At 66.9% G+C, this 227,401-nt stretch carries 227 protein-coding genes (2 of these 227 running past the window's edge); 85 read left to right on the top strand and 142 right to left on the bottom strand.

The genetic code is table 11. From position 1 onward, the window contains the following. On the top strand, positions 1 to 178 hold the 3' portion of the coding sequence (ald, locus tag P9A17_RS10460; protein WP_278038463.1) for an alanine dehydrogenase. Its footprint begins 938 nt before the window's first position; the window shows 178 of its 1,116 coding nt (coding positions 939-1,116); the start codon falls outside the window, past its left edge; its stop codon occupies positions 176 to 178. Between the two features lie 55 nt (positions 179 to 233). Here ald and P9A17_RS10455 read toward each other — a convergent pair whose 3' ends face one another. Continuing rightward, positions 234 to 608 carry a YchJ family metal-binding protein gene (locus P9A17_RS10455; RefSeq protein WP_278038462.1) on the bottom strand — a complete coding sequence of 125 codons (375 nt, stop codon included), beginning with the start codon at positions 606 to 608 and terminating at the stop codon, positions 234 to 236. A 53-nt stretch (positions 609 to 661) separates the two neighbouring features. Here P9A17_RS10455 and P9A17_RS10450 point away from each other — a divergent pair, with 53 nt between their 5' ends. Beyond that, positions 662 to 1,219, top strand: a complete 558-nt coding sequence (locus tag P9A17_RS10450) for a DUF4334 domain-containing protein (RefSeq protein WP_278038460.1) — start codon at positions 662 to 664, stop codon at positions 1,217 to 1,219. Here P9A17_RS10450 and bla read toward each other — a convergent pair. From bla to P9A17_RS10420, 6 genes are all read right to left on the bottom strand, one after another. Beyond that, entirely contained in the window at positions 1,216 to 2,115 is a 900-nt protein-coding gene (gene bla / locus P9A17_RS10445) for a class A beta-lactamase (RefSeq protein WP_278038459.1), read from the bottom strand. The two genes, P9A17_RS10450 and bla, sit on opposite strands and share 4 nt — an antisense overlap. 18 nt (positions 2,116 to 2,133) lie before the next feature. Beyond that, positions 2,134 to 3,492, bottom strand: coding sequence for a pitrilysin family protein (locus P9A17_RS10440; protein WP_278038458.1), 1,359 nt, complete (start codon positions 3,490 to 3,492; stop codon positions 2,134 to 2,136). Next, entirely contained in the window at positions 3,467 to 5,716 is a 2,250-nt protein-coding gene (locus tag P9A17_RS10435; protein WP_278038457.1) for a polyribonucleotide nucleotidyltransferase, read from the bottom strand. The genes P9A17_RS10440 and P9A17_RS10435 overlap by 26 nt, the downstream gene beginning before the upstream one ends. 306 nt (positions 5,717 to 6,022) lie before the next feature. Beyond that, positions 6,023 to 6,514: a hypothetical protein gene (locus P9A17_RS10430; RefSeq protein WP_278038456.1), complete on the bottom strand. Its 492-nt coding sequence runs from the start codon at positions 6,512 to 6,514 to the stop codon at positions 6,023 to 6,025. Positions 6,515 to 6,545: 31 nt separating this feature from the next. Continuing rightward, on the bottom strand, positions 6,546 to 6,815 hold the full coding sequence (rpsO, locus tag P9A17_RS10425) for a 30S ribosomal protein S15 (RefSeq protein WP_278038455.1): 270 nt from the start codon (positions 6,813 to 6,815) through the stop codon (positions 6,546 to 6,548). Between the two features lie 96 nt (positions 6,816 to 6,911). Continuing rightward, the gene (locus P9A17_RS10420; protein WP_278038454.1) at positions 6,912 to 7,886 is read right to left on the bottom strand and encodes a bifunctional riboflavin kinase/FAD synthetase; all 975 of its coding nucleotides are present in this window, start codon (positions 7,884 to 7,886) and stop codon (positions 6,912 to 6,914) included. A 92-nt stretch (positions 7,887 to 7,978) separates the two neighbouring features. On the opposite strand from P9A17_RS10420, the gene mntR reads away from it, so the two are divergent. From mntR to P9A17_RS10405, 3 genes are read left to right on the top strand one after another with little or no spacing between them, the layout of a single operon-like run. Further along, positions 7,979 to 8,686 carry a manganese-binding transcriptional regulator MntR gene (gene mntR / locus P9A17_RS10415; protein WP_278038453.1) on the top strand — a complete coding sequence of 236 codons (708 nt, stop codon included), beginning with the start codon at positions 7,979 to 7,981 and terminating at the stop codon, positions 8,684 to 8,686. A gap of 8 nt (positions 8,687 to 8,694) precedes the next feature. Beyond that, positions 8,695 to 9,129 carry an SRPBCC family protein gene (locus P9A17_RS10410; protein WP_278038452.1) on the top strand — a complete coding sequence of 145 codons (435 nt, stop codon included), beginning with the start codon at positions 8,695 to 8,697 and terminating at the stop codon, positions 9,127 to 9,129. 22 nt (positions 9,130 to 9,151) lie between these two features. Then, complete coding sequence (locus P9A17_RS10405) at positions 9,152 to 10,783, top strand: acetolactate synthase large subunit (RefSeq protein ID WP_278038688.1); 1,632 nt, start codon at positions 9,152 to 9,154, stop codon at positions 10,781 to 10,783. Positions 10,784 to 10,785: 2 nt separating this feature from the next. Here P9A17_RS10405 and P9A17_RS10400 read toward each other — a convergent pair whose 3' ends face one another. From P9A17_RS10400 to P9A17_RS10385, 4 genes are all read right to left on the bottom strand, one after another. Then, positions 10,786 to 10,980 carry a hypothetical protein gene (locus tag P9A17_RS10400; RefSeq protein WP_278038451.1) on the bottom strand — a complete coding sequence of 65 codons (195 nt, stop codon included), beginning with the start codon at positions 10,978 to 10,980 and terminating at the stop codon, positions 10,786 to 10,788. Between the two features lie 74 nt (positions 10,981 to 11,054). Continuing rightward, positions 11,055 to 11,936: a tRNA pseudouridine(55) synthase TruB gene (gene truB, locus P9A17_RS10395; protein ID WP_278038450.1), complete on the bottom strand. Its 882-nt coding sequence runs from the start codon at positions 11,934 to 11,936 to the stop codon at positions 11,055 to 11,057. Positions 11,937 to 11,966: 30 nt separating this feature from the next. Next, positions 11,967 to 12,644: a 4'-phosphopantetheinyl transferase gene (locus P9A17_RS10390; protein WP_278038449.1), complete on the bottom strand. Its 678-nt coding sequence runs from the start codon at positions 12,642 to 12,644 to the stop codon at positions 11,967 to 11,969. Continuing rightward, a complete protein-coding gene (locus P9A17_RS10385) occupies positions 12,641 to 13,588 on the bottom strand; it encodes a metallophosphoesterase (RefSeq protein WP_278038448.1) in 948 nt (315 codons plus the stop codon). Before P9A17_RS10385 ends, P9A17_RS10390 begins: the two co-directional genes overlap by 4 nt. A 152-nt stretch (positions 13,589 to 13,740) precedes the next feature. On the opposite strand from P9A17_RS10385, the gene P9A17_RS10380 reads away from it, so the two are divergent. Continuing rightward, positions 13,741 to 14,325 carry a DUF3558 domain-containing protein gene (locus P9A17_RS10380; RefSeq protein ID WP_278038447.1) on the top strand — a complete coding sequence of 195 codons (585 nt, stop codon included), beginning with the start codon at positions 13,741 to 13,743 and terminating at the stop codon, positions 14,323 to 14,325. Between the two features lie 17 nt (positions 14,326 to 14,342). Continuing rightward, the gene (locus tag P9A17_RS10375) at positions 14,343 to 15,959 is read left to right on the top strand and encodes a CocE/NonD family hydrolase (RefSeq protein ID WP_278038446.1); all 1,617 of its coding nucleotides are present in this window, start codon (positions 14,343 to 14,345) and stop codon (positions 15,957 to 15,959) included. Here the strand turns inward: P9A17_RS10375 and P9A17_RS10370 are convergent. Together P9A17_RS10370 and P9A17_RS10365 are read right to left on the bottom strand one after the other, a co-directional pair. Then, a complete protein-coding gene (locus tag P9A17_RS10370; protein ID WP_278038445.1) occupies positions 15,948 to 16,508 on the bottom strand; it encodes a DUF1802 family protein in 561 nt (186 codons plus the stop codon). The two genes, P9A17_RS10375 and P9A17_RS10370, sit on opposite strands and share 12 nt — an antisense overlap. Continuing rightward, positions 16,505 to 16,771, bottom strand: coding sequence for a DUF2277 domain-containing protein (locus P9A17_RS10365; RefSeq protein WP_278038444.1), 267 nt, complete (start codon positions 16,769 to 16,771; stop codon positions 16,505 to 16,507). Before P9A17_RS10365 ends, P9A17_RS10370 begins: the two co-directional genes overlap by 4 nt. Positions 16,772 to 16,815: 44 nt before the next feature. On the opposite strand from P9A17_RS10365, the gene P9A17_RS10360 reads away from it, so the two are divergent. Beyond that, complete coding sequence (locus tag P9A17_RS10360) at positions 16,816 to 17,580, top strand: enoyl-CoA hydratase (protein WP_278038443.1); 765 nt, start codon at positions 16,816 to 16,818, stop codon at positions 17,578 to 17,580. On the opposite strand, the gene P9A17_RS10355 is transcribed toward P9A17_RS10360, so the two are convergent. The 3 genes from P9A17_RS10355 to P9A17_RS10345 are packed head-to-tail and all read right to left on the bottom strand — an operon-like array spanning position 17,577 to position 20,745. Continuing rightward, the gene (locus tag P9A17_RS10355) at positions 17,577 to 18,398 is read right to left on the bottom strand and encodes a sugar phosphate isomerase/epimerase family protein (RefSeq protein WP_278038442.1); all 822 of its coding nucleotides are present in this window, start codon (positions 18,396 to 18,398) and stop codon (positions 17,577 to 17,579) included. The two genes, P9A17_RS10360 and P9A17_RS10355, sit on opposite strands and share 4 nt — an antisense overlap. After that, positions 18,398 to 19,567 carry a dihydrodipicolinate synthase family protein gene (locus P9A17_RS10350; RefSeq protein ID WP_347403837.1) on the bottom strand — a complete coding sequence of 390 codons (1,170 nt, stop codon included), beginning with the start codon at positions 19,565 to 19,567 and terminating at the stop codon, positions 18,398 to 18,400. Before P9A17_RS10350 ends, P9A17_RS10355 begins: the two co-directional genes overlap by 1 nt. 20 nt (positions 19,568 to 19,587) lie before the next feature. After that, positions 19,588 to 20,745, bottom strand: a complete 1,158-nt coding sequence (locus P9A17_RS10345; protein ID WP_278038440.1) for a Gfo/Idh/MocA family oxidoreductase — start codon at positions 20,743 to 20,745, stop codon at positions 19,588 to 19,590. 233 nt (positions 20,746 to 20,978) lie between these two features. Between P9A17_RS10345 and P9A17_RS10340 the strand changes: the two genes are divergently transcribed. The 5 genes from P9A17_RS10340 (at position 20,979) to P9A17_RS10320 (ending at position 25,595) form a co-directional block, all read left to right on the top strand. Then, positions 20,979 to 22,004, top strand: coding sequence for a LacI family DNA-binding transcriptional regulator (locus P9A17_RS10340; protein ID WP_278038439.1), 1,026 nt, complete (start codon positions 20,979 to 20,981; stop codon positions 22,002 to 22,004). Positions 22,005 to 22,140: 136 nt separating this feature from the next. After that, positions 22,141 to 23,022 (top strand): ABC transporter permease, encoded by an 882-nt coding sequence (locus tag P9A17_RS10335; RefSeq protein WP_278038438.1) that lies wholly within the window; start codon positions 22,141 to 22,143, stop codon positions 23,020 to 23,022. A gap of 25 nt (positions 23,023 to 23,047) precedes the next feature. Then, on the top strand, positions 23,048 to 24,085 hold the full coding sequence (locus tag P9A17_RS10330) for an ABC transporter substrate-binding protein (protein WP_278038437.1): 1,038 nt from the start codon (positions 23,048 to 23,050) through the stop codon (positions 24,083 to 24,085). A 12-nt stretch (positions 24,086 to 24,097) separates the two neighbouring features. Then, positions 24,098 to 24,919: an ABC transporter ATP-binding protein gene (locus tag P9A17_RS10325; protein WP_278038436.1), complete on the top strand. Its 822-nt coding sequence runs from the start codon at positions 24,098 to 24,100 to the stop codon at positions 24,917 to 24,919. Between the two features lie 112 nt (positions 24,920 to 25,031). Continuing rightward, a complete protein-coding gene (locus tag P9A17_RS10320) occupies positions 25,032 to 25,595 on the top strand; it encodes a class I SAM-dependent methyltransferase (protein ID WP_278038435.1) in 564 nt (187 codons plus the stop codon). Between the two features lies 1 nt (position 25,596). Here the strand turns inward: P9A17_RS10320 and P9A17_RS10315 are convergent, their stop codons facing one another. From P9A17_RS10315 to rimP, 7 genes are all read right to left on the bottom strand, one after another. Next, entirely contained in the window at positions 25,597 to 26,916 is a 1,320-nt protein-coding gene (locus P9A17_RS10315) for an MATE family efflux transporter (RefSeq protein WP_278038434.1), read from the bottom strand. Then, the gene (locus P9A17_RS10310; protein WP_278038433.1) at positions 26,909 to 27,889 is read right to left on the bottom strand and encodes a bifunctional oligoribonuclease/PAP phosphatase NrnA; all 981 of its coding nucleotides are present in this window, start codon (positions 27,887 to 27,889) and stop codon (positions 26,909 to 26,911) included. Before P9A17_RS10310 ends, P9A17_RS10315 begins: the two co-directional genes overlap by 8 nt. Next, entirely contained in the window at positions 27,882 to 28,379 is a 498-nt protein-coding gene (gene rbfA, locus P9A17_RS10305; protein ID WP_278038432.1) for a 30S ribosome-binding factor RbfA, read from the bottom strand. Before rbfA ends, P9A17_RS10310 begins: the two co-directional genes overlap by 8 nt. Before the next feature lie 2 nt (positions 28,380 to 28,381). Beyond that, complete coding sequence (gene infB / locus P9A17_RS10300; protein WP_278038431.1) at positions 28,382 to 31,174, bottom strand: translation initiation factor IF-2; 2,793 nt, start codon at positions 31,172 to 31,174, stop codon at positions 28,382 to 28,384. Positions 31,175 to 31,276: 102 nt separating this feature from the next. Further along, a complete protein-coding gene (locus P9A17_RS10295; protein WP_278038430.1) occupies positions 31,277 to 31,639 on the bottom strand; it encodes a YlxR family protein in 363 nt (120 codons plus the stop codon). A 66-nt stretch (positions 31,640 to 31,705) separates the two neighbouring features. After that, entirely contained in the window at positions 31,706 to 32,776 is a 1,071-nt protein-coding gene (gene nusA, locus P9A17_RS10290) for a transcription termination factor NusA (protein WP_278038429.1), read from the bottom strand. Further along, a complete protein-coding gene (rimP, locus tag P9A17_RS10285) occupies positions 32,773 to 33,303 on the bottom strand; it encodes a ribosome maturation factor RimP (protein WP_278038428.1) in 531 nt (176 codons plus the stop codon). The genes nusA and rimP overlap by 4 nt, the downstream gene beginning before the upstream one ends. Before the next feature lie 166 nt (positions 33,304 to 33,469). On the opposite strand from rimP, the gene P9A17_RS10280 reads away from it, so the two are divergent. Together P9A17_RS10280 and P9A17_RS10275 are read left to right on the top strand one after the other, a co-directional pair. Next, on the top strand, positions 33,470 to 33,994 hold the full coding sequence (locus tag P9A17_RS10280; RefSeq protein WP_278038427.1) for a hypothetical protein: 525 nt from the start codon (positions 33,470 to 33,472) through the stop codon (positions 33,992 to 33,994). Beyond that, a complete protein-coding gene (locus P9A17_RS10275) occupies positions 33,991 to 34,467 on the top strand; it encodes a ferritin-like domain-containing protein (protein ID WP_278038426.1) in 477 nt (158 codons plus the stop codon). Before P9A17_RS10280 ends, P9A17_RS10275 begins: the two co-directional genes overlap by 4 nt. 7 nt (positions 34,468 to 34,474) lie before the next feature. Here the strand turns inward: P9A17_RS10275 and P9A17_RS10270 are convergent, their stop codons facing one another. The 9 genes from P9A17_RS10270 to mqo all read right to left on the bottom strand — a co-directional run bounded on the left by P9A17_RS10270 (position 34,475) and on the right by mqo (position 46,591). Next, entirely contained in the window at positions 34,475 to 36,232 is a 1,758-nt protein-coding gene (locus P9A17_RS10270; RefSeq protein ID WP_278038425.1) for a proline--tRNA ligase, read from the bottom strand. 27 nt (positions 36,233 to 36,259) lie between these two features. Then, a complete protein-coding gene (locus P9A17_RS10265) occupies positions 36,260 to 37,750 on the bottom strand; it encodes an MFS transporter (protein ID WP_278038424.1) in 1,491 nt (496 codons plus the stop codon). Positions 37,751 to 37,832: 82 nt separating this feature from the next. Next, complete coding sequence (locus P9A17_RS10260; RefSeq protein ID WP_278038687.1) at positions 37,833 to 39,287, bottom strand: MFS transporter; 1,455 nt, start codon at positions 39,285 to 39,287, stop codon at positions 37,833 to 37,835. A 222-nt stretch (positions 39,288 to 39,509) separates the two neighbouring features. Continuing rightward, positions 39,510 to 40,718, bottom strand: coding sequence for a uroporphyrinogen-III C-methyltransferase (gene cobA, locus P9A17_RS10255; RefSeq protein WP_278038423.1), 1,209 nt, complete (start codon positions 40,716 to 40,718; stop codon positions 39,510 to 39,512). Further along, complete coding sequence (locus P9A17_RS10250; protein WP_278038422.1) at positions 40,715 to 42,076, bottom strand: cobyrinate a,c-diamide synthase; 1,362 nt, start codon at positions 42,074 to 42,076, stop codon at positions 40,715 to 40,717. The genes cobA and P9A17_RS10250 overlap by 4 nt, the downstream gene beginning before the upstream one ends. After that, complete coding sequence (gene cobO / locus P9A17_RS10245; RefSeq protein WP_278038421.1) at positions 42,073 to 42,687, bottom strand: cob(I)yrinic acid a,c-diamide adenosyltransferase; 615 nt, start codon at positions 42,685 to 42,687, stop codon at positions 42,073 to 42,075. Before cobO ends, P9A17_RS10250 begins: the two co-directional genes overlap by 4 nt. Before the next feature lie 12 nt (positions 42,688 to 42,699). After that, positions 42,700 to 44,550 (bottom strand): magnesium chelatase subunit D family protein, encoded by a 1,851-nt coding sequence (locus P9A17_RS10240; protein WP_278038686.1) that lies wholly within the window; start codon positions 44,548 to 44,550, stop codon positions 42,700 to 42,702. Positions 44,551 to 44,573: 23 nt separating this feature from the next. Next, positions 44,574 to 45,020, bottom strand: a complete 447-nt coding sequence (locus tag P9A17_RS10235; RefSeq protein WP_278038420.1) for a GNAT family N-acetyltransferase — start codon at positions 45,018 to 45,020, stop codon at positions 44,574 to 44,576. A gap of 14 nt (positions 45,021 to 45,034) precedes the next feature. Beyond that, positions 45,035 to 46,591 (bottom strand): malate dehydrogenase (quinone), encoded by a 1,557-nt coding sequence (mqo, locus tag P9A17_RS10230; RefSeq protein ID WP_278038419.1) that lies wholly within the window; start codon positions 46,589 to 46,591, stop codon positions 45,035 to 45,037. A 139-nt stretch (positions 46,592 to 46,730) separates the two neighbouring features. Here mqo and P9A17_RS10225 point away from each other — a divergent pair, with 139 nt between their 5' ends. The 4 genes from P9A17_RS10225 (at position 46,731) to P9A17_RS10210 (ending at position 49,878) form a co-directional block, all read left to right on the top strand. Then, complete coding sequence (locus P9A17_RS10225) at positions 46,731 to 47,741, top strand: alpha/beta hydrolase (RefSeq protein WP_278038418.1); 1,011 nt, start codon at positions 46,731 to 46,733, stop codon at positions 47,739 to 47,741. Next, the gene (gene mtr / locus P9A17_RS10220; protein WP_278038417.1) at positions 47,734 to 49,146 is read left to right on the top strand and encodes a mycothione reductase; all 1,413 of its coding nucleotides are present in this window, start codon (positions 47,734 to 47,736) and stop codon (positions 49,144 to 49,146) included. The genes P9A17_RS10225 and mtr overlap by 8 nt, the downstream gene beginning before the upstream one ends. Before the next feature lie 151 nt (positions 49,147 to 49,297). Further along, positions 49,298 to 49,699, top strand: a complete 402-nt coding sequence (locus tag P9A17_RS10215; RefSeq protein WP_278038416.1) for a metalloregulator ArsR/SmtB family transcription factor — start codon at positions 49,298 to 49,300, stop codon at positions 49,697 to 49,699. Further along, the gene (locus tag P9A17_RS10210; protein WP_278038415.1) at positions 49,696 to 49,878 is read left to right on the top strand and encodes a zinc transporter Slc39a7; all 183 of its coding nucleotides are present in this window, start codon (positions 49,696 to 49,698) and stop codon (positions 49,876 to 49,878) included. Before P9A17_RS10215 ends, P9A17_RS10210 begins: the two co-directional genes overlap by 4 nt. Positions 49,879 to 49,881: 3 nt before the next feature. Here P9A17_RS10210 and P9A17_RS10205 read toward each other — a convergent pair whose 3' ends face one another. Both P9A17_RS10205 and P9A17_RS10200 read right to left on the bottom strand, forming a co-directional pair. Next, on the bottom strand, positions 49,882 to 50,454 hold the full coding sequence (locus P9A17_RS10205; RefSeq protein ID WP_347403831.1) for a sigma-70 family RNA polymerase sigma factor: 573 nt from the start codon (positions 50,452 to 50,454) through the stop codon (positions 49,882 to 49,884). Between the two features lie 201 nt (positions 50,455 to 50,655). Continuing rightward, positions 50,656 to 51,051 carry a DoxX family protein gene (locus tag P9A17_RS10200; protein ID WP_278038413.1) on the bottom strand — a complete coding sequence of 132 codons (396 nt, stop codon included), beginning with the start codon at positions 51,049 to 51,051 and terminating at the stop codon, positions 50,656 to 50,658. A gap of 213 nt (positions 51,052 to 51,264) precedes the next feature. On the opposite strand from P9A17_RS10200, the gene P9A17_RS10195 reads away from it, so the two are divergent. Together P9A17_RS10195 and P9A17_RS10190 are read left to right on the top strand one after the other, a co-directional pair. Next, positions 51,265 to 52,032, top strand: coding sequence for a response regulator transcription factor (locus P9A17_RS10195; protein ID WP_278038412.1), 768 nt, complete (start codon positions 51,265 to 51,267; stop codon positions 52,030 to 52,032). A gap of 29 nt (positions 52,033 to 52,061) precedes the next feature. Next, positions 52,062 to 53,624 (top strand): HAMP domain-containing sensor histidine kinase, encoded by a 1,563-nt coding sequence (locus P9A17_RS10190; protein WP_278038685.1) that lies wholly within the window; start codon positions 52,062 to 52,064, stop codon positions 53,622 to 53,624. Here P9A17_RS10190 and P9A17_RS10185 read toward each other — a convergent pair. The 13 genes from P9A17_RS10185 to P9A17_RS10125 form a co-directional block, all read right to left on the bottom strand. After that, complete coding sequence (locus P9A17_RS10185; RefSeq protein ID WP_278038411.1) at positions 53,556 to 54,305, bottom strand: ABC transporter ATP-binding protein; 750 nt, start codon at positions 54,303 to 54,305, stop codon at positions 53,556 to 53,558. The genes P9A17_RS10190 and P9A17_RS10185 overlap by 69 nt on opposite strands. After that, positions 54,290 to 55,069, bottom strand: coding sequence for a cobalt ECF transporter T component CbiQ (cbiQ, locus tag P9A17_RS10180; protein WP_278038410.1), 780 nt, complete (start codon positions 55,067 to 55,069; stop codon positions 54,290 to 54,292). Before cbiQ ends, P9A17_RS10185 begins: the two co-directional genes overlap by 16 nt. Before the next feature lies 1 nt (position 55,070). Next, positions 55,071 to 55,430, bottom strand: coding sequence for a PDGLE domain-containing protein (locus P9A17_RS10175; RefSeq protein ID WP_278038684.1), 360 nt, complete (start codon positions 55,428 to 55,430; stop codon positions 55,071 to 55,073). 5 nt (positions 55,431 to 55,435) lie between these two features. Beyond that, positions 55,436 to 56,143, bottom strand: coding sequence for an energy-coupling factor ABC transporter permease (locus tag P9A17_RS10170; RefSeq protein ID WP_278038409.1), 708 nt, complete (start codon positions 56,141 to 56,143; stop codon positions 55,436 to 55,438). 78 nt (positions 56,144 to 56,221) lie between these two features. Further along, on the bottom strand, positions 56,222 to 58,684 hold the full coding sequence (locus tag P9A17_RS10165) for an FAD-dependent oxidoreductase (protein ID WP_278038408.1): 2,463 nt from the start codon (positions 58,682 to 58,684) through the stop codon (positions 56,222 to 56,224). Between the two features lie 27 nt (positions 58,685 to 58,711). After that, positions 58,712 to 59,635: a phosphotransferase gene (locus P9A17_RS10160; protein WP_278038407.1), complete on the bottom strand. Its 924-nt coding sequence runs from the start codon at positions 59,633 to 59,635 to the stop codon at positions 58,712 to 58,714. 78 nt (positions 59,636 to 59,713) lie between these two features. After that, positions 59,714 to 60,514, bottom strand: a complete 801-nt coding sequence (locus P9A17_RS10155) for a GntR family transcriptional regulator (RefSeq protein WP_278038406.1) — start codon at positions 60,512 to 60,514, stop codon at positions 59,714 to 59,716. A gap of 55 nt (positions 60,515 to 60,569) precedes the next feature. After that, positions 60,570 to 60,923, bottom strand: coding sequence for a metalloregulator ArsR/SmtB family transcription factor (locus P9A17_RS10150; protein ID WP_278038405.1), 354 nt, complete (start codon positions 60,921 to 60,923; stop codon positions 60,570 to 60,572). A gap of 62 nt (positions 60,924 to 60,985) precedes the next feature. Beyond that, positions 60,986 to 61,717 carry a GntR family transcriptional regulator gene (locus P9A17_RS10145; RefSeq protein WP_278038404.1) on the bottom strand — a complete coding sequence of 244 codons (732 nt, stop codon included), beginning with the start codon at positions 61,715 to 61,717 and terminating at the stop codon, positions 60,986 to 60,988. Positions 61,718 to 61,722: 5 nt separating this feature from the next. Further along, the gene (locus P9A17_RS10140; protein WP_278038403.1) at positions 61,723 to 62,496 is read right to left on the bottom strand and encodes a 3-oxoacyl-ACP reductase; all 774 of its coding nucleotides are present in this window, start codon (positions 62,494 to 62,496) and stop codon (positions 61,723 to 61,725) included. Beyond that, on the bottom strand, positions 62,497 to 63,864 hold the full coding sequence (locus P9A17_RS10135; RefSeq protein WP_278038402.1) for an aldehyde dehydrogenase family protein: 1,368 nt from the start codon (positions 63,862 to 63,864) through the stop codon (positions 62,497 to 62,499). Then, the gene (locus P9A17_RS10130; protein WP_278038683.1) at positions 63,861 to 64,619 is read right to left on the bottom strand and encodes a gamma-glutamyl-gamma-aminobutyrate hydrolase family protein; all 759 of its coding nucleotides are present in this window, start codon (positions 64,617 to 64,619) and stop codon (positions 63,861 to 63,863) included. Before P9A17_RS10130 ends, P9A17_RS10135 begins: the two co-directional genes overlap by 4 nt. Next, positions 64,606 to 65,970 (bottom strand): glutamine synthetase family protein, encoded by a 1,365-nt coding sequence (locus P9A17_RS10125; RefSeq protein ID WP_278038401.1) that lies wholly within the window; start codon positions 65,968 to 65,970, stop codon positions 64,606 to 64,608. Before P9A17_RS10125 ends, P9A17_RS10130 begins: the two co-directional genes overlap by 14 nt. Positions 65,971 to 66,162: 192 nt before the next feature. Here P9A17_RS10125 and P9A17_RS10120 point away from each other — a divergent pair, with 192 nt between their 5' ends. From P9A17_RS10120 to ngg, 3 genes are all read left to right on the top strand, one after another. Then, positions 66,163 to 67,731, top strand: a complete 1,569-nt coding sequence (locus P9A17_RS10120; protein ID WP_278038400.1) for an amino acid permease — start codon at positions 66,163 to 66,165, stop codon at positions 67,729 to 67,731. Between the two features lie 155 nt (positions 67,732 to 67,886). After that, positions 67,887 to 69,692 carry an N-acetylglutaminylglutamine amidotransferase gene (locus P9A17_RS10115; protein WP_278038399.1) on the top strand — a complete coding sequence of 602 codons (1,806 nt, stop codon included), beginning with the start codon at positions 67,887 to 67,889 and terminating at the stop codon, positions 69,690 to 69,692. After that, positions 69,689 to 71,458, top strand: coding sequence for an N-acetylglutaminylglutamine synthetase (gene ngg, locus P9A17_RS10110; RefSeq protein ID WP_278038398.1), 1,770 nt, complete (start codon positions 69,689 to 69,691; stop codon positions 71,456 to 71,458). Before P9A17_RS10115 ends, ngg begins: the two co-directional genes overlap by 4 nt. Positions 71,459 to 71,462: 4 nt before the next feature. Here ngg and P9A17_RS10105 read toward each other — a convergent pair whose 3' ends face one another. The 3 genes from P9A17_RS10105 to map form a co-directional block, all read right to left on the bottom strand. Beyond that, entirely contained in the window at positions 71,463 to 72,026 is a 564-nt protein-coding gene (locus tag P9A17_RS10105) for an alpha/beta hydrolase (protein ID WP_278038397.1), read from the bottom strand. A gap of 63 nt (positions 72,027 to 72,089) precedes the next feature. Beyond that, a complete protein-coding gene (locus P9A17_RS10100; protein ID WP_278038396.1) occupies positions 72,090 to 72,746 on the bottom strand; it encodes a hypothetical protein in 657 nt (218 codons plus the stop codon). A gap of 20 nt (positions 72,747 to 72,766) precedes the next feature. After that, complete coding sequence (gene map, locus P9A17_RS10095; protein ID WP_278038395.1) at positions 72,767 to 73,624, bottom strand: type I methionyl aminopeptidase; 858 nt, start codon at positions 73,622 to 73,624, stop codon at positions 72,767 to 72,769. A 22-nt stretch (positions 73,625 to 73,646) separates the two neighbouring features. Here map and P9A17_RS10090 point away from each other — a divergent pair, with 22 nt between their 5' ends. Further along, the gene (locus tag P9A17_RS10090) at positions 73,647 to 74,033 is read left to right on the top strand and encodes a PaaI family thioesterase (protein ID WP_278038394.1); all 387 of its coding nucleotides are present in this window, start codon (positions 73,647 to 73,649) and stop codon (positions 74,031 to 74,033) included. Positions 74,034 to 74,109: 76 nt separating this feature from the next. On the opposite strand, the gene P9A17_RS10085 is transcribed toward P9A17_RS10090, so the two are convergent. Continuing rightward, the gene (locus P9A17_RS10085; RefSeq protein WP_278038393.1) at positions 74,110 to 74,712 is read right to left on the bottom strand and encodes a TetR family transcriptional regulator; all 603 of its coding nucleotides are present in this window, start codon (positions 74,710 to 74,712) and stop codon (positions 74,110 to 74,112) included. A 9-nt stretch (positions 74,713 to 74,721) separates the two neighbouring features. On the opposite strand from P9A17_RS10085, the gene P9A17_RS10080 reads away from it, so the two are divergent. Next, on the top strand, positions 74,722 to 75,819 hold the full coding sequence (locus P9A17_RS10080) for a DUF1214 domain-containing protein (RefSeq protein WP_278038392.1): 1,098 nt from the start codon (positions 74,722 to 74,724) through the stop codon (positions 75,817 to 75,819). After that, a complete protein-coding gene (locus P9A17_RS10075) occupies positions 75,816 to 76,994 on the top strand; it encodes a sulfotransferase (RefSeq protein ID WP_278038391.1) in 1,179 nt (392 codons plus the stop codon). The genes P9A17_RS10080 and P9A17_RS10075 overlap by 4 nt, the downstream gene beginning before the upstream one ends. Before the next feature lie 3 nt (positions 76,995 to 76,997). On the opposite strand, the gene P9A17_RS10070 is transcribed toward P9A17_RS10075, so the two are convergent. Both P9A17_RS10070 and P9A17_RS10065 read right to left on the bottom strand, forming a co-directional pair. Continuing rightward, complete coding sequence (locus tag P9A17_RS10070) at positions 76,998 to 77,603, bottom strand: DUF1707 domain-containing protein (protein WP_278038390.1); 606 nt, start codon at positions 77,601 to 77,603, stop codon at positions 76,998 to 77,000. Between the two features lie 33 nt (positions 77,604 to 77,636). Further along, positions 77,637 to 79,010, bottom strand: a complete 1,374-nt coding sequence (locus tag P9A17_RS10065; RefSeq protein ID WP_278038389.1) for an EAL domain-containing protein — start codon at positions 79,008 to 79,010, stop codon at positions 77,637 to 77,639. Between the two features lie 378 nt (positions 79,011 to 79,388). Between P9A17_RS10065 and P9A17_RS10060 the strand changes: the two genes are divergently transcribed. Then, entirely contained in the window at positions 79,389 to 82,148 is a 2,760-nt protein-coding gene (locus P9A17_RS10060) for a LuxR C-terminal-related transcriptional regulator (RefSeq protein ID WP_278038388.1), read from the top strand. 4 nt (positions 82,149 to 82,152) lie between these two features. Here the strand turns inward: P9A17_RS10060 and P9A17_RS10055 are convergent, their stop codons facing one another. The 6 genes from P9A17_RS10055 to dxr form a co-directional block, all read right to left on the bottom strand. Then, positions 82,153 to 83,985 (bottom strand): penicillin-binding transpeptidase domain-containing protein, encoded by a 1,833-nt coding sequence (locus P9A17_RS10055; protein ID WP_278038387.1) that lies wholly within the window; start codon positions 83,983 to 83,985, stop codon positions 82,153 to 82,155. Between the two features lie 124 nt (positions 83,986 to 84,109). Next, positions 84,110 to 84,778, bottom strand: coding sequence for a GNAT family N-acetyltransferase (locus tag P9A17_RS10050; protein ID WP_278038386.1), 669 nt, complete (start codon positions 84,776 to 84,778; stop codon positions 84,110 to 84,112). A gap of 26 nt (positions 84,779 to 84,804) precedes the next feature. After that, positions 84,805 to 85,659 carry a GNAT family N-acetyltransferase gene (locus tag P9A17_RS10045; protein WP_278038385.1) on the bottom strand — a complete coding sequence of 285 codons (855 nt, stop codon included), beginning with the start codon at positions 85,657 to 85,659 and terminating at the stop codon, positions 84,805 to 84,807. A 52-nt stretch (positions 85,660 to 85,711) separates the two neighbouring features. Further along, positions 85,712 to 86,878: a flavodoxin-dependent (E)-4-hydroxy-3-methylbut-2-enyl-diphosphate synthase gene (gene ispG, locus P9A17_RS10040; protein ID WP_278038384.1), complete on the bottom strand. Its 1,167-nt coding sequence runs from the start codon at positions 86,876 to 86,878 to the stop codon at positions 85,712 to 85,714. A 46-nt stretch (positions 86,879 to 86,924) separates the two neighbouring features. Then, positions 86,925 to 88,163 (bottom strand): M50 family metallopeptidase, encoded by a 1,239-nt coding sequence (locus tag P9A17_RS10035; RefSeq protein WP_278038383.1) that lies wholly within the window; start codon positions 88,161 to 88,163, stop codon positions 86,925 to 86,927. A 13-nt stretch (positions 88,164 to 88,176) separates the two neighbouring features. Then, positions 88,177 to 89,379 carry a 1-deoxy-D-xylulose-5-phosphate reductoisomerase gene (gene dxr / locus P9A17_RS10030; protein ID WP_278038382.1) on the bottom strand — a complete coding sequence of 401 codons (1,203 nt, stop codon included), beginning with the start codon at positions 89,377 to 89,379 and terminating at the stop codon, positions 88,177 to 88,179. Between the two features lie 132 nt (positions 89,380 to 89,511). Here dxr and P9A17_RS10025 point away from each other — a divergent pair, with 132 nt between their 5' ends. From P9A17_RS10025 to P9A17_RS10005, 5 genes are all read left to right on the top strand, one after another. Then, complete coding sequence (locus tag P9A17_RS10025; RefSeq protein WP_278038381.1) at positions 89,512 to 90,198, top strand: fasciclin domain-containing protein; 687 nt, start codon at positions 89,512 to 89,514, stop codon at positions 90,196 to 90,198. A gap of 47 nt (positions 90,199 to 90,245) precedes the next feature. Further along, on the top strand, positions 90,246 to 90,827 hold the full coding sequence (locus P9A17_RS10020) for a fasciclin domain-containing protein (RefSeq protein WP_278038380.1): 582 nt from the start codon (positions 90,246 to 90,248) through the stop codon (positions 90,825 to 90,827). A 360-nt stretch (positions 90,828 to 91,187) separates the two neighbouring features. Then, positions 91,188 to 92,510, top strand: a complete 1,323-nt coding sequence (locus P9A17_RS10015) for a nucleotide sugar dehydrogenase (RefSeq protein WP_278038379.1) — start codon at positions 91,188 to 91,190, stop codon at positions 92,508 to 92,510. Between the two features lie 12 nt (positions 92,511 to 92,522). After that, positions 92,523 to 94,076, top strand: a complete 1,554-nt coding sequence (locus P9A17_RS10010; RefSeq protein WP_278038378.1) for a glycosyltransferase — start codon at positions 92,523 to 92,525, stop codon at positions 94,074 to 94,076. 100 nt (positions 94,077 to 94,176) lie between these two features. Beyond that, a complete protein-coding gene (locus tag P9A17_RS10005) occupies positions 94,177 to 95,802 on the top strand; it encodes a polysaccharide deacetylase family protein (protein ID WP_278038377.1) in 1,626 nt (541 codons plus the stop codon). 7 nt (positions 95,803 to 95,809) lie between these two features. On the opposite strand, the gene P9A17_RS10000 is transcribed toward P9A17_RS10005, so the two are convergent. From P9A17_RS10000 to P9A17_RS09990, 3 genes are read right to left on the bottom strand one after another with little or no spacing between them, the layout of a single operon-like run. Next, positions 95,810 to 96,538 (bottom strand): hypothetical protein, encoded by a 729-nt coding sequence (locus P9A17_RS10000; RefSeq protein ID WP_278038376.1) that lies wholly within the window; start codon positions 96,536 to 96,538, stop codon positions 95,810 to 95,812. A gap of 11 nt (positions 96,539 to 96,549) precedes the next feature. After that, positions 96,550 to 97,467 carry an allantoinase PuuE gene (puuE, locus tag P9A17_RS09995; protein WP_278038375.1) on the bottom strand — a complete coding sequence of 306 codons (918 nt, stop codon included), beginning with the start codon at positions 97,465 to 97,467 and terminating at the stop codon, positions 96,550 to 96,552. Between the two features lie 33 nt (positions 97,468 to 97,500). Continuing rightward, entirely contained in the window at positions 97,501 to 98,370 is an 870-nt protein-coding gene (locus P9A17_RS09990) for a TIGR03619 family F420-dependent LLM class oxidoreductase (RefSeq protein ID WP_278038374.1), read from the bottom strand. A 70-nt stretch (positions 98,371 to 98,440) separates the two neighbouring features. Between P9A17_RS09990 and P9A17_RS09985 the strand changes: the two genes are divergently transcribed. Next, entirely contained in the window at positions 98,441 to 99,778 is a 1,338-nt protein-coding gene (locus P9A17_RS09985; protein WP_278038373.1) for a deoxyribodipyrimidine photo-lyase, read from the top strand. Here the strand turns inward: P9A17_RS09985 and P9A17_RS09980 are convergent. Continuing rightward, a complete protein-coding gene (locus P9A17_RS09980; protein ID WP_278038372.1) occupies positions 99,771 to 100,610 on the bottom strand; it encodes a mycofactocin-coupled SDR family oxidoreductase in 840 nt (279 codons plus the stop codon). The genes P9A17_RS09985 and P9A17_RS09980 overlap by 8 nt on opposite strands. Before the next feature lie 130 nt (positions 100,611 to 100,740). Between P9A17_RS09980 and P9A17_RS09975 the strand changes: the two genes are divergently transcribed. After that, positions 100,741 to 100,995 carry a DUF2631 domain-containing protein gene (locus tag P9A17_RS09975; protein WP_278038371.1) on the top strand — a complete coding sequence of 85 codons (255 nt, stop codon included), beginning with the start codon at positions 100,741 to 100,743 and terminating at the stop codon, positions 100,993 to 100,995. An 8-nt stretch (positions 100,996 to 101,003) separates the two neighbouring features. Here P9A17_RS09975 and P9A17_RS09970 read toward each other — a convergent pair whose 3' ends face one another. The 3 genes from P9A17_RS09970 to P9A17_RS09960 form a co-directional block, all read right to left on the bottom strand. Beyond that, a complete protein-coding gene (locus tag P9A17_RS09970) occupies positions 101,004 to 101,555 on the bottom strand; it encodes a hypothetical protein (RefSeq protein ID WP_278038370.1) in 552 nt (183 codons plus the stop codon). Beyond that, positions 101,556 to 102,149, bottom strand: coding sequence for a hypothetical protein (locus P9A17_RS09965; RefSeq protein WP_278038369.1), 594 nt, complete (start codon positions 102,147 to 102,149; stop codon positions 101,556 to 101,558). It lies immediately after the preceding gene. A gap of 155 nt (positions 102,150 to 102,304) precedes the next feature. Beyond that, positions 102,305 to 103,735 (bottom strand): wax ester/triacylglycerol synthase family O-acyltransferase, encoded by a 1,431-nt coding sequence (locus P9A17_RS09960; protein WP_278038368.1) that lies wholly within the window; start codon positions 103,733 to 103,735, stop codon positions 102,305 to 102,307. Positions 103,736 to 104,007: 272 nt separating this feature from the next. On the opposite strand from P9A17_RS09960, the gene P9A17_RS09955 reads away from it, so the two are divergent. From P9A17_RS09955 to P9A17_RS09935, 5 genes are all read left to right on the top strand, one after another. Continuing rightward, positions 104,008 to 104,715, top strand: a complete 708-nt coding sequence (locus tag P9A17_RS09955) for a DUF427 domain-containing protein (protein WP_278038367.1) — start codon at positions 104,008 to 104,010, stop codon at positions 104,713 to 104,715. A 91-nt stretch (positions 104,716 to 104,806) separates the two neighbouring features. After that, positions 104,807 to 106,648 carry an acyl-CoA dehydrogenase gene (locus P9A17_RS09950; protein WP_278038366.1) on the top strand — a complete coding sequence of 614 codons (1,842 nt, stop codon included), beginning with the start codon at positions 104,807 to 104,809 and terminating at the stop codon, positions 106,646 to 106,648. A 15-nt stretch (positions 106,649 to 106,663) separates the two neighbouring features. After that, positions 106,664 to 107,152 (top strand): SRPBCC family protein, encoded by a 489-nt coding sequence (locus P9A17_RS09945; protein WP_278038365.1) that lies wholly within the window; start codon positions 106,664 to 106,666, stop codon positions 107,150 to 107,152. 12 nt (positions 107,153 to 107,164) lie between these two features. After that, positions 107,165 to 107,959 (top strand): acyl-CoA thioesterase domain-containing protein, encoded by a 795-nt coding sequence (locus P9A17_RS09940; protein ID WP_278038364.1) that lies wholly within the window; start codon positions 107,165 to 107,167, stop codon positions 107,957 to 107,959. Positions 107,960 to 108,003: 44 nt separating this feature from the next. Further along, positions 108,004 to 109,017 (top strand): NADP-dependent oxidoreductase, encoded by a 1,014-nt coding sequence (locus tag P9A17_RS09935; RefSeq protein ID WP_278038363.1) that lies wholly within the window; start codon positions 108,004 to 108,006, stop codon positions 109,015 to 109,017. Here P9A17_RS09935 and P9A17_RS09930 read toward each other — a convergent pair. Both P9A17_RS09930 and P9A17_RS09925 read right to left on the bottom strand, forming a co-directional pair. After that, a complete protein-coding gene (locus tag P9A17_RS09930) occupies positions 109,004 to 110,107 on the bottom strand; it encodes a hypothetical protein (protein WP_278038362.1) in 1,104 nt (367 codons plus the stop codon). The two genes, P9A17_RS09935 and P9A17_RS09930, sit on opposite strands and share 14 nt — an antisense overlap. Before the next feature lie 6 nt (positions 110,108 to 110,113). Further along, positions 110,114 to 111,025 carry a metal-dependent hydrolase gene (locus tag P9A17_RS09925; RefSeq protein ID WP_278038361.1) on the bottom strand — a complete coding sequence of 304 codons (912 nt, stop codon included), beginning with the start codon at positions 111,023 to 111,025 and terminating at the stop codon, positions 110,114 to 110,116. An 89-nt stretch (positions 111,026 to 111,114) separates the two neighbouring features. On the opposite strand from P9A17_RS09925, the gene P9A17_RS09920 reads away from it, so the two are divergent. Continuing rightward, positions 111,115 to 111,717 carry a TetR/AcrR family transcriptional regulator gene (locus tag P9A17_RS09920; protein WP_278038360.1) on the top strand — a complete coding sequence of 201 codons (603 nt, stop codon included), beginning with the start codon at positions 111,115 to 111,117 and terminating at the stop codon, positions 111,715 to 111,717. On the opposite strand, the gene P9A17_RS09915 is transcribed toward P9A17_RS09920, so the two are convergent. Continuing rightward, the gene (locus P9A17_RS09915) at positions 111,701 to 112,621 is read right to left on the bottom strand and encodes an LLM class F420-dependent oxidoreductase (RefSeq protein ID WP_278038359.1); all 921 of its coding nucleotides are present in this window, start codon (positions 112,619 to 112,621) and stop codon (positions 111,701 to 111,703) included. The two genes, P9A17_RS09920 and P9A17_RS09915, sit on opposite strands and share 17 nt — an antisense overlap. Positions 112,622 to 112,717: 96 nt before the next feature. Between P9A17_RS09915 and P9A17_RS09910 the strand changes: the two genes are divergently transcribed. Beyond that, the gene (locus tag P9A17_RS09910; protein WP_278038358.1) at positions 112,718 to 113,650 is read left to right on the top strand and encodes an LLM class flavin-dependent oxidoreductase; all 933 of its coding nucleotides are present in this window, start codon (positions 112,718 to 112,720) and stop codon (positions 113,648 to 113,650) included. Positions 113,651 to 113,711: 61 nt separating this feature from the next. Here the strand turns inward: P9A17_RS09910 and P9A17_RS09905 are convergent, their stop codons facing one another. After that, positions 113,712 to 114,845, bottom strand: a complete 1,134-nt coding sequence (locus P9A17_RS09905; protein ID WP_278038682.1) for an acyl-CoA dehydrogenase family protein — start codon at positions 114,843 to 114,845, stop codon at positions 113,712 to 113,714. Positions 114,846 to 114,932: 87 nt separating this feature from the next. Here P9A17_RS09905 and P9A17_RS09900 point away from each other — a divergent pair, with 87 nt between their 5' ends. Continuing rightward, a complete protein-coding gene (locus P9A17_RS09900; RefSeq protein ID WP_278038357.1) occupies positions 114,933 to 115,415 on the top strand; it encodes an SRPBCC family protein in 483 nt (160 codons plus the stop codon). Here the strand turns inward: P9A17_RS09900 and P9A17_RS09895 are convergent. Genes P9A17_RS09895 through P9A17_RS09865 form a run of 7 tightly spaced genes read right to left on the bottom strand, consistent with a single transcriptional unit; the run spans position 115,407 to position 122,209 of the window. Next, a complete protein-coding gene (locus P9A17_RS09895) occupies positions 115,407 to 116,348 on the bottom strand; it encodes an alpha/beta hydrolase (protein ID WP_278038356.1) in 942 nt (313 codons plus the stop codon). The genes P9A17_RS09900 and P9A17_RS09895 overlap by 9 nt on opposite strands. Then, a complete protein-coding gene (locus P9A17_RS09890; protein WP_278038355.1) occupies positions 116,345 to 117,850 on the bottom strand; it encodes an NAD(P)/FAD-dependent oxidoreductase in 1,506 nt (501 codons plus the stop codon). The genes P9A17_RS09895 and P9A17_RS09890 overlap by 4 nt, the downstream gene beginning before the upstream one ends. Positions 117,851 to 117,858: 8 nt before the next feature. Beyond that, positions 117,859 to 118,584, bottom strand: a complete 726-nt coding sequence (locus P9A17_RS09885; protein ID WP_278038354.1) for an SDR family oxidoreductase — start codon at positions 118,582 to 118,584, stop codon at positions 117,859 to 117,861. Further along, the gene (locus P9A17_RS09880; protein WP_278038353.1) at positions 118,584 to 119,339 is read right to left on the bottom strand and encodes an aldolase/citrate lyase family protein; all 756 of its coding nucleotides are present in this window, start codon (positions 119,337 to 119,339) and stop codon (positions 118,584 to 118,586) included. Before P9A17_RS09880 ends, P9A17_RS09885 begins: the two co-directional genes overlap by 1 nt. After that, entirely contained in the window at positions 119,336 to 120,304 is a 969-nt protein-coding gene (locus P9A17_RS09875) for a zinc-binding dehydrogenase (RefSeq protein ID WP_278038352.1), read from the bottom strand. The genes P9A17_RS09880 and P9A17_RS09875 overlap by 4 nt, the downstream gene beginning before the upstream one ends. A gap of 1 nt (position 120,305) precedes the next feature. Then, positions 120,306 to 121,505 carry a cytochrome P450 gene (locus tag P9A17_RS09870; protein WP_278038681.1) on the bottom strand — a complete coding sequence of 400 codons (1,200 nt, stop codon included), beginning with the start codon at positions 121,503 to 121,505 and terminating at the stop codon, positions 120,306 to 120,308. Beyond that, positions 121,505 to 122,209, bottom strand: coding sequence for an NIPSNAP family protein (locus tag P9A17_RS09865; RefSeq protein ID WP_278038680.1), 705 nt, complete (start codon positions 122,207 to 122,209; stop codon positions 121,505 to 121,507). The genes P9A17_RS09870 and P9A17_RS09865 overlap by 1 nt, the downstream gene beginning before the upstream one ends. Before the next feature lie 99 nt (positions 122,210 to 122,308). Between P9A17_RS09865 and P9A17_RS09860 the strand changes: the two genes are divergently transcribed. Together P9A17_RS09860 and P9A17_RS09855 are read left to right on the top strand one after the other, a co-directional pair. After that, complete coding sequence (locus P9A17_RS09860) at positions 122,309 to 123,151, top strand: SMP-30/gluconolactonase/LRE family protein (RefSeq protein ID WP_278038351.1); 843 nt, start codon at positions 122,309 to 122,311, stop codon at positions 123,149 to 123,151. Between the two features lie 15 nt (positions 123,152 to 123,166). Next, on the top strand, positions 123,167 to 123,991 hold the full coding sequence (locus P9A17_RS09855) for a thioesterase family protein (RefSeq protein ID WP_278038350.1): 825 nt from the start codon (positions 123,167 to 123,169) through the stop codon (positions 123,989 to 123,991). Between the two features lie 42 nt (positions 123,992 to 124,033). On the opposite strand, the gene P9A17_RS09850 is transcribed toward P9A17_RS09855, so the two are convergent. Continuing rightward, positions 124,034 to 124,228, bottom strand: a complete 195-nt coding sequence (locus P9A17_RS09850; protein ID WP_278038349.1) for a ferredoxin — start codon at positions 124,226 to 124,228, stop codon at positions 124,034 to 124,036. 13 nt (positions 124,229 to 124,241) lie between these two features. Further along, entirely contained in the window at positions 124,242 to 125,495 is a 1,254-nt protein-coding gene (locus P9A17_RS09845; protein ID WP_278038348.1) for a cytochrome P450, read from the bottom strand. Positions 125,496 to 125,539: 44 nt separating this feature from the next. On the opposite strand from P9A17_RS09845, the gene P9A17_RS09840 reads away from it, so the two are divergent. Beyond that, positions 125,540 to 126,094 (top strand): TetR/AcrR family transcriptional regulator, encoded by a 555-nt coding sequence (locus P9A17_RS09840; protein ID WP_278038347.1) that lies wholly within the window; start codon positions 125,540 to 125,542, stop codon positions 126,092 to 126,094. On the opposite strand, the gene P9A17_RS09835 is transcribed toward P9A17_RS09840, so the two are convergent. Together P9A17_RS09835 and P9A17_RS09830 are read right to left on the bottom strand one after the other, a co-directional pair. Further along, positions 126,071 to 126,565 carry a hypothetical protein gene (locus P9A17_RS09835; protein WP_278038346.1) on the bottom strand — a complete coding sequence of 165 codons (495 nt, stop codon included), beginning with the start codon at positions 126,563 to 126,565 and terminating at the stop codon, positions 126,071 to 126,073. The two genes, P9A17_RS09840 and P9A17_RS09835, sit on opposite strands and share 24 nt — an antisense overlap. Before the next feature lie 59 nt (positions 126,566 to 126,624). Further along, complete coding sequence (locus P9A17_RS09830) at positions 126,625 to 127,815, bottom strand: CoA transferase (protein WP_278038345.1); 1,191 nt, start codon at positions 127,813 to 127,815, stop codon at positions 126,625 to 126,627. 82 nt (positions 127,816 to 127,897) lie between these two features. Here P9A17_RS09830 and P9A17_RS09825 point away from each other — a divergent pair, with 82 nt between their 5' ends. The 5 genes from P9A17_RS09825 to P9A17_RS09805 all read left to right on the top strand — a co-directional run bounded on the left by P9A17_RS09825 (position 127,898) and on the right by P9A17_RS09805 (position 132,021). Further along, positions 127,898 to 129,037: a phosphotransferase gene (locus P9A17_RS09825; protein ID WP_278038344.1), complete on the top strand. Its 1,140-nt coding sequence runs from the start codon at positions 127,898 to 127,900 to the stop codon at positions 129,035 to 129,037. 93 nt (positions 129,038 to 129,130) lie between these two features. Further along, positions 129,131 to 129,673, top strand: coding sequence for a helix-turn-helix domain-containing protein (locus P9A17_RS09820; RefSeq protein ID WP_278038343.1), 543 nt, complete (start codon positions 129,131 to 129,133; stop codon positions 129,671 to 129,673). A 46-nt stretch (positions 129,674 to 129,719) separates the two neighbouring features. Then, entirely contained in the window at positions 129,720 to 131,207 is a 1,488-nt protein-coding gene (locus tag P9A17_RS09815) for an aldehyde dehydrogenase family protein (protein ID WP_278038342.1), read from the top strand. Then, a complete protein-coding gene (locus P9A17_RS09810; RefSeq protein ID WP_278038341.1) occupies positions 131,204 to 131,605 on the top strand; it encodes a nuclear transport factor 2 family protein in 402 nt (133 codons plus the stop codon). Before P9A17_RS09815 ends, P9A17_RS09810 begins: the two co-directional genes overlap by 4 nt. After that, on the top strand, positions 131,602 to 132,021 hold the full coding sequence (locus tag P9A17_RS09805) for a nuclear transport factor 2 family protein (RefSeq protein WP_278038340.1): 420 nt from the start codon (positions 131,602 to 131,604) through the stop codon (positions 132,019 to 132,021). Before P9A17_RS09810 ends, P9A17_RS09805 begins: the two co-directional genes overlap by 4 nt. Before the next feature lie 4 nt (positions 132,022 to 132,025). Here the strand turns inward: P9A17_RS09805 and rlmN are convergent, their stop codons facing one another. The 5 genes from rlmN to P9A17_RS09780 all read right to left on the bottom strand — a co-directional run bounded on the left by rlmN (position 132,026) and on the right by P9A17_RS09780 (position 136,180). Continuing rightward, positions 132,026 to 133,141, bottom strand: coding sequence for a 23S rRNA (adenine(2503)-C(2))-methyltransferase RlmN (gene rlmN, locus P9A17_RS09800; protein WP_278038339.1), 1,116 nt, complete (start codon positions 133,139 to 133,141; stop codon positions 132,026 to 132,028). Positions 133,142 to 133,175: 34 nt separating this feature from the next. After that, the gene (locus P9A17_RS09795; RefSeq protein WP_278038338.1) at positions 133,176 to 134,039 is read right to left on the bottom strand and encodes a phosphatidate cytidylyltransferase; all 864 of its coding nucleotides are present in this window, start codon (positions 134,037 to 134,039) and stop codon (positions 133,176 to 133,178) included. 2 nt (positions 134,040 to 134,041) lie between these two features. Next, the gene (gene frr / locus P9A17_RS09790) at positions 134,042 to 134,599 is read right to left on the bottom strand and encodes a ribosome recycling factor (RefSeq protein ID WP_278038337.1); all 558 of its coding nucleotides are present in this window, start codon (positions 134,597 to 134,599) and stop codon (positions 134,042 to 134,044) included. 38 nt (positions 134,600 to 134,637) lie between these two features. Further along, positions 134,638 to 135,381, bottom strand: coding sequence for a UMP kinase (gene pyrH / locus P9A17_RS09785; RefSeq protein WP_278038336.1), 744 nt, complete (start codon positions 135,379 to 135,381; stop codon positions 134,638 to 134,640). 115 nt (positions 135,382 to 135,496) lie between these two features. Further along, positions 135,497 to 136,180, bottom strand: a complete 684-nt coding sequence (locus P9A17_RS09780; protein ID WP_278038335.1) for a class I SAM-dependent methyltransferase — start codon at positions 136,178 to 136,180, stop codon at positions 135,497 to 135,499. 36 nt (positions 136,181 to 136,216) lie between these two features. Between P9A17_RS09780 and P9A17_RS09775 the strand changes: the two genes are divergently transcribed. The 3 genes from P9A17_RS09775 (at position 136,217) to P9A17_RS09765 (ending at position 137,664) form a co-directional block, all read left to right on the top strand. Beyond that, positions 136,217 to 136,642, top strand: a complete 426-nt coding sequence (locus P9A17_RS09775; protein WP_278038334.1) for a MarR family transcriptional regulator — start codon at positions 136,217 to 136,219, stop codon at positions 136,640 to 136,642. Between the two features lie 157 nt (positions 136,643 to 136,799). Continuing rightward, positions 136,800 to 137,243 carry a carboxymuconolactone decarboxylase family protein gene (locus P9A17_RS09770; RefSeq protein WP_278038333.1) on the top strand — a complete coding sequence of 148 codons (444 nt, stop codon included), beginning with the start codon at positions 136,800 to 136,802 and terminating at the stop codon, positions 137,241 to 137,243. A gap of 4 nt (positions 137,244 to 137,247) precedes the next feature. After that, on the top strand, positions 137,248 to 137,664 hold the full coding sequence (locus P9A17_RS09765; RefSeq protein WP_278038332.1) for a hypothetical protein: 417 nt from the start codon (positions 137,248 to 137,250) through the stop codon (positions 137,662 to 137,664). 94 nt (positions 137,665 to 137,758) lie between these two features. Here P9A17_RS09765 and P9A17_RS09760 read toward each other — a convergent pair whose 3' ends face one another. From P9A17_RS09760 to rpsB, 9 genes are all read right to left on the bottom strand, one after another. Beyond that, a complete protein-coding gene (locus tag P9A17_RS09760; RefSeq protein ID WP_278038331.1) occupies positions 137,759 to 139,780 on the bottom strand; it encodes a primary-amine oxidase in 2,022 nt (673 codons plus the stop codon). Next, positions 139,777 to 141,324: an APC family permease gene (locus P9A17_RS09755; protein WP_278038330.1), complete on the bottom strand. Its 1,548-nt coding sequence runs from the start codon at positions 141,322 to 141,324 to the stop codon at positions 139,777 to 139,779. Before P9A17_RS09755 ends, P9A17_RS09760 begins: the two co-directional genes overlap by 4 nt. A 56-nt stretch (positions 141,325 to 141,380) precedes the next feature. Continuing rightward, entirely contained in the window at positions 141,381 to 142,106 is a 726-nt protein-coding gene (locus tag P9A17_RS09750; RefSeq protein ID WP_278038329.1) for an ABC transporter ATP-binding protein, read from the bottom strand. Between the two features lie 2 nt (positions 142,107 to 142,108). After that, the gene (locus P9A17_RS09745; RefSeq protein WP_278038679.1) at positions 142,109 to 142,618 is read right to left on the bottom strand and encodes an FtsX-like permease family protein; all 510 of its coding nucleotides are present in this window, start codon (positions 142,616 to 142,618) and stop codon (positions 142,109 to 142,111) included. Positions 142,619 to 142,678: 60 nt separating this feature from the next. Then, positions 142,679 to 143,836 carry an ABC transporter permease gene (locus P9A17_RS09740; protein WP_278038328.1) on the bottom strand — a complete coding sequence of 386 codons (1,158 nt, stop codon included), beginning with the start codon at positions 143,834 to 143,836 and terminating at the stop codon, positions 142,679 to 142,681. Positions 143,837 to 143,977: 141 nt separating this feature from the next. Then, the gene (locus P9A17_RS09735; RefSeq protein WP_278038327.1) at positions 143,978 to 145,384 is read right to left on the bottom strand and encodes an amidase; all 1,407 of its coding nucleotides are present in this window, start codon (positions 145,382 to 145,384) and stop codon (positions 143,978 to 143,980) included. 30 nt (positions 145,385 to 145,414) lie between these two features. Further along, complete coding sequence (locus P9A17_RS09730; RefSeq protein WP_278038326.1) at positions 145,415 to 146,848, bottom strand: sugar transferase; 1,434 nt, start codon at positions 146,846 to 146,848, stop codon at positions 145,415 to 145,417. A gap of 388 nt (positions 146,849 to 147,236) precedes the next feature. After that, positions 147,237 to 148,052, bottom strand: a complete 816-nt coding sequence (gene tsf, locus P9A17_RS09725) for a translation elongation factor Ts (RefSeq protein WP_278038325.1) — start codon at positions 148,050 to 148,052, stop codon at positions 147,237 to 147,239. Positions 148,053 to 148,085: 33 nt separating this feature from the next. Beyond that, positions 148,086 to 148,916, bottom strand: a complete 831-nt coding sequence (gene rpsB / locus P9A17_RS09720; RefSeq protein ID WP_278038324.1) for a 30S ribosomal protein S2 — start codon at positions 148,914 to 148,916, stop codon at positions 148,086 to 148,088. Positions 148,917 to 149,209: 293 nt separating this feature from the next. On the opposite strand from rpsB, the gene P9A17_RS09715 reads away from it, so the two are divergent. Then, the gene (locus tag P9A17_RS09715; protein WP_278038323.1) at positions 149,210 to 149,698 is read left to right on the top strand and encodes a M23 family metallopeptidase; all 489 of its coding nucleotides are present in this window, start codon (positions 149,210 to 149,212) and stop codon (positions 149,696 to 149,698) included. Here the strand turns inward: P9A17_RS09715 and P9A17_RS09710 are convergent. The 10 genes from P9A17_RS09710 to P9A17_RS09665 all read right to left on the bottom strand — a co-directional run bounded on the left by P9A17_RS09710 (position 149,695) and on the right by P9A17_RS09665 (position 159,040). Then, positions 149,695 to 150,597: a tyrosine recombinase XerC gene (locus tag P9A17_RS09710; protein WP_278038322.1), complete on the bottom strand. Its 903-nt coding sequence runs from the start codon at positions 150,595 to 150,597 to the stop codon at positions 149,695 to 149,697. The two genes, P9A17_RS09715 and P9A17_RS09710, sit on opposite strands and share 4 nt — an antisense overlap. Positions 150,598 to 150,629: 32 nt before the next feature. Further along, complete coding sequence (locus P9A17_RS09705; protein WP_278038321.1) at positions 150,630 to 151,790, bottom strand: lactate 2-monooxygenase; 1,161 nt, start codon at positions 151,788 to 151,790, stop codon at positions 150,630 to 150,632. A gap of 36 nt (positions 151,791 to 151,826) precedes the next feature. Continuing rightward, a complete protein-coding gene (locus P9A17_RS09700; RefSeq protein ID WP_278038320.1) occupies positions 151,827 to 152,681 on the bottom strand; it encodes a siderophore-interacting protein in 855 nt (284 codons plus the stop codon). Positions 152,682 to 152,744: 63 nt separating this feature from the next. Continuing rightward, a complete protein-coding gene (gene dprA / locus P9A17_RS09695; protein ID WP_278038319.1) occupies positions 152,745 to 153,872 on the bottom strand; it encodes a DNA-processing protein DprA in 1,128 nt (375 codons plus the stop codon). Continuing rightward, positions 153,872 to 155,380 (bottom strand): YifB family Mg chelatase-like AAA ATPase, encoded by a 1,509-nt coding sequence (locus P9A17_RS09690; protein WP_278038318.1) that lies wholly within the window; start codon positions 155,378 to 155,380, stop codon positions 153,872 to 153,874. The genes dprA and P9A17_RS09690 overlap by 1 nt, the downstream gene beginning before the upstream one ends. Beyond that, positions 155,381 to 155,752, bottom strand: coding sequence for a YraN family protein (locus tag P9A17_RS09685; RefSeq protein WP_278038317.1), 372 nt, complete (start codon positions 155,750 to 155,752; stop codon positions 155,381 to 155,383). Between the two features lie 84 nt (positions 155,753 to 155,836). Beyond that, the gene (locus P9A17_RS09680) at positions 155,837 to 156,505 is read right to left on the bottom strand and encodes a GntR family transcriptional regulator (RefSeq protein ID WP_278038316.1); all 669 of its coding nucleotides are present in this window, start codon (positions 156,503 to 156,505) and stop codon (positions 155,837 to 155,839) included. Then, positions 156,493 to 157,443, bottom strand: coding sequence for a hydroxymethylglutaryl-CoA lyase (locus tag P9A17_RS09675; RefSeq protein WP_278038315.1), 951 nt, complete (start codon positions 157,441 to 157,443; stop codon positions 156,493 to 156,495). The genes P9A17_RS09680 and P9A17_RS09675 overlap by 13 nt, the downstream gene beginning before the upstream one ends. Next, positions 157,440 to 158,687 (bottom strand): CaiB/BaiF CoA-transferase family protein, encoded by a 1,248-nt coding sequence (locus P9A17_RS09670; protein WP_278038314.1) that lies wholly within the window; start codon positions 158,685 to 158,687, stop codon positions 157,440 to 157,442. The genes P9A17_RS09675 and P9A17_RS09670 overlap by 4 nt, the downstream gene beginning before the upstream one ends. Further along, on the bottom strand, positions 158,684 to 159,040 hold the full coding sequence (locus P9A17_RS09665) for an ABC transporter permease subunit (protein ID WP_278038313.1): 357 nt from the start codon (positions 159,038 to 159,040) through the stop codon (positions 158,684 to 158,686). The genes P9A17_RS09670 and P9A17_RS09665 overlap by 4 nt, the downstream gene beginning before the upstream one ends. A gap of 32 nt (positions 159,041 to 159,072) precedes the next feature. On the opposite strand from P9A17_RS09665, the gene P9A17_RS09660 reads away from it, so the two are divergent. Further along, positions 159,073 to 159,285, top strand: a complete 213-nt coding sequence (locus P9A17_RS09660) for a hypothetical protein (protein ID WP_278038312.1) — start codon at positions 159,073 to 159,075, stop codon at positions 159,283 to 159,285. Positions 159,286 to 159,499: 214 nt separating this feature from the next. Here the strand turns inward: P9A17_RS09660 and P9A17_RS09655 are convergent, their stop codons facing one another. The 3 genes from P9A17_RS09655 to P9A17_RS09645 are packed head-to-tail and all read right to left on the bottom strand — an operon-like array spanning position 159,500 to position 162,068. Beyond that, the gene (locus P9A17_RS09655) at positions 159,500 to 160,315 is read right to left on the bottom strand and encodes an ABC transporter permease subunit (RefSeq protein ID WP_278038311.1); all 816 of its coding nucleotides are present in this window, start codon (positions 160,313 to 160,315) and stop codon (positions 159,500 to 159,502) included. After that, positions 160,312 to 161,094 carry an ABC transporter ATP-binding protein gene (locus tag P9A17_RS09650; protein WP_278038310.1) on the bottom strand — a complete coding sequence of 261 codons (783 nt, stop codon included), beginning with the start codon at positions 161,092 to 161,094 and terminating at the stop codon, positions 160,312 to 160,314. The genes P9A17_RS09655 and P9A17_RS09650 overlap by 4 nt, the downstream gene beginning before the upstream one ends. Beyond that, positions 161,091 to 162,068 (bottom strand): ABC transporter substrate-binding protein, encoded by a 978-nt coding sequence (locus tag P9A17_RS09645; protein ID WP_278038309.1) that lies wholly within the window; start codon positions 162,066 to 162,068, stop codon positions 161,091 to 161,093. The genes P9A17_RS09650 and P9A17_RS09645 overlap by 4 nt, the downstream gene beginning before the upstream one ends. 228 nt (positions 162,069 to 162,296) lie before the next feature. Here P9A17_RS09645 and P9A17_RS09640 point away from each other — a divergent pair, with 228 nt between their 5' ends. Both P9A17_RS09640 and P9A17_RS09635 read left to right on the top strand, forming a co-directional pair. Beyond that, entirely contained in the window at positions 162,297 to 163,130 is an 834-nt protein-coding gene (locus tag P9A17_RS09640; RefSeq protein WP_278038308.1) for a DUF1206 domain-containing protein, read from the top strand. 40 nt (positions 163,131 to 163,170) lie between these two features. Continuing rightward, positions 163,171 to 165,681, top strand: coding sequence for an AMP-binding protein (locus P9A17_RS09635; protein WP_278038307.1), 2,511 nt, complete (start codon positions 163,171 to 163,173; stop codon positions 165,679 to 165,681). Here P9A17_RS09635 and P9A17_RS09630 read toward each other — a convergent pair. The 3 genes from P9A17_RS09630 to P9A17_RS09620 form a co-directional block, all read right to left on the bottom strand. Next, entirely contained in the window at positions 165,630 to 166,451 is an 822-nt protein-coding gene (locus tag P9A17_RS09630) for an acyl-CoA thioesterase domain-containing protein (RefSeq protein WP_278038306.1), read from the bottom strand. The two genes, P9A17_RS09635 and P9A17_RS09630, sit on opposite strands and share 52 nt — an antisense overlap. Then, the gene (locus P9A17_RS09625) at positions 166,448 to 167,656 is read right to left on the bottom strand and encodes a CoA transferase (protein ID WP_278038305.1); all 1,209 of its coding nucleotides are present in this window, start codon (positions 167,654 to 167,656) and stop codon (positions 166,448 to 166,450) included. Before P9A17_RS09625 ends, P9A17_RS09630 begins: the two co-directional genes overlap by 4 nt. 80 nt (positions 167,657 to 167,736) lie before the next feature. Continuing rightward, complete coding sequence (locus P9A17_RS09620; RefSeq protein ID WP_278038304.1) at positions 167,737 to 168,510, bottom strand: HAD-IIA family hydrolase; 774 nt, start codon at positions 168,508 to 168,510, stop codon at positions 167,737 to 167,739. A 47-nt stretch (positions 168,511 to 168,557) separates the two neighbouring features. On the opposite strand from P9A17_RS09620, the gene P9A17_RS09615 reads away from it, so the two are divergent. From P9A17_RS09615 to P9A17_RS09580, 8 genes are all read left to right on the top strand, one after another. After that, on the top strand, positions 168,558 to 169,307 hold the full coding sequence (locus P9A17_RS09615; RefSeq protein WP_278038303.1) for a GAF and ANTAR domain-containing protein: 750 nt from the start codon (positions 168,558 to 168,560) through the stop codon (positions 169,305 to 169,307). Between the two features lie 112 nt (positions 169,308 to 169,419). Beyond that, positions 169,420 to 171,525 (top strand): catalase, encoded by a 2,106-nt coding sequence (locus tag P9A17_RS09610; RefSeq protein WP_278038302.1) that lies wholly within the window; start codon positions 169,420 to 169,422, stop codon positions 171,523 to 171,525. Between the two features lie 48 nt (positions 171,526 to 171,573). Next, positions 171,574 to 172,908 (top strand): SAM-dependent methyltransferase, encoded by a 1,335-nt coding sequence (locus P9A17_RS09605; protein WP_278038301.1) that lies wholly within the window; start codon positions 171,574 to 171,576, stop codon positions 172,906 to 172,908. Beyond that, the gene (locus P9A17_RS09600) at positions 172,905 to 173,630 is read left to right on the top strand and encodes a glycosyltransferase (protein WP_278038300.1); all 726 of its coding nucleotides are present in this window, start codon (positions 172,905 to 172,907) and stop codon (positions 173,628 to 173,630) included. Before P9A17_RS09605 ends, P9A17_RS09600 begins: the two co-directional genes overlap by 4 nt. Continuing rightward, positions 173,621 to 174,697 carry a glycosyltransferase gene (locus P9A17_RS09595; protein ID WP_278038299.1) on the top strand — a complete coding sequence of 359 codons (1,077 nt, stop codon included), beginning with the start codon at positions 173,621 to 173,623 and terminating at the stop codon, positions 174,695 to 174,697. Before P9A17_RS09600 ends, P9A17_RS09595 begins: the two co-directional genes overlap by 10 nt. Further along, on the top strand, positions 174,690 to 175,685 hold the full coding sequence (locus P9A17_RS09590) for a glycosyltransferase (RefSeq protein WP_278038298.1): 996 nt from the start codon (positions 174,690 to 174,692) through the stop codon (positions 175,683 to 175,685). Before P9A17_RS09595 ends, P9A17_RS09590 begins: the two co-directional genes overlap by 8 nt. Next, positions 175,682 to 176,497 carry a galactosyltransferase-related protein gene (locus P9A17_RS09585; RefSeq protein WP_278038297.1) on the top strand — a complete coding sequence of 272 codons (816 nt, stop codon included), beginning with the start codon at positions 175,682 to 175,684 and terminating at the stop codon, positions 176,495 to 176,497. The genes P9A17_RS09590 and P9A17_RS09585 overlap by 4 nt, the downstream gene beginning before the upstream one ends. 162 nt (positions 176,498 to 176,659) lie before the next feature. After that, positions 176,660 to 177,109 (top strand): Hsp20/alpha crystallin family protein, encoded by a 450-nt coding sequence (locus P9A17_RS09580; protein ID WP_278038296.1) that lies wholly within the window; start codon positions 176,660 to 176,662, stop codon positions 177,107 to 177,109. Between the two features lie 99 nt (positions 177,110 to 177,208). Here the strand turns inward: P9A17_RS09580 and P9A17_RS09575 are convergent, their stop codons facing one another. Next, entirely contained in the window at positions 177,209 to 178,417 is a 1,209-nt protein-coding gene (locus P9A17_RS09575; protein ID WP_278038295.1) for a cytochrome P450, read from the bottom strand. Positions 178,418 to 178,424: 7 nt separating this feature from the next. Continuing rightward, entirely contained in the window at positions 178,425 to 179,234 is an 810-nt protein-coding gene (locus P9A17_RS09570; protein ID WP_278038294.1) for a spirocyclase AveC family protein, read from the bottom strand. Positions 179,235 to 179,391: 157 nt separating this feature from the next. Here P9A17_RS09570 and P9A17_RS09565 point away from each other — a divergent pair, with 157 nt between their 5' ends. Further along, positions 179,392 to 180,051: a TetR/AcrR family transcriptional regulator gene (locus tag P9A17_RS09565; protein ID WP_278038293.1), complete on the top strand. Its 660-nt coding sequence runs from the start codon at positions 179,392 to 179,394 to the stop codon at positions 180,049 to 180,051. A 6-nt stretch (positions 180,052 to 180,057) separates the two neighbouring features. On the opposite strand, the gene P9A17_RS09560 is transcribed toward P9A17_RS09565, so the two are convergent. From P9A17_RS09560 to P9A17_RS09515, 10 genes are all read right to left on the bottom strand, one after another. Then, positions 180,058 to 180,936, bottom strand: a complete 879-nt coding sequence (locus P9A17_RS09560) for a mycofactocin-coupled SDR family oxidoreductase (protein ID WP_278038292.1) — start codon at positions 180,934 to 180,936, stop codon at positions 180,058 to 180,060. A gap of 40 nt (positions 180,937 to 180,976) precedes the next feature. Beyond that, positions 180,977 to 182,272, bottom strand: coding sequence for an amidohydrolase family protein (locus P9A17_RS09555; protein ID WP_278038291.1), 1,296 nt, complete (start codon positions 182,270 to 182,272; stop codon positions 180,977 to 180,979). Between the two features lie 28 nt (positions 182,273 to 182,300). Further along, positions 182,301 to 183,575, bottom strand: coding sequence for a cytochrome P450 (locus P9A17_RS09550; protein ID WP_278038290.1), 1,275 nt, complete (start codon positions 183,573 to 183,575; stop codon positions 182,301 to 182,303). Beyond that, complete coding sequence (locus tag P9A17_RS09545; protein ID WP_278038289.1) at positions 183,572 to 184,795, bottom strand: cytochrome P450; 1,224 nt, start codon at positions 184,793 to 184,795, stop codon at positions 183,572 to 183,574. The genes P9A17_RS09550 and P9A17_RS09545 overlap by 4 nt, the downstream gene beginning before the upstream one ends. 26 nt (positions 184,796 to 184,821) lie before the next feature. Continuing rightward, complete coding sequence (locus P9A17_RS09540) at positions 184,822 to 186,270, bottom strand: aldehyde dehydrogenase family protein (protein ID WP_278038678.1); 1,449 nt, start codon at positions 186,268 to 186,270, stop codon at positions 184,822 to 184,824. Between the two features lie 22 nt (positions 186,271 to 186,292). Next, on the bottom strand, positions 186,293 to 187,282 hold the full coding sequence (locus tag P9A17_RS09535; RefSeq protein WP_278038288.1) for an SDR family oxidoreductase: 990 nt from the start codon (positions 187,280 to 187,282) through the stop codon (positions 186,293 to 186,295). Further along, positions 187,279 to 188,403 carry a spirocyclase AveC family protein gene (locus tag P9A17_RS09530; protein WP_278038287.1) on the bottom strand — a complete coding sequence of 375 codons (1,125 nt, stop codon included), beginning with the start codon at positions 188,401 to 188,403 and terminating at the stop codon, positions 187,279 to 187,281. Before P9A17_RS09530 ends, P9A17_RS09535 begins: the two co-directional genes overlap by 4 nt. A 1-nt stretch (position 188,404) precedes the next feature. Continuing rightward, on the bottom strand, positions 188,405 to 189,520 hold the full coding sequence (locus P9A17_RS09525) for an ABC transporter substrate-binding protein (RefSeq protein WP_278038286.1): 1,116 nt from the start codon (positions 189,518 to 189,520) through the stop codon (positions 188,405 to 188,407). 86 nt (positions 189,521 to 189,606) lie between these two features. Further along, entirely contained in the window at positions 189,607 to 190,470 is an 864-nt protein-coding gene (locus P9A17_RS09520; RefSeq protein WP_278038285.1) for a CbbQ/NirQ/NorQ/GpvN family protein, read from the bottom strand. A gap of 49 nt (positions 190,471 to 190,519) precedes the next feature. Beyond that, complete coding sequence (locus P9A17_RS09515; RefSeq protein ID WP_278038677.1) at positions 190,520 to 192,163, bottom strand: VWA domain-containing protein; 1,644 nt, start codon at positions 192,161 to 192,163, stop codon at positions 190,520 to 190,522. A 145-nt stretch (positions 192,164 to 192,308) separates the two neighbouring features. On the opposite strand from P9A17_RS09515, the gene P9A17_RS09510 reads away from it, so the two are divergent. From P9A17_RS09510 to P9A17_RS09490, 5 genes are all read left to right on the top strand, one after another. After that, a complete protein-coding gene (locus P9A17_RS09510) occupies positions 192,309 to 193,457 on the top strand; it encodes an acyl-CoA dehydrogenase family protein (protein WP_278038284.1) in 1,149 nt (382 codons plus the stop codon). Continuing rightward, positions 193,454 to 194,530 (top strand): acyl-CoA dehydrogenase family protein, encoded by a 1,077-nt coding sequence (locus P9A17_RS09505; RefSeq protein WP_278038283.1) that lies wholly within the window; start codon positions 193,454 to 193,456, stop codon positions 194,528 to 194,530. The genes P9A17_RS09510 and P9A17_RS09505 overlap by 4 nt, the downstream gene beginning before the upstream one ends. Next, positions 194,527 to 195,498 carry an SDR family NAD(P)-dependent oxidoreductase gene (locus P9A17_RS09500; RefSeq protein WP_278038282.1) on the top strand — a complete coding sequence of 324 codons (972 nt, stop codon included), beginning with the start codon at positions 194,527 to 194,529 and terminating at the stop codon, positions 195,496 to 195,498. The genes P9A17_RS09505 and P9A17_RS09500 overlap by 4 nt, the downstream gene beginning before the upstream one ends. Positions 195,499 to 195,580: 82 nt before the next feature. Continuing rightward, positions 195,581 to 196,918, top strand: coding sequence for a TetR/AcrR family transcriptional regulator (locus tag P9A17_RS09495; protein WP_278038281.1), 1,338 nt, complete (start codon positions 195,581 to 195,583; stop codon positions 196,916 to 196,918). Positions 196,919 to 197,057: 139 nt separating this feature from the next. After that, positions 197,058 to 198,314: a TetR/AcrR family transcriptional regulator gene (locus P9A17_RS09490; protein ID WP_278038676.1), complete on the top strand. Its 1,257-nt coding sequence runs from the start codon at positions 197,058 to 197,060 to the stop codon at positions 198,312 to 198,314. A 27-nt stretch (positions 198,315 to 198,341) separates the two neighbouring features. Here the strand turns inward: P9A17_RS09490 and P9A17_RS09485 are convergent, their stop codons facing one another. Then, the gene (locus tag P9A17_RS09485; protein WP_278038280.1) at positions 198,342 to 199,424 is read right to left on the bottom strand and encodes a dihydrodipicolinate reductase; all 1,083 of its coding nucleotides are present in this window, start codon (positions 199,422 to 199,424) and stop codon (positions 198,342 to 198,344) included. Between the two features lie 14 nt (positions 199,425 to 199,438). Further along, positions 199,439 to 200,404, bottom strand: a complete 966-nt coding sequence (locus P9A17_RS09480) for an LLM class flavin-dependent oxidoreductase (protein WP_278038279.1) — start codon at positions 200,402 to 200,404, stop codon at positions 199,439 to 199,441. Positions 200,405 to 200,628: 224 nt separating this feature from the next. Between P9A17_RS09480 and P9A17_RS09475 the strand changes: the two genes are divergently transcribed. The 8 genes from P9A17_RS09475 to P9A17_RS09440 are packed head-to-tail and all read left to right on the top strand — an operon-like array spanning position 200,629 to position 209,464. After that, complete coding sequence (locus tag P9A17_RS09475) at positions 200,629 to 201,738, top strand: dihydrodipicolinate reductase (protein WP_278038278.1); 1,110 nt, start codon at positions 200,629 to 200,631, stop codon at positions 201,736 to 201,738. Positions 201,739 to 201,742: 4 nt separating this feature from the next. Continuing rightward, positions 201,743 to 202,930 (top strand): MCE family protein, encoded by a 1,188-nt coding sequence (locus P9A17_RS09470; protein ID WP_278038277.1) that lies wholly within the window; start codon positions 201,743 to 201,745, stop codon positions 202,928 to 202,930. After that, positions 202,927 to 203,955: an MCE family protein gene (locus P9A17_RS09465; protein ID WP_278038276.1), complete on the top strand. Its 1,029-nt coding sequence runs from the start codon at positions 202,927 to 202,929 to the stop codon at positions 203,953 to 203,955. The genes P9A17_RS09470 and P9A17_RS09465 overlap by 4 nt, the downstream gene beginning before the upstream one ends. Continuing rightward, positions 203,955 to 205,058: an MCE family protein gene (locus P9A17_RS09460; protein WP_278038275.1), complete on the top strand. Its 1,104-nt coding sequence runs from the start codon at positions 203,955 to 203,957 to the stop codon at positions 205,056 to 205,058. The genes P9A17_RS09465 and P9A17_RS09460 overlap by 1 nt, the downstream gene beginning before the upstream one ends. Positions 205,059 to 205,078: 20 nt before the next feature. Further along, complete coding sequence (locus P9A17_RS09455) at positions 205,079 to 206,353, top strand: MCE family protein (RefSeq protein ID WP_278038274.1); 1,275 nt, start codon at positions 205,079 to 205,081, stop codon at positions 206,351 to 206,353. Beyond that, complete coding sequence (locus P9A17_RS09450; protein ID WP_278038273.1) at positions 206,350 to 207,519, top strand: MCE family protein; 1,170 nt, start codon at positions 206,350 to 206,352, stop codon at positions 207,517 to 207,519. Before P9A17_RS09455 ends, P9A17_RS09450 begins: the two co-directional genes overlap by 4 nt. Continuing rightward, entirely contained in the window at positions 207,519 to 208,979 is a 1,461-nt protein-coding gene (locus P9A17_RS09445) for an MlaD family protein (protein ID WP_278038272.1), read from the top strand. The genes P9A17_RS09450 and P9A17_RS09445 overlap by 1 nt, the downstream gene beginning before the upstream one ends. After that, the gene (locus P9A17_RS09440) at positions 208,976 to 209,464 is read left to right on the top strand and encodes a hypothetical protein (protein ID WP_278038271.1); all 489 of its coding nucleotides are present in this window, start codon (positions 208,976 to 208,978) and stop codon (positions 209,462 to 209,464) included. The genes P9A17_RS09445 and P9A17_RS09440 overlap by 4 nt, the downstream gene beginning before the upstream one ends. Positions 209,465 to 209,467: 3 nt before the next feature. On the opposite strand, the gene P9A17_RS09435 is transcribed toward P9A17_RS09440, so the two are convergent. The 4 genes from P9A17_RS09435 to rplS are packed head-to-tail and all read right to left on the bottom strand — an operon-like array spanning position 209,468 to position 211,765. After that, positions 209,468 to 209,773, bottom strand: coding sequence for a DUF2469 domain-containing protein (locus tag P9A17_RS09435; protein ID WP_003928621.1), 306 nt, complete (start codon positions 209,771 to 209,773; stop codon positions 209,468 to 209,470). Then, positions 209,770 to 210,507 (bottom strand): ribonuclease HII, encoded by a 738-nt coding sequence (locus tag P9A17_RS09430; RefSeq protein WP_278038270.1) that lies wholly within the window; start codon positions 210,505 to 210,507, stop codon positions 209,770 to 209,772. The genes P9A17_RS09435 and P9A17_RS09430 overlap by 4 nt, the downstream gene beginning before the upstream one ends. Positions 210,508 to 210,535: 28 nt before the next feature. Further along, entirely contained in the window at positions 210,536 to 211,375 is an 840-nt protein-coding gene (lepB, locus tag P9A17_RS09425; protein WP_278038269.1) for a signal peptidase I, read from the bottom strand. A gap of 48 nt (positions 211,376 to 211,423) precedes the next feature. Next, positions 211,424 to 211,765 carry a 50S ribosomal protein L19 gene (gene rplS / locus P9A17_RS09420; RefSeq protein ID WP_024447038.1) on the bottom strand — a complete coding sequence of 114 codons (342 nt, stop codon included), beginning with the start codon at positions 211,763 to 211,765 and terminating at the stop codon, positions 211,424 to 211,426. A gap of 334 nt (positions 211,766 to 212,099) precedes the next feature. On the opposite strand from rplS, the gene P9A17_RS09415 reads away from it, so the two are divergent. After that, positions 212,100 to 213,026, top strand: coding sequence for a hypothetical protein (locus P9A17_RS09415; protein WP_278038268.1), 927 nt, complete (start codon positions 212,100 to 212,102; stop codon positions 213,024 to 213,026). On the opposite strand, the gene trmD is transcribed toward P9A17_RS09415, so the two are convergent. The 5 genes from trmD to P9A17_RS09390 form a co-directional block, all read right to left on the bottom strand. Beyond that, entirely contained in the window at positions 213,023 to 213,709 is a 687-nt protein-coding gene (gene trmD, locus P9A17_RS09410; RefSeq protein ID WP_278038267.1) for a tRNA (guanosine(37)-N1)-methyltransferase TrmD, read from the bottom strand. The two genes, P9A17_RS09415 and trmD, sit on opposite strands and share 4 nt — an antisense overlap. Before the next feature lie 2 nt (positions 213,710 to 213,711). Then, the gene (gene rimM / locus P9A17_RS09405) at positions 213,712 to 214,233 is read right to left on the bottom strand and encodes a ribosome maturation factor RimM (RefSeq protein WP_278038266.1); all 522 of its coding nucleotides are present in this window, start codon (positions 214,231 to 214,233) and stop codon (positions 213,712 to 213,714) included. A 21-nt stretch (positions 214,234 to 214,254) separates the two neighbouring features. Beyond that, complete coding sequence (locus tag P9A17_RS09400) at positions 214,255 to 214,497, bottom strand: RNA-binding protein (protein ID WP_005148848.1); 243 nt, start codon at positions 214,495 to 214,497, stop codon at positions 214,255 to 214,257. Between the two features lie 8 nt (positions 214,498 to 214,505). Beyond that, positions 214,506 to 215,000: a 30S ribosomal protein S16 gene (gene rpsP / locus P9A17_RS09395; protein WP_278038265.1), complete on the bottom strand. Its 495-nt coding sequence runs from the start codon at positions 214,998 to 215,000 to the stop codon at positions 214,506 to 214,508. Positions 215,001 to 215,176: 176 nt separating this feature from the next. Continuing rightward, positions 215,177 to 215,596, bottom strand: coding sequence for a nuclear transport factor 2 family protein (locus tag P9A17_RS09390; protein ID WP_278038264.1), 420 nt, complete (start codon positions 215,594 to 215,596; stop codon positions 215,177 to 215,179). Positions 215,597 to 215,663: 67 nt separating this feature from the next. On the opposite strand from P9A17_RS09390, the gene P9A17_RS09385 reads away from it, so the two are divergent. Then, positions 215,664 to 216,557: a serine hydrolase gene (locus P9A17_RS09385; RefSeq protein WP_278038263.1), complete on the top strand. Its 894-nt coding sequence runs from the start codon at positions 215,664 to 215,666 to the stop codon at positions 216,555 to 216,557. A 69-nt stretch (positions 216,558 to 216,626) separates the two neighbouring features. Then, a complete protein-coding gene (locus tag P9A17_RS09380) occupies positions 216,627 to 217,460 on the top strand; it encodes a serine hydrolase (RefSeq protein ID WP_278038262.1) in 834 nt (277 codons plus the stop codon). Positions 217,461 to 217,464: 4 nt separating this feature from the next. Here the strand turns inward: P9A17_RS09380 and P9A17_RS09375 are convergent, their stop codons facing one another. Genes P9A17_RS09375 through P9A17_RS09345 form a run of 7 tightly spaced genes read right to left on the bottom strand, consistent with a single transcriptional unit; the run spans position 217,465 to position 224,619 of the window. Then, positions 217,465 to 218,124, bottom strand: coding sequence for a cyclase family protein (locus P9A17_RS09375; RefSeq protein ID WP_278038261.1), 660 nt, complete (start codon positions 218,122 to 218,124; stop codon positions 217,465 to 217,467). Beyond that, positions 218,125 to 219,192, bottom strand: coding sequence for an amidohydrolase family protein (locus P9A17_RS09370; protein ID WP_278038260.1), 1,068 nt, complete (start codon positions 219,190 to 219,192; stop codon positions 218,125 to 218,127). Positions 219,193 to 219,195: 3 nt separating this feature from the next. Then, a complete protein-coding gene (gene ffh, locus P9A17_RS09365) occupies positions 219,196 to 220,764 on the bottom strand; it encodes a signal recognition particle protein (protein WP_278038259.1) in 1,569 nt (522 codons plus the stop codon). 57 nt (positions 220,765 to 220,821) lie between these two features. After that, positions 220,822 to 221,718 carry a trypsin-like peptidase domain-containing protein gene (locus P9A17_RS09360; protein ID WP_278038258.1) on the bottom strand — a complete coding sequence of 299 codons (897 nt, stop codon included), beginning with the start codon at positions 221,716 to 221,718 and terminating at the stop codon, positions 220,822 to 220,824. Positions 221,719 to 221,729: 11 nt separating this feature from the next. After that, positions 221,730 to 222,683 carry a VWA domain-containing protein gene (locus tag P9A17_RS09355; protein WP_278038257.1) on the bottom strand — a complete coding sequence of 318 codons (954 nt, stop codon included), beginning with the start codon at positions 222,681 to 222,683 and terminating at the stop codon, positions 221,730 to 221,732. After that, the gene (locus P9A17_RS09350) at positions 222,680 to 223,609 is read right to left on the bottom strand and encodes a DUF58 domain-containing protein (RefSeq protein WP_278038256.1); all 930 of its coding nucleotides are present in this window, start codon (positions 223,607 to 223,609) and stop codon (positions 222,680 to 222,682) included. The genes P9A17_RS09355 and P9A17_RS09350 overlap by 4 nt, the downstream gene beginning before the upstream one ends. Then, entirely contained in the window at positions 223,606 to 224,619 is a 1,014-nt protein-coding gene (locus tag P9A17_RS09345) for a MoxR family ATPase (RefSeq protein ID WP_278038255.1), read from the bottom strand. The genes P9A17_RS09350 and P9A17_RS09345 overlap by 4 nt, the downstream gene beginning before the upstream one ends. A 105-nt stretch (positions 224,620 to 224,724) precedes the next feature. On the opposite strand from P9A17_RS09345, the gene P9A17_RS09340 reads away from it, so the two are divergent. After that, positions 224,725 to 225,441 carry a response regulator transcription factor gene (locus P9A17_RS09340; RefSeq protein ID WP_278038254.1) on the top strand — a complete coding sequence of 239 codons (717 nt, stop codon included), beginning with the start codon at positions 224,725 to 224,727 and terminating at the stop codon, positions 225,439 to 225,441. Further along, positions 225,441 to 226,649 (top strand): HAMP domain-containing sensor histidine kinase, encoded by a 1,209-nt coding sequence (locus P9A17_RS09335; RefSeq protein WP_278038253.1) that lies wholly within the window; start codon positions 225,441 to 225,443, stop codon positions 226,647 to 226,649. The genes P9A17_RS09340 and P9A17_RS09335 overlap by 1 nt, the downstream gene beginning before the upstream one ends. On the opposite strand, the gene P9A17_RS09330 is transcribed toward P9A17_RS09335, so the two are convergent. After that, positions 226,646 to 227,401: the final stretch of a [protein-PII] uridylyltransferase gene (locus tag P9A17_RS09330; protein WP_278038252.1), read on the bottom strand. The gene runs 1,716 nt beyond the window's last position; 756 of the gene's 2,472 nt are visible here — the last part of the coding sequence; its start codon lies beyond the right edge, outside the window — the gene reads right to left on this strand; it ends in the stop codon at positions 226,646 to 226,648. The genes P9A17_RS09335 and P9A17_RS09330 overlap by 4 nt on opposite strands.

The following is a 227,401-nucleotide window of genomic DNA, read 5'->3' as shown; positions in this document are numbered from 1 at the left end:
GACCAACGCGACGCTGCCGTACGTGCTCAAGCTGGCGGGCAAGGGCTGGCAGGACGCCTGCCGCGCTGATTCCGCGCTGGCCAAGGGCCTGTCCACCCACGAAGGCGCGCTGCTGTCCGAGCAGGTCGCCACCGACCTCGACCTGCCCTTCACCGACCCCGCAGATCTGCTGGCCTGACGACATCCCCTCTCGCCCGGTCGGTGCCCATGGCGCCGGCCGGGCGATGAAACGTCTAGTCGAAGATGTCGCCGTCGATGTAGACCCACCGGCCGCCGCGGACCGCGAACCGGGACCGCTCGTGAAGGACACCCGCCCGGTGGTAGGCCCGGAATTCGACCTCGCCTGCCTTGTCGCCGCATCCACCCCCAACGCAGTCGACGATCTCCAACCGCGTCCATGTCACGGTGAAGTCGGTGACCTCCGGCGGACGGGTCCGCGGATGCCACGTTCGCCAGATGTAGTCCCCGTCGCCGACCACATAAGCGCTGTAGCGCGACCGCATCAGTTGTTCCGCGGTCTGTGCCTGCCGCTCCGAAACGTGTATCGGCAGGCAGCACGTACCGAATCGATCTCCGGTGCCACAGGGGCAGAGCTCGTCGGAACGCATCCTCACAGTCTGCATTGTGGAAAAGTTGACAGGTGTCAAGTATATTCACAGGCATGCTTGCGCTCACCGACGTCATGCCCAACGTCCCGACCAGCACGGCCGACGCCCTTGAGCTGTTCGACTCCCTCGCGGCCGTCGAACCCGACTTCATGCTCGGCACCTGGCATGGCGCCGAACTGCCGACCAGCCACCCCCTCGACGGCCTGCTCGCCGCGAGCGGTTGGTGGGGCAAGCACTTCGGCGACAGCGAATCCGTCCATCCGCTGCTCTTCCCCACCGCCGACGGCACGGGTCTGTGGGCACTGAACCCGATGCTCGCCTTCGCCGGCCTCGGTGTCGCCACCCGGATTCCCGGCCTGAAGAACCAGAACTTCGCCGTACCGATCGCCACGCTGAAGCCCGCCCTCAGGGCGCGCGGACCGAAGGCCCGCCTGCGCACCACGCGCTACCGTGGCGTCGACACCGCGACGATGATCTACGACCAACTGCCGATCAACGACGTGTTCCGCCGACTCGACGACACCACCGTCCTCGGGGCGATGGATCTGCGCGGCATCAGGGCGCCGTATTTCTTTGTGCTGCACCGCGACAACTCGCTGCGCCTGGTCTAGGGCCCCTCGACCTCGGCCACCGCAAGCGTCGCCACCTCACCGATCAGTGGACGCAGGCTCGCCGCGTCCGGGTCGTCGAACGCCGACCGCGTCATGATCGCCAGCAGCAGTCGCTGCCCCGCCGGACCGTATGCGACACCGATGTCGTTCGTTGTGCCGTAGTCGCCGCTGCCCGTCTTGTCCGCGCTCGTGAACCCTGCCGGCAGTCCGGCGCGCATGCTCGAGGTCTGGTTGCCGAGCATCCAGTCGACCAGCTGTTGGCGGCCCGCCGCCTGCAACACCTCACCCGTGAGCAGCGCTCGGTAACCGCCGGCCAACGCGCGCGGTGTACTCGTGTCCCGCGGATCGCCGGGCACCGCCGAGTTCAGCTCCACCTCCCAGCGGTCCAGCCGCGTACGGTCGTCGCCGATGCTGCGGGCGAATTCGGTGATCGCCTGCGGCCCGCCCAGCACCCGCAACAGTCCGTTCGCGGCGGCGTTGTCGCTCTGCTGTAACGCGGCCTGACACAGCTCGGCCAGTGACATCGCCGTCCCGACCCGAGGCTCGGTCACCGGTGAATGCGGACGGATGTCGGCGGCCTCGATGGGCACCGTATCGGTGAGGCTCGCCCTCCCCTGCTGCACGCGCTGCAGGATCGCCCCGGCGGCGTACGCCTTGAACGTCGAGCACATCGCGAAGGTCTCGCCATCGCGGTAGGCGAGGGTCTTCTGCGTGTCCAGATTGACTGCGTACAGCCCGATTTGAGCGTTGTGACGCTGGGCGAGCGCATCGAAACGTTCGCCGGGAGGAGGCAGCGGCTGGGCAGGATCGGCAAGAACGGTCTGTGCGGAACACGCGGTCAGCGCGCACAGTGACAGCCCGCCGAGCAGTACGTGTCGCCGCGTTAGCTCCGTCATCGCCTGCCAGGCTACAGCTCAGCCCGCGATCGTCTGAAGCGCCCTCGGCAGCGAGCGCTTGGTGCGCACCGGACCGAGCACTGCGGCACCGAACGGGCGGGTCAGCAACTGCCGCGCCACGGCGTTCACCTCGTCGAGCGTCACGTGCTCGATCTTGGACAGCGTGTGCGCGATGGTGCGGTGCTGGCCGTAGTTCAGCTCACTGCGTCCGATGCGGTTCATTCGCGAACCCGAGTCCTCCAGGCCCAGAACCAGTCCGCCGCGCAACGATCCCTTGGCGATCCGACATTCGTCGGCGGTGATGCCGTCGCGGGCCACCTCGGCCAGCACGTCGGTCGTCACGCGGACCACCTCGTCGAACCGCTCCGGCAGGCAGCCGGCGTAGATCGACAGTGCCCCACTGTCGGCGAACGTGTCGACAGTGGAGTACACCGAGTACGCCAGTCCCCTGGTCTCTCGAATCTGTTGGAACAGACGCGAACTCAGTCCGCCGCCCAACGCGGTGTTCAGCACCGACAGCGCCCACCGGTGATCCCAGTGCCGTCCTGGTGTGCGGACCCCCAGCGAAAGGTGGGTCTGCTCACCGTCCCGGTTGACCAGTTGGAGGGTGGGTCGGCCGGTCACCCGGCTGGTGCCCTTACGTGGCGCCACCGGCGACCGTCCGCGTACCAGCCGAGCGCCGAAATGCTCGCGGACGAGCGCCACGACCTCGTCGTGCTCGATGTTTCCCGCGACGGCCACGACCATCCGGTCCGGGGTGTAGCGACGCACATGGAACGAATGCAGTTGCGCGCGAGTCATTCCCGAAATCGACTCGACGCTGCCGATGACGGGACGGCCCACCGGGTGATCGCCGAACATCGCCGAGAGGAAGACGTCGCCGAGGGTGTCCTCGGGGTCGTCGTCGCGCATGGCGATCTCTTCGAGCACGACATCGCGCTCGACCTCGACATCGTCGACATGACACCGGCCGCGCAGGACCACATCGGCGACCAGATCGATCGCCAGCTCCAGATCCGAATCGAGGACGTGCGCGTAATAGCAGGTGTGCTCACGAGAGGTGAACGCATTCAGCTCGCCGCCGACGGCGTCGACGGCCTGGGCGATCTGGACCGCGGTGCGCGTCGGCGTCGACTTGAACAGCAGGTGCTCCAGGAAGTGCGCCGCGCCGGCCACGCTACGACCTTCGTCGCGGGAGCCGACGTTCACCCACACCCCGACCGATGCCGAATGCACCGACGGGACGTGCTCGGTGACCACGCGCAGGCCACCGGGCAACTGGGTGCGGCGCACCGCCGTCGATTTACCGGTCGCGTCTCCGCCGCGCTTCCCCTGGCGGAGCGCCCCCGTGTTAGCTGCTGACGGTCGCTGCTGCATCAACCGGTGCGTCAGCGGGTGCGGTTGCCTCGGCTGCTGCCGACTCCTCGTCGACGAGGACCAGCGAGATCTTGCCGCGGTTGTCGATGTCGGCGATCTCCACGCGCAGCTTGTCGCCGACCTTGACGACATCCTCGACCTTGTTGATCCGCTTGCCGCGGCCCAACTTCGAGATGTGCACCAGACCGTCGCGACCCGGCAGCAGCGAGACGAAAGCTCCGAAATCGGTGGTCTTGACCACGGTTCCGAGGAACCGCTCGCCGACCTTGGGCAGCTGCGGGTTCGCGATCGCGTTGATCTTGTCGATCGCCGCCTGCGCCGCTTCGCCGTTGGAGGCGCCGACGAACACGGTGCCGTCGTCCTCGATCGAGATCGACGCCCCGGTCTCCTCGGTGATCGAGTTGATCATCTTGCCCTTGGGCCCGATGACCTCACCGATCTTGTCGACCGGAACCTTGATCGTCGTGATGCGCGGCGCGTACGGGCTCATCTCGTCGGGTGCGTCGATGGCCTCGGCCATCACCTCGAGGATCGTGATGCGAGCGTCCTTGGCCTGCGACAGCGCTGCGGCCAGCACCTGCGACGGGATGCCGTCGAGCTTCGTGTCGAGCTGCAGGGCGGTGACGAAGTCCTTCGTGCCTGCGCACTTGAAGTCCATGTCGCCGAACGCATCTTCGGCACCCAGGATGTCGGTCAGGGTGACGTAGCGGGTCTCACCATCGACCTCGTCGGACACCAGACCCATCGCGATACCCGCAACCGGCGCCTTCAGCGGCACACCGGCGTTCAGCAGCGACAGCGTCGACGCACACACCGAGCCCATCGACGTCGAACCGTTGGAGCCCAACGCTTCCGACACCTGGCGGATCGCGTACGGGAACTCCTCGACGCTCGGCAGCACCGGCACCAGAGCACGCTCGGCGAGCGCGCCGTGGCCGATCTCGCGGCGCTTCGGCGAACCGACGCGGCCGGTCTCACCCGTCGAGAAGGGCGGGAAGTTGTAGTGGTGCATGTAGCGCTTGCTGGTCTCGGGGCCGAGCGAGTCGATCTGCTGGGCCATCTTGACCATGTCGAGGGTGGTGACGCCCATGATCTGGGTCTCGCCCCGCTCGAACAGTGCGCTGCCGTGCGCGCGCGGAATGACCGCAACTTCGGCCGACAGGGCGCGGATGTCGGTGACACCGCGGCCGTCGATGCGGAAGTGGTCGGTCAGGATGCGCTGGCGCACAAGCTTTTTCGTCAGTGAACGGTAGGCAGCGCCGATTTCCTTCTCACGCCCGGCGTACTGCTCGGCCAGCCGCTCGGCGACCTCGGCCTTGATCTCGTTGGTGCGATCGTCGCGCTCCTGCTTGCCTGCGATCGTCAGCGCCTCCGACAGCGCGTCGGTGGCAACCGAGGCGACCGAGTAGTAGACGTCCTCGGCGTAGTCGGGGAACACCGGGTAGTCGGCGGTCTCCTTGCCTGCGGCACCGGCCAGCTCGGCCTGCGCGTCGCACAGCGCGGCGATGAACGGCTTGGCGGCTTCGAGGCCCTCGGCGACGACGGTCTCGGTCGGTGCGCCCGCACCGCCGGCGACGAGATCGATGACGTTCTCGGTGGCCTCGGCCTCGACCATCATGATCGCGACGTCATTGTCGACCTTGCGACCCGCGACGACCATGTCGAACACGGCCGTCTCCAGCTGCTCGACAGTCGGGAACGCAACCCACTGACCGTCGATGAGGGCGACGCGGACGCCGCCGACCGGACCGGAGAACGGCAGGCCCGAGATCTGGGTGGACGCCGACGCGGCGTTGATCGCCAGGACGTCGTAGAGGTCCTTCGGATCGAGCGACAGCACCGTGACGACGACCTGGATCTCGTTGCGCAGGCCGGACACGAACGACGGGCGCAGCGGCCGGTCGATCAGACGGCAGGTCAGGATCGCGTCGGTGGACGGGCGGCCTTCGCGGCGGAAGAACGACCCGGGGATGCGCCCGGCGGCGTACATCCGCTCCTCGACGTCGATCGTGAGGGGGAAGAAGTCGAAGTGGTCTTTGGGCTGCTTGCTGGCCGTGGTGGCGGACAGCAGCATGGTCTCGTCGTCGAGGTAGGCGACGACGGAGCCGGCGGCCTGCTGGGCCAGCCGACCGGTCTCGAAGCGGATGGTGCGGGTGCCGAAGCTCCCGTTGTCGATCACGGCGGTGGCTTCGTACACGCCGTCTTCAATTTCAACTACAGACATGGATGTCCGTACGGCCTCTCTAAATCATCTTCGGTTTCGCGTGATCACGCGCGATGCAGACACCCCGGGGATGCCCGGGAAGTCGCGCCCGGATGCGTCGACGGCCGTCGATCGAAGCGGCCGGAAAGACTCCGACAGCCACTACCGAAGACCGCGCGATCAGGCGGTTCGTGTCGTGTCACGCGGGAACGGTGCACGCGGGTCTGCGCGGACCGCACCCAAGTGTGTTCGCGCCCAGTGGGCAGCCGAACGCACCTATGCTACATCCCGGTACCTGCAAAACCCCTAATCGCCGCCCCGCGGCAATCAGTGGACGTCTTCGACGCAGACGGTGAAGTTCCGCTCGTCGTACGGGTAGCCGGTGCCGGTGTCGCACTCGTCGACGTCGGCGACGCCCTGAAGGATCTCGGTGGGCCGCTGCCGTCCCGGCATCGTGGCATCGTCGCACCGCACCCGCACCGGATCGCGGCCGTTCTCCGGGTCGATGCTCATGCAGCTGCCGATCACCCAGTCGATGTCCATGCACATCACGGTGCTGGTGTCGGAGAACGCGCTGAGCGTCGAGTAGTAGGAGTCGACGTCCGTCGGGCATTCGTCGGTTTCCGCGACGCTGGCGACGACTGTGAAGTTCGACTCAGGCGTTCCGCAGACAGCCTTGAGTGCCTCGGGCCGGTCCGGGGTGCCGCCCATCTTGAGGCAGTCCCCGACCGCGATGTCGGCGGCAGCCGCCGAGGAACATGCTGTCAGGCAACCCAACGTCGTGGCCGCGAACACGGCGACCACGGACCGGGCCTGCACGGCCCTGTACCGGGTGGAAGTGCCGCCGGTGTCAGCGACGCAGGCCGAGGCGCTCGATCAGCGAGCGGTAACGCGCGACGTCGACCTGGGCGACGTACTTGAGGAGGCGGCGGCGGCGGCCGACGAGCAGCAGCAGACCACGACGCGAGTGGTGGTCGTGCTTGTGCTGCTTGAGGTGTTCGGTCAGATCCGAGATCCGCTTGGTGAGCAGTGCGACCTGCGCCTCCGGCGAACCGGTGTCGGTGTCGTGCAGGCCGTACTCGCCCAGGATCGACTTCTTCTGTTCGGCTGTGAGCGCCACGAAACAACTCCATCTATTTCAGTCCGCGGGAAATCTGTGAGCGCGGCCGCCGCGAACTGCAGCACACGCTTGGTCGCCGCAGAGTCTAACAGCGACCTAGTCCGCGGAAAGAATCGTGCGGGCCCGGTCGGTGTCGGCCCCCATCGCGGTCACCAGGTCGTCGACCGACGCGAACTTTTCCTGACCGCGCAGGCGCGCGACGAAATCGACGGCGACGTGCTGGCCGTACAGGTCGGCGCTGGTGTCGAGGACGAACGCCTCCACGGTGCGCGTGCGCCCAGAGAAGGTCGGGTTGGTGCCGACGGACACCGCCGCCTGATAGCGCTCGCCGGGAGTGACGGTGCCCATGACGGGTCCGTGCCCGAGGACGGTGAACCAGGCGGCGTAGACGCCGTCGGCCGGGATCGCGGAGTACATCGGCGGGGCGACGTTGGCCGTCGGGAAGCCGAGGTCCCTGCCGCGGCCGTCGCCGCGCACGACCACACCTTCGACGCGGTGCGGCCGGCCCAGCGCCTCGGCGGCGGCGACCATGTCCCCGGCGTCGACGCAGGACCGGATGTAGGTCGACGAGAACGTCACGGTCTCGTCCTGGTGGTGTTCGGCGACCAGAGACAGGGAGTCGACCGCGAACCCGAACCGGTCGCCGGCCTTGCGGAGCAGGCCGACGTTGCCCGCGGCTTTCTTCCCGAACGTGAAGTTGTCGCCGACGACGACCTCGACCACGTGCAGTCGCTCGACCAGCAGTTCATGGACGTAGCGCTCGGGGGTCAGCTTCATGAAGTCGGCGGTGAACGGCATGACGAGGAAGACGTCGATGCCCATTTCCTCGACCAGTTCGGCCCGCCGGGTCAGCGTGGTCAGCTGTGCCGGGTGACTGCCCGGGAACACGACTTCCATCGGGTGCGGGTCGAACGTCATGAGAACGGTGGGAACGCCCCGTGACCGGCCCGCCTTCACGGCACGGCCGATCAGCTCCTGGTGTCCCCGATGGACACCGTCGAACACGCCGATCGTCACGACGCACCGACCCCAGTCTGTGGGGATTTCATCCTGCCCCCGCCAGCGCTGCACGCCGCTAGCCTACGACCCGCCCGCAACCCGGGACCAAACAGAGGCCGAGCAGCGTCAACGGATCAGGTGATGATTGCCTAAACTCCAGTGTCGTGAGTCCTAGCGACAGCACAGCCAACCCGGCCGACCCCACCGATCTGTCGACGGTCGCCCAGGACTACCTCAAGGTCATCTGGACCGCGCAGGAGTGGTCGCACGAAAAAGTGAGCACCAAACTGCTGGCCGAACGGATCGGCGTCTCGGCGAGCACCGCTTCGGAGTCGATCCGCAAACTCGCCGATCAAGGCCTTGTCGACCACGAGAAGTACGGGGCCGTGACGTTGACCGAAGCGGGCCGGCGGGCCGCCTTGGCGATGGTGCGGCGCCACCGGCTCATGGAGACGTTCCTCGTCAACGAACTCGGCTACGGCTGGGACGAGGTCCACGACGAGGCCGAGATCCTCGAGCACGCGGTGTCCGACCGGATGCTCGACCGCATCGACGCCAAGCTCGGCTACCCGACCCGCGACCCCCACGGCGACCCGATTCCTGCCGCCGACGGCAGGGTGCCCACCCCGCCGGCACGTCAGCTCTCGGCGTGCCAGGACGGTGAGGCGGGCACGGTCGCGCGCATCTCGGACGCGGACCCCGAGATGCTCAGGTACTTCGACTCCGTGGGAATAAGCTTGGACTCCCGACTGCGGGTGGTCGCCCGGCGCGACTTCGCGGGCATGATCTCGGTGGCCATAGAAAGCCCAGGGACTGAGACCACTGTCGATTTGGGAAGCCCTGCCGCACAGGCAATCTGGGTCGTCGCATAGGAGTATTCGTGGCCAAATTGGAGCTTTCACGCACGCTGGCGCTGCCCCCCGAGGACGCTTGGGCGCACGCGTCGGACCTGTCGTCGCTGGGCGACTGGATGACCATGCACCAGGGCTGGCGCTCCGACGTTCCCGACGAGATCGAGGTCGGCACGACCATCGTCGGCGTTGCCGGCGCCAAGGGCATGCGCAACCGCGTCACGTGGACGGTCAAGGAATTCGATCCGCCGTCCGCGCTGGCGGTCAGCGGCGAGGGTGTCGGCGGGACGCGCTACAAGCTGTCGATGAAGGTGGCGCCCGCCGGCGACGGATGCACGTTCACGGTGCGGATGGACCTCGGCGGCGCTCCCCTGTTCGGGCCGATCGGCGCGGCGGCGGTGCGTGCGGTCAAGGGCGACATCGACAAGTCGATCAAGGAATTCGAGCGGCTCTACTGTGCCTGAAAGCGGCCGGACCACTGCGGACCTGATCGTCGAATGCCTGGAGAACGAAGGCGTCACACACGTGTTCGGCATTCCCGGTGAAGAGAACATCCGGTTGGTGGACGCACTGTCGAGGTCGTCGATCGACTACGTTCTCACCCGCCATGAGCAGGGCGCGTCGTTCATGGCCGAGGTGTACGGCCGGTTGACCGGTAAGGCCGGCGTGTGTTCGGCGACCCTGGGCCCCGGTGCGATCAACCTCCTGCTCGGCGTCGCCGATGCCACCACGAATTCGACTCCGGTGCTGGCACTCTCAGCGCAGGTCGGCATGCAGCGCAGCTACAAGGAGTCGCATCAGAGCGTCGATCTCGTGGCGATGTTCGAACCGGTGACGAAGTGGTCTGCGCTGGTTGCGACGCCGGGTGCGGTTCCCGAGATGGTGCGCAAGGCCTTCAAGCTCGCGCAGACCGAGCGACCCGGAGCGGTCTATCTCGCGGTACCCGAAGACGTCGAGGAAGCTACCGCACCAGCGGGCATCGCCCCACTGAACATCAACGTCCCCCGATCCGATGATCCGTCGGCGGCGCAGATTGCGCGGGCCGCCGAGATTCTGCAGTCGGCGCGCAACCCGATCCTGCTCGCGGGCCACGGGGTTGCGCGCAGCGACGCGTCGTCGGCGGTGCGGCGGTTCGCCGAGACACTCGGGATGCCGGTCGCCACAACGTTTCACGGCAAAGGCATCATGCCCGACGATCATCCGCTGGCCCTCGGCGCGGTCGGGTTCATGCGCCACGACTACGTGAACTTCGGATTCGACCACGCCGATGTCATCGTCGCAGCAGGGTACGAACTGCAGGAGTTCGATCCCGTTCGCATCAACCCGCGGGGTGACACCAAGATCATCCACATCCACCGGTTCCCGGCGGAGGTCGACGTGCACTACGACGTGGCGGTCGGTCTCCATGCCGATATCGGTAGGAGCCTCGATGCGTTGGCGGCCGCTGTGCGCCGCGACGAGCCGTATTCGTCAGGGCAGGACAGGATTCGGGCGCTACTCGCCGATGAACTCGACCGGGGTCGCGCCGACGACAGCTTCCCGCTGACTCCGGCGCGCATCGTCGCCGACACCCGCTCGGCCCTGGCCCGCGACGACATCGCGCTCGTCGACACCGGCGCGCTGAAGATGTGGATGGCCCGGCTGTACCCGACGTATGAGCCGAACACCTGCCTGATCTCCAACGGGCTCTCGACGATGGGCTGGACGGTTCCCGGTGCGATCGCGGCCAAGATCGCCCGGCCTGCCGCCAAGATTCTGGTCGCCACCGGGGACGGCTCGTTCCTGATGAACTCGCAGGAGATCGAGACGGCCCTGCGCGTCGGCACACCGATGGTGATCCTCGTGTGGGTCGATGACGCCTATGGCCTGATCAGCTGGAAGATGGACCTGGAGATCGGCCACAACGTCGACACCGCGTTCGGCAACCCCGACTTCGTGGCGTACGCAGAGAGCTTCGGCGCCAAGGGATATCGCATCTCGTCGGCCGACATGCTGTTGCCGGTGCTGCAGGAGGCGCTCGCGGCAGACACCGTCAGCGTCATTGCCTGTCCCGTCGACTACAGCGCCAACAGCGCCCTGATCGCCTCGCTGGGCGAACTGGACGAATCCTGGTCATGAGCTCAGGCTGGCGCGGTCAGGTCCTGAACCACGGCGCGTAGCTCCGAGAACTCCCACGAACCGCCGCCGCGCACCTTCCAGATGTCGTAGGCACGATCGAGAGCTTCCTGCGCCGGTACACCGTTGTTCATCTGGAGTGCCGTCATCGCCAGCAGCAGCGCGCTCGTCTCGGGCGAGTAGCGGATGTCGTCCTTCATGTCGCGCGAATGTACACATTCTGACGAGAAGATCGAGACGGGACGTCAGAAAGCGTGCGCTCGGCGCTGCAGTTCTAGAGCGTCGCCGGGCGGATCACGACCACGGATTTCGTCCGCGAGCCGGAGTCCTGCAGCAGTGCCATGACGCGGCCGTCCGGCGCTGTCGCCGCATAGGTACCGTCGATGCCTGCCGGTGACAGCGGACGACCATGGCTCGCGTCGACAATCTCGCTTTCGGTGAGGCCGCGTCGCGGAAAGGCTTGCAGGCACGCCTCGTCCAGCGAGTAGCTCAGCTGCGCGTCATCGGCGAGCTCGTCGAGAGTGCGCGCCTGGTCGAGACCGAACCCGCCTACCCGGGTGCGCCGCAGCGCCGTGAGATGACCCCCGACGCCGAGCGCGGCACCGACATCGCGCGCCAGTGCCCGGATGTAGGTACCGCTCGAACAGTCGACGACCACATCGACATCGACGACGTCGCCCTCGCGCCGGACATCCAGCACCTCGAATCGGTCGATCTGCACCGGGCGCGCCGGGATCTCCACGGTCTCGCCGTCCCTGACCATCTGATAGGCCCGCTTGCCCGCGATCTTGATCGCGCTGACCGCCGAGGGGATCTGCTCGATGTCACCCCGCAGCGGCGCGATGGCCGCCTCGATCTGCCCGTCCTCCACGTGCGACGCCGAAACAGCCTGCATCAGTTCACCTTCGGCGTCCTCGGTGGAGGTCGTCTCACCCAAGCGGATCGTCGCCTCGTACGACTTGTCCGTCGCGGTGAGCAGACCGAGGATCTTGGTAGCCCGTTCGATGCCGACCACCAGCACCCCCGTCGCCATCGGGTCCAGCGTGCCTGCGTGGCCGACCTTGCGGGTACCGAACAAGCGGCGACACCGGCCTACGACGTCATGACTCGTCATGCCGCCAAGTTTGTCGACGACGACGATCCCGGGATCAGTCACAAGACGCAATCATTCACAAGACGCAATCATTCACAAGACGATGCCGGTGAGGATGATCCCGTCTCGCACCGACCACCTACCCGAGAACGACGTCAGCGGCGGCCCGGACTCCGCTGCCGGGTCGATCAGGATCTGCGACGTGAACGAACCGGCAGCACCCGAGCCGTCGACATCGAACGTGATGTGGGCGTCCTCGAACCCCAGCCACCGGTGCGTCAGCGGGTACCACGCCTTGTACGTTGCCTCTTTGGCGCAGAACAACACTCGATCCCAGTGCACCCCGCCCGGCATCCCGCCCAGCTCGTGGCGCTCGATCGGCAGGCTGATCGCGTCGAGCACGCCATTCGGCAGCACGTCGTGCGGCTCGGCATCGATCCCGAGCGAGCGCACCTCGGCGCGCAAGCCGACCGCCGCGCCGCGGAAACCCTCGCAATGGGTGAGGCTGCCGACGACACCGTCGGGCCAGCGCGGTTCACCCTTGTCGCCCTTCAAGATCGGCACCGGCTCCATGCCGAGGTCCACCAGAGCCTGACGCGCGCAATACCGCACGGTGATGAACTCGTTGCGCCGCTTGGCCACCGACTTCGCGATCAATGGCTCCTCTTCGGGCAGCGGCGCGAGTTCCTTCGGGTCCGTATACAACTCGGCCGCAGCCAGAGCGGCGTGTTCACCGGGGAGCACACCGGCGAGCAGGGTCGCTGCGATCACGCGCGATCCTTGATCCGCTGCTGCATCTTCTTGGCGTTCTCGCGCATCTCGTCGGTGATCTGGAAATGACCGCCGAACTCGTTGAGATAGCCGGGCGCGTACTTGGGGTCCGGCAGGATCTGGCGCAGCCAGCGATACGGCCTGCGGCGACGCCACTCTCGCGGGTAGCCGACCGACACCTCTTCGAAGCGCACGCCGTCGTACCACGTGGTGCGCGGAATGTGCAGATGTCCGTAGACCGAGCAGATGGCGTTGTAGCGGGTGTGCCAGTCCTTCGTCGCGGTGGTGCCGCACCACAGCGAGAACTCGGGGTAGAACATCGCGTCGCAGGGTTCGCGGACCATCGGGAAGTGGTTCACCTGGACGGTCGGCATCATCCAGTCCAGATCCTCGAGCCGCTTACGGGTGTAGTTCACCCGCTCGCGACACCAGGCGTCGCGCGTCGAATACGGCTCGGCCGACAGCAGGTACTCGTCGGTGCCCACGATGTTCTTCTCGCGCGCGATCGCCAGGCCTTCGGCCTTCGTCCCCGCCCCCTGCGGCAGGAACGAATAGTCGTAGAGCAGGAACATCGGGACGATGGTCGCGGGGCCACCCTCCTCGTTCCAGACCGGGTAGGGATGCTCGGGGGTGATGACGCCCATCTCGTCACACATGTTGACGAGATAGTCGTAGCGCGCTTTGCCGAAGATCTGCATCGGGTCGCGCTGGGTGGTCCACAGTTCGTGGTTCCCCGGCACCCAGATGACTTTGGCGAAACGCTTGCGCAGCAGGTCCAGTGCCCACCGGATCTCGTCGGTCCGTTCCCCGACGTCGCCGGCGACGATCAGCCAGTCGTCGGGCGAGGCGGGATACAGCGACTCGGTGACCGGTTTGTTGCCGGTGTGTCCGGTATGCAGGTCACTGACCGCCCACAAAGTCGGGCGTCGTTCGTCAGTGGTCACAACCCGTCAGCCTACTGGTGGACACGGGGCGGCCACCCGGTGGCAACTAGAACAGGTTCTAAGTTTCCGCCCAGCGGCTGATCGCCGCCCGCTACACTCCCGGGATACGTTGTGTGACAGGCCACGACATCCGGCACCCAAGGGGGTTCACGATGGTCGCCAAGCTGCGACTGTTCTCAGCGCTGTGTGCGCTGGTCGCAGCGGTGGTGGTGGTCGTGCAGGCCAACCCGGTCGGGCCCACCGCGACGGGACGCGTCGACTTGCGTTCGACGTTCGCGCCGCTGCCGAACGCAACGACGACGATCAAGTCGCCGGTGATCGAGCTCACCGACCCCGACCCGTTCGACCCGTGTCGCGACATTCCCCTCGATGTCGTGCAACGCATCGGCCTGGCCTATACGCCACCGACGGCAGAGGACAGCCTGCGCTGCAAGTACGACGCCGGCAATTACCAGATGGCCGTCGAGGCGTTCGTGTGGCGCACCTACGAGCAGACGCTGCCGCCCGATGCGGTCGAACTCGACATCAACGGCCACCGCGCCGCCCAGTACTGGATCATGAAACCGACGGACTGGAACAACCGCTGGTGGATCACCTGCATGATCGCGTTCAAGACCAGTTACGGCGTGATCCAGCAGTCGCTGTTCTACTCACCGATCTACTCCGAGCCCGACCCCGACTGCCTGCAGACCAACCTGCAGCGCGCCCACGAGCTCAGCCCCTCCTACATCTACTGAGTTTGTAACCTCGTGGCGTGACTCTCCAGCAGGCCGCCACGGCGAAGCTCAGCAGCGTGCTGCGGCTGCCGCCGTCCACGACCGGATTCGCCGTCGAGCGCCACGTGCGGGTGCCGATGCGTGACGGCGTCGAGTTGATCGCCAACCACTACGCGCCCCGCACCGACAAGCCTGCCGGCACCCTGCTCGTGCGGGCCCCCTACGGGAGAGGTTGGCCGTTCTCCGCGCTGTTCGGCGCCGTGTACGCCGCCCGCGGCTACCACGTGCTGTTTCAGAGCGTCCGCGGCACGTTCGGCTCCGGGGGCGAGTTCGACCCGATGGTCAACGAGATCGACGACGGTGCCGACACCGTCGCCTGGCTGCGCGAGCAATCCTGGTTCACCGGCTCGTTCGCCACCGTCGGGCTGTCGTACCTCGGCTTCACCCAGTGGGCGCTGCTGCACGATCCCCCGCCGGAGATGAAGGCGGCAGTCATCACGGTGGGACTGCACGACGCCAGCGGACCTCGTTGGGGCATGGGATCGTTCGGCCTCAACGATTTCCTCGGCTGGAGCGATATGGTCTCGCGCCAGGAGGACCCGAACCGGCTCCGCCTTCTCGCCCGTCAGGCCCGGTCGCAGCAGCGGGTGACGCGGGCCTCCCTGGGTTCTCCGCTCGGAACGTCGACCCGCGCCCTGCTCGGGGCCGGGGCACCGTGGTTCGAGTCGTGGCTCGACCACCCCGATGCCGACGATCCCTTCTGGTCCCGGATTCATCTTCGGGATGCATTGCAGCGCGCCGAGATTCCCGTCCTGCTGCTGACGGGCTGGCAGGACCTGTTCCTGGAGCAGACCCTGGAGCAGTACCGCGCGCTGACCGCTCGCGATGTGCCCGTCGGCCTGACGGTGGGCCCGTGGACGCACGGCCAGATGATGACCAAGGCTGCGCCGACGGTGCTCCGCGAGACGCTGGACTGGCTGGGCACCCACCTCGGTGGCGCGCCGTCGACGCGGACCGCGCCCGTCCGGATCCATGTCAAGGGTGAGGGCTGGCGAGACCTGCCGAGTTGGCCGCCGGTGACCAAGGAGCAGGTTCTCCATCTTCACCCAGGCGGTGGTCTCGACACTGCCGCACCTGATTCCGGTGGATCGGAAGCGTTCGTCTACAACCCTGCCGACCCGACGCCGACGGTCGGCGGCCGTCTCCTGTCCACCGTCGGCGGCTACCGCGACGACACGTCGCTGGCGCGGCGTGCCGACACCGTGACATTCACGGGGGCGCCGTTACCCGCGGACCTGCGCGTCATCGGGACACCGGTGTTCGAGGTGTCCCACGAGTGCACGAATCCGCACAACGATCTGTTCGTGCGGATCAGTCAGGTCGACCCGCATGGCCGTTCCCGCAACGTCAGCGACGGCTATCTGGCGTCCGCACCGACGTCGGGGGTGGCTCGCATCGAGATGGATGCGGTCGCGTGGACCTTCCCCGCCGGGTCCCGGATCCGTGTGCTCGTCGCGGGTGGCTCGCATCCGCGGTTCCTGCGCAACCGCGGCACCGGCGAACTCTCGTCCAGCGGAACGGCTTTCGCGACGGCCCGGCATACGATCACTCTCGGCGACGAGACACGCCTCGTGCTGCCGGTCTCAACCGACTGAGTCGCGGACGCGGCGCGCGAGGTCGTCGAGCGTCGCGTCGTCGTGGACCGGCAGTCCCCAGACCGGATTGAGCGGCAGCTGCACCCAGCTGTTGCATCCCCGGTAGTCGGGCGTGCGGGTCAGACGCACCGGTTCGGCCAGCGGCGTCGCCGCGATGACGAGCACCGTCAACCGATGCCTCGGCCTGAAATCCAGCCGGTCGGCCTGCACAGACTCTTCGGTCCAGATATGCAGCGGCGCAATCTCTTTCAAACCTTCGGGCCGCTCGACCGCGATGGCGGCAACCACCCGGGCGCCGGCACGGATGACGACGGCGTCCTCGGTGCTGTCGGCGGCGGCACAGTCGAGGAGCTCACGGTGTTCGGGACGGACCCGTTCGGCGTGGCTGTGCGCGACGGTCGGGAAGAACAGGAACCGGGATGCGGCGACCTCGAACCGCTTCTCGTGGATGCCGCCCTTGCGCAGCAGCACTGTCTGCCTGCCGTCGAGCGTCGCGTGCACCACCGCTCCCCACTCCTTGAGCGCGGGCTGGGTCAGCGTCGCGGTCATCCCAGACCGAGACGCGCCCGCACTTCTGGGCGGCGCAGCGGCGGAACGGTTTTCGGTGGCTGCCTGCGCGGTGCCAGGTTGTCGAGCAACCGGTGCGTCACCGCTGTGACGTCGGCGACCGCCGCCTCGAACGCTTCGGCGTTGGCGCCGGAGGGGCGGGTGATGCCACTGACCTTACGCACGTACTGGCGCGCAGCAGCCTCGATCTCTTCTCCGGTCGCGGCCGGTTCCAGGCCGCGCAACTCCGTGATGTTTCGGCACATGACCTCCACGATAGGCGCTTGACACGTGTCGATACGGTGAGCGGATGAGCACCCCCGCTGAGGACGTCCTGCTGATCGACACCCGCGACCGCATTCGCACCCTGACGTTGAACCGGCCCGGCTCCCGTAATGCACTGTCGTCCGCTCTGCGCACAAGCCTGTTCGCGGCGTTGCGCGATGCCCAGGCCGCCGATGACGTCGACGTCGTCATCCTCACAGGCGCTGATCCGGTGTTCTGCGCGGGCCTCGATCTCAAGGAACTCGGCGACACCACCGACCTGCCCGACATCTCCCCCAAATGGCCGCCGATGACCAAGCCGGTGATCGGCGCCATCAACGGTGCCGCCGTGACCGGCGGGCTGGAGATCGCGCTGTACTGCGACATCCTGATCGCCTCCGATCAAGCGCGTTTCGCCGACACGCACGCCCGCGTCGGTCTGCTGCCGACGTGGGGGCTGTCGGTGCGTCTGCCGCAGAAGGTCGGCGTCGGCATGGCCCGGCGGATGAGCATGACGGGCGACTATCTGTCGGCCGAGGAGGCGCTGCGCTGCGGCCTGGTCACCCAGGTGGTGCCGCACGCCGAACTCCTCGACACTGCGCGCCGCATCGCAACGTCGATCGTCGGCAACAACCAGAAGGCCGTCCGTTCACTGCTGGCGTCCTACCACGACATCGACGATGCGCAGAACGCCGGTCCTCTGTGGCAGGAGGCCGCGGCGGCACGCGAGTGGATGAAGACCGCCAGCGGTGACGATATCGCCGAGAGCCGCAGCGCGGTGATGGAAAGGGGCCGGTCCCAGGTGCGCTAGAGCGCGGGGAGGACCAGCTCCCGGTAGCGCTGCTTCATCGTCTCCAGAACCGTGGCTCCGTCTGTCGCCCAGACGGATTCGTTGAAGATCTCCACCTCGATGTCACCGGTGTAGCCGGTATCGCGCACCAGCGCGGTGATCGAGGTGAAGTCGATGACGCCGTCGCCCATCATGCCGCGCGACACCAGCGGATCGGCGGCCATCGGCACCAGCCAGTCACAGATCTGGTAGCTGCTGATCCGGCCCTCGGCGCCGGCGCGGCCAACCGATTCGGCCAGGGTCGGGTCCCACCACACGTGGTAGGTGTCGACGACGACGCCGACGGTTCGCGCGGGATGCGGGGCTGCAAGGTCGAGCGCCTGGGCCAGCGTGCTGATGACCGCACGATCGGCACAGAACACCGGATGCAGTGGTTCCAGCGCCAACCGCACATCCCGGTCGGCGGCGTAGGGCACGAGTTCAGCGAGGCGCTCGGCGAGCCGTACCCGTGCTCCGACCAGGTCGCGATCGGGTACCCCGCCGACGACCATCACAAGCTCTGGGGTACCGAGTTGTGCCGCTTCGTCGATGGCCCGCCGGTTGTCATCGAGAGCCGCGGTACCGTCCCCGATGCCGGTGAGAAATCCGCCGCGACACAGGCTCGATACGCGTAAACCGTTGTCCAGCACGATCTTTGCGGCGTCATCGACGCCTGTCTCGGCAACCCGGTCACGCCACAGACCTATCGCGGGAAGGCCCGCGGCGGCGGTGGCCTCCACGGCTTCGCGCAGGGTCCAACTCTTGGTGGTCATCGTGTTGAGCGACAGACGGTCGAACATCAGCTCACCCCGTTCACGGAAAGGAACGTGCGCATCCGATCCGCGGCCAGCTCCGGATCGGCGAGCAGTCCTGCACGATCGGCCAGCACGAACAACCGGCTCAGATGCGTGACCGAGCGGCCGCTCGCGAGCCCGCCGACCAGCGCGAAATTGCGCTGGTGACCGTTGAGCCAAGCCAGGAATGCGATTCCGGTCTTGTAGTAATAGGTCGGCGCCGCGAAGATGTGCCGGCCCAGCTCCTGCGTGGAATCGAGGATGCGCCGAGCGCCGGCGGCATCACCTGCATCCAACTGCTGCAGCGCTGTCGAGGCGGCGGGGTAGATCGCGGCGAAGATCCCGAGCAGTGCGTCGGAGTGGTGTAGTCCGTCCCCGGCGATCAATTCCGGATAGTTGAAGTCGTCGCCGGTGTAGAGCCGTACGCCGGCCGGCAGTGTGCGGCGCAGCGCGACCTCGTGGGAGGCATCGAGCAGCGACACCTTGACCCCGTCCACCTTGTCCGCATGCTGGCGCACCAGGCTTTCGAATGTCGCAGTGGCGCTGAAGATGTCTGCGCTTCCCCAGTAGCCGTGCAAAGCCGGGTCGAACATGTCACCCAGCCAGTGCAGGATCACGGGCTCGTCGGCCTCGTCGAGCAGCGTGCCGTACACCGAGAGGTAGTCCTGGGGTGAGGTCGCCGTCTGAGCCAGCGCCCGGGACGCCATCAGGATGACGTCGGCACCCGCGCCACGCACGACATCGATCTGCTCCCGATAGGCATCGACGATCGCATCCAGCCCGCGACGACCGTCAGGGACGTCGGCGAGCGCAAGCTGGTCGGTGCCCGCCCCGCATGCCAGCAGACCACCGACGGCGGCCGCTTCGCGCCCGGACCGGACGATGAGCTCACGGGTGGCGGCCCAGTCCAGGCCCATTCCGCGCTGGGCGGTGTCCATCGCGTCGGCGACGCCCAGACCGTAGGACCACAGCTCATGGCGGTAGGCCATTGTGGTGTCCCAGTCGAGGTCCGCGAGCGCACCGGGGGTGTTGTCCGCGAGCACTTTCGGCACGACGTGTGCGGCCGCGTAGGCGATGCGGGACGTGATCGGGCGGGCCGGACGTCGCCAGTCCCCCGGCGCACCGAGATCGTGGCGGCGCAGTTCGCCGTCGACCGGTAGCAGCACCGACGCCACGGGGGCCTCCGTCGTGGCCGTCACAGCACGATCTCCGGAACCTCGAGGCGGCGACCTTCGGCCGAGCTCTTCAGGCCCAGTTCGGCCAACTGCACGCCACGGGCGGCCGAGAGCAGACCGAAACGGTGCGGCCGCTCGGCGAGCACGTCGCGCAAAAACTCCTCCCACTGCAACTTGAAGCCGTTATCGAGATCGGCATTGGCGGGCACCTCGAGCCACTGGTCGCGGAACTTCTCGGTGACCGGAAGATCGGGATTCCACACGGGTTTGGGCGTATGCGCGCGCTGCTGCGCGACGCAGTTGCGCAGACCGGCGACGGCTGAGCCGTGGGTGCCGTCGATCTGGAACTCGACGAGCTCGTCCCGGTAGACGCGCACCGCCCACGACGAGTTGATCTGCGCGATGACGCCACCGTCGAGTTCGAAGATGCCGTACGCGGCGTCATCTGCTGTGGCCGGATATTCCTGGCCCGCCTCGTCCCACCGTGTCGGGATGTGGGTGACCGCGCGGGCGGTCACGGCCTGCACCGCGCCGAGCAGTCCCTCCATCACGTAATTCCAGTGGCAGAACATGTCGACCGTGATGCCGCCGCCGTCCTCGGCACGGTAGTTCCAGCTGGGCCGCTGCGCCGGCTGACCGTCGCCCTCGAACACCCAGTAGCCGAACTCACCGCGCATCGACAGGATGCGGCCGAAGAAGCCCTCGTCGACCAGCCTGCGCAGTTTCACCAGACCGGGGAGGTAGAGCTTGTCGTGCACGACACCGGCCACGACCCCGGCGTTCTCCGCCATGCGTGCCAGTTCGATTGCCTCGGTGAGGGTTTCAGCGGTCGGCTTTTCGGTGTAGACGTGCTTGCCCGCCTTGATGGCAGCAGACAGCGCCTCGACGCGCCGTGATGTCACCTGTGCGTCGAAGTACACGTCGACGGTCGGGTCGGCGATCACCGAGGCCACGTCGGTGGTCCACTCGGTGACTCCGTGTGCAGCGGCGAGGTCGGCGATCTTGTCGGCGTTGCGGCCCACCAGGATCGGTTCCACCGCGACGCGCGAGCCGTCGTCGAGGAGCAGTCCGGTATCACGCAGAGGCAGGATGGAACGCAACAGGTGCTGGCGGTAGCCCATGCGGCCGGTCACGCCGTTCATGGCGATGCGCAGGGTTCTGGAGCTCGAAGAAGACATCGGGAAGGTCCTTGTCTGAAGAGCCGGGGCCGTCCTGAATGTCCGTGCCCGGGCGAGTGCTGTCGTCACGACCTGCACCGGCAATATCTCGTGACCGAGAGATCGCGGTGTCAGCACTTCGGAATGCGCTTTCCACGGTAAGCTGTCGGCGCGTTGCGGTCAACCCCGAGTCGTTCGCCGACTCGCCCGGCCGCATCTCACGACAACACCGACAACCGGCGGGAGCAGCGGAGATGGCGGCGGTAACCCTGCAGGACGTGGCATCGCGCGCAGGCGTGTCGCAAGCCACCGCCTCCCGTGTGCTCAACGGTTCCGCCAGAATCCCCGGCGAGGGCGTCGCCGACCGGGTCCGGGCCGCCGCGCGCGAGCTGGGGTACGTGCCGAACGCGCAGGCGCAAGCCCTCGCGCGGGCGTCGACCGGACTTCTCGGCCTCATCGTCCACGACATCGCGGACCCGTACTTCTCCTCGATCGTCCGCGGCGTCCAGGCCGCGGCCAGAACTGCGCGCAAGCAGGTGCTCCTGGCGAGCACCGATCGTGACTTCGACATCGAGCGGGAGTCGGTGAGCACGTTCATCGCCCATCGCGCCGACGCCATCGTGCTCGCCGGTTCCCGGCAGAGCGGTCACCTCGATCGTGAGATCGAAGGCGAGTTCGGGCGCTACCGCACCAACGGTGGACGCGTGGTGGTGATCGGCCAGCCGCTCGCGTTCGGAGGTGCCGTCGAACCCGAAAATCAGTTTGCCTCAGCAGAATTGGCCGAGGCACTGGTCGCGTCGGGTCACACACAGTTCGCCGTGATCGGCGGGCCCGCCAGCATCCGCACGTCGGTGGACCGGCGCAACGGGTTCGTCGAGGCCCTCGGCCGCTGCGGGCTGACACCGCTGGTCGAGGTGTCGGGAAGCTTCACCCGCGACGGCGGCTATGCAGCAGCCCAACGGCTGGCCGCCGCCCTGCAGCTGCAACCCGGAAGCGGAGCGGCGCCGGTGTGCGTCTTCGCCGTCACCGACGTGATGGCCATCGGTGCGATCGCCGCGTGGCGCGAGATGGGTCTGGCGGTCCCCCGCGATGTCTGCATCGCGGGCTTCGACGACATCCCGACGCTGCGCGATCACATGCCGAGCCTGTCGACGGTCGCCCTGCCCCTCGAAGAGATCGGCGCGCGGGCAGTGGACCTGGCGCTGCGGGACGGCGCCGACGATGTGCGTGAACGAGTGCCGGGCCGCGTCGTGCTGAGGGAGAGCACGCGCCTGCCCTGAGCTGCGCGAACAGTGCCTTCAGTCCGTCCTCGTTGACAGTGTGCGCTGGATCACGTTATGGTCGGAATCGCTTCGGAAAGCGCATTCCCAGATCGGGTTCCCGGAATTCGATCCACTGCGACCATTAGGACACTTCATGGCGGTAACCGCATCGGCCGGCGTGCGCCCCTCCTCGTCGGCGTCACCTCCAGCCCCTTCCGGCCCCAGACGCTCGTGGCGACCGTCGTTCTCCCCGCGCCGCACCGCGGCGGCCCTCTGGCGGCCCCTGGCCCTCGTCGCCGTACTGCTCGCCGCCTGGTGGGCCGTCACAGAGAACGAACTCGTCGCCCCCTACATCCTGCCCTCGCCCGCCGAGACCTGGCAGACCGCCCAGGCCAACGCCGCCTACCTGGCCCAGCACACCTGGGTCACCACGTGGGAGACGGTGATCGGTTTCGTCATCGCCGCCGTGTTCGGCGTCTTCGTGGCCGTCGTGATGATGTATTCGGCCAGCCTTGAGAAGACGGTCTACCCGCTGATCCTGTTCGCCCAGGTCATTCCCAAGATCGCGATCGCGCCGCTGTTCGTCGTCTGGCTCGGCTTCGGCCCGTCGCCCAAGATCCTGGTGGCGGTGCTGATGGCGTTCTTCCCCATCGTCATCTCCGGCCTCGCCGGCCTGCGCTCGGTCGATCCCGAAATCCTCGAGCTCACCTCCACCATGGGGGCGAGCCGCTTCAAGACCTTCATGAAGATCCGGTTCCCCGCATCGCTGCCCCAGCTGATGTCGGGCCTCAAGGTGGCTGCCACGCTGGCCGTCACCGGTGCGGTCGTCGGCGAATTCGTCGGCGCCAACGAAGGTTTGGGCTACGTGATCCTGCAGGCCAACGGAAACGTGGACACCGCAATGCTCTTCGCGGCGCTGATCATCATGTCGCTGCTGGGCATCGTGCTCTTCGCGATCATCGAAATCGCCGAGAAGCTCCTCATTCCGTGGCATTCCTCGCGCCGCATCACCAATTCCGCCAGCACCGCCGCCTGAACCCCGACCCGTAGGAGACGAAACAATGATGTTCACCCGACGCCGCGCCGCCGCTGTTGCGGCCGCCGCCACCGCCGCCATGCTCACGCTGTCCGCCTGTGGCGGAAGCGGCACCGACAACGCCCCTGCCGCAGACGGTTCCACGTCGCCGGCCACGCTGATGCTCAACTGGTACCCCTACGGCGAGCACGCCCCCTTCTACTACGGCGTGCAGGAAGGCATCTTCGCCAAGCACGGCATCGACCTCACCATCGATGCGGGCCAGGGCTCGACCAAGACCGTGCAAGCGGTGGGCTCCCAGCAGGTCGACTTCGGCTGGGCCGACACCCCCGCCGTCCTGAGCAACATCGACAAGGGCGTCAAGGTCAAGAGTGCGGGCGTGTTCCTCCAGACCACTCCGTCGGCGGTGCAGGTGTTCGCCGACTCGGGCATCGAGAACCCGCAGGACCTGGTGGGCCGCACCATCGCGGTGTCGGCAGGTGACGCGCCGACCACGACGTTCCCGATCTACCTGAACAAGGTCGGTGTGCCCGAGGATCAGGTCACCCAGCAGAGTCTCGACGCCGCGGGCAAGATGGCCGCGATGCTGTCCGGCAGGGTCGACGGACTCATCGGGTTCGCCCACGACCAGGGCCCGACGATCGCGAACAAGAGCGGTCGCGAGGTGCGCTACCTGCGCTACTCCGATGCAGGCCTGAACTTCTACAGCAACGGGCTGATCGCCAACACCTCCACGATCGCCGACAATTCGGAGTTGGTGCAGGCGATGGTCGACGCCACCAGCGAGGCGTATGCCGCGGCCGCCGACAATCCGGAAGCGGCCGTCGATGCCATGGCCGGCAAGGACCCGCAGATGCCGCCGCGCGAGGTGCTGCTGCAGCAGTGGCAGCAGACGATCCCCCTGCTGTCCACGCCGGCCACCGCCAACCAGGTCCCCGGCGCCAACGCCGAAGAGGACTGGAAGACCACCATCGCGACGCTGAGCGAGGCGGGCCTGCTGGAGAGCGCCAAAGACCCTGCCGAGTACTGGGATTCGTCGTTCGCTCCCGAAGGTCAGCAGTAGGAGACCATGAAAATGACCACTGCCACCATCACACCTCCGGAAACGAACATGACGTCCGTGGACTCCGCGGTTATCACGATCAGCGATCTGACCGTGCGGTTTTCCTCCAAACGAGCCGAGGTCACCGCACTCGACGACATCGACCTGCAGGTCGCCGACGGCGAGTTCATCTCCATCGCAGGCCCCTCGGGGTGCGGCAAGTCGACGTTGCTGAAAGTCATCGCCGGCTTGACGGACTCGACCTCGGGTGAAGTCCTGTTGCGGGGCAACCGTGTTCGCGGCCCTCAGCGCGAGATCGGTTACGTGTTCCAGCGCGCCGCACTTCTCGAATGGCGTTCGGTGCGCAAGAACATCCTGCTGCAGGCCGAGATGCGCGGAATGCCCCGGCAGACGGCACAACAGCGCTGTGATCAGTTGATCGAGATGACCGGGCTGGGCGGATTCGAGAACGCGCTCCCCCACGAGCTCTCCGGCGGTATGCAGCAACGTGTTTCGCTGTGCCGGGCACTGCTGCACCAACCCCGGGTGTTGCTGATGGACGAGCCGTTCGGCGCTCTCGATGCGTTGACCCGCGAGAAGATGAACGTCGAACTGCACCGGATCTGGCGGGAGACCGGCACCACCGTGGTGCTCGTGACCCACTCGGTCGCCGAAGCGGTCTACCTCGCCAACCGGGTCGTCGTGATGAGCCCCCGTCCAGGTCGCATCGTCGAGACGCTCGATGTCGAGTTGCCCGCCGAGCGCGACTACGCCGAGACGATGGAGCGGCCCGAGTTCATCCGGGTCGCCAATCGGGTACGTGACCTACTCGGAAGCTCTTCCGCCGCAGACTAACTCAGTCAGCACTGCGAGCGCGCGTGTCTGCACACACTCCGCGGGTGTGTCGTGTGCAGAGGCGCGCGCTCGCTTCTTTCGCACGTCGGCTTCACGGGCGTACGCTGCGATCGTGAACGAGGCGCATCAATTCTGCGGAAGCGACGAGTGGCGCCAGATGATCCGCGACGTCATCCTTCCGTGGGCCATCGGCGACGCACGACTGGGCGACGACGTCCTCGAAGTCGGTCCCGGCTACGGGGCCACCACCGATGTGCTCGGCGCGTCCGTCGCGCGACTCACCTCCGTCGAGATCGACGCGGACCTCGCGGCGATGCTCGTCGACAGATTCGCCGACATTCCATCGGTGCGCATCGTCAACGCCGATGCGACATCCCTAGAATTTCCGGACGGGCGATTCACCGGCGCAGCGTGTTTCACGATGCTTCACCATGTCGAGCCCGCCGACCGCCAGGATCAGTTGTTCGCCGAAATCGCGCGCGTGCTACGCCCGGGCGCGGTTCTGGTCGCCAGCGACAGCCTGGCCAGCGAACCGCTGCAGCAGATGCACGGCGGCGACACCTACAACCCTGTCGATCCCGCCGCTCTGCCCGCGCGGCTGACCGCGGCCGGGTTCACCGACGTCGAGGTGCAGACCAACGAGTTCGGTTGGTCTGCGGTGGCGCGCAAGCACTGACTCAGCGTGTGCCGGGGATCAACCAGCGCCCCGACAATGCGCGCCAGCCGACGAACACAAGGCGCAGCACCATGAACGTGCTCAGCCCGGCCCAGATGCCGAGCAGCCCCCAGCCGAAAGCCAGCGACAACCAGATCAAAGGCAAGAATCCGACCAGCGCGCTCGCCAGCGTCGCATTCCGCATGAACGTCGCGTCGCCGGCGCCGAGCAGCACGCCGTCGATGGCGAAGACGATGCCCGCGATGGGCAGCTGCGCCACCAAGAACCACCAAGGCACCCCGATCGCGTCGAGCACCGAACGGTCGGTCGTGAACACCGTCGGGAAGGCCGAGGACCCCAGCGCGAACACCGCAGCCAGGACCAGCCCGGCCACCGTCGAGAAGATCGTCACCCGCCACGCCACCGACTTGGCGTGCGCCAGCTGACCCGCCCCGAGCGCGGCACCCACCAGTGACTGCGCGGCGATGGCCAGCGAATCGAGCACCAGCGCAAGGAAACTCCACAACTGCAGTACCACCTGGTGCGCCGCCACCGACGCCGCTCCGAACCTGGCCGCGACCGCACCCGCGGAGATGAAGCACGCTTGGAACGCCATCGTCCGCAGGATCAGATCCCGACCCATCACCACCTGGGCGCGCAGCACCGCCGGACGCAGCCGCAGCGGCACCTTCTCGACGATCAGCGCCCAGCAGAACAGCGCGGCCGCCAGCCACTGGCCCACGACGTTGGCCACGGCCGAACCGGGCAGCCCCATTTCTGGAGCGCCGAGCCATCCGTACACCAGAACCGGACACAGCACCGCCGACAGCGCGAAGCCGACGACGACGTACCGCAGCGGGCGCATGGTGTCCTGGACGCCGCGCATCCACCCGTTACCCGCGGCCGCGATCAGGATCGCCGGCACCGCCAGGCTGGCGATGCGCACCCATGGCAGGGCGGCGTCGGCGATCTCGCCTCCGGCAGCCAACGCCGAAACGAGTGGGGCAGCGGTCAATTGGACCGTGACGACGATGGCGGTGCCGATCCCGAGCGCGAGCCAGGTGGCCTGCACGCCCTCCTCGACCGCGGCCCTGCGGTTGCCTGCGCCGTAGAAACGCGCCGCACGGGCCGTCGTCCCGTAGGACAGGAACGTCAGTTGCGAACTCAACACGCCCATGATCAGCGCGCCGATCGCCAGCCCGGCGAGGCTCAACGCACCGAGCCTGCCGATGACGGCGAGGTCGAACAGCAGGTAGATGGGTTCGGCGGCAAGAACTCCCAATGCCGGGAAGGCCAGCGCGGCGATACGCCGGCTGGTCGCCGGCGCGACGGCGTCAGCCAAGGGCCGCACGCAACGCCGCAACGACGTCAGCAGCGGAACCGGTGGCCGAGTAGCCTGCGGCCAGTCGATGGCCACCCCCGCCGAACGTCCCCGCAATGCGGGACACGTCGACGGATTTCGCGCGCATCGACACCGACCACCGTTGCGGCGCAATCTCTTTGAACACCGCAGCCACCTCCGCCTGCGCCGTGGTGCGGACGATGTCGACGACGCTCTCGATCTCCTCGGACCTGGCCTTCGCCAGCTCCTCGTGGTCGACCACGGCGTAGACGAACCCACGGCCGTCGACGGCGTCGGCCACCAGCTCGGCCGACCCGAGCACCCGCGACAGCATCGGCAGCCACTCGAACGGATGGGTGTCCAGCAGCGTCCGGCTCACCCCGGCGTTGTCGACACCGAGCTCCACCAACCGCGCCGCCAGCCGGTGCGCGCGAGCGCTGGCCCAGCGGAACGAACCCGTGTCGGTGGTGAGGCCGGCGTAGAGGCAGTGCGCCACTCCGAGGTCGATGGGTTTGTCCCACGCGTCGAGCAGCTCGGCGATCATCATCGTCGTCGAGTCGGCGGTGTCGTCGACGAAATTGGCGGTACCGAACAATGTGTTCGAGGCGTGGTGGTCGATGACGAGCACGCCGAGGCCTACGCCCGTCAGGTCGCCCAGGGCGCCGAGTCGGTTGACGCTGGGGATGTCGACGGTGACCAGGAGATCGGCGTCGCGCCGGAAGCGCTCAGGGGCGACGAGCAGATGCCCGCCCGGCAGAGACCGCAACGAATCGGGCAGTTCTGCCGGCTCGGCAAAGCTGACCTGTACATCCTTGCCGCAGCGCTCCAGCACCTGCGCGAGCGCCAGTCCGGCACCGATGGTGTCGGCGTCGGGGAAGACGTGGCACACGATGCTGACGCTGTCCGCATCCGACAGCAGGGCGGCGGCGCCGTGGGCATCGACGCGCGCGCCAACGGCCGTCGATTCAGTCATCGAGCGAGTCGGAACCACCCGTGTCCTTTGCGTCCGGTTCCCCGCTTGTGTCGTCCTCCACCCCGCTTACACGGTAAGGGTCGGCATCGCCTGCGTGCTTGGCACCCTGGCGAACTCTCGCCAAATCCTCATCCGCGGCCCGCGCACGGGCGAGCAACTCCTCCATGCGGTTGGCGGCGTCGGGCACCGTGTCCCGCGTGAAGGACAGCGTCGGGGTGAACCGGACGCCCAACGAGGCCCCGACCTTGGTGCGCAACACACCTTTGGCGCTTTCCAGCGCCGCGGCGGCGCCGCCGTAGTCGGGCTCCTCGTCGAGGGACTGGCCCAGGACCGTGTAGTAGAGCGTGGCGTCGTGGAGGTCGTTGGTGACCTTGGCGTCGGTGATGGTCACGCCGGCGAGCCGAGGATCTTTGATCTCGTACTCGATCGCCGACGCGACCAGCGTCGATATCCGCTTCGCGAGACGCTTCGCCCGTGAGGGGTCAGGCATCGTTAGACGCGCTCTTTCTCGACCAGCTCGTACGTCTCGATGACGTCGCCTTCCTTGATGTCCGAGTAGGTCAACGTCAAACCACACTCGTAACCATCGCGGACCTCGGTGACATCGTCCTTCTCGCGACGCAGCGACGAGACGGTGACAGTCTCGGCGATCACCACGTTGTCGCGCAGCAGCCGCGCCTTCGCGTTGCGCCGCATGATGCCGGAGGTGACCAGGCAGCCGGCGATGTTGCCGACCTTCGACGACCGGAAGATCGCGCGGATCTCGGCGCGGCCGAGCTCCTTCTCCTCGTAGATCGGCTTGAGCATGCCCTTGAGCGCGCTCTCGATCTCGTCGATGGCCTGGTAGATCACCGAGTAGTACCGGATCTCCACGCCTTCGCGGTTCGCCAGCTCGGTCGCCTTGCCCTCGGCACGGACGTTGAAGCCGATGATGATCGCGTCCGACGCCGACGCCAGGTTGACGTTGGTCTCGGTGACACCACCGACGCCGCGGTCGATGACGCGCAGCTCGACCTCATCGTCGACCTGGATACCCATCAGGGCCTCCTCCAGCGCCTCGACGGTGCCCGAGTTGTCGCCCTTGAGGATCAGGTTGAGCTGGCTGGTCTCCTTGAGCACCGAATCCAGGTCTTCCAGGCTGATCCGCTTGCGGCTGCGGGCGGCCAGCGCGTTGCGCTTGCGCGCGCTGCGCCGGTCGGCGATCTGCCGGGCGATGCGATCCTCGTCGACGACGAGCAGGTTGTCGCCTGCACCGGGCACCGACGTGAAGCCGATGACCTGGACGGGCCGCGACGGCAGCGCCTCTTCGACGTCCTCGCCGTGCTCGTCGACCATGCGGCGGACACGTCCGTAGGCGTCGCCCGCGACGATCGAGTCGCCGACCCGCAGCGTGCCGCGCTGGATGAGCACGGTGGCCACGGGACCACGACCGCGGTCCAGGTGCGCCTCGATGGCCACGCCCTGGGCTTCCATGTCGGGGTTGGCCCGCAGGTCCAGAGCCGCATCGGCGGTCAGGATCACGGCTTCGAGCAGCGCCTCGATGTTGGTGCCCTGCTTGGCCGAGATGTCGACGAACATCGTGTCGCCGCCGAAGTCCTCGGCGACCAGGCCGTACTCGGTGAGCTGGCCACGGATCTTCGCCGGATCCGCGCCTTCCTTGTCGATCTTGTTGACCGCCACGACGATCGGCACGTCGGCCGCCTGCGCGTGATTGATCGCCTCGACCGTCTGCGGCATGACGCCGTCGTCGGCCGCGACCACCAGGATCGCGATGTCGGTGGCCTTCGCACCGCGGGCACGCATGGCGGTGAACGCCTCGTGACCGGGGGTGTCAATGAAGGTGATCAGCCGCTCGTTGCCGTCGAGGTCGACTTCGACCTGGTAGGCGCCGATGTGCTGGGTGATACCGCCGGCCTCTTCCTCGCGGACGTTGGCCTGGCGGATCGAGTCCAGCAGTCGGGTCTTGCCGTGGTCGACGTGACCCATGACGGTGACGACCGGCGGACGGGACTGCAGATCCTCTTCGCCGCCCTCGTCCTCGCCATAGGTGAGGTCGAAGGACTCGAGCAGTTCGCGGTCCTCGTCCTCGGGGGACACGACCTGCACAACGTAGTTCATCTCGCCGCCGAGCAGCTCAAGCGTCGAGTCGTCGACGGACTGCGTGGCGGTCACCATCTCGCCGAGGTTGAACAGCGCCTGCACCAGCGAGGCCGGGTTGGCGTCGATCTTCTCTGCGAAATCGCTCAGCGACGCACCGCGAGCCAACCGGATCGTCTCGCCGTTGCCGTGCGGCAACCGCACGCCACCGACGACCGGGGCCTGCATGTTCTCGTATTCGGCCCTTTTCGCGCGCTTCGACTTGCGACCACGCTTGGGGGCACCACCGGGACGTCCGAAGGCACCTGCGGCGCCACCGCGCTGACCGGGGCGACCACCGCCGCCACCGGGGCGACCGCGGAAACCGCCGGCGGCCGCGCCACCTGCACCGCCACCACCACCGGGACCGCCGCCACGGTAGTTACCGCCGCCACCACCGGGACGACCGCCGCCACCGGGTGCCGGACGGGGACCGCCACCGGGACGCGGGCCACCGCCGGGACGGGGACCGCCACCTGGGCGGGGGCCGCCGCCGGGGCGGGGCGGCATGTTGCCGGGCGTCGCGCCGGGACGCGGGCCACCGCCGGGACGGGGACCACCAGCGCCGGGACCTGGGCGCGGGCCGCCGGGACCCGCAGGGGGCCGGGGCGCCGGACGCTCGACCGGCTGCTGCGACGAGAACGGGTTGTTGCCGACGCGCGGGGTGCGCGCCGCGGGCTTGGGCGCACCGGGGCGCGGACCGCCGGGGCCCGGACGGGGACCGGGCGTGGGACGCGAGGTCGGGGCCGACGGCGCCTGCGGAGCCGCGGAGGCCGCAGGTGCAACGGGGGCGGCGGGCGCCGGAGTCGGCGCGGGAGCTGCCGGGGCAGGCGTCGGGGCCTGGGCGGCCGGGGCGGCCGGTGCCGGCGGGGCCTTGGGCTGCTGAGCTGCCGGTGGACCGGGCCGAGGACCGGGACGCCGGTCCGACGGGGCCGGCTTCGCGGGCGCTCCGTTGGACGCGCCGGCTGGCTTTACGTTGTCGGGCTTGTTGCCGCCGAATGACTCACGCAACCGGCGGGCCACAGGGGCTTCCACCGTCGATGAGGCGGACTTGACGAATTCACCTTGCTCGCCGAGACGAGAGAGAACTTCCTTACTGGTGACACCGAGTTCCTTTGCCAACTCGTGCACGCGGGCCTTACCTGCCACTACATCTCCTGTCTAGGAGGCGACAGCGGTGGTAGGCGCCGCGCCTCGGGTTAGCTATGACGCATGGTCATCGGGACTTCACGGTGTGCTCATGTTCTTCGCTTACCTGTTCTCTTTCCCGGGCGCTTCGGGCGCCTCCCCGACGGGAAGACGCTCTGACACCGCGGTGATGTCCGGTGTTCCGGTGATCCGCAACGCTCGGCCGAACGCCCGCCGGCGAACCGCCGCTTGCAGGCAACCGGGATCGGGATGCAACCAGGCACCCCGCCCCGGGAGTGTTCTCGCTGAGTCAACGATCACGGTGCTGGAGCCATTCCCAGACCCGTGTCCGCTGTCGGCAGCGACTACCCGAAGCAGTTCGACGGCCAGCTCTCGTTTCCGGCATCCGATGCACGTCCGCACCGGGCCCCCGACGGGGGTGGAGGTGCTTTGGCGCGTCCGAGCCGATGTCTCGCGCTGGATCACAGCTGAGTCTACCGCCACCACTGCGCGGAGAAGAAAACCGGTGCTGATTGCGATCCGCCGCGCCGCTCAGCGGTCGTCGACTGCGCCGTGGGCGGCGTCGCGGCGTGCCGCGGGCCGATCGTGGCTTTGGTCTGTGGGGCCACCTTCTTTGGCGGCGTCGTCGCTGCGGATGTCGATTCGCCATCCGGTCAGCCGCGCCGCCAGCCGGGCGTTCTGCCCTTCCTTGCCGATCGCGAGCGACAGCTGGAAGTCCGGCACGATCACCCGCGCTGCGCGCGCCGCCTCGTCGATCACCGTCACCGACACCACTTTGGCCGGCGACAGCGCGTTGGCCACGAACCGGGCCGGGTCCTCGTCGTAGTCGATGATGTCGATCTTCTCGCCGGACAGTTCACTCATCACGTTGCGCACCCGCTGCCCCATCGGCCCGATGCAGGCGCCCTTGGCGTTGAGACCGGGCGCGCGCGACGCGACCGCGATCTTCGACCGGTGCCCGGCCTCCCTGGCCACCGCGACGATCTCGACCGAGCCGTCCGCGATCTCGGGGACCTCCAGGGAGAACAGCTTGCGCACCAGGTTGGGGTGGGTCCGGGACAGCGTGATGAGCGGTTCCCTGGCGCCGCGGGTGACGCCGACGACGTAGCAGCGCAGCCGGTCACCGTGCTCGTATTTCTCGCCGGGTACCTGTTCGGCGGTGGGGATCACACCCTCTGACCCCTTGGTCTCGCTGCCCATCCGGACGACGACGAGCCCGCGCGCGTTGGCTCGGGCATCGCGCTGGATGACGCCGGCGACGATGTCGCCTTCGCGGGCCGAGAACTCGCCGTAGTTCTTCTCGTTCTCGGCGTCGCGCAGCCGCTGCAGGATGACCTGACGGGCGGTGGTCGCCGCGATACGGCCGAAACCCTCTGGGGTGTCGTCCCATTCGTGCAGAACATTGCCGTCTTCGTCGGTCTGGCGGGCGACCACTTTGACGACGCCGGTCTTGCGGTCGATGTCGATGTAGGCGTCGGCCTCGTGGCCTTCGGTGTGCCTATATGCCGTCAGCAGAGCCGATTTGATGGTGTCGACGACGACGTCGACGGTAATTCCTTTGTCGGCTTCGATCGCGTGCAGAGCCGCCATGTCAATATTCACGTTGAGGCTTCCTTTCCGGAGACACCGGCCAGTTCCATCTCACGCGGACTTGGCTTTGAAAACTCCACCTGGACAACAGCTTTGACAATCGAATCGAGAGCGATATGACGAACTTCGAGATTCTTGCGGGCTTCGCGCACAACGACTCCGACCGTTCCGTCGTCCACCTGACCGATGCGTCCGGCCAGCGTTGAACCGTCAGCGAGCATCAACTCCGCGAGGCGCCCCTGCGCACGGCGGTAGTGCTTCTCGTTTGTCAGCGGGCGGTCCACCCCGGGGGACGTCACCTCGAGCACGTAGGCCGCCGAGTCCAATTCGTCGAGCAGTTCGGAGGCGGTCCTGGACAACTGTGCGATGGAGTCGAGGTCGAGCCCACCGTCCCCGTCGGCCACCACCGTGATGCGCGGCGGGCGGGCGGTGGCGTCGACGACCACGTCTTCGATGTCGAAACCCGCGCGCCCGAACTCTCCCTCGAGCAGTTCGACCACCTGTCGTTGCGACGGTAATCCCGTAGACCGCTCCGCCACGGCGAGCTCCTCGTCTTGAGTTGTCCGGACATCGGTCCGCAGGGAGGGCTCCTTGCGAATCCGACTCTCCACGATACGCCAGCAAGGCTTGGTCAAATACGAAAAGCCCGCACCGCCGACGCCTGGAGGAAGTCGGTTCCGGACGGCCCGATGCGCGGATGGCAGGATGTTGGCCGTGCCGAGACCGCCGACAGTCAGCCGTCGACACATCCTCGTCGGCGTCGCGGCGTTGGCGGCGCTCAGTGTCACCGCGGCAGGCTGCGGAACCCCGCCTCCTCCCCCTGACCTCGACGATCTCACCATTGCACTGGACCGGGCGCGTTCCGACGGCGAGCTGGCCACTGACGTCGCCGCCACAGCGAAAGGACGCCTGGCCGACATGCTCACCGACATCGCCGCCCAGCGCGCGGCGCATGCCGAGGCGCTCGCCGAGGAGATCGTCCGCCTGACGGGGCATGCCGCACCGACCACCAGCGCTGAACCTTCAGCGGCCGCAACGACGACGACCCCCGCATCGGTTCCGGCCCCTGACGCCGAGGACGTCGTCGGGGCGCTGCGCGCTTCCGCCGACAGTGCGACGCAGGCCGCCGGCGCGCTGTCCGGCTACCGGGCAGGTCTGCTCGCGTCGATTGCCGCGTCGTGCACTGTCGCCTACACCGTGGCGCTGGCCGGGGCGGGGGCCGCGCGATGACGTCACCCGAACCGGACACCACCCTGCCAACACGACCCGATGACCCGGCCGCCGGCGCACTGTTCGACGCGATCGCCACCGAGCACGCCACCATCTACGGGTACGGCGTCGTGTCGGGGCACTCGGAGCCCGACGTCAACTATCTGGTGTCGGCGGCGATGGCCGAGCATCGCGCCCGCCGCGAGGCCGCCATCGCGCTGGCCGAGGAGCAGGGCATTGCGGCCGCGGTCCCGGCGGCCGGCTATCAGATGCCAGTGGACGTCGAAACCCCCACCGAAGCAACGAATCTCGCGGTTCAGATGGAAGAGGACGCGGCCGTGGCGTGGCGGGCCGTCGTCGAACAGTCCACCGATCAGACGGTCCGTACGTTCGCGGTGACGGCACTGACGGAGTGCGCGGTCACCGCCGCGAAGTGGCGGGTCGTCCGCGGCGACACCGCGGTGACCGTCGCGTTCCCGGGCGGCAGCGAGTAAGTCGGCGTCAGCCGGTGATCGCGGCGCTGATCTCGCCGACGGCACCGTCGACGGGCACCTCGCGTTTGCCTCCGCTGAACCGGTCACGAAGTTCGACAACGCCTTCGGCCCAGCCGCGGCCGACGACGACGATCCACGGCACCCCGAGCAGCTCGGCGTCCTTGAACTTCACCCCCGGCGATGCCGTCCTGTCGTCGAGCAGCACGTCGATTCCGAGCCGGTCCAGATCGGCGGCCAGCTCGGTGGCGCCGGCACGGGCTTCGGCGTCCTTGTTGGCGATCACGACGTGCACGTCGAAGGGCGCCACGCTCGACGGCCACCGCAGGCCGATGTCGTCGTGGTGCTGTTCGGCGATGACCGCGACGAGCCGAGACACCCCGATCCCGTAGGACCCCATGGTGAGTCGCACCGGCTTGCCGTTCTCGCCGAGAACGTCGGCGTTGAACGCGTCGGCGTATTTGCGACCCAGCTGGAAGACGTGGCCGATCTCGATGCCGCGCGCCGCGACCAGCGGTCCGGCTCCGTCCGGCGACGGGTCGCCCTCGCGGACCTCGGCGGCCTCGATGGTGCCGTCGGGCGTGAAGTCACGTCCGGCGACCAGATCGACGACGTGCTTGTTCTTCTCGTCGGCACCGGTGATCCACGCGGTGCCGTCGACCACCCTCGGATCGACCAAGTAGCGAACTCCGTTGGCCAGCAATCCTTTCGGGCCGATGTACCCCTTGACCAGGAACGGGTACTTCGCGAAGTCGGCATCGTCGGCCATCGCGTACTCGGCCGGTTCGAGCGCAGCGCCGAGTCGTTTGTCGTCGACCTCGCGGTCGCCGGGCACACCGACCGCCAGCAGCTCCCAGTCGCCGCCCGGCTCGCGCACCTTGAGGAGCACGTTCTTGAGGGTGTCGGCGGCGGTGACGGTGCGGCCCGCGAAACTCGGCAGATCGGCGCTGTTGGCCCAGTCCACGAGCGTCGCGATCGTAGGCGCGTCCGGCGTGTCGTGCACGACCGCCTCGGGGAGACCGTCGAACGGGATCGGCGGGGGTGCGGTGGTGACGACGGCCTCGACGTTCGCGGCGTACCCGGACTGCGCGCACCGCACGTAGGTGTCCTCCCCGACCTCGCTCTCGGCGAGGAATTCCTCGGAGGCGCTGCCGCCCATCGCGCCCGACACGGCGGACACGATGACGTAGCGGACGGCCAGCTGCGCGAAGATCCTCTGATAGGCCTCGCGGTGCGCGTGGTAGGCGTTCTTGAGTCCGTCGTCGTCGACGTCGAACGAGTACGAATCCTTCATCAGGAACTCGCGGCCGCGCAGGATGCCGGCGCGGGGCCTGGCTTCGTCACGGTACTTGTTCTGAATTTGGTAGAGCCGCAACGGGAAATCCTTGTACGACGAGTACTCCCCCTTGACGGTGAGGGTGAACATCTCCTCGTGGGTGGGCCCGAGCAGGTAGTCGTTATTGCGGCGGTCCTGCAGCCGGAACAAGGTGTCGCCGTACTCGGTCCAGCGGTTGGTCGTCTCATACGGCGCCCGCGGAAGCAGCGCGGGGAACAGGATCTCCTGGCCACCGATCGCGTTCATCTCGGTGCGCACGATGTTCTCGATCTTGCGCAGGACCTTCAGTCCCAGTGGCAGCCAGCTGTACAACCCAGGCCCGACCTGCCGGACGTAACCTGCCCGGATCAGCAGCTTGTGGCTCGGCACTTCGGCGTCGGCAGGATCGTCGCGCAACGTGCGCAGGAACAGCTCGGACATGCGGGTGATCACAGCCGACCACCTTACTGATGCGCGCCGCTAGAGCTCCCCCGCGTCCACGGCCTCACGGGTTTCGCGCGCCCTGGCGATGTCGCGGGCCGAGTATCCGATGAACAGAGCGGCGACACCCACCAGGAGCGCGATGCCCGCCACCCACAGCAGCGAATAGGTGTAGCCGTGTCCCAGCGCGTCGAGCTGGGCGGTGGTCATGTCCTTCACCGGCCCCGTGGTGCCGCCGAGGTACAAGGTCCGCGAAGTCTGCACGGCCTGAATGACGACGAGCACCAACGGGCCGCCGAGATTGAAGACCATGAGCGTCACCGACGACAGCGATCCGATGTCGCGAGCGGGCACATTGGCCAGCAGGCACAGCGGCAGGATCACCGAGATCACGCCGATACCGAAACCGCCGATGACGATCGGCAGGAACAGGCCGGGAAAGTACGGAACGGTCCGGTCGAGAGTCGACCCGAAGAGCATTGCGACGAGAACGAACAATCCGCCCCCGAGGATGACCCACCGCGGTGCGATCCGCGGTGCCACGTAGGTGGCCACGACGTTCCCGACGACGAACGCGGCCGCGAACGGCAGGAAGCTGATCCCGGCCCGCAGAGGCGAATAGCCCAGCACGTCTTGGACGAGCAGACCGATCATCACCGACAGCGTCAACATCACGCCGCCCGCCATGAAGTACGCGACGAACGACGCGACGCGGTTGCGGTTGTCGAAGATCGACAGCGGCACCAATGGGTTGTCGGCGCCGCGTTCGTCGAGCAGGAACGCGACGAAGAACACGACGGCCGCCACTCCGGCCCCGATGACCCATGGGTCGACCCAGCCCCGCGGTGGTCCCTGCGTGAACACCAGCACCGCGGATGTACATGCGAGCGTGGCGAGCAGGGCGCCGGTGATGTCGAGCTTGATGCGTTCGTGCCGCGTCTCGGCGAGCCGGAACACCGCGATCGCGATGATCGCGATGCCGATCGGCACGTTGACGAGGAACGCCCACCGCCAGGAAATCCCTGTCACCGCGCCGCCGAGAACGAGCCCGAGCACCGATCCGAGCCCCTGCATCGCCGCCGACACTGCCAGCGCACGGTTGCGGGCGTGGCCGACCGCGTAGGTCGTCGCGATCAACGCCAACCCGGTGGGAGCGGCCACCGCCGCGCCGACACCCTGGATCGCCCGCGCCACGATCAGCGTGACCTCCTCGGCGGCCAGGCCACACACCAGGGAGGCGATCGTGAAGACGCCGACTCCCGACAGGAAGGCCCGTTTGTGGCCGATGGCGTCACCGATGCGGCCGCCGAGCAGCAGGAGCCCGCCGAACGCCAGCACATAGCCCGTGATGACCCAGCTCTTACCTGCGTCGGAGAGGCCGAGCTCGGCCTGCATCCGCGGCAGCGCGACGATGACGATGGTGCCGTCGAGGGTCGACATGAGCTGCATGCCGGTGATCGCGACGATGGCGATGCCGAGCACCGAAGAGGACAGCCGTTTCGTCGTGCCCTCAGACGACCCGGAAGCCATGGTTCGCCACCCTACCGACAGCAGCTGATCGGGCGCGTTCAGCGACGCTCAGCGTCGTTCCGCGCGCCGGATTTGCGGGGAGCTACAGATCGCCGGCGTCGATCGCGTCTTTAACTTCCTGCGCGTGCGCCACCTGCTCGGCCGTGTAGCCGATGAACAGCGCCGCACCGCCGACGATGACCGCGATACCCGCGACCCACAGCAGGCCGTAGGAGTAGCCCTGGTCGAGGGCGTGCATCTGCGCGGCGTTCATGTCGTTGACCGGGCCGGTGGTGCCGCCGAGATACAGCGTCCGCGACGTGATGACGGCCTGGATGACCGCGAGCACGACCGGGCCGCCGAGGTTCTGCAGCATCAGTGCGATCGCCGACACCGGGCCGATCTGGTCGAAGCCGACACCGGCGATCGCCGACACCGTCAGCGGCACGACGATCATGCCGATGCCGAAGCCGCCGACGGTGATCGGGAGCACCAGGTTCGGGAAGTACGGAATGTTCGCGTCCAGCGTGGAGCCGTAGATCATCGCCGCGAGCACGAGCACGCCACCGGCGATCACGAGCACGCGAGGCGGATACTTCGACACCAGCGCCGAGGACAGCCCCAGGCCGACGCCGAGCGCGATGACGAACGGGATGAAGCCGATGCCGGCGCGCAGCGCGCTGTAGCCCAGGATGTCCTGGACGTAGAGCCCGATGGTCACGGTCAGCGTGAACATCACGCCGCCTGCGAGGAAGATGGCGGCGAACGTGGCGACGCGGTTGCGGTCGTGGAACAGCTCGAACGGGACGACCGGGTTCTCGGCCGTGCGCTCCACCCAGAGGAAGCCGAGCAATGCGCCGACCGCGATGACACCGGAGATCAGAGTCATCGGCGACAGCCAGCCGGCCTCCGGCCCCATCGAGAAGCCGAACACGGCGGCCGTGCAGCCCAGGGTTGCCAGCAGTGCGCCTGCGGCGTCGAGCTTGAGCCGCTCGCGGTTGGTCTCGCGCAGTGTCTTACGGGCCAGGTGGATCATCAGCAGCCCGATCGGGATGTTGATGAGGAAGGCCCAGCGCCAGGACACCTCGGTCAGCGCGCCACCGAGAATCAGGCCCAGGACCGAGCCGATGCCGGTCATCGCGGCGAAGATCGCCGTCGCGGCGTTGCGGGCGGGGCCCTTCGGGAATGTGGTGGCGATCAACGCCAACGCGGTCGGCGACGCGATCGCCGCGCCGACACCCTGCAGCAGCCGGGCGATAACGAGAGTGGCCTCGTTCCATGCGAGACCGCACAGAACAGAAGCGATAGTGAACAGCGCGACACCGACGATGAAGGTTCGCTTGCGGCCGATGACGTCACCGAGGCGACCGCCCAGCAGCATCAATCCGCCGAACGTCAGCACATAGGCGGTGATGACCCAGCTGCGGCCGGCATCCGAGAGGCTGAGCTCGTCCTGGATCTTCGGGAGCGCCACGATCGCGACGGTGCTGTCCATCGTCGCCAGCAGCTGCATGCCACCGATCGCGACGACCGCGGCGATGAACCGCCGCGACGGCATCCAGGCCGGAGTCCTGCTCGGTCGGGCCGCGTTGCCTGTCGGGCCGCCGGGATGTCCGCCTGCGGTCTCACCCGAGCCGGGAACGCGGACGGGCAGGACTCTGTCCGAGGCTCGCTTGGAGCCTCGTTTTTCACTGCCTTCAGCATCACGGTGGATGGCGGCACGCTCCGCATCGTTGAGAGCCGTCATAACGGGTTACCTTACAGTAATCTTAAGAATCCTTTAAGCGCCGAAGCCGGCCACCGCCCCGATTACCACGATCGCGGGAGGTCGAATCCCGTCCGAACGAATCCGTTCCGGAGTTTCGACAAGGCTCGCCCGCAAAGTCCGCTGCGACGACGTCGTCCCATGCTGAACCACCAGGACCGGCGTATCCGCTGGTCGGCCGCCTTCCAGTAAGACTTTGACGAACAATTCGATCCGCTCGACCGCCATCAGCAAAACAATGGTCCCGCTCATTGCGGCGAGCGCATCCCAATTCACTAACGATTCGGGATGGTCTGGCGCCAGATGCCCGCTGACCACCACGAACTCATGTGTAAGACCGCGGTGCGTGACGGGAACACCGGCCAGCGCAGGAACCGCTATGGCACTTGTCACACCCGGCACAACCGTCACCGGAATTCCGGCTTCGGCGCACGCGATGATCTCTTCGTAGCCGCGCGCGAACACGAACGGATCACCGCCTTTGAGGCGGACGACGAACTTTCCTTCCCTGGCCCGCGCGATGAGGACGTCGTTGATCGCGTCCTGAGCCATCGCGCGGCCGTAGGGGATCTTCGCCGCATCGATCACCTCGACGTCGGGCGACAGCTCGGCGAGCAGTTCCTGAGGCGCCAGCCTGTCGGCGACCACGACGTCGGCGTGGGCCAGCAACCGCCTGCCCCGCACGGTGACGAGTTCGGGATCGCCCGGGCCTCCGCCGACGAGGGCGACCCCGCCCTTGACGGCGCCGGAGTCCCCGCTGTCGGCGATGAGTCCCTGCTGCAGCGCCTCATGGATGGCGTTACGGATAGCCGCGGACCGGCGATGCTCCCCGCCGGCCAGCACGCCGACCGACAGGCCGTCGTAGTCGAATGAGGCCGGGGTGACGGCGGTGCCCTCGATCGCGATGTCGGCGCGCACGCAGAAGATCCGGCGGCTCTCCGCCTCGGCGACGATCGCCGCGTTGACGGTAGGATCGTCAGTGGCGGCGATCACATACCAGGCACCATCGAGGTCGCCGTCGCGAAACTCCCGCATTGTCAAGGTGATTCCGTCGATCGCCTCGACCGCCGGGGTGGCGGCCCTGGTGATCACGTGGACATCGGCGCCGCTGGCGACCAGCAACGGCAGGCGCCGCTGGGCGACCGTACCGCCGCCGACGACGACGACCTTCTTGCCCGCGAGGCGCAGGCCCACCAGATAGGCGTTGTCGGTCTCAGGACTCACCCGGCGAGCTTAAAGGTTGCGGCAGCGGCGACGAAGCGCGCGACCGCCTCCGGGTGCGCGGCGGGATGGGTGTGCAGATAACCGGCATGCACACCGCCCGCCACGGCGCCGTCTTCGATCACCTGCCCCGCCCGTCCGACGTAACGCCAGGCGGGTGATCGGCCCTCAGCGAATTGCACTGTGGTGCGGTGAAATTCGTGACCTGTGATGCGATCGCCCAGAGCGTGCAGCGGAGAATCCGCCACAGCGACCGCGTCGCGGTATCCGAGGGTCAGGGACTTCGTGAACGACGCCGACCCCGCCAGCACACCACACATCGGATGCCCGTCGAGGTCGTCGACGAGGTAGGTCAACCCCGCGCACTCGGCGTGTACCGGCGCCCCGACGGCTGCCAGCGCCTTGATCTGGCGGCGGACCACGTCGTTGGCCGACAACTCCGTGCCGAACTCCTCCGGGAATCCGCCACCGACCACAAGCGCCGATGCCGCCGGCGGCAGTTGGTCGCACAGCGGATCGAACTCGACGACCTCGGCCCCGGCCGCGAGCAGGATCTCCCGGTGCTCGGCGTAACCGAAGGTGAATGCCTTGCCCGCGGCCAGCGCGACGGTGACGTTTTCGGTCTGCGCCACCGCCGGCGACCAGGGTTGGTCGACGACGCGGCTCGCAGCGACGCGTGTGATCGCCTCGAGGTCGACGTGGCGGGCCACGAGGTCGGTCATGGCCGCCACGGCGGCGGTAGCTCGACGGCCGTGTTCGACAGCCGTCACGAGCCCGAGGTGGCGTGACGGCACGGCGAGTTCGTCGGTCCTCGGAATCGACCCGAGCACCGGCACACCGGCGTGGTCGCAGGCCTGTCGCAGCACGTCGTCGTGGCGCGGTGACCCGACACGGTTGAGAATCACGCCGACCAGGCGCGCGGAGCGATCGAAGGTGGCGAAGCCGTGCAGCAGCGCGGCGATGCTGTGGCTCTGACCCCGGGCGTCGACGACGAGGACGACGGGAGCGCCGAGCAGGCCCGCGACGTGCGCGGTGGAGCCCTGCGCGGGGCCGACGGTGGCGTCACCGATGCGGCCGTCGAACAGGCCCATCACCCCCTCGACGACCGCGATGTCGGCGTCATCACTGCCGTGCCGGTAGAGCGGGCCGATGAGGCGCTCACCGACCAGCACGGGGTCCAGGTTGCGACCCGGGCTGCCGGCCGCCAGCGCGTGGTAGCCGGGGTCGATGAAGTCGGGACCGACTTTGAAGGGCGCAACACGGTGACCGGCGCGCCGCAGCGCACCCATCAGCCCGGTGGCGACGGTCGTCTTCCCACTCCCCGAGGCCGGCGCTGCGATGACCACCGCGGGCGTGCTCACCACTCGATGCCTCTCTGGCCCTTGCGGCCGGCATCCATCGGATGCTTGACCTTCGTCATCTCGGTCACCAGATCGGCGGCATCCATCAGAGCCTGCGGCGCATCGCGCCCGGTGATCACCACGTGCTGGTTGCCGGGCCGGTTCGCCAGCGTCGCGACCACTTCCTCGGTGTCCACCCAGCCCCATTTCAGTGGATAGGTGAACTCGTCGAGCACATAGAAGCTGTGACGCTCCTCGGCCAGCCGCCGCGCGATCTCGGCCCAGCCGTCAGCGGCGGCGGCAGCGTGATCGGTCTCCGTCCCCGCCTTGCGGGTCCACGACCAGCCCGACCCCATCTTGTGCCATTCGACGGGACCGCCGACTCCGCGCTCGTCGTGCGCCCGGCCGAGTTCCGTCAGTGCCGTCTCCTCCCCGACCTTCCATTTCGCGCTCTTGACGAACTGGAACACCGCGATGTCGAAGCCCTGATTCCACGCCCGCAGCGCCATCCCGAATGCGGCCGTCGACTTCCCTTTGCCCGGACCGGTGTGCACCGCGAGAAGGGGGGCGTTGCGTCGCGCCCGCGTCGTCAAGCCGTCGTTCGGAACCGTCAGCGGTTGCCCCTGAGGCATCGCATCACCCTTCTACGCAGCGCCCTTGACCAGGGCCGTCAAATTGTCGGCCCGCAGTTCGGCCAGTCGCACCGACGGCGCGCCGAGATGTCGCGCCAGGTCCTGCGCGAGATCGAGCCGGATATAGGACGTTTCGCAGTCGACGACCACTGCGGCGGCACCCTCGGCCACCAGGCGGGCCGCCGCCGTGCGGGCCCGGCCGAGCGGATCGGGGCCACCGGTCGCACGGCCGTCGGTCAGCACGACGACGAGGCTGCGACGCGCACGGTCACGCGCCCGCTCCCGCACCACCATGTCGCGGGCAGCCAGAAGTCCTTGCGCCAGCGGCGTTTTGCCACCGGTGTCGAATCGGTTCAGCCGCCGGCTGGCGATGTACACCGATGAGGTCGGCGGCAGCAGCACGCTGGCATCGTTCTTGCGGAACGTGATGACGGCGACCTTGTCGCGGCGCTGGTAGGCGTCGCGCAGCAGCGACAGCGTCGCACCGCTGACCGCCGACATCCGGTCGCGGGCCGCCATCGAGCCCGACGCGTCGACGACGAAGATCACCAGATTGCCTTCGCGGCCTTCGCGAATAGCGCGACGGACGTCGTCGGGGCCCGGCCGCACCGCGCCCGGCGCGGACTGCCTGCCTGCCGCGGCGAGCAGCGTCGCGAACACGTGCATGCCGTGGCCACCGTCCTCGGTCGCGGAGATGACCGTCCCGGTGCGGTTGCGCGCACGGGACCGACGGCCGGGCGCCCCTTCCCCTACCCCGGGGACGACGAGCGACTTGGTCTTGAACGTCGCCGACGGCGGCGCACTCTGGCGGGTCGTCGCCGACTTCTCGCCGGTCGAATCCTGTTGTGGCGCTTGCCCGTCGCCCGCTTCTGTTGAGCCGCCCCCCGGCGGATCGGGCTCGGGTTCTGGGTCCGGTTCCGGCTCGGCGTCAGCGGATTCGCCGGCCTGTTCCATCGCCTCGTCGAGCCGGTCGGGGTCCAGGCCGGGGTCGTCGAACGGATCGCGGCGGCGGCGGTGCGGCAGCGCCAGTTCCGCCGCCACCCGGATGTCTTCTTCCTCGACCGTCGTCGAACCGCGCCAGGCCGCATGCGCCATCGCCGTGCGCGCCACCACGAGATCGGCCCGCATGCCGTCAACGTCGAACGCCGCACACAGCGCCGCGATGCGCCGTAACTCGTTGTCGGGCAACACCACATCGCCCACCAAGGCGCGCGCCGCGGCGATTCGGCTCGCCAGTTCGGCGTCCGCGTCGGCATAACGTTCGGAGAAGGCGAACGGATCCGCCTCGTAGGCCAGGCGAGCCCGGATCACTTCGGCACGCACATCGACCTCGCGGGAGGCCGCGACGTCGACGGTGAGCCCGAACCGGTCGAGCAGCTGCGGACGCAGTTCGCCCTCTTCGGGATTCATCGTGCCGATCAACACGAACCGGGCGTCGTGGCTGTGCGAGACACCGTCGCGTTCGATGTGCACCCGGCCCATCGCGGCGGCGTCGAGCAGCACGTCGACGAGATGGTCGTGCAGCAGGTTCACCTCGTCGACGTAGAGCACGCCTCGGTGCGCCCGGGCCAGCAGGCCGGGCGAGAACGCATGCTCGCCATCGCGCAAAACCTTCTGCAGGTCAAGCGATCCCACGACGCGATCTTCGGTGGCGCCGATCGGAAGCTCCACCAGTTGCCCGCCGTCGTCACCTGCGGCAGCAAAGGCGGCGGTCAGAACCTTCGCCAGGCCGCGCACCGCGGTCGACTTCGCGGTGCCCTTCTCGCCGCGGATCAGCACTCCCCCGATGTCGGGCCGCACCGCACACAGCACCAGCGCCAGCCGCAGTCGGTCGTGCCCGATCACCGCGCTGAACGGATAGATCGGCGTCGAGGTGTCCGGCGCCGTCACTGCTTGACCATCGGCACGTGCGGGATTCCGTCGTCGAGGAATTCGTCGCCGTCACGGACGAAGCCGTGCCTGCCGTACATCTCCTCCAGGTAAGTCTGGGCGTTGATGTGGCACGGGTAGTTTCCGACCTCGGCGAGCGCTGCCTGCAGCAGTCTCGCGGTGTGCCCGTGGCCGCGGTCGGTGCGTTTCGTGCACACCCGTCCGATGCGGAAGGCCTTCTGCCCCGCTGGATGCTCCTCCATCAATCTCAGCGTCGAAATGACTACTCCCTCAGGGCTTTCCAGCCAGAAGTGCCGGGTCTCGGGCAGCAGATCGCGGCCGTCGAGTTCGGGGTACGGGGTCGCCTGCTCAACGACGAACACCTCGACGCGCAGCTTGAGCAACTCGTAGAGCGTTGCGGCGTCGAGGTCTTGCGCCCAGCTGCGACGCAGGGCCACTGTCATCCGGGAGTCCTGCGTCAAACGGTCGCTGCTGTCGGTGTGTGCTCGGTGCCCGCGGTCGATTCGCGGTTGGTCGTGGCCGGCACGCCGCCCGCGGGCTTGTCGAGTTTGAGGATCTTGGTACCGCGCGCCCAGATCTCTTCGAAGAGCTTCGGCTCGCCCGAGAGCGGGGTTCCCAGCGACGGCACCATCTCTTTGAGCTTGGGTTCCCAACTGGGATACCGGTCGGCGAAGCACCGCTTCATGACGTCGAACATCGCGGGCACCGCGGTCGACGCGCCCGGTGACGCGCCGAGGAGACCCGCCATGCTGCCGTCGGCGGCCGACAGCACCGTCGTGCCGAACTCCAGCGTGCCGCCTTTGCCCTTGGCCTTACGGATGACCTGCACCCGCTGCCCTGCGATGTCGAGCTCCCAATCGGAATCCTTTGCGCTGGGCGCGAAGTCACGCAGGTTCTCGACACGCGCGGCTTCACTGAGCAGCAGCTGGCCGATCAGGTACTTCAGCAGACCCATCTCGGTGAGCCCGACGCCGAGCATCGACACGAGGTTGTCCGGCTTGACCGAGAACGGCAGGTCGGTCACCTTGCCCTGCTTGAGGAACTTCGGCGACCACCCGGCGAACGGACCGAACAGCAACCACGACCGGTCGTTGATGACACGGGTGTCGAGGTGCGGCACCGACATCGGCGGGGCGCCCAACGGCGGCAGTCCGTAAACCTTGGCCTGGTGCCTGGCCGTCAGTTCCGCGTTGCCGGTGCGCAGCCACTGGCCGCCCACCGGGAATCCGCCGAAGCCTTTGGCTTCCTCGATGCCCGCCTTCTGCAGCAGCGGCAGCGCGCCGCCGCCCGCGCCGACGAACACGAACTTGGCGTGGATGGTGCGCTTCTGGCCTGTGCGGCGGTTGACGACCTTGGCCGCCCACGAGCCGTCGGAGTTGCGGCTCAGGTTGGTGACCTCGTGCCCGAACAGCGTCGCGAGACCGTGCTGGGCGCCGAAGCCGAGCAGCTGGCGCGACAGTGAACCGAAGTCGACATCGGTGCCGTCCTGCGTCCAGTTCAGACCGACGGGCTCGCGCAGGTCGCGGCCTTCGGCCATCAGCGGCAGCCGGCGCGCGAACTCGTCGGGGTCGTCGATGAATTCCATCGTGGCAAACAGCGGGTTGGCGGCCAGCGTTTCCTGGCGCCGCTTCAGGTACTGCACGTTGTCCGCGCCGGTCACGAAGCTCACGTGCGGGATGGGGTTGAGGAAGCTGCGGACGTCGGGGATGACTCCGTTTTCCACGGCGTAGGCCCAGAACTGCCGCGACACCTGGAACTGCTCGTTGACGTTCACGGCCTTGGCCATGTCGATGGAGCCGTCGGGCCGGGCCGGTGTGTAGTTCAGTTCGCACAGCGCGGAGTGGCCAGTGCCTGCGTTGTTCCAGGGGTCGCTGCTCTCGGCGGCCGCCCCGTCCAGACGCTCGACCAGCGTCATCGACCAGGTCGGTTCCACCAGCCGCAGGAGCGCGCTGAGGGTGGCGCTCATGATGCCGGCACCGATGAGCAGGACGTCGGTCTTCTCTGCTTCTGACACCTTTTCGTGGGTCCTTCGTGGTAGGGGCCCGTTCCACACGGCTTACCGGTGTTCAGGTTATCCCGCCGCGCGCGGCGGTACGGGGCCGACCACTGCCCAGACGGCTCCGTGGCCGCCTCGCGCCATTAGGGTGGCGAACGTGCCTGGATGGGAGCCCGACGTGCTGCCCGGATACTGGCAGCGCACCTTTGCGCTGGGGCCCGACCCCGACGGCGAAGGAGAGCTGGAGGCCACACTGGTGCGCCGCGGCGAGCAGGACTCGTCAGCCCAGCACGCGGTCCTGATGGTGCACGGTTTCACCGACTACTTCTTCAACACCGAGCTGGCGGACCATTTCGCGGCGCGCGGCTTCGCTTTTTATGCCTTGGACCTGCACAAATGTGGACGCTCGCACCGCGACGGGCAGACGCCGCACTTCACGACCGACCTGGCCCGCTACGACGTCGAGTTGGAGCGGGCGCTGGACGCCATCGCGGCGGAATCCGGCCCTCGCATCCTCGTCTACGGCCACTCCGCGGGCGGGCTGGTGGTGTCGCTGTGGCTGGACCGGTTGCGTGTCGCCGGCGCGACCGCGCGTAAGAACGTCGGCGGTCTCGTCCTGAACGCTCCGTGGCTCGATCTGCAGGGACATGCGATCTTGCGCACACCCCCGACGTCGGCGGCGTTGCTGGCGATGCGTCGCTTCCGTAAGCACTCGGTGGTACGCAAGCCCGTCCCCGATGGCGGCTACGGCACGACACTGCACCGGAACTACTCCGGCGACTTCGACTACAACCTGAATTGGAAGCCGATTGGCGGATTCCCGGTCACCTTCGGCTGGATTCACGCGATCCGGCGCGGACAGGCCAAGTTGCACCGCGGGCTGGATGTCGGCGTGCCCAATCTCGTGTTGCGTTCCGATCACAGCGTGCGCGAAGTCGCCGACCCGGAGTTGATCCAGCGGGGCGACGCGGTGCTGGAGGTGTCGCAGATCGCGCGGTGGGCCGGCTGTATCGGCAACCGGACGACGGTGGTGCCGATCCCCGACGCCAAGCACGACGTCTTCCTGTCACTGCCTGGGCCGCGCGCCGAGGCCTACGCGGAGCTGGATCGTTGGCTGGATTGGTATCTGGCCGCCACACCATCGGACGGGAGCACAGACCATGGCTGACTTCGACATCGCGATCATCGGAACCGGTTCCGGTAACTCGATTCTCGACGAACGTTATGACGGCAAGCGGGTCGCGATCTGTGAGCAGGGGGTGTTCGGCGGGACGTGCCTCAACGTCGGCTGCATCCCGACGAAGATGTTCGTGTACGCGGCCGGGGTGGCCGAACAGATCAGGGAGTCAAGCCGGTACGGCGTCGACGGGCACGTCGACGGTGTGCGGTGGCCCGACATCGTGTCGCGGGTGTTCGGCCGCATTGACCCGCTGGCCAGCGGCGGCGAGCAGTACCGGCGCTCGTCGCCGAACGTGACGGTGTTCGCCAGCCACACCAAATTCGCCGGTCCCGATTCGGGTGACGGATACCGGTTGCGCACCGATGACGGGGACGAGTTCACCGCACAGCAGGTGGTCATCGCCGCCGGTGCGCGAGCGACGGTGCCGCCGGCGATTCTCGACTGCGGCGTCGCTTATCACACCAGCGACACGATCATGCGGATCTCTGATCTCCCCGAGCATCTCGTGATCGTGGGCGGTGGATTCGTCGCCGCAGAGTTCGCGCATGTCTTCTCGTCTCTTGGCTCCCGCGTCTCGATCGTGTTGCGCGGCACGACGATGCTGACGCATTGCGACGACACCCTGTGCGAACGGTTCACCGACATCGCGGCCAAGAAGTGGGCGATTCACAGTCGCCGCAACATCGTTCACGGCGAATCGGACGAGTCGGGCGTCACGCTGCACCTCGACGACGGCTCGACATTGCGTGGTGACGCGCTGCTCGTCGCCACCGGACGGATCCCCAACGGGGATCAGCTCGACGCGCACCTGGCCGGGGTCGACGTCGAGGACGGCCTCGTCGTCGTCGACGAATTCCAGCGCACCACAGCGCGAAACGTCTTCGCACTCGGCGATGTCAGCTCACCGTTCCAACTCAAGCACGTCGCCAACCACGAGGCCCGCGTCGTCAAGCACAACCTGCTGCAGGACTGGGACGACACCGAGATTCTGATGCCCTCCAACCATCGCAACGTTCCCTCGGCGGTGTTCACCGAGCCACAGATCGCCTCGGTCGGCCTGACCGAGAATGAAGCGCGCGCAAAGGGTTACAGGATTCGATCGAAGGTGCAGGACTACAGCGACGTCGCGTACGGCTGGGCGATGGAGGATTCGACCGGGTTCGCCAAGCTGATCGTCGACGACGACACCGGCTTGCTGCTCGGTGCGCACATCATGGGGCACCAGGCGTCGTCGATCATCCAGCCGATCATTCAGGCGATGGCGTTCGACCTGCCGGCGCAGGAGATGGCTCGTGGTCAGTACTGGATTCATCCGGCCCTGCCTGAGGTGATCGAGAATGCGTTGTTGGCGCTGTGTGGCGAGCCGCCATGGCCGCGGCCTCGGCGGCATTAAACAAAAGCCGCGGCCTCGGCGGCATTAGGGCTCTCCGCCGACTGTGCGTCCAGGGCGAGATTTCGGGGTTTTCGTCGCCGTGAGCGCACGCTCGCGGCGCAACTCGATTCGATGTCTGGCCGCAGCGCCGACGTCGCGCTATTATCTGCGTATGAATGCAGGTAACCAGGATGGGTTGCGGTTGCCCGACGACGAGGTCGCTCTCGTCGTCGAGGTTTTCCGGCTTCTCTCCGATTCCACCCGCGTTCAGATCCTGTGGGCACTGGCGGATGGCGAACGGTCGGTCAATGATCTGGCCGACATCGTCGCCAAACCGGCGCCGTCGGTCTCACAGCACCTGGCGAAACTACGCATGGGCCGGCTGGTCCGGACCCGGCGGTCGGGCACCCAGGTGTTCTACCGACTGGAGAACAACCACGTCCGCCAGTTGGTGGTCGATGCGGTGTTCAACGCCGAACACGCGGGTCCCGGCGCGCCGGGACACCACCGTAACGACGTCGTCCAGCAGTTGCCGACCAAAGATCAACGGCAGAAAGGAAACCGATCACGATGAGTGACGTCCACAGCCACGAGCACGAACATTCTTCGGGCAGCCATGAGCATGCGCATACCGGCCACGACCACAGCCACGTCGAGCACTCTCACGCGCATGAACACGACGGCGTCGAACATTCGCACGAGCATGTGCACCAGAGCGATCTCACCGACGAGCACACCCACGCCCACGCCTGACGGTCACGCCGCCGCACCGCGCAGGTAGCCGCGGTCCGCGGCGACGCCCGCCAGCAGTGCGCGCAGAGCGCACCGCCCGCGGTGCAGGCGCGACATCACAGTGCCGACCGGCACGTCGAGGATGAGCGCAATCTCCTTGTACCGCAGCTCTTCCACGTCGGCGTAGTAGACCACGAGGCGCTGATCCTCACTGAGCTGCGCGAGCGCATGCCTGACCTCGTCGTCGCCGAGGGCTTGCAGCGCAGCCAGCTCGGCCGAGGGCAGCCCGGACGACGAGTGGTCGGCGTGCGCGGACAGCTGCGCATCGGTGACGTTGTCGGACAGGACCTCCGCCGGCCTGCACTGGGCTCTGCGATAGGACTTGATCCACGTGTTGGTCAGGATCCGCAGCAGCCAGGCACGGATATTGGTTCCCTCTTCGAAACGATGAAAGGCCGCGTACGCCTTCAGCATCGTCTCCTGGACGAGGTCCTCGGCGTCCGCGGCGTTGCCTGTGTAGCGCCGTGCCGCGCGGTAGAGGGTGTCGAGCAGTGGCAGTGCGTCGCGCTCGAATCGTTCGAGGTGGGTATCCGTCATCGTGGTCATGCTGGGCGCCTCCGAATCTCGTCCCGGTCTGTTGATGTCAAATCTACGAACGCGGGATGCGGTATCCCAGAGGTGCATAGGAAACCCAAAGATATGCAGACGATGTGAAAACTGTTTGCGTCGTTCGTCTTTCACACATGACAGTGGCCCCGGCCGGTCGACCGGGGCCACCACCATGTCAGGGTTTCCGGGTCAGCGCCGTGACACCGCCAACGCCCCTGGGCCGGTCGCCACCAACAGCAGGAACACGAAGCAGTACAGCACCGCCGTCTCACCGCCGTTGACGATGGGCCAGAAGCCGTCCGGGAAATGCATCCAGAAGTAGGCCACCGCCATCATCCCCGAGGCGATGAACGCGGCGGGCCGGGTGAACAGGCCGACAGCGATGAGCCCGCCCAGCACGATCTCGAGCACGCCGGCCCACCAGGCCGGCCAGGCGCCGAGCGCCGCGGGTGTGCCGTCGGGCCAGCCGAACAGCTTTGCGGTGCCGTGCATCATGAAGAGCAGGGCCACGATGATCCGGAAGGTGCCGAGAGCGAACTCGACCTGCGATGTCGCCCTGGTCTCGGGCAGTGTGTCTGTCGACATGAAGCGGTAGGACCTTTCCCCTCGAATGCTGCTGCTAGGTAGGCCCATTCTCGTCGGCGCGGTACCGGGTCCAGCCACTCTCATAGACAATTCACATGTCCGGCAATGACTTTCGCACATGTCAATAACGGTGCCGTAGCAGGTGGACGGCAGACCTATGAGATCTCTATGAAGGTGGTGACGGGCCCCCGACCGACGCGCGACAATGGGCCGATGACGTCTGCGCCGGTCGAGGATCAGGGCCCCCGTCGCGCGATCCTGGGCAAGCTGCCGCGGATGTATCGCGCTGACGGGTCGCCCATCCGTGTGCTGCTCGTCGACGATGAACGCGCGCTGACCAACCTGGTGCGGATGGCGCTGAAGTACGAGGGCTGGGAGATCGACGTCGCCCACGACGCCGCCGAGGCCGTCGCGAAGTATCGGGAGAACACCCCTGACCTGCTGGTCCTCGACATCATGCTGCCCGATATGGACGGACTCGGTGTGCTGGCCCAACTTCGGGATTCCGGCACCTATACCCCGACGTTGTTCCTGACCGCACGCGATTCGGTGGCCGACCGCGTCACCGGATTGACCGCAGGCGGCGACGACTACATGACGAAACCGTTCTCGCTCGAAGAGCTCGTCGCCCGGTTGCGCGGGCTCCTGAGGCGGTCGGCCTACCTCACCCCCGAGGACGACGAGTCACTGGCCGTGGGCGATCTGACCCTGGACGCCGCAAGCCGGGAGGTGACGCGCGCCGGTGAAGCGGTCTCGCTGACGACGACGGAGTTCGAGTTGTTGCGCCTGCTGATGCGTAACCAGCGGAAAGCCCTGGACCGCAATGAGATTCTGCGCCAGGTGTGGAACTACGACTTCGGCGGCCGCTCCAGCATCGTCGATCTGTATGTGTCGTATCTGCGGAAGAAGATCGATGCGGGCCGCGAACCGCTGATTCACACCGTGCGCGGTGTCGGCTACATGCTGCGGCCGCCGGAATGATGGCCGCCGGAATGATGGCCGCTGGAATGATGAAGGTGTGGCAGAGCTGGACGCTGCTGCGGCAGTTGGTCATCGGCGTCTCGGTGGTGGTCATGGTCGCCCTCGTCACGATCGGCACGATGTCCGTGGTGAGCCTGCGCGCATCGGTGCTCGGCATCATCGACGCCCAGCTGTCCGGTGCCGCCGACGGATGCACGAACTCGGTGGCCAAATACCGGAGTACGCCGGGCCCGGACGGGGAGCTGCCTGACCCCGGGTCGATGAAGCCGTTGACGAACCTCATCGGCCAGGCGCCCGGCAACGTCGTCGCGTTGATCCAGGACGGCGAGGTGGTGGATTCGGCGTTCTTCGGAGACGGCGACGCGCGGCAGGCTCCCCCGTCAGCCGTCGCGACCATCGCCGAACAGTCGTGGGTCGATCCGCAACCCCGCAGCATCGAGCTGCCCGGTCTGGGTTGGTACCGCATGGTCGGCCGGCCCGGCGACGGGAACGAGATCCTCGTGACCGGGGTGTCCCGGACGCCGGCGTGGGACGCGATGGTGCGGGAGACCGCCATCGTGTCCGGGATGACCGCGATCGCCCTGGTGATCACCGCGCTGAGCACCGTCGCCATCGTCCGCTTCGCGTTGCGTCCGCTGCGCCGTGTCGCCGGGACCGCGGCCGAGGTCGCGGCCCTTCCCCTCGACCGTGACAACCACGCGATCACGCCGCGGGTGCCCGCCGGTGACACCGATCCCCGCACCGAGGTGGGGCTGGTCGGCGACACACTGAACCGGCTGCTCGACAATGTCGAGAAGGCGCTGGGCGACGTCGCGGCGTCGGATCGGCGGATGCGCCAGTTCATCACCGATGCCAGCCACGAGCTGCGCACGCCGCTGGCGGCGATCCACGGCTACGCGGAGCTGACCCGACAGGACAGCGCGGTGCTGCCTGAGACCACGGAGTACTCGCTGGCACGCATCGAGGCCGAGGCGCAGCGGATGAGCTCGCTGGTCTCCGATCTACTCCTGCTGGCTCGCCTCGACGAGGGCCAGGACCTGCAGACCACTGACATCGACCTGACCGATCTGGTGTCGCACGCGGTCAATGATGCGACGGTGTCCGCGCCGACACACCGGTGGATGACGCACCTTCCCGGGCATTCGGTCTGGGTGCGCGGCGATCGGGCGCAGCTGCACCAGACGTTGGCCAACCTTCTGTCCAACGCGCGTGTGCACACCCCGGCGGGGACGACGGTCACGACGCGGCTATACGCAGGGCTCACCGACGACGGGAAGGCCTGTGTCGAGATGTCGGTGACCGACGACGGACCCGGGATCGACGCCGCACTGCTCCCCCACCTGTTCGAGCGCTTCGTGCGGGCTGACACGTCACGGTCGCGCCAGACGGGCAGTTTCGGGCTGGGCCTGTCCATCGCGGCGTCGATCGTCGAATCGCACGGCGGCACGATTGCGGCTCGATCAGATTCCGGGACAACGACTTTCATCATACGTCTGCCCGCGCCAGTGGGCTCGGCGCCGAGCTCAGGCGGATCCGACGGTGAAACCCCACGGCAGCTCGAGCCGGTGCGCGGCGAGCAGTTCCGAGTCTGACAGCACCTCACCGATCGGTCCGTCGGCGACGATCGCGCCGCCGTCCATGACGATCGCGCGGGTGCACAGTTGCGCCGCGTAGGGCAGGTCGTGGGTGACGATGAGCATCGTGGCGTCGAGGCCGGACAGCGTCTCGGCGAGTTCCCTGCGCGCCACCGGATCGAGGTTGGCCGACGGTTCGTCGAGGACGAGCACTTCCGGTTCGCAGGCCAGGACGGTCGCGAGCGCCGCCCGGCGTCGCTGCCCGCCCGACATGTGCGACGGGCTGCGCGCGGCCAGATCGGTCATCGAGACGATCTCCAACGCGCGTGCGACGCGGGCGTCCAGCTCAGCGCCCTTCACCCCGAAGTTGGCGGGCCCGAAGGCGACGTCCTGTGCGAGTGTCGGCATGAACAGCTGGTCGTCGGGATCCTGGAACACCAAGCCGACTCTGCGCCGGATTTCGCGGAGGGTACTGCGGGACAACGTGATCCCGCCGATCTCGACGGTGCCCTGCAGTGCGCTCAGGACTCCGTTGAGATGCAGCATCAACGTTGTCTTGCCTGCGCCGTTGGGGCCGAGGAGCGCGACACGCTCACCGGCCGCGACATCGAGGTCGATGCCGCGCAGCGCGGTGTGCCCGTCGGGGTAGGCGTAGCGCAACCCCGCGACGCGGATCGCCGGTGTCACAGCGTCACCCACGAGGCCAGGGCAACCGAGACCGCCGCCCCTGCGGGGGCCAGGGCGGACGCCCACTCCCGCGGTGTCGCGGACGCCACGCATCCCGCACCCACCGCCAGCGCTGGCACACGCCCGTCGAAGCCTCTCGACAGCATCGCCAGGTACACGCGCTCACCCCGTTCATACGAGCGAAGAAACAACACTCCAACGCTTTTCGCCGTCGCACCCGCCTGATGCAGCATCCGCGGCGAGTCGCCACGCGAGATCCGCGCCATCCGCATCCTGCGCGCTTCAGCGGTCAGGACGTCGATGTAGCGGATCATCAGCGTCAGCACCGACACGATCACCGCAGGCATCCGCAGCCTACTGAGCGCTACGGGTAGTTCCGCGGCGGTGGTGGTGGCGGCCACCGTCAGCGAGGCCGCGACGCCGAGCGTGCCTTTGATGACGATGCCCCACGCGGCATACAGCCCGGCCACCGACAGGTGCATGCCGGCAACCTGCACCCGCTCGCCGCCCTCGGAGAACGGCAGCAGCACCGCCAGCACGATGAAGGGGGCCTCGATCAGCATCCGGGGCAGGATCCACAGCAGCGGGATCCGGGCGGCAAACCACACCGCGACGATGATCAGGGCGTAGATTCCGAACGGCCAGAACAGCTCCCGCGGCGTGGCCACCACCGCGAGGACGAACACCACCAGAGCGACGATCTTGACCTCGGCGGGCAGCCGGTGCACCGGCGAATCGTCGTCACGGTACAGCGGATGAGCGTGACCGCCTCCCACGTCAGCTCCCGGGTGTCGACTTCGGCTTCGCCCTGGATCGGGCGATGAGCCAGAACGCGCCACCGGCCACGACGACCGTCACGACGACGCCGACGATTCCGGCGAGTCCGCCGGTGCCTTCCTGGCCGCCGATCGCATAGTCGGCGAGCGGCGAGTCGGCCATCGAATGTTCTTCGGCGTGCTGGGCAATGCACTCACCCCGCAATTGCTCGCCATCGGCGGTCTCGACGATCTCGCACCCCTGCAACGTCGCCGAGTCCAGACCGTCGGGACTGGAGCTGGCGAAATACGAGACACCACCGGCGATGAGCAGGGTGACGACGGCGAATCCGATCCAGAACCACCAGCGGCGCTGCGGCATCTCGGTCACACCGTCACCTCCGACGGCTTCCTGTTGGCGCGAAGCAGGTAGACGAGGTCCGGACGAGCCCGGACGACGGCCATCACGGTGAGCGCCGTGATGATGCCTTCACCGACACCGATCAGCACGTGCGTGCCGAACATGTAGGCCGCCACGGTGCCGAGGGACGCCGACGCGGCCCCACCGAGGGCGTATTCGAGAACGAAACCCATTGCGGCGCAGACAGTTCCCACGACCGCGGCGGAGAAGGCGACGGCACCGACGAGCGGCACCGCGACGTCGTGACGACCCCGCCGCACGACGCGATAGAGAAGAACGGCGGTCGCGTATCCCGCTGCCACACCGATCACCGACATGTTGGTGATGTTTGTTCCGAGGGCCGTCACGCCGCCGTCGGCGAACAACAGCGATTGGACGATCAGCACGATCGAGACGCACAGTGCCCCCGTGTAGGGCCCGACCAGGATCGCCGCGAGCGCGCCACCCAGCAGGTGACCGCTGACTCCGGGCAGGATCGGGAAGTTCACCATCTGCACGGCGAAGATGAATGCGGCCACCAGCCCTGCGAGCGGCACCGTGCGCTCGTCGAGTTCTTCGCGCGCCTTGAAGGCGCACGCCCCGAGGGCGATGATGGCGATGACCCCGAACAACAGCGAGACCGGGGCGTTCACGATGCCGTCGCTCATATGCATGGCGACGAGGTGAGTGTTCACACCGTGGAGCCTATTCCTTCATCTGAACACCTGTCTAGCTGAACAGATGTAGGGTTCCACCCTGCCCGACCGGGCAGTTCAGCCCCTGATGCGCTCGCCGGCCGGATCGTAGAGCGAACGCAGCGACACCGATATCGGGAACAGCTCGCCCCCGACATTGACCTGGTACTCACCCTGTCGCACCCAGCCGGCGTCGATGACCGACCCGTCTCCCGCCCGCAGGTAGGCCAGCCCCACCGCTGCCCCCATCGCCTGCCCCCACGCCGCCGACGTCACCTGCCCCGCCACCTCACCGTCGCGCAGAATCAGCTCGCCGCCCCAGAGCATCGGCTCCGGTGAGTCGACCGCGAAGCCGACGAGTTTCTTACGCACACCGTCGGCCCGCGCTTTCTCGACCGCCGCACGCCCGAGGAACGCAATGTCGGTCTTGAGTTTGCACGCGAACAGCAACCCTGCCTCGACGGGATTCTCACTGGGCGTGAGCTCCCGGCCGAATGCGCGGTAACCCTTCTCCAGTCGCAGCGATTCGATCGCCGAGTAGCCACCCCGCGCGATCCCGTATCGCTGCCCTGCCGCGATCAGTTCCTCGTACACGCCGACGGCGAACTCGGCGGGCACATAGAGTTCCCAGCCGAGCTCACCGACATAGGTGATGCGCGTCGCGCGGACGGTGGCGTAGCCCAACGAGATCACACGGCTGGATCCGAAGGGGAACGCGTCGCTGGACAGGTCGGCATCGGTCAACTCCGACAACAGGTCTCGCGATCGCGGCCCCATCACCCCGAACACCGCGTACGACGATGTGACGTCGACGAGATGCGCATTGGCCCCGTCGGGCATGTTCCTGACGATGTGGTCCTTGTCCCGCTCGGTGGTCGCCGCGCTGCTGACGATCAGGTACTCGTCGGGGGCTGTCCTGGTCACCGTGACATCGGACTCGTAGCTGCCGCGGGCATTGAGCATGCCGGTGTAGACGGCACGCCCGACCTCGACGCCGACATCGGCGGTGCACAACCATTGCAGGGCGGCCTCGGCGTCACGACCGACGAGAAGGTACTTCGAGAACGACGTCTGGTCGAACACCGTGACACCCGAACGGGTGCTCGCCTGCTCGGCCGCCGACCACTGCAGCCAGTTCGGCTTGCCCCACGTGTATTCGATCGTCGGCGCCGAGCCCGGCGGGGCGAAGAAGTTGGCGCGCTCCCAGCCCATCCTGCTGCCGAAATTGGCGCCCGCCGCGTCGAGCAGATGGTGCACCGGCGACCGGCGGAACGGCCGCGCTGTTGTCATTTCCCGGTTCGGCCATGGGATTTCGTAGTGGATGCCGAGGACTTCGGCCACCCGGTCATGCAGCCATCGGTTGTTGCCGTTGAACGGGGCGAACCTGCGGATGTCGACTCCGGTGAGATCGGTGGTCGGCGCGCCGTTGACGATCCACTCGGCCAGTGCCCGCCCCGCCCCGCCCGCGGTGGCGATGCCCACGGAGTTGAACCCCGCGCCGACGAAGAAGTTCCGGCACTGTGGCGCCTCGCCGAGGATGAACTGGTTGTCCGGCGTGAAGCTCTCCGGCCCGTTGTAGAACTTCTTGATTCCTGTCGATTCCAGCGCCGGGATCCGCAGCAGCGCGCTGTTCATCAGGATCTCGAAATGTTCCCAATCCTCTTCCAGCAGTTGAAATTCGAATGGATACGGGATCGCATCAGGTGAAACCCACGGTTTTGCTTCCGGTTCGAAACCGCCGATGACGAGCCCGCCGACCTCCTCCTTGAAGTAGGTGTAGCCGTCGGGGTCGCGCAGGATCGGAAGGTCCGGGTGGACCCCGTCGATCGTCTCGCTGACGACGTAGAAATGCTCGGCGGAGTGCAGGGGCACGTTGGCGCCGGCCATCGCCCCGATCTGCTTGGCCCACTGGCCGGCACAGTTGACGACGACGTCCGCCTCGATATCGCCTGCATCGGTGCGCACTCCGCTGACCCGGCCGTCGGTGACGAGCACGTCGAGCACCCGCGTTCTCTCCGCGATCCGGCAGCCGCGGTTGCGCGCGCCCTTGGCCAGTGCGAACGTCAGGTCGGTGGGGTTGGCTTTACCGTCGGCGGGCAGCCAGATCGCACCAACGAGATCATCGATCCGCATCACCGGGTAGTGCTCTAAAGCCTGTTCGGGAGTGAGCAGTTCACACTGCAGGTCGAACGCCGCAGCGTTGGTGGCGGTGCGGCGAAGCTGCACCATCCTGTCCTCGGTCCGGGCGACGGTGACGCCGCCGCACTGCTTGTAGCCGGCGGATAGTCCCGTTTCGGCCTCCAGTTCCGAATAGAGTTCGGTGGAGTACTGCACCAGCCGCGTCATCCCCTCCGATGCGCGCAGCTGCCCGACCAGACCCGCTGCGTGCCAGGTGGTTCCACTGGACAGCTGGCCCTGTTCGACGAGTACGACATCGGTGATGCCGAACTTGGTCAGGTGATAGGCGACGCTCGTGCCGATGACGCCGCCACCGACGATGACGACCTGGGCGCGCGCGGGCAGTGGCTTGGCTGACGTCATGACGTCCTCTCAGTCTGACAGCGCGACTCACTCTTGTGGAAAGACACTGTCGAGTAGTCGCGCGTAACTCGGATCCCGGAATGCGGCAACCGCGGATTCGTACCGCTCCATCGCCCACTGCCAGAAGTCGAACTCGATGGCACTGGAGCCGCTTTGGATGCAGCCCCACAGCGTCCAGCCGTACTTGGCGACGATGCCCTGGAGGTGGGCCCGTGCGGTCCTGTGGCGGAGCGGGCGGCCGTAGTACTCCGTGACGAGTTCGTCGAGCTGATCCAGGGACAGGCCGCATTCGCCCCAGATGTTGCCCAGTTCGAAACATGGGTCGTTGTTGCCGGAGTATTCGTAATCGATCAACCACATCCGGTCGCCGTCCTCGATGAAGTTGCCGGCGAGCAGATCGTTGTTACACGGCACCGTCGTGTCGTCGGTCGCGGTGAGGACGCGCTTCGCCGCGCCGAACGCCTCAGCGTGCTCGTGGTAGTCCGCAGGAATCCGGAAGCCGTGCTGGTGGGCCGTCGCGAGATAGGCAGGCTGGCGCTCGAACATGTCGAAGCGGCCCTGGAACCGCGGGCCCTCGTGCAGGGACCGGCACGCGCGGGCGGCCTTGGCGATCACACCGTCACGCTGGAAGTCGCTGTTCTCCAGAGTTTTTCCCTCGAGAAAGCTCAGCAGCAGCACTCCGAGGTCCGGACGATAGTCAAGTACCTTCGCACCGACCCCTGCCTGCTCGGCGGCCACAGTGTTGAAGTGTTCACGGTCGCGGTCGATGCCGAGCAGGTTGCGCGCGGTGTCGACACAGCGCGCGACGTAAACAGCGTCCGGCGTCGTGATCTTGATGTTGCGGTTGGTCAGCCCGCCGGAAAGCTCCTCGAGGTGGCGTGGGCGGCCGGCAAGCAGGTCGATCTGATCGAACACCCCGTCGAGGTGTTCATCGCTGAGCCGAGCCGACATTCACGATCCCCAGGAGCCGCAGTGTTGTGAACCCTCACTGTAAACCCGGCGGTTCCAAAGGTCTAGACGAATGAACCGCTAGGAGTTCCGCCGTGCGACCCCGATGGCTTCCGCGCGGGATTTGATCCGGATCGCCGTCCGGTCCGAACGCAGATAGTCCCTGGAGAACTCGACGGCAACCCCGTTGTGGGCGTATGCGGTTCGCACGATCAACAGCAGCGGGCTGGCGGGGGGGAGCCCGAGGATCTCGCCCTGTTCCAGCGTCGCTGGAGCGGCCTCGATGCGTTCGTCGGCGGTCGACGGCGCCAGCCCGTAGTCACCCATGACGGAGTACAGCGACCCGTGAAGGTCCTTCGTCACCAGACCGGGGAAGACCGCCGCAGGCAGGTACGCCTCCTCGAGGATGATCGGCTCCCCGTTGGCGGTGCGGACACGCTGGATCTCGTGGACCTGGTCGGTTTTGCGGACGCCGAGCGCCTTGGCTACGACGATGTCGGGGCGGCAGGTCGTCGCGCGCAGCACGACCGCGCCGGGTTCGACGTCGATCCGCAGCATCTGTTCGGTGAAGCCGGGCAGCGAGGCGTGGTCGAGCTCGAAACGGGGCGCGGCGATGAAGCTCCCCCCGAATCGGCCCCGTCGCCGGTCGATGAACCCCTTGGCCTCGACGGCCCCGAGAGCCTGGCGCAGCGTCATCCGGCTCACCCCCAGCGCCGTGGCGATCTCCACCTCGGGCGGCAGCTTGTCACCCGGCTCCAGTTCGCCGGAAACCACGAGTCCCTCCAGCCAGTGCGCTATCCGCGCATGGGCAGGCTGGTCGGACGGCGCGGCGAGCTCCGGGTGCGGCGCCAGCGGCGGTTGGTCGAGATTCAACAGACGCACTGGCCAAGTGTAGGGGTGTTAGCGGGCATCGCTTGGCTGCAACGTGTTTCAGTTGTCAGCCGTGCCGGGCGCCGATCCAGTGCAGAAGGTCGTGCACGATCTCGTCCTCGAGCCGATAGGTGACCGATCGGCCGGCCCGTGTACTGGTCACCCAACCTTGTTGGCGCAGCACACGAAGTGCCTGCGACACCGTGTTCTCCGATCGGCCCACCGCAGCGGCAAGGTCGCTGACGCAGATTCCGGGCGCCCGGTGCAGACAGAGCAGGATCTCCAGCCGATGCGGGTCCGAGACCAGGTCGAACCGCTGCGCCCAGCCGGGCGTGTCCACGTCGGCCAGCGCCGACGATGCCCTCTCGACGAGCTGTTGATCCTCCACAACTGCAATGTAGTCCCCGGCGAGCGCGCACATAATGCCAGCCATCGCGGCGTGTCGGCGTGGCGACACGCGCGCTCGCGGTGCAGGGGTGAACCTCAGTCCAGAAAACCGTGCAGCAGCGCCGCCGAGCCCCAGACGTGGGCCGCCATGATGGTTGCCGCGGTGTCGGCGTCCCCGGCCAGGATCGCCATCACGATTGCCTCGTGCTGTTCGTCGGAGTGCGCGATGTTGCGCGACAGCAATGGGATGCAGTCCAGCAACTCGTTGAGCCGCATACGATTCTGCGCCACCAACGGCACCAGAGACGGCACGCCCGCCGCCTCGGCGATCGCCAGGTGCAGACGCGAATCCAGCCGGCGGTAGTCCTCCGGGGAAGACTCGCGCACGTCGGTCAGCCTGCTCCACAACGCTTCTCGTTCGGCCGCCGCGAGGGTGCGGCCCGCGGCCATCCGCGCCGCGCCGACTTCCAAGATCTCCCGTAGCCGCACCGCGTCGTCGATCTCGGCGCCGTGGAATTCGACGGCTGCGGTCGACGGCGTCGGCAGTTCGTCGGCCAGGAAGGTGCCGCCGTAGCGGCCGCGGCGCGACACCAGATAGCCGGCGTCGGACAGTGATTTGATCGCTTCCCGCACGGTGTCTCGACTCACGCCGAGACGCCCGGCGAGTTCGCGCTCCGGCGGCAACGACTCCCCCGGATGCAGCACGCCCAGCCGGATCGTCTGCAGCAGCCGCTCGACGGTGTCCTCGAACGCGTTGAGTGGCCGAACGGGACGCAGCAACGCATCGCTGGCGTCGACGCCCTCAGTCGGATCCGGCTCGGCTGACATGGTTTCTACAGCGGCGTCACGTAGTGGCCGCTGATGCCGCCGTCGACGAGGAACGTCGACGCGGTGATGAACGACGCGTCATCGCTGGCCAGGAATGCAACAGACGCCGCTAGCTCCTCCGGCTCGGCGAACCGTCCGACCGGCACGTGCACGAGGCGACGCGCCGCACGCTCAGGATCCTTGGCGAACAGCTCCTGCAGCAGCGGCGTGTTCACCGGCCCGGGGCACAGCGCGTTGACGCGAATTCCCTGCCGCGCGTACTGCACACCGAGTTCCCGCGACATCGCCAACACACCGCCCTTGGAGGCGGTGTACGAGATCTGCGACGTCGCCGACCCCATCACCGCCACGAACGATGCAGTGTTGACGATAGAGCCCTTCTGTGCCGGCACCATGTGCCGCAATGCCGCCTTGCAGCAGAAGAAGACCGACTTGAGATTGATGTCCTGCACCCGGTCCCACGCGTCGATCCCGGTGACCTCGATCAGGTCGTCCTCCGGCGGGCTGATGCCGGCGTTGTTGAAAGCGATGTCCACCGACCCGTAGGTTTCGGCCGCAGTGTCGAACAGCACGTCGACGGCGACCTGGTCGGAGACGTCGACCTGGACGAACGTGCCGTTGAGGTCGTCGGCGACGGTTTTGCCGGTGGCCGGGTCGATGTCACCGATCACGATGGTCGCGCCTTCGGCCTTCATCCGCTTGGCTGACGCCAGCCCGATACCGCTGGCGCCGCCGGTGATCACGGCGACCTTGCCTGCCAGGCGTTGGGTCAGATCCATTTAGTTGGCCTCCTGTACGGCAAAAAAGACGTTCTTGGTTTCGGTGAACGACAGCGGGGCGTCGGGCCCGAGTTCACGGCCGAGCCCGGATTGTTTGAACCCGCCGAACGGCGTGTTGTAGCGCACCGACGAGTGCGAATTGACCGACAGATTGCCCGATTCCACGGCGCGCGACACCCGCAGCGCACGCGACAGGTTCTCCGTCCAGATCGAACCGGACAACCCATAGACGGTGTCGTTGGCCACAGCGATGGCATCTGCTTCGTCGTCGAACGGCAGCACCGTCACCACGGGCCCGAAGATCTCGTCGACGACGGTGCGGTCGTCGCGCGGCGGTGTGAGCACCGTTGGCGGGAACCAGAATCCGGGACCTTGGGGGGCGGACCCCCGGAACGCGACCGGCGCACCGTCGGGCACATACGACGACACCGAGTTCCAGTGGGCCTTCGACACCAGCGGTCCCATCTCGGTGCCGTCGGCACCGGGATCGCCGACCACGACACCCTTGACGGCCGGTTCGAACAGCTCCATGAATCTGTCGAAGACACTGCGCTGCACAAGGATACGGCTGCGCGCGCAGCAGTCCTGCCCGGAGTTGTCGAAAACGCCGTAGGGCGCCGCCGCGGCGGCCCGCTCCAGATCGCAGTCGTCGAAGATGATGTTGGCGCTCTTACCGCCGAGCTCGAGGGTGACGCGCTTGACCTGCGCAGCCGCCCCGGCCATCACCCGGGTGCCCACTTCGGTGGATCCGGTGAACACGATCTTGCGGACATCGGGGTGGCTGACGAACCGCTCCCCCACCACCGATCCTCGGCCCGGCAGCACCTGGAACAGGTCGGCGGGCAGGCCGGCTTCGACCGCGAGTTCACCGAGGCGCATCGTGGTCAGCGGGGTCCATTCGGCAGGCTTGACGAGCACCGCGTTGCCCGCGGCGAGCGCCGGCGCGAAACCCCATGCCGCGATGGTCATCGGGAAATTCCACGGCGTGATGACGCCGATGACGCCCAGGGGTTCGTTAAACGTGACGTCGAGGCCGCCGGCAACGGGAATCTGCTTGCCGGACAATCGTTCCGGCGTTGCCGAGTAGAACTGCAGGACATCGCGGACGTGTCCGGCCTCCCACCGCGCGTTGCCGATCGGGTGACCGGAGTTGGCCACCTCGAGTCTGGCCAGCTCCTCGACGTGCGCATCGACCACCGCCGCGAAAGACCGCAGCGCGGCGGCCCGTTCGGCCGGCGCCAGCCGCGCCCATCCCCGCTGAGCCACCTTGGCTCGCGCGATGGCGTCGTCGGTCCCGGCTTCGTCGGTCTGCTCGACGCTGCGCAGCAGTTCCTCGGTCGCGGGGTTGATCACTTCGCTGACGGTCATGCGCTCACTTTCTGGTTCGCATAGGCGGTCGCGGCGCCGACGAGCCCCGCGAACAGTCGTAGGTCGTCGAGCCGTTCTTCCGGATGCCATTGCACCGCAACGACCCAGCTGTCCGGATGCTGCGTGGGGTCGACCTCGACGGCTTCGACGACACCGTCGGTGTCGGACGCACTGACGATGAGCCCGTCGCCGAGCCGGTCGATGGCCTGGTGGTGGTAGCACTGCGCCTGGGTGTCCGGGCCGACGAGTGCGGCCACCCGGGTGCCGGGGACGGTCGTGATCGACGACGTCGTGAACACCGCGTTGCCCTGCTGGTGACGGGTGTGCCCCACCACATCCGGCAGATGCTGGTGCAAGGTGCCGCCGAGCGCGACGTTGAGCACCTGAGCGCCCCGGCAGATGCCGAGCACCGGCATGCGCCGGCGCAACGCCGCGCGCAGCAGCGTGAACTCGAGCGCATCGCGGGTGCGGGTATCGGCCACCGGTTCGTCGGTGGCCGGGTGACGTTGCGTCCCGTACATGGACGGGTCCACATCGCGTCCCCCGGTGATGATGAGGCCGTCGAGCCCGTCGAGGAGCCGCTCGGCGATCGCGTCGTCGACGGGCTGCGGCGGCACCAGCATCGCGATTCCGCCTGCCATGCCCACACCCTCGAAGTAGATGGCGGGCAGGAAGCTGGCCCGCACATCCCACACGCCGGTCTGCGCCTGCTGCAGATAGGTGGTCAACCCGATCACGGGCCTAGAGGCGTTCAAAGCCACGCTTCCTCTCCCAATCCGTGACGGCCGAGTTGAACGCCTTCAGTTCGACGCGCGCGTTGTTGAGGTAGTGGTCGACGACGTCGTCACCGAACGCGTTGCGCGCCACGGTGGACTTGTCGAACAGGTCGGCAGCCTCGGCCATCGTCGTCGGCAGCCGGTCGGCGCCGCTGGTGTAGGCGTTGCCCTGCATCGCCTCTTCGAGTTCCAGCTCGTTCTCGATGCCGTACAGGCCGCCCGCGATCAACGCGGACACCGCCAGGTACTGGTTGACATCGCCACCGGGAGCGCGACATTCCATCCGCATCCCATGGCCGTGGCCCACCACCCGCAGCGCACACGTCCTGTTGTCGATCCCCCATGCCACTGCGGTCGGCGCGAAGCTGCCGTCCACGAAACGCTTGTAGGAGTTGATGTTCGGCGCATAGAACAGCGTCATCTCGCGCAGCGTGGCGAGCTGGCCGGCGACGAAGCTGCGGAACATCGGCGACATGCCCAGTTCGTCGGCGTCATCGGCGAACACAGCCGAACCGTCCTGGCCGCGGAAGGAGATGTGGATGTGGCAGCTGTTGCCTTCGCGCTCATCGAATTTCGCCATGAATGTCAGGCTCTTGCCGTGCTGGTCGGCGATTTCCTTGGCGCCGTTCTTGTAGATGGTGTGGTTGTCGCAGACGACGAGCGCTTCGTCGTATCGGAAGCCGATCTCCTGCTGGCCGAGGTTGCACTCGCCCTTGACGCCTTCGCAGTAAAGACCTGCGCCTTCCATCCCGAGCCGGATGTCGCGCAGCAGCGGCTCCATCCGCGTGGACGCCAGCATCGCGTAGTCGATGTTGTAGTCGGTGGCCGGTGTCAGGTCGCGGTAGCCGGCCTTCCACGCGTTGCGGTAGGTGTCGTCGAAGACCATGAACTCCAGTTCGGTGGCCGCGACGGCGCCGAGGCCGCGCTCGGCGAGACGGTCCAGCTGTGTGCGTAGCACCGTGCGCGGCGCCTGCGTCACGGGCCGGCCGTCGGTCCATGACAGGTCAGCCATCACCATCGCGGTGCCGGGCAGCCACGGCAGCAGCCGCAAGGTGGAGAAGTCCGGGGTCATCACCATGTCGCCGTAGCCGGTCTCCCAGCTGGAGATCGCGTAGCCGTCCACGGTGTTGTTGTCAACGTCGACGGCGAGTAGGTAGTTGCAGCACTCGGCGCCGTGCTCGGCGACGTCCTCGACGAACAGGCGTGCGGAGATCCGCTTGCCGGTCAGCCGTCCCTGCATATCGCAGAACGCGACGATGACGGTGTCGATGTCCCCCTCGGCGACCTGTTGCTCCAGTACCGCCTTCGACAGCATGCCGCGTGCGCTCATCAGCTCAGCCTGACCTTCCTACGGTGTCGTCCGCCAACCGACCTTTAGCCGACGCTGCGCGGTCGGGCACTCACAATCCCACGAACAGATTTTCATGTCCAAAGGTAGGACACCAGACCAATAGGCGCTCTATTGTCCGACAGTGGTGCCAGCGCTGGTCCATGCGCTGCATTCTCACAGAGGAGCTCCTCAATGCCCGAGGGTCACGAGAATCTGGACGAGGACGAGCGACATCTCGCAAGCCTCGGCTACACCCAGGAACTGTCCCGATCGTGGTCGGGCTTCAGCAACTTCGCGATCTCGTTCTCGATCATCTCGATCCTGGCCGGCTGTTTCACCTCGTTCGGCCTCGGCTGGAACAACGGCGGTCCCGCGGCCATCGCGTGGGGGTGGCCGATCGTCTCGGTCTTCATCCTCATCATCGGTCTGTGCATGTCCGAGCTCGTCTCGGCCTACCCGACCTCCGGGGGCATCTACTGGTGGGCGGCCAAACTCGGCGGCGCCAAGGCCGGCTTCTACACCGGCTGGCTGAACCTCATCGGGCTCATCGCGATCCTGGCCTCGGTGTCCTACGGATGCGCGACGTTCCTCGATCTCACCCTGGGCACCTTCAGCGAGACCTGGCTCGCCGGCTACAGCCTCACGCGAACGTTCGGCCTGTTCCTCGTCATCCTGGCGATCTCGGCGACCATCAACATCTTCTCGTCGCACCTTCTCGCCGTCATCAACAACATCTCGGTGTGGTGGCACGTCGCGGGTGCAGCCATCGTCATCGCCATCCTGTGGCTGCTGCCCGAACAGCACGCCAGCTTCTCGACCGTGTTCGCCACGACCGTCAACAACACCGGCTTCTTCGGCGGCGAGACCGGCATGGCATTCATCTTCTTCGTGCTGCCCATCTCGGCGATCCTGACGCAGTACACGATCACCGGCTATGACGCGTCGGCACACCTTTCGGAGGAGACGAAGAGCGCCGCCGATGGTGCGGCCAAGGGCATTTGGCGCTCGATCTTCTACTCCGCGATCGGTGGCTGGATCCTGCTGCTGTCCTTCCTGTTCGCGGTCCAGGACGTCGAGGAGGTGACCGCGGGCGGTGGCGCCGTGGCCGTGATCTTCGCCCAGGCGCTGGAGACCAAGTGGATGGGGATCGTGCTGCTGATCTCCACAGCCGGCCAGTTCTTCTGTACGACGGCCTGCCAGACGAGCGCCTCGCGGATGCTGTTCGCGTTCAGCCGCGACCGCGCCGTCCCCGGGCATCAGCTGTGGTCGAAGGTCAGCAAGAACAAGATCCCGGCCAACGGTGTCATCGTCACGGCCGTCCTCGCCGCGATCATCACGCTGCCCGCACTCGTCGAGGTCGACATCAACGGCGCCCCGGTGCCGATCGCGTTCTTCGCCGTCGTGTCCATCGGCGTCGTCGGGCTGTACCTGTGCTTCGCCGTGCCGATCTACTACCGCTGGAAGGCCGGCGACGACTTCCCGGTCGGCAAGTGGAACCTGCGCGGTCACCACAAGTGGATGGCGCCGGTGGCGCTGATCGAAATCCTCGTCACGTCGTTCATCGCACTGTGGCCGACGTCCAACCTGGGCGCACCGTGGGACCCCGGCTTCGAATGGAAGTACGTGAACTACACCCCGCTGCTCGTCGGCGGCGTGCTCATCCTGCTGTTCATCTACTGGCACGTGTCGGTGAAGAACTGGTTCACCGGGCCGATCAAGCAGGTTGACGCGTCCGGCGAAAAGCTCGAAGGGGTGTCCTGACCGCCGTCGACCAGGCGGTGTGACTGCCGTCTCGATCTTGATACGCCTGACGGGTTTGGCCCGCTTCAGCTGGGGTAATCAGCGTCGGCGCCGTGCGCTGACGCACGGCCCCGTCAGATCGAGTACAGCAGCCACAGAAGAGGGACCGAACCAAGGTGTGTGGAGCCACCGGCGAGGTACGCCTCGACGGAACAACCCCAGATGTCCGCGCCGTCACGGCAATGGCCGAGGTCATGGTCCCGCGAGGGCCGGACTCCGCCGGAGTGTGGTCCCAGGGCAGGGTGGCCCTGGGCCATCGCCGCCTGAAGATCATCGACCTCTCCGAAGCCGGTGCCCAGCCCATGATCGACGCCGACCTCGGCCTCTCGGTGGCCTGGAACGGGTGCATTTACAACTACGAGCAACTGCGCGACGAGTTGATCGGTCACGGCTACCGCTTCTTCTCCCACAGCGACACCGAGGTGTTGCTCAAGGGCTACCACCACTGGGGCGACCGCTTCGTCGACCACCTCAAGGGCATGTTCGCCTTCGCGATCGTCGAGCGCGACAGCGGGCGCGTGCTGCTCGGCCGCGACCGGCTCGGCATCAAGCCGCTCTACCTCGCCCAGACCCCCGACCGGATCCGCTTCGCGTCGTCGCTGCCCGCCCTGCTGGCCGGCGGCGATATCGACACCCACATCGATCCCGTCGCACTGCACCACTACATGACGTTCCACTCGGTGGTGCCGTCACCGCGCACCATCCTGCGCGGTGTCAGCAAGCTGCCGCCCGCGTCGCTGATGGCGATCGAACCGGACGGCAAGGTCACCACGACGACGTACTGGGAGCCCGACTTCACCCGCCGCGCCGACCGGGCGGACTGGTCTGAAAAGGACTGGGAGGACGCGGTTCTCGACTCGCTGCGCACGGCCGTGAAGCGGCGCCTGGTCGCCGATGTGCCGGTCGGCTGCCTGCTGTCCGGCGGTGTCGACTCCAGCCTCATCGTCGGGCTGCTCGCCGAAGCCGGACAGCACGGTCTGAAGACGTTCTCGATCGGCTTCGAGTCCGTGGGCGGCGTCAAGGGCGACGAGTTCAAGTACTCCGACATCATCGCCGAGCGTTTCGGCACCGACCACCACCAGATCCGTATCGACACCGATCGGATGCTGCCCGCACTCGACGGTGCGATCGCGGCGATGAGCGAGCCCATGGTCAGTCACGACTGCGTGGCGTTCTACCTGCTCAGCCAAGAGGTCGCCAAGCACGTCAAGGTCGTGCAGTCCGGACAGGGCGCCGACGAGGTGTTCGCCGGCTACCACTGGTATCCCCCGATGGGCGAACCCGCCGCGGCGTCGCTGGAAGGTTCGGTGGCCAGTTACCGCGGAGCGTTCTTCGACCGCGACCGGGCCGGCTACGCCGACATCGTCGCACCCGGCTACCTGACCGACGGCGACCCGAGCGAACTGTTCGTCACCGAGCACTTCGCCCGCGCGGGCGCCGACGGCGGGGTCGATCGCGCGCTGCGCCTCGACACCACCGTGATGCTGGTCGACGACCCGGTCAAGCGCGTCGACAACATGACGATGGCGTGGGGTCTGGAAGGCCGGGTGCCGTTCCTCGACCATGAGCTCGTCGAGCTGGCCGCCACGTGCCCGCCGCAGTACAAGACCGCCCACGAGGGCAAGGGTGTGCTCAAACAGGCCGCCCGCCAAGTGATTCCATCCGAAGTGATCGACCGGCCCAAGGGCTACTTCCCGGTTCCCGCGCTCACCCATCTCGAGGGTCCCTACCTCGACATGGTCCGCGACGCCCTCTACGCCCCGGTCGCCAAGGAGCGCGGGCTGTTCCGACCCGACGCGGTCGAGCGTCTCCTCGCCGATCCGAACGGCAAGCTCACGCCCCTGCGCGGCAACGAGCTGTGGCAGATCGCACTGCTCGAGCTGTGGTTGCAGCGGCACGGAATCAACGGGCGCGCCGCATGACCGCCGACCCCACCGCCGATCATCCCGAAGCCATCACCCTCGCGTTGCACGAGGCGGCCACCGCCGATGTGCTCGACGCGATGGCCGACGACGTGGTCCTCGAACTCGGTTGGGGCCGACTGATTTTCGGCCAGACGTTCGCCGACCCCGCCAAACTCGCCGACGTTCTTCGCCAGGAGGGACAGGGGCGGCGGGACATCTGCATGTACGCGCGCGAACCCCATGTCCTGGTGTCGAAGGCCCCCGCCGAGTTGTTCATCGATCCCAGCCACACCTACCGGCTGCGGTTCACCGACGACGACGAAGCCGTGCCCACACCTCTCGGCTTCAGCGTCCGCACGCTCGTCAACCGCGGCGACGCCGACCAGATGAACCGCGTCTACATGCGGTGCGGCATGGTGCCGGCACCCACCGACGTCATCTGGGACAACCATCTCGATGAGCCGGCGGTGGACTATCTCGTCGCGGTCGGCGACGAGGACGGCGCCATCCTCGGCACCGTCACCGGCGTCGACCACGAGGCACTGTTCTCCGACCCGGAGAACGGTTCGAGCCTGTGGACGCTGGCGGTGGATCCGACGGCGGCGCTGCCCGGGGTGGGCGCTGCGCTCACGCGCAGCCTCGCCGCGCTGTACCGCGACCGCGACCGCGCCTACATGGATCTGTCTGTGGCGCACGACAACGCGGCCGCCATCAGCCTCTACGAGAAGCTGGGCTTCGCGCGCGTGCCGGTGATGGCGGTCAAGCGGAAGAACGCCATCAACGAGCCGTTGTTCACGCATCCGCCCGAGACGGTGGACGACCTCAACCCGTACGCGCGGATCATCGCCGATGAGGCGATGCGGCGCGGCATCTGGGTCGAGGTGCTCGACGCCGAGGCCGGGGAGATGAAGCTCTCGCACGGCGGTCGCAGCGTCGTGACCCGCGAATCCCTGTCCGAGTACACCTCCGCGGTCGCGATGGCCCGCTGTGACGACAAACGGCTGACGCGCCGCATCGTCTCGGAGGCGGGCATCGCGGTTCCCAAGGGGCGGCTCGCCACCTACGACGATGCCGACCACGAGTTCCTGGCCGAGGTCGGCGACGTCGTGGTCAAGCCCACCCGCGGTGAGCAGGGTAAGGGCATCACCGTCGGTGTCGACGGTGCCGACGAACTCGACGCCGCGTTGGCCCGGGCCCGAGAGCAGAACCCCGAGGTACTGATCGAGGAGCGCGCCGACGGTGACGATCTGCGGTTGGTGGTGATCGACGGCAAGGTCGTCGCGGCCGCGCTGCGACTGCCCGCCGAGGTCACCGGCACCGGCAAGCACACCATCCGCGAGCTCATCGAGTCGCAGAGCCGCAGGCGGGCGGCGGCCACCGGCGGCGAATCACGGATTCCGATGGACGTGGTCACCGAAACGACGGTCAAAGAGGCCGGGTACTCGTTCAACGACGTCCTCGACGAAGGCGTTCGGCTGCGGGTGCGCCGGACGGCGAACCTGCACCAGGGCGGCACGATTCATGACGTCACGTCGTCGGTGCACCCGGAGCTGTGCCGGGTCGCGGTCGCGGCCGCCGCGGCCATCGGCATTCCGGTGACCGGGATCGACCTGCTCGTCCCCGACGTCACGAAACCCGACTACGTGTTCATCGAAGCCAACGAGCGTCCCGGACTGGCCAACCACGAACCCCAGCCAACCGCGAAAGCGTTCGTCGACTTCCTGTTCCCGAACCAGCCCGGCCTGCCGCAGGCCTGGACGCCCGACGAGGCGCCCAGCGGTTAGCTGGTCACCAGGTGCTGGTGCGCATCACGATCTCGGCGGCCAGCTGCGCGGTCGAGTCGGCCGCGTTGCGCCGGCCCAGCAGATCGACGATGCGGTATTCGCCGTAGACGAAGCGCTGACTGGCCTTGGCGACAGCCCGGGCCGCGCTGGTGCTGACCAGAGCCGTGGTGTTCAACTCCACTGGCGGACAATCCTCGTCGCGGATCGCACCCGCGAGGTCGGCCACCCGCGGGTGCCCGCGGTCGATGACGACCAGACCGATGAACCGGTCGAGGCGAGTGGCGGCGAGCTCCCACGCCAGCTCGCCGCCCAACCGATCACCGACGAGCAGCGCCCACCGGACTTCCAGCCCGTCGAGAATGCTGATCACCGATTTGGCGGTGAGGCGAGGTTCGGGACCGATCACGACGGTTTTCAGATTCGCGGTGTGGAGCCGCTGGCACACCCCTTCGTAGGCGGCGGGCGCCTGATGTGCCGCGCCCAGCAACACCACCACGGAACCTCTGTCCGGACCGGCGACCTCGACGGGCACCCCGAAACCGTCAACGGTCACCATGGGAGTGGGCATTGCGCCACGCTACAGGGACCGGCCGAGTCGGCGCGGGTCTTTTCACGCTGTTCACCGAAGGCGTCAGGCAGCCAGTGCGCGTTCAGCTTGTTTAGCGGTGATGTCCAGAAAGGTTTGCGGCAGCGTGCCTTTGACCGATATCGACGGGTCTGGTGTCGGGAATGCGATGCCGAACACAGCCATGTCTCCAACGTTCTCGAACGAGAAGTAGACGCTGTTCTCGTCGCCCGTCAAGTGCATCGTCTGCTGATAGACCAGCGCCTCGTCGCGGGAAACCGGCACCGGCGTCGTCGTCATCGCGATTCCCGGGTCCGCCTCGTCGAAGAACGTCCGGTACTCGGCACACCGCTGCGCGGTGGCCGCCAATTGGTCGAGATCGAGCCGCCACGACAGCACGGTGAGCACCATCCGGGCTCCGTCGTAGGCGGCGACGTATTCGACGGCGCTGCCGGGACCCCGCTCTGCCGAGCTCGCGATGTCGCGCGTCAGCCCATCGGTGCAGCCCTCCGGCATCGACAGCATCGGCGGCGGGGCGCCCGCGTTGTCACCTTGACCCGGATCGCGGTTGATGCGCTCGAAGCGCACCCCCGGCGGGAAGTCGGCCTGCGTCAGCACCGCCCTGTCCAGCCGCGCACCCGGCCACGTCGGGCTGCCGGTGATCGTCGGTCCGCATCCGGCGAGTAGTAAGCCCGTCATCGCCAGGACGAGCAGCCGGATCATGGCCTCAGGCTACCGAGCGATCAGAGCTCGGTCAGGATCTCAGCACCCGCATCGGTGACGACGAGGGTGTGCTCGAACTGCGCGGTCCACTTCTTGTCCTTGGTGGCGACCGTCCAGTCGTCGTCCCAGATCTCATAGTCCAGGGCGCCCAGGTTGATCATCGGCTCGATCGTGAACGTCATCCCCGGTTCGAGCACCGTCTCGACCGACGGCTGGTCATAGTGCAGGACCACCAATCCGTTGTGAAAGGTGGTGCCGATGCCATGGCCGGTGAAATCACGAACGACGTTGTAGCCGAAGCGATTTGCGTACGCTTCGATGACACGGCCGACGACCGAGAGGGCACGGCCCGGCTTGACGGCCTTGATGGCGCGCATGGTGGCCTCGTGGGTGCGCTCCACGAGAAGCCGGTGCTCCTCGGACACGTCGCCGGCCAGGAAGGTGGCGTTAGTGTCGCCGTGGACGCCGTCGATGTAGGCGGTGACGTCGATGTTGACGATGTCGCCGTCCTCGACGACCGTCGAATCCGGAATGCCGTGGCAGATGATCTCGTTCAGCGACGTGCAGCACGACTTCGGGAAACCCTTGTAACCCAACGTCGATGGATAGGCGCCGTGGTCGACCATGTAGTCGTGGGCGATCCGGTCGAGCCGGTCGGTGGTCACCCCCGGCGCGACGGCCTTACCCGCCTCGGCGAGCGCGCCGGCGGCGATGCGGCCGGCGACCCGCATCTTCTCGATCACCTCGGGGGTTTGCACCCACGGTTCGCTGCCTTCGCGGGCGGTCTTCTTGCCCACGTACTCGGGGCGCTCGATCGACTTGGGCACCGACAGCATCGGCGACACCGTGCCGGGCCGGAGGGCGGTCCGTAGAGACATGCAGCAATGCTAGCGTTCCGCCATGCAGGTCACCCCGGGCCATTTGTTCGCCCAGATGAACTTCCGCGACGTCGAGGACACCGACGAGCGCCTGGTCATCGAGCTGGACAACCAGCCGAATCTGGTCAATCGGCGCGGGGCGCTGCAGGGCGGTCTGGTCGCGACGCTGATCGACATCGCCGCGGGCCGGCTCGCCGACCGCCACGTCGGGCCGGGGCAGGACGTCACGACCGCCGACATGACGATCCACTTCCTGGCGCCCGTCCTCGAAGGCCCGGCACGGGCGGAGGCCACCGTCGTGCGCGCCGGACGGCGGCTGTCGATCATCGCCGTCGACGTCACCGACGTCTCCCGGAATCGGCTCGCCGCCCGAGCGACGCTGAGCTTCGCAGTGCTCGACCCCCGCTAGGCGGGTTCCTGGCGCCGAAACTGAAGCTGTGCAGCGAAAGTTCGAGTAGCAGCCTGCATGGATTCAGTCTCGACGACTAAGCCACCTGTATCGCACCCAGCGCGGAGCGCACCCGCTCGGGTAGTGAGCCGCCGTGGATCAGCCAGTCGTCGAGGGCGATGCGCACCGCCGCCATGGCGGCCGCCCCGAGCATCCTCGGCCGCGGATCGTCGGGCGCCAGGTCTGCGATCCGTGGGCTCACCAGGTCGGCGATGGCGGCTTCGTAGCGCAGATAGATCTGCAGCGTCCAGGCGCTGAACACCGGGGATGACCGCGTCAGGGCGGCAAGCTCACGCACCTCGTCGCTGATCGTGTCGAAGCCGTCGCCGAGGCTCTCATAGGCCGCGACCACGGCCGCGTGTGCGGGCAGGTCGGGTGGCTGCACGGCGATCGCCGCGGTGATGGCGTCCAGCCAGCGGGTCGTCATGCCTTCGGCGACGGCGTCTTCCTTGGCGCTGAAGTACCGGAAGAACGTGGCGCGGCCGACCTCGGCGCCGGCTGCGATGTGCTCGATTGTCGCGCCGGCCAGACCGTGATCGACGACAGCCTGGGCGGCGGCCGCGGCGATGCGCGCTTTGGTCGCGCGCTGCTTGCGGACCGTCAGACTTTCTCGCGATTTCCCTGCTGAGACTACGTCCATGATGAGACTATGTCTCACGTGAATGCGGATGGCAATGACATAGCCCCGGCAAGCTTGGAATCGTGGCGCTTCGTCCAGCAGATGCTGGCCGACATCACCAAAACCGTCATCGAGGACGCGACGAGCGAGCGCGAGCTCCTGGAGGGCCTGGGCGTCCTCGCCAAGACCGCCGCGCTCTGCACCGAGATGACGGTGGAGGCCGACCCGCAGCGCCCCCGCTTCTTCGACATGTGCACCGAGAACCGACTGATCGGCGGCCCCAACCCGGATGGCCGGTACCTGCTGGCCATGATCCGCGGTGATCGGACCTACCGGGTCACCGGAACCCGCGGTGACACCGCCTATCTCGGCTTCCAGATCCTCGCGGGCACCGGGCTGACCCCACGCCGGATGGCCAAGTACCTCGGCGACAGCGAACTTGACTGCACCCGAGGGACTTTCGAGTTCCTGGTGTCGGCAGTCGAACCGCCGCCCGACGTCCTCGGGAGTGCGCAGTGGCTGCAGGTCCCCGAGGACGCGTCGTCGATCGTGGTCCGCGAGTACGTCGGCGACTTCGCCATCGAACTGCCGGCCACGATGCGCATCGATTGCCTCGACGCCGAACCGCTGCAACCGGTTTCAGACTCCGCGATGGCCGAGGCGTTCACCGCGATGGCGTGGACGATCGTCAAGCTGACCACGTTGCACCGCACCGTCAAACCCGAGATGCTGACCGAGCCCAACGTCCTCACCACAGCGCAGGCGGCAGACCTCGGCAGCGCCGACACCACACCGGACAACCTGTACATGATCGGGTCGTTCGCGCTGGAGCCCGACGAATCCCTGGTCCTCGAGTTCCCTCCCCCCGACACCCGGTACTGGAACGTCACCCTCGAAAGCGTGTGGCACGAATGCCTCGAGCCACGCCACCGGCACAGCTCGGTGACCAACAAAGGTGTCACCCCCGGCGATGACGGGCTCGTGCGAATCGCCGTCGGCGCCAACGACTTCGGTCATGGGCATTGGCTCGACACCGGTGGTCGGCGCCGTGGGTTCGTCGTGGTGCGGTGGCTCGACAAGCCCGAGGCGCCCGAGCTGCGCAGCACCGTCGTCCGCGGGCCCGCATGATGAGCGCCGACCGATTCCGACCCGACGTGCTCGTCGAGCAGGCCTGCGAGGCGGTCGGTCTCGACGACTTCGGCGACACCGACACGTGGCGCGACGGATTGCAGCGTGTGTGCGACGGGCTGGCATCGCCGCAGGCGCGGCTCAACGCAATCGGCGTCGAGATCGCGGTGATGGACCTCCATCGCGCCCTGACCAGCAGGCTGCAGATCGTCGACTGGGGCAGGAGCCACCCGGAGATCGGCAAGGCACCCGTCGAACGGCCCATCTTCATCGTCGGCCAGCCGCGCACCGGTACGACGATCCTGTTCGACCTGCTCGCCCAGGACCCCGAGTTGCGTCCGCCACTGACGTGGGAGGTCGACAATCCGTTCCCCGTGCCCGCACCCGAGACCTACGACACCGACCCCCGGATCGCGCAGACTCAGGCCGCCCTGGAGATGTCCGAGCAGATCGTCCCCGGCCTGCTCACGCACCACCCGATGGGGGCACTGGTCGGCCAGGAGTGCGTGCGCATGTTCTCCGGCGAGTTCTGCTCCATGATCTTCCCCACGCAATACCGGCTGCCGGACTACTACCGCTGGCTGCTGTACGACGCCGACCACGGGCCGGCCTACCGCTACCATCGAATGTTCCTGCAGCACTTACAGTCCGGCGTCGGCGGCCAGTGGCTGCTGAAGTCGCCGGCACATTTGTGGCAGCTCGACGCGCTGCTTGCCGAATACCCCGACGCGCTCATCGTGCAGACGCATCGGGACCCGCTGAACGTGATCTCGTCGATCAGCGCGCTGATCCACCACCTCCGGCGGATGGCATCCGACGAGTCCTCCATACCCGACTGCGCGGCCCAGTCCCGTGAGCAGATCGTCGTCGGCCTCGAATACGGGATGAAGTTGCGGGATTCCGGAGTGCTGGCCGAGGACCAGGTGGTCGACGTGCACTTTGGCGACTTCATGCGCGACCCGTTCGAGACGATCCGGACCCTCTACGCCCGACTGGGTCGCGAGCTGTCGCCGGTTGCCGAACAGCGGATGCGCGACCACCTCGCCGCCCACCCCGGAGATCACGGCGGCAGCCGATACCAATGGGCCGACACGGGGCTCGACGCCGGCGAGGTGCGCGAGCAGGTGCGCGCCTACCAGCAGCGCTACGACGTGCCCGACGAAACGATCAGGTGACGATCAGGTAGAGCGCAGCGGATTGAGCCGCCATGTCTTACGTGGCCCCCTGATGTCGACCGAGCCGCAGACGACCTTGCCGGTGAGGATGACATGCGGATTGCCCTCGGCGGGAGCGTCTTTGCGGTGATCGTGGGCGCTGCCGACGTTGACCTCGACATCATCGATGGAGGCGCTCGCCCCGTCGGGCAGCCGCAGATCGAGGCCGCCGAACATCATGTCGAGTTCGATCACCACGATCGGTCCTGCGAACCGGGCGCGGGTGAGGTCGAGATCGGCCGACCCCATCCGCCGACGCAGCGCCAGCCGCGACGGCACCACCCACTCGCCCTGGCGCTTCAAAGACCCGAGGACGCCCCGCAGTTCGACCCGGTCGGCCGAGGACGTCACGATGGCCCCCGGACCGGGCAGATCGCCCACCAGCGCGTCGAGCTCGGTGCGCTGCCTGGCCTGCGACACCATCGCCGAGCGTTCCTCGAACTCCCCGATGTCGATCAGACCGAGCGCGACCGCGTTGTGCAGGCGGCGCAGCGTTCCGTTGCGATCGGCGTCGGAGATCCTCATCTCGATGGGCTCGATGGCTCCCCGGCCGTGGTTGATGTCGGTCATGGCGTGTCCCACGGTACCGCCGGTCGCGCCTGGTTAGCCCGCCAAGCGGTCGACCGGAAGGTGCCCGGTCTTGCTGCGGTGGTCGGTGACGTCGCCGAGGGCCGTCAACCACAGCAGACGTCGCTTGGCCTGCCAACCGCAGGTGCAGGAGGCGAACTTGCGCCGCGCCGGGTCGACGTGGATCGAGATGGTCGGCGACGGACGTTCCAGCAGGCTGCGCGCCAGTACCGCTGCATGCTCCCGGTCGAACACGAACACGACGTCGAAGACCTGTGCACCGGTGTCCCCGTTGTCGGATCGGTGCTCTCGCGCGACCAGCGCGACCGCGGTTTCGGGCCCGAGCACGACGATCGCCGTCTCCGTTGATAGTGGGTCGTCCGGATCGAGTCTGACCGTCCGGACGCGGTGACCGAGACCGTCGGGCACGTCGTGGCCGAAGACCGCGACGAACGGCGATTTCTCGGCGATGCAGCGGTACTTCCGCTGGGTCCGCTCGCCGATCCCCTGCCGGCCGACCGCGGTCAGCACGATGGGCGGGAACTCGGCCTTCGCCGCGAGGTGCTGCATCTGCGCTAGTAACCCGTCCAGTATGGGCTCCCGCACCGTGTGAACCTCCCGCCCGGCGGCCGCGCGGTCGAAGAGTGACGGATTGGCGTCGGCATGCGCAGAGACGCCGACCGCCGGCCAGGCGAAGCCGGACGGATGCACCGACAACTCCCCGGGAACGCCGAACTTGAAGCCTTGCCCGAGGGTGGCGCCGTAGGAAAGGGCCTGCTCGAGGTGTTCCTCGGTTTCGATGCCCTCGGCGCAGATGACCGCCCCGGTCCTGTCGTGGTACTCCCGGATCGCCGCGACGGTCTTGGATTGCAGCCGGTCGGGGTGTCGCTGAACCAGAGCCAGGTCGAGTTTGACGATGTCGGGCGCGATGACGTCGAGCAGGGCGACCGAATCCGGGTGGGCGCCGATGTCGTCGAGCGCGACGGCTATGCCCAGCGATCGCAGCACCGCCACTTTGCGCAGCAGTGCGCGAGGATTCTTCAACAATCCGCGTTCGGTGATCTCGAAGACAAGGCGAAACTTGTCCGCGGCCGCCATGACGTCGGTGTCTTGGGACAGGTCGGCGCACGGGGTTGCTGGCTCGCAATTGACGAGAAGCAACATTCCCGGAGATGAATTGCCACTGAGCGCACCCTGCGCTGCCGCGCGGATGCAGGCGCGGTCGAAAGCATTCAACCGTCCTGTTTTCGCTGCATGGGAAATGATTTCCAGCGGCGCCACGTTTTCCGGCCCCGGCCAGCGGGCCAACGCCTCATAGCCGATGACGGCTCCGGTTGACAGGCACACGACCTGCTGAAACGCTGCCACCAAGCCTTTGCCGGAGACGGCCTGGTCGAGGTCGCTCGTCATGGACGTCCCAGATGCCTTTCGTCATCGATGCCGCAGGCATTGCGCCGAATACGCTGAGGCCAACCGCGCGCGCCTGCGATAAGTCGTCAACCACCCGGTTTGCTGAATCCCGCTACCCATAAGTGTGGTTACGCGCCGTGAAATGACGAACTCCGGCCTTCACACGCAGGGAACACGCGGCATGGTGTTTCCGTCCCGGCCAATTGGCGCCATGCGCCAACGATTAGCCAGGTCCGTCACATCACGCTCCGGGTATCCCCGGTCGTCCCGCCGGCGTACGGTCCATCAGACCCGCTGGACGATACGGTTGACGAAGATCCCGTGTCCGGTACGCGAAGATGGACCAGAATCGTCGAGGTCGCGGAGCGGGGGTGATGCATGCAGGCGAAGCCGCAACCTACCCGCATCGTCTCCACCCGGATCCAACCCCCGTCGACCGGCGGGCGGCTCATACTCCGCAGTCGACTGATCGACGCACTGAACGCGGGCCGGACGAAGCGACTGGCATTCATCCACGCACCCGCCGGCTACGGCAAGACGACGTTGGCGGTGCAGTGGCAGCGAGAGTTACGCGGTGACGGGGCCGTTGTCGCCTGGCTGAGCCTCGACGCCGACGCCAACGACACGGTCAGCTTCCTGGCCCACCTCATCGAGGCGATACGGCGCGTCGAACCCGCACTGGGCGGGGATCTCGGCGACCACCTCGAGCAGCGATCCGGCGACGCCACCCGCTACGTGCTGGCCGAACTCGTGAACCAGATCGCCGACCACGGTCGGCTGATGGCGATCGTGTTCGACGACTGGCACGTGGTCACCGATCCCGACACCGCAGGGGCCCTGGAATTCCTGCTCAAGATGGGGCCTCCCAACCTGCATCTCGTGGTCACCAGCAGGACGCGAACGCCTGCCGTCGGCTGGTTGAAGGTGCGCGACCAGGTTGTCGAAATCGACGTTGCCGCACTACGTTTCGACCACACCGAGTCGGCGGCCTTCCTGACCGAGCTCAATGAGCTGACCCTCGACCGCGCCGATGTCGATCGGCTGTGGGCGAGCACCGACGGCTGGATCGCCGCGCTTCAGCTCGCCACGCTCTCGTTGCGGCACACCAACGATCCGTCGTCCTTGATCTCGGGCTTCTCCGGTAGGCATCACTCGGTCGGCGACTACCTCGCCGAGAACGTGCTCGACGGCCTGTCCCCCAACCTGCTCGATTTCGTGCTGACGACGTCGGTCTGCGATCGGCTCTGCGCAGACCTCGCCACCGCCGTGAGCGGACAACCGCGAGGTCAGGCCGTCCTCGAAGAACTCGAGCACCTCGACATGTTCCTGATTCCGCTCGACGACAACCGGGACTGGTTCCGTTATCACCACCTGTTCGCCGGTTACCTGCGCCAGCGGCTGGCGCGCGATCACGCCGACCGCGTGGCCGACCTTCACCGCGTCGCGTCGGCGTGGTTCGCCGACCGCGGAATGCTCGGCGAGGCCGTCACACACGCACTGGTCGCGGGCGAGCGCGCCAACGCCGTGGATCTCGTTGAGCGACAAGCGATGAACCTCGTCGAGCACAGCCGGATGGCCAGCCTGCTCGGCCTGGTGAGTAAGCTCCCCGAACACGAACTGTCGGCCCGGCCGGAGCTGCAGATGGCCATCGCGTGGGCCAACTGCCTGCTCCAGCGCGCCGCCGGGGCGCAGACAGCGCTCGACCACGTCCGCTCGGCTCTCGGGTCCGAGACCCACACGACTCATGGCGGCGACGAAACGATCTCCGCGATGCTTGCCGAAGCCGATGTCGTGCAGGCGTGCGTCGATGTCTACGGCGACCGCATCGACCGCGCCGCCGACCTCGTCGCGCCCTACCTGGTGGACAACGCGCCGGTGCGGCCGTTCCTGGTGGCGGTGTCGGCCAACATCCGCACATTCGTCGACATCCACACCTCCGATTTCGACACCGCGCAGTCGCGCCAGCAGCTCGCGAACCCCTTCCACGAAGGTGCAGGCGGCCCGTTCGCGGGTGTGTACGGTCGCTGTTTCGCCGGACTGGCGGCCTTCGCCCAGCGCGATCTGGCCACCGCCGAGAAGCGCTACACCGAGGCGCGCGCCCTCGCCCAGAGCGCCGCCGGACACACGTCGCACGCGGCGCGGCTTTCCGGCGCTCTGCTCGGCAGGCTCAGTTACGAGCGCGGCGACATCGACGCTGCCGAAACGCTTCTGGAGGAATGCCGCGAGCTCGGCGCGGAAAGCGGCGTCGCCGATTTCATGATCGCGACGTACAGCGCCCTGCCCCGCATCAAGGTTCTGCGCGGCGACATCGACGCCGCACTCGCTCTCCTCGACGAGGGCGAAGCCACGGCCAGTCGGCTCGTGCTACCCCGGCTGACCGCCGCGGTCGATTTCGAACGGGTGCGGCTCTACCTCGCCGTCGACGACGTCGGCCGGGCCGAGGACACCCTCGCTCGCCAGGACATCACGACCCCGGGGCTCACCGGGGGCGTCGCCACGGCCACCCGCCATTACCAGCTCGCCATGGCCGAACGAATCGCGTGCGCCCACAACGACTTCGACAAGGCCGTGGCCCTGCTCACCCAGATGCGTGCCGAGAGTGTCCAGGCGCGCTGGCGGTACGCAGAAACCGCGTACTCCATCTCCCTCGCCAGGGTGCTGCTCCTCAAGGACGACACCGACGGTGCGACCGACCTCCTCATCGAGGCGCTGATCGCCGGTTCCCGAGCCGGATTGGTTCGCACCATCCTCGATGCCGGGCCTCAGATGGTGAAACTCGTTGCGGGCCTGCGGGAAGCGAGCCGGACCGGCCGCTGGGCCCCCGGACAGCCCCGGGTGTCGGCCGATTACCTGTCGCGGCTGCTGGCGATCGCCCATGCCGACTCCGACAAGGCGGCCATCCCGGTGATCGTGCCCGACGCCCATGTCGGCCCGTCACCCGAGGAGCCGCTCAGCGTCCGCGAATTGGAGATCCTGCGCCTACTGGAGCGGGGTCTGTCCAACAAGCAGATCGCCCGCAATCTCGGCGTCACCGTGAACACCGTGAAGTGGTACCTGAAGGGCACATACATCAAGCTCGGGGTGGCCAGCCGAGGCGAATCGGTGTCCGAGGCGCGGCGCCGGCGGATCCTGTCCTGACCGGCTATGCCTGGTAGTCGGGCGGCAGGGCGTCGAGCATGCCCCGCACCATCCGCACGGCATACTCGGAGCTTCCGCCGCCGACGATCAGCGCCGCGAACGCCATGTCACCGCGGTAGCCGGTGAACCACGAATGCGAACCGCCCGCGAACTCCGCCTCACCGGTCTTGCCGCGGACGTCGCCGGCACCCTGGAGGTCCTCGGCGGTGCCGTTGGTCACGACCAGGCGCATCATCGGCCGCAGGTTCTCCACCACGCTCGGCGGGATCGGCTGACGATCACCGGTGATCCCGGTCTCGCGCCCTTGGATCAACTGCGGCACCGGGGTCCGTCCTGCGGACACCGTCGCGGCCGCCAGTGCCATCCCGAACGGGCTGACGAGCACCTTGCCCTGACCGAAGCCGTCCTCGGTGCGCTCGGTCAGGTTGACGGTCGGCGGCACCGATCCGCTCACTGTCGACAGCCCGGCGACGGTGTAGTCCGGGCCGATGCCGTACTGGGACGCGGCCTGGGTCAGACCGCGCGGCGGCATCCTGCTCGCCAGTTCGGCGAAGGTGGTGTTGCAGGAACTCGCGAAGGCCCGTGACATCGGGACCGTTCCGAGGTCGAACCCACCGTAGTTCGGCACCGTGCGGTGACCGATGTCCAGCGTTCCGGGGCAGCCGAGAAGTGTGTTGGGCGTTGCCATCTGGCGTTCGATCGCGGCGCCCGCAGTGACGATCTTGAACGTCGAGCCGGGCGGATACAGGCCCATCGTGGCCAGCGGGCCCTCGCGGTCGGCGGCCTTGTTCTGGGCCACCGCGAGGATCTCGCCCGTCGACGGCTTGATGACCACGATCATCGCCTGCTTGTCGGTGAAGTTGACCGAGTTCTGCGCGGCCGTCTGCACCGACCGGTCCAGGCTGATGCTCACCGATGGCGCCGGAGTACCGGGAACCTCGTTGAGGACGTCGACGTCGACACCGTTCTGGTTGACCGTGACGACGCGCCAGCCGGGGTCGCCGTCGAGATCGTCGGCGACCGTCTTGTTGATCTCGTTGATGACAGCAGGCGCGAAAGTGTCGTCGGTGGGCACCATTTCGGGTTGCGGGGTGATGACCACACCGGGCAGTGAGCCGACGGCCCCGAAGACGGCATCGCGGTCGGCCTGCCGCAGCGTCACCAGGCCCAGCGGCGCCTGCCTCGAACTGGCCAGTTCGGCGAGGCGCTGCGGATCGAGGGTGTTGTCGAATCGATGCAGCGCGCCCACGAGAGTGTTGGCGGTCCTCATCAGGTCGGCTCCGGCCGCCTCGGCGTCGAGTGCGAAGTGGTATTTATAGCCGGGCACAAGCACATTGGTGCCGGTGCGTTCGTGCACGGAGGCCCGAGGCGGCTGTTCGGCCCGCAGCGCGAAGGTCTGGTTCTCCCCCAGCCTGGGGTGCAGGCCGGTCGCGCTCCACCGCACTTCCCAGCCGCCTTCGTCACGCACCATGTTGAGCTGCCCGTCGTAGGTCCAGGTGCGGTCCTTGGGCAGGTGCCAGGTGTAGCGGTAGGCGATGCTCCCGGTGTCCTCGGCCCATTTCGAGCTCAGGATCTGCGCGTCGAGACCCGTGGCCTGCAGGCCGGCCCACGCCTCGTTGAGGTCGGCGCGGGCTTCCTCGGGTTGGTCGGCGAGCAGCGACGCCGCGCCGGTGTCACCGGTGGCCAGGGCTTCGAAGAACTCCTCTGCGGTGGGCTCAGGGCCGTCGGGTCGCGGTGTGCACGCACCGACGGTGAGGACCATCGCGGCGGCAGCCAGGACGGCCCCAGCTCGTGACGTGAGTGAGGCGCGTGATGCGGGTGAGAACTGTGTTGCCATTGGGACAGATGTTACGAAGCTGAGACCTCAACCACGGGGAGGCGCACCGACCCGTCACGCCGAGATCCACCTTTTGCAGACGAAGTGCGAGTGGATGCCGACAAACGTGGATTTCGACGCGACGCTATGCCCCGAAGCCCCCCGCGGCGGGAGCGCGCACGACCAGCGGTACCGCCGGGAAGTAGGCCGCCATCTCCGAGCGAGAAGCCCGCAACGCGGCCGTGCCGTAACCCTGCTTGCGATGGTCAGGGTGGATCCAGATCCGGACCCCGACCTCGCCGTCGGCGAGTTCACCGAACACCATGCCCACCTTCGCGGTACCGACCTCGGCCACCAGCCACACCGCCTCCTCCGCGGCGACACGCGCCACGGCATCGCGGATCTCGTCGACCAGATCACCTGCGGGAGCGGCCGTTCCATCACCGGCTGAGCGCATGTCCGCGGTTCGCGACGCGAAGATGTCACGGTCCCCCTCGGCCGCGAACGGTCGCAGCATCAGGCGTCGCGCCGACCCCGGGTTCTGCTCAGGCGGGGTGTAGGTCGACGCCTGGCTGGTCAGGCTCTGCAGCTCGGCGGCGATGCGGCGACGCGACACCTTGGTCAGGCGGTCGAACGACATCCGCAGGACGGCTTCGGCGGCCTCCTCGGACGCGTCGAGCAGATCGGCGATCGCTTCGATCGCGGCGTCGTAGTCATCGGAGCCGACGACCGCATCGAGCACCTCGTGCCGGCGCTCCATGGCACGGACGAGCGCATCAACGATCTCGCGGCTCGCCGCACCCTGCTCGGTCATACCTGGAGAGTAGGCGCAGCGTTCGGTCAGTCGAGCAGGACCGTCGCAAATGACGCGACCTCGGCGAAACCGATGCGGGCGTACGTCGCCCTGGCCACCCTGTTGAAGCTGTTGACGTACAGGCTGGCGATGCGCCCGCCACCCACGACGGCCGCCGCGACCGAGGCGGTTCCTGCGGTCCCGATGCCGCGGCCACGCTGATCCGGGTGGACCCACACGCCCTGTATCTGCCCGACAGCCGGCGACTGCGAACCGACCTCCGCTTTGAACACCACTTCGCCGCGGTCGAACCGGGCCCACGCGCGGCCGGCGGCGATCAGCCCGGCGACACGGCGGCGGTAACCGCGGCCCCCGTCGCCGATGCGGGGGTCGATACCGACCTCACCGATGAACATGTCGATCGCGGCCACCAGGTAGGCATCGAGCTCGTCGATACGCACCGGACGCACCGACGGATCTGTGGCGCACTGCGGCGCCGAGCTGAGCGCCATCAATGGCTGGTGGGCGCGGACGTCGCGGGCCGGACCCCACACCGGTTCGAGGCGTTGCCACATCGGCAGCACCAGCTCCGCGCGGCCCACCAGCGATGAGCACCGGCGTGCACTGCTCATCGCCTTGTCGGCAAACGCGTTCAGGTCGCCGGGGGTGCCGCGCAGCGGGATCAGGTTGGCCCCGGCGAAACACAGAGACTCGTTGGCACGCCTGCGAGTCCACAGCTCGCCGCCGATCGCAGAGGGTTCGATGCCGTGCTCGGCGACCCGGGAGGCGACCATGCACGCGGCGACCGGGTCGGCGTCGAGAACCTGCCGGACCGCGTGGACGTCGCGCACCACCGACACTCGTCGCTCGTCGACTAGACGGAAAAGCGGAGGAGCCGACATCTGGACTCTTTCTGCGACTGACCCGAGAGGCCCCACCCCCTGGGGCTGTGTCTTAGCTTACGGTCACAACGGGCGAACCGGTGACATCATCGGATCCGGGTTCTGCCCCAATTTCTTCAGCGAGCCGCAACGCCTCTTCGATGAGCGTTTCGACGATGAGCGCCTCGGGCACCGTCTTGATGACCTCGCCCTTGACGAAGATCTGCCCCTTGCCGTTTCCGGAGGCCACACCCAGGTCGGCGTCGCGGGCTTCGCCGGGGCCGTTGACGACGCAGCCCATGACCGCCACGCGCAGCGGCACCTCCATGCCTTCGAGCCCGGCGGTGACCTCGTTGGCCAACGTGTACACGTCGACCTGCGCGCGGCCGCACGACGGGCACGACACGATCTCCAGACCCCGGGGCCGCAAATTCAGCGACTCCAGGATCTGGTTGCCCACCTTGATCTCCTCGGCGGGCGGCGCCGACAGCGAGACGCGGATGGTGTCGCCGATGCCCTTGGACAGCAGCGCACCGAAGGCGACCGCGGACTTGATGGTGCCCTGGAACGCGGGCCCGGCCTCGGTGACGCCGAGGTGCAGCGGGTAGTCGCACTGCGCGGCAAGCTGCTCGTAGGCGGCGACCATGATGACGGGGTCGTTGTGCTTGACGCTGATCTTGATGTCGCCGAAGCCGTGTTCTTCGAACAGCGAGGCTTCCCACAGCGCCGATTCGACCAGCGCCTCGGGGGTGGCTTTGCCGTACTTCTTCAGCAGCCGGGGATCAAGTGAGCCGGCGTTCACGCCGATGCGGATCGGGATGCCGGCATCGCCGGCAGCTTTCGCGACCTCCTTGACCCGGCCGTCGAACTCCTTGATGTTGCCGGGGTTGACGCGCACCGCGGCGCAGCCCGCGTCGATCGCGGCGAAGATGTATTTCGGCTGAAAGTGGATGTCGGCGATCACCGGGATGTTCGCCTTCTTGGCGATCGCGGGCAGCGCGTCGGCGTCTTCCTGGCGCGGGCAGGCCACCCGGACGATGTCGCAGCCCGAGGCGGTGAGCTCGGCGATCTGCTGCAGCGTCGAGTTGATGTCGTGGGTTTTGGTGGTGCACATCGACTGGACGGCGATCGGGTGGTCGCTGCCCACGCCGACGTCGCCGACCATCAGTTGGCGGGTCTTACGGCGGGGCGCCAGGACGGGCGCCGGTGGCGCGGGCATCCCCAAACCGATCGAGGTCATGACGAAAGTCTCCTACTGGAACCTAGTGATCATCGGAACCGCGTTTTCAGTTGAACAGCGTGATCGGGTTGATCACGTCGGCTGTCACGGTCAGCAGCGTGAAGCCCACCATCACGATGATCACGACGTACGTGAGGGGCATCAGCTTGAGGTAGTTGACGGGCGCGCCGGCGACTTTGCCGCGCGCTTCTCGAATCTTATTGCGGACCTTCTCATACAGCGCGATCGAGATGTGCCCGCCGTCGAGCGGGAGCAGCGGGATCAGGTTGACCGCGCCGAGGACGAAGTTCAGCTGGGCGAGGAAGAACCAGAAGGCGACCCAGATGCCGTGTTCGACGGTTTCACCGCCGATGCGGGACGCCCCCACGACGCTGATGGGTGTCTCGGGGTCGCGTTCGCCGCCCGTGATCGAGTGCACGAGCGCCCCGATCTTGGTCGGGATCTTGACGATGGCCTTGCCGAGTTCGACGGCGAGGTCACCGGTGAACACGAATGTGCCGGGGACCGCGGTGAGCGCGTTGTACTGGGTGGGCCCGAATTGCGCGGCGGTGACACCGATGCTGCCGACGTCGACGGGGACGGCGGGACCACCGTCATCACCGGCCACGAAACGCTGGCTCGGGGTGACGTCGACGGTGGTGGTGAACTCGCGGATCTGGCCGTTCTCGTCGCGCTGCACGGTCAGTGTCGTCGGACCGCTCTGCGCCCGCACCGCCTCGACGAGTGCGTCGAACGTCGGGACCTCGGTGTCATTGACCTTGGTGATGACGTCGTTGGCCTGGACGCCCGCGGCGGCCGCCGGGCTGTTGGCGATGCAGTCGCCCAGTTCACCTTGTGTCACTTCGGATTTGATGCACGACGTCTCCCCCACCACGGCGGTGGTCGGCGCCTTCAGGTTGGGCAGGCCCCAGATGATCGCGATCGCGTAGACCAACACGAGACCGATGATGAAGTTCATCGCCGGGCCGGCGAACAGCACCGCGACGCGCTTCCAGGTCTTCTGCTTGTACATCGCGTGGGGCCGGTCCTCGGGGTCGAGTTCCTCGACCGCCGTCATGCCGGCGATGTCGCAGAAGCCGCCGAGCGGAATCGCCTTCACGCCGTACTCGGTCTGCCCCAGCTTGTTGGGCCGCCAGGTGGACCACAGCGTCGGCCCGAAGCCGACGAAGTAGCGCCTCACCTTCATCCCTGTGGCGCGTGCCACCCACATGTGGCCGCACTCATGCAGCGCCACCGACACCAGAATGGCGAGCGCGAACAGCGTCACGCCAAGCACGTACATCATCGGGCGGCCAGTCCTAACTCCTGCTACCAGCGGGTTCCGCCTCGACGGCGCTTCGGGCCCGGTCACGCGCCCAGTCCTGCGCGTCGAGGACGTCATCCACGGTAGCTGGTTCGGCGGCCCACTGGTCGGCAGCGCGCAGTACACCGGCGATGGTTCGCACGATCGAGGGGAATCGGATGCGGCCGTCGAGGAAAGCGGCGGCGGCCTCCTCGTTGGCGGCGTTGTAGATCGCCGTCATGCACCCGCCGGCCCGTCCCGCCTGGCGTGCCAGCGCGACGGCCGGGAACACGTCGTCGTCGAGGGGTTCGAAATCCCAGCGTGACGCCGTGGTGAAGTCGCAGGCGAAGGCGGCTCCGGCCACTCGCGCCGGCCAGCCGAGCGCCAGCGCGATCGGCAGCTTCATGTCGGGCGGGCTGGCCTGGGCCAGCGTCGATCCGTCGGTGAAGGTCACCATCGAGTGCACGATCGACTGCGGATGCACGACGACGTCGATGCGGTCGTAGGCGATGCCGAACAACAGGTGGGTCTCGATGAGCTCGAGACCCTTGTTGACCAGGGATGCCGAGTTCAACGTGTTCATCGGGCCCATCGACCAGGTGGGATGGGCGCCCGCCTGCTCGGGGGTGACGTCTTCGAGCCGGTCGGCGGTCCACCCGCGGAACGGACCGCCCGAGGCGGTCAGTACCAGTTTGGCGACCTCGTCGGCGGTGCCGCCGCGCAGGCACTGCGCGAGCGCGGAGTGTTCCGAGTCGACGGGAACGATCTGCCCCGGGGAAGCGGCTTTCTGTACCAGTGGCCCGCCGGCCACCAACGATTCCTTGTTCGCCAGGGCCAGCCGCGCCCCGGACGCCAGCGCGGCGAGTGTGGGCTTGAGGCCGAGCGCGCCGACGAGCGCGTTGAGCACGACGTCGCACTCGGTGTCCTCGACGAGCCGGGTGACGCCGTCCGGGCCGGAGTAGGGCACGTCGCCGATGGCGGCGGCCGCGGCCTCGTCGGCGACCGCGACGTTGGTGACCCCCGTTTCGGCGCGCTGCCGGGCCAGTAACTCCCGGTTGCCGCCACCGGCGGCGAGCCCGACCACCTCGAAGCGGTCCGGGTTGGCCTCGATGACATCAAGCGCCTGGGTCCCGATGGAGCCGGTGCTTCCGAGGATCAGGACGCGCAGCCTGTCAGTCACGAAGCCTTCTTCCGTCGCTGTGCTCGCCCATGGCCTCATTGTGCCGCGCGGCAGATGTGACGCATGTATTACGACAAACCTCCAGACCCATCCAAACGGCGCACGGCTGGGAATGACCTGTGTGCCAACAAAGCGCGGGCGACGGCGCCCGGGCGCGAAGGGATGACAGAAATGACGACCATTCACCGCAAGACGGCCGCGGCCGCGACCCTGGCTGCGATCGCCGTCTTCGGCGCGGCAGCGTGCTCCAGCGAGGAGGCGGCAAGCACCGCGTCCTCTGTGACGAGCTCGGCCGAATCGGCCGTGGAGTCGGCAACCAGCGAGATGACGACCTCGTCGGCGGCCCCGAACGCGGATCCGGCCGCCAACCTCATCGGGACGGGCTGCGCCGCGTATGCCGAGCAGGTGCCGGAGGGGCCGGGATCGGTGGCCGGTATGGCTGAAGCGCCGGTTGTGACCGCGGCGTCGAACAATCCGATGCTCTCGACGTTGACGCAGGCGCTGTCGGGTCAGCTGAACCCGAACGTCAACCTCGTCGACACTCTCAACGGCGACGAGTTCACCGTGTTCGCGCCGACGAACGACGCGTTCGCCAAGATCGATCCGGCAACCCTGGAAACGTTGAAGACCGATTCGGACCTGTTGACGAACATTTTGACCTACCACGTGGTGCCGGGCCAGGCAGCTCCTGACGCCGTGGCCGGAGAGCACGCCACAGTTCAGGGCGCGACGCTCAATGTGACCGGAGCGGGTAACGACCTGAAGGTCAACGATGCCGGGCTGGTGTGCGGCGGCGTGAAGACCGCGAACGCCACCGTCTACATGATCGACACCGTCCTGATGCCGCCTGCCGCGTAACCGCCTGCCGCACAGAACTATTCAAACTCTTGAGAGGAATCGACAGAATGACTTCCAGAAGCGCACTCATCCGGGTCGGCGTCGCCGTATCGGCGGCCGCAGGCTTGTCGCTCGGGCTGGCGGGTACGGCGTCGGCAGAGCCCATGGGGCCGGGCTGTATGGCCTACACACAGCAGGTGCCCGACGGTGCCGGCTCGATCCAGGGCATGGCGGCGGCCCCGGTCGCGACCGCGGCGGCCAACAATCCGATGCTGACCATGCTGACCCAGGCGATCTCCGGCCAGCTCAACCCGCAGGTGAACTTGGTCGACACCCTCAACGGTGCCGAGTTCACGGTCTTCGCCCCCACCGATGACGCCTTCGCCAAGCTTGATCCCGCGACGGTGGAGAAGCTCAAGACGGACGCCGACCTGCTGACCAATGTCCTTACCTACCACGTGGTTCCGGGTCAGGCCGCGCCCGACGCCGTAGTAGGCGAGCACGCGACGGTGCAGGGCGCACCGGTGAACGTCACGGGCGCCCCGGACCAGCTGATGGTCAACGACGCCTCGGTGGTGTGCGGCGGCGTGCAGACCGCCAACGCGACCGTCTATCTGATCGACACCGTTCTGATGCCGCCGGCGATGTAACGGATTTTCGGCGGCGGAAAGCCGCCGGTACCCACTGTGGGCGCGCGGCGCCTTCGACGTTCGACGCGTCGGAGGCGCCGTTGGCGTTTCTCCTTCGACTTACACCCGCGGGCGCAAATGTAGCAATGGTTGTCTCGTATCACTGTCACACCAACCGGATGACGGTGTCGAAGACGTCAAAATGTGCTGTAGACGATGTCCTGCGGGTTTTTAACTGATCGAAGCAGCTTCTCTGTGGATATTTCTCATTGCTTGATGTTGCCAACCACCGATGGCGTCAATTAATGTGTGCAAGCCAGCTCATTTTTGGCAAACTATTTAGGGCAGTCAACAGTCGGCGCTCCCGGGGAAGAAGACCACATGACCGTGCAGCTCGAAGTCACCACGGGAGAAACAAGCGACGAGTTCTCGTCGAGTGCACACCGCGACCATCCACTCGTCGCCATCGTCGGTCTGGGCTATGTAGGCCTGCCGACCGCGCTGTCCTTCACCACAAGCGGAGCCGACGTGATCGGTTTCGACGTCAGCGAAGCGCGTCTGCTGGCCATCAAGGCCGATCAGGTCGACCTGCTTGCGCGCGATCACACCCGCCTGGCCTCCGCGTTCTCTGCCCATCAGTTGAGCCTGACAACCGAAGCATCCGGAATCGCCGCGGCGGACGCGGTGCTGATCTGCGTGCCGACGCCGGTCGACGCCCACCTGACACCAGACCTCGAAGCGCTGTCGTCCGCGTGCGCGACAGTGGTTCAGAACGCCCGGCCCGGCCAAACCATCGTGTTGACCTCGACCACGTACCCCGGCTGCACCGCCGATCTTCTGGTTCGCCCGCTGCAGGCACGCGGCTTCCAGGTCGGCACGGACATCTTCGTCGCCTTCAGCCCGGAGCGGATCGATCCCGGAGTCGTCGATCACGCGCCGGATCGCACACCACGGGTCATCGGCGGGGTCACCGCGGAATGCGCCCGGCGCGCCGCGTCCTTCCTGGCACACACCGCGGGATCGCTGCACATGGTGTCATCGCCGGAGGCTGCCGAGATGACCAAGCTCGTCGAAAACACTTTCCGCGCAGTCAACATCGCGCTGGCCAACGAGTTCGCCGACGCCGCCCGTGAGGTCAACATCGACGTCATGGAGGTGATCTCGGCGGCCGCCACCAAGCCCTACGGCTTCATGCCCTTCTATCCCGGCGCCGGCGTGGGCGGGCACTGCATCCCCTGCGATCCCCACTATCTCCTCTGGCAGTTACGCGCACGGCGCACCAGCTCGCCGGTCGTCGCGAGCGCGATGACCGCCATCGCCGAACGTCCGCGCGACGTCGTGACCAGGTCGCGCGACGTCCTGGCCGATGCCGGTCGCCGGATGCGGGACGCACGCATCCTCGTTCTCGGGGTCACGTACAAACCCGCCGTCGCCGACGTCCGCGAATCGCCCGCGCTGGCCATCATCGACATGCTCGCCGCCGAAGGAGCACACGTGGCGTTCGCCGACCCCCACGTCGAGCTCCTGCAGACACCGTCGACCGGCTTGCTGACCTCGCACCCGCGGCCGGCGGAGGAGACGTGGGATCTGGTGCTGGTGCACACAATTCAGCCCGGCGAGGAGTACGGGTGGCTGGCGGATCAGCCCCTCGTCCTCGACACCACATACCGGATGGGCGATCTCGCCCCCCACGTCACGCTCTGAGGCACCTCACACATGGTTGATTACGCGCCGCGCAGGACGGTGCCGGCGATCCCTCGCATCACCCGGCGCGACGACTCGGTCAACGGCACGCGCAGTGAAGGCCGACACCACCGGTTCATCGCCGCACGCCGGATCCGGGTCGCCCGATGGCTCGACTCGCTGCCTGCCTACGTGCGGGTCGGGCTGCGTCGCCTCGCCGTCATCGCCGCGCTGCTGCCGCTGATCCTGCTGCTGGCAGTGCAGGCGCCGCTCGTGCCGCATGCACCTCTACTCGTCGGCTACGGGCTTCTCGTGCTCACCGCGACGATCACGATGATGTACCTGGGTTTTGCCCGCTACGAAGATCCCAGCGTGCATCCCCGACCGCCGCGAATGCCACGAAATCCTCTCGCACGCAAGACACAATCGCCGGCTTGGGACTTTCCTTCCCTGCCCGCAGTCCCGAAGGTGACCCTTCTGGTGGCGGTGCGCGACGAGGCCGACGGTATCGAACAGTGTGTCCGCACCATGGTCGGATCGACTTACCCGAACCTGGAGGTCATCGTCATCGATGACGCGTCCACCGACGGCACGCCGGACATCCTGCGGCGCCTGGCCGCAGAACTCGACATCACCGTCCTGTACAACGAGGTCAACCGTGGCAAGAAGCACGCCCTGACCGACGGAGTCATGATCTCCACCGGAGATGTGCTCGCCTTCACCGATTCGGACTGCGTACTGGCGCCGGATGCTCTGTCACGCTGCGTCTGGGCCTTGGTCAAGAACCCCGACCTCGGGGCGGTCAGCGGGCACGCTCGCGCCCTGAACGCCGACGACACCGTCCTGACGCGCGCCCAGGATGCGTGGTACGACGGCCAGTTTCGCGTCGCCAAGGCCGCCGAGTCGACATTCGGGAGCGTCACGTGCGTGTCCGGCCCGTTGGCGGTGTTCCGGCGTGACGCGGTGCTCAACTACTTCCCGGCCTGGGCCAACGACATGTTCCTCGGTCGCGAGTTCCGCTTTGCCACCGACCGCCAGCTGACTGGGTACGTGCTCGGCCAGGTATGGAAAGGCAAGGAGCTCAAACGGCGCTACGCCGATTCGCCTCTGGTCTCCGAGCGCGACTATCCGGAGCGACACTGGCGGGTCGGCTACGTCCGCTCGGCACATGTGTGGACCACGGTTCCGGCCCGGGTGCGCCCGTTCATGAAACAGCAGGTGCGGTGGAAGAAGAGTTTCATCCGCAACCTCTGCTTCACCGGTTCGTTCATGTGGCGCCGCGGCCCCGGACCCGCGGCGCTGTTCTACGGCCACGTGCTCTTCGTCGCGGTAGCACCGTTGATGGCGGTCCGGCACCTGGTGTGGGCCCCGGCGAACGGGCTCTACTTCCTCACCCTGCTGTATCTCTGCGGCGTCCTCACCAAGGGTTTCGCCTGGGCTGTCGTCTTCAAGCTGACCAATCCCGGGAACTCGCGCTGGCGTTATCGCCCGGTCATGAGCCTGCTCAGCTCGGTGGTGTTGTCCTGGCTGTTGCCGTACTCACTGCTCACCATCCGCAAGGGCACCTGGGCGCGGGGTGCGCAATGAAATCACCCATCGTCAGCGCTTTGTTCACACTGGTTTTCGCTCTCGCAGGCGTGCTGCTGTATCTCGCCGTGCTCACCGACGGAAGGTTCGGCTGACTCGCGTGTCCGATACCCGAACCCACTGGCGCGCCCGCTTCGGGCATGGCGTCATCCGCTCTGTGTTCTCACTGTTGGCGTTGGGCCTGGCATTCGCTCCGTTTGCCTATGCGGCGCACCGCCACATCGCCAAACTTCAAGTCACCGAGCAGTTCTCGACCGCACCGACCACGCTGACGGCAGAACAGCAGGAGCACGCATCCGCGGTCAACGCCCGCCTGCCCGGGAGAACTCCGCCGGTGATTCTGGCCTACCACGACGTCAGGCCGGTGTCGGCGACGGAGGAATATCCCGACCCCACCAAGAATCCCAACTACCACTACGTCGTCACGCCGGAGGCGTTCGACGCCCAGCTGTCCACGCTGAAAGCCGCAGGGTACTCGTCGATCACCACCGACCAGTACGTCGACTACCTGGGCGGCGGTGAGATCCCGGAACGCTCCGTCATGATCACCTTCGACGACGGCACTCACGGGTTGTGGACGCACGCCGACAAGATCCTGGAGCGCCTCGGGATGCACGGCGTGTCCTTCCTCATCACCGCCAACGTCGGCGAGAAGCGTCCCTATTACCTGTCCTGGGAGGAGATCGCCGAAATGGCGGACTCCGGCCGGTGGGATTTCGAGTCGCACACCCGCAAGATGCACGCGAAGCTGCCGATCAACGCCGAAGGCACGAAGGGTTCGGAGATCGTGAACCGGCGGTGGCTGTTCGAGCGCAACCGCCTCGAAACGCTCACCGAGTTCGAGGAGAAGATCCGCACCGACCTCCAAGGGTCGATCGACGACATCGTCGCCCACGGTCTGCCTCGCCCGAGACTGTTCGCGTTCCCGTTCTCCGAGGGCTACCGCACGCTCGAAGGTGGAGATCCCGAAGCCAACGCCGTTGCGGAGACAGTGATCAACGAGTTCTTCACGGGCTCCTTCAACAATGCGCCGCCGCTACCACTTCCGCCCGGATCGCGGGCCGCCGAAGCAGGCATGGCAGGCCGCATCGAAATCACCCTGGACACCACTGTGGCGGAGCTTCTCACCCAGGTGGAGGCTCGAACTGCCGTCACGCCGACGCAGGCGCCGCCGGCACGGAGGCCGGATCTCTGGATCCCGCTGACCGAGGCTCCGGTGGTCCCCCACGCGAACGGGGGCGTGCTGTCGCTGTCCGGGCCCGGGCTCTACCAGGAGGTGGCTTACGGGCTCGACGCCACGGCAGACTGGGCGTCCTACCGCGGGTCGGTCACGGTCACAGGATTGACCGACGGAAGACCAGCCGCTTACGTGATGACCAGGGTCGGTTCGGGCGCGGAGGCGAAAGTGCGTGTCTCAGCAGACAAAGTGCGCGTCTCGGTTGGCAGGCGCTCGGCGGACGTGGTCATCGACGGCCGCGACCTCACACCGTCTGACCGTCACACCGTCGACTTCACCGTGTCTCCCGCGGGGACCGAATTCGTCATCGACGGCTCAGTCCGTCTGTGGGCGGCAGCCAACGGCGAGCCCAGCGACTACGGCGGATTCGGGCTGATCGCGACCCGGGACAGCGAGGCGTTTCCGTGGCCGACGTTCACGGCGCTGAGTGTCACCGAAGGGGTGGACTACCCGAATGTCGATGCGGGAGTAGGCATCCCCGCGGGCTGAATGCCCGCTAGCGAACCTCGTCGACGGAGATGTCGGTGAAGCGCAGTTCGGCGTTGTCACCGCGGATGCCCACCCCGCCACCGCCCGTCAGCGGTGGGCAGCCGGTGCCGGTGTCGACGGCCGACACCGTTATCCCGTCACGGTTCGCGTCGATGGACACCGTTCCGTCCCGGTGGTCCCGGACGGTCACCGTGACCTGCTGCCACCGTCCCAGCGGGATCGCGGCGTCCCGCACGTACGGCGAAAGTGTGTGGTAGGTACCGCCATTGACGTTGCCGCCGGCGCATTTCTTCTTGATGACCATCGTGGCGTCGCGACGGTCGACACTGACCGCGTAGAGCTCTTCGGGCGACCGGTAGCGCACCCAGATGTGCGCCCCGTCGTAATCGCGGGCAGGGGTGCGGGACGTCGTGACGAGCTCTTCGACGTTGAGGCGCAACGCCACCTCGACATCGCCGAACGACCGGTCTGCCGACACCATCCGGAATACCGCGGAGCCGGTGTCCTCAGGCTCTCCGCCGGCGTCAGGAACGCCTGTCCAACCGTCCCCGTCGGACCGGAAGAGCGATCCACTGGTCATCACCCACGGCGATCCGACGGTGGCGGTGTGATGTTCCGACGCGATGAGACCGTCGGGTCCGGCGAAGCCGTCGGCGATCCCGATCGACTCGGCCGCCGGGCTGGAGCACGCGGCAAGACAGACCGCCAGGGCGGATATTCGGATGCTCTCGCGCACAGCCAAGTCTGTCAGACCGGGAAGGTCTCGATCCAGTGCCGGGCAATGTCGACGCGGCGCGCGATCCACACGTCGTCATGGGACTGCACGTGGTCGAGGAAACGTTCCAGCGCCGCGGTGCGGGCGGGGCGGCCCGCGATCCGGCAGTGCAGCCCGATCGACAGCATCTTCGGCGCCCCGGCCGCCCCCTCGGCGTAGAGCACGTCGAAGGCATCGCGCAGATGCGTGAAAAACTCGTCGCCGCTGGGGAATCCGCCGGCGATGGCGAAGCGCATGTCGTTGGTGTCGAGGGTGTAGGGCACGACGAGGTGGTCGGTGTCGGCAACCCGCGTCCAGTACGGCAGGTCGTCGGCGTAGGAGTCGGAGTCGTAGAGGAAGCCGCCGTGCTCGACAACGAGCCGCCGGGTCTGCGGCGAGTCCCGGCCGGTGTACCACCCCAGCGGGGGCGCTCCGGTGAGTTCGGTCATCAGCGCCACAGCCTCCGCGAGGTGCGCGCGCTCCACCTCGGGCTCGACGAGTTGATAACTGATCCACCGCAATCCGTGGCACGCGATCTCGTCGCCGCGCTCCCGGAACGCCGCCACCGCCTCCGGGTTGCGCGCGAGCGCCATCGCCACCCCGAAGATCGTCAGCGGGATGTCGCGCCGGTCGAACGCCCGCAGCACCCGCCACAAACCGACCCGGGAGCCGTATTCGTAGAGGGACTCCATGCTCATGTGCCGATTCGGAAAGGCTTGCGCCGCAGTGATTTCCGACAGGAAGGTCTCTGATGCGGGATCGCCGTGCAGGACGTTGTTCTCTGCGCCCTCTTCGTAGTTGAGGACGAACTGCAGGGCGATCTTCGCGCCGCCCGGCCACCGCGGGTCGGGCGGGTGGGGGCCGTAGCCCACCATGTCCCGCGGATAGTCCCCAATAGGCCCTGACGTCATCCAGGCATTCTGGCAGGACTGCCGCCGCGTTGCTCAGCCGCGGAACGCCGCGATGATGTTCTCGGCGAATTGTTCGATCGGCTTCCGGAAGCGCTCGGTGCCGGTGTCCCCGCCCGCACCCATCCACGGGGCGACCATCACCGATGTGATGCCCTCGTCTTCGGCGCGCCGGTACAGGTCGACCGACGGCGGCTCCATCAGCGCCAGCAGGATGTCGAACGGTTCATCGAGACGCCCGTATTCGCGGCGCAGTTCGGTCAGCCTGCGCGCGAAACCGACGGCTTCGTCCCACCGGTAGGCGTAGCCGACCCAGCCGTCGCACAGCAGTGCCGCGCGGCGCAGCGCTGCGTCGGATTCACCGCCGCAGAAGATGGGCACCGGCGCGGGCGGGTGGGGTTCGATCATCATCTCCGGTACCTGATAGTGCTCTCCGGTCCAAGACACCCAGCCGCCCTGCCACAGCGCCCGCAGCGCGGGGATCATCTCGTCGAGCCGCTTGCCTCGGGTACCGAAGTCCTGACCCATCAGGGCGTACTCCTCGCGCATCCAGCCCACGCCCGCAGCGAGTGTGACCCGGCCTCCGGACAGCACCGAGGCCGTCGCCACCTGTTTGGCCACCTCCAGCAGCGGTCTCGCGGGGGCGATGTAGACGGCGTTGGAGAACCGCAACCGCGTGGTCACCGCGGCCATGGCCCCGGTGAGCACCCAGGCGTCCGGCCACGACGTCTCCGGCGCCCAGGGTGGCTGTCCACTGTCGGAGTCCGGGTAGGTGGACTGCAGCTGCCGCGGATACATCATGTGGTCGGAGGTGACCATGCCGTCGAATCCGGCTTCGTCGAGCATCCGCGCCAGCGGCAGCACGTCCGTCGTGTCCAGGAATGTCGCGCCCGACCAGAACTGCACCGGATGACCCTTTCGTCAGAATCGCAAGCTGGTTGTTTCTCTATCGGAGATTGCGGGCAGCATCAATCTCATGCCCGCCGTGTTGTGGTTCCGACGAGATCTGCGACTCGCCGATCACCCCGCTCTGCTCGCCGCCGCGGAGGCCGACTCCGAGGTGCTCGCCTGCTACGTGCTCGACCCGCGCCTGAAATCGTCGGCGGGGGCGCGCCGGCTTCAATACCTCCACGACTCGCTGCGCGAGCTGCGCGACGCGCTCGACGGACGGCTGCTGGTGACTCGTGGTGACCCCGCGACCCGCATACCCGCGCTGGCCAAATCGGTGGGTGCGACGTCGGTGCATGTGTCGGGCGACTTCACCCCCTTCGGGATGAGGCGCGACGACGCGGTGCGCGACGCGCTCCCCGACGACGTCGAGTTGGTGGCGACGGGCTCGCCCTACCTGGTGTCGCCCGGCCGCGTCACGAAGGGTGACGGCACCCCCTACAAGGTGTTCACGCCGTACTACAACGCATGGCGTGATCACGGCTGGCGTAAGCCCGCGGATTCGGGGAAGAAATCGGCGCGCTGGATCGACCCCGGTGACGTGCCAGGCAAGTCCGGGATCGCCGACATTCCCGACGAGGGCGTCGAGTTGGACCGCCCTGCGGGTGAGAGGGGCGCGCTGCGGCAGTGGAAGGAATTCGTCAAGGACGGGCTGTCCGGTTACGACGACGACCGCAACCGGCCCGATCTCGACGCCACCAGCCGGATGTCGGCGCACCTGAAGTTCGGCACGATCCACCCGCGCACACTGGCCGCCGACCTGGGCAAGGGCCAGGGCGCTCAGGCCTATCTGCGCGAGCTGGCGTTCCGCGACTTCTACGCCTCCGTGGTCCAGGAGTGGCCGGACAGCACGTGGTGGAACTGGAACAAGTTGTTCGACAAGATCGAGGTCGACGACGGCAGCGACGCCGAGAAGTCGTTCGAGGCGTGGAAGGCGGGCAGGACCGGCTTCCCGATCGTCGACGCGGGCATGCGTCAGCTCGCCGAGACGGGCTTCATGCACAACCGGGTGCGGATGATCGTCGCGTCCTTCCTCGTGAAGGACCTGCACCTGCCGTGGCAGTGGGGAGCCCGCTGGTTCCTCGATCAGCTCGTCGACGGCGACATGGCCAACAATCAGCACGGCTGGCAGTGGGCGGCGGGGTGCGGGACGGACGCCGCGCCGTACTTCCGAGTGTTCAACCCGACGACGCAGGGCAAGAAGTTCGACCCCGACGGGGTGTATATAAAGCGGTGGGTGCCAGAACTACGTGACGTCAACGACGTGCACAAGGTCGACCGCGACCGTCCCGAGGGTTATCCGGAGCCGATGGTCGACCACGGGCAGGAGCGCGCCGAGGCCCTGCGGAGGTACGAAGCTATTTGAGCGTCTGGCCCGCGTCGACGGGCAGCGCGACCCCGGTGACGTAGCGGGCCGCGGGGCTGCACAGGTAGACCATGGTCTCGCTGATGTCGCGGGGTTCCATCATGGGCAGCCGCATCAGCGGCTGTTGGGCGGCGCTGAACGACGGGAATTCGCCGACCCAGTCTGCCATCTCCTGGTTGAGCACCATCGGGGTCGCGACACCGCCCGGGTGCACGGAGTTGACCCGGATGTTCTTCTCCGCCAGCGACCGTGCGAAATGCCGCATCAGGCCGACGACGCCGTGCTTGGCGGCGGTGTAGCCGGCCGCACCGTGGTTCATGGTGCCGAATTCTGTACTCACGGAAGTGAACCCGGCTGCCGAGCTGGTGATGACGACGGCACCGCCGTCAGGATTGCGCAGCAGAGCGGGCAGTGCGGCGTCGATGGTGAAGTAGACGCCGTTGAGCATCACGCCGACGGCGTCGGTGAAGGCGGCGATGTCGCGGCCCTTCTCCCCCGCGGCGGGCAGGATGCCCGCGTTGGCGAGGACGAAGTCGAGACGCCCGAACTCGGCCACCCCGCGGGCGACCACCTCGGCGAGCCGGTCGCGGTCGCGGACGTCGCCGCGTTCGGCGATGATGCGGCGGCCGGTCTTCTCGACGAGCCGCGCCGTTTCGTCGAGGTCCTCGGGTGTGGCCATCGGGTAGGCGACGGAGTCGAGTTGGTCGCACAGGTCGTAGGCGATGACGTCGGCGCCCTCTTCAGCGAACCGCACGGCGTGGGCTCGTCCCTGTCCGCGGGCGGCCCCCGTGACCAGCACGACCTTGCCCTCGAAGACACCCTCAGCTGTCATGACGGGTGAGCCTACGCCGCAGATGTCCCGGCTCTACGGCGACGCGTAGTAGAGCTGTGTCAGAATCTGTTCGGGAGTGCGGGCACAAGCCCCCACGAGCGCGACCATCGAAGACCCTGAGGAGCCAGCCGTGGCAAGCACCGAGGTGGAACGACACACCGGCGTCGACGTCGAGGACGTGCCGTCGGCGGAATGGGGCTGGTCGACGGGCAGCGTTCGGGGCTACCAGATCGGCGGCACAGTCGCCGCGCTCTTCCTGCTGGTGATGATGCACGGCAATCACGCGGGCAAGGTCGAGGACCTGTTCCTGATCGGATTCGCCGTCGTTCTGCTGGGTTTCGTCGCACGCAGCGTGTACACGACGCGCAATCGCGACACCCGCTGACGCAGCGGTCATACCGCGCGTAGCCTGCGAAACGCCGCTCCGCGCAATCGATACAACTCTTCGACCGGTTCGCCGGCGGCCTCGATGTGTGCCGCCCGCAGTGCTGACGTCTTGAACGCTGTCGCGGCCGCACTCGGCGTGTGAGGCATGAGCTCGAGGCCCTGCGTGACGTCCGTGTCCGTGGGCCGGCCGCACACCGTCACGGTGTCGCGCCCTTGCGCCGCGCGCCGGACCAGTTCCCGCTGCACACCGCCGTCGCCGACGAACAGGTCTGCGCAGATCAGGAGCGTCGCCCCCGGCGCGAGCGTCTCGATTCCTGAGGCGACGTCGTCGTCGAGCATGGCGTGGTCCGAGACTCCGAGAATGCTCAGCGGCCGGGCGTCGCAGTGCCGGCGCAGCAGCACGCCGACGTCCCAGCCTTGCCTGGCCCGGTCGCAGAGGAAGCCGCCCGCCGATTCGACGAGGGCGCCGACGGTCGAGGCGATGACCACGATGCGGTGGTGGTGCACAGGTGCACGGCCTGTGGCTCCCCCGGACGGATTGAACCGCCGCGATGCCATTCAGCGCCTCACGATCGGCACCAGGTCGGCGCCGTCGGGTGCGTACCAGAGTCCTGTGCTGACGAACACTTCAGAAGCGGACTCGGATGTCAGTTCGGCAGTCAGTTGCCCGGTCGTCCGGAGAGCGCCGGTCTTGAACGCGCGGGCGGCGGCGCTGAGGCGGTGCCGCACCGCGTCGAATCGTCCGTCGGAGCCGAACAACGCCGAGGCGCCCCAGAGGGTCACCTCGCAACGCCCCGCGTCGACGAGCCGCAGCACCGCCTGGCGGATGCCGTCGTCGTGGCGCAGGACGCGCGCGTCGATCGCGACCGCGGCCGCGTCTCTGCGGAGCACCTCGACAACGGATGGCACCACCTCGGCGTGCACGCCGAGGATCGTCAGCGCAGACACGTCGGACTCGGCCGGAATCAGGACTGTGACACGCCAGCCCGCCCGAACCCGGTCGCAGAGCCAGCCGCCCGCCGCGGTCACGACACCGTCGACATCGGCGGCGATCACGGTCAGGTCGTAGGTGCGCAGCACTTCCCCGGAGGGCCGCACCCCGGTCCCCCTGTGTCGGATCGTTTCGAGGTCGTCCACGTCAAACATCGTCATCGCGCCACCCTCCGGGCGCGTCGCGTCGCGCCCCCCACAGCGTGACACTATCGAGATGATCTGTAAAGTATCGATCAGATCTCGCGGGCCTTGCCGACGGGCCGCACCGACCGGCACCGCGACGCGAAACCGCGTTCCGGCAACAGGTTCCGGGCTTACAGCGCGGGTGCCATCGGCAGGGCCATCTCGACGGGTGTCAACTCCTCCGACAACCCCGCGGCCCGGCGAATCTCGGTGAACGACGCGACCAGAGCGTCGGTGGCCTCGTGGGGATCCTTGAGGGTGCGGTCGTCGGTCAGCACCGAGATCGACAACTGATCGACATAGCTCCAGACCGTGATGTTCATTCCGCTGCCCGCCACGATGGGGCCCACCGAATAGATCTCGTCGATCACTGCGCCTTCGAAGCAGCCGCGCTCCCTCGGGCCGGGCACGTTGGACACCGTCAGGTTCATCACCATCGCCGACTCCACCCGCCGGGCCTGCGTGCGGAAGATCCGCGGTGTCGTGGCGGGTGGTAAGTACGTCAGCCACGACGGCAGCAGCGTCGGGCCGAGAAGGTTGTGGTTCTCCTTCGCGATGGCGGTGGACGTCGCGGTGAGCTTGACGCGCTCCAACGGGTCGTCGATGTGAACGGGCAGAGACGGTGTCATATAGGTGAATTCGTTGCCGACGAGGCGTTCGGGCGACGGGTTGAAGCTGACCGGGACCCCGGCGATCAACGGTGAGTTCGCGTGCCTGTCGTAGCGCAGCTGCAACTCCCGCAGCGCCCCAGCCGCCGTCGCGAGCACGATGTCGTTGAGCGTGACACCGAGATGCTTGGCCGTCTCCTTGACGTCCGCCAGCGCCAGCGGCGCCGTGGCGAATCGCCGCCCCGGCGAGACGACGTGGTTGATGAATGTCGGCGGCGGGGCGAAGTTGCGCGCCAGGTCGGGGTTGTCGCCGCGCTCCTTGGACTTTCGTCGCACCCGCGAAACGCCCGCTGCGGTCTCGCCCACGAGTTTCGGCAGCCGCCGCAGCTGGCGCAGGTGGTCGCGGCCGGCACCCTTGAGCAGGTGACTGCGCGCCGTCGAGTCGGAAGGCACGCCGACGAGCTGCCCTCCGATCTCAGGTTCGCGAGGCTGGATCACCATCGCCAGCTGGTTGGCCGACGCGACGCCGTCTGCCAGCACGTGGTGAACTTTGTGGATGACCGCAATCTTGTTGTCCGCCAAACCATCTGCGACGTACATTTCCCACAGCGGATGGTCGCGGTCGAGCGGGGTGGCGGCTATCTCACCGATCAACTCATCGAGTTCGCGGCGCCCGCCCGGGGCGGCGACGTGGGCGCGACGGATGTGATAGTCGACGTCGATCTCGGCGTTCTGCACCCACATCGGATGGTGGAACTTCAGCGGGATGTCGACCAATTGATAGCGCAGCGGAGCGAGGGCGTGCAGCCGCGGTAGGGCGGCCCTGCGGAACCGGTCGAAGTCGAACGGACCGAGGCTCGACACGTCGAGGATCCCGATCTTGAGGGTGTGCATATGGATTTCGGGCGTCTCGCTGTACAGCATCATGACGTCGACGCCATTGAGTCGTCTCACCCGACCACCCCCCTGTCGGCACCGGCACTGTCACCGACGCGCTGATGTGCTGTACCCATTCCAGCGATTCTTGCCAACCTGCGACGACTATCGGCCGATCTGGCACCAGTTGTTAGCAGAGTCTCAGCACCCGGGGCTGCCGCCCGATGCTGTCGCCCATGACAATCTGCGAATAGTTTGTAAACTCTGTTCCGAATCACCAACTGCGCCGGCAACGGAAAGGTCGAGGGGCTAATGATTCGCACGAAAACTGTTGCCAGCAGGACGTTTCGATGAGCCTGGTGGCTGGGAGCGGGCCGTTGAGCCGCGACCGCGCTGGACAGATGTCACCGCCCGTGACCGGCGACGTGGTCTACATAGAGCCGCATCCGCGTCGGGTGCAGGCGATCCTGGACGGCCGTACCGTCATCGACACCGAGCACGGCCTGATGGTGCACCGCCGGGGAGAGCCACTGAGCTATGCGTTCGCTGCCGCGGACATCGGCGACCTCCCGAGCAAACCGGTCCCGGAGGCGCCCGACTTCGCGGTGGTGCCCTGGGGAGCCGTCGACACATGGCTCGAAGAAGGCCGGCAACTCGTGCACTACCCGCCGAATCCGTATCACCGAGTGGACTGCCGGCCCACCTCGCGTGGGCTGCGCGTGAGCACCGGAGCCACCACGCTGGTCGACACCGTCGACACCGTCATCCTGTTCGAGACCGCACTGGCGCCACGTCTCTACGTCAGCCCTGCATTGGTGCGCACCGACGCGCTCCGCCGCTCGGACACGACGAGCTACTGCAACTACAAGGGATACGCGACGTACTGGAGCGTCGTCGTCGATGGGACGATCATCGAGGACGCGGCGTGGAGCTATGACAACCCGTTGCCAGAGAGTCTGCCGATCGCGGGTCTGCTGAGTTTCGACGAGACGAAGGTGGAGGTCCTGGCGGAGCTCCCGGAATCTGCCGCGTACGAAGACTGCGGATGCCGAGTATAACCGCGTGACCTCGTACCCTACGGTTGCGTAACCGAAGGTTTGCCCTGGTTACGCTTGCGTAGGGATTTGCTGGGCCGTCACACTGGCCCGCATGGCTCAGGGTCACTACATCGCCAACGTCCGGGATCTCGCGTTCAACCTGTTCGAGGTGCTGCGCCTCGGCGAGGTGCTCGACGCCGGTGGCTACGGCGATCTCGACGCCGACACCGCGCGCACGATGCTCGACGAGGTCGCGCGACTCGCCGAAGGGCCGATCGCCGCATCGTTCGCCGACGCCGACCGCAACCCACCGGTGTTCGACCCTGCGACGCACAGCATCACCGTGTCCGACGAGATCAAGAAGACGGTGGCGGCGGTCAAAGAGGCCGAGTGGTGGCGCGTCGGCATCTCCGAGGAGATCGGCGGCGTCCCTGCCCCCGCCCCTCTCATGTGGGCACTGGGCGAGATGTTCTTCTGCGCGAACCCCGCGCTGGCCTTCTTCCACTCCCTCGGCCCGGCGATGGCGCACGCTCTGGCGGTGGAAGGCACTGAGCAACAACGTATCTGGGCTGCCAAGGGCCTGGAGCGCGGCTGGGCGGCGACGATGGTGCTGACCGAGGCCGACGCCGGCTCCGACGTCGGGGCCGGGCGCGCCAAGGCGATCGCCCAGCCGGACGGCACGTGGCACATCGAGGGCGTCAAGCGCTTCATCTCGGGCGGCGACGTCGGCGACACCGCCGAGAACATCTTCCACCTGGTGCTGGCCCGGCCGGAGGGCGCGGGCCCGGGAACCAAGGGTCTGAGCCTGTTCTACGTGCCGAAGATCCTGTTCGATCCCGAGACGTTCGAGCTCGGCGACCGCAACGGCGTCTACACCACCAACCTGGAACACAAGATGGGGTTGAAGTCCTCCCCCACCTGCGAGCTCACGTTCGGCGCGCACGGCAGGCCTGCCGTCGGGTACCTCGTCGGTGACGTCCACAAGGGCATCGCGCAGATGTTCACCGTCATCGAGCACGCCCGCATGACGATCGGTGTCAAGTCCGCGGGGACGCTGTCCACGGGGTATCTCAACGCGCTGGCCTATGCCACAGAACGCGTCCAGGGCTCCGACCTGACCCAGATGACGGACAAGACGGCGCCGCGGGTGACGATCCTGCATCACCCCGACGTGCGGCGCAGCCTGCTGACACAGAAGGCGTACGCCGAAGGGCTGCGGGCGCTGTACATGTACGCCGCCGCCCACCAGAACGCCGACGTGGCCGCGCAGACGTCGGGCGCCGACGCGTCGATGGCCCACCGTGTCGACGATCTGCTGCTGCCCATCGTCAAAGGCGTGGGTTCCGAGCGCGCCTACGAGATGCTGACCGAATCGCTGCAGACCCTCGGCGGTTCGGGGTTCCTGCAGGACTACCCGATCGAGCAGTACATCCGCGACTCGAAAATCGACTCGCTGTACGAGGGCACGACGGCGATCCAGTCACTGGACTTCTTCTTCCGCAAGGTCGTTCGCGACCGCGGCGAAGCGCTCGCCCACGTGTCGAGTCAGATCACCCGGACCATCGAGTCGTGCGATGCGCGCCTCAAACCGCAGGCGATGCTGCTGCACGCGGCGCTCGAGGACGTGCAGGCGATGACGGCCGCGGTGACCGGCTACCTGATGGCTGCCTCCGAACATCCCGAGGAGATCTACAAGGTGGGCCTGGTGTCGGTGCGCCTGCTGCTGGCTGTCGGAGATCTGCTGATCGGCTGGCGCCTGCTCGATCAGGCCCGGGTCGCGCAGGCGGCACTGGAAGCCGGACCCAGCGCCGGCGACGTCCCGTTCTACGAGGGCAAGATCGCGACCGCGGCGTTCTTCGCCGCCAACATGCTGCCGCCGCTGTCGGCGGTGCGCCGGATCGTCGAGGACGTCGATGCTGCCGATCTGATGGCGTTGCCGGAGGCGGCGTTCTAGTCCAAGCTTGGCCGTATGGCCCGCTGGTTCGCCCTGAAGCCCGCCGACGCCGGCTTCTTCACCACCGCTCCGCACGTGTTCCGGTACGTGAAGCACTTCGACGCGACCCCCGCCGAGGTATGGGAGTCACTGCAATCGGACGAGTCGCTGTCCGCGTGGGGCGGCACGGTCGGATCCCTCACGTGGACGTCCCCCCGGCCGTTCGGGGTCGGCACGACCCGGGAGGTGGGCACCGGACCGGCCCTGGTGCGTGAGCAGTTCTTCGAGTGGACGGAAGGGTCCGGGTACGCCTTCTTCGCCACCGAGGCCAACGTCCCGCTGTTCCGGCGCTTCGCCGAGGACTACCGGATCGCACCCGAGGGCACCGGAACACGATTCACCTGGTTGGTGGCCATCGAACCGGTCGGCGCGCTGACGCTGCCGTTCAAGGTCCTCGCCCCGTTGCTGAAGGCGGGTTTCGGCCGCGCGGCCACCGACGGGGAGAAGTATTTCGCGGCCCGCTAGGGTCGGCTCCTTGTGAGCGATGTCCACCAGAGCTGGATCGCGCAGCTGATGCAGTTCGAGCGCCACGACGACGTGTTCGTGACGTCGCCGCCTTCGGTGGGCCCGGTCCCGAGGTTGTTCGGCGGCCTGATCGCCGCGCAGTCGCTGGCCGCAGCGGGCGCCACCGTCGATGCGGGGAAGCTGCCGCAGTCGCTACACCTGTACTTCGTTCGAGGCGGACAGTACGGCGTCGACGTCGAATTGCACGTCAAACGCACCCGGGACGGACGGTCGTTCGACACCCGCCGCGTCACTGCGCTCCAGCAGGGGGCGGTGATCCTGGAGATGATCGCGTCGTTCCACACCGCCGAGCCCGGCGCCGACGAATACCCGAGCGCGCCGCCGTCACTGGAATTCGCCGAGGCCAAAGAGAAGTGGGTCGAGTTCGGCTATGCCTCACGGTTCGAGATCCGGACCCGGCCCGAGGACGACTCGGTGTTCGCGGTGCCGCCGTTCTGGATCCGCACCCGCGACGAGATCGAGGACGACCCCCTCATCCGCGCGTGCGCGCTGACCTTCATGTCCGACTTCGGGCCGGTACCGGTGGCACGGCCGAGCGGAACGCCGCTCGAGGAGGGCACCGCCTACGCGGCCAGCCTGGATCACTCGGTGTGGTTCCATCGCCCGTTCGCCCCGCGGGAGTGGCATCGCTACGACGTGCGTCAGCTCAATGTCGGCGACTCCCGGGGCCTGGTGCAGGGATCGGTGTACGACGCGGCGGGCACACTGGTCGCGTCGACGACGCAGGAAGCGTTGTGGCGTCTGTGACGGATTGCGTTCCGGTGGGGCCGCAGCTTCGGTAGGTTCTGCTCGTGTCGACGCTGACGAACCGCCAGATCGTGTTACGCCGCCGCCCCGACGGGCTGGTCGCGCCCGACGACACCGAGCTGGTGGAGGCGTCCGCACCCGAACCGGCCGACGGGGAGGCGCTGGTGCGCACCACATACGTCGGGATGGACGCCGCGGTGCGGACCTGGCTCGACGACCAGCCCAGCTACCTGCCGCCGGTCCAGCTCGGCGAGGTCATCCGAGCCGCCGGGATCGGAGAGATCGTCGAATCCCGTTGCGATGCTTACGCTGTCGGCGACATCGTGACCACGCTGACCGGGTTCCAGGAGTACACCATCGTCCGTGACGATCTGTTCACGACCCCGGTTCCCGGCCCCGGTGCCGAGGTCGACCAGCTGGCCGTCATGTCGATCTACGGTCCGACGGGCGCTACCGCATACTTCGGCATGGCGGGCATCGGCCAACCTCAACCGGGTGAGACAGTCGTTGTGTCGGCCGCCGCGGGCGCCACCGGTTCAGTGGCCGGGCAGATCGCCAAAATCGCCGGTGCGAGGGTGGTGGGCATCGCCGGCGGCCCGCACAAATGCCGGGCCGTGGTCGAGGATTTCGGGTTCGACGCATGCATCGACTACCGCAATGACGATGTGCCCGCCGCGCTGAAAAAGCATTGCCCCCAAGGGGTCAACGTCTACTTCGACAACGTCGGCGGTCCGATTCTCGATGCGGTGCTCGGCCGGCTGGCACACAAAGCCCGCGTGGTGCTGTGCGGTGTGATCTCGAGCTACCTGACCGGCGAGCACCCCGGACCGTCGAACTACGTCAACCTGCTCGCGAAAACCGCACGGATGCAAGGGTTCAACGCCCTCGACGAATGGGGGCGCTTCGACGAGGCCTTCGCCGCGCTGCGCGGCTGGGAGGAGCAGGGCCTCCTGACGCACCGCGAACACATCTTCGAGGGCATCGAATCCTGCGTGGACGCCCTCAATGGTTTGTTCACCGGCGCCAACATCGGCAAGACGTTGGTCAGGGTCTCGTAGCCGGCGCCGTGCGTCTCGCCGTCACAACGGCGGCGACGCACGTGGCGGCGCCGAGGAAACTCACCGTTGCGTAGAGAAGGCTGCCGGCCGGCGTACCGTCCGCGGTGACACCGTCGACGGCGCCGACGTAGTCGGGCAGCGCGGCGGCCCACAGGAATGCCAGCACCGCGAGATACAGCGCACCGAACGTGCGGACGAACGAATTCGGTTCCGCCGCTTCGGTGTTCCCCGAACGAATGTCCCACCATTGGCGCGACAGCGTGACCAGCCCGACGACGGCGATCACCGCGATCTCGATCGAGAACAGCACCGCCTGCGCCGTGATGTTCGGGTTGTCGCCACCGAAGACCGTCGTCGGGACGCTGAACACCACCAGGCCGAGCGGTGTCAGCACCCCCGCCAGGACGGTGCGCCACACGCGGCCCGACTGCCGCCCCCGCACCAGGAACAGGACCAATACCGTCACGACGCTCGGCCCGAGTGTGGCGAAGATGAACATGCTCGTCATCGGAACGGACGCGAGCATGGGGCTGTTCACAGCGTTGTCGGTGTTCCATGCCCACCAGCGAAGCTGCGGCCCGAGCTGATCGAAGACCTCGTAGAAGCAGTGGTGGACGAAGCCGACGCACAGCGCGCCGATCAGTGGGCCGCGATCGCGGAATACCCCGAGGGAACGCACCACCTCGTAGGCCAGCGTGACGACCGCGGGGTACAGCGCGACGATGTAGAGCGGCAACCGGTCGAACAGGAACTCCACGGTGAACACGTTGTGCGCGAATACGACTCCGAGCATGTCCTCGATGCCGAAGACGTTCGGGAAGTACAGCGGGATCTCGATGACGAACAGGTAGATGACGGTCGCACACCACAGCGCGAGGTTGACCGGGTCACCGTCGCGGCGCAGCCTGCGGACGGCGTGCACGAGGGCGGCGACCGCGACGGCGACCATGAGGAGCTCGATCACCGGCAGCGTCCAGTTCGACAGGCCCAGCGGATTGCGGATGTGCACGACGGGTTCTGCGCCGCGGCAACCGAAGTCGCCGAGCGCTGTCGCGAACTTGTCGAAGGTCTCGGTGCACTGGGTGGCCATCGTCTGCTATCTCCTGATCTGTTCTGACGAATACCAGCGGGTGACGTCCTCGCCCCGGTCCCACCGCGCGAACCACTCGTCGGCGAACTCCGGCAGCGGCTCGGCGGCGGGGTCGTGCATCGGCGTCTGGCTCAACAGGATCCGGACACCGGCGCGGAGCTTCTCTTTGCGGGGAACCGCGGCGAAGGCCGGCGGCTGGGCCACGGTGTTGCGGGTCAGCCTGTGCCGCAACGTCGTCCGCAGTCCGTGCAGCGGAAGGATCGTGCGGGCGTCGATCTGACGCTCCCGCTCAGGGACGTGCGCGTTGACGCCGTCGGCGATCACGGCGATCACCGTGAGCAGGTGGCGAACCACCGCAGGGACCATGTGCAGTCGGTACCAAGGCTTTCCGACGACCGCGTCGTAGATCACGAGCGCCGAACTGCGGTGCTCGACCTCCTCCACAAAGTGCCACAGGAACAGTGACGCGACCCGTTCGTCGCCCGGCCGGAACAACGCGGCCTCGTTGTCGAGCATGAGCTTGAACGTCGGGGTGAAGGTGGCCTCCAGGTCGGCGATGTAGGCGAGCCGGTACTCGAGCGACGTCGTCGCAGTCAGCTCGTCGAACTCCGCCATCGCCGCGTCGAAGGTGTGTTGCAGCCTCGGATAGTGGGCGATGAGGGCATTGACGTGTTTTCGGTGACTGGCCGAGTGCTGGGCCTCCTGCCGCAGGAACGCGGTCGCCTCGTCGGCGACGGCGGGATCGGTGATCAGCGGTATCGCTTCGGTCACCGCTGCGACGATCATCTGCTCGAAGCAGACCGCGATGATCGAGGTCGCGTTCATGAAGAACGAGAAACCCGGGTTCTGAGGATTCCACTGCCACGGAACATCGCCGGTGAAGTCGAATCGCGGGCGACGCACCTCAAGGTCCGTCATGGACACGCACCTCCGTACACATTACACACTGTTACATCAGGTGTATCTTCTGTAATGATTACCCGGAGGCAGCAGAGGAGTCAATCGCCATGGGCCGCAAAGGGTGGGCAGGGTCGCCGCCGCTTGATGACGACGAGGCGCGTAAGCGCATCGTCGATGCCGCACTGTCACGCATCGAACGTCAGGGTCCGGCACAGACCAGCCTGTCCGATGTCGCCGAATCTCTCGGAATCACCCGCAGGACCGTCTACCGCTACTTCGCGACGACGGAGGACTTGTTCACCGCCGCAGCCGAAGTCGCCCTCAACGGTTTCGTCGCCCGGATCGAGGCGATCACCGCCGACATCAACGACGTCGCCGGCCAACTCGTGGAGGTCGTGGCCTTCATCGTCGAACGCCTTCCCGACGAACCGCTACTGACCCTTCTCCTGGAGAACGACCGCACCAACCAGTTCAGCCGCCGGATGCTCGCCCCGCCGGTGATCGCCCGCTGTCGCGTCATCCTGCGGCACAGCCGGGTCGACTGGGAAGGCCTCGGCTACGGCGACGACGACATCGACGAGCTGACCGAGTTTCTGCTCCGGATCATCCAGTCGATGGTGGTCGCTCCTCCCGAGCCGCCGCGCGACGGCGACGCGCTGCGGGCCTTCCTGCACCGCTGGGTGAGCCCCGCTCTCAGTACTGGGCGATGACCGTCTCGCCGAACTTCTCGATCGTCTCGACGGCGTGGCTGAGGCTGTCCCCCGGCACCGTCACCTGAATCCAGGTCACGCCTGCCTGCTCCAGTTCCTTTGCGCCGGCGACGAACTGGTCGGGATTGAAGTCGTCGGCGCCCGGACTACCGCCTGCATCGTTGGTGAACGTGACGTCGACGCCGTGGGGATCGCGTCCCTCGGCCGCGAGGCGACGACGCAGATCGTCGACACCGGCCTTCAGGTGGTCGACGGTTTCCAGAGCCGCCGTCCGCGCGGTCTGCGCCAGCACCGCCGGCGCGCGGAACGGGCACCACCCCTGCGCATACTTCGCGACCCTGGTGCGTGCCGCGGACGTGTTGCCGCCCACCCAGATCGGCGGGTGCGGGGTGCTGACCGGCTTGGGATGGGCGGTGATGCCCCTGGCGCTGAAATGCGTGCCCTCGAAGCTCAGATCATCGGTCGTCCACACGTTGCGGATCACCTGCAGCGCCTCCTCGAACAGGGTCGCACGCTCGTCGAAATCGACTCCGAGGGCGGCGAATTCACGCTTCAGATAGCCCACACCGACGGCAAGGGTGAATCGGCCGTCGGAGATCAGGTCGAGCGTCGCACCGGCCTTGGCGACGACGAACGGATTGCGGTACGGCAGCACGACGATATTCGGGATCAGGCGCAGCGTCGACGTGTGCGCCGCGGCGAAACCCATCGCGACGAACGGGTCGAGGGCGTCGTGTCCGCCGGCCTCAAGCCAGCGTTGCGTCGGCGCGGGATGGTCGGTGAATCCGAACCCGCCGAAGCCCGCCTTCTCGGCGGCGACAGCCGTCTTCGCGATGCCGGCACCCGTCACCAGCTCGGGATTGTAGGGATGGCTGTGCATCGGATGGGTGATCGCGAACTGCATGGGCCGCCTCCGGGTCGAATCAGAATCATCTTCTCTACTTCAGAGAATGTCGTTACCATGCAGGCGGCAGAATGTACAGCAGCAGAAAGGTCACCGATGGGCAGACCGGAGATCGGTGTCTATCTCCCCCAGATGGGTTTCTCGTTCGCCGAGGTCCTGCATCGCGCGCGACGCTGCGAAGAGCTCGGGATCGACTCGCTGTGGCTATACGACCACCTGTACGGGCCGGGCATGCCGGACTATCCGTCGATGGAGGCCTGGACGCTGGCCACGGCGCTGCTGAGCCGGACCGAGACGCTGCGGGTCGGACACATGGTGCTGTGCAACCAGTTCCGCCACCCAGTCACCCTGGCGAAGATGGCGACCACGCTGGACCAGATCTCGGGCGGCCGCCTGTGTCTCGGCATCGGCAGCGGCTCCATCGAGGATGAGCACCGTCGCGCGGGACTGCCGTGGGGCACGTTCGCCCAACGGTCCGAGAAGCTCGGCGAGACCCTGCAGATCCTGCACCAGGCCTTCACCGACGGCCGGATCGACTTCGCCGGCAAGCACTTCACGGTCACGGACATGCCTGTCGCGCCAGGCGCGGTTCAGCAGCCGCGCCCGCCGATCGTCGTCGGGGGTGTCGGTGAGAAGTACACGCTGCCGCTGGTAGCCCGTTACGCCGACGTCTGGAATGTGCCGACCTATGCACTGGATCAGATCGAACCGAAGATCGCCGTCCTGCGGTCGCTCTGCGAGGAGATCGGGCGCGACCCCGACAGCATCGTCTTGTCGATCGAGGCGGTGATGGCGTTGGCGCCGGATGACTCTTTGCTGAAGTCCGTGCGCGCACTGGCCGAAAAGCGTTTCGGCGGCCAGGGATTCGGGCTGCATGACACCGGCTTGATCGGCACGCCGTCGTTCATGGTGGATCGGTTGGGCGCGCTGGCCGAGGCGGGCTTCGGCCAGATCGTGCTGTTCACCCACGACCGTGCCTCGGACCAGACACTGGAACTGTTGGCGTCGCAGGTGATCCCTGCGCTGTAGCGAACGTGGGCCCTGTGCACGCCGTACGCGTCCATCGCGTACATATCCCCCACGCTCGTCGCTAGCGGGGCGGCGAGTAATTCGGCTTGCCGAGGCCCAGCGCGTGCTGGGCGATCATGTTGCGGAACACGTCGAGGGTGCCCGCGTAAATGCCCATGGGCGAAGCCAGCCGGAACAGGTACTCGGCGGAGAGCCCATCCGGCACCGCCGACACGGCACCGGTGATGTCCATCAGGTCCGGCGTGATGTCCCGCAGCGTCTGCGCGATCGCCACCCGCCCGTACATGTCCGGCGCGCTCATCGCCGCCTCCAACCGCGCGATGCCGCGGCCCAGGCGGTAGGCCACCGACTCGTCGTCGACGTCGACCGTTCCCGCGAGTCGGTCCACCTCATCGGCGAGCAGCAGCGCATGCTCGGTCATGACGGCGAGCCGGTGCAGTCCGCTCGTATCGCGTTCGACGGTGCCGTGCTCGGCGTTGAGCGCCTCACGCAGCACCGCCCAGCCACCGTTGACGTCACCGATCCGGTAGCGGTCGTCGATACGGACGTCGCTGTAGAACGTGATGTTGGTGCGGTCGCCGTCGACGGTGCGGATCGGCTGCACCTCGACGCCGGACGCATTCATCGGGACCAGGAACATCGTCAGGCTCTGATGTTTCGGCGCTGTCGGGTCGGTGTTGGTGATCAGGAAGACGTACTGGGCGTTGTGCGCGTTCGACGTGAACATCTTGGAGCCATTAATGATCCAGCCGTCACCGTCGCGCACCGCGCGCGTCTTGCACGTCGCGACGTCCGAGCCGCCCTCGGGTTCGGTGTAGCCCAGACACAACCGGTACCGACCGGCAAGCACGTGTGCGAGGACCTCGTCTTTCAGCTCCTCCGACCCGAACTTCTCCACTGCCCTGGCGACCATCGCGGTCGTGCCCCAGTGGAACCACGGGGTGTGTGCCCGGCCGATCTCCAGCTCCCAGATCCGCCGCTGCACGGTCGTGAATCCGCCGTAGGCCTCGGTGCGCCAGTCACGTTCCAGATATCCCGCCGCGCCGAGTGCCAGGTGGACGCCCTCGTCGAAGTTCTCGCCCGTCTCGCGGTCCCGCCGGATCACCTCGTCGGTCACCACCGAGGCGAGGAACTCACGCAACTCCGCGTGGAAGGCCTGATCCTCATCGGAAAGCACGACCTCCGAGAAGTCCATCCCGACATCTCCCATCCGCTTGGCGCTCACCACGCAGCGTGACATTATGGCGTGAGTTTGTAAAGCGACCGCAGGAGGATCATCAGCGTGGGAATCGTGACGACGACGTCGGAGACAGCGTTCACCCAATCCCCCGAGGAGATCTACGACTTCGTGACCAACCCGGTCAACTGGACGAAGACATACCCGGGCAGCGCGCACGTCGGCAAGGTTCCCGAGAAACTCCCGCTGGAAGTCGGCGACACCTGGACCGAGGCCGGTCCCGACGGGAAGCGCATCTTCACCTGGCACCTCGCGATCGCCATGCGGCCCAGGTTGTGGATGTTCAACTCGGTGGGCAACCTCGGCCACGACAGCGACGGCAACGGAGGTATGCCGGGCCGAATCACGGTGCAGTACAAGTTCACCCAGCCCGGCCCCGGCATCACACTGTTCAGCCGGACCATGACCGTTGAGGCCTACCGCGAATCCCCGCTGCCCGACGGCTTCTTCCGCACCGTCAACCCTGCCAACATCGACTCGTACCACGAGGCGATCGCGAGGGAGTTGGCGAAGGTACCCTCAGCGTAGGAACGCTCTGCGGAGTGCCGCGCCCTGGATGTCGAACAGCTGACCGCTGACCTCCCAGTCCGGGACCAGCGAGTCGAAGCCGTGGCACGTCCCCGCGAAGACGTGCAACTCGGTGTTGACGCCTGCCCACATCAACCGCAGCGCGTAGTCGATCGCCTCGTCGCGGAGCGGATCGAGCTCCGAACAGGTGATCAAAGCCGGTGCGAGCGAGGACAACTCGTCGGTTCTGGCCGGCACGGCATCGTCCGGCACCGAAACATCGGCCCCGTAGTGGCGCCACATCCAGTCCACAGCCTCGGCGTCGAAGCCCGGCGTGGTGGTGAACTCGTCTTTCGACGGCGACGGTCTGTCGTCGAGGACAGGCTGGTGCAGAAGCTGGAAGACAACGGGCGGAGCCAACCCGAGTGCCGATCTCTGCGCGAGCTTCGCGGCGAGTGCACCACCGGCACTGCTGCCCGCCACGGCGATCCGGGCGGCGTCGATGCCCAGTTCAGCCGCGCTGCGTGCCACCCACTCGAGGATCGCCGACGCATCATCGAGCGCCGCGGGGAACGGATGTTCCGGTGCCAGCCGGTAATCCACCGACACGACCGTGGCGCGGGCGCGCCGTGCCAGTTCGATGCACTGCCGGTGATCGGTGTCGAGGTTGCCCAACACGAAGGCCCCGGAGTGGCAGTAGACGACCGCGGGTGACTGGGGTGGGCCGCCACGGTAGATCCGCACGGTGATCGCCCGCCCTTCCCCGATGCCGACCTCGCGCTGCTCCACCTCGACGCCGACAAGGTCTGCCGTCCTGGCAGTTTCGGCACGTCGCTGATTCAGTGAGTCCCGCACGGCCCCCAGGACGGGCGGCGACAGGTTGGTGCGCGCCGCCACGAGGTGACGCAGGGCCGGATCGAGACGGTCTTCGATGTCGCGGATCGGAATGGTCATCGCTCGACCTCGGCCTGCGCACCGACGTGAATGGTGCTGCGCTCCCTCGGTGCCTCGAACGTGTAGTCGCCGGGCCGGAACCACCGGGTGAGGCCCCAGAAGTCACGGGCGCTGCGGGGCCACTGGGTGACGACGCGGCCATTGGCGGCGCGGAAGTAGTTACTGCACCGGGTCAGCCACACGGTGCCCTGCATCCAGCCGTCGATCGTGTCGAGGAAGCGCTTCATGACGTCGGAACGCACCTCGATGTAGGACTTGTTCTTGCGGCGCATGTATTTCAGGGCGCGCACGATGTAGTGGGCTTGCGCCTCCAGCATGAAGATGACGCTGTTGGAGCCGACGTTGGTGTTGGGCCCGTACAGCATGAAGAAGTTGGGATAGCCCGGGACCGACATACCGAGGTAGGCGAACGCGCCGTCGCGCCACGTCTCACGCAGCGGTGCGTCGGCGCCGCGGACGTCGATCTGACCCAGGTAGTCCGCGGCCGCGTATCCGGTGGCGCACAGCACGACGTCAACGTCGAGTTCGGTGCCGTCCTCGGTGACCAGAGAGCGCGACCTCAGCGCGCGCGCCGGGCTCGACACCACCTCGACGTGCGGCTGGGTCAGCGTCTGCAGGTAGTTCGTGGCGAATACGAGACGTTTGCATCCGAAGGGGTGGGTCGGTGTCAGCTTGGCCCGCAGTTCGTCATCGGTGACGATCGACTCCAGCGTGCGCAGCGCGATGCCCTTGAACTCCTCTGTCTTGTCGCTGCCGTTCTCGATCACCGAGATGTTGGACTCGCTGCGCAGCCACAGCCGGGTGCGATATACCTTCTTCGCCAATGGGATTCGGGAGAACATCCACTTCTCCCGGTCGGTGTAGGCGCGGTCCGGCTTCGGCAGCACCCAGGTGGGTGACCGTTGCACGGAGTACACCGTGTCGGCGAGCTTGGCGACCTCGGGAACGAGTTGCGCCGCGGTCGAACCGGTGCCGAGAACGGCGACCTTGGCACCCCGGAGGTCGACGGAGTGATCCCATTCGGCGGTGTGCATGACCGTCCCGGTGAACGGCTCCTCCTCGACGAGGTCCGGCATTACCGGCTGGGTGAACAGTCCGATCGCCGACACCACGATGTCGAAGACGTGTTCGTCACCCGCGGCTGTTGTCAGATGCCATTTGCGTTCTTCGGAAACCCATCGGGCCGAGACGATCTCGGTGTTCAGGCGGAGCTTCTCGTGCAGCCGGTAACGCTGCGCGCACCGCTCGAAGTACTCGAGGATCTCCTCCTGACCGGACCACAGCCGCGACCAGTTGGCGTTGAGGTCGAACGAGAACGAATACAGGTGTGACTTCACGTCGCAGGCAAGACCTGGGTACGTGTTGATCCGCCACGTGCCGCCGACGCCGTCCTCGCGGTCGAAGATCGTGAAGTCGTCGAATCCGGCCTTGCGCAGGAAGATCCCGAGCGCGAGGCCACCGGGACCGGCGCCGATGATGCCGACGGAGAAATTTCTCGCCATGAAGGTCGTCATCCAATCTGGAGGGACTGCCCACCGTCGACGATGAGCTCAGAGCCGGTGATGAAGGAGGCGTGCTCGGAGACCAGAAAGGCGACCGCGTCGGCGATCTCCGTGGGCTTGCCGATACGGCCCATCAGGGCGTGCGCGGCAAGCCGCGTCTGCGTCGTCGCGTCGAGCATCGGCGTTTCGACCGGCCCGGGGAACACCGAGTTGACCCGGATCCCCGACGGAGCCAGCTCGACCGCGGCGACCTGGGTCAGGCCGCGCAGCGCCCACTTCGACGAGCCGTATGCGCTGTGGTTGGGAAACGGCCGGACCGCGCCGGTGCTGCAGGTGTTGACGATCGAGGCGCCGTCGGCGTCGCGCAGGTGCGGCAGCACGGCCTGGATCCCGAGGAACGGGCCGAGGCAGTTGACCCGCCAGCTCCCTTCGAACCCCGCCGGCGTCTCATCGGCCAGCGAAGCGCGGTGCAGCACACCGGCATTGTTGACGAGCGTGGTCAGCGCACCGAAGCGATCGATGACCCGGGCGACCGCCCTCCCCCACTGCTCGGCGGAGGTGACGTCGAGTTCCACGGCCATGGCGCGGTCGGTCCCGAATCCGGCGACCGTCGCGGCGAGGTCGTCGGCGAGCAGATCGCATGCCGCGACACTGAAGCCGTCGTCGAGCAGCCGCGCGACGATCGCCGCGCCCTGACCGCGGGCGGCACCGGTGACCAGGGCGACACGGGCCATCAGGACTCCCTCCCGCGAGCTTCGGCCAGGTGCGCGGCGGCGCCGCGGCGCAGCGCCTGGGATTCAGAGGCCAAGGTGATCATTCCGAAGCCGTTCTGCGCCAGCATGTTTCCGGCCACACCGGTGTTGGCGTGGATCCCGCTGACCAAGCCGGCCTCCACGGTGGTCCGCTGGATCTGCAGGATGACGTCGAGCACGTCCCGTCTCGTCCACGCCTCGGTCGGTCCGTGGCCCATCGAGATCGCGAGATCGGCTGGCCCGACATAGATTCCGGTGAGGCCGTCGACACCGCAGATCTCGTCGACGGCCGCTAGTCCCCTCGTCGTCTCGATCATCGCGAACACCGACACCCGCTCCTGCAGCGAGACCGGATCGATGCCCATGCTCGCGCGCAGCGGCCCGAAGCTACGGATACCGCTCGGGGCGTAGCGGGTGGCCGCGACCGCGGCGGCGGCGTCCGCCGCGGAGTCGACCATCGCGATGATCACTCCGTCGGCACCGGCGTCGAGCACCCGCCCGATCGGCGCGGCGGATGTGTCGGGAAGCCGAACCAGCGTGGCGACGGGTACGTGTTCGAGGCTGCGCAGCATCAGCGCGACGTCCGCATCGCTGAGATAGCCGTGCTGGACGTCGAATCCGACGTAGTCGTAGCCGGCCGCCGCGTACTCCTGCGGCCCGATCACCGTCGGGCCGACAACCCAACCACCGAACACGGGAGACCCCGCGGACAGCGCTTCCTGCAACCTGCTGGTCATGCGACGATCGCGATCTTGATGCGCCCGGGTACGGGCCGCGCGGCCAACTCGAAGGCGGCCTGCACGTCGTCGACGCCGAACGTGTGGGTCAGGTAACGGTCCAGCAGGCCGGGGTGGTCCGCGGCGAACGCGTCGGCCTTGCGCAGTACGCGCCTGCGTTCCATCGTGACACCCGATTTCAGCGTGAGGTTGTTCCGCAGCATGGTCCGCATGCTGATCGGGTACGAATCATCGTCGGGAACACCGAAATAGAAGACTGTGCCGCCGAATGCGGCCGCCTCCACCGCATGCGTCAACGTGGCGACCTGATGTCCCACCGCCTCGATCACGACGTCGGGTTTGGTGTCCGGTGTGAGGTGGCTGACCCAGCGGTCGCTGGTGGCCCGCACGACTGTGTCGACGCCGAACGCGGGCGCGATCCCAGACCGGTCGACGGGGTCCACGCCCGTGACGTGCGCTGCGCCTGCGACCTTCGCGGCGTAGGAGAACAGCAGCCCGATCGAACCCTGTCCCAGCACGGCGACGTGACGGCCGGTCAGATCGGGCAGTTGCTCGACGGCGTAGAGGACACACGCCAGAGGCTGCAACGCGACGGCGTGTGCGGGGCTCAGCGACGCCGCATAGGACATCAGGCCGTCGCCGTCGGCCACGACCTGTTCCATCAAACCGTCGAAACCCGAGGCCCATCCGACGACCCGGTCACCCTGCTGGTGGTCGGGGTGCCGGCTGGCGATCACCTCGCCGACGACCTCGTGGATCGGGAAACCGTCCTTGTCGGCGGCTTGCTTGCCGGTGTCGAAGGGTAGGCGCCCTTTGGTGCCCCGGAATCCGGGGAGGTCGCTGCCGCAGATGCCGGCGGCGAGGAACTGGAGCAGCACCTGACCGTCGGCCAGCGATTCCGGGGAGCGGGGCAGGACATCGCTTTTCGCGAACGTGTACGGGGCGACGAGACGATAGGACCACATGTCAGACCTCCACAGGGAGGTTATTCCAGCCCCATTGGAAGCTCGACGGGGGTCGCAACGCTGCATCGGTGTCGACGTGGAATTCGGGGACGCGCTTGAGCCATTCGGTGGCCAGGGTGGCGATCTCCAGGCGCGCCAGGTGCGCCCCGAGGCAGAAGTGCTGTCCGCGCCCGAAGGCCAGAAGCCGGGGTATCGGCCGGTTCCAGATGAACTCGTCGGGATTGTCGTACTCGCGCTCGTCCCTGCTCGCCGACGCGAGCAGCGAGATGATCCGCTGCCCCGGCGCAATCACCGTGTCGTGCAGCGTGAACGGCCGGCGCAACGTGCGGGCGAACCACTGCGCGGGTGCGCAGTAGCGGATCATCTCTTCGCGCACGACCGGCACGTTGGCATCGAGATCGGCACGGACCTCGGCGAGTTGGTCAGGCCGCGACGACAGTTCCCACAGCCCGTGGGCGACGATCTTCGGGACGGTCTCGGTACCCCCGATGAACACTCCGAGCATCTGGACGGCGGCTTCCATGTCGTTGAGCGCCGACCCGTCGGGCAGGCGGTAGGCCAGCAGGTTGTCGACGATCGGCAGCGGGTCGGACTCCCCCGCCCGCCTGCGCTCGACGATCGGCGTCAGGTATTCGAGATAGCCGGGGCGCGCGTTGGCGACTTCGACACCGTCACCGGGCTTGGCGAGGCTGCCCGCGTTGACGGTCGCCAACACATCGGCCGCCAGGTCGCTTGGCAGGCCGACGATCTCGCAGACGATCGACGCGGCGACGATTCCGCCGTAGTCCTGAGTCAGGTCGAACCGGCCCTGCGGCAGCAGTTCGTCGAGTCGTTCGTTGGCCAGGACGCGGATCCGCTCCCGAAGCGAGTTGACGTTCTTGGGCCGGAACGGCGCCGCGGTGCAGCGCCGGACCTCGTCGTAGATCGGGGCGTCGAAGTTGGCGTGAAAGGGCATGGGGTGCAACGGCGGATCCGGGACCGGCCCGTCGTGGTGCTGCGCCAGGACCGCGGCGGCCGGCAGTGTGCCGTCGGAGGCGACGAACGTTCCGTCGTTGATCTCCAGCACATTCCAGATGTCGTCGAACCGCGACAGCGCGTAGGTGTCCCACTTGTCCAGGTAGTAGACGGGATGCTGGTCACGAAGCACGCGGTAGAACGGCAGCGGATCGGCCATCACGGCCGGGTCGAAGGGGTCGTACATCACTTCAGCGGGGACGGTGGCAGGGCGGCCAGGATCGAGTCCTCCCAACCGTCACGCAACGCTGGGGCCACGCTCATCCACGTGACGATCTCGGCGGGCGGGGTGTCCTTCCACGACGGGTAGTGATTCTCGAAGCAGTCCCAGTCACCGTCGAGCGCCCAGTAGTGGATCACCTCGTTGAAGCGGAACGTCGTGATGAACGATCCGAGCCACCGCTTGCCCGTGGACTCCGACCACGGCACGTACAGCCGTTCGAGCTCACGGATGTAGTCGTCCTGCCGGCCCGGCTTTGTCTGCATGATCTCCTGGATCACCAACCCGGCCTTGAAGTCCGCGTCCTGCAACTGCGCCAGCGTCTTGTTGGAGCGCCCGGCGTACATGATCCGGCCCTCACCCTTGGCGCCGGTGTCACGCAGGTAGGCAGCCCATTTCGCCGCCGCTGCCTCGTGACTGCCCCCTGGCGCCTGCGCGCGGCCGATGCGGGCGTAGTCGGCGAATGCGTCGATCTCCCAGATGACCGTCGCCTGCGGCCAGTGCCCGTTGTACGGAGTCGTCTCCCACATCGCGAACAGACGCGCACCGAGTTCGGTCATCATCGGCTGGTAGACGGAGCTGAACTCTGCGACGAACTGTTCACCGCGCGCCGACCCGAGATCGATCGTCTCGTGCAGATAGAGCAGGGTGTGGCTGTGGTATTTCTTCATGTTCACGACATGCTCCCGATTGACAGCGGCACCCAGCGAGCGTGACACTTTTCGCGTGTTTTGTAAAGCAGCGAAACGCGATCGGATAGTCTTCGCCTGATGACACTCACCCCGTTGGCCAACGGCTTCTGCTTCGGCGAGGGCCCGCGCTGGTTCGAGGGCCTGGTGTGGTTCTCCGACATGCTCGGCGAGGCGGTGCACACCACCACTCTGAGCGGTGAGATGAGCACGTTGCCGCTGCCGGGCCATGCCCCGTCCGGCTTGGGTTTTCGCCCCGACGGGACCCTGCTGATCGTGTCCACAGAGCGGAGGCAGGTGCTGAGCTACGACGGTGATTCCGTCGTCACGGTCGCCGACCTGTCTGCACTCGTCCCCGCCAATCTCGGCGACCTGGTGATGGACAGCCGCGGTTGCGCCTACGTCGGATCCCAGGCTCGCGAAGGCGGCGTGATCGTCCGTGTCGACCCCGACGACGAGACCCGCACAGCCGTGGTTGCCGATGATCTCGAATTCCCCAACGGCATGGCGATCACACCGGACGGCTCGACGCTGATCGTGGCCGAGTCCACGGGACGGCGGTTGACGGCGTTCACCATCGCCGACGACGGATCACTGGGCCGGCGAAGGGTTTTCGCCGAGGGCCTGGACGGACCGCCCGACGGCATCTGTCTCGACGACGGCGGTGGGGTGTGGGCGGGCATGACCCTGGCGCATCAGTTCCAGCGCATCGTCGAGGGAGGTGCCGTCACCGACCGCATCGACGTCGGCGACCGGGTGGCGATCGCCTGCACGCTGGGTGGCGAGGAAGGCATCACGCTATTCGCGGTGACCACGACGGACGCCTACCCCGAACGTCTGCGGGGCACGAAACTGTCGAGCCTGGACGCCGTCAACGTCGAGTTCCCCGCCGCCGGCTTCGTCCCCGAGCCCCACATTCACTGATCCGAAAGGCGTCGTGTGTCTGATTCCTACTACGAGCTTGTCGACGCCGCGGACGAGCTCGGCGAGAAGTTCACCGCCACCGACTACGTCCGCAGCACATGGTCGGCGGCCATCCAGCATGCCGCGCCGGTATCCGCGCTCCTGGTGCGCGGGCTGCAGCGCTGCGAGCCCCGCGACGACACCCGGCTGAGCCGCGTGCTGGTCGACCTTCTCGGCCCCGTCCCCGCCGAGGGTGATTTCTGGGTGCGGGCCCGGCGCGAGAGATCGGGCAAGCAGATCGAATTGGTCAGCGCCGAGATGCTCGCCCTGGGTCCCGACGGCGAACCCAGGCCGGTGGCCAGGGCCAGCGGATGGCGCCTACAGACGATGGACACCGCTGCGGCAGTGCACACCCCGGCGAAACCGTTGCGTCCCGTGAGTGAGGCCTTCACCCGCGACATGAAGAAGCGATGGGACCTCAACTACGTCCACAGCCTCGACTGGCGCTGGCTGACCACACCGGGCGGTGATGGCCCCGGCGAGTCGTGGATCAAACCCGAGGTCGACCTCGTCACGGGTGAGTCGATGACCCCGCTGGAGCGTTTGTTCGCGGTCGCCGACTGCGCCAACGGCATCGGCACAAAACTCGACATCCGCGCCTGGACGTTCCTCAACACCGATCTGGCCGTGCACATCCATCGGATCCCCGACGGTGAGTGGGTCGGCATCAGAGCCGAAACCAGTTACGGCCCAGATGGAATCGGCACCACGCTCGGCACGCTGTTCGACGAGTCCGGTGCCGTGGGTGCCATCCAGCAGTCAGTCCTCGTCCGGCCCCGCCCGCCCCGGCCCGCGGAATAGGATTCCTGGTCGTTCCCCGGGGTCAATCCACAGCCGGGAATCCTATTCCGCGGCAAGGTAGAGGGCGGCCGCCGGGCACTGGGTAACGGCCTGCTGCATGCGCGGGCGGTCGGCCTCGGGGCGCTCGGCGTCGTGGATGACGACGGTGCCGTCGTCCTGCACCTCGAAGATCTCCTCTGCGATCGACTCACAGATCCCGTGTCCGGTGCACTTGGCGAGGTCCACTCCAACTTTCACGATCGCTCCTGGGTCAACGGACGTGGGCAGGCAGGCGCTTCACGCCGTGCACGAAGCTGCTGTACAGCAGGTCTGGCTCGCCGAGCTCGATGGTCTTGATTCGAGTCAGCAACTCCCGGAACAGGTTTCGCAGCTCTGCTTTGGCGAGTTGATTTCCGAGGCAGAAATGCGGGCCACCGCCACCGAAGCCGAGGTGCAAATTCGGTGACCGCGCCACGTTGAATGCGCCGGGATTGTCGAACACCGTCTCGTCGCGGTTGGCAGAGCAGTAGAACAGCCCGACCTTGTCGCCCTCGGCCACCGGCTGGCCGTTGATTTCGGTGTCCTGCGTGGCGAAGCGCGCGAACTGGAGCACGGGCGAAGACCAGCGGACGAACTCCTCGACGGCCACGCCGATGCGACCCTCGAAGTCCTCGGTAAGCCACGCCCGCTGTTCGGGGTTGTCGAGCAGCGCCATCATGACGTGGGTCGTCGTCTGTTTGGTGGTGTCGTTGCCCGCCGACGACAGCAGGATCAGGAACGCCCCGATCTCCTCGTCGGTGAGCCGGTGCCCGTCCACCTCGGCGTTGACGATGCTGGTCATCAGGTCGTCGCCGGGGTTGGCCCGCCGGAACTTCGCCAGCTCGGCGCCCGTGCTCGACAGCAGCATGATCTCGTTGAGGGTGTTGGCGGCGCGTTCCTCGATCGAGCTGTACTCGTCGTCGCTCATCGAGAACAGCTTCTCGGCGGCCAGCGCCACCGCAGGCTGATCGGCGCTCGGCACCCCCAGCATCTCCATGATCGTCAGCATCGGAAGGCGCGCAGAGCAATCGGCGACGAAGTCGATGTCGCCGGCGCCCACCAGGTCGTCGACGATGGCGACGGCACCGCGGTGGATCTGCTCTTCGATCCGGCGGACGTTGCGTGGCGTGAACGCCGAGCTGATCAGCCGCCGGTACGTCGAATGCTGGGGTGGATCCATCGTCAGGAAGAAGGATGCGAACCGCTGCACCTCGGCGGGCATCGGGTCAAGGGCGACACCGCGTTCGGAGGTGAACAGCTCGGGATGCTGGCTGACGTAGGCGATGTCGGCGCGACGCGTGAGGGCCCAGTATCCGGGCTCCTCCATCGGGAACAGCGACGGGAACGGTGCATGCCACGTGAGGCCCGTGCCGGCACGCAACCGCGCGAAGGTCTCGTCGCGCTGTGCGAACGGCCGGCTCCAGAAGTCGTGCGACGTGATGTCGATCGCGCTGTGTTCACGTTCGTCCAGGGATGGGGCCGTCACAGATTTAGCGTGACACTTCGTCGATAATTTGTAAAGCTAGAGCGATGGAGCAGTCGGCGGCGGACAACGCGACACGGCAGAAGATCCTTGCCGCCACCGCAGAGGTGCTGGGCCGCAACGGCACCGCCAAGTTGTCGCTGTCCGAAGTCGCCTCCCAGGCCGGCGTGTCGCGCCCCACGCTGTACCGGTACTTCGCCGACAAACGGGAACTGCTCGACGTGTTCGTCGTCTGGGAGCGCCAGTATTACGAGCGCGCCATCGCCAAGGCCACCTCTGGCCTCCCCGCGCACGAACGACTGGACGCCGCGCTGCGGGTCATCGTCGAATACCAGCTGTCCTACCCGGGACTGCGGATGGTCGACGTCGAACCCGACCAGGTGATCCGTCGGATGGAACGCGTCCTGCCGCTGATGCGGGAACGGCTTCAGCGCCTGTGCACCGGGCCGGACGCGGCGCTGTCGGCGGCGACCGCGGTCCGGGTGGCGATCTCGCAGTATCTCGTGCGCAGCGACGACTCCGACGGCTTTCTCGCCCAGCTACGCCACGCGGCTCGGGTCAAGCACCAGGCTGGCCCGTCAGTTGAGATCGCCGATGGCTGAATGGATCTGGGAGACCCTGTCGGCATCGATGCCCCACGGATGCGCCACCCCGACCCGGGTGTCCAGGTCCCACAGCACACACTGCTCGTTCGGGCCGGCGACCATCGACCACGCGATCACGGTGCGCCGGAGTTGTTCTGAGGCGCTCCCTGCAGCCGATGCGACGCCAGCGGGTGTGCCGCCCTCGGGGTGGTGGTGCAGAAAGCGTCCGTAGGCCTGGTCGCAGAACGCCGAATACCGTGCGGTACAGAGGATCAGCCCGTGCCAGGCCTCGTCGACAGCGCGTGAGGGCATTCCGATCACCTGGTCGTCCCGCATCGCCGCCCCGCAACACCGCAACCACTGCCGCAGCCCCGTTTCGACGAGTGGACGCGGTTGCCAGGGACAGGTTTTGAACACAGCGTCGGGGAGCTCAAGCCCGGCCACCGCGGCCTGCATCCGATCGAAACGAATCTCGCGTCGGCGCCACATACTCGCAGTCTGTAGGGTGCTGCCCTGGGGCGCAAGCAGTCGCTTGTCGAATCGGTCGCCTAGGTCGACCGATTCGTGCGCTGAGCGAGCTCGGCCAGCACATCGTCGGTATGTTCCCCGAGTTCGGGTGCACTAGAACGCAATTCCGTGGGCGTTCCGTGAAAGTCGGCCGGTGTAGCGACCATCGGCACGGACCCGCCGTCGGCGTCGGGCACGTACACGATGCCACCTGCGGCGTGGAACTGCTCGTCGCCGACCACATCCTCCAGCGAATTGATCGGCGACCAGAACAGATCCGGTTGTCCGGCAAAGACTTCCGTCCACTCGTCCAACGGCTTCCCCGCGAAGATCTCGTCGAGCTCGGCGATCAGCTCGCGGGCGTTCGCCGCACGGTCCCGCGCATAGGCGAATCTCTCGTCGGTCAGCCAGCCCGGGCGTTCCACGGCCGCGCACAGCGCGGGCCAATGCCGATCCGGCTGCAGGCCCACCAACCAGAACCTCCTGCCGTCGGCGGCGGCGTAGTTGTTCATGCACGGGTTGCCCATCGATTCGCGCTGACCGATGGCGATCGCGTGGCCGGTGATCAGGAAGGTGTTCAGGTCGAAGCTCACCGTGTAGGCGCCCTGGCGGTACAGCGACGTAGACACCAGTTGCCCGGCTCCGGTGCGTGCCCGCGCGACCAGCGCGGCGCAGATCGCCCCGGCCAGCGTCATCCCCGCCATGTGGTCGCCCATGCCGCCCCGCTGGAACGGCGGCATCTCGCCGGGCCGCGTGAGCAGGTGCGCCAGACCGGATCTCGCCCAGAACGCCGCGACGTCGTAGGCGGGCCGGTCCGCATCGGGCCCTTCGGCGCCGTAGCCGGTGATCAACCCGTAGACCAGTCGCGGGTTCGCGGCGGCAAGAGCGTCGAAGTCCAACCCGATGCGGCGCAGCGCGCCGGTGCGGATGTTGGTCAGGAACACGTCCGCCTCGCCGATCAGGCGCCGCGCCGCCTCCTGCGCCTCGGCCGTCGCGAGATCGAGCACGACGCTGCGCTTGCCGCGGTTGTCCATCTGGAACGGCGGGCTGACGTGGTGCCGGTCCTCCGGGCTGATGCCGAGCATCCGGCCGAAGGTGCGGGCGGGGTCCCCGTCGGGCGGCTCGATCTTGACGACGTCGGCGCCCCAATCGGCGAGGACGCCTCCGGCCGCGGGGCCCGCGACCCACACCCCGAGCTCGACGACTTTGACGCCCTCCAGCGGACCCGCCATGCCCACCCTTTCCCAGACTTTACAAAGAGCGATGTATTTGTAACCCTGTTACAGCTACCGGTCCAAGCCTAGGAGGCTCGTGGTGTCCGCCATCGCCAATCGGATCGCACCCGCGGTAGGTCTGGCCTCACATCTTGGCCGCGGATTCCGCCGGATCGGGACCGACACGCTCGTCGGCCGCCTCCTGCCGATGCCGCGCACCATCGCCGATCTCGACGCCGCGACGATGTCGGCCCTCCTCGGGCGCACGGTGACGTCGGTGGCACTCCTCGGCGGCGACGCCGGGACGTCGTCGCGGGCCCGGCTCGCACTCACGGGCGACGACGTGCCCGAATCGGTGTTCGTCAAGATGGCGGCCGAGACCGTCGCGACGAGGCTGATGGGCGAGCTCGGCAACCTCGCCGACACCGAGACCCGCTTCTACAGCCAGCTCGCCCCCGAGCTGACCGGCGTCCCGCGCAGCTACGGCTGCCGGTTCGACCCGTACACCGGCCGATTCGTGCTCGTCCTCGAGGACTTGGCGGTCAGCGACTGCGAGTTCCCCGACACGCTCAACCCGATCGACGCGGACCGCGCCGCACTCGTCGTCGAACTTCTCGCCCGCGTCCATGCGACGTTCTGGGGTCGGCTTCCCGCCCGCAGCGGGGTCGGCCCACTCGGCTGGCTCTACACGGCGTCGGAGGACAGCGCGTCACTGCTCACCGCGCCGCTGCTGCGCACATCGGCCCGCAAACTGGCCGAACGCACGCAGCTGCCCATCGACCGCGGCCGCTTCATCGATGCCAACTATCGCGCCGTGGCCTCGCTGGTCGACCGGCCACCGCACACTGTCATGCACGGCGACGCACACCCGGGCAACCTGTACTTCCGCGACGGCCAGGCCGGGCTGCTCGACTGGCAGGCCGTGCGCCGCGGCCATCCCAGCCGGGAACTCGCCTACACGCTGGTCACCAGCATGACCACTGAGGCCCGACGGGAGTCGCAGCAGGATCTAGTCGAGGTCTACCGGCGCGCGCTGGCCGCCTCCGGCGGGCCGGAGTTGAACCCCGATGAGCTGTGGAACCGCTACCGCCAGGGCGCCCTGTACCCATACGTCGCGACGCTGATCACCGCGGGCATGGGTGGCATGCAGGTCGAGGACATCGCCATGAAAGGGCTGGAGCGCAGCCTCGAAGCCCTCGACGATCTCGACACCGTCGCCGTGCTGGAGAAGACACTGTGAGCAACTGTGTGAGCAACGACGCCCGCGCGCCGTCGGCCCCTCACCCGGGGACGCTTTACGATCGACAGCGAACCCGTAAGTAAGGGCAGGTACGTGAACCATCCAGCACGCGACGATGACAGCACCGACGACACCTCGACCAGGAACCGCATCCTCGTCGCGACCGCGGAGGTGCTCGGCCGCAGCGGGCAGACGAAGCTGAGTCTGTCCGAGGTCGCCCTGCAGGCCGGGGTGTCGCGCCCCACTCTGTACCGCTGGTTCGCCGACAAGCAGGCCCTGCTGGAGGCGTTCGGCCTCTACGAGCGGGAGATGTTCGAGACGGGCATCCTCAAGGCGACCGCAGGCCTGCGCGGCAACGAGCGTGTCGATGCGGCGATGCAGTTCATCGTCGAATACCAGCAGTCGTACTCGGGTGTGCGTCTCGTCGACATCGAGCCCGAGGTCGTCATCGCCCGCCTGACCCACATCATCCCGCTGATGCGCACCCAGCTGGAGAAGCTGCTGCCCGGCGCCAACGCCGCGGTCAAGGCGGCCACCGCGATCCGGGTCGCCGTGTCCCACTACATCGTGCGCGCCGACGACGACGACCAGTTCCTGGCACAACTGCGGCATGCGGTGGGAATCAAGACCACCTGACACATAACGCGTGACACTCGCCTGAAAACTTGTAAAGCTAGCTGTCATGACGACAGCGGAGACTGAAACCGGCGTTCTGGCGGGCGACGAGCGCATGCTCATCGATGGTGAACTGCAAAACACCAGCAGCGGAGCCACATTCGATGTGATTCACCCGGCCAGCGAGCAGGTCGCCGGGCAGGCGACCGACGGAACGGTCGACGACATGGCTCGCGCCGTCGGGGCGGCCCGCCGGGCGTTCGACGACACCGACTGGTCCCGCGACCTCGACTTCCGCTACCACTGCATGACCCAGCTCCACGAGGCGTTCGAGCGCAACAAGGAACGTCTGCGGCGCGTCCTGATCACCGAGGTCGGCTGCCCGCTGAAGGTGACCGGCAGCCAGATCGAGAGCCCGATCGAGGAAGTCAGGCACTGGGCGGAGCACGGCAAGAACTTCACCTACCTCGCCGACAACGGTGTGCACGAGACACCGATGGGACCCGCGCACCGCAAGATCCACTACGAACCGGTCGGCGTCGTCGGCGCGATCACTCCGTGGAACGTGCCGTTCTATCTCAACGTCGCCGAGACCGTGCCCGCACTGATGGCCGGCAACACCGTGGTGCTCAAGCCCGCACAGTTGACCCCGTGGTCGGGCAGTGAGTACGGCCGCATCGTGGCCGAGGAGACCGACATCCCCGCCGGCGTGTTCAACGTCGTGGTGTCCAATGCCAACGAGGTCGGCGCCGCCCTGTCAGCCGACCCGCGCGTCGACATGATCACGTTCACCGGATCCACCGCGACCGGCCGCGCGATCCTCGCCGCCGGCGCACCGACGGTGAAGAAGACGCTGCTCGAACTCGGCGGCAAGAGCGCCCACATCGTGCTCGACGACGCCGACTTCAACATGGCCTTGCCGATGGCCGCTCTGATGGCGTGTGTGATGTCCGGCCAGAGCTGCATCATGCCCAGCCGGATCCTGTTGCCCCGCAGCCGCTATGACGAGGGCATCGAGATCATAGAGAACATGATGGAGAACTTTCCGGTCGGCGATCCGTGGGACCCGAACAACATGCAGGGTCCGCAGATCAGCGAGGGTCAGCGGCAGAAGGTGCTCGGCCTCATCAAGTCCGGTATCGACTCCGGCGCGCGTCTGGTCACCGGAGGCGGCATCCCCGAGAAGCTGCCCGTCGGCTATTACACGCAGCCCACGCTGCTCGCCGACGTCGACCCGAATTCGCAGATCGCGCAGGAGGAGATCTTCGGACCCGTCCTGACCGTCACGCCGTACGACACCGACGACGAGGCCGTCGCGATCGCCAACAACAGCATCTACGGGCTGTCCGGCGAAGTCAGCGGCGGCGATGTCGACCGCGCCTTCAGGGTCGCCACCCGCATGCGCACGGGCAATGTCACGATCAACGGCAAGAGCCACTTCGGGATCGGCAGTCCGTTCGGCGGGACGAAGCAGAGCGGGCTGGGCTACCGCAACGGCGAAGAGGGTTACAAGGAGTACCTCGACGCCAAGACCATCGGCATGCCCGCCCAGTGAACATCCAGGCGCTCGCCGACGAGATCGACATCGGCAACCTGCTCACCCGCTACTGCCGCGCCGTCGACTCGAAAGACTGGGAGCTGTACCGCTCGTTGCTGACCGACGATGCGCACCTGGATTATTCGGCCGCCGGGCTGTTTGTCGGAGGTCCCGACGATGCTGTCGCATACCTGACGCGGCACCAGAAATCGATCACGGTCGGGATGCACTACGTCACCAACATCGAAAGCCAGATCGACGAGGACGATGCAAGCGTTGTGGCCATGTGGTTCAACGCTGTTCGGCTACCCGAGGCGACCGATATGTCCTTCTTCCACGGCAGGTGGCACGACCGTCTGATCCGGACCGCAGAGGGCTGGCAGATTCAGAACCTGCGCCTGGAGGTGGTCGCGTGACCGATGTTCAGCGGCTCAGCGACGAGCTGGAGATCCGGGCGCTGATGAGCCGGTACGCCCGCGCCGTGGACACCAAAGATTGGGAGCTCTACCGATCGGTGTTCACCGACGACGCGCACATCGACTACTCCTCGGCCGGCGCCGCGAAGGGCAGCCGCGACGAGGTCACCTCATGGCTCGCTGCGGGTTTCGGCGCAATCCCGTGGGCGATGCACTACATCACCAACATTGAATGCGACATAACCGGCGACACCGCGACCGTGCGCGCGATGTTCTACAACCCGATGCAGTTACCCGGCATGGCCGAGCAGAGCTGTTGCGGCGGTTACTACTTCCACGACCTGGTTCGCACGCCGGATGGCTGGCGCAGCCGGAACCTGCGCGAAGACAGCGTATGGTTCATCGGCAAACCCTAACCTTCTACTGCCCAATTGACGGCTCGGCCGTCGCAGCCAATTGCCCACAGGCGGCGGCGATTTCGCGACCCCGGGTGTCCCGCACCGTGCACGACACCCCGCGTTGGCGGACACGGCGGACGAACTCCCGCTCCACCGGCTTCGGGCTGGCGTCCCACTCACTACCCGGCGTCGGGTTCAGCGGGATCAGGTTCACGTGCACCAGCGGTCCGAGCGCGCCGTGCAGCTTCTTACCGAGAAGGTCTGCGCGCCAAGGCTGATCGTTGACGTCGCGGATCAACGCGTATTCGATCGACACCCGCCTGCCGGTCTGCTCGGCGTAGTAACGCGCCGCGTCGAGCACCTCGGAGACCTTCCAGCGGTTGTTCACCGGAACCAGGGTGTCACGCAGCTCGTCGTCGGGGGTGTGCAGCGACACCGCCAGTGTGACGTTGAGCTTCTCGTCGGCGAGCTTGCGGATCGCCGGGGCCAGCCCGACCGTCGACACGGTCACCGACCGCGCCGAGATCCCGAACCCACTGGGAGGTGATGCTGTAATCCTCCGGACGGCGGCAACTACCCGGTTGTAGTTGGCCAGCGGCTCCCCCATGCCCATGAAGACGATGTTGGACAGCCTGCCACCATCGCGGTCGCGCAACTCGGCGCTGGCTGCGCGCACCTGCTCGAGAATCTCCGCGGTCGTCAGGTTGCGCTTGAGCCCGCCCTGGCCCGTCGCGCAGAACGGGCACGCCATCCCGCAGCCCGCCTGCGACGAGATGCACACGGTGTTGCGGTCGGTGTAGCGCATCAGCACCGACTCGAACGTGGTCCCGTCACCGGCGCGCCACAGCACCTTGCGGGTTTCGCCCGAATCGCATTCGATCTCCCGCATCGCGGTGAACAGCGTCGGAAACAATGCCTCGCCGATCTGCTCGCGCATCGCGGCCGGCAGGTCCGTCATCTGTGCCGGATCCGCGATCAGCCGGCCGTAGTACTGGTTGGCCAGCTGCTTGCCGCGAAAGGCCGGCAGTCCGAGTTCGGCGACGGCGGCGGCACGGCCGGCGTCGTCGAGGTCGGCGAAATGCCGCGGCGGCATCGCACGGCGCGGCGCATCGAACACGAGAGGGAGTGGGTTGGGCATGCTGTCGCCCAGTATCTCAGAGAATTGCGCGAGCTCAGGCCAGCAGGGACAGCACGATCCACGTCGCGACGGCCGACGGCAGGACCGAATCGAGCCGGTCCATCAAGCCACCGTGCCCCGGAAGCAGCGCGCCCATGTCCTTGATGCCGAGGTCGCGCTTGACCTGGGATTCGACGAGATCGCCCAAGGTTCCGGTGATGACGAGCATCAAGCCGAGCGGCACACCCACCCACCACGGGTTGTCCGTGAGGAACTGCACAGCCAGCGACGACACGATGACGCCGAGGACCAGAGACCCGGCCAGCCCTTCCCAGGACTTCTTCGGGCTGATCGCCGGCGCCATCGGATGCTTACCGAACAGCACCCCCGCGGTGTAGCCGCCGACGTCGGACGCGACGACGCCGAGCATCAGGCAGAACACCCGTCCTGCCCCGTCCTCCGGGTAGATCAGCAGCGCGCCGAAGCTGCCGAACAGCGGTACCCAGGTGGCCAGGAACACCGTCGTGGCCATATCGCGCAGGTAGTTCTGCGGGGCGCTGGCCAGCCCTCCGGCGACCAGCCGCCAGATCATGCAGACAACCACGGTGCCGCCGAATGCCGCGAGCGCCCCCGCGGCGCCGAACGGCCAGGTCAGCCAGATCATGGCCTGCCCGCCCACAAGCAGCGGGATGAGCGGGATGACGAATCCGCCTTCGCGGAGCCTGCGCACGACCTCGTGGGTGGCCACGGCCATCGCCACCGCGACGACCCCCACCCACACCTTCGGCGCGAAAATCAGGATGGCGATCAACGACCCGCCGAGCCCGAAGCCCACCGCAAGTGCCGCGGGCAGATTGCGCCCAGCGCGCGACGTCTTGACCGGCTTGGATGCCACAGGAATCGATTGCTGTTCGGTCATGCCTAGACCTCCAGCAGCTCGCCTTCTTTGTGCTTGACGATGTCGTCGATCTGGCTCGTGTACTGCTGTGTGCTCTTGTCGAGGTCCTTTTCGGCGCGGGTCACCTCGTCTTCGCCCGCGTCGCCGTCCTTCTTGATCCGCGACAGTTCTTCCATGGCCTTGCGCCGGATGTTGCGCACCGACACCTTGGCGTCCTCGCCCTTGGACTTGGCCTGCTTGACGAGGTCGCGCCGACGCTCCTCGGTCAGCTGCGGGATCGAGATCCGGATGACGCTGCCGTCGTTGCTCGGGTTGACTCCCAGATCCGAGTTCCGGATCGCGTCCTCGATGTGCTTGAGCTGGTTGGACTCGTACGGCTTGATGACGACGAGACGCGCCTCGGGAACGTTGATGCTCGACAGCTGCGTGATGGGGGTCATCGCGCCGTAGTAGTCGATGTTGATCCGGTTGAACATGCCGGGGTTGGCGCGGCCGGTACGAATCGACGCCAGGTCGTCCCGTGCCACGGACACGGCCTTCTCCATCTTCTCCTCGGCATCGAAGAGGGTTTCGTCGATCACTGTCTCTCCCGTCGCTTCGCTCGCTGGCTGCCCACCGCTTATGTGGTGACCAGCGTTCCGATCTTCTCACCTGCGACGGCCCGCGCGATATTGCCGTCGGTGAGCAGGTTGAACACCAGGATCGGCATTCCGTTGTCCATGCACAAGCTGAACGCGGTCGCATCGGCCACGGCGAGACCGCGGTCGATGACCTCGCGGTGGGTGATGGACGTGATCATCTGCGCGTCGGGGTGCACGCGCGGGTCGGCGGTGTAGACACCGTCGACAGCCTTGGCCATCAGCACCACTTCGGCACCGATCTCGAGCGCACGCTGGGCAGCTGTGGTGTCGGTCGAGAAGTACGGCAGACCCATGCCCGCTCCGAAGATGACCACGCGGCCTTTCTCCAGATGCCTGCGGGCCCGCAGCGGAATGTAGGGTTCGGCGACCTGGCCCATCGTGATGGCGGTCTGCACCCGGGTGTCGATGCCTTCCTTCTGCAGAAAATCCTGCAGCGCAAGGCTGTTCATGACGGTCCCCAACATGCCCATGTAGTCCGAGCGGGTCCGCTCCATCCCGCGCTGCTGCAGCTGCGCGCCGCGGAAGAAGTTCCCTCCGCCGATCACGACGGCGATCTGTGCGCCGCTGCGGACGACTTCGGCGATCTGACGGGCAACAAGGGCGACGACGTCGGGATCGAGCCCCACCTGTCCACCGCCGAACATCTCCCCACCCAGCTTGAGGACCACCCGAGAGTAGGCGGGCCTGTACGGGGTGGGCTGGTTAGCGATTGGCTCTGTCATCGGGGCCAACGGGCTCCTCTCCGGTCCGCACGTGGGATAGCCGACTACGGCGGCGACTATCCCAATCCTGCCAAACCCGGCCGAGTCCGATGGCAAATGGGTCGAACGCGGCGCGTTACCCGAGGTGCGCCACGAGCAGCCACGCGCCGACCGACTTGCGGCCGTCGGCCTCGTCCCGGACATCGGTGGCGAAGTTCTTGAAGTGTTCGGCGAACGGCGGGGGCACGTTGGCGTGGATGCGAGCGGGCCGGATCTCGTCGATCACCCAGTACTTCGACACGACGTCGCGCAGTTCGTCCTCGGTCACGGCGTTGACGGGACCGCCCTCTGGCATGGCGTTGCGATCGAAGACGAGTACGTAATACAACGCGCCGGGGGCGGCGGCCCGGACGATGGACTGCTGGTAGCCGTCGCGCAGCTCGACCGGCATGGAATGGAACAGCGTGCTGTCGACGATCGTGCCGAAGCGGCCGTCGTAGCCGGTGAACGCGCTGATGTCGGCGACGTCGAACGTCGCGGCGGTCAGGCCGCGGCGTGCGGCTTCCTGGCGGGCAAGTTCGATCGCCGTGGGTGACTGGTCGAGGCCGACGGTGGTGAAGCCGCGTTCGGCGAGATACATCGACACCGCGGCCTCGCCGCAGCCTGCGTCCAGGACCTCGCCCTGGAACTTGCCCGCCTCGATCATCGCGGCGATCTCGGGCTGCGGCTCGCCGATACTCCACGGCGGTCGGACCGCCCCGCCCATCTCCTCTGCTTCGCCCCGGTAGGCGGATTCGAACATTGCGCTGGTATCAGTCATGACACCTTGATATCAACGTAATTGATATATGTCAATATGGTTGACATGAGGGATCACGGCGATCAGCCGCTTGGCTATCTGCTGCACCGGCTCGCCACGTCGCTGCGCGCCGACGTGACGTCGTCGGTGCTCGAACCGCTGGATCTGTCGTTCCCGCAATACATCTGCATGCGCATCCTGTCGCGCTATCCCGGGCGGTCCAACGCCGAGCTCGCCCGCGACGTGATGGTCTCGCCGCAAGCCATGAACATGGTCGTGCGCGGACTTCAGGAGCGCGGGCTGGTCACCCGGCCCGCGCAGGTGCCGTCGGGACGGTCACGCCCCGCCGAACTCACGCGGGAAGGCTTGGCGTTACTGGCACGCACCGACGACGGCATCCGCGAGGCCGAGCAGCACGTCCTGGCACCCCTGAGCGAGCGCGACCAGCGTGAGCTCCGTCGCCTCCTGTCCGAACTGGGCTGAGTCGGACCGGTCGCCCAGCACCGCGAGCGCGCGGGTCTGCACGGCGACACGCCGCCCCGCATGGCATTTCATGCGCGCTCGTCGCCGTCCGTTGTCACATTTTCGCCACCCGACTCGTCTTAACCTCAGCACGGAACGACGACGAAACGGAGCCCCGATGACGACAAGGCCCATGCTGAACAAAGCAGTGCCTGAGGCGTACAAGACCACGGCGACACTGAGCCAGCAGGCCGAGAACGCCGCGCTGGAGGCCGGAATCGCGCCGTTGACGCTCGAACTCGTGCGCATCCGCGCCTCTCAGATCAATGGCTGCGGTTTCTGCCTTCGCATGCATGTCCGCGACGCGCTGGCCAATGGGGAGACGACCGACCGCATCGCGGTGCTGCCCGCCTGGCGCGAGACTCAATACTTCTCCCCCGCCGAGCGCGCCGCCTTGGCGATCGCCGAGGAGATCACTCACATCGGCGTGCGGACACCCGGCGTCGACGACGACACTGCCGCCATCACCGATCAGCAGGCCGCCGCGCTGCGCTGGGTGGCAATCGCCATTAATGCGTTCAATCGCGTCGCGATCTCCAGCCACTACGTCGTGGAGCCGTGACGCGGTGACCACGACAGCGCAACGCATACTGCTCGGCGTTCTCACGCTGGTCGCCACGGGCACCGGCGTGTGGGCCTACTTCGCAGCACGGCATTGGTATGACACGTTTCCCGGCCTCGGACTGAGTTGGCTTCCGCAGCTCGGCCCCTACAACGAACACTTCGTCAGGGACGTCGGAGCCTTCTTCCTCGGCCTCACCGTGCTGAGCGTGGCGACGTTGCTCCACGTCACCAACACGACGCTGGTGCGTGTGTCAGCCGGCGCGTGGACGATGTTCAACGTTCTGCACCTGATCCTCCACCTGCAGATGCTGCATCACTACAGCCCACGTGATCAGGTGCTCAACGTTGTCGCGCTAGGCACGCTGCTGCTGGTCTCGCTGGCGCTCTTCCTTCCCGTCCGGCGCGCAGATCGAACGTGACACACGCGCCGACGCGCCGCGAGCGCGCGCAAAATGCCAGTGGTACAGGGCATGTCGGCGTGCAGACACGCGCGCTCGCGGTGCGAGCGGGCTTCTAGGACTCCATCGCGCGCTCGGCCACCGGGAGCCCGGCATGGTGGGAGTGGCAGGCTTTCGGCGGTGACGGCGGCAGGTCCAGTGCCGGGTTACCGTCGAAGAAGCCGATCGGCTTGAGGTGGAAGCCGGTGTACGCGCACGGCATCACCGGCCAGTCCTCCGGCCGAACGACGTGGTGCGCACCGAGGGTGTACCAGACCACGACATCGGTATTCTCCAGCGGCGCATCGTCTTCGACGAACTGCGGCAGCCCTTGCGCGTCAGCCGACTGGTACATGTAGTCGCCCGCCGCGAACCGCTCCGCCGGATCGTATTTCGTGACCCACAGATTGTGTTGCAGGAAACGCGCCCGGTCGTAGATGTAGGAACCCTCCTGAATCATGCACGGCACAACATCCTTCGGCACCAGCTTGTAGGCGACAGGGATGCCGAGCTCGTTCTTCTTCGACGGATTCGCGATCTTCCAGTAGCGGCCTGTCCCCCAGTTCCAGTCCCGCGCCCCCTCGGACTCCGAGGCCACCAGCGTGTCCTGCGTGATCCACGCATTCTTGTGCGGGTTGAGCGCCGGATCGGGCTCAGGGATCGAATCCACCTCGTACACACTGTTTCCCGCTCCGTCGACGCTCATGTCGAGGCGGAAGTTGAAGAAGTGCTGATGGTTCGGGCCGTAGATGCCGGGAGCGACCATCTTGCCCCAGCGGGGCTGCTCGCCCGATTCGACGACGGCCGAACCCGTGGTCAGCACGCCTGACAACTTAACCTCGACCTCGATCGACGCGTCGTTGTAGAAGTACCAGAAGAACCCGTACTCGTAGTTGCCGACGGTGCAGATCATCGATACGACGAGACGGCGTGACCGCCGCACCTCGACCTCCTCGGTGCGGAAGTCAGTGTGCTTCCAGGAGATTCCGAAGTCCTCCTCGTGCATGCAGATCGCGTTTGGGATGGTGACCGGGTTGCCGCTAGAGTCGTTGACCGTGCCGTCGAAGTAGTGGATCTCGCCGAGGCAGTCGCATCCCAGGGTCAGCGGATTGGCCGAGAAACCCATCCCGACCTCGCCCATGTCGAAGACGTTCTTGTTCCAGTGCGTCGGTGACGAATCTCCATAGGGCACCACCATTTCCGACAGTGACCCGCGGTACAGAATCGGACGCGTCTCGCCGCGGTCGGTGTAGGTCACCTCATGGATGGTGATGCCCTCGCGCGGATTGAATCCGATGCGCAGAGACCACTTCTGCCACTGCACCTTCCACCCGTCGACGGTGAAGCTGGGACCGTCGGGTTGGGTGATCTCGATCGGCTTGACGTCGTCGCGGAACTGCGTGAACGCGGGCCGGTTGTTCGGATCGAACATGAACTGCTCGGAGTAGTTGCCCGCGGTGGGTGGCAGCGGGACGACACCGTGGTCCTCGATGTCGAGGACTTTCATGTTGTCGAGGTCGAACGTCACGATGAGCCCCTCGACCGGTCGCGCATAGCCGTGCTCCGACGGCGCCGATCGCATGAACGTCAACGGCCGGCAGATCAGCGCCGAGTTATCGTAGTGGTCCTGCGCGCCGTAATACCCTGCGGGCCAGGGGTCGATCATTGCGAGGCTGAAATCGGTGACGCCGCGCTTGCGCATCGCCTCCTGCCACCGCGGGTCCTCTCGGACCTTCTCCTCGACCCCCGTCATGTGTTCGACGAGATAGGAGGGGAACCGACCGGGGATCGGTGTCCACGAATCGATCACGCGAGCACCGATGTCGACGACGGCCTCGTAGATCATCTTCACGGCGGCGTCGTACATCGTGATGAAGGCGCACCGCGGAACGTCGACGGCGTCCGCGAACGTCAGGGACGCCGTCTTGTCCGGCTCCGCGAGCTGGATCATCACGAACTTCAGTGTGGGGGTTGCGTATTCCGACGCCGTCACCACCGCTGCGGCGGCCTCGATCTCGGCTCCGGTCAGCGGGTCGAGCGGGTAGCTGCCCACGGCAGATCCGGCCTCGCCCAGCGTACGGGTGTCCTCCATCGTCATTTCGCTGATTCCTCTGTTTCTGCCTTGGTGAGGTCGAAGACCGCCAGGTGGGCCAGGGCGTCGTCCTGGCTGGTTCTATGTGCCGAGCGGCGGCCGAAGAAGTAGACGACGACGCCGAGCGCCACCATCGCGAGGCTGATACTGCCGACCCACATCATCCACTCGGTGTCTCCGACACCGGAACTGGCAAGCCACGACTTCGCGAACGAATAGTAGATGCCACCGATGGTGCCGATGGTGCCGACGATCACGGTGATCCACACCCCGACCATGCCTCCGGGAATGCGCCAGAACGTCTCGTTCGCATAGCGATCCGCGTACTTCTTGCGGGCGATGACGACCGGGAACAGGAAGAAGAATCCGGAGATCAGCCACACCGTGGACAAACCACCCTGCAGGAAGATCGTGGTGTTGACCAGGGAGGCCTGGGAGTACAGCCCGACGATCAGCAGCGAGGAGATCACGCCCTGGATCAGGATGGCCGACACCGGGTTACGGGTGCGCGGGTTGAGATGCGTGAAGATCCGGGGCAGGTGCCGCTCCAGACCGGACACGAAGATCAGCCGCGAGTAGGCAACCTGGTAGGTCATCAGCGCCACGACGATGATCAGTGCCAGCACGACGGCGCAGATCTCCATGAGGCCCGGGAATCCTGAGACGTCGAGCATGCCGATGACGCCGGTGACGGCGTCGATCTCCTCGGTCGGCAGCGCCATCATCGTGCCGAGTGTCGTCAGCAGGTAGATCGCGACCAGCGCGATCGAGCCCCACAGGATCATCCGCGGACCGCTCCTACGCACCGACAGGAATTCCGCACCCATGTTGTACGGCGTCTCGACGCCGAGCAGGTACAGCAGCACGGTGCCGTAGAGGAAGCCCGAGACGGCGAAGTTCGGGATCGTCGCCTCGGTCCAGCTGAACGGTGTCGCCGAGCCGTTCTTGACGGCGAACAGCAGCCCGCACAGGAAGATCGTCAACGAGAGCACGCAGAAGACGACGAAGACCACGTTCATGATCCGCTGGCTGGCAGCAAGTTTCGCCAGTGCCAGTCCGATCACCGTCCACAGGATGACGAGCTGCAGGATGACACTCGTCGTCACGCCGAGCTCGGCGTGGAAGGCCAGCAGTAGGAACGACAGCACGACCGCCGGTGAGGATGCGGCGTTGAGGATCACCGGCACCCACGACAGGTAGCCGCCGATGAAGCCCCATGTCTCCCCCATCGTCCGGGTGGCCCAGATGTACACGCCGCCTTGACCCGGCCACAGGTTGCCGAGTTCGACGACGGCCATGCCGGCGGGGACGAGGAAGGTGAGGATGCCGAGGATCCACATCGGGATGGCGGTCCAGCCGCCGGTGGCCATCACCGATGATCCGGTGATCCAGCAGATGATGAACACGTAGGCGGCTGTGAGGCCGAACGTACTCATCACCTTCGGAAGGATCTGTTCGGGGACCAGCTCGGTGGTCATCAATTTGTCGCGGTCGGCTGAGCCGCCAATCTTGCCTGGGTCCGCGGGCGGCGCGGGCTCCGTTTGTGTCATTCGATTGTCTCCGCTCCATCAAATCCAGAAGATATGTTGGGGACCAACAACGTTGGTCAGTTGACGATTTGTCCGTCTTTCATCCGGACGACACGGCTCGCTTCGTCGGCCACCGTGGGGTCATGGGTGCTGGCGACCACGGTGACACCCATGGTCGAGCACAGGTCGCGCAGCATGCGCACCACCGTTTCCCCCGTACGGTGGTCAAGGTTGGCTGTGGGCTCGTCGGCCAGGACGAGCGTCGGGTTGCTGATCAACGAGCGCGCGATCGCCGTGCGCTGCTGTTCGCCGCCCGACATCTTGGTCGGCTGATGGTTGATCCGATGTCCGAGGCCGACCAGTTCCAGCAGTTCGGTCGCCCTCTTGCGCAACGACTTCCGGTCGTAGGGTTCGAACATCAGCGGGAGTTCGACGTTTTCGACCGCCGACAGGAACGGGATCAGGTTGTAGCTCTGGAAGATGAAGCCGATGGTGTCGTGACGCAGGGCCGCGTACTGGCTCTCGGTGAGCGTCGCGGTGTCCTTACCTGCGATCTTGACGATGCCTTTCGTGGGCCGATCGAGTCCGCCGATGATGTTCAGCAGCGTGGACTTGCCGCTGCCGCTGGGGCCCATCAGGCACACGAATTCGCCGGGCATCACGGTGAGTTCGGCCGCCATGAGCGCCTTGACGACCTCGTCGCCGAGTTTGTGCAGTTTCCACACGTCCGAGATCTCGATCACCGGGGCGGTACCCGTGTGCGTGTCGACGGCGGTGCCGGATGATTCGTCGATGGCGGTCATGGTCAGCCTCCTGATGCGAGGGATCGGATGGGCGGCCGGCTGGCGGCCTTCCAGGTGGGCAGGATGCTGGTGGCCAGTGCGGCCGCGATGCTGACAGCGACGGCGATGCCCGCACCGAGGGCCAGCCCGCTGTAGGACACCCCGGTGGCGACGACGCCGACCATTCCGAGGACGACGCCGGCGATCACCGCGAGCAGTGCGCCGGCGAGGGCGCCGAGCACCGCCGCGATCACCGGTTCGACGAGCAGTGCCGCCACGACGGGGGCGCGGGGCACACCGGTGGCGGCCAGCACGCCGAGTTCACGGGTGCGGTGGGCGACGGTCCGGGTGGTCGCGACCGCGACCTCGGCGACGCCGACCAGAAGCACGGTGACGGCGATCAGGATTACCGCGCGGGCGATTTCCTCGGCGTGACCCAATGATGCTGACTGGGTGCGGATTCCGTCGGACAACCCGAAAACGAGGACCACCAACAGCGCACCGGTGGCGGTCGTGACGACCGGAAGCACCATCTCCGACAGCCGGCGGCGCGTCGCCAGCCAGCCGTACGACAATCCCTTACCGATGCTCACTTAGCGGTCTCCCAACAGATCGACCGGCTTCTGCTGCAGGAGTCGGTGCACGGGCACCAGCGCACCGACGATCGTCATGGCCGGCAGGAACATCGCGGTCAAGGCAGCGCCCTGCAGCCATGCCGACAACGTTGCGATGCCCGGGATCACCAGCGCGACAGCGACTCCGGCTGCGGCGACCCCGACGATGTAGGCCGCGAGGAAGACGATCGCGGATTCGACGAGGAAGAAGTAGAGCACCTCGTCGGCCAGACCGATGCTCGACATGATGCCGAACTCGCGCCGCCGTTCCGTGACCGCCGCCAGGAAGGACGACACGGCGATCACAAAGCCGAGGCCCAGGCCCACCATCGAGATCATTCCGAGTGTCGATCCGGTGACCTTGCCGGAGAACAGCGCCGAGAACCGCTGCTCGAAGGTCAGCGGGCTCGATCCACCGACGGTGTCGTAGATCAGGCCCGCACCTCCCGCGTCCGGCTGCGTCGACGGGTCGGTGCTGAACGGCAGATCGACTGCAGCGCCGAAGGTCTGGCCGAGATCTCGGCGCTGTTGTTCGCCCTCTGGGGCCGCGACCATCCACCAGCCGTTGTCGCCGACAACCGACTGCGCGACCGGTGTCGAAACTGTCACCGATTGTCCCGCGCCGCTGATCGAGACGGTCAGGCTCTGACCGGCGATGTCGACGCGTGCGCCGTCGGCCATGCCGAGGCGAGCCGCGACAGGCGATCCCAGAACAGCCTGTCCACTTGCCACGGTGTCGCTGCCGCGCAGCGACACCGGTTGGCCGTCGAGGTCGATCACTCCCGACAGTGTGCGCGTCGCCGTCCACCCCTCGGGTGGGGCGAGCGCCGGCGCGGAGCCATCGGCGACGATCGCCTGAACATCAGGGTCGTAATGCACGCCTGCGGCCGGGACGACCCATAACTGGCCGCCGCCAACAACATCGGCGATCGACGTCTCCCCCGTCTCCGCGAATCCCGCCGAGATCGTCCGGACGATCGTCACGCACGCGATCGCCAGTGCGATGCCCACGACAGACAGCACGAAGCGCTCCGGGCGGCGCCGGATGTTGGCCAGCGCGAACCTGACCAGGCACCCGAAGGTGTTGCCGGTCGACGGGGCGATCGGCGGCGATCCCGCCCTCGCTGTGGTCTCCACAATGAGCGATGCTCGGGTCGATTCGTTTCACCAAGAGCAGCGCACGGTCTCGCTGACGTTAACTCAGGCCGGTGCCGGTTACGTCGAGGTGTCGCGCCCGCAACGGATTTCGTCGCATACCGATGACGACTTTCGTCCAGGTCACGACTGAATGCGCGCCCACGGTTGTGCTTGTTCGAGCTCGAAGGCGAGCTCGAGCAGCCGCGCCTCTTCACCGACGCCCGCGCCGAACATCATGCCGATCGGCAATCCCGACTCGGACTGCCCCACCGGCAGCGAGATCGCCGGCTCACCCGTGACGTTCTGCAGCGGCGTGAAAGCGACCCAGTCGACGAGCCTGTCGATGATCTGCTCATAGGGCGCTGTCGGGTCCAGATATCCGACGCTGGGCGGAGTTTCGGCCAGTGTGGGTGTCAGCAGAACGTCGTAGGTGGACTGCAGGCGCGATGTGATCCGCCGAACCCGGCTCAGGCGGACGATCGCCAGCGGCACCTTGTGGAGATTTCGCGCAGCGTGCTCCTCGAGGCCGCGGGTCAGATTGTCCAGCCGCTCCCGGTCGAAGCTGGACCCGAACGTGCGGTGTCCGCCACGCACCAAGGCGAAGGCCAAAAACGACCAGTACAGCAGGAAGTCGTCGATGAACCGCTTCGGGATCGGGTTGTCGATCACCTCGACCCGGTGCCCGAGCCTCTCCAGTAAAGCTGCGGTCTTCAGCGTGAGTTCCCCGACCTCGGGGGCGGCCTCACGCGAGATGGAGCGCGTGCACACGGCGACGCGCAGGCGTTGCGCGCCGGGAGCCGTGATGTCACCGATCGGCGGCAGCTTCGGGTTGGCGTACACCTTCTCCATCTCGCGGTAGAACGCCGCGGTGTCACGCACCGACCGCGTCACGACGCCGTTGGCGACGATTCGCAGCGGCATCTGACGCATGTTCTTGTCGAGCGGGAGTCTGCCGCGGGACGGTTTCAGACCCACCAGGCCGTTGCAGGAGGCAGGGATCCTGATCGATCCCCCGCCGTCGTTGGCGTGGGCGATCGGCACGACCCCCGCGGCGACGAACGCACCCGAGCCCGACGATGAGGCTCCCGCGGTGTGCTGGGTGTTCCAGGGATTACGCACGGCGCCCAGTCGTGCGTGCTCGGCGACGGCGCTGAACCCGAACTCGGACAACTGTGTTTTGCCCAGCGGCACAAGGCCGGTCGCCAGGTACGCCCGGGCAAAATCACCGTTCTCGGTGGCAGGCACCGGCTCCCACGCATCGGTGCCCTCCATCGTCGGCATACCGGCGACAGCCACGTTGTCCTTGATGAAGGACGGCACCCCGTCGAAGAATCCGCCGTACGGCTGGTGCTGGGCACCGCGCACCCGAGCCCGGTCGTAGGCCTGGAAGGCCAGCGCGTTCAGCGCAGGGTTGACCTTCTCCGTGCGCGCGATCGCGGCGTCGACAAGCTCCAGGGGCGAGACCGTCCCGGCGCGCAGCGCGGTCACGAGACCGACGGCGTCGAGATCTCCCAGGGCGTCGTCGCCAAAGGCGTCAATGCGATCCATCGTCCGACGGTACCAAAGCGTACCGAGCGGTCACTCCGCGCGGCGCAGCACCGCCCCGACCGTCATCGCCAGGATTTTCCAGTCCAGCCACAGCGACCAGTTCTCGATGTAGAAGTTGTCCCACTCCGCGCGGTCGGCGATGGATGTCTGCCCGCGGAGGCCGTGCACCTGGGCCCATCCGGTGATTCCGGCCTTGACCCTGTGCCGGTCGCCGTAGCGGGCGATCTGGACGTTGAACAGGTCGACATACTCCGGACGCTCGGGCCGGGGGCCGACCAGGCTCATATGCCCTCTTATGACGTTGATGAGCTGGGGCAGCTCATCCATCGACGTCGCTCGCATGATCTTGCCGATCGTGGTCCTGCGGTCGACACCTTCGACACCACCCGGCGCGGAATCGGCGCTGCGCTCGAATTTCGCGTCGCTCTCGCGCGGCGGGCGCATCGAACGGAACTTCAGACAGCCGAACTCTTTTCCGTCGCGACCGATGCGGGGTTGGCTGAAGAAGATGGGCCCCGGCGAGCTCAAACGGACCAGCAGCATCAGGGTGAGGAAGAACGGTGAGATCGCGAGCAGACCGAGGCCTGCGAACAGACGGTCGGAGAGATGCTTGGCCGCGAACTGCCAACTGCGGGGGTCGGTCCGGGGAACGGCGATGAGGGGCAGCCCGCCGATGTGCTCGATGTGGGCGTGCACACCGACGGTGTCGTAGATGCGAGGGACGATCCACACCGCGACCCCGCGTTTGTGCGCCACCTTCACAGCGGCATGCATCGCGTCGTCACGGGTACGGGAGAACGCGACGATCAGGCATTCGGCACCTGTCCGCGTGATGACCTCATCGAGCATCTCCAGCCTGCCCAGGTACGGAATGCTCGCGGGTTGGTCCCGGTCGATCCCCATCATCGGGATCTCGTCGTCGATGATCCCGACCGGCGTCAGGCCGTACTCCGGCGTGATCTTGAGGCGATCGACCACCTTGGCTGCGACCCGCCCGTTGCCGACGATCAGCGTCGGGGCAGTCATGCGGTTGTGGCGGTAGTGGTGGTTCTTGATGGCGATCCACACCAGCCGGCCCAGTGGGACCAGGACGGCCGCACACATCCACAGCCTGGCGATCGAACTCCCGCGTGATCCCGTGATGAAGGGGTTCAGCACCAGGCCGCTCAGCAGCAGCATCGCCGACAGAGCGACAACCGCCTGCACGGTGGGCAATTCGTCGAGGAACGTGCGCTTGAGCGACCGCTGATACATCCCCCGAAGCGCGCTCATCGCAACGATGGTCGGCGCGAAGAAGAACAGCATCCAGGTCGGCGGCAACTCCAGGCCTGCGTGGGTCGCCCACGTCATGCCAACGGCGACCGCCAACGATGCCGTCGACAGGTCGATCGCCGCACCGATGTACGGCTCCCAGGTCCTGTGTCTATGTAGCTGGACATTCTCGACCGGAGCTAAATTCGCCATTCCCCCGTTGGCAAGTGAGTTTGCCGTATGGGAGGAGTCAACCGTGCGGGTCACCGTGACCAGAACAGTTCTCTCGATCCGCCATGCGAAAAGATTAACTCGACGGGGTGCGTGGCGGCGGCAATTGCCACTTTAGCGTGATGGCAAATGTCGGGAACAAGTTAGCTGTGAACTTTGCCAGAGGTAGCGTGCGTCCATTCAGGCAAAGTCTTCGGCTTCACAAAATTTACGCTGACCTCACATGCCGTCAGAAATTGCTACCATAGGCAAACTGATCTTGAAAAGATCGACGTTCTCTTGATCTCACAATTTGGGATTGTGAAGGTTTGACCGATAAAACGAAGCCCCCGAGACCGGTGGTCTCGGGGGCTTCGCAGCAGGTTGGAGATCAGGCCTGACCGACCTCGAAGCGGACGAACCGCGTCACGGTCACGCCGGCCTCATCGAGCAGCGCCTTGACCGACTTCTTGTTGTCGGACACCGACGGCTGATCGAGCAGCACGACGTCCTTGTAATAGCCGGTGACGCGACCCTCGATGATCTTGGGCAGCGCCTGCTCGGGCTTGCCCTCGTTGCGGGCCGTCTCCTCGGCGATACGCCGCTCGTTGGCGACGATGTCCTCGGGCACGTCCTCACGGGTGAGGTACTTGGCCTTCAGCGCAGCGATCTGCAGTGCGACCGCATGCGCGGCGGACTTGTCATCGCCGGTGTACTCGACGAGAACTCCCACGGCGGGCGGCAGGTCAGCCGCGCGCTTGTGCAGGTAGGTCTCGACCTGGCCGTCGAAATAGGCGGCACGGCGCAGTTCGAGCTTCTCGCCGATCTTGGCCGACAGGTCGGCGATGGACTGCTCGACCGTCGTGTCGCCGAGCTTGGCGGCCTTGAGCGCGTCGACGTCGGTCGCCTTGGCGGCGGCAGCGGCGGCGACGATCTGGTCCGCGGCGGCCTGGAACTCGGCGTTCTTGGCGACGAAGTCCGTCTCGGAGTTGAGCTCGATGAGAGCTCCGTCCTTGGCTGCGACCAGACCCTCGGCAGTCGCGCGCTCTGCGCGCTTGCCGACGTCCTTGGCGCCCTTGATGCGCAGCAGCTCGACGGCCTTGTCGAAGTCGCCTTCGGCATCGACCAGTGCGTTCTTGGAATCGAGCATTCCGGCGCCGGTCAAGTCGCGAAGGCGCTTGACGTCGGCAGCGGTGTAGTTAGCCATAGAAGTCTTTCCTTTTAGACGTCGCGAAACGGATCAGGAGGACTGTTCGGGTGCGGCAGTCTCGCCGGCGGCAGCCTCGGGTGCGGCCGTGGTGGCACCGGCAAGAAGCTCCTGCTCCCATTCGGCCAGCGGCTCGGCCGCTTCGGCCTCGGACTTGTCGGCACCGGCACCGCCACCCGAGCGAGCCTGCAGACCCTCGGCGACCGCGGAGGCCACCACCTTGGTCAGCAGTGCGGCCGAGCGGATGGCGTCGTCGTTACCCGGGATCGGGTAGTCGACGAGATCCGGATCGCAGTTGGTGTCGAGGATCGCGATGATCGGGATGTTCAGCTTGCGGGCCTCGGCGACGGCGAGGTGCTCCTTGTTGGTGTCGACGACCCAGATCGCCGACGGCACCTTCTGCATGTCGCGGATACCACCGAGGCTGCGCTCGAGCTTGTTCTTCTCGCGCGTCAGCATCAGGATTTCCTTCTTGGTGCGACCCTCGAAGCCACCGGTCTGCTCCATGGCCTCAAGCTCCTTGAGGCGCTGCAGACGCTTGTGCACGGTGGAGAAGTTGGTGAGCATGCCGCCCAGCCAGCGCTGATTCACGTACGGCATGCCGACGCGGGTCGCCTCTTCGGCGATGGACTCCTGCGCCTGCTTCTTGGTGCCGACGAACATGATGGTGCCGCCGTGTGCGACGGTCTCCTTCACGAACTCGTAGGCCTTGTCGATGTAGGTCAGCGTCTGCTGCAGATCGATGATGTAGATGCCGTTGCGGTCGGTGAAGATGAACCGCTTCATCTTGGGATTCCAGCGACGGGTCTGGTGCCCGAAGTGGGTGCCGCTGTCGAGCAGCTGCTTCATGGTGACGACAGCCATAGTTGGCCATACCTCTTTTATTTGTCGGTTGTCGCGCGACGTCGGGTGACGCCGAGCCCTGGCGACTGCTTCGATGCCGGACCCGCGTTGAGCGGGACCGCCCGGCATGCGAGGTGACGATGCTCCTCGAAAACGGAGCCCGTGACGCAGACGCGCGAAGTCAGCCCGAGCTAACGAGCTGCGCAGAGAAGTTTACACGCTCGGAACAGGTGCTTTTACCACGGCGAAGGGCCATCCACAGGGTGCTGCGTTGGGCCTTCCCGCGCGCGGCCACGATCGACTGAACTGGGACGATGCGGATCATCTCCATGATCGTGGCGCTGGCGGTGCTGGGCGCGCCCACGGCTTCGGCCGACGACGGGCGCCTGCATTGGCCGCTCGATCCCCGCCCCGCCGTGGTCCGCCAGTTCGACGCACCGTCGCCGAACTGGCAGCGCGGCCACCGCGGGGTCGATCTTGCCGGGTTCGCAGGACAGCCGGTCCGTGCCGCGGCCGGGGGCACGGTGGTTTTCGCGGGCACCCTTGCGGGCCGGCCGCTCGTGTCGATCGCGCACCCCGGCGGGCTGCGCACCACCTATGAGCCGGTGGAGCCCGTGGTTCGGCGGGGGCAACTGGTGACGGCAGGCTCGCACATCGGCGGCCTGCTTGCGGGGCACGAGGGCTGCGCGTCGGCGGCGTGCCTGCACTGGGGTGCGATGTGGGGTCCGGCGTCGCGCGCCGACTATGTCGACCCTCTGGGTCTCCTCGCGACGACGCCCGTCCGGCTCAAACCGACGGGCTAGGCGCGCGGGTGGGCCTGGTCGTGCACGGCACGTAATCGCGCCACCGTGACATGGGTGTAGAGCTGTGTGGTGGCCAGCGTCGAGTGACCCAAAAGTTCCTGCACCACCCTCAGATCGGCGCCGCCCTCAAGAAGATGTGTTGCCGCGCTGTGCCGCAGCCCGTGCGGGCCGATGTCCGGCGCCCCGGTGACGGCGGCCATGGTCTGGTGCACGACCGTGCGGGCCTGACGCGGATCCAGGCGTCCGCCGCGCGCGCCCAGCAGCAGGGCCGGACCCGAGTCCTGGGTGGCGAGCGCCGGCCGCCCGTCTTTCAGCCACGCGGTCAGCGCGGCCTGCGCGGGTTGCCCGTAGGGCACGGTGCGCTGTTTGTTGCCCTTGCCGAGCACTCGCAGCACTCGCCGGGAGGTGTCCACGTCATCGACGTCGAGCCCGCACAGTTCGCTGACACGGATGCCTGTCGCATAGAGCATCTCGACGATCAGGCGGTCCCGTAAGGCGAGCGGATCACCTTCCTGCGCACCGCTTTTCGCGGCGTCCATGGCGTCGATGGCTTGATCTGTCCGCAGCACGGCGGGCAGGGTCCGGCGGGCTTTGGGAACCTGCAGCCGGGCCGCAGGGTCGTCGCCGATGATGCCGCGACGTAGTGCCCACGCCGTGAATGTCTTGACCGACGAGGTGCGGCGGGCCAGCGTCGATCGCGCCGCTCCCCCGGACGCCTGACTGGCCAGCCAGGACCGCAGCACGGGCAGCGTCAGGCCGCGCAAGCCTGCGCCGGGGCTGCGCTCGGTCAGGAAGTCGAGCAGCGACCGAAGGTCGCCCAGGTAGGCGCGTCGGGTGTGCTCCGATCGACCGCGTTCCAGGGCGAGGTATTCGTCGAACTCCTCCAGGACGGCCTCCACGACGCCACCGTGGCAGAGACCCGGTGGCGGTTCTAGAGGACGCGCCGCAATGTGTCCGGAGTGAGATCTGCGCGGGTGGGATAGCCGTCGACGGCCATGATCAAATCGGTTTCGGCCAGCAGGGACCGCAGCACGTGGACGAGTCCGTCCTCGCCGCCGATGGCCAGCCCGTAGGCGTACGGCCGGCCGATGCCGACGGCGGTGGCGCCCAGCGCCAGCGCCTTGACGATGTCGGCGCCACTGCGGATCCCGGAGTCGAACAGCACGGGCATTCCGTCGGCGGCCTCGACCACCCCGGGCAGACAGTCGATGGCGGGCAGGCCGCCGTTGGCCTGCCGGCCGCCGTGGGTGGAGCAGTAGATGCCGTCGACGCCGCCGTCCTTGGCGCGTCGCACGTCGTCGGGATGGCAGATTCCCTTGAGGAGCAGTGGAAGATCGGTCAGGGACCGCAGCCACGGCAGGTCATCCCAGGTCAGCGGATTTCCGAAGAGCCCGGCCCATTGCATGACGGCCGCTTGCGGACTCTCCTCGGGGGACTGGGCGAGGAGGCCGCGGAACACAGGGTCGCTCGTGTAGTTCGACAGGCAGCGGCCCCTCAGCTGCGGGAAGTTCGCCGTCGACAGGTCGCGGGGACGCCAGCCTGGCACCCAGGTGTCGAGGGTGACGATGATCGCCTTGTAGCCGGCCGCCTCGGCGCGGTTGACGAAACTGGCCGCCAGATCTCGATCGGTCGGCGTGTACAGCTGAAAGAACCCGGGAGTGTCGCCGAACTGGGCGGCCACGTCTTCGAGGGGATCCTCGGTGAGTGTGGAGATGGTCATCGGGACACCCGTCCGGGCGGCGGCGCGAGCAGCCTCCAGATCGCCGTGCCCGCTCTGCGAGCAGATCCCGACCACGCCGATCGGGGCCATGAAGATCGGCGTCGGCAGCTTCAGACCGAACAGGTCGACGGACAGGTCGCGTTCCTTGGCGCCGACCATCATCCGCGGCATGAGGCCCCAGCGGTCGAACGCGGTGCGGTTGCCGCGCTGGGTGTGTTCGTCACCGGAGCCGCCGACGACGTAGGACCAGACCGACGGGGCCATCGCGGCCTCGGCTTTGGCCTCCCAACCCGCGTAGTCCATCGGGAAGTTCGGCATGACGCCGGACAGGCCCTGCAGATAGATCTCGAGTTGGTAGTTGCCGAAGGTCATGCCCTCAGCCTGCCATCGACAGGTGGTCTTTCCGGGCTATTTGGATTCGGCCTCGGCGAGTTCACGCTTCCATTCGCGGAAGGTCTCTTCGGTGCGACCGCGGCGCCAGTAGCCGGAGATCGAGGACGCCCACTTGGCGTCGACCCCGCGTTCCTTGCGGATGTAGGGCCGCAGATTGTGCATGACCGCCTGGGCTTCGCCGTGGATGAACACTTGCACCTGGCCGGGCAGCCACGCCGCTTCCTTGACCGCGGCGACCAGCGGGGCGTGGTCGCCCGCGGTGTCGTCGGACACCAGATCTGCGCGTCCGCCGCGGTAGATCCACGCCACCTCGACACCGGAGGGAGCCTTGAGTTCGATCTGGTCCTCGGGCCCGGCCACTTCGATGAACACTTTGCCGATCGCGTTGTCCGGCAACGCTTCCAGCGCGGTACTGATCGCGGGCAGCGCGGATTCGTCGCCGGCGAACAGATGCCAGTCCGCTTCCGGACTCGGTGAGTACGCCCCGCTGGGACCCATGACGAACAACCGCTGGCCCGGGACGGCCGAGGCTGCCCAGGGGCCCGCGACGCCGTGGTCTCCGTGGACGACGAAGTCGATGGTGATCTCTCGACGGCCGGTGTCGGCGTCACGGACGGTGTAGGTGCGGACGGTGGGCCGCTGCTCGGCGGGCAGCTTGTTGAAACTGTCGAGCGTCAACTGGCGTCCGAACGACGTGAGCTTGCTGACGTCGATGTCGTCGTCGAGGAACACCAGCTTGACATAGGAGTCGGTGTTGTCATTCGGCGTGAACGTGTCGAAACCTTTGCCGCCCAGCACTACTCGCACGACATGCGGGGTCAGTTGTTCGGTACGCACGACCTCGAAGGTGTGCACGGGACGTCCTGCCACTTCTTTTCCTCCACTGCTCAGCTCTTCATCCGACTATACGAGTGAGAGCAGCGCGGCAGGTTCCTAGCGTTTTGCCAGCTTCCAGCAGCCATTCTCCTGGACGGCCATGCCGCGGACGTTCAGCATGGTCAGCGGTCCGAGCACCTGCGTCGCGGGCATTCCGGCGGTGACGGCGATCTCCTCCACGGTGCGGGTGCCGCGACCGGGCAGCGCTTCGTACACGACGAATTCCTCGTCACTGAGCCCGTCGGTGTCCCTGGCCGGTCGCTCACGGTCGGGTGCGAACTCGCCGACCTTGCCGACTAACTCCACGACCTCGGCCGCGCGGGTGATCAGTGTGGCATTGCCGTCGCGGATCAATGCGTGACAGCCGACCGAAGACGAGGACGTGATCGGCCCGGGTACCGCACACACGATCCGTCCGAGGGCGTCGGCCCAGGCCGCGGTGTTCGCGGCGCCGCTGCGGATTCCGGCCTCCACCACAACGGTGGCTTTGCCCAGCGCTGCCACCAAACGGTTGCGCGTGAGGAACTGTCGGCGTGTAGGTCGCGTTCCCGGCGGATACTCGCTGACGAGCAACCCTTGCTTGCCCACCCGATGCAGTAGTGCGGAATGCCCTGCGGGATAGGGCACGTCGAGGCCCGACGCAAGCACAGCGACGGTCTCGCCGTCGGACGCCAACGCCGCGCGGTGCGCAGCGCCGTCGATCCCGTACGCACCACCGGACACCACGGCCACGTCGCGCTCGACGAGACCCGCGGCCAGATCGGCGGTCACGTACTCCCCGTAGTTCGTCGCCGCCCTGGTCCCGACAATGGCAGCGCTACGGTCGGGGACATCGCACAGCCGTGACGGACCGAGCACCCAGAGCGCCAGCGGCGGCAAGGCGTGTGGTCTCTTGTCCCGGTCCACGGTGCGAAACGCCGTGAACGCCAGGTACGGCCACTCGTCGTCCTCGTCAGTGATCAGGCGGCCACCCATACGGTCGAGAAGTGCGAGATCCTGAGCTGCGCAATCGAGCTCATAGCGCGCCTCGGTGGCCCGCTTCAGCTTCTTGTCGACGTCGCGTCGCCTGATCTTCTCCGCGGCGGCGACGACGCCCACTCGTGCTACCAGATCCGCAAGAAGCTGGTTGGGCGGCTCGGCCACCCTGGACACGTACGCCCACGCCAACCGCTCGGTCGCATCCATCACCTCCCTCCCATCCCACGGAAACTCATTGCGGTGGCGACGTCTTCTTTGTTCGGTGTCGTGCGTCCGGCGAGATCACCAAGCGTCCACGCGACGCGGACCGTGCGGTCCATGCCGCGGATGCTCAGCGAACCGCGGTCCACCGCTGTCCGCAACGGCCTCATTGCCTCGGCACCGAGTGCGAACTTGCGGCGCAGCAGCGCACCGCCCACGTCGGCGTTGGTGGCGATGCCGTAGGGCCGCCATCGGTCAGCGGCTGCGGCGCGGGCAGTCCAGACTCGTTCGCGGACAGCGGCGGTCGATTCGCCCTCTTGGTCATTGAACGTGCCCTCCCGAGCGGCGTGCATCTCGACACGGAGGTCGACCCGGTCGACGAGCGGGCCCGAAAGCTTCGTGCGGTAACGGCGCCTCTCGGCAGCCCCGCACAAACAATCACGCGGGTCGGGTGGAGCGCACGGGCAGAGGTTGGCGGCCAGCACGAGCTGGATCCGGCATGGGTACCGTGCGACGCCGTCGCGGCGCGCGAGCCGGATCTCGCCGTCCTCCAACGGTGTTCGCAATGCCTCCAGCGCGTTGGTGTTGATCTCGGCGAACTCGTCGAGGAACAGAACGCCGCGGTGGGCTCGGCTGACCGCGCCCGGACGTGCCATTCCCGGACCTCCGCCGACGAGGGCTACCACACTGGAGGTGTGATGAGGCGCCTCGAAAGGTGGCCGGGTGATCAGGGGCGCATCGCCGGTCAGTACGCCCGCCACAGAATGGATGGCTGTGACCTCCAGCGACTCAGCATCCGAGAGCGGTGGCAACAATCCGGGAAGCCGTTGCGCCAGCATCGTTTTCCCCACCCCGGGCGGACCCGTCATCAACAGGTTGTGCGCCCCGGCAGCCGCGACCTCCACCGCATACCGAGCCTGGGTTTGCCCGACCACGTCAGAGAGATCCATCGCGATCTCGGGTGCTTCCCGAGGACTGTCGACGCGAGCATCGAGATCCCCCTTGCCGACCAACCAGGCCTGCAACTGCCCCAGGCCGCGCACACCCCACACCTCGATACCGTCGACGAGGCTGGCCTCGGCCAAGTTGTCGATCGGTACCACCACCGCTGACCATCCCCGGCTCTGCGCGGCAAGCACCGCCGGCAGCACCCCCTTGACCGGACGAACCCGCCCGTCAAGGGCGAGCTCACCCAATAGCACCGTCTTCTCCAACCGCGGCCACGACTTCTTGACCTGGGCGGACAACACCGCAGCAGCCAGCGCGATGTCATACACCGACCCCATCTTCGGCAGCGTCGCCGGCGACAGCGCCAGCGTCAGCCGCGTCTGCGGCCACTCGAACTTGCAGTTGGTGATCGCCGCGCGCACCCGGTCCCGCGACTCCCGCAGCGCCGCATCCGCCAACCCCACCAGGTAGACACCGGGAAGCCCTCCACTGATATCTGCCTCGATCTCGACGATCTCGCCCTCCACACCTCGCACCGCCACCGAAAACGCCCGCCCCAACGTCATCTACCCCACCCCCTGGATGTGGGCGATTTCCGGCGTACGACCGCGCCCGATCCGGACGGTCACGACGTCGATGCGCACCGACGCCCAACTCCTGTTCTGCTGCCCCAACCACAACCCGGCCAGCCGACGCAGCCGCCGCACCTTGTCCACCGTCACGGCCTGCTCGACACCCCCGAACCGATCACTCGTGCGGGTCTTCACCTCGACGAACACCACGGCACGCACCGCATCGTCGGCGGCGATGATGTCGAGTTCGCCGTAGCGGCTCCGCCAATTACGGGCCACCACCCGCAAACCCAACCCCTCGAGATAGTCGACGGCGAGCTGCTCACCCAGCGCCCCGATCTCGGCCCGGCTCTCTGATCTGGTCATGCCGCAACCATCCAGCGCGGCAACGACACACCCACGAATTCATCCCCAAACCCGAATCCATCCACAGGACGACGGGCTTGCGTATCAGGCGGTGGGGCGTCCGTTCGTCGCGGCGCGTCGCGCGGCGAGCAGATGTGTGCGCATCACCGACTCTGCCCACTCGGGGTCACGCGCGCGAGTTGCAGCCACGAGCTCGAGATGGTGAGCCGTGCTGCGCTGCAGCTGTTCGGGTGAGTACCGGTGAAACGTGCGATAGACCACCGCAGGCCGGACCACCGCCGAAACTGCAGAGGCCAGAGCACGGTTCCCGCTGCTGTGCAGGAATCTGTCGTGGAAATCGCGGTTCAGTTCACCGAGCAGATGCATGTCCGTCTTGTCCGCGACGAGGGACGCCATCCGGGTGGCGAGCTCGTCGAGCTCGTCGATCTCGTCGCCGCTGAAACGGGGCACCGCCAGCACCGTGGCCTGGGGTTCGAGGATGACGCGCACCGAGAAGAACGCATCGATCTCGTCGGCGGTGTAGGACACGAGTTGCGCTCCCCGGTTGGGGGATACGACGACGAGCCCGTCGGCGGCGAGACGACGCAGCGCCTCCCGCACCGGGGTGCGACTGAAGCCGAGCGACTCCGCGAGCGCGGACTCCTTGAGCCGCATTCCCGGGGTGATCTCCCCCGCCGCGATCCTCTCCGACAGCAGCCGGTACACCTCGCCGGCCGCGTCCGATCTCTTCGCCGGCACCGTCACTCCGGCCATGCGGCGTGCGCCAGCTCGTCGCGGCTTCCGCCGCGCGAGACGAACGACACCGGCCGACGTCCGGTCTCCTCGGCCATCAGGTTCACGACACCGAGGTAACGGGCCAGGTCGATGCCTGTTTCCACACCCAACATGCCGCAAGTGTGCACCAGGTCCTCGGTGGGTGCGTTACCCAGTACCTCGGGATCACCCGGGAACCACATGTCGCCGCCCAGGCCGCCGAACGCCGTCTCCAGCCAGTCCGCCCCGACCCCCATCGCCGCGATCGCGTTGGCCATCGCCAACCCGTTGCGGTTGTGCAGGTGAACGCCTACAGCCAGATGCGGATGGCGTTCTCGCACAATCTGAATGCCGGTCGCCATCTCGTACGGGTGTTCCATGCCCGAGGTCGCGGCGAGGTAGATGCCGGTGGCACCAGCGTCTACCGCCGCGTCGACGACGGTGACGGTCCGTTCCCAGGCCACCGGCCCGTGTGCCGGCGCGAAGAACGCGCACGCGACACCGACGACGAGGTCGGCTCCGTTGGTACGGACCAGCAGTCCGATTTCCGCCAGCTCCGCCAGGATCTGTTCGGTGGTGCGGTTCTGGTTGCGCACGCTGACTTCCTCGTCGGCGGACGCCACGACGACGATCTCGTCGAGTCCCGTCTGCACGGCGCGCTGGGCGCCGCGGAGGTTCGGCACCAGACCGCGGTAGCGAACACCCTGCGGCCGTGGCACATTCGCCATCACCTCGGCCGCGTCGGCCAGTTGGGGAAGCACCGAGGGGTGCGCGAACGACACCGCCTCGATCTCCCGCACGCCCGCACCGATCAGCCGCCGTACCACCTCGACCTTCGTCTCGGTCGCCAGGATCGGGTCGTACACCGCCTGCAGACCGTCGCGCAGCCCGACCTCGACGACACGGATCCGGTCGGGCAGTTCGGGCATTGCGGTCATGCCACGCCCTTGTCCCGAAGATGCGCCAACTCCTCCGCAGTCAGTCCGAGTTCGCTCACGAGAACCTCCTCGGTGTGTGCCCCAAGGCTCGGCCCGACCCACCGGACGCGACCCGGCGACCGGGTCAACCGCGGAAAGACGTTCTGCATGGCCACTTTTCCGAGCCTCTCATGGTCTACTTCGACGATGGAGTTCCGCGCGCGGTAGTGTTCGTCGGCGAGCATGTCGGGAGCGCGGTAGATCTGTCCGCACGGCACGCCGGCAGATTCCAGCGTCTTCTCCAGTGCAGCGCCGTCGAGGCCGCGCGTCCATTCCGCGATCAACGCGTCGAGTTCGGCCTGACGTTCACCACGGGCGCCGTGCGTCGCGAATCGCTCGTCGTCGGCCAATTCGGGACGTCCCATGGCCTGCGCCAAACGCCGGAACACGGTGTCCTGGTTGGCGGCGATCAACACCCACAGTTCGTCGCTCGTCGGATAGACGTTGCTGGGCGCGACATTCGGGAGTACGGCACCTGTGCGCTCCCGGATGTAACCGGTCTGCTGGTACTCCGGCACCATTGATTCCATCATCCCCAGCACCGCCTCGTAGATAGCAGAGTCGACGACCTGGCCCAGGCCCGTATTGCTGCGCTCATGCAGCGCCGCCAGTGCGCCCAACGTGCCGTAGGTGGCCGCCAGCGAATCGCCGATCGAGATGCCGACACGGCTGGGTGGGGTACTCGGGTCACCGACGACGTAGCGCAGGCCACCCATCGCTTCGCCGATCGCGCCGTAGCCAGCCCGGTTGGCGTACGGCCCCGACTGTCCGAAACCGGAGACCCGCACCATGATGAGGCCCGGATTCTGCTCCGCCAGTTCGTCATAGCCCAGTCCCCAGCGTTCGAGGGTTCCGGGGCGGAAGTTCTCGACGACGATGTCGGCGCGCAGCGCCAGTCGCCGTGCGAGGTTCTGCCCTTCCTCCGTTCTCAGGTTGCACGTGACCGACCGCTTGTTGCGGGCCACCACCGACCACCACAGGGATTCCCCCGACGGACGCTGATGTCCCCACTCGCGCATGGGGTCTCCGCGGGTGGGATCTTCCAGCTTGATGACGTCGGCGCCGAGGTCGCCGAGTAGCTGTCCGCAGAACGGCCCGGCGATCAGCTGTCCCATCTCCACGACCCGGATGCCCGCCAGTGGCCCCGTCACGTCCGTGTCTTCCTTGCGGCCGTAGCTGCCCAACACTTCATCCTCGTTTCTCACGTGATTCCGATCCTTGCCTTCACACGCCGCTCGATGGCGAGCATCGCCAGCACAGGACCGAGCGCGAGCAGGCCGATGAACAGCACCTGTCCGGCGATCTGCTCGACCCGCACGTTGGCGACGTTGTTGACGAGTTCGCGGCCCAATCCGATGTCCGCGCTGAACATCTCGGCGAGCACGAGACCGAGGAACGTCAGTCCGAAGCTGATCCGCAGTGCCACGAGCACCGTCGGCAGCAGCGCGGGAAGCACGATCTTGGTGACCCGTTGCCACCAGGACAGTTCGAGCGCGTCCGCGAGCCGCACCAGTTTCCTGTCCAGCGTCGCGGTCGCTCCCATCACGAGCAATGCCACCCGGGAAGACGCCGTGTAGGAAGGCGAAGACGATGCGGCTGGGCTCACCGAGACCGAGCAGCAGCAAGAAGATGGGATACAACGTCACCTTCGGGATGCTGTACAGCGCGAACAGCGGAGTCTGGAAAACCTTGGACCAGAACTGCGACTGGCCGAGGACGAACCCGACGGCCGCGCCGACCACCGCGGCGAGAACCCACGAAATGGCCAGCAGGCGAATCGAAGTGACCACACTGTCCCGGTAGGCCGGGCGCTGCAGGTCCTCCATCAGGCCGGACACGGCCTGCAGCGGACCGGGGAACACCAGACTGTCGAGCGCCGCGGCCACGATCGCCCAGACGACGACGAGCACCGCGGGCACCACCATCAGGCCGAGTACGCCGCGCAGGGCTCCGACCGCTTGTGTCCGTGGGCCTTTCACCTCGGGGCGCGCCGTCACGACCCGTTCTGTCACCGCACTCATTGCGCCACCCCCGGCTGTCGCCTCGCCACGAAGGCGAAGACTGCGTTGACCACCCCGGCCAGAACGAACACCAGCAGCACGCCTGCGTACATGTCGGCGAAGGCGAAGTCGTTGTAGGCGCGGGAGATGAAGTGCCCGAGGCCCGACGTCGACAACACAAACTCACTCGCGAGGACGCCGATCAGCGCATAGGACAAGGCAAGTCGCGACCCGGTCACGATATGGGGCAGCGCGGCGGGCACCAGGATCTTGGTCGCCCTCGCGAACCTGCTCATCTGCAATGATCTAGCGAGCCGCACGATGGTGTTCGATGTCGCATCGAGCCCGGTGAGCGTCGAGGTGATCACGACGACGATCGCGAACATGGTGCCCAGCAGCACGATCGGGAGGAGGCCGACACCGAGCACGGCGACGATCAGCGGATACAGCGCGAAGGTCGGGATCGCGTAGTAGATGGTGAGCCACGGTTCGACGACGCTTCGCAGCGGCCGAGCCTCCCACAGCACGATACCGACGACGACGCCGAGGACGATCGCAAGCACGAACGCCAGCGCGATGGCCGACAGCGACGGTACGAGCGCCTCGGTCCAGAACTCGCCGGTCGCCAGCAGTTTCCCGAGTTGAACGACCATCTCGCTGAGCGGGATGACCGAGAACGGGTCCACCAGACCGACTCTCGGTGCAAGCTCCAGGAACACGGCGGTGCCGACGGCGATGACGATCGTCCATCCGCGAACCGTCAGGCCCGCCCGGCGTTCCGGCTTCGCCGTGGTGTCCGCCGCCGCAGCCGTCGCCGCCACCGGCGCTGTCACGGTGCCGCCTGTTCGGCCATGGCCCGCTCGGCTTCGCCACGAATCTTCTGCCACACCTGTTCGACCAACCGTGCCGCTTCGGGCGAGCCGAGCAGATCGGGGCTGCGCTCCGACGGCAGGTCCACCATGAAGTCGTCCAGGATCGTGCCGGGACGAGCGCTCATCACGAGTACGCGGTCGGACAACAGGACAGCCTCGGAGATGCTGTGTGTCACGAACAGCACTGTGGTCCCGCTGTCGCGCACCACTTTCAGGAGTTCGAGACCGAGCACGGTGCGGGTCTGCTCATCGAGTGCGCCGAACGGTTCGTCTGCCAGGATCAGGTCCGGCTGCGTCGACAGCACGCGGGCAATGGCCGTGCGCTGCCGCATGCCGCCGGAAAGTTGGTGTGGGTAGGAGCCGGCGAACCGGGACAGTCCGACGCGGCGCAGTGTGTCCTCAGCGATGCGGCGACGTTCTTTCTTGGGCACTCCTTGGGTTTCCAGCGCGAAGGCGGCGTTGTCGAGGACTGTCCGCCACGGTAGGACCGCGGCCTCCTGGAACACGATGCCTGTCTGGCGGCGCGGTCCGCCCTGCCGGACTCCGTCGAACGTGACCTCACCCGAAGACGGCGTCTGTAGCCCGCCGATGATGTCGAGCAGAGTCGACTTGCCGCACCCCGACGGTCCGACAAGAGCGGTGAAGGAGCCCGCCTCCAACGTCAGATCGGTGTGGGCGAGGGCGTGGACGTCACCGAAATGGCGTTCCACGCCGCGAACTTTGACCTCGGAGCCTGTCATGGAAGTTGACCCTTGTCGTTGTCGGGGAGGTACTCGGTGGTCGCGAGGGAGTTCCAGTCGACGGACTCGATGCCGTCGGTGAGCGCCAGGCCCTTGGCCGCCGAGTTGAGTGCTTCAGGGTTGAACGACACGCTCCAATGGCCGGCCTCGACGGCGTTGGTCACCAGGTCGGTGGCGACCTGCGGGTCGATGTCGGTGGAGTCGGCCCACAATTTGGCCGCTTCCGCGGGGTTCTCGGTGATCCACGTGACCGATTTGGCGTAGCCGTCCAGAAGTGCGCGGGCCTGTTCGGGATTCTTCTGCGCGTAGTCGCGTCCGCTGACGATCACGGTCTGCTGATAGACAGGCACGAAATCGGCGCTGTCGACAACGACTTTCAGCGCCCCCTTCTGCTCAGCGACCGTCCGGGGCGAAGCGTAGGCGACGTCGACCTCGTTGGCTTCGAGGAGTGCGATGCCCGCTCCGGATCCGCCGGTGGACTTTCGTTCCACGCCGCCGATGCCGGCGGCCTCGGGCACGAGGAAGGACATGGCTTCGGTGACCGAGCCGGGGTTGGTGAAACCCCACCGTGTGTTCGCGGTCTGTTCGACCGACGTCAGCGGCGACGAGTCGAGGGCGACCCAGAGGACGTCAGAGACCGACTGGACTCCTCCGCCGATCGCCTGGACCGGGGCGCCCTCCTGGAAGCCTTTCACCACTGCGCCTGTCGCGACCTCGCCGAACGGGAGGCGCCCGGCAACCACGTTCTGCAGTGTCGTGCCACCGCCCTCCGCGGGGACGATCTTGGCGATGGTGACACCGGATTCTTCGAAGAATCCCTGCGCCTGCCCCACCTTCCAGGGAAGGCCGTACAGGTCGTCGGGGTGGGTCACGGAAATCTCGATGCCCGCCGGCCCGCCGGCGGACTCCGACCCTGATCCCCCGCAACCACTGAGGACGAGCGCGGTCGCACCGACCGCGGCGATGACACTCATGCATCGGCGCATGACAACCCTCCGAACTGTGATCTGAGCCATATCTAAATTCAATGTTGCATACAATCTGGTGCGTGGTCAACAGTTTTTGCCACAATTACGGGGGCACGTGTTGATTTTGTACACAAAGCTGGGATCCCGGTCACGACGTCGACGACTCGGGGAAACGCGGTTTCACCAACGTCAAATCTGGGGTACACGCCACCATCAGCCGACCAGGAGGACATGATGGCCACCCGGACCCCAGGGGGATCGATGCCGCGCTCACTACACGGCGCTGCCGATCGCGCGACCGACAGCAACACATTGGAGAAACTCGCCCGTGTCGGCTTCGCAGCCAGCGGGGTGCTTCACCTTCTCGTCGGCTACATCATCGCGAGGCTCGCGTTCGTCGGGGGCGGAGGCGGAAACGCCGATCAGTCCGGGGCGCTGGCGACCCTCGGGAGCCAGACCGGCGGCGCGATCATGCTGTGGGTAGCCACAGCCGGCCTCGTCGCGCTCGGGCTGTGGTACGTCGCCGAGGCGATCATGGGCTCCAAACCCAGAGACGGCGAGGACAAGCCCGGTTGGAAGCGGCTCAAAGCGCTGGGTCTCGCGATCGTCAACTTTGCGATTGCCTTCTCCGCCGCACGTTTCGCGATGGGTGGCGGCCAGTCGAACGCCCAGCAGAACGCGGGCCTCTCGGCGCAGCTGATGCAATCATCCTGGGGTAAAGCGCTTTTGATCGGCGTCGGCATCGGTGTTGCCGCGGTGGGCGCCTACCACGTGTACAAAGGCGCCTCGGAGAAGTTCCTCGACGAGTTGACAGTGTCGGGAGGCAGGGCGATCACCGCTATCGGAGTCACGGGTTACGTCGCCAAGGGCCTTGTCCTCGGCGGCGCGGGACTCCTCGTCATCTGGGCCTCCGTTGCGGCTGACCCGTCGAAAGCCACCGGCCTGGACGCGGCCGTCAAGACGTTGGGGCAGGCGCCGTTCGGCAAGTTCCTGCTCATCGCGGCCGCGGTGGGCATCGCCGCCTTCGGCGCCTACAGCTTCATCAGGAGCCGGTACAGCCGGATGTAATCGCAGCGGCGCCCCAGAGCGGTGAGGGTATCCTCACCCGATGTACTCGCTGCTCGACCATCTGCGCGGCCACGGAGATCGCATCGCGGTAGTGACCGAGTCCGAGCAGCTGACGTACTCCCAGCTCGCCGACCGGGTGGACACGTTCGCCGCAGGGCTCGGTCCCCGTCGCAAGCTGGTGCTCGTCGAGACACGCAACGACATCGCCACACTGGTTCGGTATCTCGGCACGCTCGCCGGGCATCACGTCGCATTGCCCGTGCCCGCAGGGCGCGACCACACCAACATGATCGCCACGTACCGTCCCGACGTGGTCGCCGACGGCGCCGGTGTCCACGTCCTCGCCGGGGGCGGTCACGTCTTTCACGACGACCTAGCCCTCCTGATGTCGACGTCGGGAAGCACCGGGTCCCCGAAACTGGTCCGGCTCTCGTGCACCAATCTGATCGACAACGCGGCGGCCATCGCCGAATACCTGCGCATCGACGAAAATGACCGCGCGGCAACGACGTTGCCGATGTCGTACTGCTACGGCCTGTCCGTCGTCCACAGCCACCTGTTGGCGGGCGGGGCTCTGATCCTCACCGAACGCTCCGTCGCGGATCCGGAGTTCTGGACCCTGTTCCGCCGCCACAGGGGCACCTCGTTCGCCGGCGTCCCCTACACGTTCGAACTTCTCGAACGCACCGGCTTCGCAGCGATGGATCTCCCCCATCTGCGTTACCTCACGCAGGCCGGCGGCAGGATGGCACCGGAGCGGATCCAGCACTTCGCGGCGGTCGCCGACCACAAAGGATGGCAGCTCTTCGTCATGTACGGCGCGACGGAGGCGACCTCCCGCATGGCTTATCTGCCGCCGAATCTCGCGCGGCACCGACCCACGGCGATCGGGGTCCCGATTCCCGGTGGGGAATTCTCGATCGAACCGGTGGACGAATTCCCCGACGAAGGAATCGGTGAACTGGTCTATCGCGGCCGCAACGTCATGATGGGTTACGCGTACTCCCCCGACGATTTCGCGCTCGGACGGACGCTGAGCGAGCTGCACACCGGAGACATCGCCCGTCAGAGCGACGACGGGCTCTTCGAAGTCGTGGGCCGCAGAAGCCGTTTCGTCAAGATGTTCGGGCTGCGCATCGACCTGCAGCAGCTCGAGTCCACGCTGCGCGAGGGCGGGGTTCCTGCGTTGTGCACCGACGTCGGCGATCGGCTCGCCGTCGTCGCCACCGGGGGCCACGAACCGTCGGTCGTGCGCAGCGCGGCGGCCGCCGCTGCGGGCGTACCGGCCGGTGCGGTGGATGCCGTGGTGGTCGCGGAACTCCCCCAGCTGCCGTCAGGAAAGCCGGACTATCCGACGGCGCGCATCCTCGCGGCGGACGCCGCCGGTCCACCGGAAACCGACGGCGACCTGCGCGCGTTGTTCGCCGACGTATTGCAGCTGTGTCCCGACGATGTCGACGACGACGCCAGCTTCATCGAACTCGGCGGGAACTCCCTGACCTACGTGACGATGTCGGTGCGGCTCGAGCGCGCGCTCGGTGGACTGCCCGTCGGCTGGCAGCGAATGACGTTGCGCGAGCTGGCCGCAACTCCCGCCCCGAAACGTCGGTGGTGGCAGTCGTGGGGCAGCTCGCTGGAGACAAGTGTGGCGTTACGAGCCGCGGCGATCATCCTCATCGTCGGGTCCCACGCCGACCTGTTCGAGTTGTGGGGCGGTGCTCACATCCTGCTCGGCGTCGCCGGATACAACTTCGGCCGGTTCTGCCTGACCCCGTTGCCGAGGTCGGTTCGCAGTCGCCACCTGCGCACCACCATCGCGTGGATCGCGGTGCCCACGGTGGCGTGGGTTGCGTTCACGCTGATGGTGACCGACGACTACCACCCGACCAATCTGTTGCTGGCCAACAAGTTTCTCGGTCCGGACGGCAGCATGACGGCGGGACGGCTGTGGTTCGTCGAAGTGCTGGTGTGGACGTTGATCGCGCTGGCGACGGTGTTCTGGCTACCGGCGATGGACCGCATCGAACGGCGACGTCCGTTCGCGACGGCGGCGGTGTTCCTGGCCGTCGGCATGGCGTTGCGCTACGACGTGCTCGGCCTCGGGTTGGGACGCGAAGCCTGGTTCACGGTCCTGGCCTTCTGGTTCTTCGCTGTCGGCTGGGCCGCGGCGAAGGCGACGACGGTCGCGCAGCGCGCAGCGGTAACCGTGGTGCTGGCCATCGGACTGCACGGATATTTCGGCAACACCCTGCGCGAGCTGCTGGTGCTCGGCGGGCTCGCGCTGCTGATCTGGCTGCCCGCCCTGCGCTGCCCGTCCGGAGTAGCCGTGGCAGCCGGCGTCGTGGCCGAGGCATCCCTGGTCATCTACCTGACGCACTATCAGGTCTATCCGCTCTTCGCCGACCATCGGCTCTCTGGCGTCGTCGCGTCGATCGTGGTCGGGGTCGCCCTGACGGCGGTGGTGACGCTGGCGCGCCAGTGGTTGCGTGAGCGCAGAATTCAGCCCGCCGGATCGGGCGCAGGCTCCCGCTCTGCGATGAGTCCTTCCTGAACCAGAGTCGCGGCGACGACGCCGTCCTGACCGATCAGGCTGGCGGTGACGACGCCACGCCCCCGCGCCGCGGCCGGGGACCGGCATTCCAGCAGGTTCCACCGGTCTGCGCGCACGTCGCCGTGAAACCACACCGATGAATCGGTGGTGCCGCTGCGGTGGGTGCGTGACCGCATCGAATGGCCGTGCACCTTCAGCGCGGGGTCGATCAGATAGACGTCGGTGACGTAGACGGCGATCAGCGTGTGCAGCAACGGATCATCAGGCAGGTCGACGGTGACACGCCACCAGAGGCGGCGCACGAAGGCCTCGCCCGAGTTCTCGTCGACGAGGCGGATGTCGAACTCGTCGAGCGGCATCGACGGTGCGGGCCCGGCCGGCCCGGTGGACGGCAGCGATTCCGGGTCCTCGGGCATCGTGTCACGGCGGCCGTGCTCGGGGCCGGGCAGCGGCGCGGCGAAAGACACTGTGGCCGTGGTCAGCAGGCGCCCGCTCTGGTGTGCGTCAACCCGCCGCGACGACGCCGTCCGGCCGTCGTAGGTGCGTGTCACGCCGTAATCGAGAGGATCTCCCGCCTCGCCCCCACGCAGGAACTGCAGATGCATCAGGGTCGGCGCCTTGACCACGTCGACGGTGCGCGCGGCCGCAGCCAGGCTCTGCGCAACCAGTTGGCCGCCGTATGCGCGTTTACCCTCCGGGCCGCTGGCGGGTCCTCTGAACGTGTCCGTCCCTGTCTCGGTGACGTCGAGGAGGTCGAGAAGCCGGCTCATGCCACCGTGCCCGATCTTCTGAGTTCTTCGATCTCGTTGCGTCCCAGGGAAAGCCATTCTGCGAGGACGGTGTCGGTGTCGTCGCCCAGTGCGGGGGCAGGCACCGCGGGCGGATAGGTGCCGTCGATCGACAGCGGCAGACCCGCCGCCAGATACCGTCCTACACGTGGCTGATCGAGTTCGGTGAACAGCGCGTTGTCGGTGACTCGTTGGTCGACGGCCGCCTCACCGAAAGTCTGGTAGCGCTCCCACAGCACCGATGACGACGACAGCGCGGCCGCGATCTCGGCCCCGGTGTGCCCGGTGAACCATTCCGCGTACAGGGCGCTCAGTGCCTCGCGGTGTCGATAGCGCTCACCCTCGTCGGAGAAGTCCGCACCCAGAGAATCGGCAAGCGCGGCAACGGCGTCAGTAGTTCCCGTCAAGGCGTTGAGGTCACGGAAATGCCTGGCGGTCAGCGCGACGACCATGTAGGAGACGCCGTCGCTGCTCGTGAAGTTCTGCCCGTAGGTGCCGTACACGGCGTTGCCGATGCGTTGTCGCGAGGCACCGTTGACCATCGCCTCGGTCAGCAGGCTCAGATTGCCTGCTGTCGCGAGCGCCACGTTCTCCAGTGGAATGCAGATCTGCTGGCCGTTACCGGTGGCGTCGCGGTGACGCAGCGCTGTGACGACCGCCAGCGCTGCGTAGATCCCGCACGACACATCCCAGGCCGGCAGGACGTGGTTGACGGGGGTCGCCAGCCCTGCGGGGCCGGTGACGAGCGGGAATCCAACGGCCGCATTGACCGTGTAGTCGACTCCGGTGCCGCCGTCCGCCCGGCCGGACACCTCGACGTGAATGAGATCGGGACGCACAGATCGCAACGTCTCGTAGGAATGCCATTGGCGGCCAGCAACATTGGTGATGAATACGCCGCTGTCGGCAACCAGCTGCGCCACGAGCTCCTGGCCTTCCTCGGACCGCATGTCGACGGCCAGGGAGCGCTTGCCCTTGTTCAGTCCGGCCCAGTAGATACTGTCGCCGGATTCGGTCAGGGGCCAGCGGCGGTAGTCGGCAGCGCCGCCGACGGGGTCGACCCGCAGCACCTCGGCGCCGAGCTGGGCCAGAGTCATGCCGGCCAGCGGAACCGCGACGAAGCTCGAGATCTCGATGACGCGGACGCCGGCCAGCGGGCGTACGGCGTCGGGCGCAGGTTCGGTCATCCGCTCAAGCTAGCAAGCACGGTCGCGGCGACCGCTCACCCTTCCGCGAGGTCCGCCCTCCGGCGCGATGTCGACCGGGGTCATATGAGCTCGATAGCCTCGGCGATCGACGGCAGAATGCGGCTGGGCCGGAACGGATAGCGTTCGACGTCCTCGATGGTGGTCGATCCTGTCAGTACGAGGATGGTTTCCAGACCCGCTTCGATGCCTGCGACGACATCGGTGTCCATCCTGTCACCCACCATGACGGTGTTCTCCGAGTGCGCCTCGATCCTGTTGAGCGCACTGCGGAACATCATCGGGTTGGGCTTGCCGACGAAATAGGGTTCGCGTCCTGTCGCCTTGGTGATCATCGCGGCGACGGATCCGGTGGCGGGCAACGGCCCTTCGGCGGACGGCCCCGAGACGTCGGGATTGGTCGCGATGAAGCGGGCGCCACCGAGGATCAGGCGGACGGCTTTGGTGATCGCCTCGAACGAGTAGGTGCGCGTCTCACCGAGCACGACGAAGTCAGGTGCGACGTCGGTGAGTGTGTAGCCCGCCTCGTGCATGGCGGTGGTCAGGCCAGCTTCTCCGATGACGTAGGCCGACCCGCCGGGGAGTTGGTCGGCCAGAAACGTCGCGGTCGCCAGCGCTGACGTCCAGATCGCACTCTCGGGGACGCTCAGGCCCGATCGAGACAGCCGGGCGGCCAGGTCACGGGGTGTGAAGATCGAGTTGTTGGTCAGCACCAGAAATGGTCGCTCACGGTCGACCAGGCTCTGCAGAAACTCCGCGGCTCCGGGCAGAGCGTGTTCCTCGCGGACGAGCACGCCGTCCATATCGGTGAGCCAGCACTGCGGTGGGGTGCGCACGCGTCCAGTCTGTCAGCCTCCGCAACCCCGGCTGAGACAATGTCCTCATGCTCGAACAGTCGAATGCCCTGTCCGACCTCCACGGTCTCGGCGTGCTGAGCGACACCCAGTTCTCCGCACTTCACATTTTGTGCCGGGCACTCCACGTCGACGGGCCTGACCTCGGTGCGACGCTCGACGCCATCCTCACCTCGGCGACCGCCGCCATCTCCGGTGCCGATCATGCCGGTGTGAACTTGGTGGTCCGAGGCCGGTTCGAGCCTCAGGCCACACTCGGCTCCGCTCCCGAGCCGCTCGATGCACTTCAGCATCGCACCGGGATGGGCCCGTGCGTCGACGCGTCGCGAAGCCAGGTGAGCGTCGACATCGACGACATGGCCTCTGACGGTCGGTGGCCGGACTTCGCGGCCGCTGCGCTCAGTTCCGGCGTCCAGTCGATGTTGTGCGTGCCCCTGTGGGTTGACGAACGCCGTCTGGGTTCGCTGAGTCTGTACGCCGAATCGCGAGCTGCCTTCGACAACTCCGCCAAACGTCTGGCGGAGTTGTACGCAACGCACGCCGCCGTAGCACTTCTGGAAGCGCAGCGCGCCGACCAACTCCGACGCGCGTTGCAGTCCCGCGACGTGATCGGACAAGCGAAGGGCGTACTGATGGAGCGGCACCGAATCACCGCCGATGCCGCATTCGCGATGCTCGACGAGGTATCCAGGACGACGAACCGCAAGATCGCCGACGTTGCCGAGATCCTTGCCGACACCGGTCAATTGCCCCACACCGCCGGGGCCCAGGAAGCCTGACAACAGTTCGGAACCGCCGCCGGGATTGAGGCGGCAGTTAGCGGGTACAGACGGCGGGTCGGACCCACCACGCCAGCACCGCGGGTGACCGGCGACACGACCGGAGGTGACCATGCCCCCCACGCGCAAACCCGATCAGTCCGCACCGAAGAAGGCCAGCTCCACCGGAGCGACGGCGAAGCGACCTGTTGTCGACGGTGACCCGAGGGCCCAACAGGGGTCCTACCTGACCACCGCCCAAGGCCTCCGGCTTCCCGATACCGACCACTCGTTGAAGGCCGGTCCACGAGGCCCTTCCCTGATGGAAGACTTCCATCTTCGCGAGAAGATCACGCACTTCGACCACGAGCGCATCCCGGAGCGCGTCGTCCACGCGCGAGGCGCGGCGGCGCACGGGGTCTTCGAGTCGTACGGCACGGCCGCCCCGTACACGAAGGCGTCGTTCCTGGGACGCAAAGGCGAGACCACGGACGTCTTCTGCCGCTTCTCGACCGTGCTCGGTTCCCGCGGATCCGCGGACACCGTGCGCGACACACGCGGCTTCGCCGTCAAGTTCTACACCGACGAAGGAAACTTCGACCTGGTCGGTAACAACATACCGGTGTTCTTCATCCAGGACGGCATCAAGTTTCCCGATGTCATCCACGCCGGAAAACCGCACCCGGACCGCGAGATCCCGCAGGCGCAGTCCGCACACGACACCTTCTGGGACTTCGTGTCGCTGCACACCGAAGCCACACATCACGTGCTGTGGAACATGAGCGATCGTGGCATCCCCCGCTCCTACCGCACGATGGAAGGCTTCGGGGTGCACACCTTCCGCCTCCAGAACAAGCGCGGCAAGACACATCTGGTGAAATTCCACTGGAAGCCAGTGGCGGGCGTCCACTCGCTGGTGTGGGAGGAAGCGCAGATCGCCGCGGGCGTCGACCCGGATTTTCACCGCCGCGACATGGCCGACGGCATCGAAGCAGGGGCGTTCCTGGAGTTCGAGCTCGGCATCCAGGTGATGCCCGATGACGGCAGCGACACCTTCGAAGGCATCGACCTCCTCGATCCCACGAAAATCGTTCCCGAAGAACTGGTTCCGGTCGAGATGATCGGGAAGTTGACCCTCAACCGCAACCCCACCAACTACTTCGCCGAGACCGAACAGGTGGCGTTCCACACCGGCAACCTGGTGCCGGGAATCGAACCCACCAATGACCCTCTGATGCAGGCCAGGCTGTTCTCCTATCTGGACACCCAGCTGACGCGTCTGGGTGGACCGAATTTCACGCAGCTGCCGATCAACCGGCCGCACTGCCCGGTCAACGACATGCTGCGAGATGGCATGCACCAGACGGCAATCCATACGGGCCAGGCGCCGTATCGCCCCAACAGCATCGACGACGGCGAACCCGAGGTCGCCGGCCCCGACGAGGGCGGATATGTCCCGACCCCCCGTCGCGTCGAGGGCGACGTGCAGCGCGCGCAGCCGGCATCTTTCGACGACCATTTCACCCAGCCGGCGATGTTCTACCGCAGCCTCTCCGAGGTCGAGCAACTGCACATCGTCGAGGCGTTCACGTTCGAGCTGGGTAAGTGCTATGAGCAGGCGATCAAAGAGCGGCAGCTCGCGGTTCTGGCCAACGTCGACGCCGACCTGTGCGAGCAGGTCGCCGCAGGACTGGGACTGCCTGCGCCCAAGGGTAATCCGCCCGCAGACGTCACCCTGTCGCCCGCGCTGTCCCAGGTGTACAGGGAGCCGGGTCCGGTCGACGGACGCAAGGTGGCGATCCTGGCCGACAGCTCGTCCGACCTTTCCGGCGTCGCCAAGCTGATCAAGGCACTCACGGCCCAGGGTGTCGTGCCGTTGCTGACCGCGCCGGTCGGAGGTGTGCTGAAGTCAGGACGGCGCAGCGAGATCGTCGAGCGCACCTACCTGACCGTCCGCTCGATCGAGGTCGACGCCGTGATCGTCGCCGACGGCACCGCGGCCGGCGACATCAAGCAGAAGATATTGCTGCAAGAGGCTTTTCGACACTGCAAACCGGTCGCCGCATGGGGTTCCGGAGCCGCCGCACTGGAGGCTGCCGGCATCTCTCCCGACGACCCAGGGGTCCAGATAGGAAGCGGCGTCGACAAGTCGTTCATCGCTGCTCTCGGGGTGGCTCTCGGCATGCATCGCGTCTGGGACCGGGCCGATCTGGTGATGACCTCGACCGCGCCGCGTTGACCCTCCCCCTCGTCCGTTCGATCTCAGCGTCAGCGTAGGAGTCCGCCGATGGCCACAGCGATGCCGCATGCCCGAACCATCAGCGAGCGGGAGGCGGTGACGGAGGAGACGTGGCTGCTCGACCTGCGCTGGGAGGAGGTTTCCCGACTGGATCTCGACGCCATCGTGGTTCGGTACCCGAGGATTGTCACGATCGCACCGCACCCCGGCGACGAAGTCCTCTCTGTGGGAGCAACTCTGGCGGACATTGCCGGTCGTGGAACGGAGGTCACTGTCATCGTCGCCACTCACGGGGACGACGGACTTGGGGCCGCGGTCCGACGCGTCGACGGCGACCGAGCGATCTCCGCACTGAGCCCGACGATTCGCACAGTCTGGTGGGACCTCCCCTACGGCCGTCTGGCGGACGTGAACGGCGAGCTCCGCCGGCTCCTCTCGGCGGAGGCCGACACCGGCACACTGCTGCTGGCGCCGGTGGAAAGCGACGGTTCCACCGATCACGATGCGGTGGCCCGGGCGGCCGAGGAAGCGGCCCTCGAACGCGGTGCGGCGTTGCTGCAATACCCTGTGCCGCTCTGGCATTGGGCACAGCCCGACGATGCGGACTGGCGTCGGCTACGAACGTTGGCGCCACCGCTTCGAGCCCTGGAGCGCAAGTCGGACGCTGCGGAGCATCTCGGCAACCAGCTGGGGTCCGCCGCGCTCGCGCGTGCGCGCCGGGTCGTCGAGGTGGTTCTCGCCCCCAACGACAGCGACCTCGCCGGTCGTGTCGCCGACATCGCTGCACCGCGTACCGACGTGTCGGAGCCGTTCGACGCCATGTTCTCCGAAGGCCGGGACGACCCCTGGCATTTCGACGATTCGGTCTATGAAACCCGTCGCCACGATCTCGTGATGGCCTGCCTGGGACGCCAGCGCTATTCACGCGTCATCGATATCGGCTGTGCGACGGGCCAGCTCGCCGCCCGCCTCGCCGCCCGCGCCGACGCCGTCACCGGGATCGACGCCAGCGCACCGGCACTGGCCGTCGCGGCCGCGAGGACTCCGGACGTGCGTTGGCTGCGGGGTACCGTTCCAGCCGACCTACCACGGGAAACGTTCGACCTGATCGTGCTGTCGGAGGTCACCTATTTTCTCGACGGCCCAGACCTGCTGTCGACGCTGCGACGGGTACGACAAGCACTCGCGCCCGACGGAGAGATCGTTCTGGCGAACTGGCGCCGACCCACCGACGACATTCCGCTCGATGGGCCCACCACCCACCGTCAAGCCGCCGCAGTGCTCGATCTTCCCGTGCGGGCCCGTTACGAGGATGCCGATCTGCTGATCGAGGTGTGGGGCCATCCGCTGTCTGTGTACGACGACGGAAAGGGCGAATCGTGATCTCCGTCAAGCACATCGAGGTGATCGTGCCTGCACGCAACGAGGAGCAGCACATCGGTCAGTGCCTGACAGCAATCAGCGCGGCACGCGATCGGCTCGGTCGCGACAACCGCCGCGTCTCCTGCGGCGTCACGGTCGTGGTCGACTGCTGCACAGACCGCACCGCGGTACGGGCCGCCGAGTTCGGCGCCCTCACCGTGGTGGGTGACTACGGCCGGGTCGGATCGGCGCGGCGCGCGGGCGCCGCCGATGCCGTCATCCGCAGCCGGCTCTCCGGTCTCCCTGACGAAACCGTATGGTTTGCGAACACCGACGCGGATTCTGTCGTGCCGGCCGCATGGCTGACAGCGCAGCTGCAATTCGCCGATGCCGGTGAGGATGCGGTCATCGGCACAGTCGTCCCGGACGGCCTGACACCGGACGTGGAACACCGGTGGCGCCAACGGCATACGCTCGCCGAAGGGCACGCCCACGTTCACGGGGCCAATCTCGGTGTCCGCGCGAGCACCTATCTGGCTGCGGGCGGGTTCGCCGATGTCGCCCTCCACGAAGACCGCGATCTGGTGGAGCGTGTCAAGACTGTGACCCGGCGCTGGGTGGCCACCCACCGGGTCAGCGTCACCACCTCTGCCCGGCTGGATTCGCGGGTCGATGGTGGCTTCGCCAGTTATGTCGCGGGTTTGGGAGGCTCCGAGCTCCAGGGAGACGCGACGTGCGCATAGCCGTTCTCGGACCGTCCCGCCACCCCGTCGCCCAACCGTTCGCCGGGGGTCAGGAGCGCTTCACCGCCGACCTCACCCTCGGCCTTCGCAAGCTCGGCCATCATGTCGAACTGTATGCACTACCGGGTAGCGACGAACGGCTGGCGGACTGCTTACATCCGATGCCGTTGCTGCCCCCGCTGTCGCAGATCGCCTCGGCGGATCTCCAGATGCCGGAGCCGCAGTTCCTGCACGACCAGGTGGTCTACCTGGCGGCAATCCGGGACCTGCTGTGCCGCAGCGATATCGACGCCGTACTCAATGAGAGCCTGCATCAGCTACCGCTGGCCATGTGCGCGGCGCTACCCGTGCCGATGGTCACCACGTTGCACACCCCGCCGTTTCCGTGGATGGAGGTGGGCGCATGGCTTGCAGGCAGCAGCGGGCACTTCGTCGCGGTCAGCCAGGCTCTTCGACGTCAATGGGAGACCGTGGCCACCAGCCGGGTCATTCTCAACGGCGTCGACCCTGACGCGTTTCCCGTCGGCACCGGTGGTGACACCCTGGCATGGGTGGGCCGAATGACTCCCGAGAAGGGCGCCGACATTGCAATCCACGCAGCGAGAAAGGCGGGTCGCAAGCTTCGGCTGGCCGGCCCCGTGAGCGACCCAAACTGGTTCGACGCGGTCATCCGTCCGTTACTTGGCAACTCGGTCACCTACGTCGGCCCCCTCGGGGGGTCCGAGCTCGCGGATTTCTACGGCGCCAGCGCGGCGACGCTCGTGACCCCCCGATGGGAGGAACCATATTGTCTCGTCGCGGCAGAGTCCCAGATGTGCGGCACACCCGTCGTCGGGGTGCGCCGAGGCGGTCTGGCTGAGGTCGTCAGCAAGCCCGGCGGTGTCCTGGTTTCGGCGGGCTCCGATCTCAGCGGGCGCCTTGGGGAGGCCCTTTGCTCGACCGAGGCACGAAACCGCGCCATCGTCGCAGCGCACGCCCGTCGGCACCTCGGCATCGACCGCATGATCGAGGACTACGAACGCCTGCTTTTCGAGCTGAGCGACATCGACACCCGCCGGTGTGGTTGACGGCGCCATGATCGGTTACTACGTGCATCACCACGGGCGGGGGCATCTGACACGCGCCTTGGCGATCTGCGCGCATCTGGACGAGCCCGTCATCTTCTTCTCGTCGTTGCCTCGTCCCCCCGCATTGTGTGCGCCCGACACCTGGGTGCAGTTGCCAGACGATGTGCCAGACACCGGACATGCGGTGCACGATGTCACCGCGAACGGTCGTCTGCACTGGGCGCCGGCAGGGCTCGGCGCACTGACGCGGCGGTGCGCCGACATCCTGCATATCCTCGCAGCGATGGCGCCACGATTGCTGGTGGTCGATGTCTCAGTCGAGGTTGCGGTGCTGGCTCGCGTCGCCGGAGTACCGGTCGTCGTCATGGCCCAGCCCGGCAATCGATCCGACCCCGCGCATGTGCTGGGCTACGACATCGCAGAGCGCATCATCGCGTGTTGGTCCGAACAGGTCTATCGGCCGCAATGGCTCGACAAACACTCCGGCAAGACGCAGATGGTCGGCGCCATCAGCCGATTCGACGGAGCTTGCCGACCGGAAGCCCCGTCCGGCAGACCCGCGGGGTTGCTGCTGGCCGGTGCCGGAGGAAGCGCAGTTCCCGCCGATGCTTTGATCCAATTACGCACGGCGTTACCGCAATACGAGTGGAGCGCCGCCGGAGGCTACGCGGCCTGGGTCGACAATCCGTGGCCGCAGCTGGCGTCGGCGGACTTCGTGGTCACACACGCCGGGCAGAATGCCCTGGCCGACACCGCACTCGCCCGCGCGGCCGCCATCGTCATTCCTGAAGCTCGGCCTTTCGACGAACAGCACGCCATGGCGAGCGCGTTGTCCCGTGGCGGCGTCGCCGCCGTCGCGCCCGAGTGGCCGGCCCCAGACCGGTGGCCTGCCCTCGCCGAAGAAGCGTGTGCGATCGACCGCGGTCGCTGGGACCTTCTCGAAGTCCGGGGTGCCGCCGCACGGGCGGCGGCAGCAATCGCCGCATGAACGATCCCCGCACCGCAGTGGTCACCGTGGCGCACGGTCGACACGGACATCTCACGTTGCAAGAGCGTGCCCTTGCCCGTACGAAGCCCCGCGCCGATCTCCGATGCGTGGTGGCTCTCGACGATCCCGAGATCGCCGGGCTGGTCGTAGATGCCACCGTTGTCGAATGCCCGGCCAGCCCGCAGGGCCTACCTCTGGCCCGGGCGCGCAATTTGGGTGCGCTGCAGGCGCTCTCGGCCGGAGCGGATCTGCTCATCTTCCTCGACGTCGACTGCCTGCCCGGACCTCTGTTGATCGCCCGATATCTCGATGCATACCGCCGAATGGGCGAAGTGCTGTTGGCCGGTCCCGTCACCTATCTGCCTCCCGCCGCCGACGGGTATGACCTCGACAACCTCGCCGGCATGACCGCGCCGCACCCGGCACGTCCTGCGCCGGCGCCCGGCGCCCTGGTGACGGCATCGGACCACGATCTGTTCTGGTCGTTGTCTTTTGCCGTGTCGGCGCCGACATGGCAGCAGATCGGTGGGTTCTGCGAGGACTACGTCGGGTACGGCGGCGAGGACACCGACTTCGCCGCCATCGCGCGGTCACATGGCGTTCCGTTGGTATGGGTCGGCGGCGCCCATGCCTACCATCAGCACCATCCGGTGTCCGACCCGCCGGTTGAACACGTGGCTGCGATCGTCGCCAATGCGCGGCTCTTCCGGCAGCGGTGGGGCCGATGGCCGATGGAGGGATGGCTGGATGCTTTCGAACGCCGCGGTCTGATCCGCCGCTCTGGAGGCGACATCTCCCTCGTGTCCCCCTGAGCTCAAAAGTGCACGGGGACAGCCGAACCCCGGAGAAATCGAAGAAAAAATCTTCCCAAGAGGTCTGGCACTCTCCTACTTTGAGTGCTAATCTCGGCATCGCACAGTGATTGATCGCCCGCCGCAGGGGCGGGCTTCGAGTGGCATAGGAGGTGGATTGCTGTGCTTCGTTTTGATCCGTTCAGTGACATCGATTCCCTGACCCGAGGCCTGCTGGCAAGCCAGACCGGATCGAATCGCACCCCGAGGTTCATGCCGATGGACCTCTGCAAGATCGACGACCACTACGTGTTGACCGCCGACCTCCCCGGTGTCGATCCGGGGTCGGTGGACGTGGATGTGGACAGCGGCACGCTGACGATCTCGGCCCATCGGACGGCGCGCTCCGAGGACTCGGCACAATGGCTGGCCAACGAGAGGTTCTTCGGCAGATATCGCCGCCAGCTCTCCCTCGGCGACAACGTCGACACCGCAGCCATTTCCGCGACGTACGAGAACGGCGTGTTGACGGTGACGATCCCCGTCGCCGAGCGGGCCAAACCTCGCAAGATCGAGGTCAGTCGGGCCGGCAGCCAAACGTCGATCGAACCCACCACCGTCGACGCCGGGTAGGCGAAACCTGATTACCGCCCACGGCGGTCCGGCATCCGGGCCGCCGTGGGCGCTTGCGATTCGGCGGTGCTTTCGTATGCCACGAAACCTTCCCGGTGTTCAGTGTGTCTTGACAGGCATCCGGGCCCAGCCCCGCACGCTGGAGGTCCTCGCCATGCTCGCGTTCTCGTAGTCGACATCCCAGTCAGTCCACCGCTTGAGAACCTCTTCGAATGCCACCCTGGCCTCGAGCCGCGCCAGCGCGGATCCCAGGCAGAAATGCAGACCCTGTCCGAAGCTCAGGTGCCCACCCTTGCGGTGGATGTCGAAGCGGTCGGGGTCGGCGAAGTGCGAGGGATCGCGGTTGGCAGAAGCGTTGAGCAACAACATGAACGAGCCCTCGCTCACCGTGTGCCCGTACAGCTCGACATCTCGGGCGACGTAGCGCGCCTGCACCGGCGACGGCGGCTCGTAACGCAACGCCTCTTCCACCGCACCGGGAATGAGCGACGGATCGGCGGCGAGTTCGTGGCGTTGTTCCGGGTGTTCGGCGAGCAGCTTGCCCATGAAGCCGATCAGTCGCGCCGTCGTCTCATTTCCCGCGCCGGCGATCATCGCGGTATAGGCGAGAACCTCGTTGCGCTCCAGCGGGCGCTTGGAACCGTCGGGTTCCTCGACCTCGGCATTGAGCAACTCTGTCATCAGGTCGTCGGACGGGTGGGTGGCCCGCCATTCGATGTATTCGGCGAACATCGCGATCGACTGCGCAAAGACCGTCGGGCTGACATCCTCCGGAACACCGGACTCCCCCGCATTCACCGTGATGAGCGTGTCGTTGAGATCGCGGATCTGCTGCTGCCCCTCCTCTGGAATTCCCAACAGATAGCCGATCGTCCGCATCGGCATGAACGCACCGAGGTCGGCGACGAAATCGAAGCCGTCGGCACCGACGTGGGGATCCAATGCGCTGGCGCAGAACTCGCGCACCAGATCTTCCACGGCCATCATCCGGCGGGGTGTGAAGACCCGCGACAGCAGCCGCCGATGCAGATCATGCAGGGGCGGATCTTCGAACAGCAGAATGCCCGGTGGTACCTCGATGCCGTTGAACAGGATGTCTGCTGTCGTACCCTTACCGGATCGGTAAGTCTCCCAATCCGGCAGCGCCGCGGCGACGTCGTCGTACCGGCTCAGCGCATAGAAACCGTACTTGTCGTTGAAGTACAGCGGCGCCTCCTCGCGCATACGCCGCCACACCGGGTACGGATCGTCGTCGATTGCGTAATCGTAAGGGTCGTAATATAACTCGACGCCAGGATCAATGGTCAACGGATGCCTACCTATCAGGTTTCGTGCCGTGCAGCGGCTGGTTCTCGATGCCGGGGAACAACTGCTCTGTCGGCCCCTCGGTCACGTATCCGCCGAGCTTCGTCGCGAGATGCGGTGCGAACACCGCGCCGTACGTGAGATGTCCGACCACCACGACGGCCGCGATCGACAGGACCGCCGACCCCACGCGACTCGACGAACGCTTGTCGGCCCACATCTCGATGACGTTGCGGCCCTGCTCATCGGTGCGGCCCAGAAGGTAGGTGAACACCATCATCTGCACACCCATGGCGATGGAGTCGTAGATCGGATATTGATGCTTGGTGCCTTCGAAGATCGCGAGCCCGGGGATCACGTAGCCGTAGTAGAAGACGCCCAGCTGGGCGCCGACAAACGCGTTGAAGAACAGCGCCCAGCAGAAGCCGACGAGGAAGCCGACGACCAGCAGGGTCTGCGGCCTGCGCCAACCGAACCGTGCGATCAATCGGCGGCCCAAGGCTGCGCCGATGACGGCCGGCAGCACGAAGTAGGCAATGTAGCCGATGGGCACCGCCGAGGGCAGCCCGCCACCCCAGGTCATGTTCATCGGCCACCACGAGGGCATCCGCGGCAGGGCCGGAGGGAATTGCGCGTACATCGCCCAGTCGTACGGCGCCTCGATCCAGGAGAAGGAGATCGCCGAAATCGACACCAGCAACAGCGGATGGAGACGCCCCCGCCTGATGCTCAAGAACACGCCGAACGCCAAGAACGCGATCCCGCCGACGTAGGCGAACGTCTGGCCGGCGATCAGCACCGGCGTCATCTCCGTCTCCATCAGATCCCTCGCCGCGCCTCGGGGTCCAAGTAGATGACCAGCCCGACGACGAGCGCGATCAGACCGAACAATGTGCCGAGCATGATGACTGCACCCACATTTAATAGTGGACACTATTACAACGGTCTCGGTCAAGACCCGACTAGGGTGAAAGCCAGTGCCCCAGCGAAGTTCGTCCAAGAGCGGGACCTCAGCAGAGGTCCCGGCCAGCCGCCGGCCACGAGGTGAGGCGAGACGGCTGTTGCTCGATGCTGCGCGTGAGCTGTTCGCGCGCAAGGACTACCGCGCCACCACCACCCGGGAGATCGCTGAGGCCGCCGGAGTCAGCGAGTACCTGCTGTTCCGCCATTTCGGCTCGAAGGCCGGCCTGTTCCGCGAAGCGCTGGTCGTGCCGTTCACCAGCTTCCTCGACGAGTTCCGCGACACCTGGCAGGCTGTCGTCCCCGAAGAGACCGACGAAGAGCAATTGTCCCGCCAGTTCGTCGGTCAGCTCTACGACGTCCTCATCGAGCACCGCGGGCTGCTCCTCACCCTCGTCGCCGCGGACGGGCTCAGCGAGGACGACATCGAGGCCGCCGGCATCGCCGATATCAGGCGCGCCATCAACGTGCTGGGTCAGATCAGCGCGGAAGGAATGAGCCTGCGGGGCATGCAGTCGAACCAGCCCGACCTACCCGCCCACTCGACCGTCGCGATGATCGTCGGGATGGTCGCGCTGCGGTCCACCTTCTTCGGCGCCAGGCCACCGTCTCGCGAAGCGATCGTCGACGAACTCGTCCAGGCGATTCTGCACGGATTCCTGCACCGGCCGGAGTGAACGGGCCTAGCCCCCAGGACCGTTGGGCCACTTCAGCAGTGATCCGGCATCGACGCGGATCTGCTGACCGGTGATGTATCGGCTGTCGTCGCTGGCGAGGAACACCCCGAGGTTGGCCATGTCCTCGGGCTCGATGTACGGGATCGGCATGGCCTGGAAGAGACTGAACAGCGGTTCGGCGTCCTCACGCGTCGGAGTCTTGCCCTCCATCTTGAGGTCGGGGCGGAACACGCCGTACATGCCCTCGTTCTGCAGCAGATGGGTGTTGCAGTTCGTCGGGTGAATCGCATTGACCCGAATCATCCGCGACGCGAGATGCAGGCTCATCTCCTCTACGTACTCGATGACGATCCGCTTGCTCCACCCATAACCCGCTCCGCCGGGACCCATGTCCGGGCTCGTGGTGGTGCCGCGGATCATGCCCGCCGTCGATCCGGTCACGATGATCGACGCACCGTCGGGCAGATGCGGAATCGCCACGGCGACAGTGTTCATCACACCCACGAGGTCGACATCGGACGCGTCGACGAATCCCATCGGGTCGGGATTGCCCATCGCCATCGGCAGGATTCCGGCGTTGGCGACGACGATGTCGATCTTGCCGAGATCGGCCACCCCCGCCTCGACCGCGTCCCGAAGTTCATGCCGCTCACGGACATCGGCGACACGGGCGACCACCCGGCGACCGGTCTCCTTGACGGAGCGTTCGGTTTCGGCCAGATCGTCCGGCGTCGCCAACGGGTAAGGGTTGGACGGAATGTCGCGGCAGATGTCGACGGCGATGATGTCTGCGCCTTCGCGTGCCATGGCGATCGCGTGGGCGCGCCCCTGCCCACGGGCGGCGCCCGTGATGAAGGCAACCTTGCCTTCAAGTTTTGCTGTCATCGAACCTCCAGTGTGTTTCTCGATGTCGCCGAGAAGGTGGTCAGTCTTTGTTGCCGGTCAGGTTCTTGGCACTGGCGGCGAAGTCGGCGAACGTCGCGCCGGTCTTCTCCTTGTGCGACAACGCCTGAATCGACACATCGTGCCCTTCCGACGCTTGACGTAGTGCGCCGACGGTGGCCTGTTCCCGCGAGATGTGGGTGAAGGGATCCCAGTTGTACCAGCGCATCGCGTTCTCGAACGTCATCTTGTTGATCTCGTCATCGGGCACAGAGTTGACCTTGTAGACGTCGTCGAGTTGTTCGGGGGCGCCGGGCCACATCGAATCGGAGTGTGGGTAGTCGGCTTCCCAGCAGATGTTGTCGATCCCGATCTGATGCCGCGTGGTGACACCGACGGGGTCGGCGATGAAGCACGTCAGGAAGTGGTCGCGGAACACCTCGGATGGCAGCTTGCCTTTGAAGTCCTGCCCGGTCCACGTCGAATGCATTTCGTAGGTGCGGTCGACGCGCTCCAGGAAGTAGGGGATCCACCCGGTGCCGCCCTCGGAGAGGGCGATCTTCAGATCGGGGTATTCCTTGATCGGGCGTGACCACAACAGGTCCGCCGCCGCCTGCACGATGTTCATCGGCTGCAGCGTGATCATCACGTCCATCGGCGCATCCGGCGCCGTGATGGCGAGTCGCCCCGACGACCCGATGTGCACGTTGAGGACGGTGTCGGTGTCGACGATGGCGTCCCACATGGGCTTCCAGTGGTCGAAGTCGTGGAAGCTGGGATACCCCATCGCCGCGGGGTTTTCGGTGAAGGTCATCGAGTGCACGCCGCGTGCGGCGTTGCGGCGGATCTCCTTCGCGCACGCCTCGGGGTCCCAGATCACCGGCAGCGTCATCGGGATGAACCGCGCCGGATACGCCCCGCACCACTCCTCCACATGCCAGTCGTTGTAGGCCTGCACCAACGCCAGCGAGAAATCATGGTCTTCGGTGGCGAAGAGGCGACCCGCGAACCCGGGGAACGACGGGAAACACATCGACCCCAGGATGCCGCCGGCATTCATGTCCTTGACGCGCTCATCGACCTGCCAGCACCCCGGCCGGATCTCGTCCAACCCCTGGGGCTCTAGGCCGTACTCCTCCTTCGGTCGGCCCGCCACCGCATTCAAGGCCACATTCGGGATCACCACGTCGCGGAACTGCCAGGTATCCGAACCGTCCTCGTTGTGCACCAACCGCGGCGCCTCATCCAGATACTTCTTCGACAGATGGTTCCTGAACATGTCCGGCGGCTCGACGATATGGTCGTCCACGCTGATCAAAATCATGTCATCGCGATTCACTGTTTTCTCCAATCACTTGCTCATCCGTTCAGGCACGGTCGAATTCGATGTGCAGCTCGCTGAGCCCGCGCATGATGAACGTCGGCTCGTAGGAGTAACGACGGTTCTCGGCCGGTCCGTGGTGTTCCTCGTCGATCGCGATGTTCGTCATCCGGTCGAGGATGCGTTCCAGGGAGATCCGGCCCTCTGCGCGGGCCAACGGCGCTCCGGGGCAGGAATGCACACCTCGGATGAATGCGATCTGCTCGCGCACATTGGACCGGTCAGGCTGGAACTCGTTGGGATCGACAAACTTTCGAGCATCCCGGTTGCAGGCCCCGGGCAGCACCATGACAGTGGTTCCAGCAGGGACGTCGACGTCACCGATCGTCGTCGAGGTGCTCGCCATCCGGAAGTGCGACTTCACGGGACTCTCCAGGCGCAGTGTCTCCTCCAGGAATGCGGGGATCTTGCTGCGGTCCCGACGCAGCATCGTCTCGAAACCAGGGTTGTCCGCAATGAATCGGACTGCCGAGCTGACCAGCTTCGTCGTCGTCTCCGTGCCGGCGGCGAACAGGAATGTCGACAGATTCATGACATCCTCGATGTCGGGCGTCGAGCCGTCCTCGTGTTTGGCCAGGGCGAGCTCGGTCAGCACGTCATCGCGGGGTTCACGCCTGCGATCCTCGATATAGGCGTAGAACTTCTCGTTGAGCCACTCCAGTGGGTTGTGCGTCGTCGGTGCGTCCTTGCCGAGTTCGCCCACGGTCTCCCCCGCGAACACCGCTTTGAACTCTTCGTGATCCGCCGCGGGCACACCCAGCAGATCGGCGATCACGAGGAGCGAAAACGGCTTCGCGTAGTCGGTGAGGAATTCGGACCGGCCGTTGTCGATGAAGGTGTCCAACTGTTGATCCGCCAGCCGCCACATGAAGTCCTCGTTCTCCTTGAGGCGCTTCGGCGTGATCAGCCTGCTCAACAACCCCCGCGTCCGCGTGTGCAGCGGCGGATCCTGAGACGTGATGTGCTCGGCCATCGGGACCGCGGCACGATGCTGCTCGATCAGTTCCGTGACGTCGTCACTCTCGCCAGGTCCGAACGGCATCCCCGAGAACGGACCGGCCACCGAGTTGCACGACGAGAAGGCCGGGTTCTTATACACCGACAGGGCCTCGGCATAGCCGGTCACCGCCAGGACGTTGAACGGGGTGGCGTGCGACACCGGACATTTGGACCGCAGGTGGTCGAAATACGGATACGGATCGGGTACCAGCGACTCGGCGGTGAAGTAGTCGACGGTGTCGAAATCGACAGGTTCGGTCACGCGGCACCCCTGGGGTCGAACAGCACGGGAAGTGATGTGGGCGAACGGAACACCTGCCCACGGATATGAGGATCGTCCCCGTCGGGATCCATCCGCAGATTGGGAAGTCGGTCGAGCAGAAGGTTGACGGCCGTGCGCATTTCCAGCCGAGCAAGATGCATGCCCAGGCACACGTGCACACCGTGTCCCCATCCGAGGCTTCCCTTGGGCGTCCGGAAGATGTCGAACTGGTCAGGATCGTCCCACCGGTCTTCCTGCCGGTTGGTCGACCCGAGCATCGGAAGCACCGAGCACCCTTCGGGAATCGCCACTCCGCCCAGCTCGGTGTCACAGGTTGTCGTTCGAGTGATGGTGAGCAGCGGCGGATTCCAGCGCACCGCTTCCTCGATGGCCTGCGGCAGCAGCGAACGGTCGGCGCGAACGGCCTCCAGCTGTGTCGTGTCCGTGAGCAAGGCGAACAGCAGGTTGCCCAGGGAGCGGTACGTGGTCTCGACGCCGGCGGGAAGCAGCAACCTCAGGAACGAGAAGATCTCGTCGTCGGTCAGCTTCTCGCCGTCGATCTCCGCTTCGGCGAGCAGACTGATCAGGTCATCCTTCGGCTCCTCGCGGCGCGCCTGGAGAATCGGTGCGAAGTAGTCACATAACGCGGCCGCCGCGGCAAGTCCCCGTTCGGGATTCATGATCCAACTCAGCAGCGAGATCGACCAGCGTTGGAACTGCGGGTAGTCCTCCTCGGGCAGCCCGAGCAGACCCGCGATGATTCTGCTCGGATAGTCAAAGGTGAACTGTTTGACCAGATCTGCTTTCCCATCCGCTTCAAACCTGTCGATCAGCTCGTTGCCGACGCGCCCGACCAGTTCGTCCTGCCAGCGCGCCAACGACTTCTGCGAGAACGCTTTCGACACCAGCGAGCGCAGCCTGCCGTGGACGGGCTCGTCCATGCCGAGCATGACCCGCTCCCCCAGCACTGGACCGAACGCCGCGATGACACCCGACGACGAAAACGTCACGTTGTCCCGCAACATCTGCTGGGCGTCCTCGAAGCGGTAGACGATGAAGACGGGTTTGCCTTCTTCGCCGGGCATCGCCGACATGTCGATCCGCTGAATGGGCTCTTCGCGACGGAGCCGGGCCAATTCAGGGTAGGGATCCCGCACATCGCCGGACACGGCGTCGTCGAACGACCCGAAGTCCTCGAGGTCGTCAAACAGCTGTTCCACGGTTGAACTCCTTCAGGCTGGATTCGCTACTGGGCTGGGTAGGCGACGGACTTGATCTCGGTGTACTGGCTGAATCCGGCGAGCCCGTTCTGACGTCCGACCCCGCTGTCCTTGTATCCGCCGAACGGTGTGTCCGCGCCGTAGCCCGCGGTTCCGTTGAGACCGATGAAACCGGCGCGCAGACGTCGCGCGACGCGCAGCGAGTTCTCCAACGAACTCGACATCACGTTCCCCGCAAGCCCGTAAGGACTGTCGTTCGCGATGCGGATCGCGTCGTGCTCGTCGTCGTACGGAATCACCGCGAGAACCGGGCCGAAGATCTCTTCCTGCGCGATGGTCATGGTGTTGTCGACGTCGGTGAACAACGTCGGCCTGACCCAGAATTCGCTGCCGAATTGCTTGGGCGCCTCGGTGCTTCCGACCAGGAGCGTGGCGCCCTCGTCCACACCCTTGTTGATGTAACCGAGGATGCGAGACTGCTGTTTGGCCGAGATCACCGGACCGCAGAGGGTGCCCGGGTCCTGCGGATCACCGGCGGCGATGCTCTCGTAGAGGCCTTTGAGGATCGCGACGCCCTCGTCATACCTTGAGCGGGGCAACAACATCCGGGTCGGCGCGGCACACCCCTGGCCGGCGTGCATGAGCGGCCCGATGCCGAGCATGCAGGCGAACCCGAAGTCGGCATCCTCCAGCACGATCGTCGCCGACTTGCCGCCGAGCTCGAGGAAGAGCCGCTTCATCGTCGCGGCGCCCTTCTCCATGATCCGTTTGCCGACGACGGTCGAGCCGGTGAACGAGATCATGTCGACCTTGGGCGACAACGTCAGCTCCTCGCCGACGAAATGGTCCGAGGCGGTCACGACATTGACGACTCCGGCGGGGATGTCGGTCTGCTCGGCGATGAGCCTGCCGAGTCGTGTCGCGTTGAAAGGCGTGTCCGGCGCGGGTTTGAGGACGACGGTGTTTCCTGTCGCCAAAGCCTGGCCGAGTTTGTTGAGGGTCACTTCGAACGGAAAATTCCACGGCGTGATGGCGCCGACCACCCCGACCGGTTCGTGCCACACCTTGCGCGTGGTGTTGACGCCGGTGACCGAGACGACGGTATCGCCGAGATCGGTCTCCCATGGGAACGTGTCGATCAGCCGCGCGGGGTACAGGAGGCCGTCGGCGAGCGGAGCGTCGAGCTGGGGCCCGTGCGTGACGGCACGGGGCGCGCCGACCTCGCGGATCAGTTCCTCCCGCAACTCTTCCTGTTCGCCGACGATCGCCTCGTGCAGTTGCTCCAGACAGCGTTTGCGCAGTTGATGATTGGTGGACCAATCGGTCTCGTCGAACGAACGACGGGCAGCGTCGATGGCGCGGTTCATGTCGGCCTTGGAGGCATCCGACACCTCGCCGAGAACGTCCTCGGTCGCCGGGTTGATGTTGGCGAACACCCCGGCTTCACCGTCGACGAGCTTTCCGTCGATCAACATCCGTGCCTCGTACGTTGCGACGTCAGCCACGGCTCTCACCCGCCTTTCGTGCGGCCCGGTCGGCGAGGAGTTTCATCACCGGTTGCGGGATCACCCTGGCTGCCAACACCATCGCCTTCTGTGCGGTGGTCAGCGGCCACGCTCCGTCCCGCATGGCGCCCTGCGACGGTATTCCCATCACCACCCTGGATATGTGATGCATCGCCGACGCCGGCAGAACCCTGTTGAGCACCAACAACATCGACGCGTCCGGACCTACGCCGTGACGACGGAAGGACCCCGTGTCGCCCAGCGCACGAACCAGGCCGTCCGCGAAGAGCCGCGGAGGTCGTGCCATCCGCATCGCGAGTCGGCCTCGCCCGTCCATGGTGGAGTGGATCCGGGCGTACGGACCGTCGAGCTTGCGGTCGTCGGTGGTACCCGCGTCGGTGATGATGTCGGTGTCGTAGGTGCCCGTCACCAGGACGGTGACGCCGAGACCGAATGGCGCGATCTCCACTGCCATCGACTCACCCCAGCGCTCCAGCGCCCCCTTGGCCGCCGAGTACGGTGCGATCGCCGGTTGACCGCGTACGCCACTAGCACTCGACACCAACACGATTCGGCCCCGGCCTGCCGCCCGCATGGCGGGAAGCAACGCCTTGGTGAGCTCCACCGGGCCCATGACGTGCGTGGCGAACATGCGCTGCCACAGATCGGCATCGACCTCCTCGACCGTACCCGCCGCCGAGATCCCCGCATTGTGGACGATGGCATACGGTGCTCCGACGGTTTCCTCGATGGTCTTGGCCGCCGCGGCGATCGAGGCGGAATCCAGCAGATCCAGCTGGACACCGATCAACCTGTCATCGTCGGGTGCTGCTCCGGTCTCACTGCGCAGCAACGGCATTCCCCGGTCTGGTGTACGCATCGCCGCGACCACGCGCCACCCCTCGCGATACAGGCGCGCGGCCGACGCGAAGCCCAGACCTCGGGAGGCGCCGGTGATGACAACGGTGCGGGGCTCGTTCACGCGTTGGCCCCCGTGGCGCACCGCATGCTCTTCGACCCGTATTCGACATCGGGCCGGCCGTCGGGCAGCGCGTACTGCCAGGTGGACCATTTCCCGACCGAGTAAGGACCCTCCGCGCCGTTCTCCTCGTAATAGCCCTGCGGGTCGAAGACTTTCGCCTCGGGATACGGCCACGGGCACGCCACCGACGTGGCCAATCCGCTGGCCTTGATGGCCCAGAACCAGCCGCCGTAGGCGAAATACGACACGTTGATGATCGCGAACATGACCAGGAATGTGCCGAGCACAGGCTTCTTCGGGAACAGCTTCGCCTTCGCAGCGAGCTTCTCGGCCACCGACTTTCCGGTGTCGTCGCGGTAGACGAGGATCGCCGCCGGGATCATCACGAAGGTCACTGACAGCGACTCCCACAGCAGCGGAAACTGGAATGTGCTGCCCGCGAAGATGGTCCCGAACGGGATTGTCTGCGAGTAAATGTAGAGGCCCGTTCGCACCAGGCTGACTTCGAGGATCGCGTCGAAGACGAAGCCGATCACGAGCACCAGCAGACCAAGGCTGATCAGCGGCCGGCGCGACACGAACGACTCGGGCCCGTACTTCGCCTGCCATTTCCGCAAAATCCAGATCGCGGGGAAGTACGGGCCGAAGTAGAAGGTGACATACCCGAACACGATGAACGGTTCGACCGTCGGAGACATCATGATCAGGTACCAGTTCTCTGGCCAGTGCAGCAGCGCCGGGTTGTACACGGCGTACGGCGACCAGTTCATGATCGGGTCCTGCCAGACGATCAGCGTCGTCACGAGGACCATCAGCAGCACGGGACTGCCGGGATTCTTCCGCCAGCCGCGGATGAACACGATGGTCAGCGCCACGACCATGGTCAGTGCGCCCACCTGCGGGATGACCTGCCAGTGGTCGAACGACGTCAGGAACTCGACCGGGCGAGGCCGTCCTTCGACGTTCGGGTTGGCCACGCGCGGATCGACGGCGACACGTCCCACGGCGGCGAAAAGGCCGAGAAAGCCGAGCCACGCCAACAGCGAGATGACCCGACCCCAGTTGGGGCCCTTACCTTTCGGCGCCTCCGCCGCAGTGTCCGGCTTCTGCTGAGTCGTCACGTCATACCTCCCCGAAGCGATCGACAAGTTGGGAGTTGACGCCGTCGGCGTCAAGTGAGCGAGCCACCAGATAGCCGGCGCCCATCCACGCTCGCCGCGTCCACTTGCCGAGGGAGACGAAGGTTCCCGGCGCACCCGAGGCGGCAGGCATCATCTTCACGCGTTCCAGCGCCTCCTTGACTCCGCGAGGGCTCAGTGGGTGGGCATCGGTGAATGCCCGGACCAGCGTGGCGGCGACATCCCGGTTGACTACGGACACGCAGTACTCGGGACGGCTGCCGTCGTATCTCGCGGCATAGCGATCCAGAAATTCCTGTCCGACGGTGTTGCCCTCGTCGTACTGATCGATCCCGACCCAGCCGAGGAACGCGTTCCACATGATCGGATTGACCCACGCGTTCTGAAATGCGGTGGTGGTGAAGCGTGGCGGATCCCAGTCGACCGCCTCCAGGGCCGGGTTGATGAACACGATCCCGAACCCGAACCCGAGATGGACGATCGCCTCGGCTTTCGCGTCGTGCAGCGTCGCCACCGCAGCGTTGATGTCCTGCGCGGTCTGGGCGATCGGTGCCTCGGCGACGATACGAATACCCTTGCGGGCAAACGCACTTCGCAGGTTACGCAGGTAACTGTCCCCGATCAGGTTCTGCTCGACGAGCACACCGATCTCACGCAGACCCCTCTTCGCGACGAGGTCGGCCAGGAAGATCGGCTCGTCGGTCATCGATCCCTGAGGGAATGCGAAGGTCCACTCGCCCAACCAGTCGTCGGTGCCCGTGACGCTGATGGCCGGCACCTTGAACCGCTCCTCGATCGCCTCGCGCATCGGCACGCAATTGTCGGTGATGTTCGGCCCGAACACGACGAGGCACCCTTCGTCGACCAGTTCGGCGTACGCGTCGATGACGGCCTTGACCGACCCTTTCGGCAGCCCCTCCACCTCCCGGTAGATCATCTGCACGGGTCGATCCATCAGACCCTGTTCGACGGCCTCGGAGAAGACGAGCTCGAAAGTCCGGGTGAAGGAGGCCATCAACTCGTCCGGAAAGCCGGGCGGCAGCGTGAAGTCCATCAGATAGCCGACTTTGATGGGTTCGGCAGTGCTCTCGTAGGACATCTGACCTCCTCGGCAGACGTGCGTCCTGTCGCGACTCGATAAAACCTAATATTTGTTCTGACCCTAGCGGGCGGTTACAGCCAGCGTCAATCACCTGATCCCGCGGGTTGATTCAGATAGACGTCGATCATCTCCGCCAGGCCGCGGCTCACGGCGGGATCATCGGTGAGCGGACCCGCGATGGCGGCGAGCGCGGCCTCGCCCAGGGCCAGCCCCTCGGCGGTCAACCGGGCGGCTGCGATGAGCACGCGGGTGGAGGCGACTTCGCGCAGTCCGCCGGTCTCGAGCCGACGGATCGCCTGCCCCAGGCGCACCAGCGCGGCGGCGGTCTCAGTGTCCACCCCGGCTTCCCGAGTCACGATCGACTCTTCCAACTCTGCTGCGGGATAAGAGAATTCGATGGCAACCATGCGCTGCCTGGTGGAGTCTTTGAGATCCTTCAACACGCTCTGGTAGCCGGGGTTGTAGGACACCACCAAGCCGAAACCTGGCGCGGCGTCCAGCGTCAGCCCGAGACGTTCGATGGGCAATTGCCGGCGGTGGTCGGCGAGTGGATGAAGCACGACGGTGGTGTCCTGCCTGGCTTCGACGACCTCGTCGAGATAGCAGATCGCGCCTTCCCGTACGGCGCGTGTCAGCGGGCCGTCCACCCATACGGTCTCGTCGCCGCGCAGCAGATACCGACCGACGAGGTCTGCCGTCGTGAGGTCGTCGTGACACGCAACGGTGATCAGTGGCCGCCCCAGTTCGTGCGCCATTGCTTCGACGAAGCGGGTCTTGCCGCAGCCCGTCGGCCCTTTCAGTACCACCGACAGGCCCTGGCGGTAGGCGGCCCGGAAAACCGCCTCCTCGTTGCCGACCGCGGCGTAGTAGGGACGTCCCGCGTCCGGCGCGGGGGGCGCACCATTGCGGTAGGCAACCTCGGCTACCGAATCCGTTTCGCTGGTCATCGTGTCCTTCCTCGCCGCTTCCGCGCGGCGTCTGGAGATTTCACTGTCATCACGCCACGCGCCGCTTGACCTCCGCGGCACGCAGAGCGGATCGAAAGAGCGGGCCGATGACCGCGGGCATCTGCTCGGGACGTCCGATCATGGCGTGTGCAGTACTGCCGAACACCGCGCGCAGCGAAGTCACGTCAGTGGTCGCGCCGACCGTCAGACACACACAGCCGGTCCCCCGCCTGCGAGCCTCCGTCAGTGCGCGACGTGCGTCCGCGGCGCCGTAGGCGCGCTCGTAGCCGTGGTCGTAGGCCAGCCCGTCGGAGATCACGACGAGAAGCCGGCGCGACGTACCCCCGCGGTGCTCCAGGACCGCCGCCCCGTGACGGACCGCCGCGCCGAGCCGTGAATACGCCCCCGGCTCAAGGCTGTTGAGGCGTCGGCTGACCTGGACGTCCAGGTGGTCGTCGAAACGCTTGACCGGCATCATCGTCACGTCCTTACGCCCCTGGGAGAAGTACGCATACAGCGCGACACGATCACCGAGGTCGTGCAGCGCCACCGTCAGGTTGGCTACCGCTTCGCGTTGTTGCTGATGCACGGTGCGGCCGAGCGAACCCGCCTCCGCCGCGGAACCCGAGACATCGAGCAGCAGCAGCACCGAAAGATCGCGGCGCCGGCGCAGACTGTCCAGGTAGACCGCCTCGTCGGGCGACGAGCCTGCCCTCACTTCCACCCGCGCCTCGATGGCAGCGTCGATGTCGATGTCGTCGCCCTGAGACTGGCGGTGGCGGCGGTGCAGACCCATTCCCAGTCGCGCGAGTGGCCGCCGCACACCGATCGCACCGTCGATCTCTTGTGCAGCAGAGGTTTTGACACGAGGTTCGACCTCGCGCACGGTGCACCAGGCCGGCCGATAGCACTTTCGCTCGGCATCCCATTCGGGATATGTGAAGCCACTGGAGGAGATATCGGCTCCCGGTTCGGACGATGCCGCCGCCAGCGACGACACCGCATGCGCGCCACGCTTACCCGAGTTGATGCGGTGCGTCGGCGAATCGGCGCCCGGCGGTCCACCGCCGCTGCCGTTCTTGCGGGCCGACGACAGCATCTTCTTCAGCCACTTGCCGATGAAACCGCCACCGCCGACGGGACTCGAGAACAGGTCTGGATCATCGGTGTCGTCGACCTCACCGTCGTCGAGCTCTTCCAACTCCCGCTTGGCGTCCTTGCGGGGAATGTGTCCAGGACTCTGGTGGTCCACCTGCTGCGCGGAGCCTCGACCGACGGCGAGCACCTGCTTGGGCTTGAGAACACCGAAGATGCCCGGTGGGTCGGCCAGAGCGACCTTGCCCGACGCGACGTCCAGAGAGGAGGCAGCCGAGTCGCTGCGACCACCGACAGTGGGATCGGCGATCGCGCCGAGGTGACCCGGCAACAGATCGCCGTTGGCCAGCAGCGCACGGTGGCCCTCGATCAACAGGTACCGCTTGGCCCATCGCGGGTGCCGCACCAGAGACTCCATGACATCGGCGGCGAGGCTGCCGGCCGCGATCAGCGACGACTGGACGGCGATCGCCATGAGCCGCTCACGGGCCGCCGCGGAGAGATCCACGAAGACTGTTCGTCCGTCCGTCCACGGCGATTCGCCGGGGCCGACCGACGCCAACGCCACGTCGCGACCGGCCAGCGCGGATGCGAGCATCTCAAGGCCCCGCAAGCGCTCGGTGTCTGCGCCGTCGGCCACTTCGCCTCCTCAGCAACACCCGGACCGTCGTTGACCAAATATCTGTTCCACCGTAAAGTTCGGGCCGACTGGAGTCAATCAACGATGAGGTCGCCGAGCAGACGTGGAATTCTCGTACCCGCCAGAGGCGGAGCAGTTTCGCAAGGAGCTACGTGGGTGGCTGTCCGCCCACCTGACCGACGGCGTGATCGCCAGTGGCGAGCGACGCGGCTCCGACGACGCCGCGTTCGAAACCCTGCGGTTGTGGAACGCGACGATCGCCGATGCCGGGTGGGCCGCGGTGTCGTGGCCGAGGGCGTACGGCGGTCGTGACGCATCGCCGATCGAGCAGCTGATCTACGCCGAGGAGGTCACCCGCGCCCGAGTTCCCCTGCCGCTGAATGTCATCGGCATCAACAACATCGCTCCGGCGGTCATGCAGTACGGGACCGATGCGCAGAAGGACACGCTGTTACCCCGGATGGTGCGCGCGGACGACATCTGGTGTCAGGGAATGTCCGAACCCGAAGCCGGATCCGACCTGGCGTCGCTGCGCACCAGAGCAACCCGCGACGGCGACGACTTCATCGTGACCGGACAGAAGATCTGGACCTCGCTGGGACATCGAGCCGATTGGTGTCAGCTGTATGTCCGAACCGACCCCGAAGCTCCCAAACACAAGGGGATTTCGTGCCTGATCGTCGACATGTCGTCGCCCGGGATCACCGCAAGTCCCCTCGTCACGCTCAACGGCGACAGCGATTTCGCCGAAGTCTTCTTCACCGACGTGCGGGTGCCTGCCGATGCGCTACTCGGACCGCTCAACCAAGGATGGCAGGTCGCCACCACCACGCTGAGCTTCGAGCGCGCCGCCGCGGCGCGCCTTTACGCCGAGATGCAGGTTCGACTACGTGACCTCGTCGAAGACCTGCGACACAGCAAGCGCCGACCACTCGACCGCCCCGAGGTGCTGCAGCGGCTCGGCGCACTCGACGTCCGAATCAAGAACCTCGAAGTATTGTGCCAGCGGTCCATCTCGGCGGGCATGCACGGCGGCGACGGATTCGCCACCGCCAGCCTCGCGAAGTCCGTCTGGGGTGAGATCGGCAAAGATCTTGCCGCACTGGCTTTCGACACGCTGGAACCCGGTGCGGCCGACGGCCGGTGGGACGGCTTCCGGCTGACCTCCCACGCGCTGACCATCGCTGGTGGAACCACCCAGATCAACAAGAACATCACCGCGCAACGAGTGCTGGGACTCCCCCGCCCGTGAACCTCGAACTCACCGACGAGCATCTGGCGCTGCGTGCCACCGTGCGGCGTTTCCTCGCGGAGAAGGCAAGCGTGGCAAGCCATGTCCGGCCGTTGCTCGACGACCCGACCGGCTCCACCGATGCCGTGTGGCAGGGCCTCGTCAGTCTCGGGACGACCTCTCTGCTGATCCCGGTGGATCACGGCGGCGACGGGATGTCGATGATCGAAGCCGGAATCGTCTGCGAAGAACTGGGCGCCGCACTGCATCCGGGCCCGTGGCTGTCCAGCGCGGTCGCGGGGTCGCGGGCCTTGGCACGATTCGGCGCCGAGGGCGAACAGGCGCGAGCGCTGCGCTCCGGCATCGCGGACGGCTCCGCAATCGTCACCGTGGCCGTCGCAGGCGACGGAGACGAGGTCGCCGAGCGTGACGGGTTGCTCCGCGGCGAGATCGGTCAGGTCCCCGATGCGGCCGCCGCCGACGTTCTGCTCGTCGTCAGCGGCGCGATGTTGTACGCGGTGCCGCTGCCTCACCCGCATGTCCGCGTCACGCAGATTCCGGGAATCGACAACACGCGCAAGAAGTTCGGTGTCTCCTTCGACGACGCGCCCGCCCGACTGCTCGCCACTGCCGACGACTTCGCCGCGGAGGCGCTCGTCGACGACATCGTGGTGGGATGGGCGGCCGACGCTCTCGGCGCCGCACGACAGATTCTCGAGATGACCGTCGAATACGCCAAGGCGCGCCACCAGTTCGGCGTTCCCATCGGGAGTTTCCAGGCGGTGGCGCACCTGTGCGCCGACATGTACGAGACGGTGGAGTTGGCCCGCAGCGGCATACTTCACGCCTTGTGGGCCGCTGACTTCGCCGACCGGGCGGAACGCCACCGCGCCGCGCTGCGGGTCAAAGCCTTCGCCGGCCGTCTCGCCGCGGTCGGCGACCAGGCGATCCAGGTCTTCGGCGGCATCGGATTCACCTGGGAGCACGACGCGCACCTGTATCTCAAGCGCCTGCTGAGTTTCAGCAGGTTGCACACCAGCCCGGAGGTTGCCCTCGAGCAGCTCGGACGCGACCTTGTCAGGACCGCTTCATGATCGACTTCGCCGGACAGGTGGCCGTCGTCACCGGAGCGGGGCGCGGACTCGGCCGCCTCTACGCCCTGGACCTCGCGCGCCGGGGTGCGTCGGTCGTCGTCAACGATCTCGGCGGAACCATGCACGGCGGCGGCTCCGACAACGCGGTCGCCGACCAGGTGGTCGACGAGATCACCGCGGCGGGCGGCCGGGCGGTGGCCTCATACGATTCGGTGGGCAGCCCCGAGGGCGGTCAGGCGATCGTCGACACCGCAGTCGAGCACTTCGGCAGGCTCGACACCGTGGTCAGCAACGCCGGCATCTTCAACACCGTTGCTTTCGAACAACTCTCGACCGACCAGTGGAGGCAGATGCTGCGTGTGCATCTCGACGGCGGCTTCTACCTGAGCCAACCCGCCTACAAGGTGATGATGCAGCAGAAGTACGGGCGATTCGTCTTCATCTCCTCCTCGGCGGGCAACTTCGGGCAGCCTATGGAGGCTCACTACGCCGCGGCGAAGACCGGTCTCGTCGGCTTGTCCAATGTCATCGCCATCGAAGGGTCGGCACACGGCATACTTTCCAACACCGTTCTGCCGACCGGGTTCTCACGGATGGTGACCGAGACGGTCGGCGACGAGAAATTTCTGGCCGAGTCAGGATTCATGCGTGCCATCCGCCCGGAACTCGTGGTCCCGCTCGTCACTTTCCTCGCCAGCCGCCACTGCACCTTCACCCACCGCAACTATTCGGCATGCGCCGGACGGTATGCACGGGTCTTCGCCGGACTCGGTGACGGCTGGCTTGCTGACGCCGACAGCGACCCGACCGCCGAGGACATCGAGACGCATCTGGACGAGGTCTCGTCGACCGATTGGTTCATCGTGCCGGATTCGATCGTCGACGAGGTGTTGCAGGTCTGCGAACGCCGAGGGATCAGCGCGATGCCCGACAACGCCGAGATCGCGTTCCCCGAGCACAGGCACTGACCATGCGCGCATCCCCTGGTTGCGGCACGCGATCGGTAGGATCAGGCACCGTGCAGCGATCTTCGGGCAGTGTGGGCTAGCAATGGCCGGCGTCGACGCCGCCGGGCGAAATCCCAAACGGGGTTCCGCAGGCAAGAAGCGTCCCGGGGCGGCACGGCTGTCTGCCGTCTCCGACGCTCCGTCCACCGACGCGACGCGGCGCACCGAGATCCTGAAGACCGCGAACACTGTTATCGCCACGACCGGGCTACGCAGTTCTCTGCAGCAGATCGCCGATGCGGCCGGCATTCTCGCAGGCAGCCTCTACCACCATTTCGAATCCAAAGAAGCGATCCTCGTCGAGCTCATCAGGCTCTATCACGCGGATTTGGATCGCATCGGGGACGCCGCACTCGACCGCCTCGATGACGCCGATTCCCGGACAGTGTCGGAACGGATCATCGAGCTGGGATGTGCGATCGCCCGGTGCGCGGTCGAGCACCGGGCCGCTCTGCAGATGTCGTTCTATGAGGGCCCGAGCAACGACCCCGAGCTCATCGAGCTGACTGCCCGCCAACCCACGAAGATCCAGGCCGCGATGCTGCAGACATTGCGCGCCGGCCGATGGAGCGGCGAGATCCGCTCGGATCTCGAGTTGCCGACGCTGGCCGATCGGTTGTGCCAGAGCATGTTGCACGTCGGTCTCGACGTCATCAGGCACAACGCCGGAACAGATCACGTCGCGACGTTGAAGTGCCGGATCGCGCTGGAGGGGCTGGCGGCCGAGTCGCCGTCAGATGCGGACCTGGACGCGTCGAATGCGTTCACCGTGGCAGAGAACATCATCCAGAGTTGGGACGACACCGAGGACGACACCGACCTCAAAGCGGCGCATGTGCGTGCCGTGGCGCGTTCGGAATTCGGCCGCAGGGGCTACGAGATGACCACGATCCGTGACATCGCGTCTGCGGCGGGGCTGGGCACCGGGACCGTCTACCGGGTGATCGGCTCCAAAGACGAGTTGTTGATGTCGATCATGCTGGAGTTCGGCCACAAGGTGGGTGGCGCGTGGGCTGACATCGTGCGGTCCGACTCCACCACGCTGGAGAAGCTCGATGCGCTCAGCTGGCTGAACATCAACGCCCTCGACCAGTTTCCCGACGAGTTCCGCATCCAACTCGCCTGGCTGCGCCACACTCCGCCCGACTCCGCCAACCCCGCCTGGTCGTTCACCACCCGCATCCGCCAGATGAAAGCCCTTCTATCCGAAGGAATCCGAAGCGGCGATATTCATATCGACAGTGCCGGCGCCGACATGCTCACCCGCTGCATCATCGGCGAGCAGTGGATACCGGAGAACATCCTGCAGGAGATCGGCGTACGCAATGCGTTGATCCTTGCCCGCGACACCGTCCTGCGGGGTGTCGCCGTGCGGCGTTGACCGCTGCACGTCCTCAACCGGCGGTTATGCGTTATCGGGGCGCCCCTTCGAACCAGGCCTCTGATAGCGTGAGCAAATATTGGGTCTGCACGACCCGTCAGAGCAGGCCCGTCGTGGAGGTGTCGTGGGGCGTCCGCACATGGCCCGTGCCGCCGACACTCACGACGGTAGCTTCCGCCGTACCGAGATCCTCAATACCGCAGCAGCATTGATCGCCGCATCCGGTCTGCGCACCTCGTTGCAGGAGATCGCCGATGCCGCGGGCATTCTGCCCGGAAGCCTCTACCACCACTTCGACTCCAAAGAGGCGATCCTGGTGGAACTGCTGCGCCGATTTCACACCGACCTCGACCACGTCGCCGAACAGGCTCTCGATCGGCTCGACGAGACAGCGCGGCCGGCATTCGACAGGATCGCCACGCTCGGCTGCGCCATCGCCAGATGTGCCGTCGCACATCCGGCCGCGCTGCAGATGTCGAACTACGAGAGCCCGAGTCCCAACCCGGAGCTGATCGAGCTGACGCAGCGCCGGCCCGACGCGGCCATGGACGCGATGCTGCAGACGTTGCGGACCGCAAGGTGGGAAGGCTACCTGCGAGCCGATGTCGATCTCCCGCTGCTGGCCGACCGGATGTGCCAGGCGATGCTCCACGTCGGCCTCGATGTGATGCGGCACAACGCCGCCACCGACAAGGCCGCTGTCCTGCGGTGTCAGATTCTCCTCGAGGGCCTGGCCGCCGCCCCACCGAGCGACGACCAGCTCGACAATTCCGCTGCCTTTGCGGCCGCCGATGACGTGATCCGCAGCTGGCGCGACGAGGGCCCTGCGGACGATAAGGCCGCACATGTGCGTGCGGTGGCCCGGAGCGAGTTCGGCAGACGGGGTTACGAGAACACGACGGTGCGCGACATCTCCGCCGCGGCCGGACTGGGCACCGGCACCGTCTACCGGCTGATCGGGTCGAAGGACGAGCTGCTGTTGTCGATCATGAAGTCATTCGGTGAGAAGATCGCGATCGGCTGGGATGACGTCATGAAATCCGATTCGTCACCGATCGAAAAGCTGGACGCGGTGAGCTGGATCAACACCAACATCCTCGATCAATACGGCGACGAGTTCCGCATCCAGCTGGCGTGGATGCGTCAGTCACCGCCCGATACGCCGAATCCCGGGTGGCAGTTCGCTTCCCGGCTGCGGCAGATGAAAACACTGATCGCCAGCGCAGTTCGGTCCGGTGAGATCCGCATCGACAGTCCCTCCATGGAACTGTTGGCCCGTTCAGTGATCGGGCTCGGCTATGTCCCCGAGAACGTCCTGCGTGAACGAGGAACGCGCGCTGCACAACTGCACGTTCGCGACACCTGCCTGCGCGGCGTCGTCAACCGCTCAGGCTGATCCCGTCACCCTGCCGGCGATCCGGCCTCAGTCGAAGGCGTACCGCGGCAGGGTTTTCGGCAGGTCCAGCGAACTGAGCAGTCCGGGGGGCGCGGCCACGACGAAGGGGATCGCATTGACCACCCGCATCGCCGTGGCCGCCATGGCCGCCCTGCCTGCTCCATGACCTTCGGCATCCCCCAGGTTCATCGCACAGTGGATGTCGGGTTCGCCCTCGATGTCCACCCGGTACGTCGCGTCGAATTCCGAAGCCGGCCAGTCGGGTGCCACATCGCGGCTCATCCGGATGATGTGCTCGACCACGACGGCTTCCCGGCCGTTGACGACGCCCACCGCCCGGGTGCACACCGCACCGCAGGTGCCCGCGGGTATGGTGCCGAATGCCACCTCGATGTCGCGGTCGGTGGTACGGCGATCCAGGGAGCCGTGGACCTCGGTCACCTCGACACCCAGTGCGGCTGCAATCAGGTGAATCGGTGCGCTCCAAGACATTTCGATGAAGCCTGGCGTCTTGAGCATCGGTTCGAAGTCCAGCGGGCGTGCGAAGCCCATGCCGTCCATCATCACATCGGCGACCGGGTAGTGATCGTTGAGCGAGATCTCGGTGACCGTGAGGCGGGTGATCTTCTTCGACTGTGTCGTCAGGGACAGGGCCAGTTCGTCGGTCCCGAAGCCGGGGAAGATCCCCGAAGCGTAGAACGACGCGTCACCGGACGCTGCTGCCGCCGCAAGCTCGTCGCGCCACTGGATCGCGTAGTACGCCGGCGGATAGATCAGGCTCGTCGAAGTCGTTGTGACGACATTGATCCCCGCCTCGAGGAGCCGTACGTAATCGGGAACAGCCGCCGCGTCGCGGTCGGGTCCGCTGGCGGCATAGACCACACAGTCGGGGCGCAGCGCGATCAGAGCCTCGGCGTCTCCCGTCGCGGCAACACCGACGGGAGCACCGCCCGCCAACGTGCCGGCGTCACGCCCCGCCTTATCCTCGGAGTGCACCCAGACACCGACGAGGTCGAGGTCGGGCCGTCGCGTGATCGCGTCGATGGCGGCGGAGCCGACGCCACCGGTCGACCACACCACAATGCGTGAAGGCTGCTGCGGGGTGCACATCCGTTCCTCCTTGACTAAACGCTCTGAACTGACAGGACGGCACGTTCGAGGTAGGGCCACGCCACTTTCGGGGGGATGCCACCACACAGCGGCAGTAGTGGCAGCGGCGTGCCGGCCGCGATGTAGTCGGCGGCTTGCCCCGGCGTGACAATCCGGTAGGGGCCCGCGGATTCGCGCAGTGCTTCCACGCTTTCGGCGTGGCTGATGCTCGCGACCGACACGTCACCGTGGCGGTAGGACGCCGCCGTCATCGCATCGTGCAGGAGATACGGCCCCAGTTCGGCCCAGGCGGCATCGACGTCGTCGGCCACGAACACCGTCGTCGGCGCACCCGGCACCGGGAATTGCATCGACCCGGGCTGCTGTCCATGGACGCGGCAACGGGACTCGTAGTAGTCGCGCAGGCTCCGCGACGACGTCTGCGAGATGAAGCCCAAACCGAATCTGGCGGCTCTGTCCGCCGCCGCCTCGCTGCCGCCCGCGACAAGCAGGTACGGTCTGTCACCCGGGCACGACGGTGTGACCCGCACGGTGCGCCCCCGATACTTGACTGTGTCGCCTCGCAGCAGACCGAGGAGGGTTCCGAGATTCTCGTCGGCGAGTCGGCCACGCTGACGGATGTCGATACCGAAATGCTCGTACTCCTGCGGACGGTGGCCGATGCCGAAAGCGTGCATGACACGCCCCCGACTGATGATGTCGAGGGCGCAGATCTGCTCTGCCTGCCGCACTGGGTCCCATAACGGAATAGGCACGGCGGCAACCATGATGGCCAACTGCGACGTGCGCGCCGCGATCGCCGATGCGAGCAGGTAGGGGGCCGCCAGGTGCCCGTCACTGGTGGCGTGGTGTTCCGACAGCACGGCCACGACGGCACCGCGCTTCTCCGCCCATGCGCACATGTCGACGGCGGCGGCGTACAGATCAGGAGTCGATGCGGCCCCTTCGGAGGCCCGCATGTCGAAGCGCAGGGTGAACATCAGCGCCGCCTCAGTGCTGGCTTTCGCACGTCCATCAATCTAACCTAATTTTTGTTTCGCCTCCGCAATACCGCCCTTGACCGCCTCCTCGAACGCCTGCTAGCTTGCGGAGCAAACGTTAGGTTCGCAGCTCGACGGAGGCGGTCTCCCGACACCTCTCCGACCAGACGGGGTGATACCGGCACCGTTCACGGTGCGGGCACCACACCCGCAGGAGGATCGAAATGGCAACGGACAACAAGCGAGTCGTGGTCTGGTCGACCGGCGGCATCGGGTCGATCGCCATCCATGCCATAGCTCGGCGCCCGAACCTCGACCTGGTCGGCGTGTGGGTGCATTCGCCTGAGAAGGACGGCAAGGATGCCGGTGAACTCGCCAACGGTGTTCCCATCGGCCTTGCGGCCACCGCTGACGCCGACGCACTGATCTCGTTGAAACCGGATTGCGTGGTCTACGCGGCAAGCGGTCCCGAACGCGATGCGCTGGCCATCCCCGATTACGTCAAGCTTCTCCACGCAGGCATCAACGTCGTCACGACGAGCACCACACGACTGGTGAACCCACACGCCTACGAGCCGGCGGAATGGCGCGACCAACTGGTCGCCGCCGCCAAAGAAGGTCAGGCCTCGCTGTACGCCTCAGGTATCGAGCCGGGCTTCGCCGCCGATTACCTACCGCTGGTGCTGTCCACGCAGTCCTCACAGATCGAGAAGATCCACTCCTACGAAATGGGACTGTACGACGACTACGGTGTGCCCGACATCATGAGCGATGCGCTCGGCTTCGGGCGGCCACTGTCCTATGAGCCGTGGATCGGCTTCCCTGGCGCCATCGCCGGTGAATGGCAGGGACAACTCCGACTCGTCGCCGACGCTCTCGGCATCGAATTGGACGAAGTACGAGAGACCTTCGATCGCGCCGTCACCGAGCGGACGCTGGAGGTCGCCATGGGCACCGTCGAGGCAGGAACCTGCGGCGCGCTGCGCATGCAGGCGATCGGGATGGCCGGCGGCCGCGAGGTCATCGTCATCGAACACGTCACCCGCCTCGCGCACGATGTCGCACCAGAATGGCCCCGCGGAATCGGCGACCTGTCCTATCGCGTCGTCATCACCGGGCAACCCGACATCGACTGCTCGATGGCCGCGACCCTGCGCGATCCGCAACAGGCCGGCATCGCGGGGATGACCTCGGGGGCCGGAGCCATGGTCGCCACGGCCATGCGCGTCGTGAACGCCGTGCCCTACGTCGTCGCGGCCCAACCGGGTCTGCTCAGCTCAGTCGATCTTCCCCTCACCATCCCCCGACACGCGTTCGCCGACACGACGAGGTGAAGCGATGAGCCGAATGCTGGTGCGCCCGCTGGTCGGGCTGTCCAGCATCGCCTTCGTCGTCGGTCTTGTCCTGTTGTCCGCCACTCTGTTTCGCGACGGATTCACCACGTCGGTACCCGTCACCGTGGTATCGCCCCGCGCGGGACTCGTCATGAATCCCGATGCCAAGGTCACGCTGTACGGCGTGCAGGTGGGCACGGTCAGGACGATCGAAGAACTACCGGACGGACGAGCAGCCATTCACCTGGCGCTGGATCCGTCCCGGTTGGACGTCATACCCGCCAACGTCGCGGTCGACATCGCATCGACCACGGTGTTCGGAGCCAAACGTATTCAGCTGGTGCCGCCGGAAATCCCGTCGTCCGACAGCATCCGCGCCGGGCAGACGCTGGACGCCGACCACGTGATGCTCGAGGCGAACACCATCTTCGAGCAATTGGTCTCGGTGCTGTCGACCATCCAGCCCGAGAAGCTGAACGAAACGCTCGGAGCGATCGCGGCCGCATTCCACGGTCGCGGCCCGCAACTCGGCGAAACGCTGCATAACCTCAATTCCGTTCTGGCGCGCATCAATCCGCATCTCGATGCGCTCAGCCACGACCTGGCCACGGCACCCCCGGTGTTCGCGGCGTATGCAGACGCCGCACCCGACCTGATGTCGATCGCGCGGGACGTCACGCCGCTGAGTGCGACCGTGGTCGAACACGCCGACGATCTCGATGCGCTCCTTGTCAGTGCCACCGGACTGGGGCAGGTGGGCAACGATGTGCTGACACAGAACGGTCCTGCTCTGGCTCACGTACTCGACCTGCTCGTTCCCACCACGAGCTTGACCGACAAGTACCGGGATGCCCTCAACTGCGGGCTGGGTGCCCTGCGTGTGATGGCGAACAATCCGCCGCTCAACGAACCCGGTGTCGAGGTGCTGGCCGGCTTCTTCTGGGGTCAGGAGCGATATCGCTACCCCTCGGACCTGCCCAAGGTGGCGGCGACCGGCGGACCGCAGTGCACTGATCTGCCCCAGGTCCCGTACGGCAAAGCCCCGCCGTTCGTCATCGCCGACACCGGCGCGAACCCCTGGAAGTACGGCAACACCGGAATCGTCCTGAATTCCGATCTGCTCAAACAGATCCTGTTCGGCCCGACGGACGGGCCGCCCCGGAACAGCGCACAGATCGGACATCCCGGATGAGGCGTGGCGACGGGCGCACCCTGGTCAAGCTGGGCGCCTTTGCGCTCGTCATGGTGTTCCTGACGGTGTGTCTGTTCGCGGTCTTCGGCGAATACCGCTCCCGGTCGACGACCACCTACACCGCGGTGTTCGCCGACGTCTCCAAACTCAAAGCCGGCGAGAGTGTGCGATTCGCCGGTGTCCGCGTGGGCAGCGTCCACAAACTGCAGATGCAACCCGACAAAAGCATTGTCGTCACCTTCGACGCCGACCGCGACATCGCGATCACCGAAGGCACCCACGCCGCGGTGCGCTACCTCAATCTCGTCGGTGACCGCTATCTCGAACTCGTCGATGCGGAAGGGTCGAACCGAATCCTTCCGCCTGGCGCCGAGATTCCGCGCACCCGCACCGCACCCGCACTGGACCTCGACCTGCTGCTCGGCGGACTCAAGCCTGTCATTCGCGGGTTGAACGCCCAGGATGTGAACGCGCTGGCAGCCTCCCTCATCCAGATCGTGCAGGGGCAGGGCGGGTCGATCGAATCCCTGCTGTCGCGCACATCCTCGTTCTCGCAGGCACTGGCAGACAAGAGCGCGGTGATCCAACAGCTCATCGACAACCTCCGGACGACGCTGAAAACACTGTCGGCGCAGGGAACTCAGTTCTCCGGCGCGCTGGACCGACTCCAACAGCTGACCTCGGAACTGGCAGCCGACCGCGAACCGATCGGTCAGGCGATCGACTCGTTGAGCGCGGGGACTGCAACGCTGGCCGATCTTCTCGTCGATGTCCGCCCCCCGCTGGCCGACACCGTCGATCAACTAAACCGGCTCGCACCCAACATCGCCGAGAAGCAGGACCGAATCGAGACAGCACTCGTCAAAGCGCCGGAGAACTACCGCAAGCTCGTCCGCATCGGGTCGTACGGCAGCTTCGTCAATTACTACATCTGCTCCCTCGCCGTCCGGGTCACCGACCTGCAGGGCCGTACCGCCAACTTCCCCGTCTTCAAACAGGACGGCGGAAGGTGCGAGGAGAACTGATGCTGAAATATCGCGGCGCCAAAGTCATTCGGGCCGGATTCATCGGGTTCGTCGTCGTCCTCCTCGTCGTCGCGGTGGGCCTCGCGCCCGAGCGGCTGCTCGGCTGGGCGACGTCGCTGCGATACCAGGCGCTGTTCACCGATGCCAGCGGCCTGGCCGTCGGCAACGACGTCACCGTCGGCGGTATGACCGTCGGAGAGATCACCGGCGTCGAACTGAAGGACCCCAACGCACTGGTGACCTTCACCGTCGACGGCAGCGTTTCACTGGGCGCACAGACCACCGCCCACATCCGTACCGGCACGCTGCTCGGCGAACGCACACTGACGCTCGAATCCACCGGCGACGGCACGTTGCGTCCGATGCAGGTGATCCCGACATCACGGACGTTTTCCCCCTACTCACTGACCGACGCCGTCGGCGAACTCACCACCAATGTCACCGGAACCGATACCGCGAGCGTGAACCAGGCCCTGGACACGCTGTCGGCCACCATCGACCAGATAGCACCTCAGCTCGGCCCCGCCTTCGACGGGCTCGCCCGCATCTCCGCCGCGCTACAGGAACGCAACACCGCGCTGGGCGAATTGTTCACCAGCGGACGCGATGTCACCGATATCCTCGCTGAGCGCAGCGATCAGATCGCCGCGCTCATCGTCAACGCCAACGATCTGGTCGGGATGCTGGCGGAGCGCCGCTCGGCGATTGTCGAGCTACTCGCCCACACCTCGGTGGTGGCGCGTGAAGTGTCCGGCCTGGTGGCCGACAACGACGCCGAACTGGCCCCGACACTGGACAAGCTCAACTCGGTGCTGGCCATGCTCGAACGTCAACGCGACAACATCGCGCTGGCGCTCCCCCGGCTCGCCAAATACCAGATCACCCTCGGCGAAACCGTGTCCAACGGACCGTACTACAGCGCATACATCCCTAACCTCGACCTGCCGCCGATCCTGCAACCGTTCCTCGATTACGCCTTCGGGTTCCGGCGCGGTGTGAACGCCGGTCAGCCTCCCGACGACGCCGGGCCGCGCGCCGAAATACCGTTCCCGTACAACGGGATTCCCGAAGACGTTGTCCTGCCACCCGGGCCGCCCCGATGACCCGCGGCACAGCGAGGAGAATGACCGCGATCGGCCTGGTGGCGTTGACCGTGCTCGCCGGCGCCTTCCTTGTGACTCGGCACGTCTTCGGACCCACCCGGATCACCGCGACCTTCAGCAGCGCGACCGCGATCTATCCCGGCGATCAGGTACGCATCGCGGGCGTCGAAGTCGGCACCATCGAGTCGATCCGGCCCGCTGGAGAATTCGCGGAAATCACCCTCCACGTCGACCACGGCATCCGGGTGCCCGCCGACGCCAGGGCCGTCATCGTGGCACCAAACCTCGTGGCGGCTCGGTTCGTCCAACTCGCCCCGGCCTACGATGGCGGCGCGGTCATGGCCGACGGCGCCGAGATCCCGCTGACCCGAACCGCCGTCCCTGTCGAATGGGACGAGGTCAAAGAACAATTATCGCGGCTCGCAACAGATCTCGGCCCGCACGGCGACCTGGACACCAGCTCGATCGGCAGGTTCATCGACAGCGCAGCCAACGCGATGGACGGGAACGGCGAAAAGCTGCGACGCACCCTGCGCGAGCTCGCGGGCATCAGCCGGGTGATCGCCGAAGGCAGCGGCGACATCGCCCAGATGATCGAGAACCTGCAGGCGTTCGTCGCGGTCCTGCGCGACACCAACGTCCAGGTGGTCCAGTTCCAGGATCGACTCGCCTCGCTCAGCAGCGTCCTCGACGGTGGGCGCGGCGACCTGGACGCGGCACTGACGAACCTGGCCGGCGCGGTCGGCGATGTCCAGCGCTTCGTGGCCGCCAACCGCGACAAGACGGGCGAGCAGGTTCAGCGTCTCGCCAACGTGACCCAGAACCTCGTCGACCACCGAGGCGATCTCGAGCAGGTCCTGCATATCGCGCCGTCAGCGCTCGCCAACGCGTACAACATGATGGACCCGCGGACCGGTGGGGCCAGCGGGGTGTTCGTCCTCAACAACATGGCCAATCCGACGATGTTCATCTGCGGCATGATCTCGGCACTCGAGAACGTCACCGCGCCCGAGACCAGCAAGCTGTGTTCGCAGTACCTCGGCCCCGCCCTGGACCGGGTCAACTTCAATTACCTTCCGTTCCCGGTGAATCCATTGCTCACCGCGGTCCCGTCACCGGAAAAGCTCGTGTACACCGACCCGAAGCTGATGCCCGGCGGGCCGGGCACCAAGTCCGGGCCGATGGCGATCGATCCGAACAACTCGGCCTACGCAGGCGCGGCCCCGCCACCTCCGCCGCCCGCCGCGACCACCGTGCCCGAACTCCTGTTACCCGCAGAGAGGCCGACACCGTGAACACCTGCACCCGCCTCACTGCCGCCGCGCTGGCCGCCGTGACAATGACGTCGTGTGGGTTCGGCGGAGTCAACACGCTGCCGCTGCCGGGCACCGTCGGCCGCGGCGACGACGCCACGACCTACACCGTCGACCTCACCAACGTCGGTACCCTGGAACCCAATTCACCCGTCATGATCGACGACGTCGTGGTCGGCAGCATCCGCAGCATCGGTATCGTGAACCGCCATGCCCGGGTGGAGCTGTCCGTCAAACCCGGGGTGCGCCTCCCCGCCAACGTGACCGCAGCCGTCGGACAGACCAGTCTGCTGGGCTCGATGCATCTGGAGCTGACGGCACCGCCCGGCCAACCCGCGACGGGACAGCTGATGGCCGGCGCGCATACCCCGGACATCCCTCTCAACCGCTCGTCGACGTATCCGTCCACCGAGCAGACCCTCGCGGCGCTGTCCACAGTGGCCAACGCCGGCGGTCTCGGTCAGATCGGCGACATCATCGGATCGCTCAACGCAACGTTCACCGGACGCGAGACCGACATCCGCGAGTTGCTCTCGCAGCTCGACATTTTCGTCGGCACCCTCGATACCCAACGCGACAACATCATCGCCGCGGCGACTGAACTCAACCGATTCGCGGCCACGCTGGCCGACGAAAAGGACACCCTCGCCGCGGCACTGCGAGACATTCGGCCCGCGCTCGACGTCCTGCGACGGGAGCGCCCGCAACTCGTCGATGCCCTCAACTCCCTGAGGACGTTCTCGGACACCGCGACCCGCGTGATCACCGACGTCCACGGTGACCTCGTCGAGAACCTGACCCACCTGGCACCGACTCTGCAGGCACTGGCCGACCTCGGTCCCGACATCAGCAGCGCGCTGGGATACGCGACGATCTTCCCACTCAACCAGAACATCATCGACCGCGGAATCCGCGGCGACTACATGAATCTCTTTGTCACCGTTGACCTCACCTTGAGCCGGTTCCGGCGCGGGCTGTTGGCAGGCACCTCGTTCGGGGACGAGAACGCCCCGCTGGTGCCGGCGCCCGGCGATCCCGGCTATCAGGATTTCTATTCCAAGAACCCACTCGGGGAAGCGGTCGCGCTGCCCCCAGGCGTCATGGGGCCGGACCGGCTACCGCCGCCTCCGGCGCGAGGCGGTGGCTGATGTTCCCTCGTCTCATCCGGATTCAGCTCGCGCTGTTCGCGGTGGCGTCGCTGATCGGAATCTCGGCCATGGTGGTCAATTACCTTCAAGCTCCGGCCATGCTCGGCATCGGCCGCATGACAGTCACGATGCAGCTACCCGACGCTGGTGGGCTGTACCGCTTCGCCAACGTCACCTACCGCGGGGTGCAGATCGGCAAGGTCACCGATGTGGACGTCCATCGTGGCGGCGCCGTCGCGACGCTGTCGCTGGACACCTCCACCGATGTCCCCAGCGATCTGCATGCTGAGGTGCGCAGCGTGTCGGCGGTCGGAGAGCAATACGTGGACCTGCAACCCCGAACGGAGTCAGGGCCTTTCCTTCGGGATGGCTCGGTGATTCAAGCGTCCGAGGTCACGATCCCGCAGCCGGTCGGGCCGATGATGGACCAGCTCAGCGCGATGGTCACCAGCATCCCGAAGGACTCCCTGGGGCGGCTGCTCGACGAGTCGTTCCTGGCCTTCAACGGCGCGGGACCCGACCTCGCGTCTCTCACCGACTCCGCCTCGCGCATCTCCACCGACGCGGCTGCCACCACCGACCGGGCCGTCGCGTTGATCGAGGACTCGCGCCCCGTGCTCGACGGGCAGTTAGCCAGTGCCGACGCGCTGCGCACCTGGTCGAACCGGTTGGCAGGCGTCAGCGCCCAACTCGTCGCCGACGAACCGCACATCCGCACCCTCCTGACCTCCGGACCCGCTGCAGCGCAAGAGGTTTCCCGGCTCATGGAGCAGGTGAAGCCGACCCTGCCCGTGCTGCTGGCGAACATGACGTCTCTGGGACAGGTCGCCGTCACCTATCACGCCGGGCTGGAGCAGTTGCTGGTGCTCCTACCGCCGGCCGCCGCGATGTACCAGTCGGCGACGCCGGCGAACAACCCCACCGGAATCCCCGTCGGGGATTTCCGGATCTCCATCGACGACCCGCCCGCCTGCACTGTCGGCTTCCTGCCGCCGTCGCAGTGGCGCAGTCCCGCCGACACGACCACCATCGACACCCCCGACGGCCTGTACTGCAAGCTGCCGCAGGATTCCGCGATCTCGGTCAGAGGCGCGCGTAACTTTCCTTGCATGGACAACCCGGGCAAGTACGCGCCGACCGTCGAACAATGCAAGAGCGACAAGCCTTTCCAACCGCTTGCAGTTCGCCAGCACGCGACCGGCCCCTACCCCTTCGACCCCAACCTCGTCGGGCAGGGCGTGCCTCCGGATGACCGGGTCACCGAGGGCGAGCTCGACTTCGCCCCGCCGCAGGGCACCCCTCCACCGCCACCGGCAGCCCCGGCGCTCTACGACCCCGGCAGCGGCCGCGTCGCCGCCCCGGACGGCACCGTGTTCACCCAGGCCGATCTCGCGGCCGGCGGAGGCGCCGCCACCTGGCAGGAGCTGATCCTGCCCCCCGCCGTCGCGGGGCCGCGATGAAAGCCGTCCTCGCCGGCGTGATGACGGTGGTGCTGATCGGCGCCTGCCCAGCGGCATCTGCCGACCCGAACGACGTTGCGCTCAACGGGACGTTCACCGCGGTATCGGACGGCGGTTGGGCCAAGAAAAACGAGGGCTTCTCCCCCCATGCCACCGTCACGGCCACCTGGACGATCTCGTCGTCGTGCACCACATTCCAGGACTGCACCGGAACATTGAGCAGCGACCAGGGCTGGACCGCCGACCTCGTCTATGCGAGCCAGCGGTGGCGCGCCACCCACATCGTCGACAATTGGGAACCGTGTCCCGACGGGACGGCCGCCCCCGGCACGCAGACGTTCACGTTCTGGGCGCGACGACTGGACAACGCCGACCGGCACGACGAATTGATCGGCTGGGACGAGACCGTCGGCCCCAGCGGAGCCTGCGGCATCAACGAGTGGCTGACGATCCGGATGCCCCTGCTGGTGACCAGGAACCCCTGAACACTATTCGGGCAGACGCAGCTCGGGCTTCTCGACCTCTTCGATGTTGACGTCTTTGAACGTGATCACCCGGACCTGCTTGACGAAGCGAGCCGGCCGGTACATGTCCCACACCCACGCGTCGCCGAGGCGCAACTCGAAGTAGACCTCGCCGTCCGCGTTGCGGGGCACCATCTCGACACTGTTGGCCAGGTAGAACCGCCGCTCCGTCTCGACGACGTAACTGAACTGCCCGACGATGTCCTTGTACTCGCGGTAGAGCGAGAGCTCCATCTCGGTTTCGTACTTCTCGAGATCTTCGGCACTCATCGGCTCAACTGTCCTTCATGTAGATAAGAATCCACAGGCATTTTCCCGCACTCAAGTTCTCCACGCTCCCCGGGTTCCCCGTTCAGAGTCAGACGCCGCACGTTGATGAACGAATACCGGTGCTGACTGGACGGACCCAGCCGACTCAACGCCGCAATGTGCGCCCGCGTGCTGTAGCCCTTGTGGTCGGCGAAACCATAGCCGGGGTGCTCCTTCTCCATCGCGACCATAAGCCGATCACGGCTCACCTTGGCCAGCACACTGGCCGCCGCGATGCAGGCCGCAGCAGCATCGCCACCCACCACCGGCAGCGACGGCGTCGGCAGGCCGGGTACCCGGAAGCCGTCCGACAACACATAGCCGGGCCGCATCGGCAACCCCGCGATCGCGCGACGCATGCCCTCGATGTTGGCGACGTGCACGCCGCGGCGGTCGACCTCCACCGACGGGATGAACACCACGTGGTAGGCCAACGCGTAGCGCCGGATCAGCGGGAACAGCCGTTCCCGTTCGGCTTCGTTCAGCTTCTTCGAATCATCGAGGGCGGACAGGCTTTCCAGCCGGTTCGGTCCCAGCACACACGCGGCCACCACCAGCGGACCCGCGCATGCGCCGCGTCCGACCTCGTCGACGCCGGCGACGGGGCCCAGACCCGCCCGGTACAGGGCTGATTCCAGCGTGCGCAGGCCCGACGATTTGCGGATGACGGCCCTCGGGGGCCAAACAGCCGGCAAGTGTCAGTGCCTCCTTTCGACCCGCCCGTTACGACTGGGGGTTGACCGAGTTCACGCCGCCCCAGCGTCCCGGCGGCCAGGCGATGAACTGTGCCTTGCCGATGACATTCTCCACCGGGATCGTTCCGGCCGTCGGGTCACCGGTGCAGATCAAACCCTTCTGCACATCGGCGGGCTCGTTGGTGCAGTGGGTGCGGGAGTCGGCCGAATGGGTCCTGTTGTCGCCCATCACCCAGAGCCGGTTCTCGGGGACCGTGACGGGGCCGAACTCGTTACCCAGGCAGGGATAAACAGCAGGATCGGCCATCATCGTGTCCGGATCGAGGTAGGGCTCGTCGAGCTTCTTCCCGTCGACCGTGAGCCCGGTGTCGACGCGGCACTGGACCGTCTGCCCGCCGGTGGCGATGATGCGCTTCACCAGGTCGTTCTCGTCAGGCGGGACGAACCCCACCACCGACAGCGCGTTCTGCACCCAGCGCACCGCGGTGTTGTCCGAACGGATCGACTTGTAGCCGACGCTCCAATTCGGGGGCCCCTTGAAGACGATGACATCGCCGGGCTCGGGCGACCCAAACCGGTAGGACAGCTTGTCGACCATGATGCGATCGCCGACGCATCCGTTGCAGCCGTGCAACGTGGGTTCCATCGACTCCGACGGAATCAGGTACGGCCGGGCGATGAACGTCAGCATCACGTAATACAGGACGAGAGCGATGCTGATCAGAATCGCGAACTCTTTGAGAGCACCGCGCTTCTTCTTGTCGGGCTTCTCGCCGGATTCGGCGGCAGCGTCGTCTTCGAGCGTGCGCTCGGCTGACGAATCTCCGGACGGGTCAGGGTGGCCAGAAGGCCCAGAGGACGACGTCACGTGATCAGACTAGCCAGCGCACGTCGGTCCAGGCGCGACCCGTAGGGGTCAGCGCTTCTCCTTGATCTTGGCCTTCTTGCCACGCAGCTCACGCAGGTAGTACAGCTTCGCCCGGCGCACATCACCGCGGGTGACGATGTCGATGTGGTCGATGTTGGGCGAATGCACCGGGAAAGTGCGCTCGACACCCACGCCGTAGCTCTCCTTGCGCACCGTGAAGGTCTCTCGCACGCCGCCACCCTGGCGACGGATCACGACGCCCTTGAAGACCTGGATGCGTTCCTTCGAGCCCTCGATGACCTTGACGTGGACATTGACGGTGTCGCCGGGGCCGAAAGCCGGGACATCGTCACGCAACGACGTCTGGTCGACGAAATCCAGCGTGTTCATCGGTGCCACTTCCTTGTTGTTCGCGGCTCCTTGCCGGCGTCAGGATGACGCGCGCAGAGCCGATGGGTAAATCGGACGTCTTGGGCGAGTCGTGCGACTCGGACCGGAAATGCTCCCGGCCGTGCACAGACAACTGCCCAATTGTGCCAGACGCAGGCCTCATCCCTGAAATCCGGTGCGTGGCCACCGCACGGGGGCCCACGTCGCCAGACCGCGCGACGGGTACACAGCGGTTACGCTTGCTTCACCGGGCAAGTATTCAGCGTTGTCCGGATTCGGGGGAACAGCGTTTCAGGAAAGCAGCGTCGGCCCACACATTCTGGAGGATTGAGCGATGCGACGGCCGCTGAGGCTGTTCACCACCACCGCCGGGCTGTCGCTGCTCGTCGCGTGCACGGCGACCGGACACAGCGCGTCGCCGGTCGCGTCGGGCCCGGACCTGACCGTGGTTGCCCCCTCGGAAGCGATGGCCCCACTGCCCGAAGTGCGCCCCGCCACGCCCGCGCCGACGTTCTACGGGCTCGCCGCCCGCGAACGGGAGGCGACCAGCCAGGCGGCCGCCGCTGGTGCCGACATCACCGCCGCGGTGCTCGACCGCAAGACCGGTCAGCTGGTGACCAACGGCAACGGCATGCCGATCGCGATCGCCTCGGTGGTGAAGCTGTTCATCGCCGACGATCTCCTCCTGCAGGTCGCCCAGGGCCGCACCACACTCACCCCCGAAGACCGCAAGTCACTCGACGTCATGCTGCGCTCGTCCGACGACAGCGCGGCCGAAGTGTTCTGGAACCGTAGCGGCGGCAGCGTGATCGTCGACCGGATCGTCAAACGCTACGGGCTGCAGTCCACCAGCCGGCCGTCCAACGGGCGGTGGTTCAACACCATCAGCACCGCCGCCGACCTGGTGCGCTACTACGACATGCTGCTCTCGGGCGCGGGTGGCCTGCCGTCCGAGCAGGTCAACATCATCCTGTCCGATCTCGCCGCCTCGACACCGACGGCTCCCGACGGCATGGTGCCCGGCGGCATCTACCCGCAGCGGTTCGGCATCCCCGAGGGACTGTTCGCCGAGCGGGTCGCCGTCAAGCAGGGCTGGATGTGTTGCGTCGGCGCCGACTGGATGCACCTGTCCACCGGCGTCGTCGGCCCCAACCGGCGCTACGTGATGGTGATCGGGTCGATGCAGGCCACCGGCGACGACGCCGCCCGCCAGACGATCACCGACGCCGTGAAGACGATGTTCCCGGCCGGCAAGATCTAGTCGAGCAGATCGGGACGGCGCTCACGCGTGCGCTCCAACCCCTGCTCGCGCCGCCACGCGGCGATCCGCGCGTGGTCCCCGGAGAGCAGCACGTCGGGTACGTCGAGTCCGCGCCAGCTCGCCGGCCGCGTGTAGCTGGGGCCTTCGAGCAGGCCGCCCACGAGTTCGGAGTGCGAATCATCCTGGTGCGACGCGGGATTGCCGAGGACGTCGGGCAGCAGCCGGACGACGGCCTCGATCATCACCACTGCGGCTGATTCACCGCCAGGTAGCACGTAGTCGCCGATGGAGATCTCCTCCACCCGCATCCGCGTCGCGGCATCCTCGACCACCCGCTGATCGATGCCTTCGTAACGACCACAGGCGAACACCAGATGCCGCTCCTCCGACCACCGTTGCGCGACGGATTGGGTGAACAGCCGGCCCGCAGGCGACGGCACAACGAGAAGCGTTTCCGGGGAACAGATCTCGTCGAGCGCCGGGCCCCATACGGGAGCTTTCATCACCATGCCCGGGCCGCCACCGTATGGGGAGTCGTCCACGGAGCGGTGCACGTCGTGCGTCCAGTCGCGCAGATCATGCACGGCGAGTTCGACGATCCCGGCGTCGATTGCCTTGCCCGGCAACGCCTGCCGCAGAGCGTCGAGGAAGGCGGGGAAGATCGTCACCACGTCAATGCGCACGGTCACTCCAAATCGAGTAGACCCTCGGGCGGATCGATCGCGATGGCCCGATCCTGCAACGACACCGACACGACGATGGCCGACACGAACGGCACCAGTACCTCGGCTCCGTCGGCGCCGCGCACGGCCAACAGTTCACCTGCGGCCGTGTGCAACACCTCCGCGACCGTGCCCACCTCTACCCCGGCGGTGGTCGTCACCGTCATGCCTTCGAGTTGGTGATCGTAGAACTCGTCGGGGTCCTCGATCGGGGGAAGACCTTCGGAGTCGACGAGGAACAGCGTGCCGCGCAGCGCGTCAGCCGAATTCCGGTCCGCGACACCCTCGAGCCGGACCAGCAGCCGATCACCATGCGCGCGAACGGATTCGATGACGTAATCACGCTCGGTTCCGCCGCGCGAGGGCCGCCCGCGCAGCACGACTCCGGGCGCGAAACGCTCGTCCGGGTCGTCGGTACGGATGTCGACGGCCAATTCACCGGTGATGCCGTGCGCTTTGACGACGCGCCCCACAACCAGATCCATCAGGCAGGGCCCTTCGCGTCGTTACTGGTCGGTGTCCACCACGTCGACGCGGATTCCGCGACCGCCGATGCCCGCCACCAGTGTGCGCAGCGCGGTCGCGGTGCGACCGCCGCGCCCGATGACCTTGCCCAGGTCCTCGGGGTGGACGTGAACCTCGACAGTACGGCCGCGCCGGTTGGTCACCATGTCCACGCGGACATCGTCGGGATTGTCGACGATTCCGCGAACCAGATGCTCAACGGCGTCGACGACGACAGAGCTCACAGCCGGACTCAGCTCTCGGACTCAGCCGGCGCCTCGGCGGCGGGCTCAGCGGGAGCTTCGGCCTCGGTGGCCTCAGGGGCCTCGGTGGCTTCGGCTTTCTCGTCCTTCTTGGCCGGCGCCTTCTTCTTCTTGGCGGTGGTGGCCTCGGTCGACGGACCGCCGTCGGCCTCGGCGAGCGCGGCGTTGAACAGATCCAGCTTGCTGGTCTTGGGCTCCTTGACCTTCAGCGTGCCCTCGGCACCGGGCAGGCCCTTGAACTTCTGCCAGTCACCGGTGATCTTCAGCAGCTGCAGAACCGGTTCGGTCGGCTGGGCGCCGACGCCGAGCCAGTACTGGGCGCGCTCCGAGTCGATCTCGATGAGGCTCGGCTCTTCCTTGGGGTGGTAACGGCCGATGACCTCGATGGAACGACCGTCGCGGCGGGTGCGCGAGTCGGCGACCGCGATGCGGTACTGCGGATTGCGGATCTTCCCGAGGCGGGTGAGCTTGATCTTGACAGCCATGATTGAGCTACTTCTCCTGTGATTGCCACGCTGCAATTCAGCGATCGCCGCGGGATGCTGCGATCCGGTTTTGCCTTACGTGTGTGACCAGCTCACGGCACATCCATCGAATTCGAGGAAGCCGGGACCGGACAGCCGACCATTGTGCCAGACCAGAGGCCGTCGGCGAAAATCGCTCAGACCAGCTTGTCGAAGCACTTCTCCTCGACACGCTTGCTCATCCGCCACCCCTGGTCGGTGCGGACGAACTCGTCGAGGTACCAGATCCCGACGAAATAGATCTGCCCTGCGTCACCGCCCATCACCATCGGGTTGAAGCAGATCGCGCGCGACGTGGCCGTGTCGCCGGAGACGCGGATATCGGCATTGCCGATCAGGTGGTAGTACGCGGGGAAGTTGGGCAGCACGTCCTTCAGCCACGCCTTCACCTCACCGAAACTGCCGTCGATCCCACCGGCCACGTGGTAGTCGATGTAGGCGTCGGGGGTGAAGACGGCGTCGAGGTCGTCGAAGCGGCGCTGGTCGATCGCCGTGGAGTAGTCGATCAGCAGTTGCTGGATCTCCAGCCGGTCCGAGATCTCCTCGATGCTCAACATGGCCTTGATTGAACACGATGAGCCGGCCGCACCGGCCCTGGATGGACCCAAGATAGAGTCAGCCGCCATGACAAGGCTTCTCGCTGGCCTCGCGGCCACCCTGTGCCTGGTCTCCGGGGCCGCTACAGTCACCGCCCCCACGGCCTCGGCTCAGCCTCCCTCCGGAATCGTCCAGCCCGCCGGCTCGGTACCGATCCCCGACGGCCCGGCCCAGGCCTGGATCCTCGCCGACATGGACACCGGGGCGGTCCTGGCCGGCCGAGACGAGAACAGCCGCTTCGCCCCCGCGAGCACGATCAAGATCCTGCTCGCGCTGGTCGTCCTCGACGAGCTGCCGCTGGACGCGACGATCGTGGCCAACGAAGCCGACACCTCGGTCGAGTGCAACTGCGCCGGAGTGACGCCGGGTATGACCTACACGACCCGCCAGCTCCTTGAAGGCCTGTTGCTGGCGTCGGGCAACGACGCCGCCAACACGCTGGCCACGATGCTCGGCGGCCGCGATGCCGCGGTGATGAAGATGAACGCCAAGGCCGCGACGGTGGGCGCCCACGGCACCAGCGCCGGGTCACCGTCGGGGATCGACGGGCCCGGCATCGACATCTGGTCCACCCCGCACGATCTCGCCGTCATCTTCCGGGCCGCGATGGCCAACCCGGTGTTCGCGCAGATCACCGCTCAGCCCACCGCGGTGTTCCCGACCAAGACCGGCGACACCGTCCTGCTCAACCAGGACGAACTGCTGCACCGCTACCCCGGCGCCTTCGGTGGCAAGACCGGCTACACCGACCTTGCCCGCAAGACGTTCGTCGCCGGCGCGTCCCGGGGCGGCAGGCATCTGGTCGTCGCCTTGATGTACGGCCTGGTCAAAGAGGGCGGACCGACGTACTGGGATCAGGCGGCGGCGCTGCTCGACTGGGGGTTCGCGCTCGGTCCCAACTCCGGGGTCAGCCGGCTCTAAACCCGTCGATACCGGATGGATATCTGATCGCGCGCTTGTCGAGTCCTGGCGCGATTAGCGTCCCCGATCGTGCGAAGACAACTCGCGGGGCTGGCGCTCGCCCTCAGTGCGCTGCTGCCTGCCGCCTCGATGTCGGTCGCGCCCACGGTTTTCGCCCAGCCCGTTGAACCCGCTGCCGCACAACCACTTCCGGACGGACCGGCCCAGGCGTGGCTGGTCGCCGACATGGACACCGGCCGTGTGCTCGCCAGCAAGGACCCGTACGGGAAATTCGCGCCCGCGAGCACGATCAAGGTGCTGCTGGCGATGACGGTGCTCGACCACCTGCGGCCCGACAACTTCGCCAGGGCCAACGAATCCCACACCAAGATCGAATGTTCCTGTGTCGGACTCAAATCCGGCCAGGCCTACACCACCGCGCAGCTGGTGGCGGCGATCCTGATGGTGTCGGGCAACGACGCCGCGACCATGCTCGGAGACATGCTGGGTGGGCAGCCCGTGGCCGTCGCCGCCATGAACCGAAAGGCCGCCCTCGTCGGCGCCCGCAGCACCAAGGCATCGTCGACCTCAGGGCTCGACGGCCCCGGCTGGGAATCGATCACCACGCCACACGATCTGGCGGTCATCATGCGGGCAGCGTTGAAATATCCGCTGATCGCTCAGATCATGCGGTCCCCGACGGCCCCGTTCCCCGGCAAGACGCTGCACAACCAGAACGAGCTTCTCAGCCGCTATCCCGGGGACCTCGGGGGCAAGACCGGCTTCACCAACCTGGCCCGCAAGACCTATGTCGGGGCGGCGCAGCGCGGGAACCGGCGGCTGGTCGTCGTGCAGATGTACGGCAGCGGCGACCTGTACGGGCAGGCGATCAGCTTGCTGGACTACGGATTCCGGCAACCGTAGATCGCTATCCGATCTCGGCGAAGGCGCGCACCGGGAAGGTGCCGAAGCCCTCGATCGCAGGCGGAGCGGCGGTGAACCGCGCCCCCTGTTCGGGCAACGCACCGAGATTGGTGAGGTGCTCCACCACGTGCACCCCGGCGCCCAGGAGCAGTGAATGCACCGGGCGGTGTCCACCGGATTCCGTGTCGTCGATGTTGACCGAGTCGATCCCCACGAGCACCGCACCGGCGTCGACGAGGTACTGGGCCGCTTCGGCGGTGACGAAAGGCGCTCCACTTCCGTACGCGTCGGTGCCGAAATGCCGGTCCCACCCGGTGTGCAGGAGCACCGCGGCTCCCCGCACGTTCCGGTCGGCGAGATGCGCGACGGTGACGGCGCGCTTGTCACCGAGGTGGAAGACCTCGGCGGGCAGCCCCACCAGCGTCGCCAGGTCCAGCCCAGCGAGGTCCGCACCGTCGGCGTAGCGGTGGAACGGCGAGTCCAAATACGTCCCGGTGTTTCCGATCATCGTGATGATGTCCATCGCGAATTCCGTTCCGGGAGCGTACTTCTCGCGGGATTCCTGGCGAGTCAGGTGCGGCGTGATCACCGGCGCCGGTAGTCCCGGGTACGTCAGCAGCCCGGCCCGGATCCGGTGGCTGAGGTCGACGACGCGCCGCGCCATCTAGTAGGCGATTCCGCGCAGGATGACCACATCGGGGTTGCCGAGCACCCCGGCGCCCGTGCGCGGATCCTCGGAGAAGCACACCAGGTCAGCCGACGCGCCGTGCTCGAGACCTGGCCGACGAAGCCACTCACGCGCGTCCCAGCACGCCGCGCCCAGCGCCTCGATCGGCGACATGCCGATCCCCTTGAGTGCGTCGACTTCCTCGGCGATGCGGCCGTGCGCCACGGTGCTGCCCGCGTCCGAGCCCGCGAAGATCGGCACCCCGGCCTCGCGCGCGGCACCGATTCTGGCCGAACAGGTTTCGTACAGATCGCGCATGTGCTGTTGATAGGTCGGGTACTTGTGTGCCGCCCCAGCGATGTCCGGGAAGTTCTCGATGTTGATCAGCGTCGGCACCAGCGCCGTGCCGTATTCGACCATCAGGTCGATCGTGTCCTCGGTGAGCCCGGTGCCGTGCTCGATGCAGTCGATGCCGGCCTTGATGAGTCCCGCGAGTGCGTCCTCGCCGAACACGTGCGCGGTGACGCGGGCCCCGTTGGCATGCGCGGCGTCGATCGCCGCTTCGAGGACGTCGTCGGACCACAACGGCTCCAGGTCGCCGGTCTCCCGGTCGATCCAGTCCCCCACCAGCTTGATCCAACCGTCCCCCCAGCGCGCCTGCTGCGCGACCGCGTCGGGCAGCTGCCACTGGTCGTCGAGCTCGGCGGCGAATCCACGCTGATATCGCTTGGGGCGCGCCAGGTGTCGGCCGGCGCGAATGATGCGTGGCAATTCGGGGCGGTCGTCGAAGCTGCGGGTGTCGGTCGGCGATCCGGCGTCACGCAGCAACAGCGCGCCGACGCCGCGTTCTGTTTCGGCCTGAGCCGCGGCATCGTCCAGCGAGATCTCGCCATCCGACCCGAGCCCGACGTGGCAGTGCGCGTCGACCAGACCGGGGAGCACCCAGCCGCCGTCAAATACCGTCTCGGCGTCTGCCACTGGTTCCGCGGACAGCCGCCCGTCGACGACCCACCATTCGACCGGCTCGTCGTGGGGCAATCCGCGACCGCGGACATGCAGCGGCATCAGCTAGTTCTTCGGGAACTTCAGCTTCGACAAATCGATGTCGGCCAATCCCGGCGGCAGCTCGTCGAGCCCCTTCGGCATGTTCGACAGGTCGGGGAAACCGGCGGGCAGACCGGGCATTCCTGCGCCGAGCGGATTGCGCGGCGGCGTGGGCCCCCTGTTGCCCTTTTTCTTACCCGCCTGCTTGTTCTTGCCCTTGCCACCGGACTTGCGGGAGTTCTTGCGGCCGAACGGCATTCCCATCTGCCCGGCCATCTGCGACATCATCTTGCGCGCCTCGAAGAACCGGTCGACGAGCTGGTTCACCTCGGCGACGGTGACGCCGGAGCCGTTGGCGATGCGCAACCGGCGCGAAGCGTTGATGATCTTCGGGTCCTCGCGCTCCTGAGGAGTCATGCCGCGGATGATCGCCTGCACGCGGTCGAGCTGGCTGTCGTCGACGGCGGCCAACGCGTCCTTCATCTGGCCGGCGCCGGGCAGCATGCCGAGTAGGTTGCCGATCGGTCCCATCTTGCGGATCGCGAGCATCTGCTCGAGGAAGTCCTCCAGCGTGAGCTCACCGCTGCCGATCTTGGCTGCGGTGGCCTCGGCCTGCGCGGCGTCGAAAACCTGCTCGGCCTGTTCGATGAGGGTGAGCACGTCACCCATGCCCAGGATGCGGCTGGCCATCCGGTCGGGATGGAAGACGTCGAAGTCTTCGAGCTTCTCGCCCGCCGACGCGAACATGATCGGCTGACCCGTGACTTCACGCACCGACAGCGCAGCACCACCGCGGGCGTCGCCATCGAGCTTGGTCAGCACGACACCGGTGAAGCCGACCCCCTCGCGGAACGCGTCGGCCGTGGTGACGGCATCCTGACCGATCATCGCGTCGAGGACGAACAGCACCTCGTCGGGGTTGACGGCGTCGCGGATCGCGGCGGCCTGAGCCATCAGCTCCTGATCGATACCGAGCCGGCCCGCGGTGTCGACGATGACGACGTCGTAGTGCTTGGACTTCGCCTCGGCGAGGCCCGCGGCGGCCACCGACACCGGATCGCCAGTGGCCATCTGCTCGATCGTGACGCCGTCCGGGGACACACCGGGATGCGGGGCGAACACGTGCACGCCGGCACGCTCACCGACGATCTGCAGCTGGTTGACGGCGCCGGGGCGTTGCAGGTCGCAGGCCACCAGCAGCGGCGTATGCCCTTGCGCCTTGAGCCATCTCGCGAGCTTTCCGGCCAGCGTCGTCTTACCCGAACCCTGCAGGCCCGCCAGCATGATGACCGTCGGTGGGTTCCTCGCGAACGAGAGCTGACGCGTTTCGCCACCGAGGATCGCGATGAGCTCCTCGTTGACGATCTTGACGACCTGTTGCGCGGGGTTGAGCGCCCCGGACACCTCCGCGCCCTTGGCGCGGTCCTTGATGCGGGAGATGAACTCGCGGACGACGGGCAGCGAGACGTCGGCCTCGAGCAACGCCAGTCGGATCTCGCGCGCGGTGGCATCGATGTCGGCGTCAGTCAGCCGACCCTTGCCCCGCAGGCCGGAGAGGGCACCGGTCAACCGGTCGGACAGGGATTCAAACACGAGGGCAAGCCTATCGCGGCTGGCCGCACCGCCTCGATAGCCGCCTGGCCTGGGCGGTCAACCGTTCTGGATGATGTCGCGGGCGATCGCGACGGCCCGGTCGATGGGCACCGCGAACCCGATGCCGATGCTGCCGGCCTCCGGCCCGCCCACCGTGGCGATCGCGGTGTTCATGCCGATGACCTGACCGTCGAGATTGGCCAGCGGACCGCCGGAATTGCCCGGGTTGATCGACGCATCCGTCTGCAGCAATTGCTGCGCAGGATTCGGCCCCAGCCGCGCCGTCCGATCCACGGCGCTGATGATGCCCGCGGTGACGGTGCTGTTGAGGCCCAGCGGGGCACCGACCGCGATGACGGGCGCACCGATCGCCAGACCCTCGCTGACACCGAGCGCCGCGGGAGGCGGCGGCGTGCCCGACACCTCCAGCACGGCGACGTCGGTCGCGGGATCGGAGCCGACCACCCGCGCGGGACTGCGGCGGCCGTCGGCCATCCGCACCGCGACCCGCGAATAGCCTTCGATCACATGGCTGTTCGTCATGATCCGGCCCTGATCGTCGATCGCGAACCCCGATCCGATGCTGTTGCCCGCGCTGATCTGCACGACGCTGGGCAGCAACGCCTGCGATGCGCCCTGCATGGTGCCGCCGGGTGCAGGCGCCGAAGGCGCGGGCGAACTCTGCCGGATCACCGTCGCGCGGCCGGCGTCGGCGGCGAGGAATCCGGCGCCTCCCCCGGCCGCCGCACCGGTCAGCAGGCAGGCGCCGATGAGCAGCGCCGACATTCGAGGACGCCGGGGCGCCGCCGGTACCGCGAGGGGGTCAGGTACCGGCGGCGCGGTCTGTGGGGGTGGGTCGACGCGGATCCGGGTCGGCACGACGGGTGGGCCCGGCGGCAGGAACGACGGTCCCGCGGGCCTGCCACCCAGGTCGAACCGTTGATCGAAGGTCATGGGTGCTCCTGTCAGACGAGACGGGCGAACCAGCGCATGGACAGGGCCGCGGCCACGATGCCGCAGGCCAGCGCGATACCGGCGACGAACGGGGTCACCTCGCGCCATTCGGTGCGCCAGCCGATGGAGGATCCGATGTCGCGGTACACGGCTTCGAGTTCGTCGCTGCTCGCCGCCGAATAGGCGATACCGCCGGTGCTCTCCGCCAGCGTCGTCAGAGTCTCGGCGTCGACGGGCACCGGGACCTCGTAGCCTCCGCTGCTGAACACACCGTCGGGCGTGCCGTACGCGATCGTCGAGACCGGGACGCCGGCCGCCACCGCCGCGAGTGCGGCCGCGTCGGTGTCGCGGCCACTGGTATTGGTGCCGTCCGACAGCAGCACGATGTGTGCTGGCACCCGGTCCTGACCCTCCTCGGGCTCCTGCGTGATCGCCAGGATCTGATCCAGCGACGTGAACACGCCTTCCCCGATCGCGGTACGCGACTGCGTCGTCAGCGTCTGCAGGCTGGACTTGGCCGTGGCGCGGTCGGTGTCGGGGGCGTGCGCCACGGTTGTCGTCCCGGCGAACGTCACGACTCCGACGTTGAACGTCGCCGGGAGTTGGTCGATGAAGTCTCCCGCGGCGGCGACGGCCGCGGTCAACCTGTCCGGGCTGACATCTTCGGCGCGCATCGATTCCGACGTGTCGATCGCGACGACGATGGTGGCGCGTTCGTAGGGCACCCGCACGGGCATCTCCGGACGGGCGACCGCCAGTGCGCACAGCGTCAGCGCGGCGAGCAGGAACACCGCGGGCAGATGCCGTCGCCATTTCGGCCGCTCCGGAATCACTTTCTCCAACAACGGAAGTGCCGCATAGCGGACGGCGTAGCGTTGCCTGCGCCGGACGGTGACGAGGTATGTGGCAGCAAGAAGCGCGACCGGCACCAGCATCAGAAGGCCGAGCGGGAACAGGAACGTCATCGGCGCACCGGGCCTCTCCCCCGGCGCAGCGTGCGCTGTCGTTCGCGCAGGAACTTCGCCAGATCGCGGATCCAGTCGCCGGCGGTGCTCGCCCGCAGATGGTCGGCACCGGAGGCCGAGATCGCCGCGGCCACCGCGTTGCGGTGTTCGGCGGCCGCGTCGCGGTATCGGCGGCGCAGCCGTTCGTCGGACGTCCACACCTGGCGCTGGCGTCCCGATTCGGGATCGACGAGCACCACCGCGCCGACGTCGGGCAGCTCAAGTTCACGCGGGTCGAGAATCTCCACGGCGACGACGTCGTGGCGCGCCGCCAGCCGGCGCAATGGGGTCTGCCAGTCGAAGGGCGCTTCGTTGGCGCCGCCGGGATCGAGGAAGTCCGACACGACGACGCGCAAGCCGGGCCCGCCTCGGCGGGCCCCGAGCGCGGTGAGAGCCTGTGCGAGCGTTGGCGATCCGGCACCCGTTCGGGAAGCGGCGCGGGACAACGTCTGCGGCGCTCTGGACGCCGCGAGCCGCGCGCGCAGCGGCCGATACCACCGGATGCCGTCCGGTCCGAAAGTCTGCAGTCCGACCGTGTTCCCCGGGGCGTCGGTGAGTAGGCCGACCGCGGCGACGATCCGTGCTGCGAGTTCACTCTTCTCGTCCGCGACGGTGCCGAACGCCATGCTCGGTGTCATGTCGACCATCACCTGGGTGTCGAGCCTGTTGTCGGCCCGCGGCCGCCACACGTGCGGCTCGCCGGCGCGGGCGGTGATGTTCCAGTCGATACTGCGCACGTCGTCACCCGGTTGGTAGCGCGACAGCTCCTCGCGCTCGCTGCCGACGCCGAGCCGCATTCCCTCGTACTCTCCGCTGACGATGCTGTCCACCCGTCGGCGTACCGACAGATCCATTGCCCGCCAGGCATTTCCGGAACTCTCGGTCATGACGCGACCTCGGCGAGTTCGTGGCTGTTCGGTGCGATTTGCGGTGGGGCTACGTATTCGAGCACACGGGCGATCACCGACCGGGGGTCGACTCCGTCGGCGACCGCGTCGAACGTCAGCACCAGCCGGTGGGCCAGCACGTCGGGGGCGATGTCGGCGACGTCGGCGGGCAGCACGTAGTCGCGTCCGCGCAACATCGCCAGGGCCCGGCTGGCCGACAGCAGGCCGAGAGAGCCGCGCGGGCCGATCCCGTAGTCGAGCACGCTCGCGATCGGCGCCGCCCCGTACTCGGCCGGCTCGCGGGTCGCCATCACCAGCCGCACGATGTAGTGGGCCACCGCGTGGTGGACGAAGACCTGCTCGGTGATGCGCTGCAGCCTCAACACGTCGGCGGGCGTCATCAGGTTGCGTGCGGTGGGCGGTTGCGCGCCCATCCTGGCCAGGATGGCGAGTTCTTCGAGCTCGGTGGGGTGTGTCAGGTCGATCTTGAGCAGGAATCGGTCCCGCTGCGCTTCCGGGAGGTGGTAGACACCGTCGGTCTCGATGGGGTTCTGCGTGGCGAGCACGAGGAACGGTTCGGGCAGCCCGAAGGTGCGCCCGCCGATGCTGACCTGCCGCTCCGCCATCGCCTCCAGCAGCGCCGACTGCACCTTCGCGGGTGCGCGGTTGATCTCGTCGGCCAGCACCAGGTTCGCGAAGATCGGGCCCAGCTCGATGTCGAAGGTCTCGGTGGACGGCCGCCACACGCGGGTGCCGATGATGTCGGCGGGCATCAGATCCGGAGTGAACTGCAGACGGTGGAACGTGCCGCCGACGACGGTTGCCGCGGTGCGCACCGCCAGCGTCTTGGCGAGACCGGGGACGCCTTCGAGCAGGACGTGCCCACCGGCCAGCAATCCCACCAGCAGCCGCTCCAGCATCGAGTCCTGGCCCACCACAACATGTTTCATTTCGAACAGGGCCCGCTCGATGAGCGCGCCTGCGCCGTGTTCGCGGTCGTTGTTGCTCATGACCGACAGTTCACCAGCCCGGTGCGAAAACCCCAGGAAACCGGGGCGAAAGTCCACCGAAAGCCAAGTGGTCGGGTTCCCGCGACGGCGCTACCCTCGGCGTATATGCGGATTCTGATCGTCGAGGACGAGGAAGGGCTGGTCAGCGCCCTCCGCATCGGGCTGCAGCGAGAAGGCTATGCCGTCGACGCCGCGATGACCGAAGCGGAGGCGCTCGAACGCCTCACCGTCAACTCCTACGACGTCGCGCTCATCGACGTCAACCTTCCCGACGGCGACGGCCTCGAGCTGGCGCGGCGCCTGCGGGCCGGCGACCTCGCCTCACCGGTAGGGCGAGAGATCCGCATCGTCATGCTGACGGCGCGAGGCACCCTGCCCGACCGGGTCCGGGGTCTCGACGCGGGCGCCGACGACTACATCGTCAAACCGTTCGCGCTGGCCGAACTGACAGCACGCCTGCGGGCCGTGCTGCGCCGAGAGGTATCCGGGGATTCATCGGTGCTGCGACTCGGCGACATCTCCGTCGACACCGCACGCCAGATCGTGCGCCGCGGCCCACGCGAAGTCGACCTGACGCTCAAGGAGTTCTCGGTGCTGCGCTACCTGATGACGCGGCCCGACCACGTGGTGTCGGCAGAGCAGATCCTCGAGCACGTGTGGGACGAGAACGCCGACCCGTTCACCCAGACCGTGCGGGTGACCGTCGGAACGCTGCGCCGCAAGCTGACCGTCGACGGCGAACAACAGGTGCTGCACACTCTCGTCGGCCGCGGCTACCGATTGCGCACTCCCGCAGAGCAGCCTTCGGCGAAATCCTCCTGATGCGCACGATCCGCGTCAGATTGGCGTTGACCACATCACTGTGGCTGTCCGCCATCTCCGCGGTGATCCTTGCCGGCGTGTATTTCGCGCTGTCGGCCACCATCGATGCCGCGCCGCTGGATCCGGTGACGGTCAAGAAGTTCGAGCGCAAGCCCGACGGCACCATGGTCTACCGCGGCGGCGAGAGCTTCCAGGCGGCCGACCTCGAAAGTGTCCAGCGCGCAGTCAATCACTCGACCTTGGAAACGCTGCGGAACTACTCGCTGCTCGCGCTCGGCGTCATCTTCCTGATCAGCCTCGTCGTCGGATGGTTCGTCGCGGGACGCATGCTCCGGCCCGTCGGCGAGATCACCGCAACGGCGCGACGGCTGTCGGCCAGCGACCTCTCGCAGCGGATCAACGCCACCGGGCCGCAGGACGAACTGCGCACCCTGGCCGACACCATCGACGGCATGCTGGACCGGCTCGACGACGCGTTCCGCGCCGAACGCGCACTGGTCGAGGATGTTTCGCACGAACTGCGCAACCCGGTGGCGGTCGTGCAGGCCAACGTCGAAGCAGTCCTCGCCGACGAGCACGCCACCCCGGACGAACGAGCGCACGCGCTCGCCGTCATCTCCCGTGCCACTACGCGGATGTCGCGGCTGCTCGAAGATCTCCTCGCCACGGCCCGGCGCCGATCGGGATCGTTCGCCGACCAGAAGGTCGATCTGCACACCTTCGTCGCCGAGGTCGTCGAAGAACACCGCCTCCTGGCCGGTGAACGGCCGCTGCGACTCACCGCCCGGCTTTCTCCCGGGCCGGTGGTGTACGCCGATCCGGAGTCGCTGGCACGGGCGGTGGCCAACCTGCTGTCGAACGCAATCCGGCTGGCGCCCAGTGATTCCGAACTGACCGTCGGCAGCGGCAGCACACGGGGCTGGGCATGGATCGCGGTTCGTGACGAGGGCCCCGGAATCGCCGAAGACGATCAGCAGCGGGTGTTCGACCGCTTCCGGCAGGGGCGTACGGCCACCGAAAGAAACGGAGGCCGCGGATCGGGTCTGGGTCTTGCGATCGCCAGGCAGATCGTCGAGAGCCACGAAGGCAAGATGTCGTTGTTCAGCGCTCTCGGCGCCGGAAGCACGTTTGTGATCTGGCTTCCCGACCGCGCGATCGCGGACCGGCCGGAACGCAGCGCCCAACCGCCGCAGACCTGTCCGCTCTAGCTCGCCTCGACCTGCGCCGGTGGAGGCGGCGGCGCAGGCAGGACCGCGAACAGCTCACGTTCCAGACTCTGTCGCATCCCACTGTCGTTCTCGGCCAACTCGATTCCGAAGACGTCGACCACCGACGACCCCAGCGTCGTCACCTTCGCCCACGCGATGTCTGCCCCGGCACGCTCGAAGACTCCGGTGAGCACCGCCAGCAGACCGGCACGATCGGTGGCGCGAATCTCGGCCACCAGCTGTCCGACGCCGGCACCGTCGTGCCACAGCACCCGCGGCGGGGCCGTCGGGGCGTTGATCGGGACGGCGGCCCGGACTTCGCCGGCGCGGGCCGTGCTGGCGCTCTCCGCCTCTTTCTTGTCCAACGCCCCCATCACGTCGAGATCGCCGTCGATCGCGAGAATCAGCTGCTGACGCAAGAGCTCGGCCGCCGGCGGCGAGCCGAAATGCGGTGACACGACAAAGCTGTTGATGGCCGAACCTTCATGGCCGTTGACCGAAGCCGAGTGCACGCGCAGCGAGTTCAGGGCCAACACCCCCGCGGCTTTCGACAACAGACCGCGGCTGTCCGGCGCGATCATCGTCACGTTGAAGATGTGGGCGGTGTCGGCGGGTGTCAGCTCGACGTGCACGCGGTCCCCTCCGGCCAGCGAAATGAACCGGGGATCAACGGGATCGGGGTGAGGCAGCGGTTCGCCGGCCATCACCAATCGGCAGCGACGGACGAGTTCTCCGATCAGCGACGCCTTCCA

This window comes from Mycobacterium sp. 236(2023), from assembly GCF_029623955.1.
In the GTDB taxonomy this organism is placed as follows: domain Bacteria; phylum Actinomycetota; class Actinomycetes; order Mycobacteriales; family Mycobacteriaceae; genus Mycobacterium.
Note: the sequence above shows the minus strand (reverse complement) of the source record. Positions and strands in the feature narration are given on the sequence as shown.

Excerpts from the sequence above, each read along its gene's own strand:
- P9A17_RS10335 (WP_278038438.1), top strand. The coding sequence starts at position 22,141 with ATGGCGGTAACCGCATCGGCCGGCGTGCGCCCCTCCTCGTCGGCGTCA.
- P9A17_RS10070 (WP_278038390.1), bottom strand. The coding sequence starts at position 77,603 with ATGACCGACATCAACCACGGCCGGGGAGCCATCGAGCCCATCGAGATG.
- P9A17_RS09860 (WP_278038351.1), top strand. The coding sequence starts at position 122,309 with ATGACACTCACCCCGTTGGCCAACGGCTTCTGCTTCGGCGAGGGCCCG.
- rbfA (WP_278038432.1), bottom strand. The coding sequence starts at position 28,379 with ATGCCTGACCCCTCACGGGCGAAGCGTCTCGCGAAGCGGATATCGACG.
- P9A17_RS10010 (WP_278038378.1), top strand. The coding sequence starts at position 92,523 with ATGGTTGATTACGCGCCGCGCAGGACGGTGCCGGCGATCCCTCGCATC.
- P9A17_RS09500 (WP_278038282.1), top strand. The coding sequence starts at position 194,527 with ATGATCGACTTCGCCGGACAGGTGGCCGTCGTCACCGGAGCGGGGCGC.
- P9A17_RS10455 (WP_278038462.1), bottom strand. The coding sequence starts at position 608 with ATGCGTTCCGACGAGCTCTGCCCCTGTGGCACCGGAGATCGATTCGGT.
- P9A17_RS09355 (WP_278038257.1), bottom strand. The coding sequence starts at position 222,683 with ATGACGTTCCTGTTCCCGCTCGGCCTTCTGATGCTGGTGCCGGTCGCG.
- P9A17_RS10100 (WP_278038396.1), bottom strand. The coding sequence starts at position 72,746 with ATGATCCGGCTGCTCGTCCTGGCGATGACGGGCTTACTACTCGCCGGA.
- P9A17_RS09905 (WP_278038682.1), bottom strand. The coding sequence starts at position 114,845 with ATGGACTTCTCGGAGGTCGTGCTTTCCGATGAGGATCAGGCCTTCCAC.
- P9A17_RS09840 (WP_278038347.1), top strand. The coding sequence starts at position 125,540 with ATGGAGCAGTCGGCGGCGGACAACGCGACACGGCAGAAGATCCTTGCC.
- P9A17_RS09880 (WP_278038353.1), bottom strand. The coding sequence starts at position 119,339 with ATGACCAGCAGGTTGCAGGAAGCGCTGTCCGCGGGGTCTCCCGTGTTC.
- P9A17_RS09890 (WP_278038355.1), bottom strand. The coding sequence starts at position 117,850 with ATGGCGAGAAATTTCTCCGTCGGCATCATCGGCGCCGGTCCCGGTGGC.
- P9A17_RS10440 (WP_278038458.1), bottom strand. The coding sequence starts at position 3,492 with ATGCAGCAGCGACCGTCAGCAGCTAACACGGGGGCGCTCCGCCAGGGG.
- P9A17_RS10145 (WP_278038404.1), bottom strand. The coding sequence starts at position 61,717 with ATGTCAGCCGAGCCGGATCCGACTGAGGGCGTCGACGCCAGCGATGCG.
- P9A17_RS09515 (WP_278038677.1), bottom strand. The coding sequence starts at position 192,163 with ATGCTCGCATCCGCGCTGGCCGGTCGCGACGTGGCGTTGGCGTCGGTC.
- P9A17_RS09715 (WP_278038323.1), top strand. The coding sequence starts at position 149,210 with ATGCGGATCATCTCCATGATCGTGGCGCTGGCGGTGCTGGGCGCGCCC.
- P9A17_RS09980 (WP_278038372.1), bottom strand. The coding sequence starts at position 100,610 with ATGACAGCTGAGGGTGTCTTCGAGGGCAAGGTCGTGCTGGTCACGGGG.
- P9A17_RS09770 (WP_278038333.1), top strand. The coding sequence starts at position 136,800 with ATGACGACAAGGCCCATGCTGAACAAAGCAGTGCCTGAGGCGTACAAG.
- P9A17_RS09415 (WP_278038268.1), top strand. The coding sequence starts at position 212,100 with ATGCGACGGCCGCTGAGGCTGTTCACCACCACCGCCGGGCTGTCGCTG.
- P9A17_RS09815 (WP_278038342.1), top strand. The coding sequence starts at position 129,720 with ATGACGACAGCGGAGACTGAAACCGGCGTTCTGGCGGGCGACGAGCGC.
- P9A17_RS10175 (WP_278038684.1), bottom strand. The coding sequence starts at position 55,430 with ATGCCGCAGCGCCGCTGGTGGTTCTGGATCGGATTCGCCGTCGTCACC.
- P9A17_RS09650 (WP_278038310.1), bottom strand. The coding sequence starts at position 161,094 with ATGACAGGCTCCGAGGTCAAAGTTCGCGGCGTGGAACGCCATTTCGGT.
- rpsB (WP_278038324.1), bottom strand. The coding sequence starts at position 148,916 with ATGGCTGTCGTCACCATGAAGCAGCTGCTCGACAGCGGCACCCACTTC.
- P9A17_RS10195 (WP_278038412.1), top strand. The coding sequence starts at position 51,265 with ATGACGTCTGCGCCGGTCGAGGATCAGGGCCCCCGTCGCGCGATCCTG.
- P9A17_RS09490 (WP_278038676.1), top strand. The coding sequence starts at position 197,058 with ATGGCCCGTGCCGCCGACACTCACGACGGTAGCTTCCGCCGTACCGAG.
- P9A17_RS10280 (WP_278038427.1), top strand. The coding sequence starts at position 33,470 with ATGTTGGCCGTGCCGAGACCGCCGACAGTCAGCCGTCGACACATCCTC.
- P9A17_RS10360 (WP_278038443.1), top strand. The coding sequence starts at position 16,816 with ATGAGCACCCCCGCTGAGGACGTCCTGCTGATCGACACCCGCGACCGC.
- P9A17_RS09885 (WP_278038354.1), bottom strand. The coding sequence starts at position 118,584 with ATGGCCCGTGTCGCCCTGGTCACCGGTGCCGCCCGCGGTCAGGGCGCG.
- P9A17_RS10065 (WP_278038389.1), bottom strand. The coding sequence starts at position 79,010 with ATGACGAGCGACCTCGACCAGGCCGTCTCCGGCAAAGGCTTGGTGGCA.
- P9A17_RS09830 (WP_278038345.1), bottom strand. The coding sequence starts at position 127,815 with ATGGCGGGTCCGCTGGAGGGCGTCAAAGTCGTCGAGCTCGGGGTGTGG.
- P9A17_RS09525 (WP_278038286.1), bottom strand. The coding sequence starts at position 189,520 with ATGTCCTACGAGAGCACTGCCGAACCCATCAAAGTCGGCTATCTGATG.
- rlmN (WP_278038339.1), bottom strand. The coding sequence starts at position 133,141 with ATGCCCAACCCACTCCCTCTCGTGTTCGATGCGCCGCGCCGTGCGATG.
- P9A17_RS10370 (WP_278038445.1), bottom strand. The coding sequence starts at position 16,508 with ATGACCGCGACGCTGACCCAGCCCGCGCTCAAGGAGTGGGGAGCGGTG.
- P9A17_RS09795 (WP_278038338.1), bottom strand. The coding sequence starts at position 134,039 with ATGACCGAACAGCAATCGATTCCTGTGGCATCCAAGCCGGTCAAGACG.
- P9A17_RS10050 (WP_278038386.1), bottom strand. The coding sequence starts at position 84,778 with ATGACCGAGCAGGGTGCGGCGAGCCGCGAGATCGTTGATGCGCTCGTC.
- P9A17_RS10080 (WP_278038392.1), top strand. The coding sequence starts at position 74,722 with ATGTCTCACGTGAATGCGGATGGCAATGACATAGCCCCGGCAAGCTTG.
- P9A17_RS09755 (WP_278038330.1), bottom strand. The coding sequence starts at position 141,324 with ATGACACAAACGGAGCCCGCGCCGCCCGCGGACCCAGGCAAGATTGGC.
- P9A17_RS09970 (WP_278038370.1), bottom strand. The coding sequence starts at position 101,555 with ATGGCATCGCGGCGGTTCAATCCGTCCGGGGGAGCCACAGGCCGTGCA.
- P9A17_RS10190 (WP_278038685.1), top strand. The coding sequence starts at position 52,062 with ATGAAGGTGTGGCAGAGCTGGACGCTGCTGCGGCAGTTGGTCATCGGC.
- P9A17_RS10340 (WP_278038439.1), top strand. The coding sequence starts at position 20,979 with ATGGCGGCGGTAACCCTGCAGGACGTGGCATCGCGCGCAGGCGTGTCG.
- P9A17_RS09335 (WP_278038253.1), top strand. The coding sequence starts at position 225,441 with ATGCGCACGATCCGCGTCAGATTGGCGTTGACCACATCACTGTGGCTG.
- P9A17_RS10435 (WP_278038457.1), bottom strand. The coding sequence starts at position 5,716 with ATGTCTGTAGTTGAAATTGAAGACGGCGTGTACGAAGCCACCGCCGTG.
- P9A17_RS09440 (WP_278038271.1), top strand. The coding sequence starts at position 208,976 with ATGAAAGCCGTCCTCGCCGGCGTGATGACGGTGGTGCTGATCGGCGCC.
- rpsP (WP_278038265.1), bottom strand. The coding sequence starts at position 215,000 with ATGGCTGTCAAGATCAAGCTCACCCGCCTCGGGAAGATCCGCAATCCG.
- P9A17_RS09345 (WP_278038255.1), bottom strand. The coding sequence starts at position 224,619 with ATGAGCAACAACGACCGCGAACACGGCGCAGGCGCGCTCATCGAGCGG.
- P9A17_RS10135 (WP_278038402.1), bottom strand. The coding sequence starts at position 63,864 with ATGACCGTCAGCGAAGTGATCAACCCCGCGACCGAGGAACTGCTGCGC.
- P9A17_RS09375 (WP_278038261.1), bottom strand. The coding sequence starts at position 218,124 with ATGGCGCGGCGCGTCGTCGACCTCAGCCACCGGATCCGGGCCGGGCTG.
- P9A17_RS09465 (WP_278038276.1), top strand. The coding sequence starts at position 202,927 with ATGAGGCGTGGCGACGGGCGCACCCTGGTCAAGCTGGGCGCCTTTGCG.
- tsf (WP_278038325.1), bottom strand. The coding sequence starts at position 148,052 with ATGGCTAACTACACCGCTGCCGACGTCAAGCGCCTTCGCGACTTGACC.
- P9A17_RS09385 (WP_278038263.1), top strand. The coding sequence starts at position 215,664 with ATGACAAGGCTTCTCGCTGGCCTCGCGGCCACCCTGTGCCTGGTCTCC.
- P9A17_RS09910 (WP_278038358.1), top strand. The coding sequence starts at position 112,718 with ATGGGCAGACCGGAGATCGGTGTCTATCTCCCCCAGATGGGTTTCTCG.
- P9A17_RS09750 (WP_278038329.1), bottom strand. The coding sequence starts at position 142,106 with ATGACCGCCATCGACGAATCATCCGGCACCGCCGTCGACACGCACACG.
- P9A17_RS10260 (WP_278038687.1), bottom strand. The coding sequence starts at position 39,287 with ATGCCGTCGCGGCGGTTCATCGCCGCGGTCGTCGCGATCGGTGGCATG.
- P9A17_RS10215 (WP_278038416.1), top strand. The coding sequence starts at position 49,298 with ATGAATGCAGGTAACCAGGATGGGTTGCGGTTGCCCGACGACGAGGTC.
- P9A17_RS10235 (WP_278038420.1), bottom strand. The coding sequence starts at position 45,020 with ATGACAGTGGCCCTGCGTCGCAGCTGGGCGCAAGACCTCGACGCCGCA.
- P9A17_RS10015 (WP_278038379.1), top strand. The coding sequence starts at position 91,188 with ATGACCGTGCAGCTCGAAGTCACCACGGGAGAAACAAGCGACGAGTTC.
- rplS (WP_024447038.1), bottom strand. The coding sequence starts at position 211,765 with ATGAACACGCTGGATTTCGTCGACCAGACGTCGTTGCGTGACGATGTC.
- ispG (WP_278038384.1), bottom strand. The coding sequence starts at position 86,878 with ATGACCTCGATCGGTTTGGGGATGCCCGCGCCACCGGCGCCCGTCCTG.
- P9A17_RS09495 (WP_278038281.1), top strand. The coding sequence starts at position 195,581 with ATGGCCGGCGTCGACGCCGCCGGGCGAAATCCCAAACGGGGTTCCGCA.
- P9A17_RS10330 (WP_278038437.1), top strand. The coding sequence starts at position 23,048 with ATGATGTTCACCCGACGCCGCGCCGCCGCTGTTGCGGCCGCCGCCACC.
- P9A17_RS09780 (WP_278038335.1), bottom strand. The coding sequence starts at position 136,180 with ATGACTGATACCAGCGCAATGTTCGAATCCGCCTACCGGGGCGAAGCA.
- P9A17_RS10210 (WP_278038415.1), top strand. The coding sequence starts at position 49,696 with ATGAGTGACGTCCACAGCCACGAGCACGAACATTCTTCGGGCAGCCAT.
- P9A17_RS09435 (WP_003928621.1), bottom strand. The coding sequence starts at position 209,773 with ATGAGTGCCGAAGATCTCGAGAAGTACGAAACCGAGATGGAGCTCTCG.
- P9A17_RS10045 (WP_278038385.1), bottom strand. The coding sequence starts at position 85,659 with ATGTCGGCTCCTCCGCTTTTCCGTCTAGTCGACGAGCGACGAGTGTCG.
- P9A17_RS09455 (WP_278038274.1), top strand. The coding sequence starts at position 205,079 with ATGACCGCGATCGGCCTGGTGGCGTTGACCGTGCTCGCCGGCGCCTTC.
- P9A17_RS10275 (WP_278038426.1), top strand. The coding sequence starts at position 33,991 with ATGACGTCACCCGAACCGGACACCACCCTGCCAACACGACCCGATGAC.
- pyrH (WP_278038336.1), bottom strand. The coding sequence starts at position 135,381 with ATGACAGAGCCAATCGCTAACCAGCCCACCCCGTACAGGCCCGCCTAC.
- P9A17_RS09915 (WP_278038359.1), bottom strand. The coding sequence starts at position 112,621 with ATGCAGTTCGCGATCACCCATCCGATGCACAGCCATCCCTACAATCCC.
- P9A17_RS09675 (WP_278038315.1), bottom strand. The coding sequence starts at position 157,443 with ATGACCGCAATGCCCGAACTGCCCGACCGGATCCGTGTCGTCGAGGTC.
- P9A17_RS09680 (WP_278038316.1), bottom strand. The coding sequence starts at position 156,505 with ATGGCCGGAGTGACGGTGCCGGCGAAGAGATCGGACGCGGCCGGCGAG.
- P9A17_RS09340 (WP_278038254.1), top strand. The coding sequence starts at position 224,725 with ATGCGGATTCTGATCGTCGAGGACGAGGAAGGGCTGGTCAGCGCCCTC.
- P9A17_RS10085 (WP_278038393.1), bottom strand. The coding sequence starts at position 74,712 with ATGGACGTAGTCTCAGCAGGGAAATCGCGAGAAAGTCTGACGGTCCGC.
- P9A17_RS10150 (WP_278038405.1), bottom strand. The coding sequence starts at position 60,923 with ATGTGCGCGCTCGCCGGGGACTACATTGCAGTTGTGGAGGATCAACAG.
- P9A17_RS10105 (WP_278038397.1), bottom strand. The coding sequence starts at position 72,026 with ATGCCCACTCCCATGGTGACCGTTGACGGTTTCGGGGTGCCCGTCGAG.
- P9A17_RS09390 (WP_278038264.1), bottom strand. The coding sequence starts at position 215,596 with ATGTTGAGCATCGAGGAGATCTCGGACCGGCTGGAGATCCAGCAACTG.
- P9A17_RS10055 (WP_278038387.1), bottom strand. The coding sequence starts at position 83,985 with ATGGCAACACAGTTCTCACCCGCATCACGCGCCTCACTCACGTCACGA.
- P9A17_RS10075 (WP_278038391.1), top strand. The coding sequence starts at position 75,816 with ATGATGAGCGCCGACCGATTCCGACCCGACGTGCTCGTCGAGCAGGCC.
- ngg (WP_278038398.1), top strand. The coding sequence starts at position 69,689 with ATGACCGCCGACCCCACCGCCGATCATCCCGAAGCCATCACCCTCGCG.
- P9A17_RS10090 (WP_278038394.1), top strand. The coding sequence starts at position 73,647 with ATGCAGGTCACCCCGGGCCATTTGTTCGCCCAGATGAACTTCCGCGAC.
- P9A17_RS09865 (WP_278038680.1), bottom strand. The coding sequence starts at position 122,209 with ATGAAGAAATACCACAGCCACACCCTGCTCTATCTGCACGAGACGATC.
- P9A17_RS09625 (WP_278038305.1), bottom strand. The coding sequence starts at position 167,656 with ATGACCGAACCTGCGCCCGACGCCGTACGCCCGCTGGCCGGCGTCCGC.
- P9A17_RS10450 (WP_278038460.1), top strand. The coding sequence starts at position 662 with ATGCTTGCGCTCACCGACGTCATGCCCAACGTCCCGACCAGCACGGCC.
- P9A17_RS10265 (WP_278038424.1), bottom strand. The coding sequence starts at position 37,750 with ATGGCTTCCGGGTCGTCTGAGGGCACGACGAAACGGCTGTCCTCTTCG.
- P9A17_RS10165 (WP_278038408.1), bottom strand. The coding sequence starts at position 58,684 with ATGACGTCAGCCAAGCCACTGCCCGCGCGCGCCCAGGTCGTCATCGTC.
- P9A17_RS09870 (WP_278038681.1), bottom strand. The coding sequence starts at position 121,505 with ATGTACGACCCCTTCGACCCGGCCGTGATGGCCGATCCGCTGCCGTTC.
- P9A17_RS09930 (WP_278038362.1), bottom strand. The coding sequence starts at position 110,107 with ATGGCCACCCAGTGCACCGAGACCTTCGACAAGTTCGCGACAGCGCTC.
- P9A17_RS09350 (WP_278038256.1), bottom strand. The coding sequence starts at position 223,609 with ATGACCGAGAGTTCCGGAAATGCCTGGCGGGCAATGGATCTGTCGGTA.
- P9A17_RS09475 (WP_278038278.1), top strand. The coding sequence starts at position 200,629 with ATGGCAACGGACAACAAGCGAGTCGTGGTCTGGTCGACCGGCGGCATC.
- P9A17_RS10400 (WP_278038451.1), bottom strand. The coding sequence starts at position 10,980 with ATGAAGGACGACATCCGCTACTCGCCCGAGACGAGCGCGCTGCTGCTG.
- rimM (WP_278038266.1), bottom strand. The coding sequence starts at position 214,233 with ATGGATCTGGTTGTGGGGCGCGTCGTCAAAGCGCACGGCATCACCGGT.
- P9A17_RS09775 (WP_278038334.1), top strand. The coding sequence starts at position 136,217 with ATGGTTGACATGAGGGATCACGGCGATCAGCCGCTTGGCTATCTGCTG.
- P9A17_RS09360 (WP_278038258.1), bottom strand. The coding sequence starts at position 221,718 with ATGACCTTCGATCAACGGTTCGACCTGGGTGGCAGGCCCGCGGGACCG.
- P9A17_RS09370 (WP_278038260.1), bottom strand. The coding sequence starts at position 219,192 with ATGCCGCTGCATGTCCGCGGTCGCGGATTGCCCCACGACGAGCCGGTC.
- P9A17_RS09950 (WP_278038366.1), top strand. The coding sequence starts at position 104,807 with ATGGCTCAGGGTCACTACATCGCCAACGTCCGGGATCTCGCGTTCAAC.
- P9A17_RS09705 (WP_278038321.1), bottom strand. The coding sequence starts at position 151,790 with ATGACCTTCGGCAACTACCAACTCGAGATCTATCTGCAGGGCCTGTCC.
- P9A17_RS10310 (WP_278038433.1), bottom strand. The coding sequence starts at position 27,889 with ATGACTGAATCGACGGCCGTTGGCGCGCGCGTCGATGCCCACGGCGCC.
- P9A17_RS10160 (WP_278038407.1), bottom strand. The coding sequence starts at position 59,635 with ATGTCGGCTCGGCTCAGCGATGAACACCTCGACGGGGTGTTCGATCAG.
- P9A17_RS09965 (WP_278038369.1), bottom strand. The coding sequence starts at position 102,149 with ATGACGATGTTTGACGTGGACGACCTCGAAACGATCCGACACAGGGGG.
- P9A17_RS09920 (WP_278038360.1), top strand. The coding sequence starts at position 111,115 with ATGGGCCGCAAAGGGTGGGCAGGGTCGCCGCCGCTTGATGACGACGAG.
- puuE (WP_278038375.1), bottom strand. The coding sequence starts at position 97,467 with ATGACGTCAGGGCCTATTGGGGACTATCCGCGGGACATGGTGGGCTAC.
- P9A17_RS09760 (WP_278038331.1), bottom strand. The coding sequence starts at position 139,780 with ATGACGATGGAGGACACCCGTACGCTGGGCGAGGCCGGATCTGCCGTG.
- P9A17_RS09835 (WP_278038346.1), bottom strand. The coding sequence starts at position 126,565 with ATGTGGCGCCGACGCGAGATTCGTTTCGATCGGATGCAGGCCGCGGTG.
- P9A17_RS09660 (WP_278038312.1), top strand. The coding sequence starts at position 159,073 with ATGCGGCTGGGCTCACCGAGACCGAGCAGCAGCAAGAAGATGGGATAC.
- P9A17_RS09730 (WP_278038326.1), bottom strand. The coding sequence starts at position 146,848 with ATGGCGAATTTAGCTCCGGTCGAGAATGTCCAGCTACATAGACACAGG.
- bla (WP_278038459.1), bottom strand. The coding sequence starts at position 2,115 with ATGACGGAGCTAACGCGGCGACACGTACTGCTCGGCGGGCTGTCACTG.
- P9A17_RS09615 (WP_278038303.1), top strand. The coding sequence starts at position 168,558 with ATGCTCGAACAGTCGAATGCCCTGTCCGACCTCCACGGTCTCGGCGTG.
- P9A17_RS09560 (WP_278038292.1), bottom strand. The coding sequence starts at position 180,936 with ATGACAGCAAAACTTGAAGGCAAGGTTGCCTTCATCACGGGCGCCGCC.
- P9A17_RS10365 (WP_278038444.1), bottom strand. The coding sequence starts at position 16,771 with ATGTGCCGAAACATCACGGAGTTGCGCGGCCTGGAACCGGCCGCGACC.
- map (WP_278038395.1), bottom strand. The coding sequence starts at position 73,624 with ATGTCTCTACGGACCGCCCTCCGGCCCGGCACGGTGTCGCCGATGCTG.
- P9A17_RS09645 (WP_278038309.1), bottom strand. The coding sequence starts at position 162,068 with ATGAGTGTCATCGCCGCGGTCGGTGCGACCGCGCTCGTCCTCAGTGGT.
- P9A17_RS09635 (WP_278038307.1), top strand. The coding sequence starts at position 163,171 with ATGTACTCGCTGCTCGACCATCTGCGCGGCCACGGAGATCGCATCGCG.
- P9A17_RS10140 (WP_278038403.1), bottom strand. The coding sequence starts at position 62,496 with ATGGATCTGACCCAACGCCTGGCAGGCAAGGTCGCCGTGATCACCGGC.
- P9A17_RS10345 (WP_278038440.1), bottom strand. The coding sequence starts at position 20,745 with ATGTCTTCTTCGAGCTCCAGAACCCTGCGCATCGCCATGAACGGCGTG.
- cobO (WP_278038421.1), bottom strand. The coding sequence starts at position 42,687 with ATGCCTCAGGGGCAACCGCTGACGGTTCCGAACGACGGCTTGACGACG.
- P9A17_RS09485 (WP_278038280.1), bottom strand. The coding sequence starts at position 199,424 with ATGTGCACCCCGCAGCAGCCTTCACGCATTGTGGTGTGGTCGACCGGT.
- P9A17_RS10325 (WP_278038436.1), top strand. The coding sequence starts at position 24,098 with ATGACCACTGCCACCATCACACCTCCGGAAACGAACATGACGTCCGTG.
- P9A17_RS10035 (WP_278038383.1), bottom strand. The coding sequence starts at position 88,163 with ATGATGTACGTGCTTGGCGTGACGCTGTTCGCGCTCGCCATTCTGGTG.
- P9A17_RS10125 (WP_278038401.1), bottom strand. The coding sequence starts at position 65,970 with ATGAGCGCACGCGGCATGCTGTCGAAGGCGGTACTGGAGCAACAGGTC.
- P9A17_RS09735 (WP_278038327.1), bottom strand. The coding sequence starts at position 145,384 with ATGGATCGCATTGACGCCTTTGGCGACGACGCCCTGGGAGATCTCGAC.
- mtr (WP_278038417.1), top strand. The coding sequence starts at position 47,734 with ATGGCTGACTTCGACATCGCGATCATCGGAACCGGTTCCGGTAACTCG.
- P9A17_RS10020 (WP_278038380.1), top strand. The coding sequence starts at position 90,246 with ATGACTTCCAGAAGCGCACTCATCCGGGTCGGCGTCGCCGTATCGGCG.
- P9A17_RS09690 (WP_278038318.1), bottom strand. The coding sequence starts at position 155,380 with ATGACGTTGGGGCGGGCGTTTTCGGTGGCGGTGCGAGGTGTGGAGGGC.
- P9A17_RS09570 (WP_278038294.1), bottom strand. The coding sequence starts at position 179,234 with ATGGAGACGGAGATGACGCCGGTGCTGATCGCCGGCCAGACGTTCGCC.
- P9A17_RS09925 (WP_278038361.1), bottom strand. The coding sequence starts at position 111,025 with ATGACGGACCTTGAGGTGCGTCGCCCGCGATTCGACTTCACCGGCGAT.
- P9A17_RS09445 (WP_278038272.1), top strand. The coding sequence starts at position 207,519 with ATGTTCCCTCGTCTCATCCGGATTCAGCTCGCGCTGTTCGCGGTGGCG.
- P9A17_RS09610 (WP_278038302.1), top strand. The coding sequence starts at position 169,420 with ATGCCCCCCACGCGCAAACCCGATCAGTCCGCACCGAAGAAGGCCAGC.
- dprA (WP_278038319.1), bottom strand. The coding sequence starts at position 153,872 with ATGGATGCGACCGAGCGGTTGGCGTGGGCGTACGTGTCCAGGGTGGCC.
- P9A17_RS09585 (WP_278038297.1), top strand. The coding sequence starts at position 175,682 with ATGAACGATCCCCGCACCGCAGTGGTCACCGTGGCGCACGGTCGACAC.
- dxr (WP_278038382.1), bottom strand. The coding sequence starts at position 89,379 with ATGAGGCCATGGGCGAGCACAGCGACGGAAGAAGGCTTCGTGACTGAC.
- P9A17_RS09875 (WP_278038352.1), bottom strand. The coding sequence starts at position 120,304 with ATGTGGTCCTATCGTCTCGTCGCCCCGTACACGTTCGCGAAAAGCGAT.
- P9A17_RS09640 (WP_278038308.1), top strand. The coding sequence starts at position 162,297 with ATGGCCACCCGGACCCCAGGGGGATCGATGCCGCGCTCACTACACGGC.
- P9A17_RS10025 (WP_278038381.1), top strand. The coding sequence starts at position 89,512 with ATGACGACCATTCACCGCAAGACGGCCGCGGCCGCGACCCTGGCTGCG.
- P9A17_RS10060 (WP_278038388.1), top strand. The coding sequence starts at position 79,389 with ATGCAGGCGAAGCCGCAACCTACCCGCATCGTCTCCACCCGGATCCAA.
- P9A17_RS09945 (WP_278038365.1), top strand. The coding sequence starts at position 106,664 with ATGGCCCGCTGGTTCGCCCTGAAGCCCGCCGACGCCGGCTTCTTCACC.
- P9A17_RS09745 (WP_278038679.1), bottom strand. The coding sequence starts at position 142,618 with ATGGTGCTTCCGGTCGTCACGACCGCCACCGGTGCGCTGTTGGTGGTC.
- P9A17_RS10200 (WP_278038413.1), bottom strand. The coding sequence starts at position 51,051 with ATGTCGACAGACACACTGCCCGAGACCAGGGCGACATCGCAGGTCGAG.
- P9A17_RS09985 (WP_278038373.1), top strand. The coding sequence starts at position 98,441 with ATGCCCGCCGTGTTGTGGTTCCGACGAGATCTGCGACTCGCCGATCAC.
- P9A17_RS09630 (WP_278038306.1), bottom strand. The coding sequence starts at position 166,451 with ATGAGCCGGCTTCTCGACCTCCTCGACGTCACCGAGACAGGGACGGAC.
- P9A17_RS10380 (WP_278038447.1), top strand. The coding sequence starts at position 13,741 with ATGGTCGCCAAGCTGCGACTGTTCTCAGCGCTGTGTGCGCTGGTCGCA.
- P9A17_RS10355 (WP_278038442.1), bottom strand. The coding sequence starts at position 18,398 with ATGTTCGACCGTCTGTCGCTCAACACGATGACCACCAAGAGTTGGACC.
- P9A17_RS09605 (WP_278038301.1), top strand. The coding sequence starts at position 171,574 with ATGGCCACAGCGATGCCGCATGCCCGAACCATCAGCGAGCGGGAGGCG.
- P9A17_RS09955 (WP_278038367.1), top strand. The coding sequence starts at position 104,008 with ATGAGCCTGGTGGCTGGGAGCGGGCCGTTGAGCCGCGACCGCGCTGGA.
- P9A17_RS10205 (WP_347403831.1), bottom strand. The coding sequence starts at position 50,454 with ATGACGGATACCCACCTCGAACGATTCGAGCGCGACGCACTGCCACTG.
- P9A17_RS09685 (WP_278038317.1), bottom strand. The coding sequence starts at position 155,752 with ATGACCAGATCAGAGAGCCGGGCCGAGATCGGGGCGCTGGGTGAGCAG.
- P9A17_RS09895 (WP_278038356.1), bottom strand. The coding sequence starts at position 116,348 with ATGACCATTCCGATCCGCGACATCGAAGACCGTCTCGATCCGGCCCTG.
- P9A17_RS09460 (WP_278038275.1), top strand. The coding sequence starts at position 203,955 with ATGCTGAAATATCGCGGCGCCAAAGTCATTCGGGCCGGATTCATCGGG.
- P9A17_RS09480 (WP_278038279.1), bottom strand. The coding sequence starts at position 200,404 with ATGTTCACCCTGCGCTTCGACATGCGGGCCTCCGAAGGGGCCGCATCG.
- P9A17_RS10120 (WP_278038400.1), top strand. The coding sequence starts at position 66,163 with ATGCCCGAGGGTCACGAGAATCTGGACGAGGACGAGCGACATCTCGCA.
- P9A17_RS09470 (WP_278038277.1), top strand. The coding sequence starts at position 201,743 with ATGAGCCGAATGCTGGTGCGCCCGCTGGTCGGGCTGTCCAGCATCGCC.
- P9A17_RS09540 (WP_278038678.1), bottom strand. The coding sequence starts at position 186,270 with ATGTTGATCGACGGAAAGCTCGTCGACGGTGAAGCCGGGGTGTTCGCC.
- P9A17_RS09520 (WP_278038285.1), bottom strand. The coding sequence starts at position 190,470 with ATGACCAGCGAAACGGATTCGGTAGCCGAGGTTGCCTACCGCAATGGT.